The organism is Ruegeria lacuscaerulensis (assembly GCF_013031245.1).
GTDB classification, from domain to species: Bacteria; Pseudomonadota; Alphaproteobacteria; order Rhodobacterales; family Rhodobacteraceae; genus Ruegeria; species Ruegeria lacuscaerulensis_C.
On sequence record NZ_WPZL01000009.1, the window covers coordinates 1 to 163,738 of the forward strand.

The following is a 163,738-nucleotide window of genomic DNA, read 5'->3' on the forward strand; positions in this document are numbered from 1 at the left end:
ATGTCAGGAAAGCACCCACTCTCGCAGGTTTCGAGCGGCCCATTCCTGACATAGAATGGTTCGCTGCTTTTCTGATGCGGTTTCTTCAGAGCGGACTTTTGCCTGCTCTAAAATCGATGTTTCGGCTGCTCATGGGGGGAGCTGTCAGATTCCTCCTTAACAATCTCGAGTATCCGGTTTCTTTGAATTTTTCCTGATGGCCCCTTTGGAAGATCCTGCAAAATATGAACTTCGTCTGGCGACTTGAAACGGCCTAGTTGGGCTTCGCAGATCTTGGACAGATCCATGGGCGTCAACTTAGAACCTTCGCGAACCTTAACCGCTGCCTCGACGGTTTCACCATAGCTGCTACAGGGACGGGCAAATGCCGCTGCTTCCACAACGTCGGGGTGAGAATAAAGCGCCTCGTCGATCTCTCGCGGGGCAATGTTTTCACCACCTTTGATGATTAGCTCCTTCAGTCGACCGGTGACATATACATAACCGTCCTCATCCATGCGGGCGAGATCACCGGTGTGCAACCAACCATCGGCGGTGAATGTTTCTGCTGTTGCTTCGGGGTTCTTGAGGTACTCCAACATAACATTCGGCCCGCGTATGACCAACTCGCCTTCCGTTTCGCGCGGCACTGGTTGGCAATGTGCGTCAAAGATTGCCGCCTCATTCCCGAATGCAATACCCGGGGACCCAATTTTACGGATGCCCGGTGGCAATGGGTTGGACAATATCTGTGCAGCGGTTTCAGTAAGCCCCATGGTTTCCACGATAGGGATTTGGAACCGGTCTTCAAACGCACGCTGTACATCTGGTGCCAAAGCGGAAGACGCAGAACGCCCGAACCGCACCCGCTGGCGGGATTGGACGTCCGGTTTGGTATCGGACTGCAGCAGATGGGAAATTATGGTAGGCACGACCGAAAACCAGGTTGCTTCTACATTTTCCAAATTTTCCCAGAACCGGCTGGCGGAGAACCGTTCGCACACAGCTAGTGATCCACCCGCAACCAGCGTTCCCATGACCGTCACGCACAGCCCGTTGATGTGATAGATCGGCAAAACGCAAAACCCGCGATCAGCCTCAGACAACTCGTGCGCAATCGTAGTCGTCCAGCCCCCTGCCAACAGGCTGGAATGCGTGTGGACCACGCCCTTGGGGCGCCCAGTAGTGCCGGACGTATACATCAATAGCGCATGACTGTCGGACGAGATGCTATGTAAGTTGCCGTCGGTATCGGTGGCATCTGCCGCGTGCAGCGGCGTGATCTTGGTGGGATCGGCGGTTCGCTCGAATAACTCCGTTTGTCCGGGATGTACAAAGCTATAACGCGCGCCACTGTGCTCTAGTGCGTAGGCTACGGCGTTGTCGCCAGCAACAAGGTTAATCATCGTCGCCCGGAACCCGCCGTAGAGAACGCCGAAAAGAACCTCAAGCGCTTCACGGCAATTGGGGTAAAGGATGGCGACGCTTTCCCCTTTTTCCACTCCCATACCGGTCAACATGACTGCGATCCGGCAGGCAGTTTCGCGCAATTCACCCCAGCTCAGGTCTGGAGCCCCATCCGGGAAAACAAAACCGGTTCCCCCCTGATTTGCTCTTTGGTTCAACCAATCGCGGACGGTTCCCTTGGGCGGTTCCCTCATTGTCCGGCCTCCGACCAGTATTCGCCAAAAATTTCCTCAAGTTCGGGTTCACGTGGAGGTATTTCCCGCACGATCTTGGTGGTCTGCACGAAATGTCGCCAATGCAGGTTGGTGTCGATGGAATTCCCCCCCCAACTGCCGCAGCCCATCGAGAGCGAAAAAGGCATGCCATTTGTAAAGCTGCCACCGGTGGCAAAGGTATGCGCCTGATTCACGATGACACGACAGGTGGGCAGGTCACGGCCCAATCCAACCGCGCGCGAGTCGTCGCCAGTATGAATTCCAACTGAATGCCCCGCCCCCTGATACGCCAGAATGCGAGCGGCTGTGGCTTTGGCATCTTCGAAATCCGCCGCGCGATAGAGCGCTAAAACCCGGCTGAGCTTTTCCCCGGACAGGGGGTGATCCGGGCCTATGCCGTCGGTTTCCACGGCCAGAAACCTGGTTCTCTCGGGCACTTTATCGTCCATCCCCAATGCTCTGAGCATTTTGTCGGCATCCTGTGCAATGACGGACCGGTTGAGATGACCGTCTGGCCATAGCCGCGTGACGATGTCACTTGCACCGGAAGACGGCACCAATGCACCGCCCTCGGCAACCATCGCCGCGGCAAAGGTGTCATAGACCGCGTCCACCACGACCAACGCATTCTCAGAGGAGCACGAAGTCGCGTTGTCAAAACACTTCGAAGCAGCGATCTTGGCGGCTGCTGCTTGCAGATCAGCGGTCTCATCCACAATCACGGTAACGTTGCCAGCACCAACTGCGACCGCAGGTGTGCCGCAGGATTGTGCGCGATGGACGTTGTTTTGACTGCCGGTGCAGATCACTCGATCAACCGTTTCCATCAGTCGCTGAGTCTTGGCCTTTGACCCGGGGGCCGGAATCATCTGAACCAGATCGCGATCCAGTCCCAGTTTGTCGAATTCTGTGTGAATGTAACCAATCAGCATCTCGCAGGATGCCACCCCCTTAGGGGAGGGCGCCACAACGATGGAGTTACCGCCCTTCATCGCGTTGATGATGTTGTTCGCGGGCGTTGCGGCCGGGTTGGTCGACGGCACAACCGCGCCAATAACCCCGATTGGGCGAGCAATCTCGGTAATACCGGAACTCGTGTCGTCACTGATAATGCCATGGGTTTTCGCGTCAGCGATATCACGCAACAGGCCAAGTGTCTTGCGATGGTTCTTTGTAATCTTGTCAGGCACATTGCCCAGACCGGTGGTCTCGACAGCAGTCTCGGCCAGCGCCCGATTGCGCACAGGTTCCATGATGGCCCACGCCACTGCAAGAGCCGCTTTGTCATAAAGCGCCTGACTGCCACCAGCTTCGAAAGCCGCCTGAGCCTTACGCGCGCGTGCCACGATACGATCTAATTCAGCGATATCAGGGGAAACCCCATCCTGAGCGTTCATCTTGGTCCTCGATTGTTTGTTTGGGGCGGACCTACTCCGCCCCGTAAAAAGCGATCGGATCAGAGACCGGCAAGCAATTCGTTCAAAGTCTGCTGGCGCTGCGCCCACATCTCGATCACTTCGTCGCGTGTCATGATGTGCATGGGCGAGCCACCTGCTTCCATCTTCTTGGCTACGCGGTCGTTCGCGAACATCTCGGGCACGGTGGCGGCCAGTTTCTCGATCACCTCAGGGGGTGTGCCCTTGGGCACCATCACGCCGCGGAAATTGACCGACGAGTTATCCACGTCCAGCCCCTGTTCTTTCATCGTCGGCACGTCCGGCAGGAATGCGCTGCGCTCCAGGTCTGCAACGCCCAGGATTTTGACATTACCCGCCTCTTGCGCGCGGAACGCATCGGACAGGTTGTTGATGCCGCCCATAACTTCACCGGCGATCACCGCTTTCATGGCTGCGGCACCACCACCTTTGGTCGGAATATAGGCCATCTTGGTCCCCGCTGCCTTGTCGATCTGTAGGGCCGCAATGTGGTGGCCTACAAAAAGACCCGCGCCGGATACGGTCAGCTTACCGGGGTTTTCCTTGGCAAAGGCAACGACATCCTCCATCGAGTTGAATTCACTATCGGCACCAACAACAAAGACCGCTGGATCTGCGCCCCAGTTTGCGATGGGTTCAAAGCTGTCGGTCGAATATTCCACGCCACCCTTTATCGACTGGGCAATGAAATGCGGAACGTTATAGGCCGCCAGCGTATACCCATCGGGATCAGCCTGTGTGGCGAACCAGTTCCAGCCAACGCGCCCACCGGCGCCGGGCTTGTTGATGATGGCGACGGGCATCCCCAACGCATCCTCATTCCCGGCTGTCATGGTCACAATTCGCGCCTGAAAATCCGTCGCGCCACCGGCGCCATAGCTGACCATCAACATAAGCGGCCGTTCTGGATATTCCTCTGCCACAGCGGCGCCGGTCAGGCTCATAAGGGCTAGTGCTGCCCCAGCAATCATTCGTTTCATTTGCGTTTCCTCCCAGATTAGGTTCAGCCACGTCGCTCGTGTGGTCAGAACAGAATTTCCCTTGGCGTGTAGACGTTCAGCAGCATGGCAAAGAGCCCGTACATCACCGCCACAAAGACCACCGTGATGATCACGCGTTTGATCCAGCTTTTAGCCTCGCTGTGCGGTGCGGGATCGTAGATCGACAGCAGGATGAAAAAGGCGATGGATGTTGCGGTGTAGAAACCCAGCGACTTGGCCGCCCAGAAAACGTAGATCAAAGTGATGATCAGACCGGGCAGCATGTTTATGAACATCTTGCGTGTCACGCCGTTTCCGACCTTGGACAACCCCATCACGGCTTTGCCAAATGTCCAGCCGGCCAGAACCACAAACACGGATGCGATAAGTCGCGGGAACAGGAATGCCTCGGCGGGTTGCTGGGTATAGCTGACCCACGTCACCCAGAGACCAACTGCAAAAACCAGACCCGACCCGAATATGTGCTGCGAGCGGTTCATGCCTGCGCCTCCTCTTTGGTGGTGTAGCGACGGCTACGCAGTTCCATCCAGACCGAATACGCGATCGAGGCCAGTACCACTGCGATCAGCAGCAGGTTCAATCCACCGGTCAGAAAGTACGACGCCTTGCCGACGGTGGCGTCAGCTATCATGCCGCCTTGGATAAAGTTCGCCTCGGCAATCGGCCCAAGGATCAGGCCCAGAACCAGCGGCGCAGCAGAAAAGCCAAAACGTTCCAGAAAGAACATGCCAATGCCAAGACATGCCATGACATAGACATCACCCATCGAGCCCTGCACCGAATAGGCACCGAAGACCGACAAGGCCAAAACGATGGCGGCCATCACCGATTGCGGCACCTGCGCGACGCGCGCTGCAAGGCCAGCTACGTAAAGGCCGAAGATGCACATCAAAACTTGGCCGATCAGCATGGAATTGATGAAAGTCCAGGCTACATCGGGATGGTTATCGAACAGGTCCGAGCCTGGGAAAATCCCATGGATCAGCAATCCTCCCAACAGAACGGCGGCTGTTGGGCTGCCCGGGATTGAAAGCGTCAGCAGCGGCACCAATGATGGGCCGACCATAGCGTTATTGGCGGATTCCGCGGCGATAACGCCTTCGGAATGACCAGTACCGAACTTTTCTTTTTCGGATGAAAACTTCTTGGTTTGATCATAGGCGACCAGCCCGGCGATCTGCCCACCCACTCCTGGGATCAGGCCAATGATCGAACCGGTCAGCGTGCCAATGCTCAACGCCCTCGTTCGGCTGAACAGTTCCCGAAAGGCTGCAAGGATCGAATGGTGCTGAACTTCGATCACTTCTGCACCGTCCGTTTGGCGGCCCTTGGCAAACATTGTCAGCACCTGCGGAATTGCGAACAGACCGATCAGCGCGGCGATGATGTTAATGCCTCCGCCAAGTGCAGGATGAAAGATGAACCGCTGCGCACCCATGATGTCGTCGAACCCGATGGTGGCCAGCCACAACCCGATACATCCCGACAGCAGCCCCTTGACGACCGAGGCGGAATCCAGTGTTCCGATTACAGTCACCCCAAGGATGGCCAACCAGAACAAATGCGAGGGGCCAAATGCCAGCGCCCATTTGGCCAGAACCGGAGTCAGAAAGATCAGCAGCAGCACGCCAAATATGCCACCAACGGCAGAAGCCAGAAAGGACAGCTGCAATGCACGCGCACCCTGACCTTGTTTGGCCATAGTGTGCCCGTCCAACGTCGTAGCGATATTGGCTGGCGCACCGGGGATCTTGAGTAAAATAGCACTAACGGCACCTCCGGCCACGGTCGAGGTGTAAGCTGCGCCCAGCAAGATCAGCCCCTGAGCCGCTTCCAGTTGGAAAGTAAACGGTATCAGGAGCGCAACGGCCATTGTGGGCGACAGTCCCGGCGTCGCGCCCAGAATCAGCCCACCAATCGTGCCACCAAGCAGCAGCAGAAACGACAGCGGCGTGAACACATCTCCGAAGTAATAAATGAATTCCATTCAGGGCCTCCCAACCCGTCGGTTCACACTTTTACTTTTGTTGACAAATCAGGGTAGGCGATGAAAATAGTATTGCAAATGTTTTCATAAATTCGACCGGATGGGAGAATATTATGGCCAGTTTTCAAAAGGGTAAGGTGGATATCGTGGCAGTCGCAAAGGCCGCAAAAGTTTCACCATCCACAGTTTCGCGCACCTTCAATCACCCAGATCTGGTGAACCCTGCGACTCGCAAAAAGATAAACAGGGCGATTCAGCGACTGGGGTATATCCGAAACCGAGCGGCGCAGACGATGCATGGCAAACGATCGGGAACAATCGGTCTTGTGGTGCCCACGATCAACCACGCCATTTTTGCCGAAGTCATTCAGGCCTTTTCGGAATCGATCGATAAAGACGGGTTCAGCCTGTTGTTGGCCTCGCATGGGTACGACCTTGACCGGGAATACGCGATGGTTCGCAAGCTGCTGGAACATCGTGTGGACGGGGTGGCGCTGGTCGGATTGGAGCATTCGGACGCCACCGCTCGTTTGATCGAACAGCAAAAAACACCGGCACTTGCGATTTGGAACTACGCAGAGGATTCCACCCTTCCTTGTGTTGGCGCGGACAACCGGTTGGCCGGGCGTCTAGCGACAGAGCATCTTCTGGCCTTGGGGCATCGGAACATCGGGCTGATTTTTCCTAAAACCGACGGCAATGATCGCGCTCAGCATCGGCTTTCTGCGGTACATGAAGCGCTGGCCAAAATGGGCATTTCCGTGCCAGATGAGCATGAATCGGAAGCCCCCTACAGTGTCTCTCAGGCTAAGCAAGCGGCAATAACTCTTTTGACGGAACAATCTCGCCCTTCAGCATTGCTTTGCGGAAATGACGTTATTGCGCATGGCGCATTGTTTGCGGCCCAGAACCTTGGTTTGAAAGTTCCCGACAACCTGTCAATTATCGGTATCGGAGATTTCAAAGGGTCTGCAGATGTCGAACCGGGTCTCACTACAATTCGTATCCCGGCTGAAGCCATCGGAAGTCTCGCGGGCGAAAAGTTCACCGAATACATCACCTCAGACAACCAGGAACCATTCAGAGTTTGCTGTAAGTTGGAATGTGTTGTTAGGGGCACAACAAAATCGGCAACTATCGCTTAAGAAACCGAGGCACGCCCATTCTCAAGAGAAGCATTTGCCGTGGACGTGTTATAAGCGCGGCAACTGTTACCCGCGGCGCAAAAGAATAACCGAATTTCAAACGTTTTGGAGATCCGCTTTTGCGGTTCCACCAACCTGCAATACACCTGCAGCGAAGGACTGCTTTCCGCCCTCTGCGCAGAATCTAATGGTCGAACAGCAAAGTAGGTACGGTTGCTTGCCCCCTGCCCTGCCCGCTGGATGCCACCAATTTTAAACTCCTGGTTTCAGTAATCCGCGCCCTGCCTGGTATCCCAGAGACGAAGAATTTCAATCTGGATGGGCATCACACGATAGATCAGCGTGAATGGGGTTCGCGGCACTGAAAGCTCCCGTACGTCTCGGCGTGTGTCACTTGGGTGACCTGCATAAGGGTTGGCAGCAAGAGTAAGCTGAATGGCTTTGAGATGAGCTCGTGCCCTTTCGCTGCCTTCAGGAAAAACTGATGTGTAGTAGTAGCGGAACCATTGAATGTCACGGGTCGTATCTTCGAGAAATACAATTCTCATTGGCTATTGGATTGCCCGCTTGCTACCGGATCCGAAAGTTCATTCTCGGTATCCCAGCTGTCTATCCAGGCATTCATCTCGTCAGCCGTGATGAACTTGCCTTGATCTGCTTTTTCAACAGCCGCATCAATGGCTGCACGTTTTGCGACTTTGGATTCTAACATCATTCTAATTGCCCGCACGGCGAGTTGTGCAGGTGGTCGATCTTCGATCGCGGCTTCCCGTTCCAGGGACTTTCTCAGGTCTTCGTCAAGACGGATAGAATACGGGCTGGTACTCATCGCAATCACCTATTTCCATGGTGTAGTACATCGTAATACACTTGAATGCTTTTCACAATAGACCGACGGCATGAACTGTACCTGTTGTTCTGAACTCATGAGCGTGAGGGGATATCTTGGGTATGGCCTGCACTTCCACGGTTTTTTGAGATTTGCGCTAACAATTCGGTTGGTTGCATATCTCCTCGATCGATTTTCGAGATCAGTGAGATCAAATAGGCTTGGTGAGATTTTATGTTCTCCGCTCGTTGAAAAATATATCCGAGCACCATGAAACGGAGAGCTGGGCCATATGTCGATTTCATAGCGTACCAGGTGTGACCAAATCGTAGGTACTCGGCGATATCGTCCATAAGTCGGTCACAATGTGCCTGATCCCGGGCAAAGCGAAGTTCCGAGCACAGCCGTGGAGAGCTGCGCTCCATTTGATCTGGAAAAACTTGAATCTGAAAATGTTTTTCTTTCTTAACTATCGGATTTAAAGAGTCTTCTTTTTGCCCCTCAATTTCATGGTCATTGGCCCTCATTTTTTCGATATAGGCTGGTGTTATCTCTGAGATTTCCACAGAGATTTCATCCAGAAGTTCCCTGAGGAAACACGCATCCGGCTTGCGGCCCAGAGCATTACGAACTTTGGGTATCAAATCTGTGATAAAGCCATCGTCTGCTACAAGGTCTTTCAGACGAGCTAGGCCGGTCGATACCTTATCGCGGAGCACTGTGAATTCCAAAACGCAATCAGCATGCTTCTGGGCTTCCTGGATGAACTCCGCATGCCTTTCTGATAATGGCATCAGGGAAAGACCGGTTGCTGTGACCACCCTCCCCTGTCGGTCTCGGCGCGCCCAACGTTTACCATTTGAGCTCATTAAGCGTCGAACAATCCCAAGCTTGGCTAGAGTCGAGATATGACGTTCAACGGCTTTGTCGCAAACTCCGAGCGTACCAGTTAGGTTGATTGAAGATTTGATAGACGCGTGCCCAAAACAGACAGGGGCAGGCCGTGACAATCTCATTCAAGGGAGTGCATTTTCAAAAGGACGTGATCTTGCACGCGGCGTTCTTCTATCTGCGATTTTCAGTGTCGTACCGGGATTTGGAAGAAATCCTGGCTGAGCGCGGCGTGTCGGTCGATCATGCGACACTGAACCGTTGGATCGTCAAATATGCTCCACTGGTCGCCGACCGGGCGCGTCGTCAGAAACGCTTCTGTGATCGATCCTGGCGAATGGATGAGACTTATGTACGCGTCAAAGGCGCATGGGTCTACCTGTACCGCGCAGTCGACAAACACGGAAAGACCCTTGATTTCATGCTGTCCGAGCGCCGGAACAAAGCTGCAGCGGCAAAATTCTTCGCTCGTGCGCTCGAGCTAAACGGGTTCCCGAGAAAGATAGTGATCGACAAAAGCGGAGCCACCACGGCTGATACCAATGCCATCAACAAGATGTTGAAGGGCTTTGGTTGTCCTATCCCGGCCGAGATGGTTAGACGAAAATACCTCAACAACATCGTGGAACAGGACCACCGTTTCATCAAACGTCGAATCCGCCCAATGCTCGGTTTCAAATCGTTTGCGTCCGCCACTGCAACGCTTGATGGAATCGAAGTTGCGCAGATGATCCGAAAGGGCCTGTTCGGAGTCGGAATCTGCCCACTCAAGCAGTTTGCGAAGCTAACCGTCTAAACACAGCAATTTCAACCCGCCTTCATACTTCAGAGAAGTTTGCGACAAAGCCAACCCGTTCCTATGCTGGGGCACATGCTACAGTTGTTCTGAAGGCCATTGGATCATCGAAGTCGGCAGCATCACGACGACGAGTAAATTTCACCAATGCACTTTTGTGGTTCTTGCCCAGCATAAAGTCAAGAATGTTCCCTTCGTCGCAAAGCCAGTGACACTTGGACAGATTGCTTTTTGATACAAGCACGAGACCAGGCTGCAATCTGCGCAATCGGATAACCGTTTGGAGGGAAGATCCCTGATGGGCGGGATGAACCGGTAACAAATTTCGTCGCGCCGTGATCGAATGGCCGGTTTCCCTCTGCGTTCCAGCAGCGAAAATTCAGAAATCGCAGAAAATCCGCGCTTTGTGCACGCAACGAACCTTATAGCCCAAGAGTTGCAGCCTGAAACCAGAGAAACAAAGAGTTAGCAAGACCCGCGAGATGATTGTGCACAAGTCAGCCGCCAAAACCAGAACACCCCACCGAATGTCCCGGGCGGTACAGCCCGTATTCCTGTAAGGGAGCTGGTTTGCGGAACCCATCAAGGCCAGCGGTCAAAACCGCGCAAACAGGCCGGACACATGACTGCTTCTGACAAACGCACGAAATCAACTCAAAAAGGACTTGCTATGCAGGAGCCATCCACACAAAACATTCGCTGCCGACGCTAATTCCTGAAGCCGTTGAACTCACAGTGTGCGCAACTTTCCGGGCTTATGCCCGTGCGGCGGATGCGGGTGCATAAGGTGGAATAGAATTTCGCTCTGGCAGCGGTATTTTTCGGCAACGCAGCAAATTTTCCGATTCCGGCATCCAAACGCGTCGGTTTTGGCTGACGTTAGGCATGGCTGACGTCAGACACTTGGAAAATCGATCAACACAGAAAATGCTGATGCTGCCAAGACCATACGCGTAAAGAAGTGCTGGTTCCCTTCCTAAAAAAAAACGGAGTTCGATTATTGTTAGCTGGAGGCCAATATTCGTCAAAAATGATAATTGGAGGCGTTATTTGAATCGAAACTTTGGTCCTCAAAGTCAGCCTCATCAATCAGGAATCCCCGCCTTTTTCAGACTTTCAATGACCGTTTCGCGTGACGTTTGGTTCCGGATTGGGAGGACGCGGCTGTATCGCGACACGGTCGCTTCCGGGCACACATTCAACAGCTGTTTGGCGGTCGCCTTTGCTTCGTCCGGGCGTTTGAGCAAGGTATAGGCGGTGATTAACACCCAGTAAGTGGAGTCCCATTTGGCATTCAGTGCAAGTGAACGTTGCGCCAACTCAATTGCCTTATCGAAGCGATCACAAAAAAGATGGCCATAGGCCGCTACTGTCAAGTAACTGAAGTAATTGGGATCTTTCGGGCACAGATCCATGGCTCGGTCCAACAGGCTGAGACCGGCCACGGCATCGTCTCCGAAAATCAAGGCGCCGCCAGCCATGGCGTTGACAAAACCTGATCCGGGATTGAGGTCTACCGCGCGTTTGACGGCGTCTAGCCCAGCCAAATGGTCTTGACGCAACATGGAAAGGGCAAAGCCACTCAACACAACGACATGCGCATCGTCGCTTGCGTGAGTCAGAGAGCGGCGAGCCAGGGATACGGCGAGGCCCGCATCGTCGTCGCTGTAGACGTCCCAAGACCGCGTTGCGCGCTGAACCAGACACCACGCCATATGAGCCAGCGCCGGCGCATATTCCCGGTCCAGTTCAATCGCTCTCTTGAGAAGCTCCAGAGCCTTCAAATTTTCGCCCGGACTCACAGCGTAAATATGAGGAAGCGCCTGAAGGTAAAGATCATAAGCGCCCATGTGTTCTACTGGTTTCCGCCGTGCGCGCTCAATCTCCGCCTTGCGTATAGTAGGTTCAATCGCCCCAACCACGCTCGCGGTAATCTGATCCTGAAGATCGAATACATCTACGAGACGGCCATCGAACTTATCCGCCCACAAATGGGTGCCCGTGTCAGCGTCGATGAGCTGTCCCGTGATACGAACGCGGTCACCAGCCTTGCGCACACTGCCTTCCAGCACGTAGCGAACACCAAGTTCACGACCGACTTGCTTTATGTCTACTGCGCATCCTTTGTAGATAAAGCTGGAATTTCGGGCGATGACAAACAGTTGCTCGAACCGCGACAGCGCCGTGATAATATCTTCCACCATGCCGTCGACGAAGTATTCCTGTTCGGGGTCTCCCGACATATTCGTGAACGGCAAAACAGCAATCGAAGGTTTTTCCGGGACGGCAAAATCTGCTGGGGCACCCAGCTGTCGAGCCATCGGTTTCGCGGATAAACCCACAGCCAATGCGTAGACGTTCAGAGGCTCGGCTATGTTCTTTAGCGCCGTCCTGCCCAAATTTGTCGCCGATACATCAAGCCGCGCCTTGACTTGACGATAGGCATCTTCAGACAGGCAGATTCCGCCCGGATCGGCGATGCCTTCAAGCCGCGCCGCAATGTTAACTCCATCTCCCATCAAGTCGCCATCGCCCTCCTCGACGACATCGCCGAGATGGATGCCGATGCGAAATTTGATCCAGCGATCTTCCTGCAAACCGGCGTTGCGCTCGATCATGGCGCTCTGAATTTCGATAGCGCATCGCACAGCTTCAACCACGCTGCGGAATTCCACCAAAGCACCATCACCGGTTCGTTTTACCACCCGCCCGTTGTGCTCAGATATCGACGGATCAATGAGGTCACTGCGCAATGCTCGCAGTTGTGCCAGTGTGCCTTCTTCGTCCACGCCTGTCAGGCGACTGAATCCCACGATATCAGCAACCAGGATTGCAGCCAGTTTTCGGTTTTCTGTCACGTGAGGCTATCCTTCGGATTCTCCATAACACTCTGCTAAAAAATCGTATAACCCCGATTCAGACAATCACGGCGCGCCTTTCACAAGCTCCCAGAATTCGTTCCGATTATTGGTCCGCGGAAACGGTTCATCCGGAACCGGAACTCCCAAAAACAAGCAGAGCGGCTCCCATCCGTCTTTGGCTTCAAAAACCAACAGGCGCCCAGCCGGAATCTCTGCCTTGACCGCTTCAGTATGAGCGATGAAAGCGTTCTCAAGACCCGCGACATCCAGGCCGGGCGGTATTCCGTTTTGCGTAATCAACTCGGTGACCATTGTTAGCCACTCGCGCTGCTCTGCGGGTGCTTTCTCAATGTCGGACAAAAGCTGGTAAATCGTCTGTGAGAAGCTTTCAGCCCAACTTTGCGGACTGCGATAGCCCAGAATGAACTTTGCCTTGGGATATTCAGCATATAATTCGCGAAAGAAACGCGCTGTCGGCCAGTCAACAGCACTTTGATAGCCCTGGTAGATTGCCGGCCAGTCGGGGTTTCCCTGAACCGCTGCCTGCCACAGGGGCAGATGCGACGACATGTTATGCAGCACTTCCTCCATGTGATAGCAAGGGCCCACCCCCAATTGGTTCAAGGCTATCTTGAGCGAATATGTCCCGGTTCGTCCAATCCCCGCACCTACAACTTTCAGCCTCATGGCCCCCCCCTTTCAGGTTGTCTCAAGTAGCATTCTCGAACGATAGCGCAAAAAAGGAACAGAAACTGAAGCGGCTAAGTCGCTAAGCCAGTTAATTAGCCATCGAACTCTATCTTAACAGATTTCGCGCCATTGGAACGCCAGTGCGAATTAAGCGTGCAAATCAGAACCATCTGCGATCGGCTGCGCAGATAGAGTGTAGCTGGCTTGCTCGTAACAAAAAGCCTCGATTCCCGAATGATCTCCGAATGCACGTAAATTTCCGGGACCCAGTCATTACCTATCGAAACAAAACTGCGCTTTGCCTGAATGGCCGTTGTTCCAGCCGCTGTGCAGCGAGTCGTCGCGCTGTGTGCAAGCGTAGTGAATTTTTTTGGCACTTCCAGGTAGGGCTCTTCGCGGTCATTCTCTGCGCGTTAAACGAAGGGCTGCTTACCAATAGTTCTGCTAGTAGTTCGCGAATTCCAGAGTCTCAGAAATTAAAAACACTAAGTAATTGATTTTCTTGCAACCGCAGTCTCAGCAATTGTGTAATCCGACAGGATTCGCAAACGAAGTGCGAATTCTGTATCAAATCAGATATTTGAATGGAGGATGTTTAATGGGAAGCTGTTACCCTCACCTGAGTTTGGAAGAACGTCGTAAGATTGCCAAGTGGGGCGAAGCCAAAATGCCGGTGCCAGAGATCACGGTCGGCTGGGTCGCGCTCCATCGACGATCTATCGTGAACTGAAACGCAATTTCTTCGGAGAAAAAGAGTTACCGCAGCTGAACGGGCATCACGCGACAGCGGCGCAGAACATGTAGGAACATTGCCGGGCCATCCATCGGAAGATGATCGTACATCCGGATTTGAAGGCTGCCATCGAAGATCGCCTGAAGGCCGGCTGGTCACCAGAACAAATCGCGGGTCGCATGCGCCTGGAACGCCATCCGATCCGCGTGAGCCACGAGACAATCTACCGTTTTGCCTATTCGAAGGACGGTCGCGAAGAACAGTTCTACCGCCACCTGCCTGAACACCGCAGACCGCGTGGGCACCGCAGGCACAACCGAACCCATATTTTCGACACCCAAAGCCTGTCACACCGGCCCGAGCGTATCTCTGAACGCTCAGAATTCGGTCACTAGGAATGTGACTTCATGATGTTTCGCAAAGAGCATGGAAAGGTCAACGTGACCTCTCTCGTCGAACGTGTCAGCCGCTATGGCGTCGTCATGCGCAACGAGGATCGTCACTCGAAGCCGATCATGGACTCCTTGATCAACGGTCCCGAACGGCACGGTCGAAAACACCAACAACAGGCTGACAAGATACCTCCCGAGATCAACCGAACCGTCGCTCATTGTGCTTGAACCAATGGCGCACAAATCGCGACCGCTGACAAATCGATTTTTAAGGTCGAATTGCCATCGCCTCAATTCCACACCGCGCAAGTGTCTCGGCTTTCGGAGGCCGGTCGAAGTCTTCGAAAGAACGCTGATGGAAATACAGAACCGGCTGACGTAAAAGTACAAATCAGAATTGGCGCTTCAAGTTGAGTTCACAAGCCGGGCACCTTCTAAACTGGGTTGCGACAAATTCCCTATCTTGCTGAAAAGCAGGGAGAACGGAAATTGGCCCATACGGAACTGGATCTGCGCGAGCGGCGCGCAATTGAGAACATGCTGAACGCAAAATGGTGGTAAGCAAGATCGCGGCCGAGATCGGAAGGCATCGTTCAACCGTTTACCGGGAGATCAGGCGGAACGGTTACGCAGACGGTGAGTTACCGCATCTGAGCGGTTACTACGGCGTCAAAGTACAACGAACTGCGCATTCTCGGAGGTCTCGGCGGTGCAAGTTGATCCGACTTGAAAGCTTGCGCGCCTGTCATCAACCGTTTGATTGCAGGTTGGACACCGGAACAAATTGCGGGCCGCCTTGGTTTTGATGATCAGACTGTCCGGGTCAGCCACGAAACGATATATCCTTAGTCTACAGCCCGAACAACTGGTGCAGCACCTGCCAAACCGGCGTAAAAAGCGCCGGCCACGCTATGCCAGGCGCCCCAGGGGTCAGATTTTTCCGCCGCATCGATCCATTCACCAGCGCCCGGATCATGTGAGGACTCACGAAGAATTCAGGGATTGGGAAGGCGATCTGATGATCTACGAGCGCCACACAAGTAAATTGAACGTCGCCTCGCTGGTCGAACGAAAGACGTAGTTCTGTTTCGAAACAACAACCGCAGTTCGACGCATTTCATGAACAAGCTGATGAACGTTATAGAACCCCTGCCCCAAACGAAGCAATCAGAGATGAACTCATGAAACTGAGATAGCGGATACCGTCGCAACAACCCTTGAGACTACTTGGATGGAATCACAAGTTTAGAAACAGATCAATTAACGTAGTTTCGGGCACTTTTTTGTTTCCTGAGAGCACGTCAGCTATTTTGGGCTCAACCAACGCGTTTAGTTGTTCGGTAACAAACCTGCCTGTCACGGACACGTCCCCTTGCAGGATCGATTGCACGCGCGAGCGATACCGTTGGAGGCGGCTTGAAGGGTTTCCCATACTCCAGAATCGCAGGTTGCCTTCTTTAGGCGGTCGAAAAAGTCGGGCAACAGAATCACCACAACTGCGCTGCTCCTTTGAACTGACTGCCGGATTTGGCCGCAGGCTAACCCTGCCATCGGGTCGGTAGGGCGAAGGGGCCGGCCGCCGCCTTAAATCAGTATGCGGCCAGAAAAAGGAAGCCGTCGGCCACGTGGGGGGGTACGACCCTCCCCCCTCGCGCCGGGTGGATTCAACGACCCCGATGGCCAGGCCAGATTGACCGGAGTGTGCCAGCTAAGAATAAGTAGCGCGCGCACTCAAAAATGCATAAAAACACGCAAACCCGTCAATCCGAGCCCAATTTTTGCAACACAACCTGAGTGTCATTAGCCTGCCTCTCGCCCAGGCTTAATTTCAATCGAAGCCGCTAGGTCTATACCGCCGGTTGCAGTCGAATCCGGCAGAAGTTCTGTTCCACCAAAGCCTCGCGACAGAGCCATTGTTAATCGCTGTTGACCCAAAAGGGCTGATCCATCATCCTTGGTTCTAACAGGCTGACCCGGCGCATTTTTTTCACGCTGCGGTCAATTGCACGCGTATTAGGCAAGGTCCGCAACATGCCCACCACATCGCAAAAGCAATATGTGCTGGATACGCACCGGCTGCGCGATCCGGAACAAACCCTTGAAATCGTAAAGCCGTATCTTCGGGATATGGGCATTACCCGGATTGCAAACCTGACCGGGCTGGACAGGATCGGGTTGCCGACGGTGATGGTCACCCGCCCAAACTCCAGATCGGTTGCTGTGTCGCTGGGTAAAGGTCTTTCTCTGCGCGCAGCCGAAGCCTCGGGAGTGATGGAGGCTATCGAAGCCTGGCATGCCGAACGGGTCCTGTTGCCGCAACGCCTGGCCAGATATGCGGACCTTGTAGAAGAAACGTCGGTTGTCGACGTCGATGGGTTGCCGCGCGTAACTGGCGGGCAATTTGACCCGCACGTAAACATGCTGTGGGTTCAGGGTCTGGATTTGGTAACCGATAGCGCCTGCTGGGTGCCTCTTGAAATGGTTGATACCGACTATACGAATGCGCCGATTGGCGGACAGGCCGCGTTTCCACGAACCACAAACGGACTGGCGTCGGGCAACAACCTAGCCGAGGCGAGCTGCCACGCAATTTGCGAGCTGATCGAACGGGATGCCACAACCCTGTGGCATCACTTTCCCACAGCTGAGCGATTGGATCCCGACAGTGTTGACGACACGCGATGTCGACAGGCCATTGAAATGATTGCCGATGCTGGGCTGGAAGTCGGATTATGGAACACAACCTCAGATATTGGCGTCGCCAGCTTTAGATGCGTTGTTTGTGAAGCCGGCGGGTCGTCCGGCCACATTGGTATCGGTGACGGGTGCCATCCGGACCGCGCCATCGCCCTGCTCCGCGCTTTGACGGAAGCGGCGCAAACCCGGCTGACCTATATCTCGGGCGCGCGGGACGACCTGGATCCGGCGGAGTTCACGGATCAGGCTAAGACCGAGCGAGGCAGTTATGTGCGTGACCTTATTGACGGTGCTGCGGCAGACCAGAGTTTTTCTGACTGTCCAACCTTCGTCTCCGGTTCATTCGAAGAAGACCTTGAGTTGTTATTGGACCACCTTTCAAAAGCCGGGATCACTCAGGTGGTGACCGTCGATCTTTCACGTCCAGAGTACGACATCGCAGTGGTCAGAGCTGTTATTCCCGGGCTGGAGGCACCCCATGACGATCCGGATTATGTTCCCGGAGTCCGAGCGCAGCGTATAAGGGAAGGGCTTGAATGACGGCCGTGGTTTTTGTGGGACCTACCCTTACACCCGACGCGGTTTCCGAATGTTTGGATGCGACGGTCCTCCCTCCCGTGCGGCAAGGCGACGTTTATCGTGCCGTACGGGAAAACCCGTCAACGATCGGGATCATTGACGGGTTTTTCGAAGGTGTTCCTTCGGTCTGGCATAAGGAAATTCTGTGGGCGATGGAGCAAGGCATACCGGTCTACGGCAGCGCCAGCATGGGGGCGTTGCGGGCTGCTGAACTGGCCAGCTTCGGGATGATCGGTGTGGGGCAGATCTTCGAGGACTACCTCAGCGGCACTCTTCAAGATGACGATGAGGTCGCTGTTCTGCATAGCCCTGCTGAATTGGGGTTCAAGGCGCTCAGTGAACCGATGGTGTCGATCCGCGCGACTGTGGACCGAGCACAATCTTCGGGAATTCTGCCGGCTGAAGCTGCTGAAGATGTATTGGGCCGCGCTAAGGCGATGCATTATAGTCACCGCGTGTGGCCTAGAATAACCGACCCGATGAAAGACCATCCCGGTATCGCGGAGTTTGTGAAATGGCTGCCCGAGGGCCGAGTTGACGCCAAGGCTCAGGATGCAAGGGCCATGCTGACGCGAATGTCCGAACATCTGGCCGGGCACCCCCTGCCCCCTTCAGAACCTGTGCGAACGGAAAGAACGCTGATGTGGAAAGGGTTGCGCACGCGTGTCGACGCGGACGATCTGACAGCTGATCGCGCGGTGGTTGACGAAGTACGCCTGGACCCAAAGTTGTTTTCACGGTTACGAGACCGCGCGGTTCTGGCTCTGCTATCAAGAGAGGACGCCTCGAAACAGAATCTGGAGCCCGATCGTGACGCTCTGGTAAAGCAAATGGCAGACCACAGAGCCAAAGCGGGCCTTTCTCGTCGTGTTGATCTAATGTCCTGGCTTGAAGCCAATGATCTGAGCCCTGAAGGCTATGAAGCGATGTTGGCCGATGCAGCGAGGATCGAAGCCGCAACAACTTCACGTGCGGGAACGCTCGACGCTCTGATGCTGTCAGAATTGCGCCGATCGGATCAATATACGGAATTACGCAACCGCGCCGCCAGTAAAGCGCAATATGGCGCTTCAGGGGGAGAGGCCGGTGCAGATCGCCTGCGCCTGTTGATATGGTATTTTGAAACACGTCTTGACCAGGAGGTGCCGGATGATCTTGAATCCTACGCAGTTTCGCTTGGTCTGCCTGACCGCGACGCGTTTTATGATTTGATAGAAGCTGAGTTTTTGTTTTGCCATAGGGATACCGACCCCGAAGACGCCACCGCTTAGATAGTTGGCGGACAACACCGGGGCACGTCACGGGAGGGCGATTATGAACTTACCCGAACACACCGAAGACGAAGAACCCGGGACCAGGTTCCTGCTATTTCCGCAATCGCCTTTTCTGGAACCGGATGCACAACTGGAACTGGTTGAGGTATCAGCGCCTCAAGGCAGCATCGGGCCTGGGCCGTCGGGGCCGCGCATGTACACGGTCAACCCGGTGGGTAAGACGACACCCTATGGCGCGATCGTCCCGGGGCCAGACGGACCCGGTATGTATCTGCCTCCATGGGACGGGTATATTCAGCCGCCAGCCATGCCCGATGAATTCGGCAATTTTATTCATATCGCCCCGTCGGATCCGGCCTTTGAGGCCGCCCACCTATTTGGGTCCGCACATTTCACCATGGATGTCTGGCAAGGCTATTTCGACAGGCCAATTCCCTGGCATTTCGCCCGCGATTTCGACCGTCTGGAACTGTCGCTGCTACCCAGTCTCGACAATGCGCATATAGGTTGGGGATTTCTGGAAACCGGCGGCACCCACGAACACGGGGACGAATATCGCCCCTACAGCCTGAATTTCGACGTGGTCGCACATGAAATCGGGCATGCCATCATCTACAGCGTGATCGGCATGCCGTCTGACGGAGATGCCTCGGGAGAGTATTACGGGTTTCATGAATCCGCTGCCGACATGGTGGCGCTGCTGGCCTCGCTGCATTTTGGGTCGGTCGTCGAAACGCTTCTCGAAAACACCCGGGGCAATCTGTATACTTTCAACCGCCTGAGCCGTTTTGCCGAACTGTCGGAGAATGCGCAGATACGGATTGCGGCCAACAACCGGTCCCTGTCGGAATTTGCCGCGGGATGGTCCAGTGAACACGCCTTGTCAGAACCTTTGACCGGGGCAATGTTCGATATTTTCGTGGATATCTATCACGAGCGGTTGCTGTTGCACGGTCTGATCTCGGCTGAGGACGAAGACCTGTCGGATCAGCTGGAAGGGTCACCGCAATACAGCGAAGCGATGCAGGGAATTTTTGATGCACGTTACGCGCAAAATCCTGAAGGTTTCCGCATCTCCCTGCTTGAGGCGCGCGACTATCTGGGCACATATCTGGCTGACGCGTGGGAGCGGCTGGATGCGGATATGCTCAGCTATTTCGGAGTGGAAAAGGCCCTGCTGGCTGTTGATCAGGAGATCACCGGAGGCGCATTTCGCCGCATTATCGAAGGCAATTTCCGCATGCGTGATATCGGTCTGGCAACCGCTGGGCCACGCCTGCCTGACCCTGAGGAAGACTCTCATTCAAACTCGGTCCGTACGCAGGTTCCTGGCTAACGCCTAAAACCCTTTATTTTTAAGCGGTTTTATGGCATGCAATCTGGGGGTGATTATTGGAAACATTTTGGCTTGCAATTGTTCGAGCCACAAAGAGGGGGAGATGAGGTCTCTGACTCCGTCAATCCCGTAGTTGGGAGAGAGTGATATGTCTGAGTCCTTGCTCAATTTTTCCGAAGTGTTGTTGTTTGGCCGTCTTCTTCATGACTTGAAAATAAGAAAGTCCAAGGCGAACCCTGATGAAACAGTTCGTCTTGCGACAAAAGCGAAAGTCCCGCTTGATACGAACCAGGTTGTGAAAACTGACTTGATTGACGGTGAAGAAGTCGTGGATACAAACGACGTTCTGGTTATGGGGTATGGCCCCAAAAAAAGCGGAATTTACAAGGTTGAAGTGCAGGCCGATCCAACCAAGTACAAACTTATCAATCGCACCACAGTGGCAGAAGGCAGCATCGTTGAAGTTGAAGAGGGTAATAAATTCGAGGATACCTTCTGGGAGCAAACCGAGGATATTTCTGGTGGGGGTGTAGACAAACAGCGATTTAAGTTCCGCAAAAATCTGACTGAACAACTTGGCGACAATGCGCAGCTAAAAAAACAGTATGGTGCCAACCCTCGTCTGGCTCGCATTTATGGTTTTGCCTATGAGGGGACGTATTACGATTTGCCCGAACCAACAGTTTTTCTGGTTCACGGCAAAGGTGAGAGCGCAACCGATAGGAACAATCCTGGAAAACTAGCGTCGCGAGCCCCTAACGATCCTTCACTCAGTGGTGTTGCCGCAGCAGATTATCAGATCGCCAACGATATCCGTGTTTGGAATTACGACAAAGCTGACTATACAATCCGAATGGACGTCACCACCGGTATGTTCGAACAAGTTCTGCTCGACATCTATTTTGGTTTCGACAGCCCGGCCATCAGCGGAGCGAAGGTATCGGGTGCCAAAGTCAGCGGCGCGAAGGTCTCGGGCGCTAAAGTGAGCGGCGCCAAGGTCAGCGGCGCCAAAGTCAGCGGTGCAAAAGCACGCGGTGGTGATTGATTTCGAGCCTTAAGCCATGAAAAAGGGCGCGCCGGAAACGCGCCCTTTTTCGTGATCAATCAGAACCCGGCCTTTTTCAACCCTTCGACGAAATGCTGGGTATCTTCTTCCAGTCGGTCTGGCTGGACCGTTGCCCACCGCGCCAGCGAAAAATTAGGATGAGCCGCGCGGTGCTTGTCCGTAATCTGGCGCGCCATATCTGTTTGCCCCAACTGAGCGTAACTTGCCGCCAGCATACGTTGCCCCTCGGTCGGGTTGTTCATTTTATTAACGGTTTCAATGACGTCGTCATAACGTCTGAGGTTGTAATAAGCGCCGCCCAGGTGCCACAGATATTGGTCCGGGAAATAGGGGTTCAGTCGCATCGCTTGTTGGATATGAGTGATTGCGGTTTCGTTGTCACCATAATGGGCGAGTGCATCGGCATAATCCGAATGCATGTCCGCGTCATTTGGATTCAGTGCCAATGCGCGCTGATACGATTGAATCGCGGCGTCATGTTCTTTTCTATACAGGTGCACATACCCTAATTCGCCGAACCCGCGCGCGTCCGTCGGGTCGAGTTCAATAGAGCGCTGTGCCAGATTCAATGCTTTATCCAGAGCTGAAGCAGGGTCTTCGGCCCAGGAGTACCGCCAGTCAATGTTCAAAGTCCGGGATAACGCTGCTGCGGCACGGGCATAGCCCCCGTCCCGCTCGAGCGCGGATTGGTAACAATCCTGCGCTTTCCTGTTGTCGTTACGGGTGTATTTGAAGATGTGGTACTGACCCTGAAGAACCGAGCCGTAGGCCTCAAGGTCGGACGGAACAGACTGAATCATACGCTGTTTTTCGTGCGACTCGATCATAACCGCTGTTGCGGCCACAATACACTCGGTTACTTCATCAAGAATATCGAAGATGTCGTCGATCTTGCGATCAAACCTCTCGCCCCAGATGGTGCGCTCGGTGCTGGCGTCGATCAGTTCAACCGTAATCCGTATGCGACTGGTCGATCGGCGAACACTGCCCCGGGCGACGTAGCGTACGTTCAGCCTTTGCGCAGCCTCCTTCGGTGGCATCGCCTGAGTTTTGAAAAAAAAGGACGAATTCCGCGCTATGACAAACAGGTTTTTGAACTTGGACAAGTTCATGATGATGTCGTCGGTCAAGCCCTCGGCAATCCAGTTGTCCGACTCGTCCCCGCCTATGCTGCTGAAGGGCAGAATGGCCACTGACGGGGTGTCCGGGCGTTCCAGCAAGTCCCCAGGCATATCCGGTCGCATTGTTCCGGCCATTGTGGCACCCGCGACTTCGCTGCGGACGCAATAAGTCGAGATTGGCGAAACAATATTCTTTAGGTGTTTGGGCCCAAGGAATTCATACCCATACCGAAGTCGATTGCAGACTTGGTCGTAGACTGCGGAGCTGACATAAACCCGCTCAGGTTCGGCAATTTCCTGAAGTCTGGCAGCGATATTAACATTGTCGCCGTGAATGCCGCGGTCATCGATCAGGATTTCCCCCAAGTGAACGCCAGCACGGAACTTGATTCGCTGATCTTCCGCGCCGTTCTGGTTGTGCTCACTCGCGATCCGGTGAAGTTCCACCCCGAACTCCACCGCGCTTGTTGCTGTTTCAAATAGGGCCAATATGCCATCGCCCCGCACTTCAACCACACGGCCATGGAAGCGCGCACAAGTTTCTTCCAGCTGATAAAGCAATGATTTCAGAGAGTTGTAAGTGTCCAGCTCGTTTTCACTCATCAATCGGGAATAGCCCACGACATCTGCAAATAAGATTGCGCCTAGCTTCTGTGTCATTGTTGGATTTGAGCTGGAGGTGTTCACAGGCGTTACTCGATTAAGGGGCTGCACTCGAACCCGGTTATTATTCTATAGCAAAAAATGCATTTGTAATCTGGAAGCAATTGAGAGGCCGTCATTCAAGCCTGTCGTTTTGTGGTGGCCAAGACCAGATTGCGGATTTGCTTGAACCGAACGTGACGATCGTATTCGGGCAGAGTTCATTCGCCAGGCTTAGTCTCCGAGCCATCCAATCTTCTCTAAGTACACCGACCACAAGCATGTCGTGATACTGCCCGTCTGCGTACCACGCTTGTCGCATCGTTCCTTCGACCTGGCAGCCAATTCTTGCGACAAGATCGCGGCTGATGTGATTGTCAGAGCGGTAGTAGGACGTCAACCTGTTCAAACCAAGCTGGCGAAAGGCAAAGTCGACAACCAACGCCGTCGCTCTGATTGCTAGGCCTAGTCGCCGGGCCGATTTCTCCACGAACATGGCAATAACAGCGTCTCGGTTAACAGGAGAAATAGCTTCGAGGCCGGCCAAACCCAGAACTTGCCCGCTGTCGGATTCAATGACAAACCAACATTTACACTTGCTTCCGGACGGGCTGAAAGCATCGCTCCAGACATCTTCGGTTTGGGCAAGGTTGAATGGTATTCGGGACGTCCGGTCAAATCGGGCGAGGTCCTCAATGTCCTGAAACCAGGGCGTGACAACTTCCAGATCGGCCTTCTCCATGGGGCGCAGCCTAAAAACGCTGTTGGGTTTGTCGGGCAATGCAAGAACTACCTTCAATCAATGACAAAAATTATCTGTTGGACAGTATCATAAAAACGTCAAAATTACGAAACGAGAAAAACCAGGCATTGCGGTGGGATTCCGCAGGTGCTTTGTCTTCGACTGGAAGGGCCGGTCAGTCCCAAAATGGTTAAGTCTTAATCCATGAAGAACCGCCGGGATTTTCCGATCATCCATATTTGGCGCATCGTGGTAGTAGCTGGTGTCGATCAGTACCGCGGTGCCTTTGCCCTTCATTGCGGCAACGGCGGCTTTTACCGTTTCATAACCAATCATGACCATGCCTTCAGTGCCCAGTTCCTGCGCGCCTTTCGCAGCACCTATAGCTGAGCAGTCATTGGTGCTGAAAATACCACTCAGACCAGGTTTGGTCGTCAGGAACGCTTTGGTCGCTCCGGTTGACTTCAATCAGTCACCCTGACCGTACTTAACGGTAACGACTTCTATGTTCGGGTGTTTTTCCGCCATACTATTTACGAAACCATCGCGGCGGTCGATGCTGCCGATGATGATGATCAGTGTTGCCGCAACAGCCAGCAGCCCGTTGACCGAAGCCGCTCGCCAGGGCATCAGACGGTTAACGGCCAATAGCTTTTGATAGGTGCCGTTTTCCGACAAACCCCGCGTTAGGTATTTACTTGTCGATTTTCAATGCGGAGACCATTGTGCTGTCACTACAACCTGCACCGCCGCATTGCGTTAAGTGGCCAGATGCATGGTGTCTGCCTTGGTGGTATCTTTACCGCCGGGCGGCCGATCCCCACACATTACGGCGATGTTGTCCCGCTTAATTACGCTTGTAGCCCGGCCGAACGCTTGCGGTCTACGGGCAAACAGCCAACCCCGGAGCGCACGGCGCCCCTGCGGGATTTGATTGTTACAGTCTTGCCGTGCTCAAGGATTTGGCCGCCGTCTTTTTCGTCAGTCTGCACCCATCAATCCGGCAAGTACGAGAACTTCACCCTTCTGAACCGAAAAGCCGGCATCTTGGATGGCCTTTCCCCGGTTCAGATCATCCATTTGGCTCTCTCCCTTCGGGTCGTGCGCGCGTTACATCGCTGCACCAACTTGCCAGGGGACGAATTCAACTCCTCCAAAGCCAAGCTCCTCGCTATTGGTTTTATCCGCTGACGCCACGCGGCTCAGAATCTCGAACAGTTCTTCGCTTTTGTCCTCGGTGCTGACCCCGTCGGTGATGATGTCGCCACAGTTCAGGTCCATGTCCTCGGCCATGCGAGCGTACATCTCCGAGTTAGTGGCCAACTTGATGCAAGGCGTGGGCTGATAGCCCGAGACCGATCCCCGCCCTGTCGTAAACACGATCAGGTTCGCGCCAGAGTCCACCTGCCCCGTGAACGAGCATGGATCGAAACCAGGACTATCCATGAAGACAAAGCCCTTATTGTCGATCCTCTCGCCGTACTTGTAGACGTCGCACAGCGGGGCGGTGCCACCCTTGGCGACCGCACCCAGAGATTTTTCCAGGATGGTCGTCAACCCGCCGCGTCTGTTTCCGGAGCTGGGGTTGTTGTCCATCTCGCCGCCGTTGCGCTCGGCGTAGTCCTCCCACCAGTGAATGCGGTCGCTAAGTTTTTGCCCAATTGCGGGGGTTTTCGCGCGGCGTGTCAAAAGGTGCTCAGCCCCGTAAACCTCAGAGGTTTCCGACAGGATTGTCATGCCACCAAGGCGAACCAAAAGGTCCGATGCATACCCCAGAGCCGGGTTGGCAGTCATCCCGAATACCCGTCCGATCCGCCGCACAGCATCCCGACTGTAATCGCGCTGACCGGAGCCGGTTCCCGAGTGGCCTGATTGGCCAGTTCCGCGATGCTGCACAGTTCTTCCAAACCGCGTTGGACGGTCCGTCGTGTTCCCTCCTCGTTTTGAATAGTCACATAGCGCAGCGCACCATCTTGTCTGATTGGACGGCCGCCAATCAGATCAGCAAAGTGCCCGGGAAATTCGGGTGTTGCGCATATCCGGCCAAAGTTCGGAACAGGGTCGCGTAACCTTCGTCCTTGCCTGACATGCCGCAGCCGGTCCCATGTACAATCGAGACCACTCCATCGACATTGAAGTAATCTTCCAGGAGACCAGACTTCCCGGCCGCTTCCGCAATAAAACGCGCCACCGACCCCGAACAATTCACCCTTGTCAGAATGCCGATATAGTTTCGCGTCCCAACCTTGCCGTCGGCGCGATGAAAGCCCTGAAAGGTGCGTCCTTCTGCGATTTCTGGCATGAGTGAGTTGGTACTGGCGTGGTCGTAATCCTGTTGATGCGCACCCATGCCAAGGTTTTGCACATGAACGTGCTCTCCGGGGGCGATGTCAGCTTTCGCCTGCCCGATGATCTGACCGTATCGAATGACGTTTTCACCTTCCGCAATCGTAACAGAGGCGATATTGTGGCCGCGCGAAATCGAATTTGCCGGTGGAGCAGACACGTCGAACGGCTGTTCTCCGGCCTGCCGATCACGCAGCGCAATTACAACATTGTCATCGGGGTTCAATCTGGCCGTGTCGCGAGTTGCTACCTCAGACGCCTTAATTTTATGATCTGTTTGCATTTCTCCCTCGCAGGCGCAGCGGGTTAACCAGTCGATCAAGCAGCCCATCCTGTCCCTTGATTTCCCGCCTGGGGCGAACCTCAGAAAGGCCCCGATTTGCCAACGGCTGGGCGTGTCACGAGCGCCCGTGACCGAAGCGATTGCCCGGCTTGCATCTGAAGGACTGGTGGATGTCGTCTCGCAATCCGGTACGCGGGTTTCCTATTTTTCAATGCCAGAAATCCGCGAGGGCATGTTTCTGCGCGAAGCGCTGGAACTGGCGATCGTTGCCAATGTGGCCCGCGAACTGACCGAAGACCAGCGCAAGAAACTCAGCCGCAATATGCGCTTGCAGGAACTGTTAATCGAAGATGAGGACATCCCCGCGTTCTATCAGGCAGACGAAGAGTTCCATGTATTGCTGATGGAATTCACAGGCTTCAAGCGTCTGGGAGATGTGGCACAGACTGTGTCTTTGCAGGTCAGCCGCGCCCGAATCCCGTTGCTGCCGACACCGGGGCGCATTGCCGAATCGCTTGCAGAGCATCGCGCGATTCATGCTGATATACCGGACCGCGATGAACAGGCGGCACAGAATGCCATGCGCCACCATCTGCGGCAGTTTATGCCACGGATCGAAGTGCTGTCGCGGGAAAGGCCCCATCTATTCAATATCGCGCCATAACCGGCACGAGAGGCAGGATGAGCGTTTCACAGACCGAGCTATTAAACAATCGCACGGCACGGCCGGTTCCTTTGACCCGCATGGGTTTTGGTCGCGCACCCTTGGGCAATCTGTATCGCAAAGTGTCGGACGAGGACGCGCAGTCCGCGCTACAGGCCGCATTTGACGCAGGCATTCGCTTTTTTGATACCGCACCGCAGTATGGGCTTGGCCGATCTGAGCGTGCTTCGGCGAGGCGATCGCTCGGTTTGGTCGCGAGAATATTAAACTTTCGACCAAGATCGGGCGCCTGCTGCTGGACTGTGAGCCGCACGAAGTGACACCCGAGGCTTTCGTGGATGTCCCGCAGAGCGCATCGTGTTTGACTACACCGATGGCAGGGTAATGCGATCCAATGAAGCCAGCCGGAAACGGCTTGGCGTGGCAAATGCCGATATCCTGCTGGTGCACGATGTAAGTGTAATCAGCCAGGGCAGCCTGAAAATGTCGGATGCCAAAGTGCGCGAACTGTTCAACGGTGGCGGCTACAAGGCGCTTGTTGAACTGCGTGACGCGGGCGAGATCTCCGCATTCGGCGCCGGTGTGAACGAATGGCAGGTCTGCGAGAAACTGCTGGGGCTGGGGGATTTCGACGGATTCCTCCTTGCCGGTCGCTATACACTTTTGGAGCAAGAGGCGTTGGACAGCTTCCTGCTGCGATGTGAAGAACGCGATGTTGGGATTATTCTGGGTGGCCCCTACAACTCGGGCATTTTGGCGACCGGAGCTATACCGGGTGCTAGGTACAACTATACAGACGCGCCTGCGGAAACTCTGGACCGAGTCCGCAGGATCGAGGCGGTTTGCGTGGCGCATGATACGCCCCTGATTGCGGCGGCCCTGCAAATCGTCTTGGCGCACCCGTGTGTTAAAACCGTTATTCCCGGCGCGGTCAGCGGGGCCGAAGTGCAAGCCAATGTGGCGCTACTTAACCATGATTTTCCTGCGGGCCTTTGGTCTGATTTGCGGGGCGAAAATCTGATCCACCCTGAAGCGCCGCTGCCAGTAGAGGCCGTCATTGCTGCGTGACATCGACCCAATTCTCTCACCCGACCTTTTGTACGCGCTGCGGGCAAAGGGCCACGGGGATGAGATCGTGATTGCCGACGCGAATTTCCCGGGCCTCAGCGTCGGATCCAATTGCATCCGCGCCGACGGGTGCTCGGCAAGCGAGATCCTGCGGGCTGTGCTGTCCGTCATTCCGCTGGACAGCTTCGCGCCGGACCCGGGGCTGATCATGCAGGTTGTCGGCGACCCAGACGCGGTGATCGACTACGGATCCAAACCGATGATCCGGGACGGTATTATTGCCGGATGGGCCGAGGATATGGCCTTGCTGGCCCGCGAAACCGGTGCCTGGTGCAAACTTTCGGGGCTGGTTACCGAAGCTGCAGCCAATTGGACGATCGAAGACCTACGGCCATACGTCGATCACCTGTTGAACACTTTCGGTCCGAACCGCTTGATCTGGGGGGAGTGAATGGCCGGTCTGCACATTGGCCTGCAGTTATGAGAGTTGGCTGGACGCAACAGATGAGTTGCTGGGTGCGTTGACGGAAACGGAACGCAATGCGGTTCTGAGAGGCAATGCCACCCGGGCTTATAACCTCAGGGATTGAAGTGACTTTAACGAAATTGGATTGCGGCGGGCTGTAGCTTGGGCGTCCAGAACGCCCCGGACGTGGACTCTCTGTGGTTACCCTGCGCAAGGGGATGGTCGTGGACATCACCGCAAAAACGGCCCCCAAAGTGCACGATATCACAGACACAAAGATGCCACCGACTATGTGCACGACGCGCCCGGAGAGGGGCTGGGCTCGCCGGATGAAGACATTCAGTGGCTCGCCTGCCAAGGACAACAATACCTCATGTGCAATCGGGCCGATGATCCGGTTGTTTGATGACGGTTTCACCTTGGATGAAGTCCGGACGACAGACCTGAAGCTATCGGTAATCGGGCCAGGCGGGTTTGTTCTGAACGGCCATTTCTCGACGTCTCAGATCAGCCGGAGACCGTTCGATCTGGTGAAGCAAACAATAGGACGGCACCACCAGTACCCCGACGGGTTGATGCTGTTTTTGAGAACCTTTCTTGCCTCGACACAGGATCGCGATACTCCGGATGGTGGCTTTACATAAACGGCGCTACATCGTCACGATTTCAAATGACAAATTGGGTGCGTTGACCAATACAGTACATCTGTCGACCGAGTGTCCTGAATGGCAGTTCGGGGCGTCCCACTTGATGCGAAACCTCGCCGAATGCGGCTTGATTTGAGAGAGAATGAATATGTTGACAGGAAAACATCTGATCGCCGGAGAATGGGTTGGTGGCGTGGCCACTTTTTCCTCGGACCCTGCGCATGGGCCCAGTCATGAATTCGCCGTTGGGACAGCTGCGGATGTAGATGCGGCTGTAAAAGCAGCCGAAGATGCGTTTGCCACTTTTGGTTGGTCTTCGCGGGCTGATCGTGCCGCCTTGCTGCGCAGGATCGCAGACGAGATCGACGCGCGCGGCGATGCTATAACCGAGATCGGCTGTCAGGAAACCGGCCTTCCCGAAGCTCGACTTCAAGGTGAGCGTGGGCGTACAGTCGGCCAACTGCGCCTGTTCGCGGATCACATCGAAACGGGAGAGTATCTGGATCAGCGTCATGACCCCGCCATGCCGGACCGTGCCCCCCTGCCCCGCCCGGACTTGCGCATGATCCAGCGCCCCCTGGGGCCGGTCGCGGTATTTGGCGCATCAAACTTCCCACTGGCTTTCTCGGTCGCAGGTGGTGACACCGCCGCAGCGCTGGCGGCAGGCTGCCCGGTTGTCGTGAAGGGCCATCCGGCGCATCCCGGTACCGGTGAAATCGTGGCGCAGGCCATTGATGCGGCGGTGAAGGCGACCGGCAATCCCGTGGGCACGTTCTCATTGGTCCAAAGCGACGGGATCGAGGTTGGCGCGGCATTGGCCCGGCACCCTCTGATCAGGGCGGTGGGATTTACCGGGTCGTTGCGGGCCGGTCGGGCGCTGTTTGACCTGTGCGCACAACGCGATGAGCCCATTCCGTTCTTTGGTGAGCTTGGATCGGTCAACCCGATGTTTGTCCTCCCCAATGCAGCCGTCGCACGGGCGGCGGAAATCGGCACGGGTTGGGCGGCGTCATTGACCATGGGCGCGGGCCAGTTTTGCACCAACCCCGGCATCGCCGTTGTGGTTGACGGACCGGGGGCCGAAGCATTGCTGACGACGACCCAGTCCGCATTGGAGGAAACGGCGGAACAGACCATGCTGACACGTGGAATTGCAGATGCTTATCGCAATGGCGTGGCGCAATATGCCGCCGGGTCAGGGGTCAGCCAGGTGGTGGGTGAGGACAGCGCGCCGCGTTGCGCCGCCCCTAACTTGTTCGTCGTATCCGGCGACGACTGGTTGGCTGATGACAATTTGCATAAAGAGGTTTTTGGCCCCACGGGCATCATTGTCCGCGCCCGCGATGCCAATCAGATGTTGGACATCGCCCGGGCGGTCGAAGGGCAATTGACCTGCACCTTGCACATGGATGCGGGTGACATTGAGACCGCCCGCAAATTGGTGCCCGTGCTGGAGCGCAAAGCGGGCCGGTTGCTGGCCAATGGCTTTCCCACAGGTGTCGAGGTCTGTGACAGCATGGTTCACGGGGGCCCCTACCCTGCCTCAACCAATTTTGGCGCAACCTCGGTAGGAACCCTGTCGATCCGTCGGTTCCTGAGGCCCGTTTGCTATCAGAACATTCCTGCAGATCTACTGCCGGAAGAGGCGTGAGCTAAGGCATGACAAATTTCACTCCATCCAACCGCCTGTTCGGCAAATGTGCCCTGATCACGGCTGCGGGTCAGGGCATCGGCCGGGCTACAGCGAAATTGTTCGCTGCAGAAGGCGCGCAGGTCATCGCCAGCGATATCAACGACGCGGCACTGGAGGATTTAGGTGAAACAAAAGGTATCCGGACCTTGAAACTGGATGTCACCGACGCCAGAGCCGTCCAGTCGGCAGCGGCGGATTTACCGCCGCTGGACGTCCTGTTCAACTGCGCCGGTTACGTGGCAAACGGCTCCATTCTGGATTGTCAGGAAGATGACTGGAACTTCAGCTTCGACCTCAACGTCAAGTCCATGTACCGACTGATCCAATTGACCTTACCTGCGATGCTGGAAAATGGCGGCGGTTCGATCATCAACATGTCATCGGTTGCATCTTCACTTAAGGGCGTGCCGAACCGCTTTGCCTATTGCGCGTCAAAAGCCGCGGTGATCGGGCTGACAAAATCGGTTGCCGCCGATTTCGTGACGCATGACATCCGTTGCAATGCGATATGCCCGGGTACGGTCGACAGTCCCAGCCTGCATGACCGCCTGCGCGCTACCGGAGACTACGAGAAGGCAATGACGGATTTTATCGCGCGCCAGCCTATGGGCCGTATCGGAACAACCGACGAGATCGCAGAACTTGCGCTCTACCTCGCAAGCGATGCCAGCAAATATACCACCGGACAGGCTATAGCCATCGGCGGCGGCTGGACCATCTGAGCTGAAAGGAAACACGAGATGAAACTTCTGCGCTATGGACCGGTTGGCTCGGAAAAACCCGGTGTGCTGGATGAAGGCGGCAAGATCCGCGATCTCTCGGGCGTTGTGCGTGATATTTCGGGTGCGGTGCTGGGCGATGAAAACCTCACGATGCTGCGGGGTCTGGATCTTGCCGGCCTGCCTGTGGTCGAGGGCGACCCGCGTATTGGGGCGTGTGTTGGTCAGGTGGGCAAGTTCGTTTGTATCGGTCTGAACTACGCCGACCACGCCGCCGAAAGTGGATTGGAACTGCCTGCCGAACCTGTGGTCTTTTTCAAGGCTACCTCGGCCATCATCGGCCCGAACGACCCGGTCGAAATCCCGCGCGGATCGGCCAAAACCGACTGGGAGGTCGAACTGGGTGTGGTCATCGGAAAAGAGACCAAATACGTGTCCGAGGCCGATGCACAGGACCACGTCGCCGGTTACTGTGTGGTAAACGATCTGTCGGAACGTGATTTTCAAATGCATCGATCGGGTCAATGGGTCAAAGGAAAATCGGCGGATACGTTCGGCCCGATCGGCCCCTGGCTGGTGACGCGCGACGAGGTGGCCGATCCTCAGGATCTGCCGATGTATCTCGAGGTGAACGGGCACCGCTATCAGGACGGCTCGACCAACACGATGCATTTTGGGGTGGCCACAATCGTCTCGCACCTATCGCAATTCATGTCGTTGCAACCGGGTGATGTGGTCTCAACCGGGACGCCTCCGGGGGTTGGCATGGGACAAAACCCGCAGGCTTATCTGAAACCCGGCGACAAGATGGAATTGGGCATCGAAGGACTGGGTGTGCAGCGGCAGGATGTCCTTCAGGGATGACCTCACTGACGAAAGCCACATGCGGAAAAGAAGTGTCCCGGATCAGCGAATGAACCCGGTGCAGCATTTTTAGCCTTTTCAGACAGTTATCCCGGCCAGGGCAACGAGTATGTCTTGACGTTGGTGAAGAATTTCATCGCCTCGATGACTCCTTCTTTGACGCCATTGCCGCTGTTCTTTATGCCGCCGAAGGGTGACATCTCTATCCGGTAGCCGGGCTGCTCCCAGATGTTGCAGGTGCCAACATCCAGACCGTTGATATAGGCTATCGCGCGGTTCAGATCGTTGGTGCACACGCCCGAGGACAGGCCGAACTCGGTACCATTAGAGATTTCCATGACCTTGGCGTCGTCGTCCGGAACCCGAACGATGGGTACAATGGGGCCAAAGGTTTCCTCCATCACCAATTCGCTGTCATGAGGAACCTTGTCGACGACAATCGGCGGCAAAAGCGCGCCCTGACGGCCGGGATGGTATAGGATTTCCGCGCCAGCTTCTGCGGCCATGAAAACGCGTTTCTCAAACAACTCTGCGGCTCGTTCATGGATCACGCATCCCAACTGTGTGTTCGGGTCTTGTGGGTCGCCAAATCGGACGGCTTTGGCTTTTTCCAAAACCAGCTGCACAAATTTATCCGCCACGCTGTCCTGCACCAGAATGCGTTTGATCGCGGTGCAGCGCTGACCCGAATTGCCGGTAGCTCCGGCCACGGCGATGGCGGCGGCCCTATCCAGATCGGCATCATTCAGGTCGTTCAGAACGATTAGCGGATCGTTGCCGCCCAGTTCCAGCGCCTGACGTTTGTACCCCGCTTTCGAGGCAATCACCTTGCCCACCAGAACACCGCCGGTGAAAGTGATGATGTCAATATTTTCGTTAGTGATCATCTCGTCACCGATATCCTGCGGCCAGCCGGTGACCACCTGGAACATCTCGGGCGGCAGACCTGCCTCGTACAGGATATCGGCCAGGGTCAGTGCGGTCAGAGGCGTCAGCTCGGTGGGCTTGCACACCATGCAGTTATTGGTCGCAATCGCTGGCGCTATCTTGTGGCTAACCATGTTCAGGGGATGGTTGAACGGCGTAATCGCGCTGATCGCCTTGACCGGTTCACGCTTGGTGAAAATTTTACGTTCCCTGCCGTTATGAGTCAGATCGCACGAGAAAATCTCGCCATCATCCTTCAGAGCCTCTGCGGCAGCGAATTGATAGACGTCTTGCGCGCGCTTGGTTTCATAGATCGCGTGCTGGTGGCAAATACCCAGTTCCAGCGTCAGCCATTTCGCCAGGTATTCGCGCTTCTCACCGATTAATTCGCCTGCACGTTGCAGAATCTGGCTACGCTCATACCGGGTCAGTTTGGGCGTGTAGTTCGCGGCAAGTTCGAAGGCTTTCCGTGCATGTTCGGCGGTGCCCGCGGGAACAGTTCCCACGACTTCATTAGTATAGGGGTAATGCACTGGCACTTTGGCATCGGTAAAGACAACCTTTCCCCCAATGCGCATACCTTCGTTGCGAATGTCGGATGTATTCATGATCTCGTCCATGTCTCGCTGAGCCGTTGCTTTGATTGGGTAAAAAGTCGTCGAGATTGCGTAACTCCGGTGCGTTGCCCAAATCAATGATGCCGTTGAGTAAAAAGCGGAGTTGTTGTCGGATCAACTGATCATATTGATCTCATCCGTCCCCATCATGCGCCCAGGATCGTCGAAAATTGTGTGGAGAAACCTTGTATCGCCCCCTGAAATGGACTGAAAGGCGGTCGGTGCTGGAGAACCCGGACGCAAAGGCGATCTCGGATACGCTCAGATTTGTTTCGCTTAGCAAGGCAAAGGCGCGGTCCAGTCGGAGGTTATTGTAAAACCGGCCCGGTGACATGTTGGTGTGCTGTTTGAACAGGCGCTCCATGTGTCTCCGGGATAGCGATGCCTGATCGGCCACGGCCTCAAGGCTGAGGGGGGATTCAATATTGTCCCGCATGATCTGTACGGCTTCGATAAGTTTGGCATTCCGCGTACCCAGCAAGGCCGAAACTGGCGAGACCTGCCTGCTGCCGCTCTCGCTCGCCCGGCGATGCAGACACATCTCGGAGACACTCACCGCCAGAGCATTGCCGAACATCTCCTCGATAACTTCCAGCATCATGTCTGTGCTGGCGTGCCCGCCCCCGCAGGTCCGCAGTTTGCCATCGATTTCATAAAGGTTCTGCGTCGGCACCATCGTCGAGAAATTTTCGCAAAACCCGGGGCGGTTTTCCCAGTGCACCGTAAATTTTCTGTTTCCGATCAGCCCGGCTTTGGCCAGGGCGAAGGCGCCGGTGCAAATACCTCCGAACTCACACCCATGGGCCTTTTGCCGCCGTATCCAGTTCAGAACGCGTGCGTCGAATGACGCCATCGGCTCCGTTCCCGAACAAACGAACGTATAAGCCCCCTTGTCCAGGTCGTGCATTGGGTGATCCACCTGAATGCCGATGCCATTGGAACATGTCACCGGAGCGCCGTCCGGCGACAGGATGTACCACTCGAACAATTGCTTTCTGGCCAACTGGTTTGAAATGCGCAGCGGCTCAATTGCCGCGCTGAAGGCCAGCATCGTCGTTTTGGGGAGAAGCAGGAAATGAAAGGTTTTTGGCGGGCCGTCGTAGGGAACGTCCACGGAAATCGCACCTTTGGGCAGGAAACGCTGATTGTCCAAATCTCCCCTCCTCTCGTCTGCCAAGCCGCCGGCGCAGGATTGTTTCTACGATCCAATAGGGCGCTTTGAAATAATGAACACCAAATAGATATCAATGCATTCAAAACTCTTGGAAATTACTCGCTCATTTTGTATTTTGGATACAAATTTGCACCGCTCGAGACAGATCAATGCCCAGAACCCGCGCGATCCCACGGCAAAGCCTGCCGGATGTTATCACAAATGATCTGCGTGAGCGGATTTTGAGCGGCGAGATGGCCGAGGGCGAAACCATCCGCCAGGAAGCGCTGGCCGAAGACTATGACGTCTCGCGCATGCCTATCCGCGAAGCGCTCAAGCGGCTGGATGCCGAGGGCCTTGTGCAGTTGACAAACAACCGGGGCGCCTCTGTCACCTCGCATTCCCTGTCCGAGATCGGAGAGATTTTCGACCTTCGCGTCCTGCTCGAGGTGGATCTGTTCCGGAGATCCATCCCGCGGATGATCGAAACGGATTTCGTCGAATGCGAGAGACTACTGGACGCGATGGAAACGTCCTATGACGCATATGATGTGGGCCGGTGGGGCAGTCTGAATTATGAGTACCACAAGGCGCTGTATGCTGCGGCCGGTCGCGGATTAACGAACGAGATTTTGAAACGAGTCAACCTGCAATCCGACCGCTATGTCCGCATGCACCTGAGCGTCATGGAGCAGCGTGAACCGGCAAAGAAAGATCACCGGCAGCTGTTATCACTGGCCCGTGCAGGTCGCGTCGAGGATGCTTGTGATCTGCTGACCAAACATATCCAGCGCACCAAGGATCAGCTGCTGGATATGGTCACGGCCACACGAAACGCCGAATAGGCCCGATCAGTCCAGAGGATGCAGGCACGCGACCTGGTGGGTCGTTCCGCTCAATTCGGGCGGAGCCGCGCGACATTCGTCGGTTGCCAACCAGCATCGTTGCGCAAATGCGCAACCCTTTGGGATATTCATCGGCGACGGCAATTCACCTTCCAGCTTGATCCGCTCTTTTCGCGCTTCCGGGTCTGCCCGTGGCGTCGTGGATAGCAGCGCCTTTGAGTAAGGATGCCGCGGGGCCGCGAAAAGCTGCTCTTTAGGGGCTTTCTCGACAGCCCGGCCCAGATACATGACGATCACGTCATCGGCGAAGTGCTTCACCACAGAAAGATCGTGCGAGATGAACAGGTAGGCGAGGTTCAGACGGTCCTGCAACTCGACCAGCAGGTTCAAGATTTGCGACTGAATCGATACATCCAGCGCCGAGACCGGCTCGTCCAGAACCAACACCTTGGGGTTCAGCATCAAAGCGCGGGCAATGGCGATCCGCTGGCGCTGACCACCCGAAAACATGTGCGGATAGCGGTCGTAATGCTCGGGCCGCAGGCCGACAAGATCAATCATTTCGCGGGCGCGGGCCTCGCGGTCAGCAGCGGACATGTCGGGCCGATTGATGATCAACGGTTCCTGCAGAATTTGCCCGATCCGCTGGCGTGGATTGAGTGAGCCGTAGGGGTCCTGAAACACGATCTGCACGGTTTCGCGCATTTGAGCCCATTTCGACGGGGTGATTTCAACACCGTCGATGGTCAGTGTGCCCGAAGTCGGCTCCTCGATCATCGTCACAACCCGCGCGAGCGTCGATTTTCCGCAGCCGGATTCACCCACGATAGCCAGCGTCTTACCCGGTTTCAGGTCGAAATCCACGCCGGACAGCGCCTTGACCGTCACCGGCTTCGACAGAAGTCCGCCTTTGACGGAATAAAACCTGGCCAATGCATTGGCCTGAACGATGGGGGCGGTCATGCCAGTTCTCCGGCGGTTATCTTTTCGACATAGTGGCAACGGGCCTTACCAAACTCCGCGCTATGCGGGGTTGGGGGTAATGTTCGGCAGAGATCGTCTGCATATTGGCATCTGGGGCTGAACAAACACCCCTTGGGCCGATCGAACTGGCCGGGCACGACCCCCGGAATGGTCGGCAGCAGCTTGGATGTCGCCCGCTCGGGGAGTGCACTCAGCAACGCAGACGTATAGGGATGGCGTGGCGTGCGGAACAGGTCCTGCACGGGCTGTTCTTCGACCTTCTGGCCGGCATATTGCACCTGCACCCGCTCGGCGGTTTCGGCGACGACTCCCATATCGTGGGTGATCAGCACCAGGCCCATCCCCTGCTCGTCTCTCAACCGAACAAGCAAGTCCAGAATCTGCGCCTGAATAGTGACGTCCAGCGCTGTTGTAGGTTCGTCTGCAATAAGCAGTTTGGGATTGCAGGCAATGGCCATGGCGATCATGACCCGCTGATTCATCCCGCCCGACATCTGGTGCGGGAATGTGTTCAGGCGGCTTTCCGGGGCCGGGATACCCACCTGATCGAACAACTCGATGGCGCGCTGTTGGCGGTCCTTGCCGTTCAGGCCCAGATGGATGCGCAAAGCTTCTTTGATCTGGAACCCGACGGTGAAACAGGGATTCAGCGACGACATTGGTTCCTGAAAGATCATCGCGATATCCTTGCCGATGATCTTGCGCCGGTCCCGCGCCGAGATTTTGGTCAGGTCAATGCCTTCAAAGCGCATCTCGTCCGCGGTAATCGTGGCAGTCCAGGGCAGCAGGCCCATCAGCGCCAGCATAGATACGGATTTGCCCGAGCCGCTTTCGCCGACGATGGCCAGTAGTTCTCCCTTGTTTACAGACAGATCAACACCGTCCACAGCGCGGAACTTTCCTGAAGCAGTGGCAAATTCGACCGTGAGGTTCCGGATGTCCAATAGGCTCATGTCGTCAGCTCCGCTTCAGTTTCGGGTCCAGCGCATCGCGCAGACCGTCGCCCATCAGATTGATGGCAAGCACCGTGACCAGGATGGCCAGGCCCGGGAACGTCACCACCCACCATGCGCGCAGAATGAACTCGCGCGCTTCGGCCAGCATGGTACCCCATTCCGGTGTGGGCGGCTGCGCGCCCATGCCCAAAAAACCAAGGGCGGCAGCGTCCAGAATGGCGGTCGAAAAGGACAGAGCAGCCTGGACGATGATCGGTGCCAGACAGTTCGGCAACACGGTGATGAACATCAACCGCGCCTTGCCTGCACCGGCCACCCGAGCTGAGGTCACATAGTCTTTCTGCCGTTCCGAGAGAACCGAGGCGCGGGTCAGGCGCACGTAGTGCGGTTGGAACACGATGGCGATAGCGATCATCGCGTTGGTCAGCGACGGGCCGAGGATGGCAACCAGAACCAGCGCCAACAGCAGCGACGGGAAGGCCAGAATGATGTCCATTACGCGCATGATCAGCGTGTCGACCCATTTGGGCGCAAAGCCGGACAAGAGCCCGATGATCACGCCGCCAGACACGGCGACGCAGACCACAACAATGCCAACGAAGAAGGAATAGCGTGACCCCATGATAAGTCGCGACAGCATATCCCGGCCCAGCGGATCGGTGCCGAGCGGAAAGGCCCAGCTGCCACCCTCCTGCCACGCAGGGGGTTGCAGGATGTGGTTGCGGAACTGTTCAGTCGGGTCATAGGGGGCCAGCAATGGTGCAAAAGCTGCGCAGAATACAAAAGCCGAAAAGACCCACAGACCGATTACGGCACCGCGGTTTTCACTGAAATAGAACCAGAACTCACGCAGGGCGCTGGGGCGGTCCTCGGTTTTGGGTGGGGTTGCGGAAAGCTCGGCCATCACCGCCTCCGGATTTTGGGGTTGATGATGCCGTAAAGGACATCGACCAGCAGGTTGACCAGCATCACGATCACCGCGATCATCAGCAGTCCGCCCTGCACAACCGGGTAATCGCGGCGGAAAATGCTGTCGACCATCCACTTGCCAATGCCCGGCCAGCTAAAGATCGTTTCGGTCAGGATCGCGCCCGCCAGCAAGGTGCCAACCGACAGGCCGATCACAGTTATAACCGGGATCAGCGCATTGCGGAGAGCGTGCAGGCCGTTGATTCGCGCGGGCGCGAGGCCCTTGGCGCGGGCCGTGCGGATGTAGTCTTCACCCAGAACTTCCAGCATCGCTGAGCGGGTCTGGCGAGCGATCACGGCCAATGGAATAGTGCCCAGAACAATCGTTGGCAGGATCAGGTGCCGTACGGCTGACCCGAACGCCCCCGGTTGTCCCGACAGCAGGCTGTCGATCAACATAAAGCCGGTAACGCTTGGGAAATAGTACAGCAGGTCAATTCGACCAGACACTGGTGTCCAGCCCAGATTGCCCGAGAACACGATGATCAGCAGCAGCGCCCACCAGAAGATCGGCATGGAGTACCCGACGAGCGCGGATGACATAAGCGCCCGGTCAAAGAACTTGCCCCGGTTCACCGCCGCGATCACGCCTGCGGGCAGGCCCAGGGCCACGGCAAAGATCATCGCGCAGAGGGACAGCTCCAACGTGGCAGGGAACAGCGCAAAGAACTCATCCCAGACCGGCTTCTTGGTGACAAAGCTTTCGCCCAGATCACCATGCATCACCCCGACGAGGTAGTCCCAGTATTGCTGCAGCACCGGTTTGTCGAAGCCCAGTTTTTCAACCATTTCCTGATAGCGCTCCTCGGTCATGCCGCGTTCACCGGCCATGACGATGATGGGATCGCCCGGCAGAACCCGGATGAACATGAAGGAAATCAGCGTCACGCCCAGAAATGTCGGAATGAACATGCCGAGGCGTGTGAGTAAGTAGCCAAACATTAGCGACCTATGATTGTGAGATCTTTGGGAAAGCTGGTCAGAGACCGGCAGCCATCCGCAGTGACGAGAACGTCATCTTCTATGCGTACGCCGAAATTGTCCAGATCATAAAGGCCCGGTTCATTGGTCCAGACCATGCCGGGAAGGATTTTTTGGTCATTTCCGCGCATGATATAGGGTGCTTCGTGTACATCGCGTCCCAACCCGTGTCCCGTCTTGGTGCGGATACGGTCGCCATAGGGCGACGCTTCGAGCACGCTGATCACTGCGTCGTCGATGTCGTGCGCGGTTACTCCGGGTCGACATACTTCAAACCCGACTTGATTGGCGCGCAATACCGTGTCGTAGACCGCCCTGCCCTCGTCTGAAACTTCTTCGACAAAGAATGTTCGGGTGATATCGGCGGCAAACCCCTTTTTGCGCGCGCCGAAGTCAAACAGCAGCGCGTCGCCCGGTTTGATCCGATAATCCGCCCGCGCCTTGCCGTGCGGTCGCGCCGAGTTATCTCCGGCAGCAACAATCGGTGAAAAGGCCAGCGAGGCGGCCCCTTCGGCAAACAACGCTTGTATCAGAGCTTGTTCGATTTGTTTCTCAGTCTGGCCTACGCGCACTTCTGCAATGACACGCTCAAGGGCGCGTTCCGAGATATCAATCGCCGCTTGAAGTGCAGTGATGTCTTCATCGGTTTTAACAATACGCAGACCGGAAATTTCACGCTCGCCGTCCACAATCCGCAAATCAGGCAACGCGTGGGTTAAGGCTTTGGAGACAAAGACCCGCATCACCTGCCCTTCGACGGCAAGCGAAGCCAGGGGCATTTGCTTTGCAAGCGCGGCGAACGCGTCATCATAGCCTGTCTGATCGCGCCAATCGAAAACGGCGCCCTCAAATCCGACCAGCGCCCATGATCCCAACTCCAGATTGGGTACAATCGCGGCAGGAGCCCCTTCGGCCGGGATCACGACCACAAAAGGTCGCTCGTGGCTCATGAATGGTTTTCCCAATGCGCGGGTGAAATTCGGGCCGGGCACCAGCGCCACGGCATCTACTGACATGTCCTTTGCCAGTTGATGGTATTCGGACAAATCCGGCATTCCGGCCGACCTCCAAAAAAAGAAGCCGGAGCCACCGATTGGCGGCTCCGGCCCGTGAGTGGTGTTTTATTCGACGCTCACATCATAAAAGATGTGGCCGCCAAGCGGGTGAACCTTGTAACCGTCGACCTTGTTGCTCATCGGCATAAACACGACCGAGTGCGCAATGGTTGCCCAGGGTGCCTGATCTTTGAAGACGACCTGAGCCTCTTCGTACAGCTTGGTGCGCTCGGCCTGATCTGTGGTCTGTTTGGCCTTCAGGATCAGGTCCTCGAATTCTTCGTTGCACCATTGTGCGCGGTTTGATGCTTCGCGGCCGTCACAGCCCAGCAGTACCGCCAGGAAGTTATCCGGATCACCGTTATCACCGGTCCAGCCCAGCAGAACGGCACCATCGCGGTTCAGGTCTTTCGAACGCGACAGGTATTCGCCCCATTCGTAGGACACGATTTCAACGTTCACGCCAACCTTGGCGAAATCTTCCTGAAGCAGTTCCGCCATACGACGCGCATTGGGGTTGTACGGACGCTGAACGGGCATCGCCCAGATCTTCATCGACAGGTCGGAAATACCTTCGGCCTCGAGCAGCGCTTTTGCTGCTTCGGGATCATAGGCATCATCTTCGATGGCGTCGTTGTAACCCCACATGGTCGGCGGGATTGGGTTTTTGGCCGCTTGGCCCGAGCCCTGGAATACGACATCGATGATCGCTTGCTTGTCGATCGCCATGTTCAGTGCCTTGCGCACTTTCGGGTTATCGAACGGCGCCATGGTGGTGTTGTAAGCCAGATAACCGACGTTCAGGCCCTCTTGCTCCATCATATTGATGTCGGCGTCATCCTTCATCGCCTGAATATCGGCGGGGTTCGGATATGGCATGATGTGGCATTCGCCCGCCTTCAGCTTTTGATAGCGAACCGACGCGTCCGGAGTGATAGCGAAGATCAGGTTCTCCACCTTGGCCGGATCTTTCCAATATTCACCATTGGCCGCATAGCGGATAACCGCGTCTTTCTGGTACGCCACGAACGAGAACGGCCCGGTGCCGATGGGCGCGGTGTTCAGCTTTTCAGGCGTACCTGCTTCCATCATCGCATCCGCGTATTCTGCGGACAGGATCGAGGCGAAATCCATCGCCATGTTCGCGACAAACGGGGCTTCGGGTTTGGTCAGAGTGAATTTGACCGTATAGTCGTCGATTTTTTCGATGGACTCGACCAGATCGGGCATACCCATGCCCTTGAAGTATTCCCAGGTTCCGCCAGACACCTGATTATATGGGTGGCTGTCATCCTTCTGGCGCATGAACGAGAAGATCACGTCATCGGCGTTAAAGTCGCGTGTCGGTGTGAATTCATCGTTGGAATGGAACTTGACGCCCTGACGCAGTTTGAAAGTGTATTCCAACCCGTCATCGCTGGCCTCGACGCTTTCCGCCAGACCGGGAATGACGTTGGTTGTGCCGGTTTCGAACTCAAGAAGGCGGTTGTAGATCGGGTGCGAGGACGCATCAAAAGTCGTGCCCGCCGTGAACAGCGCCGGGTCGAATCCTTCGGGCGAACCCTCGGAGCAATAGACCAGCGTATTTGCCTGTGCCGCGGCAGCCGACAAGGCAATCGCAGCAGTTGCGGCCATTAATTTCAGTTTCATGAGTTTCTCCCAGAAATATTTTTTATCCAGACATTCGCGTTGCTCATTTTGGCCAGAGCAATCTCTGGCGACACTCACCGCCGCGAAATCTCTGCCCAATGTATCCAAAATACAAAATCCATTGTCAACTGACTTCCCGGGTTAGCCCCGAAAGGTCGGCTTGCAGGATGGATACGCCATTACGTTCGGTCTTTTAGTACATGTCGGCAAGGGGATAATGGTAGTTATCCACACAGATGAAGGGGCTGAACGCGTCATGATCCGGATTGTGGAACCGATCATACGTTGATTGTCGAGGCGCGGGCCAAGTGGGTCGCCGCAAGAGGCTGCGGCGCTTTAACTGGTATCCGGTATGCCGTTGAATTTTGTCCCGAACACTCGTGAACGCGCGGCATTCTCTTTTCTACGCGACCTCCTGGTCGCCACGTTATTCGCTGGAGCCAAAAGACCTTTGGTGTTCAAACCCCGTAGCGGGCCATGAACATGTCTACGGCCTGAAGCGCGATACGATCTATTTCCGTCTGCGTGAAACTGGATTGGATACCAAAGGCGGCGCGTGTCCAGATACGCACCTTGCACAATTCCGAGAATTGCTCGGCCGCGATGTGCACGTCTTCTATGGCCAACTCGCCTTTTTCTACGGCTTTCTCAAGATACTCTGCCATCTGGCGCTGACCATTTTGCGGCCCAGCCTCGTAAAATGCTTTGCCCAATTCGGGGAACCTGTCCCGTTCCGCGACACAGATCCGAAAAACCTGCTGAGCGAATTCCGAAACCAAAAAACTGGTCAGCTGAGTTGCCGTAATCGTCAGCACTTCGCGTGCAGGCTTGGAGTCATCGATCATCGCGATGATGTTTTCAGCCATCCTCTTGCACTCGGTCTGAGCGACCTCCATGAACAATAGCCGTTTGTCCGGGAAGTAACTGTAGAGCGTTGCCTTGGACACACCCGCCGCGCGCGCGATGTCATCGACACTGGCACCTTCAAACCCGTCCGCCATGAAAACTTCCCGGGCGCCGTTCAATACCTGATCGAATTTTCGGCCCGTTCGCAAGATGGCGGCAGTCTGGGTCATGAGATCTCCTTGGGTACCAGTTGCTGCGAATTTATAAACCGTTCGGTTCAGATACAACGATTCGCAGAGCTCCTGTGCCCGCGGAGGCATAATTTTCTGCCCATAAATTGTCAGGACGCGGTGTCGAACTCTTGTGGGCAGGCAATTATACCGGGTGTCAACATGGGGCTTGTTGCGTCTCCAATCCGTGCTAACACTCTGGCCATGGCCGATATCTTTCTGCGCACGCTTCCGTTTTTCGCGATCATCGGCCTGGGGTATTGGGCGGGTCGCAGCCGGTTCTTTTCAGAAGAGGCGACGGCCTACCTGACCAAATTCGTATTTTACTTTGCGCTGTCGGCAATGCTGTTTCGATTTGCCGCCACCCTGCCTTTTGCCCAGATTTTTGATGGCCGACTGGTTCTGGGATATCTTTTGGGAACTCTGACCGTATATGTACTGGCCAGCCTTGTCGCCAGGATGCGCGGCCTCGACATCCCCACCGCTGCGGTCGAGGCGCAATGTGCCGCCATCGGCAATGTCGGCTTTCTTGGCCTGCCAATGCTGGCCCTGTTGTTTTCCGAAGCGGCCATCGGGCCGGTAATGTTGGTCCTGACAGTCGATCTTGTAGTGTTTTCATCGCTGATCGTGATCCTGATCAACGGCGGGCGGGACGGGCGGCTGACCCCCGCCACTTTCCGCCTTATCGGAATGGGCTTGCTGAAAAATCCCATGATCGTTTCGATTTCGGCGGGATTGCTGTGGTCGGCAATTCAAATTCCGGTTCCGGTCCCGCTCAACGACTTTCTAACGATTTTAGGCGGGGCGGCCACGCCCGGAGCGCTGTTTGCCATCGGGGCTTCGCTTGCAAGCAAATCCGCCGAGCGCGTTCAGGTCGCTGCGTGGCTAAGCTTCTGTAAACTGGTCATCCATCCTGTTTGCGTTGCAGTGGTTCTGATCTGGCTGATCCCGGTTGCGGCATTTCCAGCCTCGGTCGCCATCGCCGCGGCCGCGTTACCGGTGGCGGGCAATGTGTACATGCTGGCAGCCCACTACGGTGTGGCCCCGCACCGGGCCTCGGCGGCGATCCTGTTGTCCACGGTCGCCAGCACTCTGACAGTGCCGCTGGTCATTGCTTTGGTGGCAACTTCCTGATCTTCACCTTTTCGAAAAAAGCACTCGGACAGGGCGGGTGGACTTTACGTCAGAGCCCGGGACCGTTAGCCATAGCACAACCAAAAATGAAGGATGATGCCTGATGGAAACCCTGTCAGAAAATACATGTTTTGGCGGCGTACAGGGCGTATACCGCCATGCTTCGGCCACGTGTAAATGCGATATGACTTTTGGCCTGTTTCTGCCCGCCGAAGCCAGGGACGGACCGGTCCCGGTTCTGTGGTATCTGTCTGGCCTGACCTGCACCCACGAAAACGCGATGACCAAAGCCGGGGCACAGGCCTGGGCAGCGGAACAGGGTATTGCCGTCGTGTTTCCGGACACCTCGCCGCGTGGTGAAGGCGTGGCCGATCACGAAGATTATGATCTGGGCCAGGGCGCCGGGTTCTATGTGAATGCAACTCAAGCACCCTGGGCACCGCATTTCAACATGTGGGATTACGTGGCCGAGGAACTGCCGGCGCTGCTAGTCGAGAACTTCGCCATTGACGGTGACCGTCAGGCGATCACCGGTCATTCCATGGGCGGTCACGGTGCCCTGACGCTGGCGATGAATCTGCCGGGGCGGTTCCGGTCAGTCTCGGCCTTTGCACCGATCTCGAACCCGACCGTCGCCGATTGGGGCCGCAAGCAACTTGGCGCCTATCTGGGCGAGGACGAGGCGGCGTGGGTAAAACATGACGCTTCGATGCTGATGAAGGCAAAAGGCTTTGACGGACCGATCCTGATCGACACCGGGGCAAACGACCAGTTCATCGAACTGCTGCGCCCTGAAGCCTTGGCACATGCGATCGCCGAACGTCGCCAGCAGGCGACTTTCAGACTGCACCCCGGCTATGATCATTCATACTTCTTTGTATCCACCTTCATGGAAGATCACATCACATTCCACGCCGAAGCGCTGTACGGAGACTGAGGCATGAGCAAGTACGATTACGACCTGATCATCATCGGGTCTGGCCCCTCGGGACGCTCGGCAGCGATTCAAGCGGGTAAGCTGAAACGGCGCGTGCTAGTGATCGACCGCAAGGATCGGCTGGGCGGGGTGTCAGTCCATACCGGCACTATCCCGTCCAAAACTCTGCGCGAGACGGTACTGAACCTGTCCGGCTGGCGCGAGCGCAGCTTTTATGGACGCTCGTACCGCGTCAAGGATCAGATACGTGCCGAAGACCTCAAGGCGCGTTTGCATATGACGCTCGATCATGAGGTCGATGTTCTGGAGCACCAGTTCAACCGTAATCATGTGGAAACTCTAAACGGGCTCGCGAAATTCGTAGGCCCGCATGAGGTGGAAGTTGCCACGGATGCCGGTGAAAAAACGCGGCTGACAGCAGCCAAGTTCCTGATCGCCACGGGGACGAAAACCTATCGACCGGACTATGTACCATTCAACGGCAAGACCGTGGTGGACGGGGACGAATTTTTGGAAATGGCCGAAATCCCCCGTTCGCTGGTGGTGATCGGCGCAGGGGTGATCGGCGTCGAATACGCCACCATGTTCTCAGCACTGGATGTTCGCGTCACGCTGATCGAGCCACGCGACACGTTCCTGGATTTCATTGACAGCCGGTTGATCCACGATTTCACGCATCAGATCCGTGAGAATGGGGTGGATCTGCGTTTAGGGTCCGCGGTTGAAAAGATCGAAGATGCGGGCGGCCACGTAGAATTGACACTGGATAACGGGCGCCATGTGCGCGCCGAGATGCTTCTGTTCGCGGCTGGACGTATGGGGGCGACGTCGGCACTGAATCTGGATGCGGTAGGGCTGAAAACCGATCACCGCAACCGGATCGAAGTTGATCGGAAGACATATCAGACAGCAGTCTCGCACATCTATGCCACCGGCGACGTGATCGGGCATCCCTCGCTGGCGTCGACTTCGTTGCAACAGGGGCGCGTGGCGGCGTGCCATGCGTTGGAAACTCCGACACTTCCGGAAAGTCCATGGTATCCTTATGGTATCTATTCCGTGCCGGAAATTTCCACTTGCGGCATGTCCGAGGAAGAACTGCAGGAGCGTGGCATTCCCTATGAGGTGGGCGTGGCGCGCTTCCGCGAAACCTCGCGCGGACACATCATGGGGCTGGAGCACGGCATGCTGAAGATGCTGTTCTCGCTTAAAACCCGTCGGGTGCTGGGCGTGCAGATCGTGGGCGAAGGTGCAACCGAGCTGATTCACATCGCGCAGGCGGTACTGAACCTGAAAGGTACCGTGGATTACTTCGTGCAGAACACGTTCAACTATCCGACGTTGGCCGAAGCCTACAAGATCGCCGGTCTGGACGCATTCAACCGGATGCCTATTCCGGAAGAATTCAAGGTGCGTAAGAAATCCCCCGAACTCGTTAAGGAACCCGTCAAAAAAGAGGCCAAGAAGGCGTGACGACCCTTTATGTTGATGGTGATGCCTGCCCGGTGAAAGCCGAAGCCGAACGTGTGGCGACCCGGCACAAGGTCCCGATGGCGCTGGTGTCCAACGGCGGGCTGCGGCCATCAGCAAACCCTCTGGTGCAGGTTGTCATCGTGGCGGAGGGTGCGGATGAGGCCGACAAATGGATCGCCACACGCTGTGGCACAGGGGATGTGGTCGTGACGTCCGACATCCCCTTGGCCGCGAAATGCGTCGAAGCCGGCGCGAGAGTTCTGCGTCCCAATGGCGAGGTGTTCACAGCCGCCAATATCGGCCAACAACTGGCGATGCGCGACCTGATGGCTGATTTGCGCGCGGCCAATCCTCTGGGCTCGGGCGGCGGTGGCAAACCCTTTGGCAAGACGGATCGGTCCCGGTTTCTGGACGGCTTGGAGCGCGAAATACGGGCTGCGCTTCGCCAGGCTTAAACACAAGGCCAAAACGTCACATCACCGAGTTACCCGCAGCTTTCGCTTGCGAAATGCAACGGCACCCCAGACACTCATGTGCGAAGGAATGCGTGTTTCTGGAACAATTGACATTTACACATCCGGAAGGTTGGCTATTGGACGCCATGCTAGCACCGACATTGATATGGTCAAAAACGCGCATTTGAAAAAGGAGGCGGCATTTTGAAAGTAAATGGCAATCATTACAGGTCGATCTGGTGGGACAAATCTGCCGGAGAAGTTAGGATAATCGATCAGCGGTGGTTGCCGCATGAGTTTAGGGTCGTGACCTTAAAATCCCTGGAGGAGTTTGCGGCGGCGATCCGTGATATGTGGGTCCGGGGCGCGCCTTTGATTGGTGCAACAGCCGCGTTCGGGATTGCCGAACAGATGTCGCGCGACAGTTCTGAAGCCTCGTTTGATGCCGCTTACAAGGTTTTGAACGCTACGCGGCCAACAGCAATCAACCTTCGCTGGGCGTTAGACAGATGTCGCGACGCGCTGATGCCCCTTGCCGCCAGTGACCGAGCGGATCACTCGTGGGCACTAGCTCAGGAAATCGCGGACGAAGACGTCGAGATCAACGCATCGATTGGGCGGCATGGGCTGGAACTAATCAAGGACATCGCTGCCCGAAAGCCGAAGGGCGAACCGGTGCGCCTGCTGACCCATTGCAACGCGGGATGGCTGGCGACGGTGGATTGGGGAACGGCCACCAGCCCCATGTACCACGCGCATGAGGCAGGCATTCCGGTTCAGGTCTGGGTCGATGAGACACGGCCGCGCAATCAGGGCGCGTTGACGTCGTGGGAACTGGGTGAGAACGGCATCCCCCACCGTTATATCGTCGACAATGCTGGCGGGCACCTGATGCAGCACGGGTTGGTCGACGCGGTGATCACCGGCACGGACAGAACCACAGCGCAAGGGGACGTCTGCAACAAGATCGGCACCTATCTGAAAGCGCTTGCGGCCCACGACAATGGCATTCCATTTTATGTTGCCCTGCCCTCGCCCACAGTTGACTGGACAGTCCGCGATGGCGTGGCTGAAATCCCGATTGAAGAACGCGATCAGCGCGAGGTGACACATGTCATGGGCGTTGGCGATCAGGGTTCTGTCGAAGACGTGCGTGTCACGCCCGATGGAACCGAAGGCGGCAATCCGGCTTTTGACGTCACCCCCAACCGTCTGGTGACCGGCCTGATCACTGAACGCGGCGTCTGTGACGCATCGCCCGAGGGACTGGCCGCGCTGTTCCCGGAGCGGGCAGATTAACAGATTGTTTACGGGCATTACGGAAGGTGCGGCCAATCGTGACAGAAGCGGTATCCGGTTTGGCCGATAGCAACTGCGCAGTAAGGACTGTAAACGGGCGGCAATGAATTTGGCTGGGAAAAGCAATGATTGAGAACTTGTACAAGGCCGACGAGGCCAATTCATGGCGCAAGAATGCGGGCACGGACCCTGCGGATCAGGAACTGGGCGAACGCGTCTATACCTCACGCCTGATCGGCCAGAACCCCGACCTGCTGATGCACGGGGGCGGTAACACGTCTGTCAAACTCCGGCGACCCGATCTGTTCGGAAACTTGCAGCGTGTCCTTCATGTGAAAGGATCGGGCTGGGATCTGGACACGATTGAGGCGCCGGGGCTTCCCGGTGTCTGGCTCGATCCCCTGATGAAGCTGCGCAACCTGGACCGCCTTTCCGATTTCGACATGGTGAACGTCCAGCGTGCGAACCTGTTGGATTCGGGCTCGCCCAACCCATCGGTTGAAACCCTGTTGCACGCCTTCCTGCCTCATAAATATGTAGATCACACCCACGCCACGCCGTTTCTGGTGCTGGCCAACCTGCCCAACGCCACCGAAATCTGCCGTGAGATCTTTGGCGACCGTCTAGGCATCGTTCCCTATATCATGCCGGGGTTCGGACTGGCGAAGAAAGCCGCCGAAGTGTTCGAGGAAAACCCGGGTGTTGAAGGGTTGTTGCTGTTGCAGCACGGGCATTTCACATTCGGGGAAACCGCTCAGGAAAGCTATGATCGGATCGTGGCGCATACCAATGAAGTTGCTGCTTACTTTGGCATGAATGAACTGACTGCCATCGGCGTCCGCAAACCGGCGGACAAACTGGAAATTCTACCGGCTTTGCGCGGAGCCATTGCAAACATTTCAGCGGGTCGCGACGATCCGATGCCCGTATTCGACCTGCGAAATGGGCCGGACGTGATGGAGTTTTTCAGCCGGGCGGATATCGACGCGCTTTCGCTGCGCGGAATGGCCTCGCCTGACCATGTTTTGCGCACCAAAGGGTGTCCACTTGTGCTGCGCACGGATGATCTGGCCGGTGGTCCGGCACGATTGAAGGAAAAGGTTGAGGAATTTGCCCGGACCTATCGCGCCTATTTTGATCGACAGTCTGCACAGGCGGACGAGCCGAAGAAAATTCTTTCGACGGACCCGAAACATGCCTGGATTGAAGGGATCGGTGTCATCGGCATGGGCGCGAACGCAAAGGCTGCATCAGTCGCCGCGGATCTGGCCGAGCAAAACCTGAGAGTGCGCGCAATTGGCGAAGATGCGGGCGGCTTTTACCCACTGGGCGAAAAAGATCAGTTCGATTGCGAATACTGGTCGCTGGAGCAAGCCAAACTGGGCAAGAACACACCGCCACCGTTTCAAGGCAAGGTCGTTATGATCACGGGTGGCGCTGGCGCGATCGGTTTGGCAACGGCAAAGGCGTTTGCGCGAAACGGGGCCAATGTGCTGCTGGTGGACCGGGATGAAACAGCGCTGGCTGAGGCTGGTCATTCCTTGGGACGCTGGCACGGAACCCATGCCTGCGACATCACCGAGGATGGTGCCGCTGACGCCGCAATTCATGCGGCCATTCAACGGTTCGGCGGCCTCGATATTCTTGTCAGCAATGCAGGGTCAGCCACAGGCGGCGCATTGCTGGACCTTGACGATCAGGCATTTCGCGACGCGTTCGAGTTGAACTTCTTCGCCCATAAATCCTTTGCCCTGAGCGCAGCGCGTGTGATGGAATTGCAGGGGCGCGGGGGTCAGATTTTGTTCAACATCTCCAAGCAGGCAATCAATCCGGGCCGGAACATGGGGGCATATGGCACACCAAAGGCCGCGACGATGTTCCTTATGCGGCAACTCACGCTCGAACTTGCCGAGCTTGGAATTCGGGTCAATGGGGTAAATGCCGACCGGATTCGATCCGGATTGCTGACCGCGGGCTTTATCAAAGAACGTGCCAACGCGCGCGGTGTCACGACCGAAACATATATGGCAGGTAACTTGCTGGGGCGCGAGGTCGAGGCGGTTCATGTCGCAGATGCTTTTGTAGCTCTGGCGCAGATGGAGCGGACAACGGGCCATGTCGTGACCGTTGACGGTGGAAATACCGAGGCAGAACTGCGCTGAAGGAATAGTGGCGGTTGGTTCAAGCCGCCACTGCTACCGGGCGGTTCTCACGGATTGGCAGGTGGACGACGGCGCTGAAGGCTCCGATGGCGACACCAATCCACCAGACCAAGGTGTAGTCGCCATATTGGTCATACATGCGCCCGCCCAGCCAGACGCCCAGAAAGCTGCCCACCTGATGGCTGAAGAAGATGATGCCATACAGCGTGCCCATGTAGCGCAGCCCGTAAAGATGCGCGACCAGGCCCGAGGTCAACGGTACCGTGGCCAACCAGAGCGAACCCATCACCAGAGAGAAGACGATGACAGAAAGCGGGGTGATCGGGAACACGATGAACGCAGCCGCAGCTAGCGTACGTGCCGTGTAGACGGTGGCCAGCAAGTATTTCTTGGGAAAGTGGTTCCCTGCCCAGCCAGCCAGAAGTGTACCCCCAATATTCGCCATGCCGATCAGAGAAATAGAAACGGCGCCTAGTGCGGACGTTGTTGTTATCCCGACAGAATGCAGTACTCCGCCCGGCTGTATGGGACCGCACATTTCAGTCACGAAGGCTGGGAAGTGGGCGGTGATGAAGCCCAACTGGTAGCCGCAGCTGAAAAAACCCAGAAAGATCAGCGCGTAAGAGGGATCGCGGAGGGCTTTCCCCAGAATCTGCGCCATGCTCTCTTCGAGGTCGGCTTTACTGACCGGTTGGGGTGCACGCATGAAGGGCAACACCAACACCAGAGCAAGAATCGCGGCTGCGAAAACAATGAACACCTGCTGCCAGGGCAGGAAACTCAGCATCCATTCGGCCGTCGGAGCACCAAGGACTTGCCCAAAACTGCCCGCAGCGGTCACGATGGCCAGCGACATTGAGCGGTTTTCATCCGACGATGCACGCCCGACCACGGCCAGAACCACGCCGAACCCCGTTCCGGCGATACCAAAGCCCACAAGCCAGGCGTACATCTGATGCTCGAATGGTGTCACCGACCACGCCGACAGCACCATACCGGCGGCATAGGTCAGAGCACCCAGAACAATTGCACGCCGGTCGCCCACTTTCTCGGCGATGGCGCCAAAAATGGGCTGACCGATCCCCCAGGCCAGATTCTGGACCGCTATCGCCATTGAGAAATCGGTCCGCAGCCAGCCGAATTCATCTGCGATTGGAATCTGGAACACGCCGAATGATGCCCGCACAGCAAAGCTGACCGTGATGATGACACAGCCGACAATCAGGATCGGGTTCAGCAGGCGAGTGTATTGGGGCATCGTGACCTCAGACGTTGAGTGGCAGACGTTAGCCCTTTGGCCCCGCGCGTCAATTCAGGAGTTTTGCGGTCGCTGATAAGCAAAATTGATGCGTCGCCGAAATGGCTGCTTTTCAATAGGCATGGCGGACGCTATCCCTCGAGTCATGACGGGTTTGATTTCGCATTACGACACACTGGTTGCCGATGGCACCCTGACCAGAGATGACGCACAAGAGGCCGTTCTCCCCCAATTTGAACGCATCCGCACCGCATTGACCGAACCGGTAAAACGCGGGCTTTTTCGCAAAGCGCCACCTCCCCCCAAGGGGTTATATTTGTGGGGCGGTGTCGGGCGTGGGAAATCGATGCTGATGGACATGTTCGTCGACTCGTTGGAGGATATTCCCGCACGGCGGGTCCATTTCCACGCATTCATGCAGGAAATTCACGCTGGCATGCACAAGGCCCGTAAAGAAGGAGTCGAGGATGCACTGGCGCCAATTGCCGCCTCGGTTGTCAAATCGGTGCGCGTGCTTGCTTTTGACGAGATGCAGATCACCGATATCACCGACGCGATGATCGTTGGCCGTTTGTTCGACATGCTGCACGAAGGCGGGGTGGTGATTGTCACCACCTCGAACCGCCATCCGGATGATCTGTACAAGGACGGGTTGAACAGGCAGCTTTTCCTGCCCTTCATCGCCCATATCAAAGAACAACTTGAGGTGTGGGAGCTGATCTCACCCACCGATTACCGCCAGAACCGGCTTGAAGGTGCGCCGGTCTATTTCACTCCGATCGGACCAGAGGCGCGGCAGAGCATCCGCAGCGTGTGGAACGATCTGGCAGGCGGTGCGGCCGCCCCCCTGATCCTGCAGGTCAACGGGCGCGCGGTGGAACTGCCCGCGTTTCGCAACGGTGTGGCCCGGGCCAGCTTTTATGACTTGTGCGGTCGAATGCTGGGACCCGCGGATTACCTGGCCATCGCCGAAGAGATAAAAGTACTGGTGCTTGAGGACATCCCCCGCCTGTCGCGCAACAACTTCAACGAAGCAAAACGCTTTGTCACGCTGATCGACGCGCTGTATGAGGCAAAGGTCCGGTTGATCTGCTCGGCCGCGGCCGAACCCGAGATGCTGTATGTCGAGGGTGAGGGGACGTTTGAGTTCGAACGCACAGCGTCACGCCTGCGCGAGATGCAGGATCAGGATTGGGGGCATTGACGCCCCACCCTACCCGTTTTCGCGCAGGATATTGCCTGCCAGGTACAATGAGCCACAGATCAGAACCCGCGCCTGCGGGTCTTTTTCGATGATGACCTGCAAGGCATCTGCCACACCGTCGGCGGTGGACGCAGGCAGGCCAACCCGTGTGGCTGCAACTGCGGTATCTTCGGCGCTTAAGGTATTGGCTTCACCAGGGATCGAAACGGCAGTCAGGCTTTGGACCTGATCAGCCAGCGGTGCCAGATATCCTGTCACGTCTTTCGTATTCAGCATGCCGCAGATCATATGCGTGGAACGCTTGGGCAGCTTGCCAAGAACATCCGCCAGGGCAATACCGGCAGCAGCATTGTGTCCACCATCCAGCCATAGTTCGGCATGTGCTGCCTGTTCAACCAGTGGGCCGGTCTTCAACCGCTGCATCCGGGCGGGCCATTCAGCCTTGGCCATCGCAGCCTCATAAGCGTCATCGCCGAGGTTCAGGTGGCGCAAAACCGCCAGCGCGGCCCCGGCATTCTGAATCTGATGTGCGCCCAGCAGTTTGGGAAGCGGCAGGTCGCGCAACCCGGTTTCGTCCTGATAGACCAATCGCCCGTTTTCTTCGGTGACGTGCCAGTGCTGTCCGTAGACCAGAAGCGGCGCACCCAGACGCGCGGCGGTGTATTCGATGACCTCCATCGCTTCATCCTGTTGCGGGCCGACGATGCAGGGAACGCCCGGTTTGATGATCCCGGCCTTTTCGGCGGCGATCTTGCCCAGCGAATTTCCAAGGAACTGTTCGTGGTCAATGGAGACCGGCGTGATCACGGTAATCGCTGGTTCGTGGATGACGTTGGTAGCGTCCAGACGACCACCCAAACCGACCTCGAGCAGTGTGTAATCAGCCTGCGTCCGCGCGAAGGCCAGCAAAGCGGCGCAGGTCGTGATCTCGAAATAGGTGATATTCTCACCACCGTTGGCGGCGTAGCATTCGTCCAGAACTGCTGTCAGATCGGATTCGGATATCAGCTCGCCGGCCAGCCGGATGCGTTCGTGGAACCGCGCCAGATGCGGCGAAGTATAGGCATGAGCCGAGAGCCCCGCCCCTTCCAACCCGGCGCGGATCATTGCCTGCGTCGATCCTTTGCCGTTGGTGCCAGCGATATGGATCACCTGTGGCAGCTTTGTCTGCGGGTTGTCCAGAGCGGCCAGCAAACGCCAGACGCGGTCCAAGGTCAGGTCAATGATCTTGGGGTGCAGCGCCATCATCCTTTCAAGGATGAGGTCCGATGTCTGATCGGTCATTTCTCTTCCGTGTCCTCAGCCGGAGCATCGACCTTGGTGTCTTCCGGTTCCGGCGCGGGCAGGTCGCCTTTGACCGCAGGAGGCTGATTCATCAGCATGCGTGTAATGGTGATCAGCTCGTCACGCATTTCGGTCCTCTTGGTCACGCGATCCAGCATGCCGTGATCCAGCAGGTACTCCGCGCGCTGGAACCCTTCGGGCAGCTTTTCACGGATGGTCTGTTCGATCACACGCGGACCGGCAAAACAGATCAGCGCGTTGGGTTCGGAAATATGCACATCGCCCAACATCGCATATGAGGCTGTCACGCCGCCCGTGGTCGGGTGAGTCAGCACGACGATATAGGGCAAGTTTGCCTCTTTCAGCATTTCGACGGCCACGGTGGTACGCGGCATCTGCATAAGGCTAAGGATTCCCTCCTGCATCCGCGCGCCGCCTGCCGCCGAGAACAGGATCAGCGGGCGTTCCAGTTTTACCGCCTCTTGTGCTGCAGCGATGATGGCGTTGCCTACATACATCCCCATCGAACCGCCCATGAACGAGAAATCCTGCGCGGCGGCCACGATCGGCGTGCGCCCGATCTCACCACTTGCGACCAGCATCGCTTCCTTCTCACCGGTCTTTTTCTGAGCCGCCTTCATGCGATCGGGGTATTTCTTCTGATCGCGGAACTGCAGTGGGTCGTCCTTAGGCGCAGGAACCGCGACCTCGGTGAAAATTCCACCATCGAACAGGTGGCTGAACCGGTCCCGTGGGGTGATCGCCATGTGATGTTCACACTGGGTGCAGACATTCTGATTTTCCGCCAACTCGCGGTGAAACAACATCGTTCCGCACTCGTCGCATTTGTGCCAAAGGTTTTCGGGCACTTCCCGACGTGAGAAGATCGAATTGATCCGGGGGCGGACGTAGTTTGTGATCCAGTTCATATCGGAACCTTGTTATGCGGCGTTGACGTCAAATAAGACGCAACGGCAGGAAATGCAATCAGCGCCTGAGTACAAGTCGCGCGGTTAGCCAGCTGGCAATCATCACCGCAAAATCCACGTATAACCATTGCCGCAGCATTCCCGTATCCGACATGTCATAGGGCAACACGAAAAGGGCCAACCCGCTTAAGCTGTCTGGCAGCGAAATGAACAGCAACGCCACGATATTGTTGAAAAAGTGCAAGGCGATAGCGGGCCCCAACGTTCCTGCCCGCGCTGTCAGATCCGCCGCAAACAGGCCAAAAATGCAGGACCAGACCGAAATCAGCAAAGCGTTCTCGCCAGCTGCACTCGGCGCATAATGACCCGCAGCAAACATTAAAGAGGGCACGGCCATCCAAATCACAGGAGACCTGAAACGCGCTGCAAGGCTTTGCTGCATGTATCCGCGAAACAGAAATTCTTCGGCGCTCGTCTGAATCAAAACTGCCGCAAGGGAAAACGGCAACAACAACAGCCACCGTGAGAAATTCAGGTTCTGTTCCAGTGGTTGCCCCATATCGTAGGGCGGCAGGATCGCCACGACCACAGTCAACAGCATCAATGCTCTGAAAACACGCCAGAACTGTGAAAGCCCAAGGCCAAATGGACCAAAGATCGAATGCAAGGATCGGTGTTGCAACTGCCGTGCAGCCAGTGCCACCCCCAACGTTACGAAACTGAAACTGGAAAGCAGAACAATCATCGCTGCCGGGGACGAACCACTCAGTAAACTCTCGGCCCAATCATACGAACCCAGGCCCGCAACCGATGCAAAAAGAGCCAGATTCATGCTGGTAACGACCACGGCGATAATTACAAGGCCGACGAGCAATCGCCACAGCTCGGGCTTTGCCCGTACACTCTGAACCAGTTGCTCGTGCGCAGAATAGGCAGAAGGCAAGGAACTACGCATTGCCACCTGCATCATTCTCCCCACCAATTTGAGGAACATCCGGAAAAAAGGCGTTCGGATTCTGGGAGTCGCTGATTCTGCCTGCCAGGGCGGTGAGGTTTTGTGCAACGGATTTCAACAACTGCGCCGCGACCGAGGCATCGCTTTCCAGTACAGCGCGCAATTCTTCGGCTCCGATGCGGAGGAATGAGCAATCCTTGGTTGCGACCAGATCAAGTTGCCGGGTTTCGCCGGTGATTACGGACAGGTCTCCGATAAGGCGTCCGGGTTCGACGACCGAAACTGACCTTTTTCCACCCACCTCGTCGGGCCAGACCAAATGCGCCTGCCCTTCGATACACAGGTAAGCCGCGTCCGGGGCCTGCCCCTTTGAGAAAATAACTTGTCCGGCCGCCGCATCATACCATTGCGCCGAAAACGCCAGCAGCCGCTGATTTCGCCCGTCAATGCCCGAAAACAAATCGGTCGAGGAAATGATCCTGAGCTTGCGACTCAAATCCGCCGTCACACCAAACTCTTCCTCGGCGCGCGTTTTTGAGACGCCGTCGATACGACCATCCCTGACCTCGACAAAAAGGTCATAAGCTTCGGGATGGGCAAAGTGATCTTCCATGAAGATCATAATTGAATCCGGCAGCAACTCGCGCAGCTTCAGTCGCGTTTTCAACCTGCTTTCGGAATCATGGCTGGCAAGGGCCTTGTCCAGAACCAGAACGTCCGGGCGCTTGATACCGGCGCGGGAAAAGGCCGCGCGCTCCTGAAAGACTGTCGGAAGGTTGTTTCCGCCCAGGCCGGATGGCAGATCGTAAATCATGGCCGCGGCGCGGCGGCGCAGGCCCGCTTCGTTCATTGCCTCGGCTACCACGTCTTCGATTTCATCTTTATGCGCCCCGGCCATCAGGGAAATTCGCCCGTACAATGCGTTTTCAACCACAGTCATACGGGCAATATAGGTATCCGGCGTGACAGGAATGAACATGCCTTTCAATGATGTACGCAATTTCTCAGCTTGTCCGTTGCGAATAGCCAGGATCTTGTCCTTGTATTCCTGCGGAAAATCAGGGCCGATCTGCTCGGCCGTCAAAAGAAAGGGCACAGTCAGCAGCAGTGCCCGCTCACGTTCACTTATCCTAGCGTCGCCCTTGGACTTGCGCTGTCCTTCGATATCGAGAAGACGATGATACATGTCTTTTGTCATGCCCAGGCGCAGGAACAGGGGGTGGTCTGTGCCATCTCGTCCGAACGTTTGATTCAGGGTTTCAATCACCGCGCTGGAGATTGCCATGGCATCGTCGTCCAGTTCGTGTTGCCGCAACATCGACATGAAACGTTCGTCACCAGCAAGTATGTCCGGAGAAATATCACGCGACGGAGCTGCATAAAGCAGGTTTCCCCCGAGCGGGACGGCCGGGTTGAATTGGTCGGGATCAAACCGGTAAACATAGCGGTCCAGTTCTTTTTCCCGCAGCCGTTCCGCAACCACCTCTCTCAGATTTACAATTTCCTGCGCTAAGGCCGGGTGCAGGTTTGGGTCAAATTGAGTACGCAGCGTTCGGCGGAACATGAATTCGTCGATGCCCATCGCCTCGACCAATTTGAACCACCAGTCACGAATTTCCTCGATGTCATCCAGCCCGGCCAATCCCGGATCAATCCACTCATCCGAAAGAGAATCCGTCGGATTACCGGCGCGGGCGGCCTCGATTTGCCAACGGGTCGGGGCCTTTGCCGCATCGGCCTCGTGTTGAGGATGGGTGCGCAACGGCATCAAAAGGTTGTCACCCAGTGTCCCGTCAAACAAATAAGGGCGGGAATAGGCATAGCCGATCCGTGCCGCGATAACCGATTGATGCAGCGTTCGAATGTCCTGTCCCGCAATGATGACATTCCCCTGAACCGGTAGAATCTCGCGCGTCAGCAATTGTGCCAGTGCGCTGCGCTCGGCAGCATTTGAAGACTGGATGGCGACGCGGGCACCTTTGGGAATGGTCAGGTCGATATCTTCAAGGATCGTTTTACCGTCGTCATCCCGCACCGTGACATTTTGCAATTGAATGTCGCCGGTCAGACGCGGGATTGTTTCTGGTTCTCCTACGAACAATGTTTCGGGAATCATGTTGTCGGGTGCAAACCGCTCGGTCACAACCTCCCACCGAAGCGACATGTCCTGAACCTGATTGTAATAGGTCAACAAATCCTTCCATGGGCCGCTGAGGTCTTTATAAGCCCCCAGCGCCGCAACAAGGGCACCCACGGTCACCTCACCTTTGATCGCCAGATAGCCCCCAACCGAGAAGAACAGGAATGGCGTCATCTGCGTGATCAGATTGTTGAGGAACTTCATGAAGAACTTCTTGTTGTAGATCTTGAATCTGATCTCGAACAAGGCTCCCAGCCGGTGACTGAACTGCGCCAGCCGGTACCGCCAACCGCCATTGGTGCGCAGGTCACTGATGCCCGCTGCACTTTCACCGATTTCCGAGCTGAGACGGCGTACTTCCTGAATGCGTTCTTTGTTAAGAAGGTTGATCTGCCGCTGCAATTTCGGGATCAGCCAGGCTTGCAACGGGATCAATGCAATGCTGGCCAGACCGAACCAGACGCTTTGCATGAACAGGAAGGTGACGATGGTCATCATCTGGCCGAACTGAAACACCGGCTGAGCAATCGCATCGCCCATCAGCCCGCCCATCGGCTCGGCCTCCGATGTGATCATAGAGACCAGTTCGCCCTGACTGGTGGTGGCGAAATAGGACTTCGGAAACCGCATGGTGCGGTGGATCAGGGTGAACCGCAAACGGCGCAGCATACGCTCGGCCAATATGCCTTTCATCGTATTGATGCGCATTTTCATCAATCCGCTTGCGATCACGGTCGCAAGAAAGGCGAAGCACAGGATCAACAAGTACTGAACCTGTGTAAACGTGATGCCCAGGAGCGTCACCGTATCCGCGGGGGCACCTATCGCGTCGTTGATGATTTGCTTTGGCAACTCGAGCGAGGCATAGAGGAACGGAAATGACAGGACCGTCAGCAACAGTAGAACAAGCTGTTGTTTCTTTGAATGTTTCCAGATGAATGCGAATAGAGTGGGTTCCATGCCCCGGGCTTGCCTCAAAGATTTTGGATGCTTTTTTTCGGATGATCCACTGCAATCAGATGTCAGACGGTAAGCACTGACCAGGCCGATTGCAAGAATGGCGGGCCGTGTATCAGGTTCGGGCCGTATTGCCACCCCAAAGCATATTCACAAATTAGCGAGATCCGAACCTTATAGTCGTCATTTCACCTTTGTCCCCGGCATCGTCTTTGACTAAAGAGGGGCAGGTTCAAAAGACAAGGTCATGGGCAGGTTACTGGATCGCTATATTCACCGCAGGGTTTTAGAGCGCTGGCGAAAGGCCGCGCACAGCGCATCCGTGGCCTCGGTACCGCAATTGCGCCAGCAACGCGACGAGGCGCGCAAGCTGCGTACCCATCTGGATTTACTTCTTCACGAAGCCAACGGCCGACTGGCCCGACCTCATATCGGGTCCACCCAGTTCCCCAAACCCCTGGGGACAGACTGGAGTTGGCGACCGAATTTGTGGCGTGGACCACTCTCCCGCCCGGGATTGGCCTCTGCTCCGCGCAAGGCGCCGATGGATCAACAGGTAACACTGTTTCATGACTGTCCTCTTGCCGAGATCGGAATGCGCCAGACACGGAACACCCGAGACAAGGATCTGGCGCCGTTCGGTCTGGCGGTTGAAGTGCTGGGGTTTGAAGGCTCGTTCCTGTCTCTGGCTGTGGAATTACCGACCGAGGCGGCGCAGAACCTGACGAAACAGCATCTGATGCGGGTTGACGTTCTGATCGAGCCTGAACGTACATTGGAAGTCTTTACCCGTCTAAACATCCAGCACGGGCCAAATACCGAACAGGTTCTTCGTAAACTGGACTGGGCCACAAACTCCGACTCGGTTGATTTTGACCTTGCACATCTGCCGCTGAACGAGCGGCGCATTGAAAAAATCTGGCTGGACCTGATCTTTGAAAACCCCCGAATGAATCGCGTGGTGCTGCGCGATCTGACATTCTGCCGCCACCACCGCGCTGATCTGTGAGGCATTTGGCCATGACGCATCCGACATTGACACCTGTTCGCCTGGAAAACGGAACCTGGCTGGGGCATCTGCAGTCTGAAACCAAGCCAGAGATCGAAGTCCGATACCTTGGTCAGGTTCTTGAGGGCGTCAGTATGAGCGCAGCAGACAACGGTTGGGAATTGAGTGTCCCAGTGCCCCTCGCTGCGCTGTCTGACGGCGTGCATTGTTTTGTCATAGCCGACACGGCGACAACGCAAAAACTGGGTGATTTCACAATTATCGCGGGGACCCCAGCCGCGGATGACTTGCGGGCCGAAGTCGAATTGCTGCGGGCCGAACTGGACATGCTGAAACGGGCATTTCGGAGGGTGCAGCGCCCCGGGGACTGAACATCCAGAGCGCTTTGCCGGGTCAAATTTCTATCTTTTGAGCGATTTACATGCATCATTGAGCCATCCGCAGCAACGTGGGCAGGCTCATGGACCGAAGCAGCATAGTCAAAGTCATCGCGCTGATGGTGACTGGATTTGGGATCGGCATCGACTTTACCGGTGCTCTGATACTGGTTCCGGCCATAGAAAGCAGCTTTGATTCAGACATCACCAGCACCCAGTGGGTGCTGAACATCTACGCCCTGTTCTTCGCCATGACCATGGTGGCCGGAGGTCGAATGGGCGACATGTTCGGGCACCGCAAGATGATGCTGATCGGTCTGTCGATCTTTCTGTTTTCATCCATCATGTGCTTTGTGTCTCCCACTCTGGATTTTTTGGTTGCTGCCCGGGCATTACAGGGGATTGGGGCGGGCTGCGTCTGGCCATGCACCTTGGCTTTCGGCGCGACCAAAGTCTCTCGCCCAGAACATCGGGCGATGATCATGGGACTGATCCTGGCAGGTGTCACCTGTGGCAACGTTTTCGGCCCACTGATCAGCGGGACAGCGGTGAATGTTGGGGATTGGCGGCTGTTCTTTCTGGCGAATGTCGTGTTCTCAACCATTTCGATGGTCACCGCCTTGGTCTTGATGCAGCGCGAAACTCAGCACAAGCAGGGTGAACATATCGACTTTGCGGGCATGGGCATCCTGTCCTTTGCCGTTCTTCTGCTGCTTTACGGGCTGGATGTGGGGGCGGATTGGGGGTGGACCTCGATCCCGCTGCTTATGCTGTTTTTCGTCAGTGCGGTGCTGTTTTTCCTGTTCCCCAAGGTAGAAAAACGCGTGAAAGAGCCACTTTTGCTGCCACAGATGATGCAGAACCGTGAATTCCGGATCACGCTGGGACTGAATATGTTTAATGTATCGGCCGCTTTCGTCGGATTGATGTACTTCCCGCAATACATGCAAAAGGTTCTGGGGTGGTCAACCCTGGAATCGGCGTTTGGGTTGGCTCCGCTGACGATTCTTCTGGCTGTCGGGTCAATTGTCTCGGGCAGACTTTATAACGATTTTGGTCCCAAGCGCCTTTTGATCTGGGGTTACCTGTGCGCCACGATCGGAGCGGCCAGCGTTGTTGTGATGCCTGCCGGGCTTGGGTATTTTCAGATCCTTCCAGGCATGGCCATGATCGGGCTTGGAGCAACATTGACAGTTGGCCCGTCGGGCACCGCCGCAGTCTGCGCGGTAAAGCCGGAACGCGCCGGTCTGGTCGGCGGGCTTAGTTTTATGACGCATCTAGTCTACGGTGCCATTTCAGTCGCCTTCGCCACCGCGATAATGTACCTTTCCAGTCTGCGCAGTCTGGGTGACCGCCTTACAGCCGCAGGGATCGAAATGTCTGAGGCAGATCAACGAACCATAAATGCCGGCACGCTTTCTAACCCGTCAGCCCAGGCGGTCATCGAAAAACTGAGTTCAGCCGAGGTTGAAAAGGTCAGAACAGCCATAGCCTCCGCCTTTGACACCGGAATGAACATGGCTTTCATCTTTGCGACCGTTTCCGTCTCGGTCGGTGTCATTCTGGCCATGATGCTGGATGAGGAACAATTACATAAGGTGGAAAGTTAACCACCCATGGGAAAAGGGCCGCCCAATCCGGCGGCCCAATTTTTTTATTGTGACGGCCCGTTCGGATTAAAGGCCGTCAGACCTTTGAGGATGTCGATGGCATAGGCCAATTGGTAATCTTCTTCCCGCAGTTCCGCGGTGGCTTCGGCCCGGGCTCGGTCTTCCTCGATCTGACGGATTTCGTCTTCGCTCAGGCTGTCATTGTTCAGGCTGCCGCGCAGGTCGGCCTCAGACCGGGTGCGGGCGTTGCTTGCCTCTTCCTCTTCCTCCGGCACGCGGCGCGGTTGCTCGACGATGATGTCGGGGCTGACACCAAGTGCCTGGATCGAACGGCCCGAAGGTGTGTAGTAGCGCGACGTGGTCAGGCGCATCGCGCCGTCGCCACGCAGTGGCATGACCGTCTGAACGGACCCTTTGCCAAAGCTCTTTGTGCCCACAACGATGGCCCTGCGATGATCCTGCAGCGCGCCGGCAACAATCTCGGACGCCGAGGCCGAGCCTCCGTTGATCAGAACAACAATTGGTTTGCCTTCGGCCAGATCGCCCGGCGTCGCGTTGAACCGTTCGCCTTCGCTGGGGTCACGCCCGCGGGTCGATACGATCTCGCCCTCATTCAGAAAGGCATCCGAGACCTTGATGGCCTGAGTAAGCAATCCGCCCGGATTGTTCCGCAGGTCCAGAACAACGCCGTTGACTTTTTCTATGCCACCAACCTCTTCAATTTGCTCCGCCAATCCTTCCTGAAGGTTGGGAAAGGTCTGATCGTTGAACGTGGTGACACGCAGCACGACACTGGTGCCCTCAGTCCGGGCGCGGACGGCCGTCAGCTTGATAGTGTCGCGGATGATGGTGACGTCAAAGGGCTCCTGCTCGCCTTCACGCACCACAGTGATCACGATTTCCGACCCGACGGGGCCGCGCATCAGATCTACTGCTTTGTCCAGCGTCAGGCCCAGGATGCTTTCGCCATCGACATGGGTGATGAAATCGCCAGCTTCGATTCCGGCCTCATCCGCCGGGGTATCGTCAATCGGCGAAACGACTTTGACATAGCCCTCTTCCTGAGTGACCTCGATCCCCAATCCACCAAATTCGCCACGCGTCTGCACACGCATCTGTTCTGCATCATCGGGCGACAGATAGCTGGAATGTGGGTCAAGCGAGGTCAGCATGCCATCGATGGCGGCTTCGATCAGCTCTTCGGGTTCGACCTCTTCGACGTATTGTGCGCGGATGCGTTCGAAAATGTCACCGAACAGGTCCAGTTGTTCATAGACGCTGGCCTTGCTTTCGGCTTCCTGCGCCAGCAACGGGCCTGCGATCTGGGTGGTTGCGATTACACCTGCCACGGTTCCGGCCAGAGCGGCCATCACAAATTTCTTCATACTCGTTTATCCATCCTTGCTGGTCCGGAACCAAGATTCCGGGTCCACGGGGCTGTTATCTTGTCTTACCTCTATATAGAGCGTTTCTGACCGGTCAGTTCCAGTGCCATCACTGCTTGTTGACAAAATAGCGCCTATTTCGGGCGTTTCACCGGGCATCAGGCCCACCGGGGTGCCTTCAGGAATTACCTGCCCGGTGTTTCCATAGACCTCCTGCAGGCCTGAAAACACAAATAATAATCCGGGTTGCGGCTCGAGTATCACCAGATTCCCCAAATTCAGCAAGGGCCCGCGATAGCGAATCGTGGCAGCGGTCGGCGAGGTAACAATCGCACGCGGACGGGTGCCCAACACCACGCCCGGACGCTTGATTCCTGCTGCATCCGTCTCTCCGGCGCGATGCAGCAGCACACCCTGGGCCGGCATGGCTATACGCCCCTTTTGGTCAGAAATATCAGCGTTGGTTTCCGCAATCTCGCCTTCGGAAATTTCGGACAGACCGCTGGCAAAGCCCTCCAGTGTTTCCGTCGACGAGATCAGGATCGCCGTCCGCACCGGATCTTCGACAAAGCGGCGCGGCAGGTCCGTGCGGTCGGCGATTGCCGTGCTCAGCTTTGTGCGTGCAGTCTGAACTCCGGTCAGGCCTTCGGTCAGAGTTTCCGAGGCGCTTTGCTGCAACTGCCGCAACGTCTGAACCTCCTGCAGATCATGGGCCAGGGCCTGGGCGCTGGCGTTCAGAGCCGGCGTGACCTCGGACAGCATCATGCCCGCACGTGCAGAGCCAAGCGGGCCGGTCGGGTGCAACATCAAAACCGGTGGCGCTGTCGTTTCAATGGTTTGCAATACGCCCAGCAACTGCGCGATTTCCTTTTCACGGGCGCGCAGCTCCGCCGTCAGTTGCGCTTCGCGTGTTGCGGCACTGCGCAAGCCGGCGCGCATCGCGGTCAACCCGGCTTCATAGGCCTGTATTGTCTCGGTCAGCGCACGCACCCGGTCACGGGCGTTATCGGCTTCGATCAGGGCAACCGAGGCCTGCTCCAACATCTGCGCCGCGCTTAGCGCAGCCGTAGATGGATCAGTCTGGGCGCTTACCGGCGTCGAAAACAGCATCGCCACAAAAAGCGCGCGCAGCTTCATGACAAAAGGCTCTTTCCTGTCATTTCAGGCGGCTGTTCCACACCCATAAGGTCCAGCAATGTCGGCGCCAGATCAGAGAGGCGCCCATTCCGCAGCGTTGCCCCCTTGGGGCCACCAACCAGAGCCACCGGTACCGGGTTCAGAGTATGCGCGGTATGCGGCCCGCCGGTTTCCGGATCGACCATCACCTCGCAATTGCCATGGTCGGCTGTGACAATCATCGCTCCACCGGCCTTTTCAAGCGCGGCGACCACCTGCGCCAATCCATGATCCACCGCTTCACAGGCCTTGATCGCCGCTTGCAGGTAACCCGTGTGTCCGACCATGTCCGGGTTGGCATAGTTGGTGACGATCAGATCATAGCCCGCCTCAATGGCCTCAACAAATTTTGCTGTTACTTCGACCGAGGACATTTCGGGTTGCAGATCATAGGTCGCCACCTTGGGCGATTTCGGCATATAGCGGTCTTCACCCACTTCGGGCGTTTCCTTGCCGCCGTTCAGAAAGAAGGTGACATGGGGGTATTTCTCGGTCTCGGCCAGCCGGAACTGGCGCAGACCCTGTTTGGCAACCCATTCACCCAATGTGTTCACAATGTCTCGTTTGGGGAAAACCGTCGTCATGTAAGCGTTGTGACCGTCGGAGTATTCAACCATTCCCAGCATGGCGGATAACTGAGGGCGCGGGCCGGTGTCGAAATCCGAAAATCCTGGCTCGCCTATCGCCCGCAGGATCTCACGGGCGCGGTCGGCGCGAAAGTTGAGGCAGAAGAACCCGTCTCCGTTCTGAACGCCATTATAGTCATTCAATACCGTAGGAACGATGAACTCATCGGATTCCGACTGGTTGTAGGCGTGGTCCACAGACCCGTGCGCAGTCTTTGCGTGACGGCCCTGACCTTTGATAATTGCGTCATACGCTTCGCCAACACGTTCCCAACGATTGTCACGATCCATCGCGAAATAACGCCCGCTGACGGAAACAACACGCGCACCTTCAGGCAGCCGATCTTCGAGTTCGGCAATGTAAGAGAAGGCAGATTTCGGCGCCACGTCTCGTCCGTCAGTAATTGCGTGCAGCGCCACAGGAACGCCCGCATCCGTTATGGCCTTGGCTGCAGCAATTATATGGTTCAATTGGCCGTGCACCCCGCCGTCAGACACCAGCCCCATCAGATGCGCCGTACCGTTCGCGGCCTTCACCTTGGCGATAAAGTCCTGAAGTGCGTCATTCTCGAAAAACGATCCATCTTCAATCGCAAGATCGATCTGCCCCAGATCCATGGCAACCACGCGCCCTGCACCGATATTGGTATGCCCGACCTCGGAATTGCCCATTTGCCCGCTGGGCAGGCCGACATCAGGCCCATGCGTGATCAGCGTCGCGTGGGGTCCGTTTGCCATGATCGCGTCGAACGTCGGAGTGTTGGCAAGATAAGGCGCGTTGGCCTCTGTATTCTCGGACAGCCCCCAACCATCAAGTATACAAAGGACAACGGGTTTGGGGGCGGTCATTTCGGCTCTCCGGTTTTCTGCTCTTTGCCCGTCTTGTATCGTCTGACCTTCGGCGGGTGAACCGCCTTTTGGTGCTGGCTATTCAGATTTAATGCCGCGGGATCTAATCCTTGCCGGTATATTCCCGATACGGGCGGGTTTTGCGTCCACGGTACTTCACGGTCAGGTCCAGCGGCGCATCGTTTTCGTCATAAATACCGACGACGACTCCCCTGCCCCGGCTTTTTGTCCGCATCTCGATCAACTGCTGTTCCGAGCGTGTTGTGCGCTGCGACTGGCGGCGGGCCCAGGCGAAAAGGTGATCGTACATCTCGGCGATAATTTCGGCATGGTCTGCACTATCACCCAGATCGGTCAACTCGTCCGGATCATTTTCAAGGTCAAACAGAATAGGCCGATAGCCACCTTCGCAATGGATCAACTTCCATTTTTTGTTCGCAACCATGAACATCACCGCATCCCGAACCGAGGCATGCAACATGTCCGCAACAGGTGAAGCCGAATAGTCGTATTCACAGACCACGACGTCTCGGGGCGTCTCCGATTGATTTCCATGCAAAATCGGCAGCAGGGACTGACCTTCGAGGATGTGACCCGCGATTTCACCCCCAGCCGCATCTACAAAGGTAAGGGCAAGGTCGATGGATTCGACCAAGGCGTCGCTGACGGCGCCGCGCGTCGCATCTGCCTGAGGCGACGGGTCGTAGATGATCAAGGGTACCTTGGTTGACGCGTCATGAAAGAAGGTCTTTTCGCCCATCCAATGGTCGCCCAGAAAATCACCGTGATCCGAGGTCAGCACGATCATGGTGTCTTCCATCCGACCGGTTTTTTCCATCCAATCGAACAGGCGGCCCATCTGGTCGTCGGCCTGTTTGATCAGCCCCATATAGGCCGGGATCACCGCGTCGCGCACATCCTGCCGTGAAAACGCCTGCCCGACCTTTGTATCCATAAACGCCTTGAGCACCGGATGCGCGCTCTGACGCTCGGCCTCGGATCGTACTACCGGCAGCACATGTTCGGGTCCGTACATCGAGGCATAGGGATCCGGCACGATGTAAGGCCAGTGCGGTTTGATAAAGCTCAGGTGGCAGCACCACGGGCCGTCATGCGTTTCCATAAACTCCATACCGCGCCCGGTAAGATAGGGGGTCTCGCTGTCTTCTTCGGCGATATTTGCGGGCCCGGACGAGTTTTTCAGGAACCAGCCGGACAGCACGTTGCCATCCGCATCCAGCCCGGAATTGGCAAAATCGTGCCAGGGGTTATCACTTTCATAGCCTTTGGCAGTAAGGTACTTGTTATATTCCTTCGCGCCGTTCGGGTCATAATAGCCATCTGGCCCCTCGGGCAGCATGCCATCATCGCGCTCGAACACGTCGAACCCGCATTCGGCAACCCGCGCGCCGATAAGGCTGTCGGGTTCCAGACCTAGCCGCGCCATCCCCTCAGCATCGGCCCGCATGTGGGTTTTGCCGACCAGCCAGCAATCCATCCCCGCCTTGCGCAGGTGGTCGCCCATGGTCATCTCACCCACCTTCAGGGGAATGCCGTTCCACGAGGCCCCGTGCGAATGTACATAGCGCCCTGTATAGGTCGACATACGAGAACTGCCGCAAATCGGAGACTGGATATAGGCGCGGTTGAACCGCACGCCTTTCGAGGCCAGACGGTCGATATTAGGGGTGTTCAGATGCGGGTGACCGTAGCAGCTCAGGTAATCCCAGCGCAGTTGATCAAACATGATAAAGAGGATGTTCATGCAGTTTGCCAAAATTTCATAGACTGGCCGCGATTAGAACATGAGTCGCCCCCACACAGAAGCGCAGGATTTCCGATCGCGTAAATTGTCTTTGAATATTATTACGGCCGACCTGGAAACAATGTTTGCAACTCGGAAAAAGTTGGTGTGTTTATGCCTGAAATCTGACAATTGTCGGAGCAGTCAGACAGACGGGATCCACACGAAAGATGCAAAAAGAAATGTCCAGCCTGGCAATACTTGTGCATCCGGGGCGCTGTGGTTCGACTGTTCTGGGTGGCCTTATTGGCCAGCACTCCAGAATCGCCTGGCAGGGCGAAGTGTTTACCGGCAAGGGCCTGATTAAGCAGCTGGGCTCAAACGGCGATTTACATTGGCGAGACTTTTTGAGTGATAGGCGAGAGCACGTCTTCCGCCCCATTCTTGGCGTTGAGATAAAGACCAGGCAGCTTCACGTCAAAGGCATATTCGGTTCAGGAGTAGCGGACTCGATACAAAATTTGGCAGATGTCTCAAACTGGCCATTGATGTTCCTACACCGAAAAAACCACATTGAACGGCTGGTTTCGGCAATGGAGGCCAGGCGGAGAAGCAGGCACAACTACAGGGTGGAAGATGAGCCCGAGCCTGTCAGTATTCGGGTGCCCTACTTAGTTTATGACACAGCTTACGGAATCAAGTACCGGTCGGTCTCCGATTGGCTGTCAGAGGTTGAGATCATCGAGCAGCAAATTTCGGAAGAAATCAGCAGCCGGGGCGGGTTGGTTCTGTCTTACGAAGAACATATTGCTCAGCACCCGTTTGAAGGTGCGGAAGCAATTATTGGTCACTTGCAAGAGCAACCGGAAGAAGCTGAGATTACCTACCGGCGGATAAACCCGAAAAACCTGTCAGAGCGAATTGAAAACTTTTCACAACTGGAACAGTGGCTAACACCGCAGCAATTCGCCCGTTACTGTGCTTAAGGTTTAGCCCCTAAGCATCAAACAGCCTGGGCGATACAAGGAATTGTCGCGTTTTGGCTGAGGTCACTCACCCATATTTTCGACCATCTTTCTGGCCCGTTTGCATTGCAACTTATCGCGCAGCGGACTGTTGGGATCGACGTCCTTTTGACAGACCACGCATTTATCCGCACCGGAAATAGCGTTCAGCCCCCCGCAGCTGCCCTTGATGGTCTTACCCATCAGCATAACGCCGAGCGACATGCCGACTATAATGATCAACAGCAGAACGAAGGCCAGAATAAAGGTGCTCATATCTGATCCTACCCGTCAGTTGGTGCCCAATGCGTCTTTGAACGCGGTGCTGTGTACCGTGATATAGGCATCGTCGCCTCCTGTCACATCCCGCGAAATGAAATAAACGGCAAGTTTGTGCTTTTCTGCCAGTTCAAGCCCCTTTTCCTGACCCAGCGCCAGCATCGCGGTCGCCCAGGCATCCGCCATCATAGCGTTGTCGGCCAGCACGGTAACTGAAGTCGTCCGGTGCGTGATCGGTCGCCCGGTGGTCGGGTCGATGATATGCGAATACCGCACTCCATCCTGTTCGAAGAAGTTCTTGTAGTCACCAGAGGTTGCCATCCCCCGATCTTCCAGCTCAACGATCAACTGCAGGTTTTGGGCCCCGGCCTCCGGCTTTTCTATCCCGATCCGCCAGGCCTCGCCTTTGTCGTTGTCGCCCATGGTCACAAGGTCACCGCCAATTTCGACCATGTAGTTTTCGATCCCCGCATCACGCAGAGTACCGGCGACGGCATCTATGCCATACCCTTTGGCGATTGCGGACAGGTTGATGCCAACACCAGCGTCCGACTTGGACAGAATGCCGTTTTCACGATCCAGTTTCAGCAGCCGGGACTGGCCGACACTGTCCAGCGCGGCCTGAATCTCGATATCCGAAGGGACCGGGTCTTCAGGCTTTCGGGGGCCAAAACCCCAAAGCTCGATCAGCGGGCCGAGGGTCACATCAAATGTACCGCCGGATTTCTCATGCACCTCATTCGCAGCCGCGATGACTGTGGCAAACTCATCCGATACCTGTACAGGTTCGGTACTGGTCGAGGCGGAAAAGGTCGAGACCTCGGAATTCGGGTCCCAGTTGGACATCTTGGCGTTGACTTCTGCCAGGGTTTCTTCAACAGACGCGGCCAAAGCGTCCTCGTCCATATCCGTGCCGATTGCCGTAATGTTGAACGTTGTCCCCATCGTTTCACCGGACAGGCGCACCACCTCGGGTTCCTTGTCGAACAAACAGCCGGAAACAAGTGTCGCAACAGCCAGAACAGGCAAAAGGCGCATTGAGGGACCTCCTGAGGAAAACCGTGCCCGGCGTATGCCAGCCCCCCCCCACAGAGTCAAACCGACATCAGAGCTTCAGGGGCAGGAAGCCAAGGACCAACAGACCGAGGCCCGCCGGCAACCCGAACAGCCAGGCTTTTTTCTGCCACCCGGGCGCCTGCTGCTTCCAGGTCATTCGGAAATTATGCCCGCAGACAACGACTGCAAAGAAAATCAGCGCTGCAATGGGCGGGGTCAGGTACAGGTCAGACAACAGGGCGGATATCCTTGTTTTGCAGCAGTTTTTCCCTGCTGGCGCATTTGCACCCTATACAGGCCGTTTGGCTGCGGTAAGGTAGAGGCAAAGCCATCTCAGGAATAAGAGGAGATTGCCTATGGCCCCAACCTCATATCAGCCCCCCACACGTGGCGACAAGGCCGATAAATCCACCCACAGCCAGTCGGTTGAATCCAACTTGTCGCACTCTCAGACAACAGTGGCCAAACTGCTTGAGGGCAAAGGGGATGCGGTTTTTGCGGTGCGCCCGAATGACACGATCCACTCGGTCGTGAATACCCTCAAAGAGAAGCATATCGGCGCGGTAGTCGTGACCGATCAGAACGGAGCCCTGCAAGGTATCCTTTCCGAGCGTGACATCGTTCGGCGCATGGCGGACACGCCTGGGCAGACTCTGCCGCAGTCAGTCGAAGATCTAATGACCCGTGAGGTCCACACGTGTACGCCAGAAGATTATCTGAACGATGTGCTGAAATCCATGACCGAAGGGCGTTTCCGCCACATGCCGGTTCTGAGCGACGGCAACCTGCGCGGCATCATTACGATTGGCGACGTGGTTCATTTCCGTCTGAAGGAACTGGAGTACGAAGCGCTGCGGATGAAGCAGATGATTGTCGGCTAGCCCAGCCCGCTGGCTTAGCCCGGTGGTATTTCGGTTGAGATAAACCGGACGTTTTCCTTGCGAATTTCGGCGGCGGTTAAACGGCCGCTGAAAAAAGCGCCGGTGTCGATGGAAACGACCCCGTTATGGACCTGCGGCGATTCAACGATTGTATGGCCATGTACCACCCATTGGCCGTCCTGACGGCGTTGCCTGAAAAATTTCGGGTGCCCCCAAAGGCAGACCTGGCTCAGTTGATCATCGACCGCAGCGGTTGGGTCGAGCCCGGCATGTACAACGGTGACATTTCCACTTGTCCAGGTCAGGGGTCGTTCCCGCAACCAGACCAGCAATTCCTGGCCCATCGCTTGCCGCAGGCGTCTGGCAATCGCCCCTGATCTTGCTCGCATCAAGGTTGTGTCAACGCCGCTAATGCCAAAAGAGGCCAATGTGTGTGCCCCACCGTTTCGCAACCAATGCGGTCCAACCTGTTCCGGATTATCCAAAAAACTCAGCAACATGTCTTCATGATTGCCCTGCAGGCAAAACACAGATCTGTCATCGGCAAGGCTGAGATGATGCAAAAGGCGCAACACTTCCGCGCTGTGGGCTCCGCGGTCAATATAATCGCCGGCAAAAACCAGAGGACAGTCGGATTCCAGACGGGACATCAGAGACTGCAACAAGTCCAGCCTTCCGTGAATATCACCAATGGCAAAAAACCGTTGGTCCGGCGCAATTGTGGACACCGGCATTGCCTCATCCTGGGCTCCGCACCGGCCGAAAGTCCTTTTAATCCAATCCCGTACCATGGTGTCTGATGCCTACTCTTCCACAATGTCGGACGCAATCGGTGTTTGTGAACAATCCTGTGACCGGCATCAAAACCAATTCGTGCTTGTTTGGCGGTCGTTGCCGGGAGATTTTCCTTGACCTTGCCCTGGTGAAAGTATCCCTGATGTCTAAATAGTCTGGGTTGCGGTCGAGGGTTGCATGAAACGGGTACTGGTCACGGGAACGGCAGGGTTCATCGGGTTCCATCTGGCAAAACTCCTGCTATCCGAAGGGTTCCGCGTGCATGGTTACGACGGCATGACGGACTACTACGATGTCACCCTGAAAAAGCGCCGTCACCAGATGCTGTTGCAGACGCCCGGTTTTACGGCAACCGAAGATTTGCTGGAAAATCACGAGCGGTTGATGCAAGTCGCAGATGAGTTTGAGCCTGAGGTGATCATTCACCTCGCCGCTCAGGCCGGCGTACGCTACAGCCTTGAACACCCCCGCAGCTATGTCGAGTCGAATGTTGTCGGCACGTTCAACGTGATGGAAGTGGCGCGTCAGCATGAGGTTGAGCATCTGCTGATGGCCTCGACATCTTCGATCTACGGCGCAAATGAGGATATGCCCTTTGCCGAAACGGACAAAGCCGATAATCAGCTGACAATCTACGCAGCCACGAAAAAAGCCAATGAAGCGATGGGACATTCATACGCCCATTTGTGGAACCAGCCTACAACCATGTTTCGGTTCTTCACCGTCTACGGCACCTGGGGGCGCCCCGATCTGGCGTATTTCAAATTTACCGACGCGATCCTGAATGACCGGCCCATCGACATCTACAACAACGGTGACATGTACCGTGATTTTACCTATGTCGACGATCTTGTTCAGGGGATACGCTTGCTGATCGACGCAGTGCCGGTCCGTCCGCAGAGCAAGGACGATATCGCGCAAGGTGACAGTCTGTCGCCGGTCGCACCGTTCCGGATCGTCAATATTGGCAATTCAGAGAAAGTTCGCCTGCTTGATTTCATTGAGGCGATTGAAGAGGCGCTCGGCAAAAAAGCGGTGCGTAACTATATGCCGATGCAGAAAGGGGATGTGCCTGCGACATGGGCAGACACCAGTTTGCTGCAAAAACTGACCGGTTATAAACCTAAAACGGACATCGCGACCGGAATGAAGGAATTTGTCGCGTGGTATCGCGACTACTACAATAAGCCTGCCTGAATGAAAAAACCGGCGCTGGATGCGCCGGTTTTTCGTTTCTTACCCGCCGAAATCGTCGAGCATGATGTCTTCGCGATCCACGCCCAGATCCAGCAGCATGTTGATCACAGACTGGTTCATGATTGGCGGACCACACATGTAGTATTCGCAATCCTCGGGCGCCGGGTGGTTCTTGAGGTATTCCTCGAACAAGACGTTGTGGATGAAGCCGGTATAGCCTTTCCAGTCATCCTCGGGCTGTGCGTCCGACAGGGCAACATGCCATTCGAAGTTGTCAAACTCTTCGGCCAGCGTGTCGAAGTCCTCGACAAAGAACATCTCTTTTTTGGACCGCGCGCCGTACCAGAAGCTGATCTTGCGGTTGCGGTTCTCAAGCCGCTTGAGCTGATCGAAGATGTGGCTGCGCATCGGCGCCATACCGGCGCCACCACCGATAAACACCATCTCTTTCTCGGTCTCGCGGGCGAAAAACTCACCAAACGGACCCGAGATTGTGACTTTGTCGCCCGGTTTCAGGTTGAAGATGTATGACGACATCTGACCCGGCGGGATACCTTCGGACCCCGGAGGCGGCGACGCGACCCGGACGTTGAGCATGATCATACCCTTTTCATCCGGATAGTTCGCCATTGAATAGGCGCGCTCGATCGGTTCGTTCACAACGGATTTGTACTGCCACAGATTGAAGCGATCCCAATCCTCGCGGTACTCCTCCTCGACATCGAAATCGGTATAGGCCAGTTGGTGAGCAGGCGCTTCGATCTGGATGTAGCCGCCAGCGCGGAAATTCACATCCTCGCCCTCGGGCAGGTCCAGTGTCAGCGCCTTGATGAAGGTCGCCACATTCTCATTGGACCGAACGGTGCACTCCCATTTCTTGACGCCAAAGACCTCTTCGGGGACTTCGATATTCATGTCCTGCTTGACCGCAACCTGGCAGGACAGGCGGTCGCCGCAAGCAGCTTCGCGCTTGGTGATATGGCTTTCCTCGGTCGGCAAGATCGACCCGCCGCCTGAATGCACTTTCACCCGGCATTGCGCACAAGTGCCGCCACCGCCGCAAGCCGATGGGACGAAGAGTTTTTCGGCCGCCAGTGTTTGCAGCAGTTTGCCGCCCGCCGGAACCGAAATGGTCTTCTCACCGTTGATGGTGATGTCGACGTTTCCGGTCGATACCAGGCGCGAGCGCGCGGCCATGATAATGGCGACCAACGCCAGAACGATCAGCGTGAAAAGGATTACGCCAAGGCTAAACGTTTCCATTGACCTCTCCTTACAGTTTCACGCCCGAGAAGGACATGAAGGCCATCGCCATAAGTCCCGCGGTGATGAAGGTGATGCCAAGGCCCTGCAGACCGTCGGGGATGTCCGAGTATTTCAGTTTTTCCCGAACGCCTGCCATCGCGGTGATTGCCAACGCCCAACCGAAACCTGAAGACAGACCATAGGTAGCGGCTTCGGCAAAGTTATAGTCACGTTCCACCATGAACAGCGAACCGCCCAGGATGGCGCAGTTCACCGTGATCAGCGGCAGGAAGATCCCCAGCGCGTTGTAGAGCGGTGGGAAGTACTTATCCAGGATCATCTCGAGGATCTGCACCATCGCCGCGATCACGCCGATATACGAGATCAGGCCAAGGAACGTCAGGTCCACATCCGGGAAACCGGCCCAGGCCAACGCGCCCGGCTTCAGCAGATAGCTGAGCAACAGGTTGTTCGCGGGCACGGTGATCGCCTGCACGACCATCACCGAAATGCCCAGACCCAGCGCAGTCGAAATCTTCTTGGACACGGCGATGAAAGTACACATACCGAGGAAGAAGCTGAGCGCGAGGTTTTCAACAAAGATGGCCTTTACGGCCAGAGAGATAAGCCCTTCCATCAGTGTGCCTCTACCTGCTGGATTTTGTATTCACGTTCTTCGACCTGGTTCGGCTTCCATGTCCGGAAGGCCCAGATCAGCAGGCCAATCACGAAGAAGGCCGAGGGCGGGAGCAGCAGCAGGCCGTTGGGCACGTACCAGCCACCATTGTTCACCGTCTGCAGGATGGTCACGCCGAACAGACTGCCTGAGCCGAACAGTTCGCGGATAAAGCCGACAAGCATCAGGATCAGGCCATAGCCCAGACCGTTGCCGACACCGTCGATGAAGGAGGCCATCGGTGGGTTCTTCATAGCAAACGCTTCGGCGCGGCCCATCACGATACAGTTGGTGATGATCAGCCCGACAAAAACCGACAGTGTTTTAGAGATCTGGAAGGCATAGGCCTTAAGAATCTGATCCACCAGGATCACCAGCGAGGCGATGATCACCATCTGAACGATGATCCGGATCGAGCCGGGAATCTGGTTGCGCAGCATCGAGATGAACATCGACGCAAAGCCGGTTACGAAAGTCACCGCCAGTGCCATCACAAAGGCCACCTGCAGCGACGAGGTCACCGCCAGCGCGGAACAGATGCCCAGCACCTGCAGGGTGATCGGGTTGTTGTCGACAAGTGGGTCGACCAACAGCTCTTTCTTTGTCTGGGACATCAGAACTCTCCTGCTTGCAGTTTGGCCAGGAACGGACCATAGCCCGCGTCACCCATCCAGAATTTAACAAGGTTATCGACACCGACCGAGGTCAGCGTGGCACCAGCCAGAGCGTCCACGTAGAAGTCGGGACCGGCTGCGGGCTGCGTCTTGGACACGGTAATCTGCAGATCACCGGCATCGTCGCGCAATTTCTTGCCGCTCCACAGCGCTTTCCAGCGCGGATTGTCAACCTCGGCGCCAAGGCCGGGGGTTTCGCCGTGCTGATAGAACTGCAGGCCGAAGATGTCGTTGCCGTTGTTTTCCAGCGCGATAAAGCCATAGAGCGTGGACCACAGACCGTAGCCATGCAGCGGCAGGATCACCTTATCCAGATCACCCGCATCGTCGCGTAGCAGGTAGATCACGCGGTATTTTGCCTGACGCCCGATCCCTGCCGGGTCATCGTCCAGCGCAACACTCAGCTCAGGATCGCTGGCGGCAGCCTGATCGTCGAAGGTGGCAGGGTCGAACTGTTCATCGACAAAGTCGCCGGTCGCCAGTTCCAGCACATGCGGTTCAAATGCGGCGAAAGCTTCGGTCACGTTGATACCGGGCTCATAAACGCCCGCCACTTGCAGTACGTTAACCTGCTTGTCCTTCAGCTTGTTGGCTTCTTGCACCGGGCGAAGGCTGACAGCTGCGGCGGAAACCACCATCGAGGCGACAAGACAGACTGCGACAGCGACGAAGATCGTCTTTCCGACGGAATCCGGCGAGGCCGCCAGAAACTTGGCAATCGCGCCCTTGGGTTCTGGGGATTGCGTATCAGACATGGCGACGCGCCCTCCGTTTGATGTTTGCCTGAACGACGAAATAGTCGATCAGCGGTGCAAAGACGTTGCCGAACAGGATGGCCAGCATCATACCTTCGGGGAATGCCGGGTTCACCACACGGATCAACACGACCATGACGCCGATCAGCGCGCCGTAGATGTAACGGCCCAGATTGGTGTGGCTGGCGGAGACCGGTTCAGTCACCATGAATGCCAGACCAAAGGCATAACCGCCCAGCACAACATGCCAGTACCAGGGCATAGCGAACATCGGGTTAGTGTTCGACCCGATCAGGTTCAGCAGCCAGGTGAACGCAATTGTCCCAGCCAGACAACCTACGATCAGACGATAATTGGCAATTTTGGTTATCAGCAAGAACGCCAGACCGATGATACAGGCCAGCGTCGAGGTCTCGCCGAAGCTGCCCTGAATGGTGCCATAGAACGCGCTCCACCAGGTGATACCCTCTGCGGCCAGCGCTTGCATACCATCGGCAGCGGATACGGCCAGCGCTGTCGCGCCCGAGAAGCCGTCGACCGGTGTCCAGACCGCGTCACCCGACATCTGCGCCGGATAGGCAAAGTACAGGAATGCCCGGCCCACAAGCGCGGGGTTGAGGAAGTTCTTGCCGGTGCCGCCAAACACCTCTTTGCCAATCACGACACCGAAGATGATGCCCAGAGCGACCTGCCACAAGGGCGTGGTTGCTGGCATGATCAGGGTGTAAAGCATTGAGGTTACAAGAAAACCTTCGTTCACCTCATGGCCGCGGACCGTGGCAAAGATTACCTCAAAGATACCGCCTGCAACCAGTGTGACGATGTAGATTGGCAAGAAGTAAAGCAAGCCGTGCACGGTGTTGGCAAAGATACTGGACGGGTCCAGAGAAATGCCGAACATTTGCAACAGGGCAATCCGCCAGCCGGTCGCCGAGTCCGCCCCAAGGGCCGCAATCGCCGAGTTGGCCTGATAACCGGTGTTCCACATCCCCCACAGAATACAGGGGATCGTCGCTATCACGACATAGGTCATGATCCGCTTCATATCCACATAGGACCGTGCGTGGGGTGCGACGGAGGTTACAGTTTTCGGAGTGTAGATGAAGCTTTCCACCATCTCGTAGATGGGGAAAAGTTTTTCGTACTTGCCGCCCTTGGTAAAGTTCGGCTCGATCCGGTCAAAGAAGCTGCGCAAACCCATTCGGCTCAGCCCTCCTTTTCAATCTTGGACAGGCAGTCGCGCAGCGCCAGCCCGTATTCATATTTCGCCGGACAGGCAAAGCCGACAAGGCCCAGGTCCTCTTCGTCCAGCTCCAGCGCACCCAGCGCCTGTGCGGAGTCGGTATCCATCACCAGCAGAGCGCGCAGCAACTGCGTTGGCAGATAATCCTGCGGCATCAGCTCTTCGAACGTGCCAGTGGGCACCATTGCTCGGCGTCCGCCGTTCAGGTTCGAGGTGAGCGAGTAGAGCTTTTTGGCAAAGGCCGAACCCAGCACCGGCTGTACCGCGAATTTCGAGGGCATCGGACGGATCCAGCCCATCGGGATCTGATCAGCATCCTCGCGGATGATGGTGATCTGGCGTGCGAAGCGACCCAGATAGGCGGTCGGACCGTCAGCGTGCTGACCAGAAAGGATTGATCCCGAAATAATACGCGCGGTGCCGTCCACATTGACTTCGTCCTGCGTCAGATCTTCGGTCGATGCGCCCATGATAGTGCGGATCAGGCGCGGCTGGCGCGCTCCGGGGCCAGACAGAGCGATCACGATGTTAGGATCCAGTTGACCGGTTTGCACAAGGCGACCGATTGCGATGACGTCCTGATACCCGATGGTCCAGACCTGCTTGTCACCTGCCAGCGGTTCAAGGAAATGGATGTGAGTTCCTGCCAGCCCCGCAGGGTGTGGGCCAGAAAATGCCGCCGCCTCGACACCCGACACGTCGGCACCCGGAAGCGAGGTGCCGTCTTTATGGCACAGATAGGTTTTGCCCTCGGTCAGCTTGGAAACCGCAGCAAGACCCGCCGCAAAAGCCTCGGCAGCGTCATTAATAATGACACCAGCATCCCCAGCCAGAGGTTCACTGTCCATCGCCGTCACGAAAATTGCGGCGGGCTTGGTGCCCGGTGCGGGCATCTTGGAATAGGGCCGCGTGCGGAAGGCGGTCCACAACCCGGCTGCGCACAGCTTGGCGGTTACTCCCTCGGCGCTGTCCGCATCACCAACGCCCGAGAAATCAAGCCCCGTATCATGAAATGCCGAAACCTCGATCACGACGCTCTGCAAGATACGGCGAGCGCCGCGATTGATGGCCACGACCTTGCCGCTGAGCGGAGCAACCATCATCGCGTCAGGCGCGTCTTTATGGCAGAACAGCGGCGTGCCGCGTTGAACTTCGTCCCCTTCCTGAACCAGCATGCGCGGTTTCAGGCCAAGATAGTCGCCCCCTAAAACCCCAACGGAATTGAATTCTGGTCCCGGATGGATGGTTTGTTCCGGTGCGCCCTGCACCGGCAACTCCAACCCTTTTTTCAGTTTGAAAGTTTGCATGTCGCTACGGTCTTCCAAGCCTCTTTATCTGCGCCAGTTATGCCGACACCTTCTCAGGGTTCGACAATAACGCGGGTTTTCCGGGCAGTCGTCGCAAAAGCGTCGAAATGCGTCCAAAATCCGCGGGCGAAATTCTGATTGAGGCTCCTTTACGCGGGGACGATGCCAAAAGCAAACCTGTTACCGCTCAAATTGCCTATTGAGTGTTACTTTCCTTTGAAGTGTTCCGTTTTTTGCCGGTTAAATTTGCGTATCGCGCCCGAAGCGCTTCCAGTGTAAGCACCCCGAATGGAACAAACTAGCGATTTTGAGATTTTTCTGGTGGCAACACCAGGGCTTGAGGCACCCCTGCACGCCGAGGCCACCGAAAAGGGATTCGCCAGCGCAAAAATCGTTTCAGGCGGTGTGAGCTGTCGCGGTAACTGGTCCGACGTATGGCGCGCGAACTTAAGTCTTCGCGGAGCCAACAAGGTTCTGGTCCGAATGGGTAGTTTCCCTGCGGTTCACCTGGCACAACTGGACAAACGCGCTCGAAAGTTCCCTTGGACCGATTTCCTGCGCCCTGACATCCCGGTTAAGGTCGAGGCCACCAGCCGCAAATCCCGCATCTATCATGCCGGAGCCGCTCGCCAGAGGGTTGAGCGGGCCATCACCGAAACGCTTGGCGCTTCTGTCTCGGTCGATGCAGGCCTGCGCATTTTGCTGCGTATCGACAAGGACATCTGCACCTTTTCCGTCGATACGTCTGGCGAGCCTCTGCACAAACGCGGCCATAAACCGGCCGTCGCCAAGGCACCCATGCGCGAAACGATGGCGGCCATGTTCCTGCGCGACTGCGGGTTCGACGGGTCAAAGCCCGTCTTGGACCCTATGTGCGGCTCTGGCACTTTTGTCATCGAGGCGGCAGAAATCGCGCTGGGACTAAACCCCGGCCGCTCTCGCCGCTTCGCATTTGAAGACCTGAGCGGTTTCGACCCAGAGGCCTGGGCGGCTATGCGTCAGAGCGGTTCGGTGAAAGAAACAGGTATCCAGTTTTACGGCTCCGACCGCAATGCAGGCGCCGTCGAAGCGGCAAGCGCCAATTCCGAACTCGCGGGTGTGGCGGCGCGCACAGCTTTCCAATGCCGCTCGGTCAGTGACATCAAACCACCCATCGGACCCAAAGGTCTGGTCATCGTCAATCCACCCTACGGTGCAAGAATCGGGGACGAAAAGCGCTTACGTTCCGTCTATGGAAGTTTGGGCAAGGTACTGATGGCCCGATTTAGCGGATGGCGGGTGGGTATCGTGACCAGCAGCCAATCGCTCGCGCGAGCAACGCGCCTGCCCCTTTTACCCGCGGGACCCGTCGTGGATCACAGTGGAATTAAGGTCAGGCTCTACCAAGCCGCCGCCCTGCCCTGAAGCCGAATTCGGGCGCAAGCAATAGGGTAGACTATTTGCAGGCCGAAAACCCTAACGCGATATTAGAATCCCTCTTGCACATCCAAATCCTCGGGTATAGATCACCCGCCACGGTCGGAGTGTAGCTCAGCCTGGTAGAGCACTGTCTTCGGGAGGCAGGGGTCGGAGGTTCGAATCCTCTCACTCCGACCAATAAATCCAGATACTTAGCCCGTGTTACGTTGCCCCCAATTCACGGTCGCTCCGGATTTGATCCGGATTATGCGGCTATTCGGGTGGGATTCTTTGGAGAACAAGCCGTTAGAAACCGAAAGGCCGCTGACTGGGCTGGCACCCGCGTCAACGGCCAAATCGAAAAGTTTGCACAGAATGGATACCAGATCGCGGGCGTGATCGCAATCGCGGGAGGGGCCGATGTCTGAGCTTCTGCCCTTCTGCAAGATCAAGCTGCAATACCTGCTGGAGATGGTCACCGACCATGAGCTGGACGACAACGCCCTGCGCGTGGCGCTCTAGAGGCCAGATCAGAATTCATATTTCGATTGTCCGTCGCTCCGGCCAGCCACGTTTGTTCTTCAGCGCGATCGCATTGGTGTCCGCCGTCGGCACCGGTGTCCTCATTGCTGCTGTCTGAGCAATTTTCTTTAAGGATTATTGAGCTTTACCCAGCACGGAGTGACTTCAGAGCCAATGGGCTAAAATAGGCCGAGCGAATACGACCATTGTGATTTCGGTGGTTCGTCAATTTTCCATGCTTTCGAACCAGTCGAGCGTCATCGTACCCCATTCTTTTGGGTAGCCGTGCCCGCCGTCGTGCAAAAAGAGTTCAAGACTACCGTGTTCGCATTCCCACCGCTTGCGCCAGAGATTGGCTGTCACTTCGTTTTCTGCCGCGTTGTGTTGGCATTCGTTTCTTCGGCGCCATAACGCAAGACCCTCCCAGATATCGGCCTGGGTAATGGTGACATCAAATTCTTCATTGTGTATTGATCTGCCCTCAAGCGGCACAACCTTGTCAGTGAAACCGTGTGTGTGAAGCATGTGAACTGGCCCGAGGCACTTTTGGGTCATTGGGAGCCAGAAGCCACCGGAAGCAGGGGCATAGCCGCGCGCCAGATCTGGTGCGAGGCACGCAACTTCCCACACCATGGAACCACCTCGTGAGAACCCTGTCAGTAACACCTGGTCCGGATTAACGTCTGCACGGATCACGACATCCGCCAGCACGTCACGGAGAAACCTGACATCAGAGCGGGGATAGGTAATCCACCCATCCCGAACCGACCAATCGGCGGGTTTGCTTTCCAGCCATGGCAGAGCGGTGGGCGCCACAAACGCATAACCCCGCGCGGTGAATGCTTCGACGAACTGCTTGTTTTTAAGCACCTTTGCTCCGGACCCGCCATAACCATGCAAGTGTATCACGACTGGCCCGCCCCGCCATTCAACTGGAAGGGCGATATGGTACTCACCAGTGTCTATTTTGCAGGGTTTGGATACTTCGCCGCAATCAAGCGCAAGGGCCTGCCCGGAAATCAATAACATAGACAAACAGGCTGTTACCCTATGGATCATATCTGTTCGCCTCCAATGCCTGACAATACCATAATACAGCACCGATTTTACTGATACGGAGTTGGTACAGAATTCAGCGCTGCTGTCTCTACAATATGCGGAACGCAAATCTATGCTGGTTTTACGGCTTGGCTTCACGCCTCGCAAATGAACGAATAGGTTAGCATCCGACGCTCCAAAGCCCCAGCAACTGATTTTGTACCATATCCCGAGACGCGGCTCCGAATAGCAATTGTGTTGTGACGGGCAAACTCTTGGACGGTTTTGGATTAGCTGCTCTGTTTTCAAGCCAGCGGAAGCTCTCCAAGGTTGAATCCGATTCCTGGAGAATATTGAAACCGGCGCCCAGGAGATATTCGGACATTTCTGCCGGTGTCGCGAGATGGCTGATTGAAGGTTCTCTGCCGTGACACAGCCCAGAGCCGCCATCCAACACCCACTCTCAATGCTGCGACGCGGCCCGTCATAAGAGACATTCGCCGCGAGCGCACAATCTCGGCACCAATGAACTCACCGTCTGCGGACAAAGTTAACTTTCACCGCCAGTCAGTGGACGACTGCTTTGTCGTTTTTCGGAAATGCTCAAAAGCTTTTGCTAACGTAACTCTAAGCCCCCGATACTCTCCCACTTGCAAGTAGTATCGTTCAAACAGGCGTGTACCGCAGATTTGGTTTCTGGATCATAAAAGTCGGTTCTTTCGCCGATATAGTGACCTGCATTTTTCATCAGTTCCTGAACATCCCAGATCACACTGTTGTCGGCTATCGATAGCGACTCATCCCATATAGCCTGCGCTTCGGCCGACCGCCCCTCTTCTTCGTAGATGGCTGCAAGGCGAAACAAAGCCTCGATGAGCGGCGGAGAAGTTCCATTGGATGCATCGTAATTCTCGGGCCTTGCCAAACGGATGGCCTCCTTATAGCTCATTTTGGCTTCTTCCACGCGACCAAGCTGTTCGAGAATTTTTCCCCTCTTGGTCCAATTCATATGTGCACGGGGCCGGTATGCAATAAGTTCATCCGCAGACGCTAAAGCGCTACCCCAGTTCGTCATATGGCTAAGCACGTCGATTTTCAGCTTTAAAGCATCTTTGTACACAAACGGGATTTGCACGTTACGAAGGCTGAACTCTTCAGCGGCGCATGAATTACCTGCCGCCTTTAGCTCCTTTATTCGCGCTCTTAGTTTGCCGCCGAGGTGCTCATAAAACTCTGGATCTTTAGCAATGTCTTCGAGGTCAACGAGTGCCTTCTCATATTCCTCTGTCCGTTCATAAATCCTCGCACGTTGTAGCATCAGGTGCTCAGGGCGATTTGTGGATTGTATCATTATATCCAGGACGTGATGTGCCGCGCTGTATGGTCCATCGGGCGAGTCTGCCAAATACTTTGCAAAGACCAGGTTCAGATTACGAGGGTCGGCATACCGCAATTTGTCTATAGTCTCATCCAGTACCGATGGGCCTTTTGTTCCAAGTTTATAGAATACATGCGTCATTCTGCGTATTCGGGTATTCGTCGGGCAATAAAGAGGATTAACTTTCGACGACTGTCGAAAATTTGCGATGGCGCTTTCCATGTCGCCGGTCAGCATGTTTAAGCGCCCTCGCCAATACCATGCCCAAGCTGAGTTTGGGTCGAGCGCAAGAGCGTTATTCGTGTCAGCCATCGCGCCATCGAGATCATCCAACAATGTCTTAACCCATGCCCTGTCTCTCAACAGAGCATCGACATTCTCATCTTCTGCATAATAGGATATCGCCTTGTTAAGTGTCTCCAGCGCTTCCCTGCACCTTTTGATCTCCATGCCCGAATCTTGCGCGCGTTCACATTCAATTACTTTGGAATCCACTTCCTTGAGCGAGATCACTTTGATCTGCGTATAGATGATCAACCCAACTGCACACGCAGCTACAACAAGGGCGAGCAACCGAATTTTGTTACGTAAAATCATTTTGTTTGAGACATCAGTTTTTTAAGGGAAAGGCAGCTTTCAGTGCAGTGATGCGTGGAATGTATGGCTGAAGTAAGGCAACACGTTTGAAGCGTCTCTATATCGGACGTTTGTCCAAATTGCAGCATCGGTCAAAATGGGCTCAAGCGTTGATTCGCCGCCTCCTGCCAGAATGCCCGCTGTCAGATAGCGAACGACACGTGATCACCACGATAGCTTGGGAAACCCGAGCAATGGCAGATGTTTCGCCAGAATGCGTGTGAACTTGGCAAATGGCCGGTCTCATAGCGCCCCGGCACGTGGATCTCTGCATGGGCGATGGGCGGCTCAAGAGCCCAAAGCGGGCGTTGGTCTACGCGCCATCCCGTAACTCGTGTCGAAATTTCTTTGGTTTTCTGCTAATGTCTTTCGAAGATTTTCAAGGACTGGGAACGGGATGAACGAGACCGCCGAAACCGTCTTGACTGCCCTGAACGATCACAGACAGGTTGGTTTATTTTCGACGTCTTCATCAGAGTTAAGTATTCCCGACGCTTATCTGGTTACGGCACAACTTCGCTCGATGTTCGAAGCGCGAGGTGACAGAATAACCGGTCGTAAAATCGGATTCACTAACCGCGACATGTGGGAAGAATTCGGTGTACGAGCTCCTATCTGGGGGTATTGCACCGACAGGACCACTTTCGAACTCGCAGACAAGCAGACTGTGAGCGTATCGAATTTCGCGGAACCCAAAATCGAACCTGAGATAATAGTCGGCCTTGGGGCGGCTCCGCATCCAAGTATGAACGAAGAAGAGCTGATCGATTGCATCGACTGGATTTCACTCGGCTATGAGATTGTTCAGTCGATCTTTGCTGACTGGAAATTCGGTGCGGCCGATACTATCGCCGCAAATGCGCTTCATGGCATGCTTTCTATTGGTAATCGACACATGGTCGCACCGAGAAAGGAGGCATGGCTACGAGAGCTTTCTTCATTCAAGGCGGAACTATTCTGCGACGGGCAATTGCGCCAATCCGGAGGAGGCGAATTGGTTCTCGGCAGTCCGTTTTGTGCGTTGCATCATCTCGTGCGCCTGCTGGCGGACGATCCGCACAATCCGCCACTTGGTGCCGGTGAAATCGTTTCGACCGGAACGCTCACTCTCGCAATGCCAACATTGGCAGGTCAGACTTGGAAAACAATGGTTCAAGATATTCCACTTGAAGACATAGAATTGCGTTTCGAAGCCTGAAGTCGCCACTAACGGCAGATACCTTTGCCCGAGGTCCGGACTGTCCGCGCCTTACCATTTCATACGACGTGCAGCGAAAGTCGATCCATCCGAGATCGGCCCTTGGTGCAGATCGTAGCTAAGGTGTCACGCGAGCCCGAAATGTTCGATACTGCGCTCTGTCCGAGCGTCAGTTTTGGGCTGGCGGGTCAGAAATTGCTGGCCCGCCATTTTCCTCAAAACTCAGAACTTGCCGTTCCCATGCACCATTTCCGCAGGGGTGGGCGAAACAACGTCCCAATGCTCGACAATCTTGCCACCCTCAACACGCCATAGGTCGAAGAAGGCCCAAGGTTTCTCACTGACGGTGGCATCTGAAGCGACAAAGACGAAGTTACCTTCTGCTACAACAATCTGAGGCTCAAACTTTGTAATCACATTGCCCTGTTCAGCCCAGGCCTTGGTGCCCTCCATCAGCCCATCTATCCCATCTGCAAGCATTGGATTGTGCTGCATGTAGACCTCGGAATACATAGGGGCTTTCTCTGGTGCGGCACCACCCAAGACATCGCGCACAAAACCGAGAACCAACGCCTTGTTTTCTTCCGTTTTGTCGAGATCGGTGATCTCGGTTGGTCCATCGGTCATACCACGGCCAGAGACCGTTGTTTCCGGAACCGGCTGCAAATTGTCCCAATGCTCGGCGACTTTGCCGTCCTCCACCCTGAATATGTCGAATGCTGCAAGGGTAGGTGCGCCAAACGCATCTGCATTTTCAAAAGTGCTGTGCAATACGACCATATCGCCTTCGGCGATGACGCGATGGGTGGTGCCGGTCATTCCGGATTGCTCGACCAAAGGTATCAGGCCAACCAACCCGTCGGCTCCGGTCGGGATCTGTGGGTTGTGCTGAATGTAATCCGGCGTAACGAGTTGCCGCGCAGCTTCCGGGTCGTGATCGGCAAAGGCAGCGGTGAAGAGCGCGATTACAAGTTCTTTAGGAGACATGGATTTATCCTTTGATTCGTATCCTCTCGATACGTGGTAGCAAAATCATACCACATTGCAATTACGTACTTTGAACTGACTTAGTATGCTCAACACTACTCCCATAATAGTCAGGGAGTTGCGTAGGAATTGATGGGGCGCTACTGTGTCATGCAGTTGCGAAACAATACCAGAGACTGAGATGCTACCAATAGGTGTTGCAAACAAAGCAGAAGCTTCCAACTGCTCCATCCGTTCCGTGCTTTCCAACGTTACGGGCAAATGGCGGATGATCATCATCCTCGCGCTGGAGGATGAGCCGAAACGCTTTGGCGACCTCAAGCGCTGCATCGGAGACGTCACGCAAAGTGTGCTAACCGAAAACCTGCGTGGATTGCAGCGCGACGGGTACTTGACCCGCACCGTCGATCCCGGACCCCCAGTAGCTGTGTCCTATGAATTGACGCCTTTGGGCCGTAGCTTACTCGAGATTCTAAAGCCGCTCGTCTTCTGGTCGCATGAACAGATGGATGAAGTCAGACAATTTAGAATGCAATTTGATCGTGAGCAGGCGAGTTGACCTCAAAGAGGACTTAAGGTTGACCAGGTCGGACGGCGGCTTTGTCCCGCATCGAAGCCATTCGCGCCTGGCGCAGCATCTGTGACTTTGGGCTCGATGTTGTCGCCGGAGCGATCGCGGCATCTTTTCGAGTGCCCCGCACCGCTCAGGCGTGGAACGGCCCAAATCGGCCACAACCGATGTAGTCAAGCGCCGCGGTGCAGCTTCTCCAGACCGGACTTTCGCCGCGGCTGCATGATCCAGGTTCCCTCGAACTCACTGTCTGCGCAACGGATCGGATTAACGAGCCCATCCATCCAGAGGGCCGCAAACCAACCCGATTTGCATATTGGTTGGAATGCTTCATACTTGATCTCGAAGGGGTTGCTGGATTTGGCATGACCCCTCAGGTGGATTTGGCTCAAGAAGTTGGAAACCGCCAATTTGGACGCCCTTCGACGAAGCAGCCACCCAGATAGATTGCAATATCAAACCTCAGGGGTGTTCCCTGTGCTGTCACAGAACACCCGCAGAAAAAGGGTGACGCAAAATGCCTATAACACCGACACGCAGATCATTTGTCGCCGGCGGCGCAGCTTGTAGCGCAAGTGCACTGTTACCCATGGCGTCCCATTTGGCTGCCGCTGATACCCGACCGCAACTCCAGATTCCGCCGGAGCTTTTCAGCGATGGAAAAGGAGAGATACATCTGACAGCGCAACCGGGAACAATGCAATTTGGCAGCCGGGCCCTGACGCCTACTTATGGCTTCAACGGGCCATTCCTCGGGCCGGCGGTGCGCCTTCGCCGCGGCGACGATGTAGTGATGCATGTTAAGAACGCGCTGCCTGAGCCGACCACAGTCCACTGGCATGGTCTGATAATACCCGGCGATGCCGATGGCGGTCCGCATCAGATCATTCAACCGGCCGATACCTGACGCGTGCCACTCACTGTTGATCAGCCGGCGGCGATGCTTTGGTTCCATCCTCACATTTATCCCGCAACTGCCGAACTGGTGATCAAGGGACTCGCTGGATTATTTATCGTGAGCGACGAGGAAAGTGATGGTCTGGGATTGCCGTCGCGCTGGGGCGTCGACGACATTCCGCTGATCATTCAGGACCGGCGTTTCAAGCCGGATGGATCCTTTTTTCATCGCTTCAATCTCGCAGCAGTGACTGTTGGCTACGTCGGCGACACAGCTTTGGTAAATGGGTCTACATATCCAATTGCCAAAACTGCGCAGGGATGGCTTCGTTTACGTATTCTCAATGGGTCGAATGGGCGGAGCTATCGGCTGGCCGCTTCGGACAACCGTTCGATCCATGTCATAGGGTCTGACGGTGGGCTCCTCGAACATCCCGTTTCGATGAAAGAGCTTCTCGTCCATGCCGGAGAACGTTTTGAGGTACTCGTGGACGCGCGAGACGGGCAATCGTTTGATCTTGTGACGTTGCCAGTTGATCAGCCAATCATGCGGTTGCCGCCATTTGATACATCCTTGCCGCTGATCACCATCGATCCCACAGGAGCAGAAGGTGCCGGATTGTTGCCAGACGCACTGGTTACACTGCCGTCGATTCCGACAACGCCGCCGCCCCTGAGTCAGTCGTTAACCAGGAATATGAACCGTGACGACGAAGGCATGGGCGCCTTGATGAAAGCCGGTTTGAAAAAACTGAAGGACGGTTCGGCCGACGCGTCGGTGGCTAAAAAATTGACTGAGGTGATTGTGGATGGACCAACATTGTCCCAAGCAGAACGGTCAACCGCCAACGGTGTCAACGGGTCATCCTTCGCGCTTGACTCCAAGCCATTCTCGGTGAAACAGAACACGTTGTTGCGGTGGCGGATCGATGAGAACAGCGATGCCATGTTGCATCCTGTTCACATCCACGGATGTCAGTTCCGGGTGCTCTCCATGGATGACAATCCCCCGTCTGCCCATCTGGCGGGTTGGAAAGATACCGTCGCCATCTCAAAGGGGGGCGTTGCCGAGATCCTGGTCAATTTCCCGCACGCTGCCGAAGTCCGAACGCCCTACATGACGCATTGTCATATACTCGAACACGAAGACTCTGGCATGATGGCCCAGTTTACCGTTAGCTGACTTGGTTGGTTCTCCGTTCGGCCCATAGCCGACCTTTTGTACGACGTTTGATTTCTGCGGATGCAGCCCGCATTTCGGACATTCGACGTAGGTACAACATTTTGAGGCTGGTGAACTCACGCGTCGCGCAACAAAGCTGCCATTGGCTGCAGTTGGATCGTCTTAGGTTTTTTGGCTTGGCTTAAGACAGCATTATCAGAAACCTGACTTTCGTGTTGGAATGCGCTAACGTCCATCTTCTGGGAGACGTTTCCAGTGAACCACCTGTGTTTCCGTGCGCATAAGGGCGATAAAATCTGATCCAAGCACGGCCAACATAGACGCCAAGACCACTTCTGAGCTGCGGCAGATTCCATGTAACGGTTTATGGGGTGACCCAAAGCATATTGTAGAAGTCAAACCATCCACTTCCAGAAGCTGTACGCGTTTACAAAGAACAGAGGCGACATACAGGTTTGTCATCCATGTGTCGTCCACAAGGGGAGGGAAATTGGGATGGACCCGATAGCTATTGATGGTCGTCAAGCGATAATAATTGCCATTCTCGCGCTGTATTTTGGGATGTATGTAAACGCCAAAATTGAAATTCTGCGAAAGCTAAATTTTCTAGATCCGATAACCGGACGCCTTGCTGTATCGATCTTTCTGGCCGCGGTCTAATTCGCCCTTGGCTTTGAGTTCAAGTTCGACATGGATTTGCGAGATGAGCTCCTTATTGTCTTTTTCACGGCACTTGGCCTCTCCACAACATTTGAAACAATCCTCAAAGGTGGAAAACTATTTGCCATTTTTGCGGTGGCGGCAGAGGTGTTCATTATCATTCAAAATGTGGCCGGGGGGCTTGTCGCCTACATTACGGCTTAGATCCCTTGATCGGTTTGTTGGGCGGATCTGTTTCGATGGCTGGAGGCCCGGAACCGCAGCAGCCTGGGCTTCCGTTTTCGAGAAGGATTACGGTATCGCTTCAGCCAGCGAAGTCGGGATCGCATTTGCCACTGTCGGGATCGTGCTTGGTGGTGTTCTGGGCGGGCCAGTCACTGCGCGACTGGTAACGCGCCACAAGCTGACACCCGACGCAGATTCGATTTTGAGCATCGGCACTGCGCATTCTGAAACGGAGGTGAAAATATCCTACGACATTATGTTGCGCACCATTCTGACGATTGCCATCACAATCGGCATAGGAACGGGAATCCATTATTTGCTTGAACTGGTTAACTTCAAACTTCCGACATTTGCCGCATGCCTCATCGGTGGAATATTGGTCATCAATCTGGGACCATTGGTGTTCCGAAAACTGGAGTTCCCCAAGCCAATCCAATCAAGAAGCATGGCCTTGGTTTCAGAACTTTCAATTGGCCTTTCGCTGGTGATGACATTGATGGCCGTGCAATTGTGGACTTTGGCTGCTGTCGAGCCCGGAATTTTCTTGATAATTGCGGTTCAAACATTCTTAGCCGTCGCTTTTGCCGGGATAATCCTGTTTCGGTTAATGGGATCTGATTACGAAAGTGCGGCAATGGCATCCGGGTTTGTTGGCTTTTTTCTTGGTGTGACATCCACTGGGCTTGCCAATATTTCAGCTGCTGAAAAGACCTACGGCGCCGTACCTCATGCACTGCTGGTAATCCCGTTAATAGGCGCCTTTGTTGTGGATTTGACAAATCCGATCATAACTCAGCTTTTTATCCAGATACTCAGTTGAGAGTGACCTTGTGATAGAAAGGGTACTGACGAATTGAAGGTCTGGCTTAGGCCGGACGTTATCTGAGTTGGCAGAAGGGTCAGATCAGGGTCGTTCGCGCAAGCCATGCCGTAGCGGCGTTTGCAGGACATGTCTTGATCGGCCCGACCGCTTGGAGTTCTCTGCTGAAATAGGAGCAAGCGCGGCATCTTGTCGGCAGACCCGTCTCACTCAGTTAAGGGCGACCCTCACCGGACTTTCGGCGACTTCCAAAGAGCACCTGGCGACATCCCAAAATGGTCGTTCGTGCGCTTTGCAGCTATTTGTGTATACTTGTTCGGCAACCCGGTTCGTGAGTTAGTCTGGCGAACCTGAACCATTCGGTCAGAAGAAAGAGTTCAAAATGGCTCGCTTCGCGCTCCTCACACTCCTGGTTGGCCTCGCCACGGCGGGGATGGCACAGGTGGCGCCCTCGGCACGTGAGGTCGCCAATTATGACGTGCTTTTCAAAGCGGCTCATGACGGTGATGTCGACAGAATTCGGCGGCTCGTGGCGGACGGTGCTGACGTCGACGCTCGCGACGCCCGTGGCCGCAGACCGGTTCACGTGGCCGCCTTTGCCTCTCAGGACGAGGCCCTAAGAGTGTTGGCTGAAGCCGGGGCAGACATGAACGCACTTGAAGGTCAGGCTTACGATGTGGTCACGATTGCAGCCGTGGCAGACGATCCCGAATTGATGTCGCTGGCCATCGAGCTTGGCAACGACCCAGGCCTCACAACCAGCCCCTATGAGGGAACGGCACTTATCGCTGCGGCGCATCTGGGCCATGTCGAAGTTGTCCGGCGACTGATCACTGCTGGCGCGCCACTCAATCATGTTAACAACCTGCACTGGACGGCGGTCATTGAAGCAGTGGTTTTGGGCGACGGGGGAAAGGACCACCAAGCCGTGCTAGACGCTCTATTAACGGCAGGGGCGGACCGAAAAATCGCTGACCGAGACGGTGTCACCCCGCTTCAACACGCTGAAAGTCGCGGATTTACCAAGATGGCAAACCGGCTCCGGCTTGGAGATCAGTAAGATCACATAGTCGGACCATTCCAGACATTGAGCACCACGTCTGTATGCTGCTTCAGCAGCCCGTTTTACAGACATTCGCTGCATGCGCAATTTTGAGAACCTATAAGCTCCTGTTGTGCGGACATTTACGGACGTTTCTGCTCTACGTGTTAGAGCCAGCCCTTTTCCGTGTATGCGTCAGCTCTTTTCACCTTGGCAAGCCAGGACGCAGGATCGACTTTGTCAATCTCCTGCATTGTTATTCAGCCGTTGAATTTCTATGGTTCGCTTAGTTTTGCAAACATTTGGACAGCAACAATTGTCTGAAAACCAACGCTTGGTACTGGCCGTATTGAAGAACTTCAACACTGACAGTCTGTTATCAAAGCTCAATCGCATTGTTGCCGTGAAGTACAGGAAATACATGATGAAACAAATCGCAACCGCCATTGTTTGCCTTGCGTTGAGTATCGGGGCTGTACAACAGGCGCAGGCGCAAGAGAGGCCCAAACCTGACCCCGTGTCGAAGGCCCTTGAGGGGTGGTCGGAAAAGGAAACACTCGATTACCTGCGCAACTTTAATATCGAGGCGCTTGTAACCGGTTCACCGGCTGCGCTCTGGTACCACCGCTATGCGTCGCAGACCAACAAGACAGCCATACTGGTCCGGCGTCAGCCCATCATGGAATTATCGAAGGCGGCAATCCCCGGTGTTGGAAATGTCAGCGCAGAGACAGCCCTCGGGACGATGACGCTTGACGAGTATCTTCGACACCCCGAGAGCTATGCGCAAGGTTTCATCGTCTTGCACAAGGGCAGGATCGTATACGAGTCCTATCCCGGCATGCGTGAGCTCGATCCGCATTTCTGGGCATCCAATGCCAAGATACTGGCCTCTCTTGCTGTCGACCTGCTAATCGATGACGGGCTGATCGACGAAGATCAGCCGCTGGGAACATATGTTCCGGAATTCAGGGGTACTGAATGGGAAAATGTCAAAGTGGTCGATGCACTCGATATGTCTGCCGGACTCGATGTTTCGGACGACGGTGAAAGCCGTCTGGACCCCAACTCGGTCATAGCACGCCTGTTCCGCGCCGAGCTTGGTGAGGAGCGCGACGGTAAAGTAGAGTACATGCTGGATGTAATGGTGGATGCTGAACGGATCGAGCCATCGGGTAAGAGCTGGGTTTATTCTTCGGTAACCACCCAAGCCTTGGTCTTTCTCGTCGAGGCGGTTTCGGGCAAGTCCTGGTCAGACTTTTTCGAAGAACGGGTCTGGTCGAAAATGGGCGTCGAGGGACCGTTGCAAGTGCACCTGTCACCGGATGGAATCGCGATTGTTCACGGTCCGGTTTCATCGAATTTGCGGGACATGGCGCGGGTCGGTCTGCTCTACACCCCCAGCTGGCACAAGTCATCGATTGAGCAAATTGTGTCGCCGGCCATACTCGACAGAACCCAGAACACACCCCGCACCAGAGACTTTTATCTCGAAGGCACTGGAAGGCCCTACATTGAGCGACTGGCTGACGAAACGATTCGGACCGGTGCTCGTCAATGGGACGCCATCTTTGAGGATGGTGATCTGTTCAAGTCCGGCCTCAATACTCAGGGCATTTATGTGTCGCCGCAACGTGACCTTGTCATTGCCTACTTCTCCACCGATCAATCACAAGGATTGCAAAGATATCTGAGGCCAATCGCAAAGTCGGGATTTTTCGGCAAGTAGCAATAGCGGTTAGCAGGGCATGGGCGGCAAGAAACGAGGGAACTAAAGTCGATGACTTCGTCAATGTCACATACGTCCCATTTCGGACACGAGCATTCGAACAACAATTAACGTGACAACACCCCAATTGGAGGCACCTGAGATCGAGTCTCCTGCCCTTTGACAACTGCCTCACCTCATCGCATCGTCTCCCCATGAGCTATCCCTCCAACCATCCCCAACGAGCGGACGACGCTGCTGCAGGCATTGATGTCACGGACGAGTTCGAACGGTTCAGCCAGCGCAATGACATTTTTACACGGGCCTTCTGGGATGAGCGTATCCGCAGCAAACAGACCGACGCCTTCTTTGCCTCGTACAGGATGGAGGCTACCCCCCGTCGTGGTGATGGGTTCACCCAACGCGATTTCGCGCTTAGAAACGCCTCTTGGCTGATTTCAGACTTGATCTCTGAAAGAGGTGGCGAGACCGGCAAGCGCGAAGGCTTCCAGGCCACCATCGACAATGACACACCCGTCGCCCTGACACAGCAACCGGTAGACGATCCCACCGCGATGGCCAGGGAAATCAAACGCATCGCCAAGTTCTTTGGTGCCGATCTCTGCGGCATCACCGATATGGACGACCGCTGGCTCTATTCAACGCGCGTTGACACCCGTGACTTCTCCGACGCGCCCAACGACCTGCCAGTGGGTATGACGTCTGTCATTGTGTTGGGTCATCAGATGGACGAGGACCTCGTTGCCACCTACCCTTCCGCTCTTGCTGGTGCCGCCACTGGGCGCGAATACTCCCACGAGGCCAGCATCGTGATGCAGCTTGCGGCCTATATCCGGAATCTGGGCTATGAGGCCTCAGCCTCAATGAACGACACCGGTCTCGTGATCCCTTACGCAATCAAAGCGGGATTGGGCGAATATGCCCGCAACCAGATGGTGATAACACCTGAATACGGGCCGCGCTTGCGGTTCTCCAAGATTTTCACCAGCCTTCCGCTGGCGCATGATCCACCCAGGCCATTGGGCGTACGTGCTTTCTGTAGCATCTGCACCAAATGCTCAGATGCCTGTCCCGTCAAAGCGCTCCCTTATGGACCGCCTGAGACCACCGAGAACCCATCGGCCATCAAGGGTGTGCGCAAGTGGACCTCCGACGCAGCCAAGTGCTTCGGGTTCTGGGCCAATCTGTCCTCTGACTGTGCCATCTGCATGCGCGTCTGCCCATTCAACCGCGACTTCACGCGATGGCGCCACCGTCTTTGGTTGAAGTTGGCGTTCTCACCCTTTCGCAAAGTTGCACTCTGGCTCGACCGTAAACGCGGCAAACGCACCAAGCCCGCCGATTGGTGGCAAAGCTCGTAACCTCAATCTTGATTGAGGCCTCAGCATAAATCCATGCATGGATTTCTTTCCAGCCGCGAGCGGTTTCATCAACAGCCCTGACAGTTCTTCGGGGACGGCCCTTTCCGGACCTTCGTCCGATTTTCGCGATGCTGCGGTCGCAGCCCGCTTTCCAGACATTCGCTGCACAGGCAAAGTTCACGGGTCGGCGAACTCACAGAATGCGCAACGAAGCAGACTTTCGCTACGGCTGCACCAAAGCTCGGTTGTGGAACTTGCCATTGCTTTGGTGTGGAACCGAACTCACGGCAGAATGTTTGCTTTCATTGCGTGTATGTCATCACCCAGTTTCTGGCCGAAATTCTGAGTTATCAGAGACGCCGGGCGATGTGCGGGGGTGAGAATTGAAACACTGCTGCTGATTCTCGGGCTAAAGCGGCGAAATACGATACCACCGGTACCGTGCAGGGGATCGTTGCAGCTAAAAGCTGTAATCAAATCACAAATCAAATAGCACAGGCCCGCTTTGACAAACTGTAATCCCGGTAAGAATGTCCGCAACTCGAACCTGCGCTCAAAACTTTTTCCAGTGTTCTTGAAGGCCGCGGATGTCTGAAGGAATGTCGGATGCTCTGAGAAAAGCGTTGCCAGATTTGCGCCATCCAGGTCTTCTGTTGAAATCAGGGATTTTGCAGCCAGCGGGTCCGAAGAGGGCATGGCACAAAGGCACTCCAGGTCGAAATCCTTCTGATGAATTGATTTTCGTGGCTCAGGTGTTTCGGTAAACCCGAGATCGTATTGCTGCGAGGCGATCAGTTCCTCGATGACTTTGGATGAGCGCATCATCAACGAGGCCTTGATAGCGGGCTTGTCTTGTAAAAACTGGCCGAGAACACTTGGCATGAAGAACCCTGATGCGGCTGGGTGGCAAGCGACGCGCAGGCGCCCACGCTTCAGGTTCGATATTTCCTGTAAAGTGTTCGTGGACTGTGTAAGCCGCGACAGGACGGCCTCGGCCTCTTCCAGAAAATAATGCGCTTCGGGCGTCGGTGTCAGCCGACCATGCTCTCGTTCGAACAGTCGAAATCCGATCTCATTCTCCAGGCCCGCAATCATCGCGCTGACCGATGGTTGCGTGCGCCCGAGCGTGCGCCCGGCTTCGGAAATGGACCCAGTGCGGAGCACTTCGCGAAATGTCGTGAGTTGACGGATTGTCAGGTTCATGAGGTTGCGTCCCGTTGCAGTCCATAGAGGCAAACTATGGATATAACGTAATTTCCAATTTGCTTCTATGGAAGACGAGAAAGTAGGTATTGCGACGACGGACAATCACGTCGCGAGGGGGGAAATGGAGCGTTTCGTAAAATACCTGCTGACCAGCATCATTTGCATCGTGGCCTTGGGCCAGTTTGTTCAGGTCATCACCCGCTATGTGCTGCAAATACCGGTGATGGGCCTTGAGGAAACCATGGCCTACCCGGCGCTGTGGCTCTACGTCCTTGGGGCGGTAAACGCCTCGCGGGAAAATACCCATATCCGTGCAAATGTACTTGAGATCTTCCTGAAAACGCCGCGCCAGCACGTCATTCTGGCGATTATCGGCGAAGTGATCAGTCTGATTGTCGGGCTATGGCTGCTGAGTTGGTCGTGGGAATTCACCCGCTATTCCTGGCGCGTCTGGAAAGAGAGCCCGACGCTCTACATTCCCACATTTTATGCCGAGGTGGCTCTGACCATCGGTCTGGCGCTGATGATGATCTACACAGCGATCCATCTGGCCCGCCACATTCTTGGATACGATACTGACGAGGAGATTCACCTTGGTTGAAGTCGCCCTGCTTGCCGTCGCTGTTCTAGTGATCCTGCTGACCCTCGGGGTGCCGTTGCCCTATTGCTTCGGCGGTGCGCTGATGGTGATGTATTTCATCGGTGGCGCCACCATGAAGGGCAATATGCTCTGGGGGTTCCAGCAACTTGGAAACCCGATTTTGCTGGCCATTCCGCTATTTGTTCTGGCCGGATCCATCATGAGTGAAAGCGGTATCGCCGCCTCTCTGCTACGTTTTGTCAGTGCCTTTATCGGCCATGTACGGGGCGGTCTGGGTGTCGTGGCGGCCGTCAGCTGCGCGGTGATCGGGGCGATCTCGGGGTCCGGCCTAACCGGCATCGCGGCGATCGGACCGCTGTTGATCCCGGAAATGGAAAAGCGCGGCTATCCCCGCGAATACGCGACCGCACTGATTGCCAATTCCTCGATCCTTGGTTTGCTGATCCCGCCCTCGGTCACCATGATCATTTACGGCTGGGTCACTGACACCTCAATCCTCGCCTGTTTCCTAGCGACGCTTGGGCCGGGTCTGTTCATCATGTTCAACTTTTCGATGGTGAACCTATGGATGTCGCGCAAGTTCAACCTGATACTGGATGAAAAACCCTCGATCAGCGAACTCAGCAGCGAGGTTGCCAAGCGCGGCGTTCACGCCTTCCCCGCTCTGTTGATGCCGGTAATCATCCTGGGCGGCATCTATGGCGGCATCATGACCCCGACCGAAGCCGCGGCTGTAGCGGTTATCTATGCACTGCCTGTCGGCTTTATGATCTACAAGGGGCTCAGGTGGGAAAACTTCCTGATGGCCGGTAAGGAATCCGCAACTGCCGTCGGCGCGATCCTGCTGATGATCCTGTTTTCGATGATCCTGAGCCAGATGTATGTGATGGAAGGCATCCCGCAGGCACTGGTCGCCTCGATCTTCGAAATCACCGACAACAAGATTCTGCTGCTTATCCTGATCAACATTATGCTGTTTCTGGTCGGCATGGTCGTGAACGACGTGACCGCGATCATCCTGATAGCGCCGCTTCTCTTGCCGCTGATGAATGCCATTGGTGTCAGCCCGGTGCAATTCGCCGCGATCATGGGGGTCAACACCGCAATGGGGGGCGTGACGCCGCCCTATGCCTCGATCCTCTATCTTGGAGCACGGATCGGCAATGTGAAGGTCACCAAGGTGATCCCGCCCGCGATGATCCTGATTGTGACCGGTTATGTGCCGGTGGTGTTCCTGACATCGCTCTGGCCGGACCTGTCGCTCTTCCTGCCCAGACTCTTTGGCTACTGATCCTGAACCTACTAATCCCAAACGGAGGAAACCCAATGAAACGCATGATGATAACTGCCGCAACCGGTGCGCTGATGGCGCTGTCGACCACCGCGATGGCGGCCGATCTGAAGATGAGCCATGTGCGCCCGCAAGGGACAACGATCGACGTCGAGCTGAACGCCTTTGCCGCCGCCGTGGGCGAAGCAACCGGCGGTGACGTCAACGTCAAAATTTATGCCGCCTCAGCGTTGGGCGACTATACAACAGTGCAGGAACGTATCTCGGTCGGCGCGGTCGACATGGCGACCCAGCCAGCCGCCGCTGCAGCAGATCGCAAGATGCAGATCAGCTCGTTCCCCTATCTCGCCGGAAACTGGGATCAGGCACGCGAGATCTACGGCCCCGGCGGCGTTGTGCGTGAAACCATGGATGGACTATACGCCAAGCAGGACATCACCATGCTGGCCGCTTATCCGGTTTACTTTGGTGGCATCGCGCTCAACACCGACGCAGTGTCGCCGGGCGATCCGTCGGTCGATAACGGCATCAAGGTGCGGGTGCCCGGTATCAAGAGCTTTCAGTTGACCGGCGACGCATTGGGCTACATCCCGGCGCCTATCCCGTTTTCCGAAGCCTTCACCGCAGTGCAGACCGGCGTTGTTGACGGTGTGATCGGCTCGGGTGCCGAAGGCTACTATGCCTCGTTCCGCGACGTGACCAAAACCTACATCCCGGCCAATACCCATTTCGAGGTCTGGTACATGATCATCTCGAATGAATCCCTTGCCAGCCTGGACGCCGAGGATCAGGACGCGCTGAAAACGGCTGCGGCAGAATTTGAAACGACCCGCTGGACCGTGGCGGAAGCCGACCAGAAGGCCAACGAACAGAAACTGGCCGATCTGGGTGCCACCATCGTCTCGCTGAGTGACGCGGAACTGGCCGCGATGTCGGCCAAGGTTCAGGCGGAAGTCTGGCCGGTCGTGCTAGAAGACGTGGGTGTGGAATGGGGTCAGGCGATCCTGGACAAGGTTTCCGAGTAATCGGCCTCTCGTCTGATGCAATCCGGGGCGACACCTTTTCAGGTTGCCCCGGCTCTACTCAAACTCACATTCAGAAACTGAGATCATGGATTCCGACTTTGCAATCATAGGCGGTGGTGTTGTCGGCCTGTCTGTTGCATGGGGCCTTTTGAAACGCGGCAAGCGCGTTCTGGTCCTCGATGGAGACGACGGCAGCTTTCGCGCCAGTCGGGGAAATTTTGGACTTGTCTGGGTGCAGTCCAAGGGCATCAAACAACCACGTTATGCCGCGTGGAGCCAGCAATCCGCCACCGCATGGGCCGGATTTGCCGATGAGCTTGCTGACGCGACCGGACATGACATGTCGCTTGAGCAAACGGGCGGTTACGACCTGCACTTCTCGGAAGAAACACTGAAGAAAACAGTTGCGCAATACGAAGAACTGAAGGCGAAGCTGGACGGAAACTACCCATATGAAGTTCTGGATCGGAAGGCGCTTCTGGCGGAGGAGCCGGAGATCGGCCCGAAAGTCGTTGGTGCGATCCTCCATCATCAAGATGGCCATGTAAATCCATTGAAGTTGCTGCGGTCTCTCGCCGACGATGTCCGGCGACTTGGTGGGCAGGTGCTGAGCGAAAAAACTGTCACAGACGTCCGGAAATCGGATGTTTTCACGATCACCTGCGCGGACGGAAGTCACGTGCAGGCCAACAAGGTGATCCTTTCCGCCGGTTTGGGTGCGATGGAACTAGGGCCCAAACTGGGCTTCAAAGCCCCGATCCGGCCACAACGCGGTCAAGTGTTGATCACCGAAAAGCTGCCAAAACTCATTAACCGCCCCTCGCTGATCGCACGGCAGGTGGATGAAGGCGGCGTCCAGATCGGTGCCACAAACGAAGAGGTGGGCTTGAATGACGGCGTCACCCAGTCTGGCCTCTCCGGTCTCGCCTCTGAGGCGGTCGCGGCTTACCCGGTGCTCGCCGACGCGCAGCTCGTACGTGTTTGGGGAGCCCTGCGGATACTGTCGCCCGACGGTTTGCCAATCTACCAGGAAAGTCCCGAAATGGCCGGCGCCTTTCTGGTCACTTGCCACAGCGGCATAACCCTTGCGGCGGCCCACGCTCGTTTCTTGCCCGATTGGCTGGAAGGCACCAACGCCGCCCCGGATCTGGAGGTGTTCAGTGAAGACCGCTTCATCGTTTCTTGAGTTGGAGGATGGGCGCCCACTGGTTCCGGTATGGTTCGAGGGCCGGGAACTGCAGCTGCCCGAAGGTTCAAATCTCGCGGCCGCGATGCTGGCCGCCGGAGTGGGGACGTTCAGGTACACGCCGGTTTCGGGCGCTCCACGCGCTCCGTTCTGCATGATGGGTGCCTGTTTCGACTGCCTCGTCGAGGTTGACGGTGTGACCCGTCAAGCCTGCATGCTCGAAGTCACGGACGGGCTGCGCTTGTCGATGCCGCGCAAAGGAAGGGACATGACCGATGCAGAAAACTGATCTAGCCATCATCGGGGCCGGCCCCGCCGGGATGACCGCTGCCGCCACCGCTGCAAAGGCTGGCCTGAATGTTATCCTGCTGGACGAGCAGCCCCGTCCGGGCGGGCAGATCTACCGCGATGTGGATCGGGTCGCACCAATCAGGGGCGAAATGCTTGGTAATGACTACACAGACGGATTGACCCTTACAGCAGGACTGGATAACGGCAATATCTCCCATATCGGCGGAGCGGTGGTCTGGTCGATCGAGGAGGGAATTCGGGTTCTCTACACCGCAGACGGACGGGGGGGCGCAATCGAAGCGAAACGTATCCTCATCGCCACAGGAGCCTTGGAACGTCCGATGCCGCTGCCGGGTTGGACCCTGCCTGGCGTGATGACGGCGGGCGCGGCGCAGATTCTGTTGAAGCAATCCGGCGTTCTGTCAAAAAGCGCGGTTCTGGTCGGATCCGGGCCGCTGCTTTATCTGATCGCCGCGCAAATGATACGGGCAGGCACGCCACCGCTGGCGCTGGTTGAAACGCAGACACGGGCGGATCTTCTGCGGGCGCTTCCGCATCTGGGCGGCGCCCTTCGCGGCTGGCGATATCTGCTCAAGGGGTTGACGATGCAATCGGAAATCCGTCGCGCCGGGGTGCGCCGCTACTCTTCCGCAGCAAGTATATCGATTGAAGGGGAAACTACTGCCGAAGGCATCCGCTTTACTGCGAGCGGAAAGACCCGACGTATTGCCTGCGACACAGTGCTCCTTCATCACGGTGTGGTGCCTAACACGCAGGCGGCCCGCTCCGTCGACGTAGCGCATCACTGGGACGCGCGGCAGCACTGTTTTGTGCCCGGCCTTGATGGCTGGGGCGGGACAAGTGTTGAAACGGTCCATATCGCCGGTGACGGCGCTGGCATCGGCGGCGCGAAGGCAGCCGCATTGGCGGGCCGCCTCGCAGCATTGAAAACGGCCGCCGATTTGGGTGCGATTTCGACGATCGAGAGGGACACGGCCGCCAAACCAATTCGGCGCCGCATCGCGCAGGAGCTAGCGGTACGCCCTTTCCTTGACACCGCCTTTCCACCCGCAATCGAAGCCACAAAGCCCGCCGACGCGACTATCATCTGCCGCTGCGAGGAGATCACTGCAGGAGACATTCGTCGCCATGCCGGAATCGGCTGCGCGGGTCCGAACCAGGCCAAGGCCTTCAGCCGTGCCGGAATGGGACCATGCCAGGGCCGCTATTGCGGACTGACTGTGAGTAACCTTCTGGCCGAAGCAAACAGCGCTACGATGGATGAAACCGGTTACTATCGGATCAGGCCACCTTTGAAACCCGTGACTCTTGGCGAACTGGCAGCGATGGGCGGTTCGGTGAACAGCGAAACCAACTAAGAAAGAACCCCTAATGATCGAACGTATCAACACCAATCAACGCATGAGCAAGATCGTCAAGCACAACGGCGTCGCATTTCTCTGCGGGCAGGTTGGCGAAGGAGCCACAGTGGCCGAACAGACCCGAGAGTGCCTGTCTCGCGTCGATGCGCTTCTGGACAAAGCAGGTTCGTCGCGGGAACAAATGTTGCAAGCGATAGTCTGGTTGTCCGACATGGCCGATTTTGGCGAGATGAACGACGTTTGGGATAGCTGGGTTCCCGCCGGGCACGCCCCGGCTTGCGCTTGCGGTGAGGCAAAGCTCGCTCGGCCGGATCTGAAAGTCGAGATCATCATCACCGCTGCGTGTAATGCATGACGGCAAGCGGCTTGGAAAAGGCACATACTATTCACTTCGAGTTTAATAAGCTGACGTGTCTAGAATGAACCTAATTTGAACCTGACTAAGTCTTCAATGGCAGGAAAGCCAACCGCGGACCTACTGATTACAATCCAGTTGATTGAATGTCGGCTCTTTCAATTCGCGTTGTTAATATCACGGTTGCAGCGAGTGACGGCTTCCCGCCCTTCGTGATGAATTTCAGTTGCCGCAATGCTCTGACAGAAGTGGTCTACCACGTTCATTTTCAGACACGCTATCGTAGGCCCTACCCCTCTCACGTCTGTGCAGACGTCAGCCGTTCCATAGCGTTTATGAGGGGCATTGCCCTAACCCCCCCCTGCCCCGGAACCTCCCTGTCGTCTGCATAGACAAGGATACGTTCTGAGACGTCCAGTTCTTCTGCCGCGATGTGAAACCCACGTGTTACCTTCGCCGATGTCGTCCGCTTGATCTCTATGGCCCAGAGGGCGCCGCGGGGAAATTTCAACATCAGATCCACCTCAGCCCCTGCTGAAGAGCGATAGAAGCTTGCTTCTGTTCCGCGTGGTGCCGCAGCAATCAGGTTTTCAATACAGAATCCTTCCCAACTGCCGCCGACAACTGGATGCCCCAGCAGGTCTTCCTGTGTTTCGATCCCAAGAAGCGCATGGGCTAGACCAGAATCGCGTATATAAACTTTGGGAGACTTGACCAGACGCTTCCCGGCATTGGAATGCCAGGGCGGTAGGCGACGCACCAGCATCAGGTCAACCAGTAAGTCAAGATAACGCGCAACGCTCTGGCCGGAGACACCCAGGTTTCCAGCGAGTTTTGCCGCGTTGAGTATTCCGCCTTGCTCATGGGCGAGCATTGTCCAGAACCGACGCAATGTCTCCGCCGGAATGCGCAACCCGAAAGCTGGAACATCGCGTTCCAGATAGGTGCGGATGAAATCCTCGCGCCACGCCAGGCTGGTTCGGTCGTTCTTCGCCAGGAAGCTTTCGGGAAACCCACCCCGCAACCAGAGCGCGGAGAGCGCGTCCGCTCCGGTTTCCGACAAGATGAAAGGCGTCAGCTCGTGGTAACTGACCCGTCCCGCCAGGGATTCTGCGCTTTGGTGCAGAAGCGTGTTCGAGGCCGACCCGAGCAGCAGGAATTGACCAGTCCGATGTCCTTGCCTTCGGCGTCGGTCAATTTGACCACGTAAGGCCTTGAACAGGTCCGGCATAAGTTGAACCTCATCAATCACCACTAGGCGGCCAACCTGTTCATCGAGATAAAGGTCGGGCTCTTCGAGTACCTGGCGATCGGCAGATCTCTCCATATCAAGATAGACAGCATCACGGCTTTCAGCGATATCCTGTGCGAGCGTTGTCTTCCCAACTTGCCGCGGCCCAAGAAGGACTACGCCCGCCTGGTTCTCCAGAGAATCTTCAACTGATTTTTTGTCACTGCGCTCGATCATACCCTGCATTTATTCCATTCAACGGAAGATTTACAAGGATAAACTTCGAGAGTAGTTTCCCTTTCAGCTTTCAAATCGGTGTAATCATCCATCGTCTGCCTCCCTTGCCCCAACTAGTAATCCAACAGTGTGTAGCCCATTACTCGTGCCTTTTTGTGCCACATCATGGATTGCTCGTTTTGCCGACCAACATAGCTGTGGGTGCCATCTCACCCCTATCAATCTTGGCTGTCAGTGAAATTAGATATGCCTTGTGGGACCGTATCGTCTCTGCCCGTTGGGTAATGTATCCTAGGATCATGAAACGTAAGGCTGGGCCATGAGTGGTCTTCATAGCATACCAAGTCTCGCCAAGTTGTAGTTGGTCTGCAATGGAGTCCATAATTCGATCACAATGCGCCTGATCTTTCGCAAAGCGTAGTTCCGAGCACAGCCTGGGAAAACTGCGCTCCATTTGATCTGGGGAAACTTGAATCTGAGAAAATTCTTCTTTCTTAACTTTCGGATTCAAAGAGTCATCTTTGTGCCCCTCAAATTCACTGTCACTGTCCCTCAAATTTTCTGTATCTGCCTGTGCTATCTCAGAGATTTCCACAGAGATTTCCGCCAGCAGTTCGCTGAGTACATTTGCATCTGGTTTGCGACGCAAAGCATTGCGTACGGTGAGCATCAAATCTGAGATCGCAGTGTCGTCTGCCAAAAGCTCCCTGAGACGCGCCAGAGCTGCAGAAACCTTGTCGCGGAGAACAGTAAACGGCTGTGTCGCAAACTTTGGGTCTGGATTGACGAGCATGTAGATTTCGACGTTTGTTGCCCGCGTATTGTTCTCAAACAGGTTTCAGCATGATTTCCTTGAAAGGCTGTCATTTTCCCAAGGACGTAGTTTTGTATGCTATATTCTATTAACTGCATTACACGGTTTCCCGTCGCGACTTGGAAGAGATCGTGGCTGGCATTCAAGAAGTGAACAGAATCCTGAAGCGATTTGGCTGCCCGGCTGTAGTACAGACAATCAGGTCAAACCGATCCCCAAGATCATAAATGGCGTTTAGTCAGAGCGTGAGATGCCCGAGTCACGGCACAGCGGACGCAAAACGCTTGATCGGCGTAAATAGTGGCGTCAAACTGAGAAAGATCACATTCTAATTGGGAAATGTTGGTTGAAGTAATCGGTCGGCCCCGACGGCAGTAATTGAGGATTATTTTTTGGAAAGGTTGTTTTTTTTAAAATTGCCTGTTTGGTCGGCGCTGCTCATCCTGGTTTTCATCGGCATCGGCGTCATCTTTTTTGGTTCCATCGTGAAAGATGAAACCGCTTCTCGCGAAAACTCTTCACTACAGCCATCCTGGTCCTGGGTCGGGGTCGCAGCCTATGAACTGTCATCTATTCCCGATACCGCGAAAATCCTGATGGATTCAGGAGGCGCACTGCACGCCAGCAACTACAAGCGCTTCGGAGACAAGATCGGTTGGGTCACCTACGATGACAGCGAAGACATTTCAGGCTACTTACTGTTCTCGCGTATCGACCCCGTGAAAGAATACACAACCGTCGAGTTGATCGATCTCTCAGACAAATCCGTTGTCCATACTTGGGAGCCGGATCCGGAAGTGTTACTCAAAGACGTCGAGCGCACGTCTAATATTGTTCGCTACACCCAGTGGCATCGCGGGCGCTTCCGCGCCATGCACCCGCTGCTTCTGGAGGATGGCAGTCTTGTTATGCACGGGCAATTTTCGCCACTGCTCAAACTCGATCATTGCGGCGAGCGATTGTGGATACAGGCCGGTGCGAATTTCCACCATTCGCTCAACGTCGATGCGGACGGGAACTTCTGGGCGCCAACGATTATCGAGCCATCAGAGATTTTTCGTGATCCCCAGGTTCGGGACGACGGACTGGGCCATGTATCCGCCGATGGCGAGCTCATTTCCAATACGAGCATGGCCGAGATCTTCGAGCGAAAAGGCCAGGCGCATCTGGTGGTTCAGGCCCACAGCTTCTCAAATGACCCTCTGCACATGAACGATATCCAGCCGGCGTTGGAGGATGGCCCCTACTGGAAGAAGGGCGATCTTTTCATTTCCATGCGCAAGAAATCCCTGATCGCGCTCTACCGCCCGTCCACGGACGAGATCGTGTGGCAGAAGGCGGGCCCGTGGCTGGTTCAGCACGATATTGATATCGTAAACGACCACGTAATCAGCATATTCGATAATGCGGTCAAGAACCGAGGCAAAGGCGGATTTATCGAGGAAAGTTCGGATATAGCCTTCTATGACTTTCGTACCGACGAGGTGACATTCCCGTTCAGGGAGACGTCCCGAGAGGCACGCATTTTGGCGATCACCAATGGCCTCAACGAATTGACGGAATCCGGTCACCAGATAATCGAGGAGGATACGTCCGGGCGGTTGCTGATTTACAACTCGGCGGGAAAGTTGGTGGAAGAATTCTACAACAAGGCGACATCCGACGGCCCGGCGTGGCGCATGTCTTGGAGTAGGTACATCCCGCAAGCAATGGGGGAAAAAATCGTTGCGAACCTCAGAAAAGCACCGACCTGCAACTAGAGCCTGTATTCCTCAACAGGGCTGAAATGCTACGCATGGCATCCCTAGTCAACGCAACTTTTTGGATCAACTGGTTCACCTTTCATGCAATTCGCTGACCCCGGCGAAAGATGATCGCAAAATTCCGAAGGCCTGGTTCCCGGCACGAAAAACCGACACCACAACTAAACCGGATTTTCTGGCGGCGGCGAAAAAAGCGATCGAACAATTCGGTGTAAATGCGGACCGTGCGGAGTTGCTCCGATGTGCTGATCACACCCTTGAGAAAAGCCGCCGCTAGCCTGTGGATATCCGAAAATTAAGGGCACAATGCCGGGTCAAATGTCCCAGAATGTACCTGTGTCCAGTAATTAAGGGCACAGTGACACCAATCAATCCCGCGACCAGAACCAGCCCCAGGACCCAAAGCTCGACTTTCTTAAATAGTAACCTCTCCATCACCGGCTCTCTCCTTGAGATGACGGGCACTAAAAAACAAAACGACTTCTAAATTCGTACTGGTTTTTTAACAAAACCACAGGTTTCTCAAAAGTCACAGGACGGTAAGGCGTCAAAGTAATCGGCCGGAACGTGAACAGCCGTTGTGATGATCGAATTGTAATCGTCGGTCAGTATGTTCGACATTTCGCGCACCAAATCCCCATCTGCCGTCACCTCGATCACCCGGCCTTCCATCGGTGAGGAAATCAGCCAATTGCCATTGGGCAACCGCTCCTGCTGGCCCATGATCGCACTGTCGAAGACCAATTCGGATCCAGCGAATTTGTCGCGCACCTCACCAGTGGTCAGGTCCATTTCGATAATGGAGGACCGGCGGCGATGGGTATTGTTCGAGTATACCGTAATCGTGCCATCCGGGTGAAAATCCGCATCGTGCTGATGTTCCCACGGGCCTGCCTTGTACCACTTCAGACGTTTCGTTTCGCGGTCGACAACACCGACAAGATCGATCGATCGGTGCGACATGATCAGATCGCCGGCAGAGAATTGAGGGAATGCGTCGGCCCATGCGGCAGGCAGGACTTCGACGTCATTAGGATGAATGATGTCCGGGATTTCATCGGTCTCCGCATCCCAGCGCCATTTGAAACCGTTGGGAATTCGGAAGGCCAGTTGTGCCTCGGGATCCGGAAGAATTACGTCTTGCGCCAGGTCGATGCTCTCAAGTGTTTCTCCGGTCTCCGTGTCGATCCGGGTCATCTGCTGATCGTGTCCGCCATCCCAGATTTTGGAGGTCCAGGTCCAGAACCCGCCAAGGTCGGGATCTTCGGTCAGTGAATGGTGAAACACCATATCTGTGCGTCGCCATACGATGTCGCCGCAGGCATCAAACCTTGCCATGCCTATGCTGTCGTCGAAATTGGCAAGGATCGACCCATCGGGCAGGGGGCGAACAGCGTGGGCGAATTCGGCTTGGTTGCTACCCTCAATAATCTTCGAATAATCGATCTTCCACGTGTGCAGCACATTGCCTTCGGTATCGATGAGGTCGGTCTGAAAGCCGGGCTCGGGATTGGCGATCCGATTGATCAGAACATAACCGGGCGCGATCTTGTCAGCCTGGTGCACGACGTATGAATCCGATGGCATCCGGTCCGGACGGCGGAGATAGGTTCCGTCCGGGATGATATATCCGGTGGCCCTCCACGATTTGAAGGCTTCTTTGGCTTCGGAAAAGGTCTTCCAGGGCGCCCAATTTTTGTGGGTCGCCCACATGCCTGTAACAAAAGAAAGGATACCAACGAGTAAGACTGCGGAGATGTATGAAACAATACGCATTGGCGAAACCCGGACTAAAATCGTTACCGTGTATTTGTCGTCCGCAGTCTGAACCAAGTCAACGCAGGAGTTCTGGAGTGCTGAAATTAGCGCTGAACGGTGACCTTTCCGTTCAAATACCCTGGATTGTTCGTGTCCTTTTGCTTGTGTGGAAAAGCGGGATTAAGCTTTCCGAAACGGATCGGTGCCTGATGCGGATTCCGAATGCGAAACTGTCGTAGCTATCGCGGCAGAGGGGCTGTTCCGTTCGCGGCCCCATGCGCAGGACAAGTTGGTGCGCTGCGGGTGGGGGCACTGTTCGATGTGGTTGTCGATATCCGCAAGGGCTCGCCGACCTATGGACAGTGGCTGGGTATCGATCTGACGGCCGAGAACGGAAAACAGCTTTTGGTGTCCAAAGGGTTTCTACACGGCTTTGTCACGCGGGTACCGGATACCGAGATCCGCTACAAATGCACGGATTATTATGCGCCTGATTGCGACGGGCGGTGCATTGGGACAGTTGCGGTATCGACTGGGGGCTTGATGGTGATCCGGTGCTGTCCGGCAGGGACGCGGCAGCCCCCGCCTTTACCGATTTTGACAACCCGTTTGTCTGGGAGAGTATCTCGTGAAGCTTCTGGTGACAGGGGGTGCCGGTTTTATCGGCTCGGCCGTGGCGCGGCGTGCGGTTGCGGACGGGCATCAGGTGGTCAATCTGGATGCGCTGACCTACGCGGCCTGCCTCGACAACGTGGCCGAGGTGGCCGGGAATCCCAATTACACCTTTTTAGAGGCTGATATTCGGGATCGGGCTGCCATGGATCGGGCGCTGGCCGACCATGCCCCGGACGCGGTCATGCATCTGGCGGCGGAAAGCCATGTGGATCGCTCGATTGACGGGCCCGGTGCTTTTATCGAAACCAACGTAACCGGCACCTACACATTGCTTGAAGCGGCAAGAGAGTACTGGGAAGGGCAGGGCAGAGCAGACAGTTTCCGGTTTCATCACATCTCGACCGATGAGGTCTATGGCTCGCTGGGGCCAACCGGGCAGTTCACCGAAGAAACCCCTTATGATCCCCGCTCGCCCTATGTCGACCTGATCACCTTTGTCGCCGACCGTCCGGGCCATGATGCGCGCTATGCCATCGACCCGACCCGCATCAGGGAAGAGCTGAACTGGCGACCCTCGGTCAGCGTTGAAGAAGGGCTGGAGAAAACCGTTCAGTGGTATCTCGACAATGAAAGCTGGTGGCGCGCGCTGCAAAACCGTGATGGCGTCGGCAAGCGGTTGGGTGTGAAGGCATGACCATCCTCGTCTTTGGCCGAACCGGACAGGTGGCGCGGGGGGGCTATGACATCCTGCGCACCTCGTGGGTGGTGTCGGTCCATGGCAACAACTTCGTCAAGACGATGCGACGGCTGCGGGTGAGCGGGATCAATTGTCCATCGTGGCCGACCAGATCGGCGGCCCGGCCCCCGCGCGGGACATAGCGGCGGCCTGCCTGTCCATGGTGCAGCAGCTGATCGAGGATGCGGGCAAGGCGGGTATCTACCATTTTGCAGGCGCGCCCGACGTCAGCTAGGCCGGGTTCGCCCGCGCGATTTTTGCTGAATTAGAGACTGATTGTGATGTAACAGACATCCCGTCCGCCGATTATCCCACGCCTGCCCGGCGCCCGTTGAATTCCCGCCTTGATTGTTCCTCACTGGAAACAACTTTCGGCATTAGCCGTCCTGACTGGCGGCAGGGTTTGAGTGATATTCTGAGAGAATTGGAAAACGCGTCATGACGACACGCAAAGGCATCATACTTGCCGGAGGGTCTGGCACGGGGCGAGTTGGAAATCACCGACCTGCTGCAGATGTATCTGGAAAAAGGCCAACTTAGGATCGAAACCATGGGGCGCGGCTATGCCTGGCTGGATACCGGCACCCATGCCAGCCTGCTGGATGCGGGCAATTTCGTGCGCACGCTGGAAGAACGTCAGGGATTGCAGACCGGCTGCCCGGAAGAGATCGCGCGGCAGTTGGGATGGATCAACGAGGAACAGTTGCGCCAGCGTGCAGAGATGTTCGCCAAGAATGAATATGGCGCCTATCTGGATGGTTTGTTGAAGTAGACAGCGACGATGCTGATTGCTTCAGGTGCAGCCCACCTCAACAAAATCACCATAAGATAAGGGATAGCGCAACGCATCCATCATCCAAAACACGGTGTCATCCCCGTAGGAATTGATGACTTCCCAGACGACTTTCCCGTCCGGCGTAACTTCAAAAGCGCGCCCTGCGTCGGTTTCAGCCAGCAGAATGTTTCCGTTTGCAAGCACCTGATGTTTGCCGCGGAAATGGGAATAAAAAGGTTCCTCGCCGGATCCGCCAAAGACGGTGGTCACTGTGCGGGACATGGGGTCAATTTTCAGCACGCGACTCCCTCCCCGGTCACCTAGGAATGCGTTCTCTGTTGTCGGTCTGCCGCCAGCCCGGTTGTCGAATACTGTGATCGTCCCGTCCGCCTGAAAATCGGGGTCATGCTGCCCGATCATGGGCCCGGTCATGTACCATTTTAGCTTGTGGCTTTCTCCGTCGAGCACCCAGATCTGGTTAAAATGCCGAAAGCTGAGAAGAAGGTCCCCTGCATTAAATTCCGGGAACGCATCTGCAATCTCCGCGCTCAGAACCTCGACATCGTTCAGATGGCCCACATCCTCGCGAACGGGCCGTATTGCCATCAGGCCTTCCAGCCTGTCATCTGTCAGGACCTTTACGAGATCGATCAGATCCGTCTGCTCACCGGTTTCCAGATCGAACCGAGCGATGGCGTCAAAGTTAAAACCTTCTCCACCCCGTACCAAGGTGTTCGGCGCGTATCTGTCGACATAAACAGGTGTCCAGAAGCCGCCGGAATCATCCAGCGTCAATGCATGGTGCGAGCGGTTGTCGTTCTTCCAGACGATGTCTCCGCAAGCGGAAATCCGGTAGGTGCCCCGCCCGTCCAGATTGGCCAGCATGTCGCCGTTGGGCAAAAGCGCGGCCCCATGTATGAGCGCATGAAACTTGTGCGCGGCCTTGTGTGTGGCGTTTTCCCGGGCAAGTTCAAAGAAATCGACGGGCCATTCATGCAAAAGAGAGCCGTCCATCCCATACAGACGGGCGGTCAGTCGACCATCAAACACGCTCACAAGAAAGGTAACCCCGGGTTGCATTTCGGCAGGTTCGATCCTTGGTTCCCAATCCGGTGGCAAGGCCATGGTCCCCATGTGTTGGGTCGGTCGAATCCCCATCATGGCAAGACCTTCCAGCCGGAGAATTTTCAGCGTTCGTATCCCAAGCTCCAGCTGTGGCTGGGGTGGAATTCTGAAATGGCCGAAAGCAACGCCGACCAGAAAGGCCAGTGCGACGCCGCATGCTGCGGATAAAATTAAAGGAAAACGGATTTTTTTGCTCCTTTTAGAGAAACCGGAGAACCCCATTAAACTATAAACGTCCTAAAAGCGCGTCACTGGTGAACAACGTGGCCAATGATGCCATTCATTGCAACCGGTCTAAATGGGAACGCGGCTATGGTTCGTGTGGCAACCAGCTTTATTTATCGGACCAGAAGCCGCTCACGACACAACCTGTTGACGGGCCCGCCCACAATTGAACGACCAGACCGACTATTCCATGGCCTCACCGCCGACTGCAAAGCGGTCCGGTGGGGTTACAGGAATTCGCCACGTATCTTTCAACAATTAGGGGCGGATTTCTAAAATGTATTCACTTTGGCAACGCTTCTTGTTGAAATGCACCCGTTGCCGCACATTCGTTTCGACGCACGTCCCGGGAGCGGGAATAATCGGAACGACTGGTACGGAAATTGTGTCTGCCCCGCGCAAGGTCGGGTTATTGTTTGACGTCCTGAATTTACGAGTGTGACCGGAGAAGCCTTTATGAACCAGCAGGCTCCAGCCCTAGGCCGCAATGACCTGGCAGTGCTTCTGTTCATCCTCCTTCTTGCGGCGGTGCTGAGAACCGCCGGTCTGAACGCGCCGCTGTGGTATGATGAGATCTGGACCGTCGACACGCATATCCGCCTTCCCTGGGGGGAAATGGTGCGCGAATATTCGATGAACCATCACTATTTCTTCAGCATTAAGGCCAAGCTGGTTTCCCAGATTTTTGGAGAACAAGCCTGGGCCTATCGCTTTCCGGCCGTCTTGTTCGGGGTGGGCGTTGTCGGCGCAATCTGGTGGCTGGCAAAAGACGTTGCTGGCCCCCGGATAGCACATGTGTCCGCCTTGCTGGTGGCCTTGTCCTATCATCAGGTCTGGTTTTCGCAGAATGCCCGCGGCTATACCGAGCTGGCTTTCTGGAGCACGCTTGGCTTCATTTTTTTTCTGCGGGGCGTGCACCGCCCGACATTTGGTACATGGATTGCATTTGGCCTGACCGCTGCGGCGGCTGTATTCACCCATCTGACCGGCGCGTTTTTCTTTGTCGCTCTGGGGCTGGTATGGCTGATATCCCTGATCACCGGTTTCGGAAGGGGGCCTCTGACCCGTGACTGGGTGCTGCGGCCGCTGACCGGCGTTGCGATTGCGATTGCGTTGATCTTGCTGGCATATCTGCCGATTTTGCCGAGTATCGCAGGCACCGTGGGCGATGTCGCATCCACATCGGCCGTTGATCCGATGCAGGAGTATCAGAACCCGCTCTGGACCATTGTCGAGGGCCTGCGGACTGCGGTCGGGAGTACTGGCCCTCTGACATTGTTCGTTGCTGTTGGCGGGATGGTCGCGCTCGCATTCGGCGCGGCAGGGGCGCATTCGACGCAACCGCTGTTCTTTCCGTCCATCGTCATGCACTTCATTGTGACGCTGGTCATCCTTCTGGCGCTTGGCATGCGGATCTGGCCAAGGTTCTTCTTTGTCGACATTGGTCTTGTCATCATCCTTGCCGTCGTCGGCTGCTGGTACAGTGCCGGTATGGTGGCAAGGGGGCTGAGGCGACCCCAAATCAAACCCCTGCTAGTCGCCATAGGCGTTGTGGCGATGATCGCCGTTTCCCTGTTTCTTGTGCAGCGAAACTATGCTGCGCCGAAACAGGACTTGGCCGGGGCCTTTGCGCTTGTGGAAGAGACCCGTACCCCGTCCGAACGGATTTATGCCATCAACCCGGGTGGGCCTATCTTCGAAAGGCATTTCAATGCCGACTGGACAACCATTGGCGATGCCGAAGGTTATTTTGATGCGATGGCGCAGCCCGGGCCTGTGGCGCTGGTTGTTCTGTTTCCGAACCGGATGTTCCGGGCCATTCCGCAACTTGGGCAGGATGCCGAACGGCAACTGGAGCTTGTTCAGGCATTCGCCGGAACGCTTGGGGATGGCCGGGTTCTTGTCTACCGGCGCAGGTGAGAGACGTATGAAAGTCCGAATTTTGATATCCGAAAGGTGTCAGAGGTGAATGACAGGGGAGATTTGGTGTGGGAATATGCTAATCGTTTCGACGCCGATATTGTGAAAAGAAAATCCAACTCGAATTTAAGTCCATCCGGGTTTTTCAAACTGAATGAGAGGAATAAACGTCATGAAGATATTTTCGGAAGATCGCATTAGGCACATTAGGGCTGTGTCACTGCTATATGTAGGGGTGCTGTTGCTGGTCCTTCCAAACCCGGCATTTGCCTATATCGGCCCCGGTGCGGGTCTGGGTGCGATCGCCGTCACGATTGCCGTGATACTTGGCGTTCTCTTCCTTGTTGTCGGGCTTGTGTGGTTCCCGCTCAAACGGATGATCAAGGGACGGAAGAAAGGCGTCAACGACAACAACGAGCTTGACCCGACGCAATGATACTAATTGTTGCCGTTTCGCTGTTTGCAGTGGGCGGGTTCGCATTTGTCCTTTGGCGCACAAATATCTTTGAGGCGGCAAACGACGTCGTAAGCACAAGCATGTCGGGTGTGGCGTCTCTGGTGGACAGCCAGCTGTCCGACGATGCCAAGGAACAGGCGGTGCGGCGTGCCGGGCTGAAGCTGATCGTTGGCGGCTTCAACATCGCCTGGCGCGTCATTCTGGCGCTGGCCGCTGCGGCCTTGCCGATATACCTGGTCGAGTTTCTCGGACTGACATCCAGCAGCGCAGTCTTCGACGTCATGCTGCGGCTCGATTACATTGTCATCGTCTCGGTTGCGGCGATCGTGGCGGTGAAGGTTGTTCAGTGGTTTCGCGCGGACCCCAAAGCGCAGGAGGCGGAGGGTACGCTGTATTCGCCGGTCGAGCAATTCGTGCACAACCTGGCGTTCTCAAGCCCTGCGGTTCTGAAGGCGGCCTCGTGGGCCGAGGAAAAACTGCCATCCCAATCCAAAGCGGATGAGGCCGGGCAGCCGATTTTTGTCACCTCTCTGGCGCGCGGGGGTACGACGGCGGTTCTGAACGCGCTGCATGATACGCCGGATATCGCGACCCATATTTATCGGGACATGCCTTTTCTGACCGCGCCGCTTCTGTGGAACAAACTGGCCGGAGGGCAAAAACGAGGGGTGAGCCGCCGCCAACGCGCCCATGGCGACGGGCTCGAGATCGATCTGGACAGCCCGGAGGCGTTCGAGGAAGTCATCTGGAAAATGTTCTGGCCGCAAAAGTACCAGGGGTCTTCGATCCCTCTGTGGACGGCAGAGGAAACCGATCATGACGCCGATCAGTTCATGCGCCGCCACATGTCCGAGATTGTTCGAGCGCGGACGGTTCAGGCGGGGTCCGAGGGTACGCCCAAAACGCGCTATTGCTCGAAGAACAACGCCAATATTGCCCGGATTCCATATCTTCTGAACGCTTTTTCCGATTGCAGGATCGTGGTGCCGGTCCGGCGCCCGGAAAGCCATGCCCATTCCCTGCTGCGGCAGCACAGGAATTTCTGCAAGCAACAGGCCGAGGACGCGTTCATCGCCCGTTACATGGGGGATATCGGCCATTATGAGTTTGGCAAGATTCACAAACCCTTTCTGTTTCCGGGGTTTGACCCCGAAGGGCAGATCGCTGAGACGGCGGATTACTGGCTGGATTACTGGACACACGCATTTCGGCATGTGCTGGATCACAAGGATAAGTGCATCCTTCTTCTGCAGGACGATTTGCGCACCTCTCCCGGCAAAACGATGACCGATCTATACGGTGCGCTTGATCTTGAGCCGGGCGGTCAGGTTTTCGAAAGCTATTTCCATTCGAAGCAGGATGTGGCGGAGATCGGGGATTTCGATCCGGGCAAGTTCCGCGAGGCGATGGACGTGTATGAAGCGCTGAAAGAGTGCGTGCGCAATACCTGAGCCGATTATCTATCGCCGTGTCGGATAGTTTTTGACAAGTGTCGAACCGGCATTGAGCTGGTCGATACTGCCGCCGGGTCGTACGCCATATTCATTGTAACCGTTGGCCGCTCCGGTTGCATAATAGATAAATTCACGGTCGTAATAGCCGGGCTGCCCGGGGGATTTGTCCTGAATGATGGCGTTGTTGAGAATGGCCCAGTCCGGTTGGTTCTTGTAGCCGGTGATGCCGGCAACCGCGTTTTGTTCGATCACCACAGAGGTTGAGCCGGGAGAGACTCTGATACGTGGAATTGTGACCTTTCTATTTTTTTCGGGCCGGTGGACCCGGATGACCGAATTCTTGCGGATCGAAAGATTGTCGATCGCAGCTACCGAAATCCCATGGACGTGCGAATTGTAAATGACGTTGTTTTCGATCAGCACATTCTGGTGGCGCAGCATCGGGTCGCCCAGATTTTTGCCGTCGCCGCCCATCCAGATTGTCTGGGCATAGTCTCCGGCACCCATGTCAAATATATTGTTCCGGATCGTGATATCGGTGCTGCGCCGGTTCGAACTGCGTAGAATCTGGATCATGTCCCGGTGATCTTTGCCCTTCACACCGCGGAAGTTATGCATGCGGTTTGCTTCAATCACCAACCCGTCAATCACGCCAAGCGCGATGCCATCTGAACGGATGTCAGTAAATTCATTGCCGCGTATCGTGAGGTCGACAACGCTGTCGCCTGTCAGCGCTTTCCACCACTTCCGGAAGATCGAGCCACTGATATCGATCTTTGCGCTATTCCGGATGCGCAGCCCGCGCCCGTGCCCCGCCCCTGATTTGTAACCGCCGTCGAAGACTGAATTGGTGATGGAAATGCCACGGCTCTCATGGATGCTGAAACGATTGGCGGTGGATTTTTCGCCAGACGAGAACTCGTAGTCGAAGACCAGCCCGTCCAGTGCGATGTTGCCTGCTTTGTTCAGGCGCAATTCGGTGAAGCAAGCTGGGGATCCGGCGGTGGCTGAGCGGATCGTGACAGGCTTTTTGAATCCTCTGTTGATTTTCAGGGGGCCGTAATTTCCACCTTCCAGAAGGAATGTCTCGCCGCCTTTCGCATTCCTGATTGCAGAGGAAAGTTCCGAAGGGTTGCGGATGGCCTGCCCGTTTCCTGCATTGACTGCGTTCGCCGCGATCTTTGTGCCGCTACAGGCCGGGGCGGCTGAGGATGGCACCGGCAGGGCTAACAGCAACATTAAAGTGCAGGCCAGTAATCCGATAGAACTGAATATGTACCGCATGAGAAACCCGTCATGAAAATCTTTACTGCGCAGAAAGGCTACGAGGGCGAATGCGCCGTGTCCACAGAGGTGTCGTGAGCAATGTGCCAGTGATTTGGCGGTGGGTGGCGCTTCTTGACGTAGGGGCACCGGGCAAATCATCGCCGACGCTAGGTCATGATACGCAAGGACACGCCTGAATAGTGGTTTTTTTGTGGCGATTGTTGCGAAGCAGGAATCAATTATGCCAGCCCTTAGGCACCGCCAAGGGATGGGGAACAATTCCTGGTATTGTGTATCGAGTTCACTAGGAAATGAAGGCAATGGGGCAGAACTGTCCCAGTACAGGCAACAGTTTCCAAACATAGCCATATTTTGGTCAATCTGCCGCCCTTGTGCGGCTGTTCCCTCTGTCCTGGGTGTGCGGGTTCTCTTGCGCTGCCACTCACAGCGCCTATGAAACAGAAGGTGAAACATGTCGACGACAATCACGGTAACGTCTGCTGCAGAGCTGAACCAGGCTCTATCACAGGCGACAGGTGGGGAAACGATATTGCTTGCGGCTGGTGATTACGGGAAGCTCAGCCTCAAAGGCACCCAATTCGCATCAGAAGTGACGATCAAATCCGCCGATCCGAACAATCAGGCAAGCTTTTCCGAAATGTACCTGACCAATACGTCGAACATTACGTTCGACGAGGTCGTGTTCGATTATACGTACAGTTCGGGTGATACGGCCACCACCAATAAATTCCTGATCACTGGCAGCAACAATATTACCATCGACAATTCTGTCTTCGATGGTGACCTTAGCAGCGGCACCGGCCTTGGCAAAGGGTTGGTCATCCGGAGCTCGGACAATATTGATGTCATCAACACCGAATTCCATTCCTGGTGGAAAGCTTTGGGTGCCGCGAAATCGAGCGACATCAACTTCTCGGGCAACAACATCCACACAATCCGATCGGACGGCATTTCGCTCGGAGAAGTCCAGAATGTTCTGATTGAGAACAACTATATTCATGATTTCGGTGGTGCCGCAGGCTCCAAAGATCACCGCGACATGATCCAGGTCCAGCGCTCGAACGGGACCGGCAGCAGCGACATCATCATCCGCAACAATGTCCTTGACATGGGTGATGGTGATTACACGCAGGGGATCTGGTTTGGGGGTGACAAAGCCACATTTAAGGATCCAACGAACTGGCACTACAATGTCGTGATCGAGAACAATATTATCTACAATGCGCATGCAAACGGTCTTGCCGTGCACATGACACAGGGGCTGGATATCACGAACAATACGCTGATCGCCGTGCCGTCGGGTCAGACCGGCGGCGTGGCCATACCCAAAATCCTTGTGACGGGCGGATCCAAGGACGTGACGATCGAACAGAACATCACGCCTGCCATTGTCAGTCCCACGGTCCTTGCGTCCGACGCCAACTGGACCGTTCAGGACAATGCGATCATTCAGCCCAAGAACTATGATGCGCATTTCATCTTTCATGCGACGGCTGCCAACGACGGACATAACCAATATGGCGTCATCCCAGGCAGCACGGCGGATTTGTTGGATGCTGGGTCGAGTCTGTCCGATGCCTTTCCGTTTGACTATTACAGCTGGGTTGGCAGCTCCAACTCCACAGTGGTGAACCCTGGCGGTTCGGGATCGGGTAATACGGGCACGACAACCCCGGTCCCGACAGCGCCTAGCGGCGGCACGACAACCCCGACGACCCCGGTAGATGACACGACGGGTTCGACCGGAACCAACACGGGCACGACGACACCGGCCCCGACAGCACCTAGCGGCGGTACGACAACTCCGACGACCCCGGTAGATGACACGACGGGTTCGACCGGAACTTCGGGCGCGACGGGATCGCAATCCCCGATGGTCTTTGACGACTTCGTGCTGGACATTGCCGGATTGTCGGGCCGCGCGTTGAAGGACGATGCGCATGTTGTCGATACGGCGACCGGTCCCGTCGTCCACCTCGACGGCCATAAGGATCAGGTGAAGCTTGGACGGATGAAGCAGTTCGAAGATTCCGATCAGCTTGCCTTTACCGTCGAGTTTGCCCGGGATGAGGCCGATGGCGCAGCCCAACGCCTGATCTGGAACAAAGGACATGTGGGGCTGACTCTGGTCGACGACGGCCTGAAGGTGCATGTCAAGAACAACGACGGCAAGTTTCACGAAGGCTTCCTTGTTAAGGATCTGGGCCTGAACGATACCGAAGCGCATGAGATCACCCTGATGGTCGATGAGGTCGCGGATCGGCTGCAGGTTCTGGTCGATGACGAGGTTGTCCTCGACAGGACAGATATCGATCTGGATTTTACCGGTGGTCGCGAATGGGGCTGGGACATCGGTTTCAGCCGGGGCCGTTATGCCGATGGCGATCTCAGCGGCTTTGCGATCGATGACGAGGTTCAGTTTGTCGATACGCTGGGCAGTTCCGTTGATCTGATGGGCTGACGGCCAGATCTTTGATCGCACTTAGAACAACGAAAGGGCAGGTCGGGGTTTTCCGACCTGCCCTTTCCTTTTTCACCGGATGCATTGTCAAACCTGTCACGACTCCGGCATATGGTGCCTATTGGGTTGAGAGTTTCCTGTCATGATTTTGTCCGACCGCCACAGATTTGTATTCATACATGTGCCGAAATGCGCCGGCACTTCGGTGCGGACGGCTGTTCTGCCCTACCACGACGCGGATGAGCGGTTTTTGAAAACGGTTGAGCGGCACCCGGAACTGGGTGAGATTGATTTTCGTCACCTCCCCCTGCATTTGCTGCGCGACCTCGACCCGGAAGCTTTTGAGAAGCTGAAGCTTTATGACAGTTATGCCCTGCTGCGTGATCCGTATCAGCGCTTTCGATCTGCCATGGCGCAGCGGGCCAAGATGTACCTGGGCAGCGAGTTCGCGCAGCTTGGCGAAAACGAGCTGCGTGGTGAGCTGGGTCGTGTGCAGGACTACCTGCTGTCAGAGCCTCGTGTGATTGCGCCGGAATTCATTCATTTCGCCCGACAATCGGATTTCGTTCAGATCGGTAATGAGCGTCTGGTGCATCATCTTTTCCCGGTCGAGCACCTCGATCTGCTTGCCAAGGCGCTGGCCCGGCATATCGGCGCAGACACACTGCAGATCGGGCATGCCAACAAGACACAGGTGTTTCGCAACCCGCGCCTGAAACATGTCGCGCGCACCGGCAGCCAACTGGCTCGCCGGGTGCTACCCGGCGCGGTGCATGAAACGCTGCGCCGGTCAGCGCGGCGGGTGCTGATGAAACCGGTCACCACGACCGAGCGATCGGTTTTTGATGCAGTGGAGGTCCAAGAGTTTATCGCCAGCTACTACTGTGCGGATATCGCCCTATACAAAGAGGTGCAGGCGGGTATGGCCGCTTAGACCGCTCTGATCAGGAATTGTCGTTACCGGCTTGCAGCAGTTTCCGGGCGGCAGCGATACGTTCTTCGCTCCAGTTCCAGCGCAGTTTCTGCACCGGAACCGTTCCGGCACTGAGCAGCTCGGCGGTCTCTTCAAAATTGATGTTGTGTGTGACCGCGTCATGCACGAGGTGCGGGCCATAGCAACTGATTTTCGGCACTTCATCAAATGCGTGCCGGAACCTGCGGTTTGTCAGGTACAGATAGTCGAGCATGATATGCGGCCAGTAATAATTATGCGGTTTCGACCGGCCGTCCCAGTAGCCAAAACTGGCCTCTTCCCAAAGAGATACGAACGTTCCTCCCGGTTCCGAGGCAAGAAACCAATTGGTCATCGATCGGCGCATGTTTGGCCAGGTGAACCAGGTATCGTTTTTGGTCCATGTGAAGGCAAAAAAACCTCGTTGGGCCGCCATCGGCAGCCAATTGTCGAGCGGCATCAGGCAATATGTCGTGGCGTCCACCCAGACACCGCCATGCTGCCTGAGAAGCCTCAGGCGCAGCAGGTCGGCATAGGACTGAACCGGCAGCTTCGACGGGTCGTGGGGCAAGTCGGCAACCTGTGCCGCGCTTTCAGCGTCCAGAACGCGGATATCCCAGTCAGGATTGTGGTGCCGCCACGAGGCGATACAGTCTTTTACAAGCTCGGGGGCGCTGTCTTCGCCGCGGTCCCAGTAGATCCAGATTTTCCTGGGAATCGGGTGTGGGGCGGAGCGTGCAAAGTGATTGGGTTTTCCATTCAGCTTTTTGTGGGCACGTCGCCCGATCGTCGGCAGCATCCGGGCACCCACGATCAGAACGAACAGCCATGTCCAGGGCTTACCAGCGGGCATACATACTCCACTACACGTTATATCAAACTTCTAATCGCCACCTGAACGTTGCGCCAGTGATGCGTGGCATATCATTCGATTTCCGGCGCTGGTTCCACCTCACTGTGAGGGGGCGGCAACAATAAAGGGTGAAACAAGTCATTGTTGGGGGAATGGCCTCGGGATACCGTTACATCCTAGGATTTATTGTAAACGATGGTCAGCAAAGTATGATTCAGCGGAATTGGGCTCTGGGCCCGTAGGGTAAGATATTATGGCGGTCGTCTCGCAGGTTCTGAAAGCCGTTTATTTCGATATTACTAAGGTCGGCAGCAGCAGTCTGAAGGAAACATTCTGGGAACTGGATCATGGCGAACCTTTCAAGGGGCGCGGGATCAGACGTGTCATTAACAATGTGCACTGGCGGCTGGCGCGCGCCAAATTGATTCAGCCGCGCAATATTCACGAACAGGACGGATATCGCACACAGATTTTCGCCAAGGCTATCGTGCCGGACGGATATGCCACTTTCACTCTGGTCCGGGATCCGGTTGCCAGGATCAAATCGGCCTGGAGGGACAAGGTGCACCGCAACCAGTTCCGCTGGCGCAACGAAGAGATGGACATCGATAACGAAGGTTTGCCGCTGGACCCGACCTTTGGCGAGTTCATCGACCATTTCCATGACTACCGCGCCGTCAGCCGCCCGGTCCGTGTGCACACCACGCCCTATTCATGGCATCTGGGCCCGGATATCGGCTTTTTCGATCATGTCTTCCGGCTGGAGGCGGTGAACGAGATGAACGCGTTTCTGAGCGCGCAACTGGGCAGGCCGTTTCCGGTGCAGCACGTGAACAAATCCGCAGCAAGCCGGCGCGATACCACGCTGACCCCCCGGCAGATTGACGCTTTGTTACAGATCACTCAGGCAGATTACACTCTGCTTGGGGATATGTATGATATCAAAGTAGCTGAGAGCAGCTTTGCCGCATGATGCTTCCGGTGAGAAAGAGGAAAGTCTGACGCAATGACACTTGCCGCACAATCCGGAGCCCGGATGCGAGGGGCAGTGGCAGAGGCTTCGCCCAACCGGCTTCTGATCGCGCTGTTCCTCGTGTCGCTTGTTATGCCCTTTTACTTCTTTCTGGGCAGTCTCCGGCTGAGCATGTATCGTGTCTACCTGCTCGTTTTTATGTTCACCTTTGTGATCCGTTGGTTAAATGGTTCGGCGGGGCGGATACGTGTCCCGGACATTCTGATGATTTTCGCAAGCCTGTGGATGGCGGGGGCGCTGTTCATCAACCACGGGATTGGCTCGCAATTCGAATTCGCGGGCATTCTGGTGATCGAGACGGTCGTCCCCTATCTTGCGGCGCGGGTTCTGATCAGAAGCCTTGCCTCGTTCCGGACTTTTGTGTGGTGGTACTTCGCGATCATAGTCACACTGTTGCCTATCGCGTTCTATGAGAACCTGACCGGGACTCCGATCCTGCTGGAGCTCTTCGGCAGCGTTCTTTCGGTTTACAGCGACGTCACCCAGTCACCCCGACTCGGGCTGGAGCGCGCTCAGGTGTCGATGCCCCATCCGATCCTGTTCGGGGTCTTCTGTGCCCCCGTTTTCGCCCTGTCGTGGTATACCCTCAGCCCCGATGGGGCACTGTTCAAACAGGCCAGTAAGTCTTTCATTGCAGGGGCCGGGGTCTTCTGTTCGCTGTCTGCCGGGGCGTTTCTGGGAGTGGTGTTGCAGGCGTGCCTTATTGGCTGGGATGAGTTGATAAAGCGTATCAAGTTCATCAAGAATCGCTGGAAGCTTTTTACCATCCTCTTTGGCGCTCTTTACATCGTGCTCGAGATGGCTTCGAACCGAAACGCATTTCATATCATCGCGTCCGAGTTGTCTTTTTCCAAAGGGTCCGCCTGGCACAGAATTCACATTTTCAACGAAGCGATAGACGACGTTCTCAGAAACCCATTTACCGGTGTCGGGCGGGGTTACTGGACCCGTCCCCGCTGGATGAAAGCGAGTGTCGATAATTTCTGGCTGCTTGCTGCATTGCGCTACGGTATTCCGGCCTGGTTCATGCTGACGCTTGCCGGTGTCCTGGTCTGCTGGAAAGCCGTGTTCACCCCCCTGACCGGTGAATACGCCCGGGCGCGGCGGGGATATGTAATTGCATTTACCGGCATGATGGTTTCGGCTTTTACGGTTCACATATGGGACGCGACATATTGCGCATTCATGTTCCTGTTGGGGGCCGGGGTGTGGTTTTCCGACCCTGACTGCACGCAGGAGAGCGGGTCTGAAACCGCAGAACCCAAGCCAGTAAGGCGCAAGATCAGATATACGAGATTCCCCAAGCCCTCTACGGAAGCCACGTCATAGCCATGCGCGTCATCCCGTGATCGTCCAGCGCTTCTGAACCATCCGCACGGCGCGGCGCAGGCGGCGCAGGGGCGGCATCCGGTTCGACAGGATCGCGTGCGTTTCGTCATCGCTCATGTCACCGCGCAATGATGCGCGGGGTCGGAGGAAGCTCTGGTGCCGGAAACTGCCGCCATCGCTGGACCATGCGGTTGTGTATCCGGCCGCCTGCAATGCGCGCAGCACCCGCGCGTCATAGCGGCCAAAGGGGATGCCCGCCTCGGTGACTGCATGCCCGCAGATATCCTCGAGCCGGGCGCGGGAGGTCTGCAATTCTTGTCTCAGGTCAGCGTCGCTCAGCGTGGGCCAGGCGGTGTGATCGATGCCATGGCTACCGATGGTCATGCCTGCCTCCGAAAGCGCCCGCAGATGCGCCTTGTCCAACGATCCGGATTGTCCGATCCGTCCGGTCAGCACGAAAAACCGGGCCTGCAGCCCATGGTCCACCAGAGCGGGCAGGGCGATGTCGTGATCTGACAGGTTGCCGTCGTCGAACGTGATCTGGAACCCCTCAGGTGCTTTGGCCACCTGTGCCAGAACCTGTTCGAATTGGTGGGGTGAGACCCAATAGGGGGCCTCATCGGTTTCCAGAGTGCGACGGGGTTCGCCAATGCCATGGAAATTGAGGCCAACCGCATGTGTCATCGGCGGGCCTTCATGCGCGTATGCACCGTCTCGGCGGTTCGGATAAGGGCCGTGGTCAGGCCCGGAGGCTGGAATTCATAAGGCCCTGCGGCGGTGACCTCGGTACCGCCCGTGCGCAGTTTGAAACGGGTCACGCTGGGGTTGGTCATGGCGTCAATTCCGCCCAGATCGAACCAGCGCAGCCCATGGGCTTTGCAGTGCAGGATGGCCTGCCACATCAGGTAGTGCCCGGCATTGAGCCTCCGCCCGGCGTCGGACGTGGCGCCGAACAGATAGACACCGTTGGTGCCCGCCCGCCCGATTGTCATGGCACCCACATCAGACCCGTCCTGCCGCGCGAACAGAACCGCGTGGCTGAAATCCGGGCCGTTGAGGTGATAGTAGAACTCGGGCGGGATGTCCGGGCTGAAACCTTTGGCGGCCTGTACCTGTTGATAGAGGCTGTGAAACCGGTCTGCACACTCTGCAATCGGCAGGGTTTCAAGCTCCATCCCCGATTTCAGGGCGTTGCGCAGGGGGTTGCGCCATTTGCCGTGCAGGGCGCGCATCAGGGTATCCTCATCCTGATCGCAATCGATGATCACCGTTCGGTACAGAGAGGAGCGGTCGGTGGATACAAAACCCGCCGCAGCCGCTATCTGGTCCACAGACGGGACGTCGCGCAGCGCTGAAGCAGGTAGCCGCATCCGCAGGATATGCCCGCTTTGCTGCGCGTAGGCGCGCAGGGCGGCAAAGACAGCCTCCAGTTTCTCGGACGTGGTGTCGGGCTGTACCAGCGGACCGGCGGCGATCCAGGCGATACCGCGCCCCAGCCCCGGCACGGGTTTGAGGCGCAGACAGGCCGCAGCGACCGATTGACCTGCCTGATCCGACAGGGTGACGAATTGCGCCTTGGCACCGATCCGTTGCGCCGCCGCCTGCGCATAAGTCAGGGTCTGTTCATAGGTCAGGTCGCGGAAATAGGCACTGATCCGGGGCCAGTCTTCGGCGGCGACAGTCTGCAGCGTAAGAGGCTGGGTCATAGCCGCGTCCGTATCCAACTGGTCCAGAGCCTGCCGGGTCTGAGCCCCAGACGGGGCCGGAACTTCAGGAACCAGGCACGGTAATAAAACAGGTGCAGCGCATCCGCCCACCAAAGCAGAATCCTCGCCCGCAGCCTTGCCAAGGGTAGATCCGGGGCCAGTACGATGTTATGGATCGGTACCAGTTCCCCGCCATAGCTGAGCTTGTATTCGTATTCTCCGGCCCCGGCCTCGACCAGCGTGATGCCATCCCCGATCAGCCCTTCCACCCGCTCGACCAGTCCGACGCGCCCCAGTCCGACTTTCGCGAATTCAGGGTCTGTTTCGCGGGCATTCAGCCACCAGTAAGCCTTGTCGCCCAGCGTATAGCGGAGCTGGCACGACAGGAGTATACCGCCCTGCCATTGCTCATCGATCATGGCCTGACCCTTAGAACCCAGCCGGTGCAGCAAGTCCCGGTAGAACGCAGCGGCAACGCGCCAGTCGGAAAAATGACCGCCCTTTCCGGCGGCTTGCCATTGCTTTGTGTGCAGCGCGATGAACCGGTCCATCATCGGGTCGACCGTATCCGGGGTTGAACTGGTGTTGCGCAGCGGCGCGGTTTCGGTCAGGCGCTTGATATCTCGCCGCACCTCACGCCGACGGCTTTTTGACAATGCCTTCATGAACCCGTCAAAGCTGTCGGGCAGCGTCATCAGAGTGTGCCCGCGCGGGCTGTCGTCGCGCAGCAGAGACACGCCCTGCCCATCGACGGCGCGGAGGCTATCCAGTTGCGTCGCGCGCTCCGACATTGGCGAAAAGCTGATGGCGGCACAGTTCAGCCGCTGTGTCAGGTGATCGAATACGGCCCGCAGGACGGTCGCTTCGTGACCGGCGGCAATGGGCAATGCCATGACCGCGAAGTTGGGATCGACCCCGGCCAGCCGGGCGATACGCACGGGAACCGGTCCGGCCCAGATCGTTTCGATGCAAAAGGGCAGGGCACCGACCAGTTCGGTCCCGTCCCGCAACATGAAACAGATCGGGTGGCGGCTGGCGGCAAAACTCTTGCCATAGTGATCCCACCAGGAGGCCTGCCAGTCGCTCAGGAAATAGATGTCGGCGCCGGATGCCGCGACCAGATCGTCCCAGTCTGCCCTTGCGGCCAGGGTCTGAGCCGGAGCCTCAAGGCATTCGAGCGTGGGCTCTGATCTGGTGGAAACCGCATCCATCACGTCGCCGGTTCCTGGCCGAACAGATGGTACCGGATTGCCGCCCCTGACAGGCGCAAACGGGCCGAGCGGTCGGGGGTTGCGCGCACCAGTCCCAGCAGGCCAAAGGCGGCCCCACGCAGCAGCGCGCTGGTGACAAAGATGCCGCGAGTCGCAAGCTCTCCGACCCGGCCGTAGTGTTTTCTGGCGTAGATCGTCTTGCTCTTCTGCTTTTGGACATACATGCGCGATTTGATCTGCGCGGTGCTTTTCGACCCGCCCTCAAGATGCAAAATCCTGGCCTCGGGTGCAAAAACACAGCGCCAGCCGGCATTGCGGATGCGCCGACACCAGTCGGCCTCTTCCGAATAGATGAAAAACGCATCATCCAGCAGGCCGACCTTTTCGAACACAGGGCGCGGCACCATCATGAACATACCGGATACCACATCCACATCGCGCTGCGTTGTCCGGTCCCAGCCACCGTATTCGGGCCAGGGAAGCAGCCGCTTCAGCCCGAACTCAATCACCGCCAGGCTCAGCGGTCCGGGATCGGCAAAGCAGGTCAGCTGGATCGTGTCGGTGTCTTCGAAAACCTGACACCCGACGCATCCGACATCCGGATGCGCGTCGAGCCAGCCGCTCATCACATCGATCGCATGATCCAGGATGATCGTATCGGGGTTGAGCAGCAAAAGCTTGTCGCCGGTGGCAATTTCCAGCCCCTGATTGTTCGCGGCTGCAAAGCCCCGGTTGTCGGTATTGGCGATCAGCGTCACCTCGGGAAAACTCTGCCGGACCATGTCCTGCGTCCCGTCGGTCGAGGCATTGTCCACCACGATAACTTCATGGGGCAGGGTGGTCTGATTGACCACTGAATCGAGACAATCTCGCAATATATCCCGCGTATTCCAGCTTACGATGACGATGGAAATGGCACAGTCGGACCGCACTGGATCGCGATTTGGATACATGGCAGCGTTAATCCTGCTAAACGAGTTACAAAAGAACGGCTATTACGCAACTGCAACATGATTTTGGGTTTGAAGCTATAGTCGCTGCAAATATTATTTCGGGTATTGATATAATACTGCATACCGGGCGGGTTTCCTGCCAGCGCATAAAGAAAGTGATGGTGTATGGATATTGAGTGCCTGGACAATCTGACCGATGCGCAGATGTCAGAGTGGCGCGATTTTCTCGCTCAGGCAGACCATCAGCACCCGCGTCAGGATCCGCGTTTTGCCGAAGTTGAACGGGCGGTCGGTCATCAGGTGATGTTTGTCACCGGGTGGCGGGACGGCAAGCTGTGCGCGGTCGGGATTTTCACGCTTCAGCCCAACCGGCTGGTGCCAGGCCGAATGGCGGTGGCTTCGGCGCTCAGCGGACCGGTGTGCGACAGTGCGTCAGACATGATCGATTTCCTGCGGGGACTGGCCGCGCATGACCGCCTGACCAAGGTCGATGCGCTGCGCATCACGCCCTATTGGCTGGAACAGGAGGCGGATGATCTGACTGCCGTGCTGGTGCAGGCCGGTTTCCGGATCAGTGATCCCGAGCCGCATCGGGATACAGGTATGATCGACCTGACCATGACCGAGGACGAACTGCGCGCCTCCTTCTCGCGCAGCGCCCGGCGCAAGGTGCGGCTGGTCGATAAATCCGATATCGAGATCCGCACCGCCACCCGGTTCGAGGATGCAGAAACCTTCTTTGAACGCCTGAACACGCTGGTGATCGCGCGGCACAATCTGACCCCGGTTCCGCGCACTGAATACGAGGCCGGGTTTCGCCATATCTTCAACGATCCCTCAATTGGCGTGATCTTTAATGCGTATCATGAGGATGTCTTTCTGGGCGGGCTGCTTTTGTATCGCAGCGGCACCACAGCGCATGCCCGCCGCTATGTCGCCGACCCCGAGGCCGCGCGGGCCGTGGGGAACCTGCGGGTTGCGCCCGCCTTGTGGCTTGAGGGCATGTTCTGGGCCAAACGCGAAGGGTGCACCCGGTTTGACGTCGAAGGGTTCCTGCCGGTTGAGGACAAGAACCACCCGAATTTCAACGTCTATGAATACAAGCGCGAGTTCAAACCGACCCATGTCCGGCGCATCGCGGAACATACGCTGGTTCTGAATGCGGCCAGCCATTCGGCAAATGCTCTGCCAGGGCAGGTCAAGAACGAGTTGAAACGCCTGTTCCCGCAATTGCGCCAGCTCAGTCCAAAACGGCTGTTATCGGCGCGCAGGCGTTGAGGGCGCAGGATATGGGTCAGGAACCGCTTGTCTCTTACAGCAGTTGGCGTGCCAAATATCTGAACCTGTTCGTCTCGGGCCTGTTGTCGCCTCTGGAGTTTATTCTGGAATACCGGACCCGGTCCGATGACCATCCGGTCTGCTTCATTGTCGGACCGCCCCGGTCGGGCTCGACCCTGCTTTATGAGCTGATGGTGACTCGCTTTCAGTGCGGATATTTCGCCAATCTGGCCAAACGGCTGTTTCGGGTGCCGGTTGCGGCAACATGGTTGTGCCGTAAGGCGATGCGGGATCGGCAGGGGTCGTTCGACAGTGTCTATGGCGAGCTTGAGGGGAAAGCAGCGCCCAGCGAAGCCGGGCGGATCTGGGCGCATTGGATGCCTTATGCCGCGCCGTATCTGCTCGACAAGCCTGGGCTGACACCTGCCAGGATGCGCCGCAAACTGGCGGCTATCAGCCGGATTGCGGGCAGGCCCATGATCGTCAAGAACATGATCCTGCAGTCGGATTTCCCTTTGCTGCTGAAAACCTTTCCCAACGCGGTTTTCATCTACATAGAACGGGATTGGGCGGATAACGCGCACTCGCTTGTGCGGGCGCGTCAGGACAAGACGTCGATGGATGCATCCGGATGGTGGTCGCTGCGCCCGACCGGTTGGGAGGCCTATTCCGATGCCGATCCGATCACGCAATCCTGTGCGCAGGTCATTCTGAGCCACCGCGATCTTCAGGTGGGGTTCAGGACGCTGGAAAATTCAGACCGGGTTATGAAAATCAGCTATGAAACGCTCTGCGCCGAGCCCGAGCGCGCCCTGTCCGACATGGAAGCTTTCTTTGCGCGCAATGGTCTTGATGTTCTGCGTAAATCGGCACCGAAAGCCCTGCCCGAAATCACCACTCGCCGACAGCCAGAGGATGAAACCCGGTCGCAGATTATGGCTAGTCTGGATAAAATCGAAGCGGAAGCAGCGTCGTGATCGAGGAAGATGAAGCAAATGGCGCATAGCACGGCCCCTTTGAATTGCGGTGATCCGTCGATGCGGTTCGCCCGGCTGTTTCAGCGGGATTCCGAAGGCGGCTTTACGCGGCTGTTCGAGGGTCGCCGGGTGCATTGGAGCTTCAATACCCGGGTTGCGATCCGCGCGGGTTGCGATCTGTTGGGTCTTCGCCCCGGGGACGAGGTTCTGGTGCCCGCCTATAACTGCGGTTCAGAAGTCGACCCGCTGATACATGCCGGGCTGTCGGTGCGTCTCTATCCGGTGGTGCAGGATCTGCGCATTGATCCGGCCCGGATCGAAGCGCTAATCACCGATCAGACACGGGCGATCTATGTCACGCATTACTTCGGGGTCATCCAGCCAGACCTGGCTGCAATCCGCGCCCTTTGCGATAGCCGCGGATTGCGAATGATCGAGGATTGCGCGCTGAGTCTGCTGAGTGGGGTGGCCCCTGCGGAAGGTTATACCGGCGATGTGTCGGTGTTCTGTTTCTACAAATTCGTGCCGGTGCTGCAGGGCGGGGCACTGATTGTGAATGCCCCCGATCTGAACACGGTCTCACCGTTGTCGCGCCCGGCGCCGGGAAGGATTGTTGCGAAGACGCTGGCGCGCTCTGCATTGGTCAATGTGCTGGGACCCGACCGAGCTCAAAGCCTGAAGCGCGCTCTGCGCAACGGGGCGGATGCGGCAGAGCCGGTTGATGCAGCGACCGGTGAGATGGAAGATATCCCGTGGCATTACTATTTTGATCCGGCCCTGCAGAACCGGCGTATCAGTGCCTTTGCCTTGCGCCCGCTCCGCTCCTTTTCAGTATCCGATGTCATTTCCACCCGGCGGGCCAACTGGCACCGCTACCGCGAGCTTCTGGACGGGATGCCGGGTGTCGAGTTTCTGAAACCGGATCTTGAACCCGGAACCTGCCCGCTGAACATGCCGCTTCTGGTGGCCGACCGGGACCGGGTCGCCCGTGATCTACAGGCCTGCGGCATCGGTGCCACGCCGTGGTGGGCCGGGTTCAACCGCAATCTGGACTGGACCGGTCAGGATGAGGCGATTGCCCTCAAGAACACTGTATTGTCCCTGCCGCTGCACCAGTTTCTCGGGCCCGCGCATCTTGAGCATATCGTCACCCAATTGCGGCAGGTTCTGTGACGGCGGTCAGGCTTTCCTGTCACGGAGGTGATTGCGCAGCTTGCCCAGCAGGGAAAACACCATGGTTTCAAACCCGTCAGGCCGTCCGGCAATCGCCCAAAGCGCGATATGGGTTGCGGTGTAAGAAATCACCCCGGCGCCGGTCTTTAAGAGCACAATGCCCGGGGTGTACGACATCTGAAGCATGTCCCTCAGGAGGTAGTTGGTGGCGATAACCACCACCGTCATCACCGCGCAGGATACAAAGCTGCGCCACCCGACGATCAGAGGTTCGAAAAATCCGCCGTTTCCAAACCGCTTGGCGATGATCAATGTCGCAATCAAACCGGCCAGATTGGCCAGACCGGCAGCGATCAGGGCACCATTGAATCCAAACTGAACCCCGATCCACATCACGACACAGACAACCACCAGAAGGATCGCGTTTCTGTAGAAAAGCAAAGAGGTTGACCCTTCGACATAGACAGCGGAACGCACACTCGCCTGCAATGCATTCAGCGCATAGAGCGGGGCCAGCACCCAGATCACGGGTGCTGCGGCAACCCATGTGTATCCCAGAAACATCCAGATCACATCGACAGAGACAAGCGCGAAGCCAACGCTGCAGGGTAGCAGGATCGCCAGGAAACCGGCATTGATCTTGCGAAAGCCCTCCCGGCCCTGATCGGTTTTTCGGGACAGGTCGGCAAGCCCGGGATAGACAACCCGCAGGATCGGGGTGAAAAGCTGGTGGGTGACGACATTGACCAGCCGTGTACCTATCCGGAACAGACCGGCATCTGCCAGACCCAACGTGGCGCCGATGATCAATTGCGGGGCGTTGGCAGACATGAACTGCGCAAACTGAGCCCCGATGGTCCAGGACGAGAACGACAAGCTGTCGCGCCATTGGGACAAGGACAGTTTGGGCAGCATCGGCGCGATCGAGAAGGTCCATACTCCGCGCATGACCTGCCCGGCGAACGTTGCCACAACGATGGCCCAGTAATCCCGCCAGTACCAGGATAGGGAGATGGCAAGAACTGCGTAGACGATACGGCTGAAGGTTTCCTCTCCGGCCACATAGCCAAAACGCAGACCGCGTTCGAACAGCAGAAAGCGGGGGCTTTTGATCGCCACAACCAGCGACATCGCGGAAAGCGCGGGCAATAATTCGGTAAGTGCCGGAATCCCCAGCAGCGCCACAACGGGTTGTGCGGTCCAGAACAGGATAGCGGCCATGATCCCGAAGATGATCTGAAACGAGAAGACCGTATCCAGATGCTCGGGCGTCACATTATCAAGCCGGATCAGAACCATCCCGATCTGTCGCTGGAACATTTCCAGCAATGCGGTTGCGATCAGGAAATATGCGATAATGCCAAAATCTTCGGGCGTCAGCAGGCGCGCGGTAATCGCAATCGTGAGAAGCCCCAGGCCCTGTCGGAACACGCCGGATGCAAGCAGCGTTGCCGCGCCCACCGCAAGGGCAGATCGGCGGGTGAGCATGCTGGGGGCCGGATTGTGGTCTGGGGAATTTTGCACGTGATTAATATTTCCGAATTTGAGACAACAATTGCCTTACCGGGGCAATGTTTCTTTTTGTGCGATCTCCAAAGCAGCGCTTTGAAGTGTGGAATCTCAAATCTGGCAAGCTGACCGGCTGGCTGATAATCAAATCAAAGAAGGTTTCTTTATAACGAGATCGCATGTTTTTATTATTCAGCGTTAGAAGGTTGCGTGATATTTCAGTGAATATCTCCATTCCGTGGCAGCAAGTGGCATCACATAGCAAGGTAAATTTCCGCTTCAGTGTCTCAGATTGGCCTCGGTTCGTGCAAGTCTGCTGACTAAGTGTTGTCGCTGTCTGATTTGACTGCAGGTATTAAGTTTAAAACGGTGTGACGGAATGAAGATTGCGATTTTCGGACTTGGCTATGTGGGCTTCACGGCGGCGTGCTGCCTGACCCGTGAAGGGCACGAGGTAATCGGTGTCGATGTGAATGCCGACAAGGTCTCGGAAATCAATGCAGGCCAGCCCCCGATCAAAGAACCGAAAGTGGCCGAGCTGCTGACCGAGGCGCTTGGAAAGAACCTGATCCGCGCTGTGGTTGAGATCCCGGACCTGTCGGATGTGGATCTGGCCATTGTTTGTGTTGGCACCCCCAGTTCCACCGACGGGTCGCATAACATGGATTTCGTGGCCGAGGTGACACGCCAGATTGCCGAAACCGTGTCACCTGACCGGGCACGCCCACTGACCGTGGCGTATCGGTCGACCTTCCGGCCCGGCACAGTGCGCCAGCTGATCGAACCGATCTTTCACAGCTGTCTGGGGGACCGGACAGGGCAGGCGGTCGAGATCATCTACAACCCGGAATTCCTGCGCGAAGTGTCGGCGGTGGATGATTACTTCAACCCACCCAAGATCGTGGTGGGGACTGCGGACGGAAACCGCTCGGCGGTGATGGACGCCCTGCACGAAAACCTGGATGCCCCGGTGTTCTACACCGCTTTCGAAGAGGCTGAGATCACCAAATTCGTCGACAACACCTGGCACGCGACCAAAGTGGCCTTTGCCAATGAGGTTGGCCGGATCTGTCATCGGATGGGCGTTTCGGCAAAAACCATGCACGAGATTTTCGTCTCGGACACCAAGCTCAACATCTCGCCCTACTACACGCGCCCGGGCGGCGCGTTCGGGGGATCATGCCTGCCAAAGGACGTCCGCGCCTTGCAGCATATTGCAGGTGAGGTCGGGGCGCATACCCATCTGATCGATAGCCTGTTGCGCACCAATGACGCGCACAAGACCTATCAGGCGCAGGACATCATGGCCCGCCTGCCCGAGGGTGGCAGGGTGCTGATGGCGGGGCTGGCCTTCAAGGCCGGAACCGACGATCTGCGAGAAAGCCCCAATGTCGATATCGCCCGGCGGCTGCTGGACGGGGGCTATCAACTGTCGGTCTATGACCCGGCGATTGAACCAGCCGACCTGCGCGGACAGAATCTGGGCTACGCCTTTACCCATCTGCCCAATGTGAGCAGCCTGCTGGTGGATCGCGCCACGGCCGAGGCCGGGCCCTGGGATCTGGTGATCGGATCGAACCGGATCGTGAACGATCTGAACCTTGGCGATGCAGAGGTGATAAGAACCTATGAATATGACTAGCCCGCCGCCCGCCGTTCAGCCAATCTCGTTCGAGGAACTGCGCCGGAACCAGCCTTTGAAGGGGCTGAAGGTTCTGATCGTGGTCGAAAACCTGCCCGTGCCCTTCGATCGCCGCGTCTGGATGGAGGCCCGTACACTGGCCGCCGCCGGGGCGCTGGTGTCCGTTATCTGCCCCACCGGCAAGGGCCATGAAGAGCGTGTCTGGGAAGACGAAGGCATCAAGGTCTATCGCCATCCGCTGCCTTTGGATGCCAGCGGCGCGCTTGGGTATCTGCTGGAATATGGCGCGGCGCTGTTCTGGGAAAGCTGGCTGGCGCTGAAGATCAAGTTCACTCGTGGTTTTCACGTCATCCATGGCTGCAACCCGCCCGACCTGATCTTTCTGGTGGCGCTGCCATTTAAGCTGCTTGGCGTGCGCTACTTGTTTGATCACCACGACATCAACCCCGAGCTTTACGAAGCCAAGTTCGACAAGCGCGGTTTCTTCTGGAAGCTGATGAAGACGTTCGAACGGCTGACCTTCGCCTCGGCGCGGGTGTCGATTGCCACCAATGAAAGCTATCGCAAGATCGCCATCGAACGCGGCGGCATGGCGCCCGAGGATGTGTTTATCGTCCGTTCCGGGCCCGATCTGAGCCGCTTGCAGCACCTGCCCCCGAACCCCGGCTGGCGCAATGGGCGCAAGTGCATGGTGGGCTATGTCGGCGTGATGGGCGATCAGGAGGGGATCGACCTGCTGCTCGAATCCGTGGCGCATCTGGTGCAGGTTCAAGGGCGTGACGATATCCAGTTCTGCCTTGTGGGCGGTGGCCCCAGCCTGGACAAGCTGCAAGCTCAATCCGTCGAAATGGGGCTGTCGGATTACGTGACTTTCACCGGCCGCGCGCCGGATCATGATCTGTTCGAGATCTTGTCGACCGCAGATGTCTGCGTGAACCCGGACCGGGTGAACGAGATGAATGACAAGTCCACCATGAACAAGATCCTCGAATACATGGCGTTTGAAAAACCGATCGTTCAGTTCGACGTGACCGAAGGCCGATATTCGGCGCAAGATGCGTCGCTTTATGCGCGCGCCAATGACTCGGTGGATATGGCAGACAAGATCACTGAACTGCTTGCGGACGAAGAGCGCCGCGCCGCCATGGGCCGCTACGGCCGCGCAAGGGTCGAGGCCGAAATGGCCTGGCCGCATCAGGTGCCTGCCTTGATCGCGGCATATAAGCGGATCTGGAAGGGCTAGGGGCGCTTAGAACGGCACGAATTGCGGCAGGCGGTTAAGGCTTGGCTCCATGAACCGCAGTAACCTTGCATCCGCATCCGCCTCGGTTTCTCCGGGCAGGATCGGGGTTACAAACCGAACCAATGCACCATCGGTGCGGCCCATGATAAAGCCGTCCTGCATCACGCTCATCTTGGCGCGGAAGTCATTGACGATGCGTTTGCCGCGCTGTTCGAACCAGTAGTAGACCAGTTGTTTCGACAGCTCTTTCTGGATCACGGCGCGGTTGACGGTGAAGCTGCCGTAAGGGGTGTCGCCCGGATTGATCTCATAGGGTTCAAGGCTGAAGATTTCCCAGCCGCCGACCGGCAGGCAGACCTCGGGCGAATGGATACCGTCGCCTTCGGTTTGCTTGTTGTAGAAAGCCACGAACATGTTCACGTAGTCGCCGGACCCGGTGTCGATATAGGTGGTATTCAGATAGTCGCTGGCGCCCAGAGTCCGTTCGACCTTGGGGTCGAGGCTGGTGGTCGAACCCGACCAGGGCCCAAGCTGGCGCGGGTAGAGGACAAACGGATCGCGTTCGATGGGCTGTACGTTCGAGGCGGGCCGCAGGGCCCAGGCCGATGATACCGCCAGCGTCAAAATGGCCGCCGCCGCGAGCGCCACCGACGCTTTGATGCCAAAGATGCGCAGCGCGATGGGGCCGAGGCCTTCGGTGTCCAGATCAATGGTCTCGGCAAAGGGTTTCGGATTGGGGGTCAGGCGTTGCAGCCCGATTGCCATGAGGAACAGAATGGCCACGCAGATGATGAAGATGATCCAGCCTTCGAAGAAATGCATGAACCCTTCGGCCTGTTCAATGCCGTGGTGATTGACCAGAACGCCGATCACGCCGATACGGACAGAATTCATCAGCACCGTCAAAGGGGCGGCCGACAGCATCAGAACGGCCTTGTGCCAGATCGGGCCGCGATAGAGCAGGGCAAAGAGATAGGAAAAGCTCAGGATTGGGAACAGGTAGCGCAGCCCTGCACAAGCCTCGGCCACCTGCAGCTTGTAGACCCCCAGATCGATGATGTTGCCTTCAATAAAGACCGAAACACCGGCCAGTTGCACAAACCAGACCCCAAGCTCGGACGACACCCACTGCAGAAAGATCGTCAGCTTCCAGTAGATGAACTGAGGCAGCGGCAACATGAAGACGAGATGGATCACAGGCAGCTGGTGATGTATCCCGCGTTTCCAGCCAAACACGGTCAGCATGACGCCACCGGTCCATATGATCATGGCATAGGTGACAATATCCGGAATGCGGGTCAGATTGCCCAGAAGGGCGATGATCAGGGCCACGGCAATCACCGCGACACCGGGCCAGCGGTTGCGGACAACTGGGTTGGGTGGGGGGAAATTGCGCAGCTCGCGCAGGAACAGATACAGCGAAATGATGGGGATCAGTGGCCCGTGGCTGTATTCCGGCGTGCTCCAGGCCGCGCCCAGAGAAACGATTCCGATCCAGAAGACAGGGACCGACCCCAGCAGCAGAAGGACAAACCAGAACAATCCCGCTGCGTTGATTGTTGGCAGGGCAGTTCGGGCCGCTTCAAGCGTCTGGCTGCGGCTGTCTTTCGAATCAAGACGATGCATCACAGATTATCATGCACAATAAAATTTGATCTTGAATTGCGCCGGTTCCGGATCGCGGGGTTTTGATCCGGGGGCGACACAAAGGGTGTTTTGACTCAGTATTTACCCGGCATTGGAAATTGTGTCGAAAGAGAGGTCAGGGCTTGAGCGTGAAGCGCCGCCCAAGTGTCAGAAAGAATGAGTTTGAATCCACTTCACGGCTGCTCTGGTCATCCATCTCGTACTGGTAGCCGACATTCAGCGCCCAGTCTTTTGTAATCGCACGGGAATAAGACGCGTTGAACGTGCCGCGCTGACGTGGATTGGATGGGCCAGAGCCTTCGTTCTCCTGATCAATGAAATTGGCACTGAAAGACAGAGCGGAAATCGGGTTGATTAAATAATCGTAGGTCAGGAAAGCCAGTGTCTGGCGGGTTTCCACACTTTGAGTGTTGGTATCGTCCCGGCGTTGAATTGTTGCCCCGATCCGGGAACTGGGGAACTGGTAGCTATAGTCGATCTGGCCGATCGTCGATATATCGCCAAAGGGCCCCCGGGTAAATCCGGCATTGAAGTCGAGTGTCGAGTTGACCCGCTGGTAGCTTCGACCGACGGTGGCGTTGGTTCTGGTGCCGTTGACGCCAAAGGACTGGTTCGCCCGAAAATTTATGTCTCCATCCGGCAGTGTTCTGTTCCACCCGAGGCTCCACACGAAATTTTCGGTTACGGTGTTTGTATTGAATGCGCGTTGCGTGTTGTCGACCTGAGTGTAGCCAACATTAACATTGACGGTGGTGATGGGAGAAATGTTGTATGATACACCGGTCGAAACGGTCGTGGTATTCCGGTCCGTTTGCGGGGTATCGTCCGCTTCGAATTCTCGATAATTGATGCGCAGGTTCGTCCGCAAAACCGGGGAAATCCGAAAAAATGTGGTGGCTGTGAAAAGGTCTTCGCTGTTGTCGAAGAGACTCGGGTCGATCGTGTTCGAATACCTGCGTTCGCGATGCCTATAGTTGAACCGGAATCCCAGGGGATCGTTCAGGCCTGTTTCCCAGTCCAGATTACCCCGGGTGTTGATCTGATCACCAACGGTGCCGGTGACATCGGCCGAGTCGATGATGCCATCCAGATTGACGTCGGTCAGTGAACGATTGAAAGACAGATCCCGTTCACGGTATTCCGCAAGCAAACTGAACAGGCTGTTGGCGCCGGTCTGTTGATAGCTCAGCCGTGTCAGGGGATCCACAAATTCAGATTCGGTTCCGATGATTGGCTCATTGGCTACCCGGTACAGCCCCGACAGATTGAATCTCAGCGTCGACCCCGGTTTCTGGTTCACAATCCCCAATGCCAGCGTGTTTTCCCACCAGGTGGTCGACCCGAACGACGGATCGGTCAAGCGCAGGTTGTCGTCATGCCTGAGGGAGGACAAATAATCCAGCGTGATTCTCAGACCGGTTCCGGTACCGGCTTGTTGCCCCGCCCGGCCGACCCTGCGGGCCGGGTTCTGCTGAGCCTGTTGCGACAGGAGTTGCAGGCTGGGTGTCTGCTGAACCGGTGCCGAAGGCGCATTCGTTTGCTGCGTCGTGGTCTGTTGCCCGGTCGCCGGCGAAAGCGAAGTCTGTTGCCCGGTCGCCGGCGAAAATGAAATAACAAAAGCGATCCCGCCCCCTAGCGCAGAGACCAGTCTGTTTCCGGATTTTCCCACCTGTATTTGCCCTTATTCGAACAAGCGGCGCGCTGGTACGACAACCACGTCTCCTGATTGAAGCACTGTTGTGCCTTTGATGCCGCTGCCCGAGCCCTTGTAGTTATAGATATATGTGTTCATTGCGCCTGACCGGCTGTCGGTGCGGCGTAGTTCTATGCGTTTTTGAGCCGCAAAATTGGTCAAACCTCCGACCTGAGCCAGGAACTGAAGAATGGTTGTGCCTTCGGTCGCAAGATGCTTTCCAGGCGCCCCGATCTCTCCCATGACGAAGACGTCAATTGTAGGTCCGGCTGCTGCAGCCGCCCCTTGCAGTCCGAGCCCCCCAACAGAAGCGACCGAGATAAAGACCGTTGGTGGCGCGTTGAAGTTCGAGGCCAGCGCCGAAGACAGAGATGAGCTGAGACCATTGGTCGACAGACCAGCCGCACGAAGTGAACCTGCGAGAGGGAAATTGATAGAGCCATCTGGCAATACCAGAGTGGTCCGGTTGAGGGTTGGATCTTCCAGAACCTCGACCTGAAGCGCATCGCCTGGCTGAATTTGGTATGACTGCGCCCAAGCGCCAGCCGCCACAACCATGGTGACGACAAATGTGATCAATGCTCCAATTACTGTCCGCATGTTCAAATCTCTCACTTCTACCTTTTATGACTCTTTCCAAAAAACGAGGCAATCTGCGGCGTTACCTTAGGTTACAGGATGCGGCAGAAATGCCGCGGAATCAATCGTTAGCTTTATTGCCCCGGGGTTTCTGCGGCGTTTATCCGTTCTATTTCAGTCTCCAGCGACGGGGTAATACTCAGGGGAATGTCTGTGGCCAAAGCTGCCTGATACGCGCGCCGGGCCTCTTCTGTCCGACCGACTGCGGCATACACCTTGCCTAAATGGTAAAGGACCAGAGGATGATCAGGTATCGCTTGCGCTGCGGGTTCGAGATAACCTACCGCCTCTTCATAATTTCCCAGCCGATAGGCAATCCAGCCATATGTGTCCTGAAATACGGGGATGCGGGTACCCCGGAGGCGGCGCGCCAGAACCTGAGCGCGTTGCAGGCTTTTGTCGTCGGTACGATGCGTTGTCAGCAGGCTTGCCAGATTGTTTGCAACGACCAGAGAACGGTTGCTGAGCGGGTAAAGCTTTTCATAGACGGCAATTGCCTGATCCATATCTCCGGCGCGTTCGTGTTCTGCCGCCTGCAACATGAGAAGATCGGGGTTGTCAGGCAGGGCCGCCAAAGCGTCGGAAAGGGCCTTTCGGGCTTGGTCGGGCCGGTTCTGTTCGCTTAGCAGCGCATGTAGCAGGACCCAGGCCTGCGTCGTGTCCGGGTGATCCTTGAGAATGGCCCGATAGAGTTGCTCGGCCTCGGTGCCGTTCCCTTCACCGGCCAGCGCGCGCGCCTTGACCATGCGCACCGGCAGTGAGTCGGGATCGCCTTCAAGCAGCTGATCAAGCCGGGCAAAGGCGGCCTCGGGTTCGCCCTGGGCCAGCAGGGTTCGGATCAGCGCGATATCCGCCGGCAGGCCGAATTCGGGGTCGTTTGCCAGCTTGTCCAGGAATGTTGTCAGGTCGCTGGTCCGTTCCTGAGCTGCCAGCATATGTGCCTTGAGCTCATTCGCCAGGCGCCGCGCCTCAGGGGTGTCCAGATCGCTGATCGATTGCTGTACCGTCTGCGCGCGATCCCAGTCCTGCAGCCTCAGGTAAACCTCACCCAGCAGGAAAAGAAGCTCGGGCTGTTCCGGGTCCTGACGCAGGGCGTCGATCAGAACGCGTTCGGCAATTTCCGGGTCGTCTGCGGCGATCAGAAACCGGGCATAACGCAGCGTTTCCGCCGGCGCGTTTCGAGACATTTCTGTTGCCAGCGCCAGCATTTCGCCCATCAGTTCCCGATCGCCATTCTGCTCATGTGCATGGGCCATCAGGGTCATCAACTGCGGGTCACGGGGCGTTTGACCAAGCGCTTCGCGCAACAGCACGATGGCATCGCCTGTCGCGCCCTTGTCAATCAGCCATGAAGCCTTGAGCTTCAGCGCCTCGACCTGGGTCGGATCTTCTGCAAGGACCTTGTTGATCAGGGCCTTTGCTTCGTCCGTTGCGCCGACCTGAAACAGCATTCGGGCCAGTTCCACTTCGCTTTCCCGGGTCTGTATGTTTCTCTCAGAATCTTCCAGCAGGTCCCGCATTTCGGCGATCGCTGCTTGCGTGCCGCCCGCATTGAATTTCAGCGTGGCCCTTACCGTTTTCAGCTTGGGGATGTCTGCGCCGTTCCGAGCGATGATCGTGTCCAGTTCGGCAATCGCCGCATCGGTGCTGCGATATTTTGCCAGAAAGGCGATCAGCCTCTGGATCGGCGGATAATCCTCGGATTGCGGATCCACCTCTGCGCGCAGCATCTGCTCGGCGGCGTCCAGATTGTCCCGGTCGATATAGTGCTGAACGAGCAGTTGCTCGACGCCCTCATCATCGGGGAACAGCTGCGCCATCTGCCTGAGCAGATTTTCGATTTCGTCCGGCTCGTTCAGTTCCTGCAGCGCGCGGAGCCGGATGCCATAAAGGCTTTCCTGTTTTGGCGCGATGGCCAGGGCCGCAGCGGTTTCGGTCAGAACACTGTCCCAGTCCTCGTCGCGGACCAGGTGATCAATCACGACCTGCCGCGCCGACATCAGCTCGGGATGCGCCTTGATCATTTCACGGGCCGTGTGCACGGTGAAATCCACGCTGGCTGCGTCACCAATTCTAACCGCATCGGTATAGGCCAGCGTGTTGTTGATGGAGGCGATCCCGATATCATCCGGCGCCAGTTCGGCTGCAACAGATCCATGACGCCTGACATCTTCCCAATTACCTGTTTCAAGGGCCAGCTCGGCCAGGCTGCGCTGTCCTTCAAGGTTGTCCGGATATTGTTCCACCAGTCGCAGATACTGGCTGTAGGCGACGGGAATATTGCCCCGTTCACGCTCCAGTCTGGCGAAGGTCAGGCGGGCCTCTTTATGCCGGCCGTTCAGTTTGAAAACATTCCTGAATTCGATCAGCGCGCGCTCAACATCGCCTTCTTCCAGATGGGCCATCCCGGCCTGAAAATGCGCCTCGGCCCGTTCCTCGGCCGAGTCACATGCGCTCAGCAGCAGAGTCACGGCAAGAAAGGCAACTGCCAGCCGCTTGCTGATGGGAGATCCTGTTCTGGTCAATGCTGCACTCCCGCAAAAATTACGCAAAGCACGCGACCTGCGGACATGTCGGTCTCAGCAACCGGTGCCGCGAAGAACAACAAAAATGGTTCGAAACAGGATCGTAACATCCGTGCTGAACGACATGCTCTTCCAATATTCAGTATCGTGAAACGCGCGCTCAGCAAATAAAGACTGGTTTCGTTTGGAAACCTGCCACGGCCCCGAAAGACCGGGGCGCATAGAGTTGTAGAACTTTCCGGTGTAAAGTTTTTTCTGATTCAGCATCATCGGGCGAGGGCCGATCAGGGACATCTCACCCACAAAAACGTTCCAGAACTGCGGCAGTTCATCCATGGAAGATTTCCGCAGAAGCGACCCGAACTTGATGATGCGCGGATCATTGCGAAGCTTCTGGTTTCGGTCCCACTCATCCCGCGCCTCGGGATTGGCTGCCAGATGTTCTTTAAGAACCGTTTCGGCATCATGCACCATCGTGCGCAGCTTGAGCATTTTGAAAGCCTTACCGTTTTTGCCGACCCGGTCCTGCCGGTAAAACGGGGTCACGCCCTGACAGGCCAGAAACGCAGCCAGAAAAAGAACCAGCGGCACGACAAACGGCGCTGCGAGCAGCACAAACGTGATATCGAAGATGCGTTTCCCTACCCCTCTGTAGAAGCCCGGATAATTCACCGAGGCGGGCATGACAGGAATATTAGAGTAGCCAGTGTCGGCTACGTCTTTCGAATGAATTGTCACTATTTAAACCCCCAGCACACACAGCAAACCAGAAACCATCTACCGAACCCAAAAAAACGACTACGCTCAACCTCAGTCTATATAGAAAAAATTTTATATTCTTATGTCTTTCGCGGCTCTGCCTTTACACGCTCGTTGGCAGCTTGCCTGCCTGCAATTGTTAACAAACTCCGGTCGGCTTGCAAAACATTAATCCTGACAGGATTGCCCGCCACCCATGAAAAGAGAAGGCTTTTCCGTACTGTCAGGAGCTGAAATGCGTCTTGATCTGGTGAGGGGTTCAGAGATTCTGTTGCCCATTTCGATACAATGGAAAGCTTTGGGAGGCGTTGGTTCCGGTTAGGGATTGGTTGGAGATCGCAGGATTTTCCTCTGCGAAACCAATCTTTGGCCTGCATGCCACTTTTACGGGCAGTTTTTTAGGAGTTTGACGGAAACAACCACCGGTAAACCTTCCAGTTGAGAGGATCGCAAAGTCAAATCATTACGTGTGAAGTTTGGTACTGCTTGCTACCCTGATTTTGTGGCACAGTAGTACCCAAGAACTTTTGACTTATGTGATATGTACGTTGAGTAAGGAAATTCCGGTGGTTCAGGGTATGAGTTTGGGTAATCTCAGGGGGGCCAATACGAGGTTTGACAAAGCGGAAGGCAACCGTGGTGCCATGGCGTCCAGTGACGGGTTTTATCTAGATTACTTCGGGCTGGACCGGCGCCCCTTCACGCTGCTTCCGGACCCTGGGTTCATGTATTGGTCTCCGCTGCACAAGCGTGGCTATTCCGTGCTGCAGTTCGGCATCTTGAGCTGCGCGCCGATTACGGTGCTGACTGGCGAGATTGGTGCGGGAAAGACAACCCTGGTTCAGCAACTTCTGAGCGAAATGGAGCAAGAGATTACGGTTGGATTGATCTCGAACGCTCAGGAAGGGCGGGGAGAACTGCTGCAGTGGGTGCTGCATGCCTTGGGCCTGCGGATCGAAAAAGACGCATCCTATGTGCAGTTGTTCCGGGCGCTGCAGGATTTTCTTGTCTCGGAATATGCCGCAGGGCGGCGCGTGGTTCTGATTTTTGACGAGGCGCAGAACCTGACGGTCGAGGGCTTGGAAGAAATCCGTATGCTGACCAACATCAACGCAAACACAGACGAATTGATCCAGCTTGTTCTGGTCGGGCAGCCCGAGTTGCGCGATATGGTTCTGGACCCCAAGATGCGTCAGCTGACGCAAAGGGTGGCCGCCAGTTTTCATCTGGAACGCATGGATGAAGCTTCGGTCGAAGCCTATATCAGGCACAGGATGAAGACCGCCGGTGGCTCGGGCGGGGAATTCACGGAAGAGGCCTGCAAGCTAATTTTCCAGCAGACCCGCGGCGTCCCGCGCCTGGTGAACCAGTTTTGCGATTTTGCCCTGCTCTATGCCTGGACAAACGAAGCCGACAAGGTGGACGAAGACGTTGTCAGTCAGGTGATCGACGACGGTGTATTCTTCGGAGGAAATTCACTCGAGAGGGAGCTGACGGCCTGAGATGAGTCCTACTCGTTACTACTTTTCAATTTTTCTAAGGCGGTTTCCGTACTTCCTTGTTGTGGCCGCTATTGTATCAGCCGTTTCGGTTGCGATCGCTATAGGCTTGCCGCCGTCCTACGTCTCACGAATGGTGCTGATCGTTGAGGCTCCTCAGATTCCGGGCAATCTGGCCGCCAGCACCGTGAATACGTCTCCGATCGAACAGCTACAGATTGTCGAACAACACGTGCTGACGCGACCGGTTCTTCTCGATATTGCACGCAAATACGAGGTGTTGCCAAATCAGGAGGATGCTAGTCCCGACCAGATCGTCTCTGAGCTACGCACAAAAACAAACACTCGCATCTCTTCGGGTCGCAGTCAGGCCAATCTGATGACCTTCACATTCGAGGGCAGAAGCGGCAAAATCGCGGCTGGTGTGCTGAATGAATATCTGACCGAGATACTGAAGCTTGATGTCTCGTACCGCAAAGAACGGGCCTCAGACACGCTGGAGTTCTTCGAGCAGGACCTGGAGCGGCTGGGCGCCGAGCTCGACAAGCGCAGCGCGCGGATCCTCGAATTCCAGAATCAACACTCCGGTGCTCTACCCTCCAGTCTGCAATTCCGTATGGCGCAGCAGGGGGCACTACAGACGAGCCTTCAGCAAACCGACCAGCAGATTTTCTCACTCCAGAACCAGCGTGAAAAGCTATTGAATCTCTATGCAACGACGGGTCAGATCACGAATGTCGGGCAACAACCACAGACAGCGGCGCAGGGGCAATTGCGCCAGTTGCGCAACCAGCTTGACAACCAACTAGGGGTCTATTCGGAAAGCAGCCCGCGAATTAAGCACTTGCGGGCCCGGATCGCGCATTTTGAAGAAGTTGTTGCGGCCGAGCAGGCATCCACCACCGCCGCCGCCAGTGCTCAAACGGGAAACTCGACGCTTGATCTCCAGCTGGCTCAAATTGATTCACAAATAGCCACCCTGGAAGACCAGCGCGCTGTTACCGAAGAAAATCTTGAAAAAGTGACGCTAACGATCAATCAGACCCCGGCTAATGCCATCACGCTGGCCGAGTTGCAGCGAGATCACAACAATATCCAGACCCAGTATAACAGAGCAGTCACACGCTTGGCATCGGCCTCGACTGGGGAACGGATCGAAATCACCTCTCAGGGGCAGCGGATTTCGGTGATTGAACAACCCTCGGAACCAACCACGCCGACAAAACCCGATCGCCTGTTGATCGCAGGTGGCGGTACATTCGCCGGTATATTGATGGGTCTGGGGCTTGTTGTTCTGCTGGAGTTTCTGAACCGGGCTGCGCGCCGGCCGGAGGATCTGATCAAAAAACTGGATGTCTGGCCGATTGCAACCATTCCCTATGTGAAGTCTCCGGGTCAGGTGGCGGCGCAGCGTGTTGGTTGGGCGATGCTCATCCTGGCGATTGTGGTGGGCGTACCTGCAGGCGTGTGGGCTGTGCATACTTACTATCTGCCCTTGGATCTTATCGCGGACAAGGTGATCGACAAGCTGGAGATTTATTAGTGATTTTCGTTCTGAATAAGGTAGGGAGGCTATAATGGACCGTCTTCAGCAGGCGATTCAAAAGGCCCGCGAGGAACGCAACAGCCGCCAGCCTGAACCGGTGACGCTGATGCTGAAAGAAGAACAGCGCCAAGTTCCGACAGAAAGCAGCGATGAAGATATCTGGCTAACCGTGCCAGAAATCAGCATCGAACCGCACCTCATATCCCGAAAACGCCTGATGTCATATCGTGGCGGCGCTAACGCGACGCCCTATGACATGTTGCGCACCAAGATGTTGCAGCAAATTCTGAACAACGGCTGGCGCCGGGTTGCGTTGACCTCTCCTTACAGCGGGTGCGGCAAAAGCACGGCGGCGGCCAATCTGGCCTTCAGCCTGGGGCGGCAGGAAGATTTGCGCACGATCGTAATCGATTTTGACATGCGGCGCAGGGGGCTGGCCGAGATACTGAAGCAATCTGGCAACTACAGCATGGCCGATGTCATTCAGGGGAAAGTGCCATTTCACGAGCATGCTCTGCGTCACGGCAACAATGTGATTTTCGGGCTGAACTACACCTCTACACGCAATCCCGCCGAAATTCTGCAAAGTCGCAAAGCAATCGAGTTTTTGGAGCGGCTGGAGGCGGAATATAAGCCTGATATCATTCTCTTTGATACGCCACCGTTGATGGCGAGCGATGATAGCCACGGGTTCCTCAGGAATGTTGATTGCGCCTTGCTTTTGGCAGCCGCTGAAGAGACCAGTATCGACCATATCGACGTCGCAGAACGGCAACTGGCGGAACTTACCAATGTCATGGGGATCGTCCTGAACAAATGCCGCTACATCAGTGAGGCTTTCGGTTATGAGTACGGCTCTTACTGATGCCGTTATCATCCCCCATTACAACGACCTGCCACGGCTGGAACGATGCCTGCGGGCGCTCAGAGAGAATGATCTGACGGGAACCGAAATCGTCATTGTCGACAATGACTCACCGGTTTCGCTGGATGGTGTGCGGCAGATATTCCCCGAGATGCGCTTTGTGGCAGAGCCCAAAAAGGGCGCGGCCCATGCCCGCAATCGCGGGGTGGCGGAAACCACGGCGCCCCGGCTTTTCTTCATTGACGCCGATTGTGTTCCCGCGTCGGACTGGCTGACGGCAGGGCGCCAGGTCGCGGACCGGGCTGATCTGATCGGTGGCCGGGTCGATGTCTTTGACGAAACCCCGCCCCCGCGCAACGGTGCCGAGGCGTTCGAGGCCGTTTTTGCGTTCAACTTCCGCAGATACATCGAAGTTCAGGGGTTTTCCGGCGCGGGCAATTTGCTGACCCGGCGCGACGTGTTTGACGCGATCGGTGGGTTCATCAACGGCGTATCGGAAGATCGGGAATGGACCATGCGCGCGGTCGCCCGGGGCTATAGCCTGATTTACGAAGACGGGTTTCGGGTCAGCCATCCGTCACGGCAGAACTGGCCGGCCCTCAAGGCAAAGTGGCGGCGCACGACGCAAGAGGCGTATCAGCTGAATGGAACCGGGGTGGCTGCGCGCCTGCGATGGGCGGTTCGTGGGTTGGCCATGCCCGCCAGCGCTGTCGTGCATACCCCGAAAGTCATGTCCAGTGACAAGCTGGCCTCGACAGGCGAGGTTTTGCGGGCGATTTCCACGTTGTTCCGGCTCAGATGTCAGCGCATGGTCTGGATGCTGCGTCAGGCAACAGGTGGCACGATCTGATCACGTCAGTTGAAAAAGGGGCCGGTAATGGCCCCCTCGTCGTGTAAGTCACAATCCTGTTGCGTCTTCAGGAAACAGCCTTGCGGCGGCGGGTCAAAGCCAAACCACCCAACGCCGTCAGAAGCAGCAGGCCGCCAGCTGGTAGCGGCACGGCGGCCACGTCAAAGTCAAAGCCTACAACACCACCCGTATTTTTCACGCCTTGCCAGTTGAACACGAGGTTCTGGCTCGGATTGACCGAGCCGAAGATCGTATTAAGCGATACATCGGGGGAAACGACGGATGTTGTGCGCAGAACAGTGTTAGTGGCAGTATCGACCCAACTCATGGTCAGTCCGGTAAATGCACTCAGCACAAGATTAGTTATCGACGCATTCGACTTGCCAAGCAGTGAGCTGCCGGTATTCGAAAAAAAGTTAACTGTATAGGAGCCCCGTCCGGTGTTCATGCCGTTTGCTGTATTAACACGAACGAGACCGATGAAGGCATTGTCAGAGGTGACATCATAACTGCCACCAGCGGAAACCGACGTCAGCGCGCTGGCCGACCCGGTCATCAGTACAGCTGCAGCAAGTCCAGCGACCATCATTTTCAAAGTTCTAAACATAAAAGTCCCACCTTCCAGTTTCATACAGACAACTCACCGGTAACTTTGGTGTGGCGCGTATAGTTAACATTAATACTATATTTCCCTTAGATCGCGAACGCTTTCCTTGCGAAATAAGGCTTTTTTGAGGCGGAAATATCCGCCCTCGAAAATAATAACGTGCATATTTATAATTTTGTTTCGGCTTTGTGAACATGGCTGACTCGTAAAAGTGCACCGCCCCTTTGGATAACAAGAATCCATCATCGATGATTCCTGGTGTCTGAGTGTATTCCCATCAAGCAGAACATCACCTGAACAGGCTTTAAATGACTGTGCTGTATTGGACAGGTTTCGAGACAATGCGCCTTTGTGATTCATTCGATAACAGAAACAATTCCGCTTAATTCAGGATACTATTCGCGCCAAAAATTTCCCTCGGGGCCTGTAGATCGCGCTGGAAGAGAAAAAGACCCGAAACCGGGTGTCTGTGATATTTGTCCTTCGGCGCACGGAAAGTTTCGTGTAGCTTTGACGTGTTATTGTTTCGAGTTCAGGCACGCATTCCAGATCGGGAATTTTAGTTTAGCAGCTTGTTTGCTGTGCCTGCCTATTAACGAGGAGATGGTGCAAATGAGCGTTGGCCAGAACATAGCCGCAGATAATGTGCGCTCAACCGGTATTGGTATTGAAACAAAAAGATTAATAGATTCCGGGTGCGTTGATGAACGCGTCTGATTTTGATCCCAATGACATGAACCTCAACGCCAAGCGGGTTCTGGTGACCGGCGGGGCCGGTTTCTTAGGCTCGCATCTATGTGCGGCCCTGCTTGAGCAGGGGCACGAAGTTCTGTGCGTCGATAATTTCTTCACCGGGCGGCGCGGGAACCTGCGCCATCTTCTGAGCAATCCCCGGTTCGAGGTCATGCGCCATGACGTGACCTTTCCGCTTTATGTCGAGGTGGACGAGATTTACAATCTGGCCTGCCCCGCCTCGCCCTTCCACTACCAGCACGATCCGGTGCAGACGACCAAGACGGCGGTGCATGGGGCGATCAACATGCTGGGGCTGGCCAAGCGCCTTGGCGCACGCATCCTGCAGGCCTCGACCTCTGAGATCTATGGCGATCCGCAAATCCATCCCCAGACCGAGGATTACGTGGGCCATGTCAATCCGATCGGTCCGCGCTCGTGTTATGATGAGGGCAAGCGCTGTGCCGAGACGTTGTTCTTTGACTATTATCGTCAGCACAACCTGCCGATCAAAGTGGCGCGGATTTTCAACACATACGGGCCGCATATGCACCCCGATGACGGACGCGTCGTGTCCAATTTCATCATGCAGGCCCTGAACGGAAAGCCGATCACCATCTATGGTGATGGCAGCCAGACCCGGTCTTTCTGCTTCGTATCCGACCTGATCGACGGGCTGATCAAACTGATGGAATCCCCCGATGACGTGACCGGGCCGATTAATCTGGGCAATCCGGTTGAGCTGAGCATCCGCGAACTGGCCGAGGCTGTCATCCGCCTGACAGGCTCGAAATCCGAACTGGTGCAGCGGCCATTGCCGCAGGATGATCCGATCCAGCGTCAGCCGGATATAACCCGGGCCAGGGAACAGCTGGGCTGGGCACCGCAGGTGGCGCTGGAAGACGGCCTGAAGGCGACGATTTCCTATTTCCAGCGCACTGCAGTGGTCATGCAGGAGCTGTAGGACGACCATGACCGCTCAGCCCGCATCCGGCAGGTCGCCCCGAAGGGTCGGGGCTTTTCTGCTGTTTGCCGTGACGGTGGTCATCTGTCTGGCGGTTCTGATCATCAACCGCGGGCCGCTCTATTATTTCGATACCGGAAGCTATTTCCGGCAGGGCGACGCGGCGCTGTCTCTGATCCTGCCTGCACCGGAAAATGATGGTTCGGCGACCGGGGCGGGCGATGGCCAGGCAAAAGACCGGGTGCAAAAGGACGAGACAACCAGCGGAGCACGCTCAATGGCTTATGCGTTGCTGGTTGCCGCCTTCTGGCGGGCTGACGCGCTGGACGGGGTCGCGGGCGTGCATCTGGCACTGCTGCTGCTTGCGGTCTGGCTGGCAATGCGCGCGCTGCAACGCACCGCGCAAACCGGGCGCAGCACGCTGCAACTGGTGAGCATTCCGTTGCTGGTCGCCGCCACGACCTCGCTGCCCTTCTATATTGCCTATATCATGCCGGATATTTTCACATCGATCATGCTGATCGTGATCGCGGCGGTTGTTGTGGCAGGCCGTCAGATGCACCTGCTGGAATGGCTCGGCGCTCTGGCGCTGGCGGCGTTTGCGGTGGTTCTGCACCCCTCTCATCTGGGGATCGCGGTTTTGATGGTACCTTTTGTTGTGTTGGCCGCCTTGCTGCGGCTGGGACAGGGCCGATGGCTTGCGGCGGGGTTCGCCATATGCCTGGTTGCGGTGGCGCTGGCAGAACGCAAAGCGTTTGAATTCGCCACTGAAACCGTCGCAAACAAAGAGGTGATTCATACGCCCCATATCACGGCGCGGCTGATCGTGGATGGGCCCGGCATGGCCTATCTGGACGATGTCTGCCCCCGGGCTGATCTGGCAACCTGCGCTTTGCATGAGGCATTGTCCTGGTCCGACGATCCTTATCGTCTGACCGCCGCACATATCATTTTCGAACGCTCCGAAAGGCTCGGGTCGTTCCGGTTGATGCCGGTCGAGGATCAGCAGGCGGTGGCAGCCGAGCAACGGGCGTTCTTTTTGCAGGTTTTGACGGCCCGCCCGTTCGGAACGATATTTGCGCTCGGCGAAAATGCGATGACGCAGCTCGGCATGAACAGTGTCAGGCAGACCATTCCGAACGAGGCGGTCATCAATAATGCGAAATCACTTTCAGGATTGCCGGCAGAAAAGCTTGCGGTGCTCGACAACAATGTACTGGAGCGCGATTATTCCTGGATTGGACCGGCAAATGCCATTCATTCGGCGATCTATCTGGTTTCCTTCGTGATCATAGTCGTTTTGCTGCTGTGGCCCGGACGGGTGGCACCGTCGCTTAAACTGTTCGCTTTGTTTATCCTGATTGGAATTGCCGTGAACGCGCTGGTCTGTGGTGGGGTATCTCAACCTGCGGACCGCTATGGCGCGCGCGTCATGTGGCTGCTGCCCTTTACAGCGGCCTTCCTTCTTCTTGTTCAGCGGTCCTCAGTGCCGCGCCCCGGTATCGGAGAAATCCCGTGACGTCAGATCAATCCCTGTCCATTAGCGTGGTGATGCCCGCCTATAACGCCGAGCATCTTCTGCCCCGCGTCCTGCCGCCGCTGATCGAGATGCTGAACTCCGGTCAGGTGCAGCAGGTTTTGGTTGTGGATGATCAATCCCCCGACGGCACCGCTGCGCTTGCGCAAAAGATGGGGGCCACGGTTCTGACCACACCGGTCAATGGCGGGCCGGGGGCGGCGCGCAATCTGGCGGCCGAACATGCCACCGGCGATATCCTGTGGTTTGTCGATTCCGATGTCATCGCCTGGCCGGACGGGCCAGAGCACATCCGCCGGGCCATGTCCGAGGATAATGTCGGGGCGGTGTTCGGATCATATGACGATGCGCCGGACGGTCAGGCCTGGTTCTCGCGCTACAAGAACCTTCTGCACCGCTATCACCACCAGCGCGCGCGGCGCGAGGCGCGGACATTCTGGGCAGGCTGTGGCGCCATCCGGCGTGATGTGTTTCTCGAAGTCGGTGGGTTCGATGTGAAAACCTACGAGATCCCGTCGATCGAGGATATCGAACTGGGCTACCGGATCGTCGAAACCGGTCGGCGGATTCTGGTCGAGCCGCAACTGCAGGGCAAACATCTGAAGGTCTGGACCATGCGGAACAGCCTGAGCACGGATATCTATTGCCGTGCCCTGCCCTGGGCCCGGCTGATGATTTCGCGTGAGGGGCTGACGGACGATCTGAATACCTCGACCATGGAACGGCTGCGGGCCGGGCTGGCCGGGTTGCTGATCCTGTCGATTTTGGCACTGCCCTTCTGGCCCGCATTGTGGCCGGTAGCGCTGTTGTTGCTGGGGCTGGCCTTTGTCGCAAACTACGATCTGGCGCGCACGATGGCCGGGCATGGCGGGCCATGGTTTGCGGTCAAGTGCATCCTCTATCACCAGTTTTATTACGTCTATTCCGCCAGCGTCTATGTCTGGTGCTTGTTCGAATATCACGTGCTGGGGCAGAAGCAGAAACTGCAGGTCACACGGAACTAGGACAGGGCGTGCAGATGACCGGATTGCCTGACTTCCTGATCATCGGTGCCGCGCGTGCCGGAACAACGGCTCTGCACAGCTATTTGCGGCAGAACCCAAGTATCTTCATGCCGTCGGTGAAAGAACCCAACTTCTTCAGCTTTGAAGGCGAAACGCTGAACTGCACGGGGCCGGGGGCAGATTACATCAACAACTCGGTGGTCGATCTGGACGCCTATCGCGCCCTGTTTGCCCCGGCACCTGCGGGCAGCATTCGCGGTGAGGCCTCGCCGCTTTACCTCTATTCTCCCAAGGCTCCGGCCCGGATTCACCACCATATCCCGCATGTGCGCATGGTGGTGATATTGCGCAATCCGATTGATCAGGCACTGTCCCATTATCTGTATGCGGTGAAACAGCGTATCGAACCTCTGGAAGACTTTGCCGAGGCGCTTGACGCCGAAGAAACGCGGTTGGATGCGGGATGGCAGCCTTTGTTTGGATATTCCCGGTTCCCGCGTTACGCCGAGCAGCTCTCGCGGTATTTCAGGCTGTTTGATCGTGATCAGTTCCTGATCCGGACATACGAAGACTTTCAGACGGACCCGCAGGGGTTGATTGCCGATATCACTGAATTCATCGGGGCAGATACCGGGTTTTGTCCGGATGTATCCTCGCAGCTCAATGCAGGGGGGGTTCCCCGCAGCCGTGTGTTTCAGGATTTCCTGATGAAACCCAATCCTGTCACCGGATTGATTGCACGCGTCATGCCGCAAGAGACGCGATGGAAAATTCGCGATCAGTTATCCCGGTTCAACCTCAAACGGGACGTTGAAATGCCCCCACGCGCCCGCGCCATATTGCGCGAAAGGCTGTTGCCGGAAATAGAAACGCTCGAGCATATGCTCGAGCGTGATCTAAGCACCTGGCGCGCCTGAAGGCCTGAACATATACTCCCAGGCCTTCAATCAGGTCAGCTACAGCGCCGTGCGATTTCCCACATTGCCGCCGACCAGGCTGGTTTTGTTCTTGGGCTTGACTTCAAACTCTTCGTGGTAGGACCGCTCAACATTGACGTCCCAGATGTCATTCTGCTCGCCCATGATGTTGCGGGCGGCATACATCGCCGACAGCATCGAATGATCCTGATTGTTATAGCGATGCAAACCGTTGCGCCCGACGGTCTGAAAATTCTCGAGCGTCTTCAGCCAGTCACTGACAATATCCAGGGCCTCCTTGTAATCGCCATCATAGACGGGATAGGCCTTGGGCTGCCGGATGACGGCGCTATCGATAACGGTATTCTCGTCAGCGAGACCAAGCTTTGCCAGTTCTTCACTGGCCAGTTTCCTCAGTTCCTCATCCGAAGACGACCACAACCCGTCCCCCTTCTGACAGAAATACTCCATCCCGATGGACGCGGTGTTCTGGTCAGGCAGCATTTCCTTTGACCAGGCGCGAAAGTTCTGAATACGCCCGACCTTGACCTTGGGGCTGTGGATATAGATCCAGTTGTCCGGAAACGGATCGGCGTGGTCCAGGATCAGGGTCACGATCAGGAAATCGCGATACCGCAGACGGTCCGCGGCCTCGACCACCTCGGGCGGCGGCGGCGGGTCGAACGCGTGGATCAGATCACGCACGGCCATCGAGTTGATGAACTCTTCCCCTTCGACCCGCTCGGTGTGTCTTTCGCCGTCTTCGCTCCAGTGACACACATTAATCGACGTGACGCGATTGCCATCGCGATTCACCTGCGCCACTTCGGAACGCGTCTCGACACTGCCGCCGTTTTCCCGGATCAGATCGCGGGTCTTTTCCCACATCATGCCAGGACCCAGACGCGGGTACTGGAATTCCTCGATCAGGCTGGCGGTGTCATTGGCCCCCGAAATCGCATTCCAGACCGCCTTGGGCAGGGACAGGTTCTTGATCCGCTGCGCGGCCCAGTCGGCCTGAATTTCCGACGGCGGAATACCCCAGACCTTTTTGGTGTAGCTGTGAAAGAAGTGCATATAGAGCCGCCCGCCAAAGCGGTTGATCACCCATTCTTCAAATGTGTCTTCCTGCGGCTTGGGCCGGATCTTCCATTTAATGAAGCTTCCAATGATCTTATAGGTCTCATAGGGGCCGATATTGCCAAGGGCGTTGAAGATGCGCAGCGGGTAGTCGTAGAACTTGTTGCGATAGAAAATGCGGCTCTGGCGTTGCACTGTAATGAAATCATCGCCCATCACCTCGTGCCACATGTCTTCGACTTCGCCCACTTTCGTGAAGAACCGGTGGCCGCCTATGTCAAAGCGGTAACCCTTATGGGTTTCGGTCCGTGAGATGCCACCAACCATGTCCGAGGCCTCATAGACCTGGGGAACATGCGTGTCGCTCAATTTCTGAAGTTCATAGGCTGCGGTCAGTCCTGCAGGACCACCACCAATGATAACAACGGGAACAATATCTTTTTTCAAATGACTAACATCCGCACTAAAACCACTGTCATCAGGCTACAGGAGGATACCTGAGTTTCACAACAAAATCATGTTGGCGCGCTAAAAATGGAACCCCGTTCATCATGACTTTTTTCTCCGACCTGTGAATGAGTGTCTAGCCACAGCCTTGAAGATCGCGGTTTAATCTGACGCATGAACAGATATGCAGACCCGGCTTTGCACCCTCGGAATGGGTGTGAGCCCTGTGGGAAGCTAACAGCATCCACTTTTGGCGGCAGCGGGAATTTCAAACTAAAATTTTGAATAATAGATAAATTTCCGCGTAACTAATGATGTCCTCATGACTGTCAGACAGCCGGAGGCAAACCCCAGACACTCTTATGGCAGAGGCGAAATATCCGGTCTGTGTTGCTTTGATCTGAAATGTTACGGGTGGTGTGTCCCGGACGCTCTTTGGGCATGTGCGGACAAGTCAACAATTTCACCCTGCTGAGCATATTGTGTACTCTTTGGCACGAGAGCATTGGGAAATTAAATGCATCGCGACTCGTGGCTTTGTGAATCTTGACAGGGGCGCAACGCTTCCGCCCTATTGCTCCTGAGTGTTTGGATAAACAGGGCCACATCAGGTCTAGGTTATAGGCCGGCTAATTAGTGGCTGACTTCGTGGTTAACGAGGGAGCAATTTTATGAAGTGCGTTATTCTGGCCGGCGGCTTAGGGACTCGGCTCAGCGAGGAAACCGTACGCATACCCAAACCCATGGTCGAGATCGGCGGAAAGCCGATCATCTGGCATATCATGAAGATTTACGCGTCCCACGGCGTTACCGATTTCATCGTCTGCCTTGGCTACAAGGGCTACGTGATCAAAGAGTACTTCGCCAACTTCTTTCTGCACAGCTCGGATGTCACGGTTGATCTGGCCAGCGGCAGCCTGGAAGTCGCAAACAGTAAATCCGAACCCTGGCGCGTGACGCTGGTCGATACGGGTGAAAACAGCCAGACCGGTGGGCGGCTTAAGCGGGTTATGCGCCACCTCAAAGATGAAGAGGCCTTCTGCCTGACCTATGGCGATGGGGTTGGGAATATCGACATCCGGGCCGGGATCGACTTTCACCGGGCTCATAGCAAACTCGCGACGGTCACGGCGGTCCCCCCGCCCCGCCGCTTTGGCCAGCTTGAGATGCAGGACAATCAGGTGCTGAACTTCTCCGAAAAACCTGTCGGGGATGGCGGCCTGATCAATGGCGGGTTTTTTGTGCTCTCGCCCGAGGTGGAAAGGTATCTCGGCGATGACAAAACCGTCTGGGAACGCAGCCCCCTGATGAACCTGACGCGCGATGGCGAGCTGATGGCCTTTGAACACAAGGGGTTCTGGCAGCCCATGGACACCATCCGCGAGCGTCAGGAGCTTGAGGAGCATTGGGCCACAGGCGACGCGCCGTGGAAAACCTGGGAATGACAGCGGCCGCCTTTTCAGGCCGAAGGGTGCTGGTGACCGGACATACCGGTTTCAAGGGTGCTTGGCTGGCCGCCTGGCTGGCCGAGGCGGGCGCAGAGGTGACTGGATACGCCCTGCCTCCCGAGACGAATCCCAGCCTCTGGGTCCTACTGGGCCAGGGCAAAATCCGGTCAATCGCCGGTGATCTGAATGATCGCGCGGCGCTGGACCGGCTGATCGCGGAAACCGATCCCGAATTTGTCTTTCATCTGGCCGCGCAATCTCTGGTGCGGCGGTCCTATCGCACACCGGTCGAGACCTTCGCCACCAACGTTCTGGGCACCGTCCAGCTTTTGGATGCGCTGCGCGCCGGGTCTGGCTTGCGGGCGGTTGTGGTTGCCACCTCGGACAAGGCCTATGAGAATGTCGAACAGGTCTGGGGCTATCGCGAAACCGACCCGATGGGCGGGCATGATCCCTATTCCGCCTCGAAAGGCGCGACCGAAATAGCCACCGCAGCGATGCGGCGCAGTTTTTATACGCAAGGCGCCGCCGACCCTCATCCGGCCCGGATCGCCAGCGCACGGGCCGGCAATGTCATCGGTGGCGGTGACTGGGCCGAAGACCGGCTCGTCCCGGATATCGTGCGCGGATGCCTGAGCGATGAAGGGCGCGTTGTGCTGCGCCACCCCGGCGCTATCCGCCCCTGGCAGCATGTGCTTGAACCGCTGAGGGGGTACATGATGCTGGCCCAAATGCTTGAACAGGACGACGCCTTTGCAAAGGGCTGGAACTTTGGCCCCGAGCGCGACGATGAGCGCCCGGTTTTGGATGTGGCCAAGGCCATCATCAAGGCACTTGGGCAAGGTCGGATTGAAGTCGATACCCCGGCAAATACCCCGCATGAGGCCAAGATGCTCCGTCTGGACGTGTCGCAGGCGCGTGCTACGCTTGGCTGGCGCCCGGTGCTGAACTTTGAGGACACTGTCAGATTGACGGCGGATTGGTATGCCGGCTGGGCCCGGGGCACCTCACCGGCCGAGCTGTGCCGCGCCCAGATCGCCGAATTCGAAACACTGAGTAAGAGGCAAGTATGACCGGTACGCCCCATCCTACCTGCCGCCATTGCGGCACCTCTCTTGAGATGACGCTTGTCGATCTCGGGCTGTCTCCTCTGGCCAATTCCTATGTCGATCCGGCTCGCGCGGACACACCGGACCCGGTCTACCCGCTGCATGCGCGCGTCTGCACCAGATGCTGGCTGGTGCAGGTGGAGGATGCTGTCCCGGCAGAAGAGATTTTTTCTACCGATTACGCCTATTTCTCCAGCTTTTCAGACAGCTGGCTGGCTCATTGTCGGGAGTACGTGGATCAAATGGTCGGCCGGTTCGATCTCGGATCAGACGATCTGGTGATCGAAATCGCTTCGAATGATGGGTACCTGCTGCAGTACTTTGTCGAAAAGGGTATGCCCGTTCTGGGCATTGAGCCTTCGGGCAATGTGGCGGCGGCGGCGCAGGAAAAAGGGGTACGCACGCTGGTCGACTATTTCGGCGAAAGATTGGCCCGAAAGCTTGCCAAAATCGAAAAACCCCCAGCGCTGATCGCCTCTGCCAATGTGCTGGCGCATGTGCCCGATATCAATGATTTTGTCGCCGGGATCGCCACTCTGCTGACCGGTGATGCAGTCTATACGGTTGAGTTTCCGCATCTTCTGAACCTGATTAAAAGCGTGCAATTCGACACGATCTATCACGAACATTATTCCTATCTGTCGCTGCTGGCGGTCGAGAAGATTTTCGCCAAGGCCGGTCTGCGTGTCTTCGATGTCGAGGAACTGACCACTCATGGCGGCTCGTTGCGGGTTTTTGCCTGTCTTGAAGGGGCCAGCCACACTGATGGGCCGGGTTTGGCCAAGGTCCGCGCCGATGAGGCGGCGGCGCAATTCGACCGCCCCGAAGGCTATATGAACTTCACCGGTCAGGTCGAGGCGGTGCGTGACGGGCTGCTTGCCTTCCTGCACGAGGCAACGGCCCGCGGTGACACCATCGCCGCCTATGGCGCGGCCGCCAAGGGCAACACGCTGCTGAACTATGCCGGGATCGGCCCCGAGTTGATCTCATACTGCGTGGATCGCAATCCTGCCAAGCAGAACACACTGCTGCCCGGCAGCCACATTCCCGTGCATGGGGTCGAGGCGCTGCGTGAAAGGCCACCCGATTACGTGCTGATCCTGCCCTGGAACATCCGTGACGAGGTCACGGGTCAACTGGCCGACCTCAAAACCCATGGCACCCGGTTCGCCACCGCCGTGCCGGAGGTCAGGATCAGCTGATGGCACGGGTTTTGCTAACCGGAGCGACTGGCCTGATCGGCAGGGCAACGGCCCCGGCCTTGGCAGAGGCCGGACATGAGGTCATCACGCTGGGTCGGAACCCGACCAGCGACATCCCCTGCGATCTGCTGGACCCAATTACAGTCACGGCGGCGCTTGAAAGTGCGCGCGCCAGTCATCTGTTGCATCTGGCCTGGCATGATGGCGCGCGCGACCGCTGGACATCCCCGGTCAATCTCGACTGGATGGCAGCCACGCTGCATCTGGTACGGGAATTTGCACGCACGGGCGGCCAGCGCGCTGTCTGCGCAGGCAGTTGCGCCGAATATGACTGGTCGGAGCCGGAGCTTGCCGAAACCAGCCCCTTACGACCTCGCACCCTGTACGGAGCGGCCAAGGCCGGGACCGGTCTGGCGCTTTGCGCAGGGCAGGATGCCCTTGGCCTGTCACTGGCCTGGGCCCGCATCTTCTTTGTCTATGGCCCGGACGAGCCGCCGGGGCGACTGTTCGGCGATCTGATTTCAAACCTCGAGGCGGGTCGACCGGTGGATTGCACCGATGGGTTGCAAAGGCGCGACTTCCTGCATGTCGATGACCTGGCGCGCGCACTACTACGGCTGCTGCTGGAGATGGATATTACAGGCGCAATCAATGTTGCCAGCGGCACCGCAATCCCGGTGCGGGAGCTCATTGAAGAGGTCGCAAACCAGATGCATCACCCCGATCTGATCCGGCTGGGGGCGATTGCACGTGCACCGGACGACCCGGACCGATTGGCCGCAGATGTAACCCGATTGCGGGACGAGGCCGGTTTCCTGCCACAGCATGATATCGTGTCGGGGGTGACCCGGGTTCTTAAGGCAAGAAAGGAACCTGCATGAAGAGGTCGCTCTTTCTTCGCAAGAAATCCTTTGCGCTTTTTGTCTTGGTGGGAATTGTGAACACGGTCTTCGGTTACGCGATTTTCACTGTTCTGAGCTTGTCCGGGCTGCCGCCACAATCCGCCCTGATCATTTCATTCGTTCTTGGCGTCGCGTGGAATTTCATGACCCATGCGCGGCTCGTGTTCGATACCAAAGGGTTCGGGCGGCTGCCTTTCTACCTGCTGTCTTACTTGGCCGTTTACGTCTTCAACGCCCTGTCGCTGGAGGGTCTTTTGAGTGCCGGGCTACAACCGATCATAGCTCAGGGGCTGATAGTGGTGCCGGTCGCCATACTTGCCTTCATACTTGTTTCCCGCGCGCTAACCCTGCGATTTCCGTGGCAAGCGGAGGCCTGATACAATGTCACAAAGAACAGCGAAACGCTTTAGGCCCCTAGGAAGTTGCGCGTTAGCAGAGCCAGCCCTGTCACCACCAGCCCCACCGAAAGCCAGCCTCCAAGTCCCCACGGGCCCATCCCGCGCCAGACGCGGGCGAAGCCGGAACGTGCCGACGCGCCGGCGATCTTTTGCTGCATGATCCCGACGCGCTTGGCGTGTATGATAATCCCGATTACCGCCAGGGCCGTCAATCCCACGCCAAACAGGCCCCAGAGAATGCGCGTCGGCAGCCCGCCCCAGGTGCCGAAGTGTATCGGATCGGCGGCTTCTGCAATGCGCTGGTGCAGCGACAGGTCCTCGCCGCGATGCGCACCGAGCACCTCGAGCGATTCCGGATGAAAATAGACTGCATTGGCTCGAGGGCGAACCAGAACCGCCGTATGATCTCCTTGGAAAACGATCGGTTGCGCGGGTCGGCGGGGCAATATCACCTTCCGAACCTCCAGGCCCGGCAATGTCGCCGCGGCGATGGCGCTGGCGGCGTCGAGACGCGCACCGTTGAAATCCGGCGGGAGGAGTTGGTCGCGGGCGACAGTGCGGTTCGCTGGCGTAGCGGGCGCATTGAGTCCGACAGTTTCAACCATATACCAAAGGCTGGTCACCACCAGGGGCACGAAAAAGACCAGCGACCAGACGGCGATTAGCCGATGCAGATCGCTGAGCCAGGCCCGGGAGCGGCTCGAAAAGCGCGGCCAGCGGAAAAACCCGGTCCAGAACCGGCGGTAGAGAAACAGGCCGGCGATAACTGTGGCGGTCAGGGGAATGGCAAAGACGGTAACGACAAGCTTGCCCAGGCGCCCGGGGATGAACAGGGCTTCGTGCAATCTCAACAGAGCGGCATGGATGGTAAATGAGGACGTCTCGCCATTCACCTGACCGGTGTAGGGATTGACCCAAAGAAACGCATCGCGGCCTTCTGGCCGGACGCCCGTGACCTGGTCGGCAAACCACGCGCCCTCTGACCGAACGAGGGTGACAATGTCCCAATCGGGCCGGGCCCTGGCAGCCGCGTCGTAGATCGTTCCCAAGCTCAGTTTCGCACTACCCTGCGGCGATGCGCGAACTTCTGAGTATCGCAGCCAGTCCAGCTCCGGCGCGAACACCAAGAGCGTGCCGGTAAGAAACATGAAGGCGAAGAACAAAGACGCACCTAACCCGAGAAAGGAGTGCAACCGGTGCCAGCTTGGTATACGTAAGCGGATGTCGAACACTGCAACCCCAATTCAGAATTCCGGCGAAGAGCTTGACGCTCCTCATAGCCACGCAACACATATTCCGCCAGGCCACGCCTACGGACAAGCCCAGGTATCCGTCGTGAAATACGAGGCGGGATAGAGCCGGGCCTCGGTCACCTCCAGGACCTCGTCCTCGTCATACCTGTTGACATATTCCCAGACGATCCTGCGATCCGCATCGGTCTCAAAGACGCGACCCGCCTGGAACTCGGTTATCAGGTACCCGCCGTCGCCAGTGATCTCATGCTTGCCCCTAACGACCGTGCCGAACTCTTCGGCGTCGCGGTCACCGAATGCGACCGACGTTGCTCCCTTTGACGGGTCCACTTTCAGGATATTGCCAACCAGCGGGGCATCCGGGTCGATCCCACCGCTTGGAAGGAGATCCAGCTCATAGGTATTGTTGTTGAATACCGCGATGGTGCCATCCGCATCGAACTCGGGATCGTGCTGGCGCCGCCACGGACCGGTCTGATGCCATTTCACCTTCCAGGTATCCGGATCGACGACGAACAGGAGGTTGTAGGTCCGAAGCGACAGCAGCAGATCGCCGGCCTCGAACTCCGGGAAACTGCCGGCATACGTTGAGGGAAGTTCTTCGATCTTGTTTACGTGGGTGATCTCGACGTCGCGGTGGGCTCCGTGGCCGAAGCTGTATCCTGTCGCTGTCAACAGCGCTTCGAGCCCGTTATCGAAGAGGATTTCGGGAACGGATTTCCGGATTACAATCTCCCCGTCATCCGACACTTTCAAAACCAGGTCTTCCAGGAAGTAATTACCCCGACCCGGATGGACCATAGGCCAGAAGCGATCATACTCCGGGGGCCTTAGATAGTGGCGTCCAGGGACCCAGAATCCGCCCCCTTCGGCCACTTCGATCGAATGATGCGTCGGATGCGCGAGTGTCCACACGACCTCTCCGCAACGCGAGAGTTTGACCGTGCCGCCATAGTCGTAGTTAAAGACGACCGATCCATCCGGAAGGATGAGCGCTCCGTGTGTGTCGATGTTGTGGTCCGTCGCCGGCGGATTTTTGATGTGGGAGGTGTCAGGGAAATGTTCGGAAAATCGAACCGGCCATCGTGCCACCAGTGTTCCGTCGCGCTGTATGAGCCGTAATTCGTTGTCGTCGCCAAAAAAACCGGAAATGAGGATCAGGCTTCCATCATTCGGACGCTCGTTGACGGTAACCTCACTTCCCGGGTTTCGCGCAGGTTGCAGAAAATGAATCGGCCGGCCACCAGGCACCCAGTTCTCGCGCTCCTCAAAAACCAGAAACATGTTGTCTTTGAATTGTTTGACCGATCTGTAGGCGAAGTTCTTTTTCAAACCCGAATACATCCCGGCCCCGAAGGCCAGGCCGACGACCAGCAGCGGTAGCGCTACGAAAAACGCGATCTTGTCCAGATGCTTCAACATGATTTCCTCATCATGCCAGGACCCAGACGGGGATACTGGAATTCCTCGATCAGGCTGGCGGTGTCATTGGCGCCGGAAATCGCGCTCCAGACCGCCTTGGGCAGGGACAGGTTCTTGATCCGTTGCGCGGCCCAGTCGGCGCGGATTTCCGACGGCGAAATACCCCAGACCTTTTTGGTGTAGCTGTGAAAGAAGTGCATTTAGAGCCGCCCGCCAAAGCGGTTGATCACCCATTCTTCAAAGGTATCTTCCTGCGGCTTGGGTCGGAGCTTCCATTTCACGAAGCTGCCAATGATCTCATAGACCTGGGAAACATGCGTGTCGCTCAACTTTTGGAGTTCATACGCTGCTGTTAATCCGGCCGGACCGCCACCAATGATTACAACGGGAACAATATCTTTTTTCAAATGACTAACATCCGCACTAAAACCACTGCCGTCAGGCTACAGGAGGATACCTGAATTTCACAATAAAATCATGTTGGCGCGCCATAAATGACACCCTATTCGTCACAACCGGCCCCTTCCGACCGATGAATGACTAGAGGGCCATTGCTACCAAACCCGTAGTCGACGCGGCGCTCAAAGAGATTTTCAGATCGCCCTCTTCGCCTTCGGGAACGATTCTGTACTCTCCGAAAAGCCTGGTCATCTTCACCCTCGACGCAAGAGGAGGCTTGCCTCAACGCGTTGAATAATAATGGCAGTTGAAATTACCGGGATTGCCCAAAGTCCTTCAGGCGGCCATCAGTTACTACTGGGGCGTTCGTGTGGTTGATGCCTTGTGTTTGACCTTTTGTTTCCTCGGCTCGGAACACGGCTGCTGGTGCGTTTTGAGCGCGCTTCCGACACACGCGGATAAGTCAACAATATCATCATTCACAGTACATTGTGTATTCGCCAACACCGGGGCGTAAGGAAATTCGATGCGTCACGACTCGTGGCTTTGTGAATCTTGACAGGACCCAACAGTCCCGCCCTACTGTTACTAAGTGTTTGGAGTAACAGTGCCGCGTCAGGTCTAGGTTATAGGCCGGCTAATTAGTGGCTGACTTCGTGGTTAACGAGGGAGCAATTT

Annotated in this window: 144 protein-coding genes, 1 tRNA gene and 5 pseudogenes; 80 read left to right on the plus strand and 70 right to left on the minus strand. The window is 56.3% G+C overall.

The genetic code is table 11. From position 1 onward, the window contains the following. Nucleotides 1-107 precede the first annotated feature (107 nt). From GOX66_RS12665 to GOX66_RS12685, 5 genes are read right to left on the minus strand one after another with little or no spacing between them, the layout of a single operon-like run. Nucleotides 108-1,640 (minus strand): class I adenylate-forming enzyme family protein, encoded by a 1,533-nt coding sequence (locus GOX66_RS12665; RefSeq protein WP_170763112.1) that lies wholly within the window; start codon nucleotides 1,638-1,640, stop codon nucleotides 108-110. Next, entirely contained in the window at nucleotides 1,637-3,058 is a 1,422-nt protein-coding gene (sauS, locus tag GOX66_RS12670; RefSeq protein ID WP_170763113.1) for an acylating sulfoacetaldehyde dehydrogenase, read from the minus strand. The genes GOX66_RS12665 and sauS overlap by 4 nt, the downstream gene beginning before the upstream one ends. Nucleotides 3,059-3,117: 59 nt before the next feature. Further along, complete coding sequence (locus GOX66_RS12675; RefSeq protein ID WP_170400716.1) at nucleotides 3,118-4,077, minus strand: Bug family tripartite tricarboxylate transporter substrate binding protein; 960 nt, start codon at nucleotides 4,075-4,077, stop codon at nucleotides 3,118-3,120. A 44-nt stretch (nucleotides 4,078-4,121) separates the two neighbouring features. After that, the gene (locus GOX66_RS12680; protein ID WP_170763114.1) at nucleotides 4,122-4,577 is read right to left on the minus strand and encodes a tripartite tricarboxylate transporter TctB family protein; all 456 of its coding nucleotides are present in this window, start codon (nucleotides 4,575-4,577) and stop codon (nucleotides 4,122-4,124) included. Further along, nucleotides 4,574-6,085: a tripartite tricarboxylate transporter permease gene (locus tag GOX66_RS12685; RefSeq protein ID WP_170763115.1), complete on the minus strand. Its 1,512-nt coding sequence runs from the start codon at nucleotides 6,083-6,085 to the stop codon at nucleotides 4,574-4,576. Before GOX66_RS12685 ends, GOX66_RS12680 begins: the two co-directional genes overlap by 4 nt. A 113-nt stretch (nucleotides 6,086-6,198) precedes the next feature. Between GOX66_RS12685 and GOX66_RS12690 the strand changes: the two genes are divergently transcribed. After that, nucleotides 6,199-7,230, plus strand: a complete 1,032-nt coding sequence (locus tag GOX66_RS12690; RefSeq protein ID WP_170763116.1) for a LacI family DNA-binding transcriptional regulator — start codon at nucleotides 6,199-6,201, stop codon at nucleotides 7,228-7,230. A 266-nt stretch (nucleotides 7,231-7,496) separates the two neighbouring features. Here GOX66_RS12690 and GOX66_RS12695 read toward each other — a convergent pair whose 3' ends face one another. From GOX66_RS12695 to GOX66_RS12705, 3 genes are all read right to left on the minus strand, one after another. Then, on the minus strand, nucleotides 7,497-7,778 hold the full coding sequence (locus GOX66_RS12695) for a type II toxin-antitoxin system RelE/ParE family toxin (protein ID WP_170763117.1): 282 nt from the start codon (nucleotides 7,776-7,778) through the stop codon (nucleotides 7,497-7,499). Continuing rightward, a complete protein-coding gene (locus GOX66_RS12700) occupies nucleotides 7,775-8,059 on the minus strand; it encodes a CopG family ribbon-helix-helix protein (protein ID WP_170763118.1) in 285 nt (94 codons plus the stop codon). Before GOX66_RS12700 ends, GOX66_RS12695 begins: the two co-directional genes overlap by 4 nt. Nucleotides 8,060-8,154: 95 nt before the next feature. Beyond that, entirely contained in the window at nucleotides 8,155-9,075 is a 921-nt protein-coding gene (locus GOX66_RS12705) for a helix-turn-helix domain-containing protein (protein WP_170763119.1), read from the minus strand. Between GOX66_RS12705 and GOX66_RS12710 the strand changes: the two genes are divergently transcribed. Then, on the plus strand, nucleotides 9,063-9,746 hold the full coding sequence (locus GOX66_RS12710; protein WP_170763120.1) for an IS6 family transposase: 684 nt from the start codon (nucleotides 9,063-9,065) through the stop codon (nucleotides 9,744-9,746). The two genes, GOX66_RS12705 and GOX66_RS12710, sit on opposite strands and share 13 nt — an antisense overlap. Nucleotides 9,747-10,831: 1,085 nt before the next feature. On the opposite strand, the gene GOX66_RS12715 is transcribed toward GOX66_RS12710, so the two are convergent. Together GOX66_RS12715 and GOX66_RS12720 are read right to left on the minus strand one after the other, a co-directional pair. Next, complete coding sequence (locus tag GOX66_RS12715; RefSeq protein ID WP_170763121.1) at nucleotides 10,832-12,604, minus strand: adenylate/guanylate cyclase domain-containing protein; 1,773 nt, start codon at nucleotides 12,602-12,604, stop codon at nucleotides 10,832-10,834. Nucleotides 12,605-12,670: 66 nt separating this feature from the next. After that, on the minus strand, nucleotides 12,671-13,294 hold the full coding sequence (locus GOX66_RS12720; protein ID WP_170763122.1) for a sulfotransferase family protein: 624 nt from the start codon (nucleotides 13,292-13,294) through the stop codon (nucleotides 12,671-12,673). A 601-nt stretch (nucleotides 13,295-13,895) separates the two neighbouring features. Between GOX66_RS12720 and GOX66_RS12725 the strand changes: the two are divergent. The 6 genes and pseudogenes from GOX66_RS12725 (at nucleotide 13,896) to GOX66_RS12750 (ending at nucleotide 21,353) form a co-directional block, all read left to right on the plus strand. Further along, a pseudogene (locus GOX66_RS12725) lies at nucleotides 13,896-14,804 on the plus strand (IS30 family transposase). 107 nt (nucleotides 14,805-14,911) lie between these two features. Next, nucleotides 14,912-15,580, plus strand: a pseudogene (locus GOX66_RS26305) (IS30 family transposase); the annotation flags it as partial. Between the two features lie 873 nt (nucleotides 15,581-16,453). Next, nucleotides 16,454-17,659, plus strand: a complete 1,206-nt coding sequence (locus GOX66_RS12735) for a YcaO-like family protein (RefSeq protein WP_170763123.1) — start codon at nucleotides 16,454-16,456, stop codon at nucleotides 17,657-17,659. Continuing rightward, nucleotides 17,656-18,969 carry a TfuA-like protein gene (locus tag GOX66_RS12740; RefSeq protein ID WP_170763124.1) on the plus strand — a complete coding sequence of 438 codons (1,314 nt, stop codon included), beginning with the start codon at nucleotides 17,656-17,658 and terminating at the stop codon, nucleotides 18,967-18,969. The genes GOX66_RS12735 and GOX66_RS12740 overlap by 4 nt, the downstream gene beginning before the upstream one ends. Nucleotides 18,970-19,012: 43 nt before the next feature. Continuing rightward, the gene (locus tag GOX66_RS12745; RefSeq protein ID WP_170763125.1) at nucleotides 19,013-20,308 is read left to right on the plus strand and encodes a gluzincin family metallopeptidase; all 1,296 of its coding nucleotides are present in this window, start codon (nucleotides 19,013-19,015) and stop codon (nucleotides 20,306-20,308) included. Between the two features lie 148 nt (nucleotides 20,309-20,456). Beyond that, entirely contained in the window at nucleotides 20,457-21,353 is an 897-nt protein-coding gene (locus tag GOX66_RS12750) for a hypothetical protein (protein WP_170763126.1), read from the plus strand. A 59-nt stretch (nucleotides 21,354-21,412) separates the two neighbouring features. On the opposite strand, the gene GOX66_RS12755 is transcribed toward GOX66_RS12750, so the two are convergent. From GOX66_RS12755 to GOX66_RS26155, 6 genes are all read right to left on the minus strand, one after another. Next, nucleotides 21,413-23,155: an adenylate/guanylate cyclase domain-containing protein gene (locus tag GOX66_RS12755; RefSeq protein ID WP_170763127.1), complete on the minus strand. Its 1,743-nt coding sequence runs from the start codon at nucleotides 23,153-23,155 to the stop codon at nucleotides 21,413-21,415. Nucleotides 23,156-23,273: 118 nt separating this feature from the next. After that, on the minus strand, nucleotides 23,274-23,879 hold the full coding sequence (locus GOX66_RS12760) for a GNAT family N-acetyltransferase (RefSeq protein WP_170763128.1): 606 nt from the start codon (nucleotides 23,877-23,879) through the stop codon (nucleotides 23,274-23,276). 87 nt (nucleotides 23,880-23,966) lie between these two features. Next, nucleotides 23,967-24,347 (minus strand): type 1 periplasmic-binding domain-containing protein, encoded by a 381-nt coding sequence (locus GOX66_RS12765; RefSeq protein ID WP_170763129.1) that lies wholly within the window; start codon nucleotides 24,345-24,347, stop codon nucleotides 23,967-23,969. Further along, nucleotides 24,348-24,557, minus strand: a complete 210-nt coding sequence (locus GOX66_RS12770; RefSeq protein ID WP_170763130.1) for a hypothetical protein — start codon at nucleotides 24,555-24,557, stop codon at nucleotides 24,348-24,350. A gap of 432 nt (nucleotides 24,558-24,989) precedes the next feature. Then, nucleotides 24,990-25,775 carry a hypothetical protein gene (locus tag GOX66_RS26150; protein WP_336509473.1) on the minus strand — a complete coding sequence of 262 codons (786 nt, stop codon included), beginning with the start codon at nucleotides 25,773-25,775 and terminating at the stop codon, nucleotides 24,990-24,992. Nucleotides 25,776-25,875: 100 nt separating this feature from the next. Next, nucleotides 25,876-26,508, minus strand: a complete 633-nt coding sequence (locus GOX66_RS26155) for a UxaA family hydrolase (protein WP_336509474.1) — start codon at nucleotides 26,506-26,508, stop codon at nucleotides 25,876-25,878. Between GOX66_RS26155 and GOX66_RS26160 the strand changes: the two genes are divergently transcribed. The 9 genes from GOX66_RS26160 (at nucleotide 26,507) to GOX66_RS12810 (ending at nucleotide 32,629) form a co-directional block, all read left to right on the plus strand. Beyond that, a complete protein-coding gene (locus GOX66_RS26160) occupies nucleotides 26,507-27,172 on the plus strand; it encodes an FCD domain-containing protein (RefSeq protein WP_170763236.1) in 666 nt (221 codons plus the stop codon). The genes GOX66_RS26155 and GOX66_RS26160 overlap by 2 nt on opposite strands. 80 nt (nucleotides 27,173-27,252) lie before the next feature. Continuing rightward, a complete protein-coding gene (locus GOX66_RS26165; RefSeq protein WP_336509478.1) occupies nucleotides 27,253-27,492 on the plus strand; it encodes an aldo/keto reductase in 240 nt (79 codons plus the stop codon). 37 nt (nucleotides 27,493-27,529) lie between these two features. Then, entirely contained in the window at nucleotides 27,530-28,240 is a 711-nt protein-coding gene (locus GOX66_RS12785) for an aldo/keto reductase (protein WP_336509475.1), read from the plus strand. Continuing rightward, nucleotides 28,230-28,691 carry an RbsD/FucU domain-containing protein gene (locus GOX66_RS12790; RefSeq protein WP_272871513.1) on the plus strand — a complete coding sequence of 154 codons (462 nt, stop codon included), beginning with the start codon at nucleotides 28,230-28,232 and terminating at the stop codon, nucleotides 28,689-28,691. The genes GOX66_RS12785 and GOX66_RS12790 overlap by 11 nt, the downstream gene beginning before the upstream one ends. A gap of 16 nt (nucleotides 28,692-28,707) precedes the next feature. After that, entirely contained in the window at nucleotides 28,708-28,830 is a 123-nt protein-coding gene (locus tag GOX66_RS26060) for a hypothetical protein (RefSeq protein WP_272871514.1), read from the plus strand. A gap of 100 nt (nucleotides 28,831-28,930) precedes the next feature. Continuing rightward, complete coding sequence (locus GOX66_RS25815) at nucleotides 28,931-29,350, plus strand: hypothetical protein (RefSeq protein ID WP_237212583.1); 420 nt, start codon at nucleotides 28,931-28,933, stop codon at nucleotides 29,348-29,350. A gap of 151 nt (nucleotides 29,351-29,501) precedes the next feature. After that, nucleotides 29,502-31,004, plus strand: a complete 1,503-nt coding sequence (locus GOX66_RS12800; protein WP_170763131.1) for an aldehyde dehydrogenase (NADP(+)) — start codon at nucleotides 29,502-29,504, stop codon at nucleotides 31,002-31,004. Nucleotides 31,005-31,012: 8 nt separating this feature from the next. Then, complete coding sequence (locus GOX66_RS12805; protein WP_170763132.1) at nucleotides 31,013-31,768, plus strand: SDR family oxidoreductase; 756 nt, start codon at nucleotides 31,013-31,015, stop codon at nucleotides 31,766-31,768. A gap of 18 nt (nucleotides 31,769-31,786) precedes the next feature. Next, nucleotides 31,787-32,629, plus strand: coding sequence for a fumarylacetoacetate hydrolase family protein (locus tag GOX66_RS12810; protein WP_170763133.1), 843 nt, complete (start codon nucleotides 31,787-31,789; stop codon nucleotides 32,627-32,629). Between the two features lie 86 nt (nucleotides 32,630-32,715). On the opposite strand, the gene phnY is transcribed toward GOX66_RS12810, so the two are convergent. Both phnY and GOX66_RS12820 read right to left on the minus strand, forming a co-directional pair. Continuing rightward, on the minus strand, nucleotides 32,716-34,164 hold the full coding sequence (gene phnY / locus GOX66_RS12815; RefSeq protein ID WP_170763134.1) for a phosphonoacetaldehyde dehydrogenase: 1,449 nt from the start codon (nucleotides 34,162-34,164) through the stop codon (nucleotides 32,716-32,718). Between the two features lie 142 nt (nucleotides 34,165-34,306). Beyond that, nucleotides 34,307-35,326, minus strand: coding sequence for a GlxA family transcriptional regulator (locus GOX66_RS12820; RefSeq protein ID WP_170763135.1), 1,020 nt, complete (start codon nucleotides 35,324-35,326; stop codon nucleotides 34,307-34,309). Nucleotides 35,327-35,496: 170 nt separating this feature from the next. Here GOX66_RS12820 and GOX66_RS12825 point away from each other — a divergent pair, with 170 nt between their 5' ends. Further along, nucleotides 35,497-36,171 carry a GntR family transcriptional regulator gene (locus tag GOX66_RS12825; RefSeq protein WP_170763136.1) on the plus strand — a complete coding sequence of 225 codons (675 nt, stop codon included), beginning with the start codon at nucleotides 35,497-35,499 and terminating at the stop codon, nucleotides 36,169-36,171. A gap of 6 nt (nucleotides 36,172-36,177) precedes the next feature. Here GOX66_RS12825 and GOX66_RS12830 read toward each other — a convergent pair whose 3' ends face one another. The 7 genes from GOX66_RS12830 to GOX66_RS12860 all read right to left on the minus strand — a co-directional run bounded on the left by GOX66_RS12830 (nucleotide 36,178) and on the right by GOX66_RS12860 (nucleotide 43,842). Beyond that, nucleotides 36,178-37,134, minus strand: a complete 957-nt coding sequence (locus GOX66_RS12830) for an ABC transporter ATP-binding protein (protein ID WP_170763137.1) — start codon at nucleotides 37,132-37,134, stop codon at nucleotides 36,178-36,180. Further along, on the minus strand, nucleotides 37,131-38,108 hold the full coding sequence (locus GOX66_RS12835; RefSeq protein ID WP_170763138.1) for an ABC transporter ATP-binding protein: 978 nt from the start codon (nucleotides 38,106-38,108) through the stop codon (nucleotides 37,131-37,133). The genes GOX66_RS12830 and GOX66_RS12835 overlap by 4 nt, the downstream gene beginning before the upstream one ends. 4 nt (nucleotides 38,109-38,112) lie before the next feature. Then, nucleotides 38,113-39,015: an ABC transporter permease subunit gene (locus GOX66_RS12840; RefSeq protein ID WP_170763139.1), complete on the minus strand. Its 903-nt coding sequence runs from the start codon at nucleotides 39,013-39,015 to the stop codon at nucleotides 38,113-38,115. Then, nucleotides 39,015-40,022, minus strand: coding sequence for an ABC transporter permease subunit (locus GOX66_RS12845; RefSeq protein ID WP_170763140.1), 1,008 nt, complete (start codon nucleotides 40,020-40,022; stop codon nucleotides 39,015-39,017). The genes GOX66_RS12840 and GOX66_RS12845 overlap by 1 nt, the downstream gene beginning before the upstream one ends. Further along, nucleotides 40,022-41,116, minus strand: coding sequence for a M24 family metallopeptidase (locus tag GOX66_RS12850; protein WP_170763141.1), 1,095 nt, complete (start codon nucleotides 41,114-41,116; stop codon nucleotides 40,022-40,024). The genes GOX66_RS12845 and GOX66_RS12850 overlap by 1 nt, the downstream gene beginning before the upstream one ends. A gap of 66 nt (nucleotides 41,117-41,182) precedes the next feature. After that, nucleotides 41,183-42,766 carry an ABC transporter substrate-binding protein gene (locus tag GOX66_RS12855; protein WP_170763142.1) on the minus strand — a complete coding sequence of 528 codons (1,584 nt, stop codon included), beginning with the start codon at nucleotides 42,764-42,766 and terminating at the stop codon, nucleotides 41,183-41,185. Between the two features lie 458 nt (nucleotides 42,767-43,224). After that, the gene (locus GOX66_RS12860; RefSeq protein ID WP_170763143.1) at nucleotides 43,225-43,842 is read right to left on the minus strand and encodes a TetR/AcrR family transcriptional regulator; all 618 of its coding nucleotides are present in this window, start codon (nucleotides 43,840-43,842) and stop codon (nucleotides 43,225-43,227) included. Nucleotides 43,843-44,046: 204 nt separating this feature from the next. Between GOX66_RS12860 and GOX66_RS12865 the strand changes: the two genes are divergently transcribed. From GOX66_RS12865 to GOX66_RS12890, 6 genes are all read left to right on the plus strand, one after another. Beyond that, nucleotides 44,047-44,976, plus strand: coding sequence for an AEC family transporter (locus tag GOX66_RS12865; RefSeq protein ID WP_170763237.1), 930 nt, complete (start codon nucleotides 44,047-44,049; stop codon nucleotides 44,974-44,976). A 103-nt stretch (nucleotides 44,977-45,079) separates the two neighbouring features. Then, nucleotides 45,080-45,913, plus strand: coding sequence for an S-formylglutathione hydrolase (gene fghA, locus GOX66_RS12870; protein ID WP_170763144.1), 834 nt, complete (start codon nucleotides 45,080-45,082; stop codon nucleotides 45,911-45,913). A 3-nt stretch (nucleotides 45,914-45,916) separates the two neighbouring features. Beyond that, complete coding sequence (sthA, locus tag GOX66_RS12875) at nucleotides 45,917-47,386, plus strand: Si-specific NAD(P)(+) transhydrogenase (protein ID WP_170763145.1); 1,470 nt, start codon at nucleotides 45,917-45,919, stop codon at nucleotides 47,384-47,386. Continuing rightward, nucleotides 47,383-47,841: a YaiI/YqxD family protein gene (locus GOX66_RS12880; protein ID WP_170763146.1), complete on the plus strand. Its 459-nt coding sequence runs from the start codon at nucleotides 47,383-47,385 to the stop codon at nucleotides 47,839-47,841. The genes sthA and GOX66_RS12880 overlap by 4 nt, the downstream gene beginning before the upstream one ends. Nucleotides 47,842-48,045: 204 nt before the next feature. Beyond that, the gene (gene mtnA, locus GOX66_RS12885) at nucleotides 48,046-49,140 is read left to right on the plus strand and encodes an S-methyl-5-thioribose-1-phosphate isomerase (RefSeq protein WP_170763147.1); all 1,095 of its coding nucleotides are present in this window, start codon (nucleotides 48,046-48,048) and stop codon (nucleotides 49,138-49,140) included. Between the two features lie 125 nt (nucleotides 49,141-49,265). Then, complete coding sequence (locus GOX66_RS12890; RefSeq protein ID WP_170763148.1) at nucleotides 49,266-51,302, plus strand: bifunctional aldolase/short-chain dehydrogenase; 2,037 nt, start codon at nucleotides 49,266-49,268, stop codon at nucleotides 51,300-51,302. Between the two features lie 19 nt (nucleotides 51,303-51,321). Here the strand turns inward: GOX66_RS12890 and GOX66_RS12895 are convergent, their stop codons facing one another. Then, nucleotides 51,322-52,560: an MFS transporter gene (locus GOX66_RS12895; protein ID WP_170763149.1), complete on the minus strand. Its 1,239-nt coding sequence runs from the start codon at nucleotides 52,558-52,560 to the stop codon at nucleotides 51,322-51,324. Nucleotides 52,561-52,705: 145 nt separating this feature from the next. Between GOX66_RS12895 and zapE the strand changes: the two genes are divergently transcribed. After that, nucleotides 52,706-53,764 (plus strand): cell division protein ZapE, encoded by a 1,059-nt coding sequence (gene zapE, locus GOX66_RS12900; protein ID WP_170763150.1) that lies wholly within the window; start codon nucleotides 52,706-52,708, stop codon nucleotides 53,762-53,764. Nucleotides 53,765-53,773: 9 nt separating this feature from the next. Here zapE and GOX66_RS12905 read toward each other — a convergent pair whose 3' ends face one another. From GOX66_RS12905 to GOX66_RS12920, 4 genes are read right to left on the minus strand one after another with little or no spacing between them, the layout of a single operon-like run. Then, the gene (locus tag GOX66_RS12905) at nucleotides 53,774-55,048 is read right to left on the minus strand and encodes a bifunctional folylpolyglutamate synthase/dihydrofolate synthase (protein ID WP_170763151.1); all 1,275 of its coding nucleotides are present in this window, start codon (nucleotides 55,046-55,048) and stop codon (nucleotides 53,774-53,776) included. Further along, nucleotides 55,045-55,977: an acetyl-CoA carboxylase, carboxyltransferase subunit beta gene (gene accD / locus GOX66_RS12910; protein WP_170763152.1), complete on the minus strand. Its 933-nt coding sequence runs from the start codon at nucleotides 55,975-55,977 to the stop codon at nucleotides 55,045-55,047. The genes GOX66_RS12905 and accD overlap by 4 nt, the downstream gene beginning before the upstream one ends. A gap of 58 nt (nucleotides 55,978-56,035) precedes the next feature. Further along, nucleotides 56,036-56,932, minus strand: coding sequence for a CPBP family intramembrane glutamic endopeptidase (locus GOX66_RS12915; protein WP_170763153.1), 897 nt, complete (start codon nucleotides 56,930-56,932; stop codon nucleotides 56,036-56,038). Beyond that, nucleotides 56,925-60,032: an ABC transporter transmembrane domain-containing protein gene (locus GOX66_RS12920; RefSeq protein WP_170763154.1), complete on the minus strand. Its 3,108-nt coding sequence runs from the start codon at nucleotides 60,030-60,032 to the stop codon at nucleotides 56,925-56,927. Before GOX66_RS12920 ends, GOX66_RS12915 begins: the two co-directional genes overlap by 8 nt. Nucleotides 60,033-60,276: 244 nt before the next feature. Between GOX66_RS12920 and GOX66_RS12925 the strand changes: the two genes are divergently transcribed. The 3 genes from GOX66_RS12925 (at nucleotide 60,277) to GOX66_RS12935 (ending at nucleotide 63,025) form a co-directional block, all read left to right on the plus strand. Continuing rightward, nucleotides 60,277-61,038 carry a DUF6478 family protein gene (locus tag GOX66_RS12925; protein ID WP_170763155.1) on the plus strand — a complete coding sequence of 254 codons (762 nt, stop codon included), beginning with the start codon at nucleotides 60,277-60,279 and terminating at the stop codon, nucleotides 61,036-61,038. A gap of 11 nt (nucleotides 61,039-61,049) precedes the next feature. Beyond that, nucleotides 61,050-61,409: a hypothetical protein gene (locus tag GOX66_RS12930; protein ID WP_170763156.1), complete on the plus strand. Its 360-nt coding sequence runs from the start codon at nucleotides 61,050-61,052 to the stop codon at nucleotides 61,407-61,409. An 89-nt stretch (nucleotides 61,410-61,498) separates the two neighbouring features. Continuing rightward, nucleotides 61,499-63,025 carry an MFS transporter gene (locus GOX66_RS12935; RefSeq protein ID WP_170763157.1) on the plus strand — a complete coding sequence of 509 codons (1,527 nt, stop codon included), beginning with the start codon at nucleotides 61,499-61,501 and terminating at the stop codon, nucleotides 63,023-63,025. A gap of 44 nt (nucleotides 63,026-63,069) precedes the next feature. Here the strand turns inward: GOX66_RS12935 and GOX66_RS12940 are convergent, their stop codons facing one another. The 4 genes from GOX66_RS12940 to GOX66_RS12955 all read right to left on the minus strand — a co-directional run bounded on the left by GOX66_RS12940 (nucleotide 63,070) and on the right by GOX66_RS12955 (nucleotide 68,826). Further along, nucleotides 63,070-64,410 carry a S41 family peptidase gene (locus tag GOX66_RS12940; RefSeq protein WP_170763158.1) on the minus strand — a complete coding sequence of 447 codons (1,341 nt, stop codon included), beginning with the start codon at nucleotides 64,408-64,410 and terminating at the stop codon, nucleotides 63,070-63,072. A gap of 6 nt (nucleotides 64,411-64,416) precedes the next feature. Continuing rightward, entirely contained in the window at nucleotides 64,417-65,547 is a 1,131-nt protein-coding gene (locus GOX66_RS12945; RefSeq protein WP_170763159.1) for a murein hydrolase activator EnvC family protein, read from the minus strand. Next, entirely contained in the window at nucleotides 65,544-67,061 is a 1,518-nt protein-coding gene (gene gpmI, locus GOX66_RS12950; protein ID WP_170763160.1) for a 2,3-bisphosphoglycerate-independent phosphoglycerate mutase, read from the minus strand. Before gpmI ends, GOX66_RS12945 begins: the two co-directional genes overlap by 4 nt. A gap of 103 nt (nucleotides 67,062-67,164) precedes the next feature. Beyond that, the gene (locus tag GOX66_RS12955; protein ID WP_170763161.1) at nucleotides 67,165-68,826 is read right to left on the minus strand and encodes a sulfatase-like hydrolase/transferase; all 1,662 of its coding nucleotides are present in this window, start codon (nucleotides 68,824-68,826) and stop codon (nucleotides 67,165-67,167) included. Nucleotides 68,827-69,035: 209 nt separating this feature from the next. Here GOX66_RS12955 and GOX66_RS12960 point away from each other — a divergent pair, with 209 nt between their 5' ends. After that, a complete protein-coding gene (locus GOX66_RS12960) occupies nucleotides 69,036-69,791 on the plus strand; it encodes a hypothetical protein (protein ID WP_170763162.1) in 756 nt (251 codons plus the stop codon). Nucleotides 69,792-69,854: 63 nt separating this feature from the next. Here GOX66_RS12960 and nqrM read toward each other — a convergent pair whose 3' ends face one another. The 3 genes from nqrM to GOX66_RS12975 form a co-directional block, all read right to left on the minus strand. Further along, nucleotides 69,855-70,085, minus strand: a complete 231-nt coding sequence (nqrM, locus tag GOX66_RS12965; protein ID WP_170763163.1) for a (Na+)-NQR maturation NqrM — start codon at nucleotides 70,083-70,085, stop codon at nucleotides 69,855-69,857. Nucleotides 70,086-70,100: 15 nt separating this feature from the next. Continuing rightward, a complete protein-coding gene (locus tag GOX66_RS12970) occupies nucleotides 70,101-71,126 on the minus strand; it encodes an FAD:protein FMN transferase (RefSeq protein ID WP_170763164.1) in 1,026 nt (341 codons plus the stop codon). A 67-nt stretch (nucleotides 71,127-71,193) separates the two neighbouring features. Beyond that, a complete protein-coding gene (locus GOX66_RS12975) occupies nucleotides 71,194-71,379 on the minus strand; it encodes a hypothetical protein (protein WP_170763165.1) in 186 nt (61 codons plus the stop codon). A 121-nt stretch (nucleotides 71,380-71,500) separates the two neighbouring features. Here GOX66_RS12975 and GOX66_RS12980 point away from each other — a divergent pair, with 121 nt between their 5' ends. Next, the gene (locus tag GOX66_RS12980; protein ID WP_170763166.1) at nucleotides 71,501-72,025 is read left to right on the plus strand and encodes a CBS domain-containing protein; all 525 of its coding nucleotides are present in this window, start codon (nucleotides 71,501-71,503) and stop codon (nucleotides 72,023-72,025) included. Between the two features lie 14 nt (nucleotides 72,026-72,039). Here GOX66_RS12980 and GOX66_RS12985 read toward each other — a convergent pair whose 3' ends face one another. Beyond that, on the minus strand, nucleotides 72,040-72,759 hold the full coding sequence (locus GOX66_RS12985; protein ID WP_237212584.1) for a metallophosphoesterase family protein: 720 nt from the start codon (nucleotides 72,757-72,759) through the stop codon (nucleotides 72,040-72,042). 238 nt (nucleotides 72,760-72,997) lie between these two features. Between GOX66_RS12985 and GOX66_RS12990 the strand changes: the two genes are divergently transcribed. Continuing rightward, a complete protein-coding gene (locus GOX66_RS12990; protein WP_170763168.1) occupies nucleotides 72,998-74,017 on the plus strand; it encodes a GDP-mannose 4,6-dehydratase in 1,020 nt (339 codons plus the stop codon). A 39-nt stretch (nucleotides 74,018-74,056) separates the two neighbouring features. On the opposite strand, the gene nqrF is transcribed toward GOX66_RS12990, so the two are convergent. Genes nqrF through GOX66_RS13020 form a run of 6 tightly spaced genes read right to left on the minus strand, consistent with a single transcriptional unit; the run spans nucleotide 74,057 to nucleotide 79,917 of the window. After that, nucleotides 74,057-75,280 (minus strand): NADH:ubiquinone reductase (Na(+)-transporting) subunit F, encoded by a 1,224-nt coding sequence (nqrF, locus tag GOX66_RS12995; protein ID WP_170763169.1) that lies wholly within the window; start codon nucleotides 75,278-75,280, stop codon nucleotides 74,057-74,059. A gap of 10 nt (nucleotides 75,281-75,290) precedes the next feature. Further along, nucleotides 75,291-75,899 (minus strand): NADH:ubiquinone reductase (Na(+)-transporting) subunit E, encoded by a 609-nt coding sequence (gene nqrE, locus GOX66_RS13000; RefSeq protein WP_170763170.1) that lies wholly within the window; start codon nucleotides 75,897-75,899, stop codon nucleotides 75,291-75,293. Beyond that, nucleotides 75,899-76,552 (minus strand): NADH:ubiquinone reductase (Na(+)-transporting) subunit D, encoded by a 654-nt coding sequence (locus GOX66_RS13005; protein ID WP_170763171.1) that lies wholly within the window; start codon nucleotides 76,550-76,552, stop codon nucleotides 75,899-75,901. The genes nqrE and GOX66_RS13005 overlap by 1 nt, the downstream gene beginning before the upstream one ends. Further along, nucleotides 76,552-77,367 carry a Na(+)-translocating NADH-quinone reductase subunit C gene (locus tag GOX66_RS13010; RefSeq protein ID WP_170763172.1) on the minus strand — a complete coding sequence of 272 codons (816 nt, stop codon included), beginning with the start codon at nucleotides 77,365-77,367 and terminating at the stop codon, nucleotides 76,552-76,554. The genes GOX66_RS13005 and GOX66_RS13010 overlap by 1 nt, the downstream gene beginning before the upstream one ends. Continuing rightward, nucleotides 77,360-78,568, minus strand: coding sequence for an NADH:ubiquinone reductase (Na(+)-transporting) subunit B (locus tag GOX66_RS13015; protein ID WP_170763173.1), 1,209 nt, complete (start codon nucleotides 78,566-78,568; stop codon nucleotides 77,360-77,362). Before GOX66_RS13015 ends, GOX66_RS13010 begins: the two co-directional genes overlap by 8 nt. A 5-nt stretch (nucleotides 78,569-78,573) precedes the next feature. Next, nucleotides 78,574-79,917 (minus strand): Na(+)-translocating NADH-quinone reductase subunit A, encoded by a 1,344-nt coding sequence (locus tag GOX66_RS13020; protein ID WP_170763174.1) that lies wholly within the window; start codon nucleotides 79,915-79,917, stop codon nucleotides 78,574-78,576. A 288-nt stretch (nucleotides 79,918-80,205) separates the two neighbouring features. Between GOX66_RS13020 and GOX66_RS13025 the strand changes: the two genes are divergently transcribed. Together GOX66_RS13025 and GOX66_RS13030 are read left to right on the plus strand one after the other, a co-directional pair. Next, entirely contained in the window at nucleotides 80,206-81,321 is a 1,116-nt protein-coding gene (locus GOX66_RS13025) for a THUMP domain-containing class I SAM-dependent RNA methyltransferase (protein ID WP_170763175.1), read from the plus strand. 115 nt (nucleotides 81,322-81,436) lie between these two features. Further along, nucleotides 81,437-81,513: transfer RNA gene (locus GOX66_RS13030), tRNA-Pro, on the plus strand. 549 nt (nucleotides 81,514-82,062) lie between these two features. Here GOX66_RS13030 and GOX66_RS13035 read toward each other — a convergent pair. Beyond that, the gene (locus GOX66_RS13035) at nucleotides 82,063-82,707 is read right to left on the minus strand and encodes a CE1 family esterase (protein ID WP_237212585.1); all 645 of its coding nucleotides are present in this window, start codon (nucleotides 82,705-82,707) and stop codon (nucleotides 82,063-82,065) included. Between the two features lie 784 nt (nucleotides 82,708-83,491). After that, nucleotides 83,492-84,850 (minus strand): tetratricopeptide repeat protein, encoded by a 1,359-nt coding sequence (locus GOX66_RS13040; RefSeq protein ID WP_170763177.1) that lies wholly within the window; start codon nucleotides 84,848-84,850, stop codon nucleotides 83,492-83,494. Nucleotides 84,851-85,286: 436 nt separating this feature from the next. On the opposite strand from GOX66_RS13040, the gene GOX66_RS13045 reads away from it, so the two are divergent. Next, nucleotides 85,287-86,087 carry a 2-keto-4-pentenoate hydratase gene (locus GOX66_RS13045; RefSeq protein ID WP_170763178.1) on the plus strand — a complete coding sequence of 267 codons (801 nt, stop codon included), beginning with the start codon at nucleotides 85,287-85,289 and terminating at the stop codon, nucleotides 86,085-86,087. Between the two features lie 222 nt (nucleotides 86,088-86,309). Here GOX66_RS13045 and GOX66_RS13050 read toward each other — a convergent pair whose 3' ends face one another. After that, nucleotides 86,310-87,074 (minus strand): nuclear transport factor 2 family protein, encoded by a 765-nt coding sequence (locus GOX66_RS13050; protein ID WP_170763179.1) that lies wholly within the window; start codon nucleotides 87,072-87,074, stop codon nucleotides 86,310-86,312. A 268-nt stretch (nucleotides 87,075-87,342) separates the two neighbouring features. Here GOX66_RS13050 and GOX66_RS13055 point away from each other — a divergent pair, with 268 nt between their 5' ends. The 8 genes from GOX66_RS13055 to GOX66_RS13095 all read left to right on the plus strand — a co-directional run bounded on the left by GOX66_RS13055 (nucleotide 87,343) and on the right by GOX66_RS13095 (nucleotide 95,562). Continuing rightward, on the plus strand, nucleotides 87,343-87,633 hold the full coding sequence (locus GOX66_RS13055) for a winged helix-turn-helix transcriptional regulator (RefSeq protein WP_237212586.1): 291 nt from the start codon (nucleotides 87,343-87,345) through the stop codon (nucleotides 87,631-87,633). Between the two features lie 709 nt (nucleotides 87,634-88,342). Next, nucleotides 88,343-88,552, plus strand: a complete 210-nt coding sequence (locus tag GOX66_RS13060; RefSeq protein WP_170763181.1) for a multicopper oxidase domain-containing protein — start codon at nucleotides 88,343-88,345, stop codon at nucleotides 88,550-88,552. Between the two features lie 3 nt (nucleotides 88,553-88,555). Beyond that, nucleotides 88,556-89,725, plus strand: a complete 1,170-nt coding sequence (locus tag GOX66_RS13065; RefSeq protein ID WP_214652646.1) for a multicopper oxidase domain-containing protein — start codon at nucleotides 88,556-88,558, stop codon at nucleotides 89,723-89,725. 690 nt (nucleotides 89,726-90,415) lie between these two features. Then, nucleotides 90,416-90,589: a sodium/glutamate symporter gene (locus tag GOX66_RS26310; RefSeq protein WP_170763183.1), complete on the plus strand. Its 174-nt coding sequence runs from the start codon at nucleotides 90,416-90,418 to the stop codon at nucleotides 90,587-90,589. Then, nucleotides 90,552-91,430 carry a sodium/glutamate symporter gene (locus tag GOX66_RS13080; protein ID WP_419555559.1) on the plus strand — a complete coding sequence of 293 codons (879 nt, stop codon included), beginning with the start codon at nucleotides 90,552-90,554 and terminating at the stop codon, nucleotides 91,428-91,430. The genes GOX66_RS26310 and GOX66_RS13080 overlap by 38 nt, the downstream gene beginning before the upstream one ends. A 382-nt stretch (nucleotides 91,431-91,812) precedes the next feature. Next, on the plus strand, nucleotides 91,813-92,490 hold the full coding sequence (locus GOX66_RS13085) for an ankyrin repeat domain-containing protein (protein ID WP_170763185.1): 678 nt from the start codon (nucleotides 91,813-91,815) through the stop codon (nucleotides 92,488-92,490). Nucleotides 92,491-92,896: 406 nt separating this feature from the next. Then, complete coding sequence (locus GOX66_RS13090) at nucleotides 92,897-94,201, plus strand: serine hydrolase domain-containing protein (RefSeq protein ID WP_170763186.1); 1,305 nt, start codon at nucleotides 92,897-92,899, stop codon at nucleotides 94,199-94,201. Nucleotides 94,202-94,395: 194 nt separating this feature from the next. Continuing rightward, entirely contained in the window at nucleotides 94,396-95,562 is a 1,167-nt protein-coding gene (locus tag GOX66_RS13095) for a 4Fe-4S double cluster binding domain-containing protein (RefSeq protein WP_170763187.1), read from the plus strand. Nucleotides 95,563-95,844: 282 nt separating this feature from the next. On the opposite strand, the gene GOX66_RS13100 is transcribed toward GOX66_RS13095, so the two are convergent. Then, nucleotides 95,845-96,765 carry a LysR substrate-binding domain-containing protein gene (locus GOX66_RS13100; RefSeq protein ID WP_170763188.1) on the minus strand — a complete coding sequence of 307 codons (921 nt, stop codon included), beginning with the start codon at nucleotides 96,763-96,765 and terminating at the stop codon, nucleotides 95,845-95,847. Nucleotides 96,766-96,889: 124 nt separating this feature from the next. On the opposite strand from GOX66_RS13100, the gene GOX66_RS13105 reads away from it, so the two are divergent. The 7 genes from GOX66_RS13105 to GOX66_RS13135 all read left to right on the plus strand — a co-directional run bounded on the left by GOX66_RS13105 (nucleotide 96,890) and on the right by GOX66_RS13135 (nucleotide 102,899). Next, entirely contained in the window at nucleotides 96,890-97,369 is a 480-nt protein-coding gene (locus GOX66_RS13105; protein ID WP_170763189.1) for a TRAP transporter small permease, read from the plus strand. After that, entirely contained in the window at nucleotides 97,362-98,660 is a 1,299-nt protein-coding gene (locus GOX66_RS13110) for a TRAP transporter large permease (RefSeq protein WP_170763190.1), read from the plus strand. The genes GOX66_RS13105 and GOX66_RS13110 overlap by 8 nt, the downstream gene beginning before the upstream one ends. Before the next feature lie 35 nt (nucleotides 98,661-98,695). After that, entirely contained in the window at nucleotides 98,696-99,685 is a 990-nt protein-coding gene (gene dctP / locus GOX66_RS13115) for a TRAP transporter substrate-binding protein DctP (RefSeq protein ID WP_170763191.1), read from the plus strand. A gap of 85 nt (nucleotides 99,686-99,770) precedes the next feature. Further along, nucleotides 99,771-100,871: an NAD(P)/FAD-dependent oxidoreductase gene (locus GOX66_RS13120; RefSeq protein WP_170763192.1), complete on the plus strand. Its 1,101-nt coding sequence runs from the start codon at nucleotides 99,771-99,773 to the stop codon at nucleotides 100,869-100,871. Next, nucleotides 100,846-101,160, plus strand: a complete 315-nt coding sequence (locus tag GOX66_RS13125; RefSeq protein WP_170763193.1) for a 2Fe-2S iron-sulfur cluster-binding protein — start codon at nucleotides 100,846-100,848, stop codon at nucleotides 101,158-101,160. Before GOX66_RS13120 ends, GOX66_RS13125 begins: the two co-directional genes overlap by 26 nt. Continuing rightward, on the plus strand, nucleotides 101,147-102,541 hold the full coding sequence (locus GOX66_RS13130; RefSeq protein WP_170763194.1) for an FAD/NAD(P)-dependent oxidoreductase: 1,395 nt from the start codon (nucleotides 101,147-101,149) through the stop codon (nucleotides 102,539-102,541). Before GOX66_RS13125 ends, GOX66_RS13130 begins: the two co-directional genes overlap by 14 nt. Before the next feature lie 13 nt (nucleotides 102,542-102,554). After that, the gene (locus GOX66_RS13135; RefSeq protein ID WP_170763195.1) at nucleotides 102,555-102,899 is read left to right on the plus strand and encodes a RidA family protein; all 345 of its coding nucleotides are present in this window, start codon (nucleotides 102,555-102,557) and stop codon (nucleotides 102,897-102,899) included. Nucleotides 102,900-103,197: 298 nt separating this feature from the next. On the opposite strand, the gene GOX66_RS13140 is transcribed toward GOX66_RS13135, so the two are convergent. After that, nucleotides 103,198-104,376, minus strand: a complete 1,179-nt coding sequence (locus GOX66_RS13140; RefSeq protein WP_237212588.1) for an ATP-binding protein — start codon at nucleotides 104,374-104,376, stop codon at nucleotides 103,198-103,200. A gap of 154 nt (nucleotides 104,377-104,530) precedes the next feature. Then, complete coding sequence (locus GOX66_RS13145; protein WP_174822729.1) at nucleotides 104,531-105,160, minus strand: hypothetical protein; 630 nt, start codon at nucleotides 105,158-105,160, stop codon at nucleotides 104,531-104,533. 413 nt (nucleotides 105,161-105,573) lie between these two features. Here GOX66_RS13145 and GOX66_RS13150 point away from each other — a divergent pair, with 413 nt between their 5' ends. Both GOX66_RS13150 and GOX66_RS13155 read left to right on the plus strand, forming a co-directional pair. Next, the gene (locus tag GOX66_RS13150; RefSeq protein ID WP_170763196.1) at nucleotides 105,574-106,941 is read left to right on the plus strand and encodes an arylsulfotransferase family protein; all 1,368 of its coding nucleotides are present in this window, start codon (nucleotides 105,574-105,576) and stop codon (nucleotides 106,939-106,941) included. Between the two features lie 61 nt (nucleotides 106,942-107,002). Then, nucleotides 107,003-107,221, plus strand: coding sequence for a hypothetical protein (locus GOX66_RS13155; protein ID WP_170763197.1), 219 nt, complete (start codon nucleotides 107,003-107,005; stop codon nucleotides 107,219-107,221). Nucleotides 107,222-107,466: 245 nt separating this feature from the next. Here the strand turns inward: GOX66_RS13155 and GOX66_RS13160 are convergent, their stop codons facing one another. Continuing rightward, the gene (locus tag GOX66_RS13160; protein ID WP_170763198.1) at nucleotides 107,467-108,720 is read right to left on the minus strand and encodes an arylsulfotransferase family protein; all 1,254 of its coding nucleotides are present in this window, start codon (nucleotides 108,718-108,720) and stop codon (nucleotides 107,467-107,469) included. A gap of 184 nt (nucleotides 108,721-108,904) precedes the next feature. Here GOX66_RS13160 and GOX66_RS13165 point away from each other — a divergent pair. The 4 genes and pseudogenes from GOX66_RS13165 to GOX66_RS13180 all read left to right on the plus strand — a co-directional run. Next, a pseudogene (locus GOX66_RS13165) lies at nucleotides 108,905-109,334 on the plus strand (dTDP-4-dehydrorhamnose 3,5-epimerase family protein). Then, on the plus strand, nucleotides 109,331-110,011 hold the full coding sequence (locus GOX66_RS13170; protein ID WP_170763199.1) for an SDR family NAD(P)-dependent oxidoreductase: 681 nt from the start codon (nucleotides 109,331-109,333) through the stop codon (nucleotides 110,009-110,011). Before GOX66_RS13165 ends, GOX66_RS13170 begins: the two are co-directional and overlap by 4 nt. Nucleotides 110,012-110,043: 32 nt before the next feature. Beyond that, nucleotides 110,044-110,495 (plus strand): annotated as a pseudogene (locus GOX66_RS13175) (SDR family oxidoreductase); the annotation flags it as partial. Nucleotides 110,496-110,531: 36 nt separating this feature from the next. After that, a pseudogene (locus tag GOX66_RS13180) lies at nucleotides 110,532-110,825 on the plus strand (sugar phosphate nucleotidyltransferase); the annotation flags it as partial. Between the two features lie 21 nt (nucleotides 110,826-110,846). Here GOX66_RS13180 and GOX66_RS13185 read toward each other — a convergent pair. Then, the gene (locus GOX66_RS13185) at nucleotides 110,847-111,989 is read right to left on the minus strand and encodes an arylsulfotransferase family protein (RefSeq protein ID WP_170763200.1); all 1,143 of its coding nucleotides are present in this window, start codon (nucleotides 111,987-111,989) and stop codon (nucleotides 110,847-110,849) included. A gap of 645 nt (nucleotides 111,990-112,634) precedes the next feature. Here GOX66_RS13185 and GOX66_RS13190 point away from each other — a divergent pair. The 3 genes from GOX66_RS13190 to GOX66_RS13200 all read left to right on the plus strand — a co-directional run bounded on the left by GOX66_RS13190 (nucleotide 112,635) and on the right by GOX66_RS13200 (nucleotide 116,006). Beyond that, a complete protein-coding gene (locus GOX66_RS13190; protein ID WP_170763201.1) occupies nucleotides 112,635-114,098 on the plus strand; it encodes a glycosyltransferase family 39 protein in 1,464 nt (487 codons plus the stop codon). Between the two features lie 172 nt (nucleotides 114,099-114,270). After that, nucleotides 114,271-114,534 carry a hypothetical protein gene (locus GOX66_RS13195; protein ID WP_174822730.1) on the plus strand — a complete coding sequence of 88 codons (264 nt, stop codon included), beginning with the start codon at nucleotides 114,271-114,273 and terminating at the stop codon, nucleotides 114,532-114,534. Continuing rightward, nucleotides 114,531-116,006: a sulfotransferase gene (locus GOX66_RS13200; RefSeq protein WP_170763202.1), complete on the plus strand. Its 1,476-nt coding sequence runs from the start codon at nucleotides 114,531-114,533 to the stop codon at nucleotides 116,004-116,006. The genes GOX66_RS13195 and GOX66_RS13200 overlap by 4 nt, the downstream gene beginning before the upstream one ends. Before the next feature lie 9 nt (nucleotides 116,007-116,015). Here GOX66_RS13200 and GOX66_RS13205 read toward each other — a convergent pair whose 3' ends face one another. After that, nucleotides 116,016-117,293, minus strand: a complete 1,278-nt coding sequence (locus tag GOX66_RS13205; protein WP_170763203.1) for a right-handed parallel beta-helix repeat-containing protein — start codon at nucleotides 117,291-117,293, stop codon at nucleotides 116,016-116,018. A gap of 454 nt (nucleotides 117,294-117,747) precedes the next feature. Between GOX66_RS13205 and GOX66_RS13210 the strand changes: the two genes are divergently transcribed. Together GOX66_RS13210 and GOX66_RS13215 are read left to right on the plus strand one after the other, a co-directional pair. Next, nucleotides 117,748-119,757, plus strand: coding sequence for a right-handed parallel beta-helix repeat-containing protein (locus tag GOX66_RS13210; RefSeq protein ID WP_170763204.1), 2,010 nt, complete (start codon nucleotides 117,748-117,750; stop codon nucleotides 119,755-119,757). 142 nt (nucleotides 119,758-119,899) lie between these two features. Then, on the plus strand, nucleotides 119,900-120,691 hold the full coding sequence (locus tag GOX66_RS13215) for a sulfotransferase family 2 domain-containing protein (RefSeq protein WP_170763205.1): 792 nt from the start codon (nucleotides 119,900-119,902) through the stop codon (nucleotides 120,689-120,691). A 10-nt stretch (nucleotides 120,692-120,701) separates the two neighbouring features. On the opposite strand, the gene GOX66_RS13220 is transcribed toward GOX66_RS13215, so the two are convergent. Next, complete coding sequence (locus GOX66_RS13220) at nucleotides 120,702-121,562, minus strand: capsular polysaccharide synthesis protein (protein ID WP_170763206.1); 861 nt, start codon at nucleotides 121,560-121,562, stop codon at nucleotides 120,702-120,704. Nucleotides 121,563-121,815: 253 nt separating this feature from the next. Between GOX66_RS13220 and GOX66_RS13225 the strand changes: the two genes are divergently transcribed. Further along, a complete protein-coding gene (locus tag GOX66_RS13225) occupies nucleotides 121,816-122,535 on the plus strand; it encodes a sulfotransferase family 2 domain-containing protein (RefSeq protein ID WP_170763207.1) in 720 nt (239 codons plus the stop codon). A gap of 33 nt (nucleotides 122,536-122,568) precedes the next feature. Then, nucleotides 122,569-123,924, plus strand: a complete 1,356-nt coding sequence (locus tag GOX66_RS13230; RefSeq protein WP_170763208.1) for an O-antigen ligase family protein — start codon at nucleotides 122,569-122,571, stop codon at nucleotides 123,922-123,924. Nucleotides 123,925-123,933: 9 nt separating this feature from the next. On the opposite strand, the gene GOX66_RS13235 is transcribed toward GOX66_RS13230, so the two are convergent. From GOX66_RS13235 to GOX66_RS13250, 4 genes are read right to left on the minus strand one after another with little or no spacing between them, the layout of a single operon-like run. After that, nucleotides 123,934-124,608, minus strand: a complete 675-nt coding sequence (locus GOX66_RS13235) for a polysaccharide deacetylase family protein (RefSeq protein ID WP_170763209.1) — start codon at nucleotides 124,606-124,608, stop codon at nucleotides 123,934-123,936. Then, complete coding sequence (locus GOX66_RS13240; RefSeq protein WP_170763210.1) at nucleotides 124,605-125,630, minus strand: lipid II:glycine glycyltransferase FemX; 1,026 nt, start codon at nucleotides 125,628-125,630, stop codon at nucleotides 124,605-124,607. Before GOX66_RS13240 ends, GOX66_RS13235 begins: the two co-directional genes overlap by 4 nt. Then, complete coding sequence (locus GOX66_RS13245) at nucleotides 125,627-126,841, minus strand: GNAT family N-acetyltransferase (RefSeq protein ID WP_237212595.1); 1,215 nt, start codon at nucleotides 126,839-126,841, stop codon at nucleotides 125,627-125,629. The genes GOX66_RS13240 and GOX66_RS13245 overlap by 4 nt, the downstream gene beginning before the upstream one ends. Continuing rightward, the gene (locus tag GOX66_RS13250) at nucleotides 126,841-127,794 is read right to left on the minus strand and encodes a glycosyltransferase family 2 protein (RefSeq protein ID WP_170763212.1); all 954 of its coding nucleotides are present in this window, start codon (nucleotides 127,792-127,794) and stop codon (nucleotides 126,841-126,843) included. The genes GOX66_RS13245 and GOX66_RS13250 overlap by 1 nt, the downstream gene beginning before the upstream one ends. A 165-nt stretch (nucleotides 127,795-127,959) precedes the next feature. Here GOX66_RS13250 and GOX66_RS13255 point away from each other — a divergent pair, with 165 nt between their 5' ends. The 3 genes from GOX66_RS13255 to GOX66_RS13265 are packed head-to-tail and all read left to right on the plus strand — an operon-like array spanning nucleotide 127,960 to nucleotide 131,222. Continuing rightward, complete coding sequence (locus GOX66_RS13255) at nucleotides 127,960-129,072, plus strand: lipid II:glycine glycyltransferase FemX (RefSeq protein ID WP_170763213.1); 1,113 nt, start codon at nucleotides 127,960-127,962, stop codon at nucleotides 129,070-129,072. A gap of 11 nt (nucleotides 129,073-129,083) precedes the next feature. Continuing rightward, entirely contained in the window at nucleotides 129,084-130,049 is a 966-nt protein-coding gene (locus GOX66_RS13260; protein WP_170763214.1) for a sulfotransferase, read from the plus strand. An 18-nt stretch (nucleotides 130,050-130,067) separates the two neighbouring features. Next, nucleotides 130,068-131,222, plus strand: a complete 1,155-nt coding sequence (locus GOX66_RS13265) for a DegT/DnrJ/EryC1/StrS family aminotransferase (RefSeq protein ID WP_170763215.1) — start codon at nucleotides 130,068-130,070, stop codon at nucleotides 131,220-131,222. A 6-nt stretch (nucleotides 131,223-131,228) separates the two neighbouring features. On the opposite strand, the gene GOX66_RS13270 is transcribed toward GOX66_RS13265, so the two are convergent. Then, complete coding sequence (locus GOX66_RS13270) at nucleotides 131,229-132,746, minus strand: oligosaccharide flippase family protein (RefSeq protein WP_170763216.1); 1,518 nt, start codon at nucleotides 132,744-132,746, stop codon at nucleotides 131,229-131,231. A 364-nt stretch (nucleotides 132,747-133,110) separates the two neighbouring features. Here GOX66_RS13270 and GOX66_RS13275 point away from each other — a divergent pair, with 364 nt between their 5' ends. Together GOX66_RS13275 and GOX66_RS13280 are read left to right on the plus strand one after the other, a co-directional pair. Continuing rightward, nucleotides 133,111-134,373 carry a nucleotide sugar dehydrogenase gene (locus GOX66_RS13275; protein ID WP_170763217.1) on the plus strand — a complete coding sequence of 421 codons (1,263 nt, stop codon included), beginning with the start codon at nucleotides 133,111-133,113 and terminating at the stop codon, nucleotides 134,371-134,373. Next, nucleotides 134,360-135,616, plus strand: a complete 1,257-nt coding sequence (locus GOX66_RS13280; protein ID WP_237212589.1) for a glycosyltransferase family 4 protein — start codon at nucleotides 134,360-134,362, stop codon at nucleotides 135,614-135,616. Before GOX66_RS13275 ends, GOX66_RS13280 begins: the two co-directional genes overlap by 14 nt. A gap of 6 nt (nucleotides 135,617-135,622) precedes the next feature. Here the strand turns inward: GOX66_RS13280 and xrtD are convergent, their stop codons facing one another. The 5 genes from xrtD to GOX66_RS13305 all read right to left on the minus strand — a co-directional run bounded on the left by xrtD (nucleotide 135,623) and on the right by GOX66_RS13305 (nucleotide 142,858). Continuing rightward, the gene (gene xrtD / locus GOX66_RS13285) at nucleotides 135,623-137,242 is read right to left on the minus strand and encodes a VPLPA-CTERM-specific exosortase XrtD (protein ID WP_170763218.1); all 1,620 of its coding nucleotides are present in this window, start codon (nucleotides 137,240-137,242) and stop codon (nucleotides 135,623-135,625) included. A gap of 136 nt (nucleotides 137,243-137,378) precedes the next feature. Continuing rightward, on the minus strand, nucleotides 137,379-138,932 hold the full coding sequence (locus tag GOX66_RS13290; RefSeq protein WP_170763219.1) for a TonB-dependent receptor: 1,554 nt from the start codon (nucleotides 138,930-138,932) through the stop codon (nucleotides 137,379-137,381). A 12-nt stretch (nucleotides 138,933-138,944) separates the two neighbouring features. Then, a complete protein-coding gene (locus tag GOX66_RS13295; RefSeq protein ID WP_170763220.1) occupies nucleotides 138,945-139,556 on the minus strand; it encodes a polysaccharide biosynthesis/export family protein in 612 nt (203 codons plus the stop codon). A gap of 113 nt (nucleotides 139,557-139,669) precedes the next feature. Then, nucleotides 139,670-142,120 (minus strand): tetratricopeptide repeat protein, encoded by a 2,451-nt coding sequence (locus GOX66_RS13300; protein ID WP_170763221.1) that lies wholly within the window; start codon nucleotides 142,118-142,120, stop codon nucleotides 139,670-139,672. A 54-nt stretch (nucleotides 142,121-142,174) separates the two neighbouring features. Next, nucleotides 142,175-142,858: a sugar transferase gene (locus tag GOX66_RS13305; protein WP_170763222.1), complete on the minus strand. Its 684-nt coding sequence runs from the start codon at nucleotides 142,856-142,858 to the stop codon at nucleotides 142,175-142,177. Between the two features lie 569 nt (nucleotides 142,859-143,427). Here GOX66_RS13305 and GOX66_RS13310 point away from each other — a divergent pair. The 4 genes from GOX66_RS13310 to GOX66_RS13325 all read left to right on the plus strand — a co-directional run bounded on the left by GOX66_RS13310 (nucleotide 143,428) and on the right by GOX66_RS13325 (nucleotide 147,639). Next, on the plus strand, nucleotides 143,428-144,381 hold the full coding sequence (locus GOX66_RS13310) for an ExeA family protein (protein WP_237212590.1): 954 nt from the start codon (nucleotides 143,428-143,430) through the stop codon (nucleotides 144,379-144,381). Between the two features lie 130 nt (nucleotides 144,382-144,511). After that, entirely contained in the window at nucleotides 144,512-145,921 is a 1,410-nt protein-coding gene (locus GOX66_RS13315; RefSeq protein ID WP_170763223.1) for a GumC family protein, read from the plus strand. Nucleotides 145,922-145,955: 34 nt separating this feature from the next. Then, entirely contained in the window at nucleotides 145,956-146,789 is an 834-nt protein-coding gene (locus tag GOX66_RS13320; RefSeq protein WP_170763224.1) for a CpsD/CapB family tyrosine-protein kinase, read from the plus strand. Further along, nucleotides 146,770-147,639 (plus strand): glycosyltransferase family 2 protein, encoded by an 870-nt coding sequence (locus tag GOX66_RS13325; protein ID WP_170763225.1) that lies wholly within the window; start codon nucleotides 146,770-146,772, stop codon nucleotides 147,637-147,639. The genes GOX66_RS13320 and GOX66_RS13325 overlap by 20 nt, the downstream gene beginning before the upstream one ends. 67 nt (nucleotides 147,640-147,706) lie before the next feature. On the opposite strand, the gene GOX66_RS13330 is transcribed toward GOX66_RS13325, so the two are convergent. Then, a complete protein-coding gene (locus GOX66_RS13330; RefSeq protein ID WP_170763226.1) occupies nucleotides 147,707-148,270 on the minus strand; it encodes a VPLPA-CTERM sorting domain-containing protein in 564 nt (187 codons plus the stop codon). 679 nt (nucleotides 148,271-148,949) lie between these two features. Between GOX66_RS13330 and GOX66_RS13335 the strand changes: the two genes are divergently transcribed. The 4 genes from GOX66_RS13335 to GOX66_RS13350 are packed head-to-tail and all read left to right on the plus strand — an operon-like array spanning nucleotide 148,950 to nucleotide 153,400. Further along, the gene (locus tag GOX66_RS13335) at nucleotides 148,950-149,942 is read left to right on the plus strand and encodes a UDP-glucuronic acid decarboxylase family protein (protein WP_237212591.1); all 993 of its coding nucleotides are present in this window, start codon (nucleotides 148,950-148,952) and stop codon (nucleotides 149,940-149,942) included. 7 nt (nucleotides 149,943-149,949) lie between these two features. Beyond that, nucleotides 149,950-151,461 carry a hypothetical protein gene (locus GOX66_RS13340; RefSeq protein WP_170763227.1) on the plus strand — a complete coding sequence of 504 codons (1,512 nt, stop codon included), beginning with the start codon at nucleotides 149,950-149,952 and terminating at the stop codon, nucleotides 151,459-151,461. After that, on the plus strand, nucleotides 151,458-152,483 hold the full coding sequence (locus GOX66_RS13345; protein ID WP_170763228.1) for a glycosyltransferase: 1,026 nt from the start codon (nucleotides 151,458-151,460) through the stop codon (nucleotides 152,481-152,483). Before GOX66_RS13340 ends, GOX66_RS13345 begins: the two co-directional genes overlap by 4 nt. 14 nt (nucleotides 152,484-152,497) lie before the next feature. Next, a complete protein-coding gene (locus GOX66_RS13350; protein WP_170763229.1) occupies nucleotides 152,498-153,400 on the plus strand; it encodes a sulfotransferase domain-containing protein in 903 nt (300 codons plus the stop codon). Between the two features lie 39 nt (nucleotides 153,401-153,439). On the opposite strand, the gene GOX66_RS13355 is transcribed toward GOX66_RS13350, so the two are convergent. Next, nucleotides 153,440-154,927 carry an NAD(P)/FAD-dependent oxidoreductase gene (locus tag GOX66_RS13355; protein ID WP_174822731.1) on the minus strand — a complete coding sequence of 496 codons (1,488 nt, stop codon included), beginning with the start codon at nucleotides 154,925-154,927 and terminating at the stop codon, nucleotides 153,440-153,442. Between the two features lie 671 nt (nucleotides 154,928-155,598). Here GOX66_RS13355 and rfbF point away from each other — a divergent pair. From rfbF to GOX66_RS13380, 5 genes are read left to right on the plus strand one after another with little or no spacing between them, the layout of a single operon-like run. Continuing rightward, nucleotides 155,599-156,372, plus strand: coding sequence for a glucose-1-phosphate cytidylyltransferase (gene rfbF, locus GOX66_RS13360; RefSeq protein WP_170763230.1), 774 nt, complete (start codon nucleotides 155,599-155,601; stop codon nucleotides 156,370-156,372). After that, nucleotides 156,354-157,448 carry a CDP-glucose 4,6-dehydratase gene (gene rfbG, locus GOX66_RS13365; RefSeq protein WP_336509476.1) on the plus strand — a complete coding sequence of 365 codons (1,095 nt, stop codon included), beginning with the start codon at nucleotides 156,354-156,356 and terminating at the stop codon, nucleotides 157,446-157,448. Before rfbF ends, rfbG begins: the two co-directional genes overlap by 19 nt. Beyond that, on the plus strand, nucleotides 157,445-158,686 hold the full coding sequence (locus tag GOX66_RS13370; RefSeq protein WP_170763231.1) for a class I SAM-dependent methyltransferase: 1,242 nt from the start codon (nucleotides 157,445-157,447) through the stop codon (nucleotides 158,684-158,686). The genes rfbG and GOX66_RS13370 overlap by 4 nt, the downstream gene beginning before the upstream one ends. Further along, the gene (locus tag GOX66_RS13375; RefSeq protein WP_170763232.1) at nucleotides 158,686-159,567 is read left to right on the plus strand and encodes an NAD-dependent epimerase/dehydratase family protein; all 882 of its coding nucleotides are present in this window, start codon (nucleotides 158,686-158,688) and stop codon (nucleotides 159,565-159,567) included. Before GOX66_RS13370 ends, GOX66_RS13375 begins: the two co-directional genes overlap by 1 nt. Continuing rightward, nucleotides 159,564-159,965: a GtrA family protein gene (locus GOX66_RS13380; RefSeq protein WP_170763233.1), complete on the plus strand. Its 402-nt coding sequence runs from the start codon at nucleotides 159,564-159,566 to the stop codon at nucleotides 159,963-159,965. Before GOX66_RS13375 ends, GOX66_RS13380 begins: the two co-directional genes overlap by 4 nt. A 29-nt stretch (nucleotides 159,966-159,994) precedes the next feature. On the opposite strand, the gene GOX66_RS13385 is transcribed toward GOX66_RS13380, so the two are convergent. The 4 genes from GOX66_RS13385 to GOX66_RS25825 all read right to left on the minus strand — a co-directional run bounded on the left by GOX66_RS13385 (nucleotide 159,995) and on the right by GOX66_RS25825 (nucleotide 163,068). Further along, nucleotides 159,995-161,218: a PepSY-associated TM helix domain-containing protein gene (locus tag GOX66_RS13385; RefSeq protein WP_336509477.1), complete on the minus strand. Its 1,224-nt coding sequence runs from the start codon at nucleotides 161,216-161,218 to the stop codon at nucleotides 159,995-159,997. A 78-nt stretch (nucleotides 161,219-161,296) separates the two neighbouring features. Then, complete coding sequence (locus tag GOX66_RS13390) at nucleotides 161,297-162,661, minus strand: arylsulfotransferase family protein (RefSeq protein ID WP_170763235.1); 1,365 nt, start codon at nucleotides 162,659-162,661, stop codon at nucleotides 161,297-161,299. Beyond that, nucleotides 162,655-162,861 carry a hypothetical protein gene (locus GOX66_RS25820; protein WP_237212592.1) on the minus strand — a complete coding sequence of 69 codons (207 nt, stop codon included), beginning with the start codon at nucleotides 162,859-162,861 and terminating at the stop codon, nucleotides 162,655-162,657. The genes GOX66_RS13390 and GOX66_RS25820 overlap by 7 nt, the downstream gene beginning before the upstream one ends. After that, nucleotides 162,862-163,068: an NAD(P)-binding protein gene (locus GOX66_RS25825; RefSeq protein ID WP_237212593.1), complete on the minus strand. Its 207-nt coding sequence runs from the start codon at nucleotides 163,066-163,068 to the stop codon at nucleotides 162,862-162,864. It lies immediately after the preceding gene. Nucleotides 163,069-163,738 lie beyond the last annotated feature (670 nt).

Coding starts and splice junctions, on each gene's coding strand:
- GOX66_RS12665 (WP_170763112.1), bottom strand. CDS start 1,640: ATGAGGGAACCGCCCAAGGGAACCGTCCGCGATTGGTTGAACCAAAGA.
- sauS (WP_170763113.1), bottom strand. CDS start 3,058: ATGAACGCTCAGGATGGGGTTTCCCCTGATATCGCTGAATTAGATCGT.
- GOX66_RS12675 (WP_170400716.1), bottom strand. CDS start 4,077: ATGAAACGAATGATTGCTGGGGCAGCACTAGCCCTTATGAGCCTGACC.
- GOX66_RS12680 (WP_170763114.1), bottom strand. CDS start 4,577: ATGAACCGCTCGCAGCACATATTCGGGTCGGGTCTGGTTTTTGCAGTT.
- GOX66_RS12685 (WP_170763115.1), bottom strand. CDS start 6,085: ATGGAATTCATTTATTACTTCGGAGATGTGTTCACGCCGCTGTCGTTT.
- GOX66_RS12690 (WP_170763116.1), top strand. CDS start 6,199: ATGGCCAGTTTTCAAAAGGGTAAGGTGGATATCGTGGCAGTCGCAAAG.
- GOX66_RS12695 (WP_170763117.1), bottom strand. CDS start 7,778: ATGAGAATTGTATTTCTCGAAGATACGACCCGTGACATTCAATGGTTC.
- GOX66_RS12700 (WP_170763118.1), bottom strand. CDS start 8,059: ATGAGTACCAGCCCGTATTCTATCCGTCTTGACGAAGACCTGAGAAAG.
- GOX66_RS12705 (WP_170763119.1), bottom strand. CDS start 9,075: ATGAGATTGTCACGGCCTGCCCCTGTCTGTTTTGGGCACGCGTCTATC.
- GOX66_RS12720 (WP_170763122.1), bottom strand. CDS start 13,294: ATGAGGCTGAAAGTTGTAGGTGCGGGGATTGGACGAACCGGGACATAT.
- GOX66_RS12735 (WP_170763123.1), top strand. CDS start 16,454: ATGCCCACCACATCGCAAAAGCAATATGTGCTGGATACGCACCGGCTG.
- GOX66_RS12740 (WP_170763124.1), top strand. CDS start 17,656: ATGACGGCCGTGGTTTTTGTGGGACCTACCCTTACACCCGACGCGGTT.
- GOX66_RS12745 (WP_170763125.1), top strand. CDS start 19,013: ATGAACTTACCCGAACACACCGAAGACGAAGAACCCGGGACCAGGTTC.
- GOX66_RS12750 (WP_170763126.1), top strand. CDS start 20,457: ATGTCTGAGTCCTTGCTCAATTTTTCCGAAGTGTTGTTGTTTGGCCGT.
- GOX66_RS12755 (WP_170763127.1), bottom strand. CDS start 23,155: ATGACACAGAAGCTAGGCGCAATCTTATTTGCAGATGTCGTGGGCTAT.
- GOX66_RS12760 (WP_170763128.1), bottom strand. CDS start 23,879: ATGGAGAAGGCCGATCTGGAAGTTGTCACGCCCTGGTTTCAGGACATT.
- GOX66_RS26155 (WP_336509474.1), bottom strand. CDS start 26,508: ATGCAAACAGATCATAAAATTAAGGCGTCTGAGGTAGCAACTCGCGAC.
- GOX66_RS26165 (WP_336509478.1), top strand. CDS start 27,253: ATGGGTTTTGGTCGCGCACCCTTGGGCAATCTGTATCGCAAAGTGTCG.
- GOX66_RS12800 (WP_170763131.1), top strand. CDS start 29,502: ATGTTGACAGGAAAACATCTGATCGCCGGAGAATGGGTTGGTGGCGTG.
- GOX66_RS12805 (WP_170763132.1), top strand. CDS start 31,013: ATGACAAATTTCACTCCATCCAACCGCCTGTTCGGCAAATGTGCCCTG.
- GOX66_RS12810 (WP_170763133.1), top strand. CDS start 31,787: ATGAAACTTCTGCGCTATGGACCGGTTGGCTCGGAAAAACCCGGTGTG.
- phnY (WP_170763134.1), bottom strand. CDS start 34,164: ATGAATACATCCGACATTCGCAACGAAGGTATGCGCATTGGGGGAAAG.
- GOX66_RS12825 (WP_170763136.1), top strand. CDS start 35,497: ATGCCCAGAACCCGCGCGATCCCACGGCAAAGCCTGCCGGATGTTATC.
- GOX66_RS12830 (WP_170763137.1), bottom strand. CDS start 37,134: ATGACCGCCCCCATCGTTCAGGCCAATGCATTGGCCAGGTTTTATTCC.
- GOX66_RS12835 (WP_170763138.1), bottom strand. CDS start 38,108: ATGAGCCTATTGGACATCCGGAACCTCACGGTCGAATTTGCCACTGCT.
- GOX66_RS12840 (WP_170763139.1), bottom strand. CDS start 39,015: ATGGCCGAGCTTTCCGCAACCCCACCCAAAACCGAGGACCGCCCCAGC.
- GOX66_RS12845 (WP_170763140.1), bottom strand. CDS start 40,022: ATGTTTGGCTACTTACTCACACGCCTCGGCATGTTCATTCCGACATTT.
- GOX66_RS12850 (WP_170763141.1), bottom strand. CDS start 41,116: ATGCCGGATTTGTCCGAATACCATCAACTGGCAAAGGACATGTCAGTA.
- GOX66_RS12855 (WP_170763142.1), bottom strand. CDS start 42,766: ATGAAACTGAAATTAATGGCCGCAACTGCTGCGATTGCCTTGTCGGCT.
- GOX66_RS12860 (WP_170763143.1), bottom strand. CDS start 43,842: ATGACCCAGACTGCCGCCATCTTGCGAACGGGCCGAAAATTCGATCAG.
- GOX66_RS12865 (WP_170763237.1), top strand. CDS start 44,047: ATGGCCGATATCTTTCTGCGCACGCTTCCGTTTTTCGCGATCATCGGC.
- fghA (WP_170763144.1), top strand. CDS start 45,080: ATGGAAACCCTGTCAGAAAATACATGTTTTGGCGGCGTACAGGGCGTA.
- sthA (WP_170763145.1), top strand. CDS start 45,917: ATGAGCAAGTACGATTACGACCTGATCATCATCGGGTCTGGCCCCTCG.
- GOX66_RS12890 (WP_170763148.1), top strand. CDS start 49,266: ATGATTGAGAACTTGTACAAGGCCGACGAGGCCAATTCATGGCGCAAG.
- GOX66_RS12895 (WP_170763149.1), bottom strand. CDS start 52,560: ATGCCCCAATACACTCGCCTGCTGAACCCGATCCTGATTGTCGGCTGT.
- zapE (WP_170763150.1), top strand. CDS start 52,706: ATGACGGGTTTGATTTCGCATTACGACACACTGGTTGCCGATGGCACC.
- GOX66_RS12905 (WP_170763151.1), bottom strand. CDS start 55,048: ATGACCGATCAGACATCGGACCTCATCCTTGAAAGGATGATGGCGCTG.
- accD (WP_170763152.1), bottom strand. CDS start 55,977: ATGAACTGGATCACAAACTACGTCCGCCCCCGGATCAATTCGATCTTC.
- GOX66_RS12915 (WP_170763153.1), bottom strand. CDS start 56,932: ATGCGTAGTTCCTTGCCTTCTGCCTATTCTGCGCACGAGCAACTGGTT.
- GOX66_RS12920 (WP_170763154.1), bottom strand. CDS start 60,032: ATGGAACCCACTCTATTCGCATTCATCTGGAAACATTCAAAGAAACAA.
- GOX66_RS12925 (WP_170763155.1), top strand. CDS start 60,277: ATGGGCAGGTTACTGGATCGCTATATTCACCGCAGGGTTTTAGAGCGC.
- GOX66_RS12930 (WP_170763156.1), top strand. CDS start 61,050: ATGACGCATCCGACATTGACACCTGTTCGCCTGGAAAACGGAACCTGG.
- GOX66_RS12935 (WP_170763157.1), top strand. CDS start 61,499: ATGGACCGAAGCAGCATAGTCAAAGTCATCGCGCTGATGGTGACTGGA.
- GOX66_RS12940 (WP_170763158.1), bottom strand. CDS start 64,410: ATGAAGAAATTTGTGATGGCCGCTCTGGCCGGAACCGTGGCAGGTGTA.
- GOX66_RS12945 (WP_170763159.1), bottom strand. CDS start 65,547: ATGAAGCTGCGCGCGCTTTTTGTGGCGATGCTGTTTTCGACGCCGGTA.
- gpmI (WP_170763160.1), bottom strand. CDS start 67,061: ATGACCGCCCCCAAACCCGTTGTCCTTTGTATACTTGATGGTTGGGGG.
- GOX66_RS12955 (WP_170763161.1), bottom strand. CDS start 68,826: ATGAACATCCTCTTTATCATGTTTGATCAACTGCGCTGGGATTACCTG.
- GOX66_RS12960 (WP_170763162.1), top strand. CDS start 69,036: ATGCAAAAAGAAATGTCCAGCCTGGCAATACTTGTGCATCCGGGGCGC.
- nqrM (WP_170763163.1), bottom strand. CDS start 70,085: ATGAGCACCTTTATTCTGGCCTTCGTTCTGCTGTTGATCATTATAGTC.
- GOX66_RS12970 (WP_170763164.1), bottom strand. CDS start 71,126: ATGCGCCTTTTGCCTGTTCTGGCTGTTGCGACACTTGTTTCCGGCTGT.
- GOX66_RS12980 (WP_170763166.1), top strand. CDS start 71,501: ATGGCCCCAACCTCATATCAGCCCCCCACACGTGGCGACAAGGCCGAT.
- GOX66_RS12985 (WP_237212584.1), bottom strand. CDS start 72,759: ATGCCGGTGTCCACAATTGCGCCGGACCAACGGTTTTTTGCCATTGGT.
- GOX66_RS12990 (WP_170763168.1), top strand. CDS start 72,998: ATGAAACGGGTACTGGTCACGGGAACGGCAGGGTTCATCGGGTTCCAT.
- nqrF (WP_170763169.1), bottom strand. CDS start 75,280: ATGGAAACGTTTAGCCTTGGCGTAATCCTTTTCACGCTGATCGTTCTG.
- nqrE (WP_170763170.1), bottom strand. CDS start 75,899: ATGGAAGGGCTTATCTCTCTGGCCGTAAAGGCCATCTTTGTTGAAAAC.
- GOX66_RS13005 (WP_170763171.1), bottom strand. CDS start 76,552: ATGTCCCAGACAAAGAAAGAGCTGTTGGTCGACCCACTTGTCGACAAC.
- GOX66_RS13010 (WP_170763172.1), bottom strand. CDS start 77,367: ATGTCTGATACGCAATCCCCAGAACCCAAGGGCGCGATTGCCAAGTTT.
- GOX66_RS13015 (WP_170763173.1), bottom strand. CDS start 78,568: ATGGGTTTGCGCAGCTTCTTTGACCGGATCGAGCCGAACTTTACCAAG.
- GOX66_RS13020 (WP_170763174.1), bottom strand. CDS start 79,917: ATGCAAACTTTCAAACTGAAAAAAGGGTTGGAGTTGCCGGTGCAGGGC.
- GOX66_RS13025 (WP_170763175.1), top strand. CDS start 80,206: ATGGAACAAACTAGCGATTTTGAGATTTTTCTGGTGGCAACACCAGGG.
- GOX66_RS13040 (WP_170763177.1), bottom strand. CDS start 84,850: ATGATTTTACGTAACAAAATTCGGTTGCTCGCCCTTGTTGTAGCTGCG.
- GOX66_RS13045 (WP_170763178.1), top strand. CDS start 85,287: ATGAACGAGACCGCCGAAACCGTCTTGACTGCCCTGAACGATCACAGA.
- GOX66_RS13050 (WP_170763179.1), bottom strand. CDS start 87,074: ATGTCTCCTAAAGAACTTGTAATCGCGCTCTTCACCGCTGCCTTTGCC.
- GOX66_RS13055 (WP_237212586.1), top strand. CDS start 87,343: ATGATCATCATCCTCGCGCTGGAGGATGAGCCGAAACGCTTTGGCGAC.
- GOX66_RS13060 (WP_170763181.1), top strand. CDS start 88,343: ATGCAATTTGGCAGCCGGGCCCTGACGCCTACTTATGGCTTCAACGGG.
- GOX66_RS26310 (WP_170763183.1), top strand. CDS start 90,416: ATGGATTTGCGAGATGAGCTCCTTATTGTCTTTTTCACGGCACTTGGC.
- GOX66_RS13080 (WP_419555559.1), top strand. CDS start 90,552: ATGTGGCCGGGGGGCTTGTCGCCTACATTACGGCTTAGATCCCTTGAT.
- GOX66_RS13085 (WP_170763185.1), top strand. CDS start 91,813: ATGGCTCGCTTCGCGCTCCTCACACTCCTGGTTGGCCTCGCCACGGCG.
- GOX66_RS13090 (WP_170763186.1), top strand. CDS start 92,897: ATGAAACAAATCGCAACCGCCATTGTTTGCCTTGCGTTGAGTATCGGG.
- GOX66_RS13095 (WP_170763187.1), top strand. CDS start 94,396: ATGAGCTATCCCTCCAACCATCCCCAACGAGCGGACGACGCTGCTGCA.
- GOX66_RS13100 (WP_170763188.1), bottom strand. CDS start 96,765: ATGAACCTGACAATCCGTCAACTCACGACATTTCGCGAAGTGCTCCGC.
- GOX66_RS13105 (WP_170763189.1), top strand. CDS start 96,890: ATGGAGCGTTTCGTAAAATACCTGCTGACCAGCATCATTTGCATCGTG.
- dctP (WP_170763191.1), top strand. CDS start 98,696: ATGAAACGCATGATGATAACTGCCGCAACCGGTGCGCTGATGGCGCTG.
- GOX66_RS13120 (WP_170763192.1), top strand. CDS start 99,771: ATGGATTCCGACTTTGCAATCATAGGCGGTGGTGTTGTCGGCCTGTCT.
- GOX66_RS13130 (WP_170763194.1), top strand. CDS start 101,147: ATGCAGAAAACTGATCTAGCCATCATCGGGGCCGGCCCCGCCGGGATG.
- GOX66_RS13135 (WP_170763195.1), top strand. CDS start 102,555: ATGATCGAACGTATCAACACCAATCAACGCATGAGCAAGATCGTCAAG.
- GOX66_RS13140 (WP_237212588.1), bottom strand. CDS start 104,376: ATGCAGGGTATGATCGAGCGCAGTGACAAAAAATCAGTTGAAGATTCT.
- GOX66_RS13145 (WP_174822729.1), bottom strand. CDS start 105,160: ATGCTCGTCAATCCAGACCCAAAGTTTGCGACACAGCCGTTTACTGTT.
- GOX66_RS13160 (WP_170763198.1), bottom strand. CDS start 108,720: ATGCGTATTGTTTCATACATCTCCGCAGTCTTACTCGTTGGTATCCTT.
- GOX66_RS13185 (WP_170763200.1), bottom strand. CDS start 111,989: ATGATGGGGATTCGACCGACCCAACACATGGGGACCATGGCCTTGCCA.
- GOX66_RS13190 (WP_170763201.1), top strand. CDS start 112,635: ATGAACCAGCAGGCTCCAGCCCTAGGCCGCAATGACCTGGCAGTGCTT.
- GOX66_RS13195 (WP_174822730.1), top strand. CDS start 114,271: ATGAAGATATTTTCGGAAGATCGCATTAGGCACATTAGGGCTGTGTCA.
- GOX66_RS13200 (WP_170763202.1), top strand. CDS start 114,531: ATGATACTAATTGTTGCCGTTTCGCTGTTTGCAGTGGGCGGGTTCGCA.
- GOX66_RS13205 (WP_170763203.1), bottom strand. CDS start 117,293: ATGCGGTACATATTCAGTTCTATCGGATTACTGGCCTGCACTTTAATG.
- GOX66_RS13210 (WP_170763204.1), top strand. CDS start 117,748: ATGTCGACGACAATCACGGTAACGTCTGCTGCAGAGCTGAACCAGGCT.
- GOX66_RS13215 (WP_170763205.1), top strand. CDS start 119,900: ATGATTTTGTCCGACCGCCACAGATTTGTATTCATACATGTGCCGAAA.
- GOX66_RS13220 (WP_170763206.1), bottom strand. CDS start 121,562: ATGCCCGCTGGTAAGCCCTGGACATGGCTGTTCGTTCTGATCGTGGGT.
- GOX66_RS13225 (WP_170763207.1), top strand. CDS start 121,816: ATGGCGGTCGTCTCGCAGGTTCTGAAAGCCGTTTATTTCGATATTACT.
- GOX66_RS13230 (WP_170763208.1), top strand. CDS start 122,569: ATGACACTTGCCGCACAATCCGGAGCCCGGATGCGAGGGGCAGTGGCA.
- GOX66_RS13235 (WP_170763209.1), bottom strand. CDS start 124,608: ATGACACATGCGGTTGGCCTCAATTTCCATGGCATTGGCGAACCCCGT.
- GOX66_RS13240 (WP_170763210.1), bottom strand. CDS start 125,630: ATGACCCAGCCTCTTACGCTGCAGACTGTCGCCGCCGAAGACTGGCCC.
- GOX66_RS13245 (WP_237212595.1), bottom strand. CDS start 126,841: ATGGATGCGGTTTCCACCAGATCAGAGCCCACGCTCGAATGCCTTGAG.
- GOX66_RS13250 (WP_170763212.1), bottom strand. CDS start 127,794: ATGTATCCAAATCGCGATCCAGTGCGGTCCGACTGTGCCATTTCCATC.
- GOX66_RS13255 (WP_170763213.1), top strand. CDS start 127,960: ATGGATATTGAGTGCCTGGACAATCTGACCGATGCGCAGATGTCAGAG.
- GOX66_RS13260 (WP_170763214.1), top strand. CDS start 129,084: ATGGGTCAGGAACCGCTTGTCTCTTACAGCAGTTGGCGTGCCAAATAT.
- GOX66_RS13265 (WP_170763215.1), top strand. CDS start 130,068: ATGGCGCATAGCACGGCCCCTTTGAATTGCGGTGATCCGTCGATGCGG.
- GOX66_RS13275 (WP_170763217.1), top strand. CDS start 133,111: ATGAAGATTGCGATTTTCGGACTTGGCTATGTGGGCTTCACGGCGGCG.
- GOX66_RS13280 (WP_237212589.1), top strand. CDS start 134,360: ATGAATATGACTAGCCCGCCGCCCGCCGTTCAGCCAATCTCGTTCGAG.
- xrtD (WP_170763218.1), bottom strand. CDS start 137,242: ATGCATCGTCTTGATTCGAAAGACAGCCGCAGCCAGACGCTTGAAGCG.
- GOX66_RS13295 (WP_170763220.1), bottom strand. CDS start 139,556: ATGCGGACAGTAATTGGAGCATTGATCACATTTGTCGTCACCATGGTT.
- GOX66_RS13315 (WP_170763223.1), top strand. CDS start 144,512: ATGGTGCTGATCGTTGAGGCTCCTCAGATTCCGGGCAATCTGGCCGCC.
- GOX66_RS13320 (WP_170763224.1), top strand. CDS start 145,956: ATGGACCGTCTTCAGCAGGCGATTCAAAAGGCCCGCGAGGAACGCAAC.
- GOX66_RS13325 (WP_170763225.1), top strand. CDS start 146,770: ATGAGTACGGCTCTTACTGATGCCGTTATCATCCCCCATTACAACGAC.
- GOX66_RS13330 (WP_170763226.1), bottom strand. CDS start 148,270: ATGAAACTGGAAGGTGGGACTTTTATGTTTAGAACTTTGAAAATGATG.
- GOX66_RS13335 (WP_237212591.1), top strand. CDS start 148,950: ATGAACGCGTCTGATTTTGATCCCAATGACATGAACCTCAACGCCAAG.
- GOX66_RS13340 (WP_170763227.1), top strand. CDS start 149,950: ATGACCGCTCAGCCCGCATCCGGCAGGTCGCCCCGAAGGGTCGGGGCT.
- GOX66_RS13350 (WP_170763229.1), top strand. CDS start 152,498: ATGACCGGATTGCCTGACTTCCTGATCATCGGTGCCGCGCGTGCCGGA.
- rfbF (WP_170763230.1), top strand. CDS start 155,599: ATGAAGTGCGTTATTCTGGCCGGCGGCTTAGGGACTCGGCTCAGCGAG.
- GOX66_RS13370 (WP_170763231.1), top strand. CDS start 157,445: ATGACCGGTACGCCCCATCCTACCTGCCGCCATTGCGGCACCTCTCTT.
- GOX66_RS13375 (WP_170763232.1), top strand. CDS start 158,686: ATGGCACGGGTTTTGCTAACCGGAGCGACTGGCCTGATCGGCAGGGCA.
- GOX66_RS13380 (WP_170763233.1), top strand. CDS start 159,564: ATGAAGAGGTCGCTCTTTCTTCGCAAGAAATCCTTTGCGCTTTTTGTC.
- GOX66_RS13390 (WP_170763235.1), bottom strand. CDS start 162,661: ATGTTGAAGCATCTGGACAAGATCGCGTTTTTCGTAGCGCTACCGCTG.
- GOX66_RS25820 (WP_237212592.1), bottom strand. CDS start 162,861: ATGCACTTCTTTCACAGCTACACCAAAAAGGTCTGGGGTATTTCGCCG.